The following is a 230,686-nucleotide window of genomic DNA, read 5'->3' as shown; positions in this document are numbered from 1 at the left end:
TGGGCTTTGGTCGTGTCGACACCACCCTGTACATTGACGAACATATAGCCTTGATTCGTTGAGCCAAACCACATACTAGGTTGTTGAGCCGATAGCGCACTCGTAGCTGGATAACTGGCAGGATTCGCCTGGTTAGTTGTGGCATTCAATCCTACCAGAAAGCTAACAGAGCTATACTCGCCCGCTGGCAGTTGCTGCACCCGGAACTGTTCGAATTCCTTCGTTTTCAAAATAATAGCGCTGTCCAGCGACACCGTCGAGCCGTCCGCTTTAATCGCCTTGACGCCTGAAACGTACAATTGAGCCAGGGTCAGGTAAATACGGTGGCCATTGCCGTCCTGATAAATTGTGCCGTAGTCGTCCACCTCACTGCTATCCAGATTAGTGTGCAGATGCAGGTATACGGTACCAACCGGCGTTGGCGTTACCGATTCATTTTTCTGACAGGCACTCAGCCAGACCACGACAATCAGGCTGGCAATAAAAAGAATACTATATCGATATGACATGGTTAGGTCTACTCGAATTGTGAGCATTCTGGATTGATAGAAACGAAATGATTATCGAACACGCATCATCACGGCGAATGATGAGCGTGTTTCCCCGGAAAACAAAGGCAGATTGGTCACCTAAATAAACTCAGGACAAATCACAAACAACTCGTTGCCGACAGGGAAAGCGTTGGTTTATGGTTGCGATTGAGCTCGCAAAGACCGCAAAACAGAATGTGAAGTAATTAAATTGTACCCACGGGCTTCAGCCCGTGTATGAGTTAGCTAGAAACACTGAAGCCCGTGGGTACAATCAACTAAGCCTGAGGAGGCTGAAAAACGGCGGCCAGGGGCACACGATAATCCGACAGTAGGTAAGTTGGTAATTGGTGCACAAACAATCGAATGGATTGCGGCACCATCAGAAAAGAACTAATCTCGGAGCAGAATAACGTAATGATCGGCATATGCTGCAAGCGGGCAGCGGTCTCTTTATCATGTCGATCCTGTTGGGCCTTCAGTTTTTTCGCCAGATAGCATTTGCCATCACAATGCAGCTGAGGCTTATCGCGGTTTTCACAGAGAACACGGGCGATATAATCCTTATTGACATGATAATAAGCAATGGTCCCCCACTGACTGACTGTTGGCAGTAGTGTTGCGATCAGGAGGATATAGACCAGTGCGATTTTCATCTGGAACAAAGGTACAGCACGATAATCAAGGCTGTTCTTTTTCGAGCAAAAACTTATGTAGTGCCGACCGGGAAGGTCGGTAGAGAAATAGATAGCTTCACGACCGACCGGGACGCTCGGCACTACATTGTTAAAAAGCCTCCTCAATCATCTCTTTGTTGATCCAGACGGCCGTTCGCAGCCCATTGGTTCCAGCCACCATCACCTGGCGCATCATGGTATGCGTATCCCCAGCCGCAAACACGCCTGGCACATTGGTTCGGCCCCACTCATCTACCTGAATAAAACCCATGTCGTCATACAGGCAACCTAATTGCTCACCGATAGTAGATGCCTGACGAACAGGGACTCGTGCAAATAAAGCAGTTAGTGGGTAATGCGTTTGATCTTCGAGTAACAGGCCACTTAACTGACCATTCTGGTGAGGAATTGACGAAATGGGCGTTTCAATAATCTTGATTTTATTACGTTGAAAGGCTGCCGTTTGCTCATCCGATAACGTAGAAGGACCATTTGTAAATAACGTAAAGTTGGCGCTCCAGTGCTGAATCAACCGCCCGAACTCAAAGCCAGCATCGCCATTTGCCAACACGCCCAATGGCTGACCATGCACCTCATAACCATGACAATACGGACAATGCAGCACCGAAATACCCCAGCATTCCGCGAAACCGGGAATGGGTAGAAGTTCATCGGTTAGTCCTGTGGCAAGCAACAGTCGACTGGCGGAATAGGAAGCCCCAGCCTCTGTCGTGACAACAAATTCGTTTGCTTGTTTTACTGCCGTCGTGACCGTAGCGGTTTCAATCATTACGGTTGGATAAGCCAGTGCCTGCTGTCGGGCAATAGCCGTTAACTCAGCGGGTGTTGCTCCATCTCGCGTTAGAAAACTGTGCGAATGGGGCGTCTGCCGATTGGCCGGTTTTCCGCTATCCAGCACCAATACCCGACGCAACGACCTACCCAATACTAGCGCAGCACTTAAACCGGCATAACTGCCACCAACAATAATTATTTCGTAGTCTGAATGAAATGAAGCCATGAATGTATACCTGAATGAAATTCTTAAAACACTGAATTATTGACTTTTTGGAACAATCATTTACTCCCATACCGGAAATGGGTCTTTAAAAACGCCACCAGTTTCCATGTGCGTCAATTCCAGTTCGGTGCACAGGCAATCCTGTAACTCTTTTGTGATTTGTTCCGGATTCAAGTCCTGCCCGATGATGACTAATTCGTTTTGCCGGTCGCCGAACCGTTTGTGCCAGCGCGACTCGATAGACGTCTGATTTTCCAGAAATGAGCCATAACGAGTGCGCTGATTGAATGGCATTGAGGCCCACCACACACCCGCCGATTCGGCGCGCAAACTTCCCCCAGCCTGACTGAAATTCAACGCATCGTTTGGCCGGGAAGCTAACCAGAACAAGCCCTTGCTGCGAAGAATACCCGCCGGAAAGTTCTCACTCAAATACTGCCAGAAACGTACTGGGTGAAACGGGCGACGGTCGCGAAACACAAACGATGAAATTCCGTATTCTTCCGTTTCAGGCGTATGCCCCTTGCCATTTTTGTGATTTTGCAATTCCTGAATCCAACCCGCCGACTGAGAGGCTTCCTCAAAATCAAATCGGCCTGTATTCAGAATTTCGGCAGGATCAACGTTGCTGAATTTGCTTTCAACCAACTTCGCCTTTGGGTTCAGTTTTTGGAGAATAGCCTTAAGCTCTCCAACCTGATACGTATCGAGCAAGTCGGTCTTGTTCAGGATGATGACGTTCGCAAACTCAATCTGATCGGTGAGCAGATTCACGATGGTGCGGGTGTCGCTGGCATCTTCGTTCAAGTCGCGATCATGTACCGTATCGACACTCCCAAAATCGCGGGAAAAGTTAAAGGCATCGACTACTGTCACGAGCGTATCCAAACGAGCAAATCGTGACAGATCAACGCTGTTTTCTCCGTCCAGATCATCAGACTGAAACGAGAATGTCTGTGCTACGGGCAACGGCTCCGAAATACCTGACGACTCAATGAGCAAATAATCGAACCGGTTTTCCCGCGCCAGTTTCTCGACCTCAATCATCAGGTCTTCGCGAAGGGTGCAGCAAATACAGCCGTTCGATAATTCCACTAATTTCTCCTCTGTGCGCGAGAGCGATCCCTCCTGCCGAACCAGTTCAGCGTCGACGTTTACCTCACTCATATCATTGACAATAACCGCGACTTTCAAGCCCTGCCGGTTATGAAGCACATGATTAAGTAGCGTGGTTTTGCCAGCACCCAGAAACCCGCTCAACACCGTAACGGGCAAGCGTTTTTCGACCAATAGATGACTTGTTGATGCTTTAGTTCGATTTGCCATGGGGCAAAAGTAAGGTCAAATTTTCTTTTTGCAACAATGTTGCAAAAAGAAAATTTGACCTTAAAAAATACCGTTTACTACGTTTAACCCTGGTCGACCTCGAGAATAAGCTTTTGAAGTGAAATCTGTTGATCAGGAGATAGTGATTCCAACGCTCCAGTCAGCGATTGTTTTACCTGTTGCCATTGATGCGATTTTAACAAAATCAACTCCGTCGAAAACTCAACGATTTCCTGATTTGTGTTTGCTGGATTATCCGTACGGGCAATTGATAAGTGGGGTATTAGCTGGTTGATTAATTGCTGCGACAATTCACTCCGAATGTACTGATCTAGTGTATAAGCCGGAATTCGGCCTTCGGTATCTGCTTTTTTAAGCGTAGTTGTCAGTTTGTAATTCATGATTTCCGGTAGCCGGAGTATGATTTTTTCCTGACAGGATTAACAGGATTTACAAGATTTTGACGGGTGAAAACCAATCCTGTAAATCTTGTAAATCCTGTCAGAAAAATTAAATCGTTCTGTTAAACAATGCGAATTGGTTTTTTATCTTCATCAAGCGCCACGAACGTAAATGATCCGTGAATGGCTTTTTGTCGCTCCATCGAATACATTTCCTCGACATAAATCTCGACGGCAATCCGAATGCTGGTGTTCCCAACGTGTTCGACCCGGCCTACCAGTTCGATAATGGTACCTGCCGGAATAGACTTGGTAAAATTGATTTTATCGGATGAAACGGTAACCATACGCTTCCGCGAGAACCGGGTAGCAGCAATAAACGCCACCTCGTCCATTAGTTGCAGGGCAGTGCCCCCAAAAAGCGTATCGTAATGATTGGTTGTACTGGGAAAAACAGCTTTGAAGATTCTGGTTTCGGCCGCTGCGATTCGGGCCTCTATTTCTGGCGTTTCGTTAATGCCCACGTAGTAAATCGGTTAGTATTTTCTGGTGAGTCAGGCGATTGTATTCCGTCCGAACGGCCAATAAACAGTCAGCACACAAACACCCCTGGTAGGCCGATCGAACATACTGTAGCTGATCATAAGTCAGTTGAACTGCCTGACATTGACACAAATTGATGCTCCCGACACGGCACTCGAATACACGGTGGCAACGGGGACAGGCAGTGTGCTCGTGCTTACCGGACAATTGATTTTCCATTGGATCCGACCTCCTGTTCAAAGGCAATAAAATTGACTACTTGTTTTTGCCGGTTTACAATTGGCCGAATGATGAGCTGGCACACATAAGGTGTCTGGTCTTTTCGGTAATTCATCAACCGCCCACGTACTGATTTCTGCCGGTCAATACCCTGTTTGATGTGCTGACGAATTCGCTGGGATGTGCCTTCACCCTGTAAAAAACCTGGTCGGCGCCCCAAGACTTCCTGGCTGGAATAACCCGTCATTTCTTCAAACGGCAGATTCACATATTGGATAATCTGATCGATATCCGTGATCACAATTGCCCATTTGTCACTTAATAATTCATGGCGAATTGACGCGGGCAATTTCCAGTCCTGCGCTTTTGCCAACGACATCCACCCTGATTCTTCAGTTGTTAGGGGTACCCTTTGCATGAATTCCCAGCCCGCTAATAATGGAGCATGCAGAAATTCCCGATGATGTTCAGCAAGGTATTTGTCGTAAGGTCCGCAGAAATCCATAGTGCAAAGTTAGGTCTTCTGCCAACCAATTGACAGAAGACCTTTTATTTATGATTATGCAGATTCAATAACTAATTCGCGGGCTGTTTGGGCGGCCTGAACCATATTTTTTAATGCTTCGGTCGTTTCTGCCCAACGACGCGTCTTTAATCCGCAGTCTGGATTTACCCATACATTACGAGCAGGCAACACATTTGTCGCTTTCTGGAGCAAATCGACCATCTCGTCTACCGTCGGTACACGTGGACTATGGATGTCATAAACGCCTGGTCCAATTTCGTAAGGGTAGTTAAAATTGACAAACGCATCCAGCAATTCCATTTGTGACCGCGACGTTTCGATCGTGATGACATCCGCATCCATATTAGCAATGGCCTCAATCATGTCATTGAACTCCGAATAACACATGTGTGTGTGAATCTGCGTGTCATTCTGCACGCCAGAAGCCGAAATTCGGAACGCGCGTACGGCCCAATCCAGATAAGTTTTCCAATTTTCTTTCCGCAATGGAAGCCCTTCCCGAATAGCAGGTTCATCGATCTGAATAACCCGAATCCCGGCCTCTTCCAGATCGACAACTTCGTCGTGAATGGCCAGCGCAATTTGCAGGCAAGTATCCCGGCGCGGCTGATCGTCGCGAACAAACGACCATTGCAGAATGGTAACCGGTCCGGTCAGCATTCCTTTAACGGGTTTGTTAGTCAATGATTGAGCATATTGCGACCAACGAACTGTCATGGGTTCGGGACGGTAAACATCACCGTAAATAATTGGGGGTTTCACACAACGGGAACCGTAACTCTGCACCCAGCCATTTTCACTGAAGGCAAACCCGTCGAGCAGTTCACCGAAATATTCGACCATGTCGTTGCGCTCAAACTCGCCATGCACCAGCACGTCCAGCCCAACTTCTTCCTGCCAGCGAATAGCTCGTTCGGTTTCTGCCCGAATGAAGTCTTCGTATTGTCCGAGCGTGATTTCTCCTTTCTTAAACTTCGCACGGTTGGCGCGCACGGTTTCCGTTTGCGGAAACGAACCAATCGTTGTAGTTGGGAATAACGGCAATTGCAGACGCTCGTGTTGCAGAGGTTGCCGTTCGGCAAATTCACCCTGACGTTGCGCATCTTTCTCGGTCAACTGACTTAGCCGTGCTTGCACGGCGGGGCGATTAATCAGAGTTGATTCTCGGCGGGCAACCAACGCAGCCCGATTAGCGGTTAAAACGGCCGTTGCCTGGGCATTTGTTGGTTCGCGGAATAACGTAACGAGTGTTGACACTTCGTCCAGTTTTTGCCGGGCAAATGCCATCCATTGCTTAATGTCGGGCGTTAATCCCTGCTCGTTGGTTTCCGAATTCAGATCGCAGGGAACGTGTACCAGAGAGCAAGAAGGCGCAATGAGAATCCGATTCTGACCAATTTTCTCAACGGCTCGTTGAATCGTTTTTTGTGACCTTTCCAGATCGTTTAGCCAGATGTTCCGCCCATCGACCACACCCAATGACAGACGAGTTTGCTTGTGGATAAAATCGGTTTGCAGAATATCATCCAGCTGATTTGGGCACCGAACCAAATCCAGGTGCAGCGCATCGACCGGCAGTTGAATCGCCAGATTCAAATTGGCCCCGTAGCACTCGAAATACGACGCCAGCAGCAATTTAAGTTTCGGAAATTGCACCCGCAGTTGATTGTAGGTTTTAGCAAAAGCCGCCCGTTGATCATTCGTCAGATCCAACGATAACATAGGTTCATCGAGTTGAATCCAGTCGGCTCCCTGCGCTTGCAGGCGGGTCAGAATCGCTTCGTAAACCGGCAATAGTCGATCCAGTAAGTCCAGTCGGTCGAAGCCCGTTTCTTTCTCTTTCCCAAGTAACAGATACGAAACTGGCCCCAGTAATACGGGCTTTGGCGCGGTACCCAGCGTTTGCTTCGCTTCCCCAAATTCGTCAAAAACCTTCTCAGAGAGCAATGTAAACGTCTGGTCGGCAGTAAACTCCGGAACGATGTAGTGGTAGTTCGTATCGAACCACTTGGTCATTTCCATCGCTTTCAGGTCCAATCCATCTTGCTGATACCCACGCGCCATAGCAAAGTAGAGCGTTAGCAGGTCAGTAGCTGGTTGAGCCTCGGTCGATTGAGCGAGTAACGGTCGAAACCGCTTCGGTATCGCACCAACGGTCAGGGACATGTCGAGTACCTGATCGTAGAACGAAAAGTCATTGCAGGGAACCAGCGTAATGCCAGCCTGCTGTTGGGTCAGCCAGTTATCCTGTCGAATGCGTCGACCGGCGTCCTGAAGCTGTTCACGAGTGATTTTGTTGGCCCAGAATTGCTCGGAGGCCCGTTTGAGTTCGCGGTGGCTACCGATTCGTGGATAGCCGAGATTGTGTGCGATCATGTTGTTAATAAATAAAATGGTTGATCGCGTTCGATGCCGAACTCCATACGCTTACCACGTTATCACCACTTTACCAACACGACATACCTAACCAGGCTTCGAGAAGAAGCAGGAAAAAAAATAGGATAGTCAATCTTGATGAAGCCCAATTTCGTGTGGGCGTAATCAGCAAAGCTAAGGCAAGTCTCCTGGCTTGTGACGGTATCTGCCGTCCTTCTCATCCTTCCCGCTTCGGCGAACCGATGGGTAAGACAATGGACATCGAGGGCAAACCCTTTTCTAAATGGTCACTGACAGTAGCAACGTCTGCTCGTGAATTTCACACGATTCCTTTTTCATTTCCTGAACCTCTCAGGAAAACCATTAGCTAATTTGACGGAAAACAAAGAACGTTAACACAAACTAACCTCATTGAACCGGCAAAAACAAGAGTTTATCCCTTTTTGACTACCTGTTGCATTACCCCGTCGGCTACCTTTGCAGGTATGAAAGTGGTTATGTGTCTTTTCTCGTTATGGATTCTGCTGCTAACGGGCTTGCCCTGTCCGGATGCAGAGTGCCATGCGCAATCAGATCATACAACCAGCACATCAACTTCTCATTCGGCAGACGACGACGAACACAAAGCCCCTTGCAGTCCGTTCTGCCATTGTACAACCTGCCTTGGTTTTTTTACTCCCCGACCGCTTAGCTATACGCTTCCCGCACTGCTAAACGCACTGGCTCCTACTAGCCAACTATTTATCTATCAATCTCCTAATCAGTCAGATGTAGCGATGTCCATCTGGCAGCCGCCTAAATTGTAATCGTTTTTCATGGATTTTCTTCCGACTGGTCATCCATCAGTCGATATGTTCCATTGTATCTCCATACAGGATGAAAAACGTTATTTTATTTTTATTCTTTTCCCACACCGTTTGGGGTGGGACGGCATTCCGGGGGACGACTTCCCAGAATCTTCCTTTCCTCCAGGATACTTTACGCGTTTCTGTTCGTCATGCGCTTACCAAACAATCCATTCCTGGTGCTACCATTCTCCTGGTTGGCACATCAATTGGTGCAGCGACCGATACCGCCGGTTTCACGCAGATGCACCTACCGCCAGTTGGCCCCTATCGACTACGTATTTCGGCAGTCGGTTTTGAGTCAGCTCATCATACACTGATAACGCCGGGTAACGATACACTTCAAATTTTGCTCGAACCATCGGAAGAGGCACTCGACGAAATTACCGTATCCTCTACACGAAGTGGACGAAGCGTTGCCGACGAACCGACACGCATCGAGGTAATCGACGCCGAAGAACTAGACGAAAAGGCGAATATGCAACCCGCCAACATCGCTGTTATTCTACGTGAAAGTCCGGGAATTCAGGTGCAGCAAACATCGGTTACTTCGGCGAATGCCACCTTTCGGATTCAGGGTTTAGATGGCCGTTATACGCAACTGTTGCAGGATGGACTTCCGTTGTACAGTGGCTTTTCGAGTGGCCTGAGTCTGATGCAGGTGCCACCCCTAAATTTGAAACAGGTTGAGTTGGTGAAAGGCTGCCAGTCAACCTTGTACGGCAGTGGCGCTATCGCCGGACTCGTCAATCTGGTTACGAAAGAACCAACCCGAGAGCGGGATTTGTCATTTCTGATTAATGGCACCTCGGCCCTCGGCCTTGACCTCAATGCGTATTATGCTCAGCGCAACGAAAAGGTGGGCTTAACGTTCTATGCCACGCGTAACCTGCAGCGCGTTTATGACGTCAATAATGATCAGTTTTCGGACCTTCCGCAAACAGCTCGTACGACGATTCAACCGAAATTTTTCTGGTATCCTAGTCCAACTACAACGGTTTCGGCGGGGGTAATTTGGGTTAATGAGCACCGGACAGGTGGTTATGTGCCGACGATTCGAAGCGAAACGTCAACGGGCTATACCGAAGCCAACGACTCCCGACGGCTAGCTACTCAGTTTCGGCTGGAAAAGCGGTTTAGTAACGACGCGGTATTAACGATCAAGAATAGTTATAGCCGATTCAGACGGGCAATTATCTTACCTGATTACAGCTTTGATGGGCTACAGCAATCGTCTTTTTCGGAAGTGAGCTATTTTAAACACCAGAAAAAAGCAGACTGGATTGCGGGCTTAAATCTCTGGACGGACACCTTTTGGAAGGAAGACCCAGCCAATAGCTCAAGCTCATTTGTTATTTATCGGCAGAACATCGTGGGTATGTTCCTTCAGAACACCCTAACGCTCTCCGAGCAATTTAGTCTGGAGACCGGCCTTCGTGCCGACGCGGTAACAACGAGAGTGAGCCTTGCAACAGGCTCGTCCCGTCCGAAGTTGTTTCTACTGCCTCGCTTTTCATTACTATACCGGGCCGCCGATCATTGGACGAGCCGGCTGGGTGGAGGACTGGGCTATAAAGCGCCAACCATTTTCACCGAAGATGCCGAACGCCTGTCCTTTCGAAATGTTAATCTAGGATCAATCAACGGCGACCAAACCGAATCATCAATGGGGTTGAACTGGGATATTAATTACCGTACTGAGTTGGGGGATAAAACCACACTATCCATTAATCAGTTGTTCTTTTATACCCAATTGAACCGCTTAACCGTACTGACTCCCGAGGGAGCCAGATACACTTTCCGAACGGCCAACGGGCATCTATCTACGCGGGGTTTTGAGACCAATGTCCGCCTGGTTTATCACGACATTCATGGCTTTCTGGGCTACTCGTTTATTGATACACAACGGCAGTACGATAACCTGACAGGCATGATTCCGCTGACGGCAAAGCACCGGCTTTACTTTACCACGCTTTACGAAACGGATCGACTTAAAACCGGGTTTGAAGCTTTTTATTCGGGAACGCAGCAACGAACAAATGGCACTACTACGCCCGCTTACTGGACACTTGGCTATATGATTGAGCGGAAATGGTCGTTTGGTCAACACACAAAGGGGAGCATTTTTATTAACTTCGAAAACTTTCTCGATGTGCGGCAGTCGCGCTTCGAGCCGTTGGTGAGCGGCACGGTTACACAACCTATTTTCGTTACAGACATCTATGCTCCAACCGATGGTCGAATCATTAATGGGGGCATTAAACTTAAGCTTTGATTGAATTGGTCAGGTAATTGTCAGATTTAGTCAAGAGTTGTCAGGATTAGTTTTAAATCCATTCGCAACTCCTGACCAAATCTGACGAACCCTGACCATACCTGACTTTATACATGGCGCACGAACACGATCACCACGACCACGCTGGCCACAATCATGGCCCTACCGTTTTAACCTCCATTAACCGGGCGTTAATCATTGGGGCTATTCTGAACGCGGGCTATGTCGTCGTGGAATTTGTCCTGGGATTTTACTATAACTCACTGGCGCTTATTGCCGATGCAGGCCATAACCTCAGCGATGTAGCGAGTTTGCTCCTGTCATTGCTGGCGTTTAGGCTGGCGCGCATTCGGCAAACGCCGAGTTTTACGTACGGCTATCGGAAGAGTACAGTGCTGGCTTCACTTACCAACGCTGTTATTCTACTGATTACTATTGGTGCTATTTTTTGGGAAAGTCTCCAGCGATTCCGTCACCCAGAACCGGTGGCCGGTGGTGCCGTAGCCTGGGTTGCAGCGGTTGGCATTGTTGTCAATACGGTTTCGGCACTGCTTTTTTTTCGAAATAAAGAGCACGATCTGAACGCCAAGGGGGCTTACCTGCATTTAGCTGTCGATGCGCTGGTCTCATTAGGTGTGGTTATAGCTGGTGTTCTGATCAATTTCACGGGCTGGACCTGGCTCGATCCGGTAATCGGTATTCTTGTTGCGGTTATCATTATGGGCTCAACGTGGCGGCTACTGACAGATAGTCTGCGACTATCAATGGATGGCATACCGGTGGGCATTGACCTTGCCGCTGTCCTAGCCGACCTGCGAGCCGTAGCGGGTGTAAAAGACGTACACCACGTACACATCTGGGCTATGAGCACGACCGAAAATGCACTTACTGCTCACCTCGTCTTGCAACCGGGCCTCTCTGATCCACAGATCGTTGCCCTCAAGCACGACGCCCGCCATCGACTCGAACACCAAAAAATTAGCCACGCAACGCTCGAAACCGAAATAGTCGCCGAAGACGATTGCGAAACAGAGGTTTGTTAGATAAGTTTTCGACAGGATAAAAGATGTCGACTTATGTTTACCTCTACAAGCTCTGGTACTGAATATTGGAATTATACCCCTCAAAACGTCAGGTTAAACGTACTCCCTGCGCCGGGATGGGAATCGGCAGTGAGTTGGCCGTTGTGGAGTTGCATAATCTGGCGCGACAGGCTCAATCCAATGCCGGAGCCGGTTTTCTTGGTAGTGTAGAACGGAATAAAAATCTGCTCCAGGGCTTCTGGCTCAATCCCTGGGCCATTGTCTGACACACGAATCACTACGTGTGGCCCCACCGATTCGGCACTAATGCCAATAATAGGGACAGTGCCTTTCTCAACACTTTCTACCGCGTTTTTCACCAGATTCAACAGTACCATTTCAATCTGAGAGGCATCGGCACGAATGGCCAGATTGGGCGATCCAACTGTAAACGCAATCTGGCACTCTGGGGAATTGGCCTGAGCTAACTGTACAACCGTTCGTAGAAGTTGCTCGACAGGCACGTCGGCAAAAATGGGTTGAGGGATGGTGGTGAAATTCCGGTAGGCATCAACGAATTGCATGATACCTCCTCCTCGTTGCTCAATGGTGGTCAGAGCGTCGCGCAGGTCATTGATCGACTCACCAACAACAGAGGGTATCGCGTTTAATTCGCTGGTATTGGGTAAGGCAAAGGGTAACAAATCGGTTTCAACGATGTCGCGCATGGTACCCGCCAACGACACAATTGGGGTGATGGAGTTCATGATCTCATGTCGCAACACCTTCGTCAGGTTCTGCCAGGCATCGAGTTCGCGCTGCTGCAGCTCCGAGCGAATGTTTTGCAAGGATACAACCGTAACCAGCCGCCCCCGCAATCGTACCGCCGTACAACGTACCGACAATTCCCCATCGGCACCCGTCTGATAGGAAACGGGCGTGGGCGATGCCTTCGCCGAGAGAAGCAACTCACTTAATTCGGGATGGGTTGCGTTCAGATCGTTGAGTGTTCGGAGTCGGTAAATACCTAACAGCCGCAGTGCAGCCTGATTAACCAGCTCTACTTGTCCGGCAACATCGAACGTCAGCAAGCCAACGCTGACGTGCTGAACAATCGTGTTTACATAGTGCAGGTTGGCTTCTTTTTCGGCCCTCGCCTGTCTGAACGCATCCAGCACTTCGTTGAACTGGTCGTTGAGTTCATAGAAAGAAGGCCCTAGATTGTTATCGGCCCGAAACGAAACGGCAAAATCGGAGTAGCGCACCGATTCCAGAAACCGAGTCAATTTGCGGTTCAGGCTGGTCACATAACGGTACAGATTTACCGTTATCAGGATATGAAGAACGACCAATGGAAACAGCATCAGGCCATTAACTTCCTGTAACCAGAAGTACGTTATGGCACTGGTCAGGATAATAATGCCGAGAATACGCCAGCCTATGCCGATAACAAACTGGTTCATGCTATCCCGCAATCCAGCTAAATGGGTACTCCAGTGTAGGCACCTTAGTCCGCTCGGCAACCCGACGCAGACGAGCGGGCAATGCCATCAGGTAATCGCGGGCACGTTGACCAGCATCGTTGAGGTCTGTAATCGTGTCGATCTTCCAGTCAATCAGCAGCGATTCGGCAATGTCGATGTAATCGTAGGTAGTATACACGCCCAGACGCTGTGCTGCGTCGGAAAAATGGCTGAATGTCTGCCCGATTTTCACACCGGTTTCGCGCAGGAAGTGAGCGGGCATTACAATTTTCTTCCGCATCATATCCTCAAAAGCCAGCATCATTTCGGAAGGGTCGACTTCAAAAATCTGCCGTACGAAATCTTTATAGGCTTTGGCATGACGCATCTCGTCGGAAGCGATTACGCCACAAATTTTCGACAACTGATTGCAGCCAGCCTGTTTTGCCAGCGTGGCCGTCCGGCGGTGCGATACGTTGGTAGCCAACTCCTGAAACGAGGTATAAACGAAATTGCGGTAGGGATCTTTACCCGTTCCAATGTCAAAACCGTCCGCAATCAGATACTGAGTCGATACTTCCATCGCCCGCATATTGACCCGGCCCGATAAATACAGGAATTTGTTGAGCAGGTCTCCATGACGATTTTCTTCGGCCGTCCAGCTACGAATCCAGCGTGTCCAGCCTCCGGGTTCGCCCTGTTGAATGCCTTCCATATCCATCAACCACGATTCGTAGGTTGGGAGAGCTTCCTCGGTGATGGTGTCGCCAACAAGTACTGCTACATAATCGTATGAGAGCTCGCGTGTGCTTTCGCGCAGTAATTTTATATCGTCCAGAAACGAATCTTTTGTCGAATCGGGCAGCAAATCAGTCGGTTGCCAATTCGTCTCGATAGGCTTAAGAAATTCATCAACAGAAGCGTCGATTTTTTCGCCGACGAATCGCATAACATCCAAACGTGTGCCAGATAAAATCATATAACAAGTAACAACGAAACGGTTCAATTTACCTTAGTGACTACAAAGTTCGGCAAAAGAGTCGATGTTTTAGGTTCGCTTTCGTTTTTCTTCCCGACTATAAGCGACTCATGATTAATTTTGGGGTAAACTAATTGCTGCGCTGACACTTGTCGCCTGTATGAAAAAACTTCTTGATTACATTCTAAGCTGTGTTTACCTGATTTATTTCGGGTTAGTCCTTTGCATTTTCCATGTGGCTCAGGCCGTTGCCTTTAATTTATTTGGCCGACCCGCTCACAAAAAAACCGTTGACTGGATGAACGCCTGTATTGCTTATGGATGGTACCTGACAGGCAGTACGATTCACTTTAACCAACAAACCAGCCTCCCCACCGACCGGCCCATTATTTTTATAGCGAACCACCAGAGTATGTTCGACATTTCGCCGATTATCTGGTTTATGCGTCGACACACGCCCACTTTCGTATCTAAAGTTGAACTGGCACATGGCATACCGGGTGTATCGTACAACCTCCGTAAAAGCGGTGCTGCCCTCATCGACCGTAAAGATCCTAAACAGGCGATTGTCGAAATTGCCCGGTTGGGGAAACTCATTCAACAGCATAATCTATCAGCCGTCATTTTCCCCGAAGGCACTCGAACCCGATCAGCAACCGGCGAGATGCGTCCTTTCGTAACAGGCGGTGTGGCTACCTTACTAAAACGGGCTCCCAATTCACTTGTCGTGCCCATTGCTATTCGGGGAACAGGCCATTTCAATCCAAAAGGCTTGTTTCCGCTCACTTCCTTTTCTCGAATGTCATGGACAGTCCTATCTGGAATAGAACCTGCCGGGCGAACACCCGATGAGGTTGTGCAACAATCTCGGGAAGCGATTGGTAGTGAGTTAAGAAAGGGATAATTCTAGCTTAAACGCATCAATTTATTTGTAAATACTAAGAACATATTCGTTTATTTACAAAAAGTTTTGCCGAATGACTCCCGATAAACGCTTAGACCAAATCGAACCTGTATTAGCCGTTGTAGCTCAGAAAACCGACCGTTTGATCGAATCAAATGGACAGATTCTTGTCATAGCAACTCGTGCTGATGCTAATGCCCAAATTGCGGCCCGAGGAGTCGCTGATTTGACGATGAAATGCGTCAGCGATTTGATCAAGTCGATCGCCGTTTTACCCAAGTTGATGAACGATTTGATCAAGTCGACAATCGATTTGTGCGGGTTAACGAACGATTTGATCAAGTTGATAATCGATTTGTGCGGATTGACGTACGGTTTGATCAAGTCGATAATCGATTTGTGCGGATTGACGAACGGTTTGAGCAAGTTGACCACCGGTTTGTTCGAATCGATGAGCGTTTTGATCAGCAACAAATTCAAATTGACCAGCGGTTTGAGCAAGTCGATCAACGCTTTGATCAACAACAACTGCAGATGGATCAACGATTCGATCAACAGCAAAATCAAATCGATGATCTGCGGACTGAAATGAGAGAAGGTTTTTTACAGGTGAATCAAAAGTTTGAGAAAGTTGAACAAACTCAGCAGCAAATATTGACTCTGTTGCTAGATCGCCTTAAGTAATCATCAGCCTATAGCTGAATGCTGCTCACAATCCAAACTTCTCCAACCTTCTGTACAATGCCTGCCTCGATAGGCCCAACTCTCTGGCTACATCGGTAATACTGCCCCGATGCTTTTGCATGGCCTGTTGAATTAGCTGTCGCTCCATATCTTCCAGTTGCAACGTTTCATTCACCGGCGACACAGCTGTAGATCCATTTTTGAAGATAAAATTCGTTGGTTCCAGCAAGGTTCCCTGAGTCGCTCCCGGTACATCAGGCTTAGCCAAAATAACGGCCCGCTCTACGGCATGTTGCAACTCCCGAACATTACCTGGCCAGCGATATTGCTTCATTTCGGCCAATAAAGCCGGACTTAGTCCCGAAATTGAGCGATTATATTGTTTCGCGTATTTTTTCAGGAAATGCTCGGCTAGCGGCCCAATGTCGGACGGACGCTCACGGAGTGCCGGAAGATGTAGTTCAATCGTGTTGATTCTGTAAAGCAAATCTTGCCGGAACGCCCGTTCGGCTACTCGCTCGTTTAAATCGGCATTAGTAGCGCAAATGAGCCGCACATCAATTGGCCGGGCTTTGTTCGATCCGACACGCGTTACTTGTCGTTGTTGTAGAACGGTTAACAGGCGAGCCTGTTGAGCAGGACTCAGATTCCCAATTTCATCCAGAAAAATGGTACCGCCATTCGCTTCCTCAAACCGACCAGCGCGGTCGTCTCGGGCATCGGTAAAAGCTCCTTTTACGTGGCCGAAGACTTCGCTCTCAAATAAACTTTCGGTAAGAGCACCTACATCAACGCTCACAAAGGGTTTATCGCGCCGATGCGACTGGTCGTGGATGGCACGCGCAACTAAGTCTTTACCCGTACCATTTTCGCCTAAAATCAGTACGTTGGCATCTGTTGGAGCGACTTGTTCAACCGTATCCAGAATGGGCCGCATGGCAGAGCCAATGATACTCGTTTGCTTAACCGCTTTCTTAGCTGGCGACGACGGGCTGTCTGTTTTCCCCGTATCGTCTACCTGTTGACTCCCTCCTGCTTTACTAATTGCCCCACGAATAGTTTCCAGGAATTTATCGTTCTGCCAGGGTTTCAGGACAAAGTCAACGGCACCCGCTTTAATGGCCCGAACTGCCATTTCAACATCACCATAGGCAGTAAACAATATAACCCGAGCCTTTGGATCAATGTCCAAAATACGATCGAGCCAGGCAAATCCCTCACGTCCGCTACTCACGTCGCGCTGAAAATTCATGTCGAGCACAATCGCATCGTAGCGATTATTATTGAGCAGGAAGGGCAGTTTTTCAGGATTCTTTTCGATATCTACCGAAGCAACGTGACGCTTAAGCAGTAACCGAGCTGCCAGCAGTACGTCGGGATCATCGTCGACGAGTAAGAGTTTAGCATCTTGCATAGACTAAAGATAACGAGTTAGACGATTTGTTGCACGCGACTCCCGTTTCAACAACGAATTACGGTTTTCTTACGTACTTTGACCCATAAAATTGTCATGAATGGTCATCCATAAGGAGGAGTGGTCAAAAGAAGTAACAACCAATTTCTGACTATATAGAACCAGGCTCTGACACCCTATTTTCATTTAATGACTGACCATTCTTCATCATTCACTGACCGTTGGTTTTATGCCCTCGTGGCTGTTGGCGCATTTCTGAATGCAACCGGCCTATTTCCGCCCGTTATGGAACTCGACGGTGCTCTGTATGCCTGTATTGCCAAACAAATGGCGCAAACCGGCGATTTTGTAAACCTCTACGCCGTCGGTACCGACTGGCTCGACAAACCTCATTTCCCATTCTGGGTCATTGCACTAAGTTACCGAATTTTCGGTATCAATACGTTTTCTTACAAGTTTCCGGCGCTGTTGTTTTTCCTGGGTAGCGTAGCGTATACCTACCAATTCACTAAGCTAACCTATTCAAAGTTAACAGCTCAGGTAGCTTCGCTGGTACTTCTTACGGCTTTTCATGGTGTTCTGTCCAATAGCGATGTGCGGGCCGAGCCTTATTTAATGCCGCTCATTATCGGACCGGTTTACCATTTCTATCGGGTATTCCTGGGAGATAGATATACCACATCGTCAAGGTATGGTATGTCTAAAAACTGGATGCATCTTCTAATTGGTTCACTCCTGACAGGCTGCGCCCTCATGACCAAAGGCGTTTTTGTGCTTATTCCAATTGGAGCAGGTTTGGTGCTACATTGGCTCTTGACTGGCCATTGGCGAGAGTTACTCAAACTACGTTGGTATATAGCCATTACGCTATCCTTTGCCTTTACAATTCCTGAAATTTATTGCTTATACCAACAGTTCGACCTACATCCAGAGAAAGTCATTTTTGGTAAAACGGGCGTGTCTGGCATCCGATTTTTCTTCTGGGATAGCCAGTTTGGGCGCTTCTTCAATACAGGGCCCATTAAAGGAGAGGGAGACAAGTTTTTCTTTGTTCACACGTTGTTATGGGCCTTTATTCCCTGGTCGTTACCGCTGTACATTAGTATTGGTAAGCGATTGACAGATGTGGCTAAACGCCGATTTGGGCCAACGTTCCAGCCTGAATATATATCGCTGGGTTCTGGATTGGCTACGTTCGTTTTGTTTTCGTTATCTGGATTTCAATTACCTCATTATCTGAATATTGTTTTTCCGTTCTACGCGGTGCTGACAGCGCAGTTCTTAGTGGAGCTGCAACCTGTTAACCTCCGTAAATGGACGATTGCCCAAACCGTTATCGGCGTCTTGCTCATTGTCGTTATGGTTGCCCTTTTGTGGCTCGTCCAACCTGCCGGACTAGGTACTGCATTGGGTTGGGTACTCACCCTTACGGTTCTCCTGTTCGTACTCTTTCGGCAGAATAACCTCCTGTCGCTAATGGGTCGAATGATAGCAGTAATGCTCGTGATAGCGGGCTCGCTGAATTTGTTTTTATACCCGACTTTCCTGCGGTATCAGGCAGGCATGGCAACGGCAGACTACGTCAATGAGCAACCGCCACTGGCAAATCGTCCGACAGTATTGTATGAACCCGGTACGGGTGTAGGCGGAGGCAGTTTCTGGTCGTATGAATTTTATGCGAAAGGGCCTACAGTGTATGCTCGCACAGATTCTGCATTACGTATTCAGGTGAAAACGGGGCCAAAATCTGTCTTTACGACAGCGGTATATGCCGATTCACTGGCTATGCGCGGCTTTGACGTTCGGCGACTAGCTATCTTTCCATATTATCACGTCAGCCAGTTGACGTATGATTTTCTTAACCCGGCAACCCGTTCTCAAACGCTTCTGCCTTATGTACTTGCGGAAGTTTACCTAAAGAGTGAATCAGAACGCCGAATCGGAGCGAAAGAGTGAACGAGTGTTTGTCTATAAGCGACCTGGCACACTCATATGAACCTACGCCAAAAGCGGACAAATTCCGTCCGAAAGCGGACAGCGCGCCAATCCTCTCGCAGAATAAACTCTTGATAATCAACGATAGAACTCAACTGGCATGACATTGGCACAGGTCATTATAACGAATGAGGCCCGAGCCAGTATTCGCTCTTTCTCTCTTTCATCTTACGCTTACTTCTTAACTAATGGATCGCGTCTTACCTAAACGATTTTGGACTACCCAACGCCTAGCTATCTTCGGTGGCGGAACACTAGTCCTGGGCTTATTAGCTTACACTCTCTTCTTTGCCGACCGTCGGTCGAAATTGAACGTTGAAAAAGATAAAATCACCGTATCGAGCGTAACTACTGGGCCTTTTGAAGATTTTATTGCCGTAACAGGCGTTGTTCAACCGCTCAGAACCATCCGACTTGATGCTATTGAAGGTGGTTACGTAACGCAAAAACTGGTTGAAGGTGGTAATATCGTAAAACAGGGTGATGTACTGCTGAAGCTCGAAAACCAGAGCCTCAAACTGAGCTTCCTTCAATCAGAAACAGAGGCTAATCGACTTGTCAACGACTTGCAAAATACTCGCCAACGAATACAAATTGAACGATTTACGCTCCGTAAAACGCTGGCGGACGTTGATGCTCAAATCTCTCAGGCAAAAGACACCTACGATCGGCAGGAAAAGCTATACAAAGATAAAGTAGTGTCAGAAGAAGATTACCTGAAGGCGAAACGGGCTTACGACCGATTGATCAGTCAGCGTACTATCGAAATCGAAACGCAGAAGTATCAGGAGGAAAACGCAACGTTTCAGATTAAACAACTTGAAGGCACCTTGCAACGTACACAGAAAAATGTCGCTCTTTGGCAACAGACACTGGATAATCTGGTGGTTAAAGCTCCGGTTTCAGGTCAGTTATCCAGCATTGATGTGGAAGTTGGTTCGAACATTAACCGGGGTCAAAACATCGGCCAGATTGATGAAATGAGTGGCTTCAAAATGCGTGTTGGCGTCGATGAGCACTACCTCAACCGGGTTTTTTCAGGCTTGAAAGGCTCCTTTGAATTCAATGGAAAAATGAACGAACTTGAAATTAACCGCGTCTATCCTGAAATAAAAAGCGGCCGTTTTGAAGTCGATATGGTCTTTCTAAAAGGTACACCCGAAGGAATCAAACGTGGCCAATCGTCACCGATTCAGCTGGAGTTAGGCAAAGCGGCAAAAGCTACCTTATTGCCAGTTGGCGGCTTCTTCTCCGACACGGGCGGCAACTGGGTGTATGTAGTTGATAAATCGGGTAAGCGGGCTGTGAAACGTCCAATCACACTTGGTCGCAAAAACCCTGAATTCTACGAAGTCTTAACCGGCTTGGAACCAGGCGAGCAAGTCATTACGAGTTCTTACGAAAATTTTGGCGATAACGAAGTACTTGAATTTTAACCTCATCTGAACCAGGATTACACTGATTAAAGGATCAATCTGATTTTGTTTCCTGCTTTCTCTGAAAGCAAAATCCTGCAAATCTTTAAATCTGCGTAATCCCGGTTCAGGCATCCATTCAAACAATGATCCAAACAATTGACCTTCAGAAACTCTTCGCAACCGAAGAAGTAGAAACCACCGCTCTCAATGGCATCAACATGGATGTAAAAGACGGTGAATTCGTAGCCATCATGGGGCCATCGGGCTGCGGCAAATCGACACTGCTCAACATCCTGGGCCTGCTCGATAACCCCAGCGATGGACAGTACAACTTCTACGGCACCGAAGTGGCCAAAATGACCGAGCGGCAACGGGCGCAACTTCGTAAAGGCTCAATCGGGTTCGTATTCCAGAGCTTCAACCTGATCGACGAGCTGACCGTTTATGAAAACGTCGAGCTGCCTCTACTGTATCTGAAAACTCCTCCCGACGAGCGTAAAAAACGCGTAGAGGAAGCGCTGGAGCGGATGAGCATCATGCACCGGCGCAATCACTTCCCACAGCAGCTATCAGGCGGTCAACAACAACGTACCGCCATTGCCCGCGCAGTTGTTGCCAAACCAAAGCTGATCCTGGCCGATGAGCCGACGGGTAACCTCGATTCGAAAAACGGCGAGGAAGTAATGAAACTCCTCGGCGAACTGAACGACGAGGGCACCACCATCATCATGGTAACCCACTCACCCTACGATGCTGGTTTTGCTCACCGCATTGTGAATCTGTTCGATGGTAAAGTAGTAACCGAGAACTTCCACGTCTAGAACTCGTTTTTTTTGATTTAAGTGATTGGCTTGATTTACGATCAAGCCAATCACTTTTCTGGCGTACTGGTAACACGGCATCAATCCTGAAAATCCTTAAATCAGTGTAATCCCGGTTCAGCATGTTCACTAACTATATCAAAATAGCCTGGCGAAACATTCGCTCGGGAGGAGGCTATTCCGTTTTAAACATCGGCGGTCTGGCCGTCGTGTTGGCAGTAAGCGCCCTGCTGTTTTGGTGGGTGAAAGACGAACTGAGCTTCGACCGATTTCATGCCGATTCAGACCGTATTTATCGGATCAACGCTCATTTTGGGAAAGGCGAAGATGAACATTTTTGGTCGGGTACACCCGCACCAATTGCTGTAGCTGCTGCTAGTAAAGTTCCGGGCGTTGAACAGGTTGTTCGTGTAGCACCGCTTTATGACTTTCGCACACTTCGGGTTACTAGCGGAGCAAGTGCCAAAACATTTACTGAACAATATGATGATCTGGCCTATGTAGACGAAAATTTCCTGGATCTGTTTACTGGATTTGTCGTACGTAGCGGAGACGCGGATAAACCGTTTACATCGCCAAACTCGGTAGTCATGACCGAGGAAATGGCAAAAAAATTCTTTGGTACATCGGAAGCCGTTGGCAAAACAATAACCATTCCGGATAGCAATCGGGTTTTCACGGTGAGTGCTGTGCTGGCCAATATGCCCGACAATTCCTCACTTCGTTCTAAGGTGTTCTTCCCCATGAGTCTGAAAAAACGGACTTTCGGCGGTAATGGCGACTGGAAGCGACTGGATGATGATTGGGGCAATTACTATTTTCAGACATTCCTTAAACTGAGCCCCGGCATCGAGTCCGCAGCTGTCGGCAAAAAGCTCACAGAGCTTCAGGCCATAGCACGAAATACAAAGCCGGGCGACTCCTCCTCTGATTATCAACTTCAGGCATTCACCCAATCCCACCTGTATCAGCCAGATGGGAAAGATACGGGCATGCAACAGGTTCGGATGCTGGGCTTAATAGCCTTATTGCTGCTCAGTATTGGCTGTATCAATTACATCAATCTGACCACAGCACGAGCAACCCGACGAGCCCGCGAAGTGGGCGTTCGGAAGGTAATTGGAGCTGAATCGACGCAGTTGTTAGTTCAATTACTAGTCGAATCGTTACTAACGATGAGCATTGCACTCATTGCTGCAGTTGTTCTGATTCAGCTACTGATGCCGTTTTACTTCGATATAACTGGCAAAACGCTCGGCTTCTCCCTGCTTAATCCGGAAGTATGGGCCTTATTACTTGGCACGTTGACACTTACGGTGGGATTGGCAGGGCTATATCCGGCCATTATGATGTCGTCCTTTAATCCACTTCGTTCATTGCGTGGACGTGGGGCTCAAACCGGTCAGGCAGGATTACGGAAGGCACTGGTTGTTACTCAGTTCGCTCTGGCAACCGGCCTCATTGTGGGTACCCTGGTCATTGGCGAACAGTTGCGCTATATCCGGGAACGTGATCCGGGTTTCAATAAAGAACACACCTTCGTCTTTTATGCGGGCGACAAAGCCCAGCAATACAAACGCGAACTCGAAAAAGAAAGTAGCATACGTTCCGTGGTTACGGCAACTGGTGGTCTGGTTGGCGGTGGTGGTAGCACTGGCGATACCGATTGGGATGGCAAATCACCAGAACGTTCCTTTATTGTTGATCAGCTCGGCATTAGCCATGATTTCATCCCAGCCTATGGCATCAAACTGAGTCTGGGCAAAAATTTCACGGGTACCAAAGCCGACTCCACGAGTTTTATTCTAAACGAAACAGCGGTGAAGCAGGCGGGTATTAAAAACCCCATTGGCAAACGCTTCAAGTTTCACCAGACAGAAGGTCGCATTATTGGCGTTGTAAAGGACTTTACTACAGCATCGATCCGCACTCAAATACAGCCCATGCTGCTGTTTAGCGTTCCCGGCGACAATGGCATTATGCACGTCAAAACAACGGGTCAGCAGGCATCACAGGCGATTGCAGCTGCCGAGCGTCTCTGGAAACGAGACAAACCTGATAATGCATTTGAATATACCTTTCTGGACGAAACTTACAATCGACTGTATCGCACTGAGCAACGTACTGGTCAGCTGTTTAGCTTCTTCGCAGGAGTCGCTATTCTGGTTTGCTGTCTGGGTTTATTTGGTCTGGCCGCTTTCACTGCCGAGCAACGCACTAAAGAAATTGGCGTTCGCAAAGTACTGGGCGCATCCATAACGGGTATTGTCGCCCTGCTATCAACCGACTTCCTGAAACTGGTGCTGGTCGGTATCGTAGTGGCCACTCCGGTAGCCTGGTACATCATGAGCCAGTGGCTACAGGACTTCGCCTACAAGATTGATATGGAATGGTGGATGTTCGTCCTGGCCGGTTTACTAGCCGTTGGTATCGCACTACTAACCGTCAGTTATCAGAGCATCAAAGCGGCCCTGATGAACCCAGTAACCAGTTTACGTTCTGATTAACACCCTCAACCTTATGCTACGCAACTACGCCAAAATCGCCATTCGGAGTTTGTTGAAAAACAAGTTCTATTCGTCTATCAATGTCTTTGGGTTGGCGCTGGGCATGGCGTGTGCGTTACTTGTGGGCTTGTGGGTGCATGATGAACTGAGTTATGACCGTTTTCTGCCCGGTGTAGAAAACGTGTATAACGTACGGGTCAATTACGCCTTCAATGGCGGGCCTGTCGAAACGGCGATGTACACACCCGGTCCGTTGCAGGAAGCCATTGCTCAAGATATTCCCGGCATAGCGGCAGTAACCAAAACAACGTCGGGCGAACCAACGCTGGTCAAAGCAATTAGTGGCTCCAAGGATGAGAAATCGACGAAAGAGATTGGTCAATATGCATCGGCTAATTTCTTTGATGTCTTTGAATTACCCGCGCTTTACGGCAATCCGAAAGTCGCGTTAGCTCAACTCAACCAGATTATCATCTCGCGCCGATTGGCCGAGAACTATTTTCCAAACGAAGTCGCCTTAGGCAAGACACTTCAACTTGACAATCAAAAAAATTATACCGTTGGAGCTGTATTGGAGAATTTACCCGGTAACTCGACGCTTCAATTCGATTGGTTGGTCAATTTTAAAAGTTACGAAGAGCCGTGGATGCGCGAATGGGGTACAAACTCCGTGCTCATCTATGCTCGTTTGAAGTCAGGCACGACAGTTGCCCATACCGAAGCACTTCTGAAAGGCATTTATCCCCGCTACGCCAAGTTCAATAACCATGAGGCTCCCATTCTGCATCCAATGGCGGACATGCACCTTTATTCGGAGTACAAAAACGGGAAGGTCGTTGGTGGTCAGATTGAGTACGTTCGGATATTCTCCATTGTTGCTCTCTTCATTCTGCTGATTGCCTGCATCAACTTCATGAACTTAGCTACCGCCCGTTCGTCGGTTCGGGCAAAGGAAGTGGGCATTCGGAAAGTGGTTGGCGCACTCCGTTCGTCGCTGGTTGGGCAGTTTTTGAGTGAGTCGATCCTTACGAGTTTATTGGCCGTCGTGCTGGCACTAAGTTTTGTCCATGCCATCCTGCCAACCTTTAACACCTTGTTCGATAAGCAGTTGGCGCTCGACTTAACGAACGCAACGCTTTGGTTGATCATTACAGGGCTAGTCCTGATTACTGGCTTCTTGTCAGGAAGCTATCCGGCTCTGTTTTTGTCCGCGCTTCAACCGATTAAAATCCTAAAAGGGCGCTTGCAGTTCGGTTCTGGCCCAGCATTTTTCCGACGGACATTGGTTGTGTTTCAGTTTTCGCTATCAATTTTCCTGATTGTGGGTATGTTGGTGGTCGGCAAACAGATGGGCTACCTACGTACCAAAAACCTCGGTCTTGATCGGGAAAATGTCGTGTATATCCCCTTGGAAGGAGATCTTGCCCGCTCAGAGAAAACAGAAACGTACCGGCAGGCGGCTCTACGCAATCCATCCGTTGCATCAGCCACGATAACGAATCGGTTGCCCATCAATGTGCACAGTACCTCGACTGATCTGAACTGGCCGGGCAAAGATCCGAAGCGCATAGTCAGCGTATCAGCCATGACTGTAGGTGGTGATTTTATTAAGACTATGAACATCAAGCTTCTTGATGGACGGGATTTCCGGGCGGGCAGCTTAGCCGACTCATCAAATTACCTGATCAATGAAGCTGCGGCAAACCTGATGGGCATAAAAGAGCCTGTTGGCAAGGACATTACATTTTGGCGAGGCAAAGGCCAGGTAGTTGGGTTGATGAAAGATTTTCACCTGAGCTCACTGCACCAGGCTATTACCCCATTAGTGGTGGTTTATAACCCAACAAACACGACTTATTTACTCGTAAAAACCCACGAAGGAAAAACTCAGCAGGCAATTACTGATCTTGAACAGCTTAGTAAACAGTTTAATCCGACCTACCCGTTCACCTATCATTTTATGGACGAAGCGTACGAGAAGCTGTACAAAACCGAACAGCAAATCAGCACGCTCGTCAACTATTTTGGCATGCTGGCCATTCTGATTTCATGTCTGGGCTTGTTTGCGTTGGCAGCCTTCACTGCCGAACAACGTACCAAAGAAATCGGCGTGCGTAAAGTACTGGGCGCATCGGTCGCCAGTATTGTCACTTTGTTATCAACCGATTTCCTACGGTTGGTGCTAATTGCCTTAGTATTAGCGTCTCCATTAGCGTGGTGGGCTGTCCATACATGGTTAAGTACGTTCGCCTACCAGACCGAATTAGCCTGGTGGATCTTCGGTCTGGCAGGAGTACTGTCGTTAGGCATTGCCTTCCTGACCGTTAGCTATCAGAGCATAAAAGCAGCCCTGATGAACCCAGTGACCAGTTTACGTTCTGAATAATTACCCTCAACCTTATGTTCCGAAACTATTTTAAAATCGCTGTTCGGAGTTTGCTGAAGAACAAACTCTATTCGGGTATCAATGTACTGGGCTTAGCGCTAGGTATGGCGTGTAGTTTGTTGATTGGTCTTTGGGTAAAAGACGAATTGAGCTACGACCGCTTTCTGCCTAATGCTGACCATATTATGTACGTACGGGTAAACTTCCCATACAATGGCGACACAACCACGAACTACGTTACGCCCGGCCCATTGCAGGAAGCCATTGCGAAAGATGTTCCCGAAGTAGCCGCCGTGACCAAAATTAACTATGGCCCTGAGCTGTTGATCAAACCCGTCGGCAATCAAACCACGGGCGAAAAGGCAGCTAAAGAGCGAGGTCATTATGCCACAGAGGACTTTTTTGGCGTGTTCGATCTGCCCGCTATTTATGGTAATCCGAAAGCGGCTCTGGCTCAAACGAACCAGATTGTTATTACAAAAAAAGTAGCGGAGAAATACTTTCCAGCTGGCTTGGCAATAGGCAAAACGCTCCAACTCGACAATGACAAACTCTACGTGGTTGGTGCCGTTATCGAAGATCTACCGGCTAACTCGACGCTTCAATTCGGTTGGCTTGTCAACTGGAAAGTGCAGGAGCAGGACTGGATGACGAAATGGGGTAACAATTCCTTCAATACCTATGTCCGGCTTAAGCCTAACACAACCCTGGCTCAGGCCGAGGCTGCTATGAAGGATATTTATCCGCGTTTTGCGGGAAAAAATTTCGAGACGGGCTTACCAACTCTTCAGCCGATTACAGACATGCATCTGTACTCCGACTACAAGAATGGCAAAAGCGTTGGCGGACGAATTGAATACGTTCGTATTTTCTCCATCGTCGCCCTGTTTATCCTGCTGATTGCGTGCATCAATTTCATGAATCTGGCCACGGCTCGGTCGGCAAATCGGGCGAAAGAAGTCGGAGTGCGCAAAGTGGTTGGTGCGCTCCGCTCCTCGCTGATTGGCCAGTTCTTGAGCGAATCCATGCTGACGAGTTTGTTAGCCGTTGTCCTGGCTCTCGGCTTGGTTTGGTACGTGTTGCCCACCTTCAACGAGGTTTTCGGAAAGCAACTAACGCTCAATCTCGCCGAGCCAACACTCTGGCTTATCATTTTGGTTTTAGTATTAATCACCGGCTTCTTATCAGGAAGTTATCCTGCCTTATTCCTATCCTCGCTCCAACCGATTAAAATCCTGAAAGGCCGACTACAGTTCGGTTCTGGCCCAGCCCTGTTTCGACGAACGTTGGTTGTGTTTCAGTTTTCGCTATCTATTTTCCTGATTGTGGGCATGTTAGCGGTAGGTAAACAGATGAGCTACTTACGTACTAAAAACCTGGGTCTCGACCGTGAGGATGTGCTGTACGTACCGTTGGAAGGAGAAATTGCGCAACCTAAAAAAGTGGACGTTTTTCGGCAGGAAGTGATGCGTAAGCCATCCATTGCGTCGGCCACCACCACCATGTCCCTGCCCATCAACATTCAAAGCACGTCTGGCGATTTGAAATGGCCGGGCAAAGACCCGAATCTGAGTACCCAGGTTTCGGTGATGGCGGTCGGCAGTGATTTTACCCGAACCATGAATATCAAACTGCTGTCAGGACGCGATTTTCGAACAGATAGTCCGGCGGATTCGGCCAGATATATCATCAATGAATCTGCTGCCAAATTGATGGGCATGAAAGATCCTGTCGGCAAAGAAGTAGAATTCTGGATGGGAAAAGGTCAGATTGTTGGGCTCATGAAAGATTTCCATCTGGCTTCACTCCATGAGAAAATCAACCCGCTAATTCTGATTTTCAACGCGGCTAATACAAGTTTTCTACTTGTAAAAACTCGTCCCGGACAAACTCAGCAAGCCATTGCCGATCTGGAACAGCTATCAAAGGATTTTAACCCGAACTATCCGTTTAGTTACCATTTTATGGATGAAGAGTACGAGAAAATGTACCGAAGTGAACAGCAGGTCAGTACGCTCGTCAACTACTTCGGTGTGCTCGCCATTCTGATTTCGTGTCTGGGCTTATTTGCACTTGCAGCCTTCACCGCCGAGCAACGTACCAAAGAAATCGGCGTGCGCAAAGTATTGGGAGCCAGTATTGGAAACATTATCGGTCTGCTTTCTACCGACTTTTTGAAGCTGGTTTTCGTCGCCCTTGTGCTGGCCTCACCTCTAGCCTGGTGGGCAGTCAGTGAGTGGTTAGGGACATTTGCTTACCAAACGAAATTGACCTGGTGGATTTTTGCAGCGGCTGGCGCCCTGGCGATCACAATTGCCTTTATAACAGTAAGCTATCAGAGCATTAAAGCCGCAATGGTGAATCCGGTAACGAGCTTAAAGAGTGAATGAATGATCTTAAACGGTGTGAAGTAACTTTTGCTTTTTCTCTGCTCGCTGATGGCTTAATGCCATCAGCGAGCAAGCCATTTGTAGTAGTTTGTATCCACGGGGTTTAGCCCATGGGTATGTTGATTCAAACACGGTTAAACCCCGTGGGTACAATCACAAAAAGGCGTTCAAGTCCAGTTGTAGAGTTTCGGAGTAGGATAATTCCGTTATGAGTCCGCCATCGTCGAAGCGATAACGATACCATTGCTGAGTTTTGTAATTGAACACAAAGCCTTCGAGAATACCGTATAAATTTTCGTCGATAAGTCGGATGACTTTAGCGATATCGTGTTTTAAACCATTGTTTTGGCAAACTTCAACGATAACTTTTGCCTGTTCAGATGGATGGTCGTAGAGGAGTAAATCAGGAACTGGACTACTATATCCTTCCGTAAGCATTGTTTCCGGAAGTGGTTCAAATGAAATCTGTCCTGATCGGTAAAGTGGATACAGTCCGGCAGTTAATCGGGCAATAACGCTTTGATGAATAACAGGTGCATTGACACCCATTTCATCTTCCATTACTAAATTCTTGAGAGGAATTGGGCCTATGTAACTCATTTGAATTATTTATATGATTTAGACCAAATTTAATAAAAATACGTATGCTTCTCAACTACATAAAAATCGCCATCCGCACGCTCTGGAAAAACCGTACGCACACCTTAATCAACATCGTTGGCTTATCGGTAGCGTTTGGCACCTGTGTGTTATTGTTTCTAACGGCCACCTTCGAACTGTCGTACGACAGCTTTCATGCTGGTGCCGGCCAAATCTTCCGGCTGAATTTTCTTTCGACCAACCGGGATGGAACGCCGAATCAAGGGGCTACTATGCCATACCCAATTTCACCCGCGCTCAAAGCTGAATTTCCTGAGATCGAAGGGGTAACGCGCTGGTTCGACCGGAGTGCAAGTGTCCGGCATAATGACCAGACGTACAACAAAGATGTCCGGATGGCCGATGCTGATTTTCTGCAGATGTTCACGTTCTCGCTTAGCAAGGGCAATGCGAAAACAGCCATGAACAGTCTGAGTGACATTGTCATCAGCGAGAACATGGCCAGGGATATTTTCGGACAGGAAGAGCCCATTGGCAAGCCACTTCAACTGCGAGTAAATGGTGCCTGGCAGGGATTTACGGTTACGGGCGTTATTAGCAATGCCCCTAAAAATTCCACATTAGAGTACGATGCACTCATACGTAGCGAAAACGCTGGTGATTATCAGGAATTTAAAAGTCGCTGGGATCATGGCAACCATGATGTGTATGTGAAAGTAAAAGCCGGAACGGATGCGAAGACGCTGCAACGACGCACGCAGGCGTTCATGGACAAATATTTCGCCCAGGAAATCAAGGATCAGAAAGAACAGGGCTATCCAAAGAACGAGTTGGGCTTTCAGAAAAGTCTGCTGCTGCAACCCATGCTTGATGTACACTTCGACACAGGAACGACCCACGGTGGTGGTATCAGCCGGGCTTATGTGTACACGCTGTTGCTCGTTGGGTTGTTTATTCTGGCCATTGCCTGTATCAATTTCATTAACCTGACCATTGCGCAATCACTCTCGCGGGCGCGGGAAGTGGGCGTTCGAAAGTCGCTGGGTGCGCAACGTGTGCAATTGTTTGGTCAAATCTGGGGCGAAACACTGATGCTGTGCTTCGGCGCTCTGCTGATCGGGCTAGGACTGGCTTACGTGGGCTTACCTACATTTAATCGTTTGTTCAGAAGCTCCTTAACGCTGTCTGACTTCCTGAAACCAAGCGTCCTGTTGATAACTGGTTTGGGATTTCTGCTCATTACGTTAGTGGCCGGAGGGTATCCGTCCTGGTTCGTGACGCGCTTCAACGCTGTAGAAGTACTGAAAGGTAAAGTAAAAGTGAGTCGGCCAGGATTGCTACGTAACTCACTCATTGTAACACAGTTTACTATTGCCTGCCTGCTCATTGTTTGTACCCTGATTGTTCGTCAGCAGATTAATTACCTGCAACAGAAACCCATGGGTCTGGATAAAGATCAGGTAATCAGCGTGCCCGTGGGCAACGAATTGAATGGAACGGTAGCGCTGAAAGCGATGCGCGACCGGCTAGCCAATCAGCCAAACATTGCGGCCATATCGGGTACAGGTGTTAACATCGGCGCGGGGCTGGATGGTAGTTCATCGCGGATGATGTTCGGTTTCCAGTACGGCAAACGTGATATTACCTGCGACTGGCTGCGTATCGACACAGATTACCTGAAAACGATGGGCATCAAGCTCATACAGGGTCGCGATTTTAGTCCAGCGTTCAGTACCGATTCAACTTCGTCGATACTGATTACGCAAAGCATGGCCAAAGCGTTGGGTGAAGCGAATCCTGTTGGCAAGTTCATCAAACCCGATAACAAAGAGTACCAAATCGTTGGCGTCGTGTCGGACTTCAACCTGTATTCGCTGCATCAGGAAGCCAAACCAATTACGCTCCAAATGCAGTCAAATGCACCCATCCAATACATTCTCGTTCGCGTGAATCCGCAAAATTTAACGGGGGCCATGGAAAGTATTAAAGCTGCCTGGAAGACGATTGCTCCAAAGCAGGAGTTCATTGGGTCGTTCCTGGACGAAAACACCGAACGCTGGTACAAAAAAGAGCAACGCCTGGCCACCATTTTCTCATCGGCAGCTGGCATTGCCATTCTGTTGTCGTGCATGGGTCTGTTCTCCATTGCGCTCGTCTCGATTCAGCAGCGGACTAAAGAAATCGGCGTTCGGAAAGTATTGGGAGCCAGCGTTCCCAGCATTGTCGCGATGCTGTCCAAAGACTTTCTTAAACTCGTACTAGCTGCTATCCTGATCGCTTCGCCAATAGCCTGGTGGGCGATGGACAAATGGCTGGCTGACTTCGCTTACAAAATCGACATTGAATGGTGGGTATTTGCCCTGGCAGGCACCCTAGCCATTGTTATTGCTCTGGTGACCGTGAGTTTCCAAAGTATCAAAGCCGCCTTAATGAACCCAGTGAAGAGTTTACGAAGTGAGTAGTGCCGCTCCGGCGGCCCGGCGACCGTCCCGGGCGGGAGGATTGGCAATAACTAAAGCAGTTGATAATTTATCACCCGACCGAGACGGTCGCCGGGCCGCCGGAGCGGCACTACAACCATGCTACGAAACTATCTCAAAATTGCGCTGCGTAATCTGGCGAAACACAAGGTGAACACGGGCATTAACATTGCCGGATTAGCCATTGGTATGGCGTGCTGTCTGCTCATTGTCATGTATGTTTCCGACGAGTTGAGTTACGACCAGCACTGGCCAAATGGGGAGCGCGTGTACCGTATGGCGCTGGAACGAATATATCCCGGCCGCAGCACTAAATACGCGATTATTCCACCTTCTTATGCCCAGTCAGTCAGGAAGGAAATTCCCGAAATAGAGCAGACAACGCGTGTTTTCTCGGCTGGTACCAATGCGCCGGTTCTGGTTAAACTGGATGGGCGAACCATTGAAGAGAAAGACTTTATGATCGTCGATTCAACCTTTTTCCAAGTATTTCAAACGCCCTTGCTACACGGAAAACCCGATCAGGTACTTAATCGCCCAAACGCGGTTGTCCTGACAGAAAGTACGGCGAAGCGCTTATTTGGAACAACAAATCCAGTTGGCAAGACGCTGGAGATTGTGCAGGGACCAAAGCTGGAAGTAACGGGCATCTGCGCTGATCCAGTTCATAATTCCCACTTCACATTTAACTTTCTGGCATCGACACGCGGTTTCCCGCAAGCCGAGCAAGTCAATCACATTGGTTTTTCGGCTCATACGTATTTGCTTCTACGTCCTAATACAAAGCCCGAAACTGTGGAAGCAAAACTGCCCGCTGTAGTCGAAAAATACGCAGCTGGCGAAGTAGAGCGCACATTCGGGGTTTCCTACCGCGATTATGTCAAGGCCGGAAATGGGTATTATTATTTTCTCCAACCCCTCCAGGCAATTCACCTCGACTCGCACCTCGAAGCCGAACATCAACCTAATGGTAGTCGGTCGCTGGTGTCGATTTTCTCCATCATCGCGGCTTTTGTCTTGCTGATTGCCTGCATCAACTTCATGAATCTGGCTACTGCCCGGTCGTCGGAGCGGGCACGCGAGGTAGGTATTCGCAAATCGCTTGGCTCCACGACGCAGCAGCTGGCAGCTCAATTCCTAACTGAATCGGTTTTATTAAGTCTGTTTAGTTTAGTAGTTGCGGCTTTGTTAGTAGCTAGTTTGCTCACTCCGTTCAATACAATCGCCAGCAAATCGCTTAGCTTAACCTCGCTGGTACGTTGGGAAACGTTGCCGTTACTATTGGGTGGAGCCATTGTTGTAGGGCTTTTGGCGGGCAGTTATCCGGCGGGTGTGTTGTCTGCTTTCGAACCGATTAAAGTGCTGAAAGGCAAGTTCACCTCAACCCGACAGGGACATCTGTTACGAAATGGGCTGGTTGTGTTTCAGTTCGCTATATCGGTGCTGTTGATTGTTAGTACAATCGTCGTGTTTAGTCAGTTGAACTTCATCCAGCAGAAAGAATTGGGCTTCACCAAGGAGTCGGTTGTGAAGCTAAAAGGTGCAGGTTTTCTGAATAACCATACGGAAGCCTTTAAGCAGGAAGTGGCGAAACTATCGGGCGTGACGAGCGTGGGAGGCACTAGCAGCGCACCAGGTGAAGAGAATTTTTTCGGGATTACGTTCCGAAAAAATGGGCAGAACGAAACCGTTACGGGGAAAGGCTGCGTGGTTGACGATCAATACCTGCAAACGATGCAGATGAATATGCTGGCCGGTCGTCCATTCAGTCGCCAGTTTGACGATTCACTGTCTGTAATTTTAAACGAGGAAGCCGTTCGGCAAGTGGGATTAGCCGATCCCATTGGTAAGCAAATTACTAGTCCAGACAACTTTACGCAACGTGATGGCCCACCCATTACGTATACTGTAGTAGGCGTTGTCCGTAACTTCCACTTCGGTTCATTGCATCAGCGTATCGGGCCGCTATTTGTCCTGAACGATCGGATATTTAGGCGAGTCAACAACCAGCTCGTTATTCGGGTACATGCCAACGAACCTGAAACGGTAGTTAGTCAGATCGAGCGCGTCTGGAAACGATACCTGCCTGATCAACCGTTTCATTACTCGTATCTGGCTACCGATTGGAGTGCCTTATACCAATCGGAACAGGTAGCCCAACGGATCTTCGGCCTGTTTGCCATGCTGGCCATTTTCATCGCCTGTATGGGTTTATTGGGCCTGGCCATGTACGTTATTCGGCTACGCACCAAGGAAATTGGGGTTCGTAAAGTGTTGGGGGCTTCGATTCCGGGTATTGTCGCCCTGCTATCGAAAGACTTTCTGAAACTAGTGTTGATCGCGATTGTCATTGCAGCTCCCATAGCCTGGTACATCATGAATCAATGGCTACAGGATTTTGCCTACAAGATCGACATGGAATGGTGGATGTTCGCCGTAGCCGGACTACTCGCGGTGGGCATTGCGCTAGTAACCGTCAGTTTTCAAAGTATCAAAGCCGCGTTGATGAACCCGGTGAAGAGTTTACGTTCTGAATAAAAGCCGGGAGCTGGGTGCACGGAGCAGGGACTAGCAAACCGTGCTCCATGCGCCCAGCTCCACGCCCTCCTACATCATGCTAACAAACTATGTTAAAATCGCCTGGCGGAATCTGGTACGCTATCGAACCTACAGCCTGCTGAATATTCTGGGCTTATCAATTGGGCTGACGTGTGGAATTCTGATCTACCTGACAACCCAGTTTCACCTCAGTTTCGATACGTACCACGCGAAAGCCGACCGTATTTATCGCGTTGTCACGCAAATAAAGCATGACGATGTGCGGTTCTCTCGTGGAACGCCTAAACCGTTGGGCGAGGTTTTACGACGCGATTATCCGTTTCTGGAGCAGGTAGCCCGACTGGAACGACTGCATGGTCGTATCGTTAGCGTCCCCAATGCCAAAGGTGGTTTTTTGAAAAAGTTTGACGAAACCAGAACCTTCTGTTTCGCTGAGCCACAACTGTTCAGTGTCTTTGATTACGAATGGCTAATCGGTGATCCACAGTCGACTTTGTCGGCCCCAAACTCGGTGGTACTGACAGAGAAATATGCCCACAAATACTTCGGCACGGCAAATCCAATTGGGAAAACCCTCCGCTTCGACAACCAAGTAAATCTGACGGTAACGGGTGTCCTGAAAGACCATCCAGCCAACACGAACCTCACCTATGAAGCCTATATTTCTTACAGCACCATTGCTAGCTTACCCAATGCGAAGGAGTCGCTGCAGGCCTGGACAGATGTGAACAGTGAAGCGATGTGTTATGTCGTTTTACCACCCGATATGACCTCTGACCGTTTGGCCAGCGCTTTCCCGACTATCCGAAAGAAATACTATCAGGCTGACGATCAGAGCGTATATAACTTTACGCTACAACCGCTCAGTGATGTTCATTTTAACACCCAGTATGGCGGGCGGATGAACAAAACGATTCTGTTCGCGATGACGCTGGTTGGACTGTTTCTGGTGATTTCGGCCTGTATCAACTTCATCAATATGGCCACGGCCCATGCCCTGAAACGCTCGAAAGAAGTGGGCGTCCGGAAGGTGATGGGCAGTTCTCGCTGGCAGTTGTTTAGTCAGTTCATGACCGAGACAGCCATTATTACGCTGGTAGCGGTGGTCGCAGCGCTAATCCTCGCCAATCTGGGACTTCCGGGTATGAATAAGGCGATGTCGGTATTCAACGCTACCATGTCGCTATCCGATTTGCTGGACCCAACACCATTGGCAATCATGATCCTGCTGGTGGTATTTGTTATACTACTGGCTGGTTTCTACCCAGCGCTGATGATGGCCGGTTTCAATCCGATTACGGCCTTGCGGGGTCGACTAACGACGCAAGCTGTTGGCGGCTTTTCGGTACGAAGGAGCTTAGTCGTCGTTCAGTTTTTCATGACCCAGTTGTTCACCATTGGTGTCGTTGTCGTGATGACCCAACTGCGCTACGTTCGGCAGGCCGACCTTGGGTTTACAAAAGACGGCATCATGCTGCTCGACTTACCGAATTCGGCATCGACTGGGAACGATCCACTCAAGCAGGAAACGTTACGACAACGCTTGTTACAGGTTTCGGGCGTTCAGGAAGTGGCCTTGGGTAATCAACCACCGGCTTCGGGCAATATCAATCAGTTTCCTTTTTCGTACGACACCCAAACGAAGCCCGAAGGCTTTGATGTGCAGTCGAAAATTGGCGACCACAACTACCTGCCTTTATTTGGAATGAGGCTTGTGGCAGGGCGCAATTTCCGGGCAACGGATAGCACTTCTCAGGAAGTGATCGTAAATGAAACGGTTGTTAAACGACTGGGCAAACTATCTCCTGCCGATGTGCTGGGCAAGCGATTCCGCATCTGGGATACCGATAAAACGATTGTGGGTGTCGTCAATGATTTTTACACCAATTCATTGAAGACCAGCGTAAAGCCTGTTGTAATCGTCAACGACCTCGCCCAAAGTCATATGATGGCGGTAAAAGTGGGCGCTACCGACTTACCTAAACTTGTAAAAACAGTTGAAGCGACTTACAACGATTTCTTCCCGGAACAGGTCTTTACCTACAAGTTTGTCGATGAGCTTCTGGACGAATTTTACCGGGGCGACCGCATCATGCTGGCTTTAACGCAGGTGTTCTCACTAATCGCTATTCTGATTGGCTGTTTAGGCATGTATGGTCTGGTGTCGTTCATGGTCGAAACCAAAAGCAAGGAAATTGGTGTGCGTAAGGTATTGGGCGCGAGTGCATTCCAGGTTCTTGGGCTGTTTGGTCGCGAATTTGGCCGATTGGTTTTGCTGGGGTTTCTGCTCGCTGCGCCCCTCGGCTGGTGGCTCATGAACGCCTGGCTCCAGGATTATGTCTACCGCATTCAACTTCAAGGCTGGATGTTCCTGGTAACCGTTACATTGGCCGCCCTGATTACGCTCATAACCGTCTCATTCCAGTCAGTAAAAGCCGCGTTAATGAACCCAGTGAAAAGCTTACGATCTGAATAATCACCACAACCTCATGCTCACAAACTACCTCAAAATCGCCTGGCGGGGCCTCCTCAAAAACCGCTTGTTTACGTTCCTGAATCTGGTCGGTCTGGCAACAGGATTAGCCGTGGCTCTGCTGCTGATGCTGTACGTAAAAGACGAACTTCAGTTCGATAAATACCACACCAACGCGGATCGTATTTATCGGGTCAAGGCAACGGTTTCTTTCGATGGTAAAACCATGAAATGGGCCAATTCGCCGAATGCCGTTGGGCCAGCGATGAAAGCGGATATTCCTAATATAGAACAACAGGTTCGCCTGCTCCGCCACGATTTCGGGCAGACGGCTTTTGTCAATTCAGGCGATAAAAAATTCGCGGAAAAGAATCTTTACTGGGCCGATGGTACTCTGTTCGACATTTTCGACATTGACCTGATCAAAGGAAATCCCAAAACAGCACTCGATGGCCCGCATAAGGTCGTACTCAGTCAGGCGACAGCCGACCGGTATTTTGGCGCCGAAAATCCAATCGGCAAAATCCTGAATGTAGACAACAAGGATACGCTGGAAGTGACGGGCGTGTACGCGAATTTTCCGGGAACCTCAACGCTGGATGCCGACATGATTGGCTCGTTCAGCAGCGTACGGTGGGCTCAACATCCAAGCTGGAGCAACGCCAGTTTTGAGACCTATCTCCTATTGTCACCACAGGCCAATCCGGCGCAGATTGAACAGCAAATGTCGGTCGTTCTGAATAAAAACGTCCCAAAATCCGACCAGTATTTCACCCTTAGTCTACAGCCACTCACCGACATTCACCTGCATTCGGCTGATATTACCAACGCCAACACCACACGCATCGGCGACTTTCAGCAGGTTAAAATTCTCCTGATTCTGGCCATTGTCATTCTGCTGATTGCCTCGATCAACTACATGAATCTGGCCACTGCCAAGGCGCAGATTCGTTTCCGCGAAGTGGGCGTTATCAAGACGGTCGGTGCATCGATGCGGCATTTGGTTACCCGCTTCTACCTCGAAACTGGCCTGATGATGTCGCTCGCGCTGGCTCTGTCCGTTGGATTGGTCGCCTTGAGTTTGCCAATATTTAATCAACTAACCGGCAAGCAGTTACCGTTTCAGGCATTGTTATCGCCCGAAGTAGTAGGCGGTCTGTTGCTCATTGGGTTGATTATTACACTTATCGCGGGCTCTTATCCAGCTTTTTACCTATCGTCGTTTTCGCCCAAATACCTGCTGAGTACTACGTTCCGAAATCAGTCGGGGGCAGGTTTATTCCGACGGTCGCTTGTGGTTATTCAGTTTACAGCCTCTGTGGTGCTGATGGTGAGTACGTTTATTTTTTATCAGCAATTGCAGTTTATTCAGTCGCAGAAACTAGGCTACGAACCCACGCAGGTGCTGGCTATTATGACGTCGGCGGCAAAGGATAAAACGCAAATTGACGCTCTGATGAACGACTACCGGAGCCTGAGTAACGTAGTAGATGTGTGTCGGGCGCAGACCTTCCCTGGTTATGGCGGCAGCGGGCGAACTCTCTCTAAATCCGACAATCCGAACGGCAACAATGCAAGCGACGGCATGGCCATCCGGACGAACCGGGTTGGGAATGAATTCATCAACGTACTGGGTTTGAAGCTTCTGGCAGGCCATACCTTACCAGCGATAAAAGATCCCAAAGACACAACTGTGCAGGTCGTACTGAACAAAACGGCGGTTGATTATTTAGGCTACACGCCTGAAAAAGCACTGGGTCAGAAAGCGCACAATCTGTTCGGTTGGGATCGGGCCGAGATCGTGGGCATTGTCGAAGATTTCCATTTTGAATCTCTTCATGTGCCTATCGGTGCCTATGCGTTCCATAACGGCGATACAGAAGGACGGCCTTATCTGCTTATCAAAACCAAGACGGCTCACTTACCCGCAACTATGCGCCAGTTGGAAAGCGTCTTTCAGAAAGACATGCCTGATTCGGCCTTCGAATTCACGTTTCTCGATGATTTCCTGAACACCTTATACCGCTCTGAACAACGTACTGCACAGGTCGTTCTGGTTTTCTCGGGGCTGGCCATCCTGATTGCCTGCCTGGGTCTGTTTGGGCTAGCCGCATTCACCGCTGAACAACGTACCAAAGAAATTGGCGTTCGGAAAGTGCTGGGCGCATCGGTATTCAGTATTGTAGGTTTGCTCTCCAAAGACTTTCTAAAACTCGTTGTCGTTGCGATCCTGATTGCCTCACCCCTGGCCTGGTACACCATGCACCAGTGGCTACAGGACTTTGCCTATAAGATTGACATCGAGTGGTGGATGTTCGTCGTGGCTGGCCTGCTGGCCGTAGGTGTCGCTTTATTGACCGTGAGTTTCCAAAGTATCAAAGCCGCCTTGATGAATCCGGTGAAGAGTTTACGATCTGAGTAGTGCCGCTCCGGCGACCCGGCGACCGTCCCGGTCGGGTGTGAAATGAATTTTACCCAGCCGACCGGGACGGTCGGTACTACAGTCATGCTACGAAACTATTTCAAAATTGCGCTGCGTACGCTACTGGCCAATCGACTGTATAGCCTGATCAATATCATTGGGCTGTCAGTCAGTATGGCCTGTTGTCTGCTGATTACGCTGTACGTCTGGAATGAATTTAGTTTCGACCGGTTTCACGAACGGGCTGATTCTATTTACCGAGTCATCACCCGATTGAAAACGGCAGAGTCAGATGATGGGCTGGCAGTGTCTGGTTATGACGTTGGTCCGCGTCTTCGGCAAACCTATCCCGAGATAACCGAAACCGTTCGGTTTAAATCCCTGCCCATTGCCACCATTCGAAGTGGGCCTAAGCTCATAAACGAGGGGGATATTTATCAGGTCGACAAAAGCATCTTTTCCGTATTTTCTTATCGGTTGATTTCTGGTAGTAAGGCTGCTTTAGACAAGCCGAATAGCATTGTACTCACACAGAAACTGGCTCAGAAATACTTCGGAAGCGCTGATCCGATGGGCAAAATTCTGAAGATCAACAACCAGACCTACCTCGTCACAGGTGTTCTACAGAACCTTCCGGCGAATACAGACCTGAAATTCAACGCGTTGCTAACCTGGACTGATGCAAAACCTACTGCCGAAGACGTCGTAGACACGTCCTGTTTCACTTATTTGCTCTTACAAGATCAGGCAAAGGCAGAAGCGTTTGGCAAGAAGCTTGCTCAATTCGACCAAACGCAGGTTATACCCCGCATCAAGGCGCTAGGCTACGACTTTAAAATTGAACACCAGATACAGGCATTGACCAGCCTGCATTTTATTGACGGGTTGTTCGATGATACGCCCAAAGGTAGCCGGACGTATCTAACCATTTTTGCTATCGTGGCTGCGTTTATTCTGCTCGTAGCCTGTATCAACTACGTCAATATGTACGTAGCGCAATCAACGAAACGGCAGAAAGAAGTGGGTGTACGGAAAGTAGTTGGTGCAGGCCGGAGTCAATTAATTGGTCAATTTCTGGGAGAAGCCTTGCTGATAATCAGCATTAGCGCTGGTGCTTCCCTATTCATCATGTCGGCGATTCGACCCCTATTCGAGCAATTGACGGCCATACCCCTGACGTTTCCCGGCTGGTCGTTTGTGATTGCTGTCGTGGGTATGGTCGTGCTCGTTGGGTTGTTAGCGGGATTGTATCCGGCCCTTTTTCTGTCGGGTAGCCAAGGTTCACTGGTGCAGAAAAATCAATACAGTCCCATAGGCAGGCAATACGTCCGGAAGACACTCGTCGTATTTCAATTCGCGGTGTCAATTGCCCTAATTGTCGGTACGTTGGTGGTGAGTCGGCAAACGAATTACCTCCAGAGCAAAGATCCGGGATTCACAAAAGAACAGGTGCTTGTCGTGAATGTACCGGGTGATGAATCTATTCGTCAGAAAATGCAGGTCTTGAAAACGGCGTTGGCAAAAGACAGTCGGGTTGAAGCTGTTTCATTGGGACTGAATCCGATTACCTATGACGGGAAGGCCAATATCCTGAAGGAAACGTCCGGTCAAAAAGCCGAACGGCTGGTCTTTTTCGCCCGCATAGATGACGTTTACCTAAATCTACTGAAAATCAAACTAGTGGCTGGACAGAATTTCGATTCAGCTATTCCGTCCGACAAAAATCGGGAGGTGATCGTCAATGAAAGTTTCGTCAAATGGATGGGCTGGAAGCAGACCAATGCCGTGGGACGTATCATTAAACCGTCGGGTGGCGACATGCCTGCGAAGCGCGTTATTGGCGTGGTTGCCGATTATCATTTTGCGTCCCTGCACAATCGCATCGAGCCGATCATGCTCTATTATCAAATCGATGCCCCGCTGAATGTATTAGTTCGAATCAAACCAGCCGATGTGGGTGTAGTGCAATCAGTTTGGGCAAGCCTTATTCCCAATTACCCGTTCGAGGCCAATTTTCTGGATATGTCGTTCAACCAGCAATACCAGCGGGAAGAGAAGGCGAAAACGCTACTGAGCTGGTTTTCGGCCCTAATCATTTTCATTGCCTGCTTAGGACTATTCGGACTAGCAACCTTCACAACTGAACAACGTACCAAAGAAATTGGTGTGCGTAAAGTATTGGGGGCCAGCATCACCAGCATCGTGACGCTACTCTCGAAAGAATTCCTAAAACCGGTATTGCTTTCTATCATTGTTGCCAGCCCCATTGCCTGGTACGCCATGCATCAGTGGTTACAGGGTTTCGCCTATAAAATCGACATCGAATGGTGGATGTTTGTTCTAGCAGGTTTGCTGGCGGTTGGCATTGCCCTATTGACCGTGAGTTTTCAAAGTATCAAAGCCGCGTTGATGAATCCCGTGAAGAGTTTACGAAGTGAATAGTATGCAGCACCGCTTTGGCGGCCCGGCGACCGCTCCGGCCGGATGTGTCAAGTGAACAATTTAACACCCGACCGGGACGGTCGGCATTACCAGTATGCTAAAAAACTACGTCATTCTCGCCTATCGCAACCTGATAACCAACCGTGTAACGTCGTTTATCAATATTGTTGGGTTGTCCATTGCTGTTGCGTGCAGCATCGCCGTTTTTTTAATTCTGAAAAACTTCTGGACGCTAGATAATTTCCACGCCAACGGCGACCGGATTTTCATGGTGGAATACACAATGGAAGTCAACAAGGAAACGCAGGTGTACGGCAATGCTCCGGCCCCCATCGCAGCTGCCTTAGCTGCCGATTTTCCTCAGGTGAAACGAGCGGTTCGTGTCCAACGGGAAGGTGTTCAGGTCGTTCGCAAAGAGAATCTGTTCGACGAAATCATCAGCTATGCGGACACCAACTTTTTTCAGCTCTTTACCTTTCCACTGAAATACGGAAACCCTACCGCGCTGACCGATCCGAATGCCATTATCCTGAGCAGCGAAATGGCGGAGAAGTACTTCCCGAATCAGATTCCAATCGGGCAACCTTTGTCCATCGTAACAGGCGAACGGGAACACAAACAGTTTATCGTTCAAGGGGTTGCCGAGAAGTTTCCGAACAATACCGGCTTTGCCTTCGACCTGCTGACTGGCTATCATCCCGTTCATGCGTCGCTTAAGAATCAGGATTGGACTTCCCACATCTACGGCGTTTTCATTGAGCTTCGGGAGAAAACCGATGTAAAATCGCTGGCTGGGCAGATGGGGCGATATGTCTCGCTCTATAATTCAAAGAATAGCGAGAATCCTATCAAATCGTTCATCTTCGATAACCTTCGCGACCCGGCCCCGAACGCCTACGATGTGAATCGCCGACCTGCCGAAGCCAATCACCCAATCACGACGATTCTGTTCTCGGCCATTGCCCTGATCATGATGGGTTTGTCGTGTTTCAACTACGTCAACATCTCCCTGGGAGCCGCAACTCAGCGACTAAAAGAAATTGGTGTGCGTAAGGTGATGGGTGGCACGCGTCAGCAATTGATCGCCCAGTTCATGATCGAAAATCTATTACTATGCTTTGTAGCGCTATTGCTGGCATTATTCATCACTGCCGTTTTTCTGGTTCCCCTGTTTAACGACTTGATGGTCATGAGCATATCGCTCTCCTTTGGTCAGAACATGCCTTTGTGGGGTTTTCTGGTTGGGCTGTTAGCGTTTACGGCCATCGCGTCGGGCGCTTATCCGGCGTTGTATGTCTCTGCTTTTAGGCCTATTGCCGTCCTGGCCGGGAAACTGAAATTTGGCACGAAGAACACTTTTAGTCGGGCGCTTTTGGTTGCGCAATTTGTGCTGGCCTTTATGTCGGTTATTCTGGGCGTTGTGCTCACGAGTGCAGGCGTACAATGGAAAAAACTCGACTGGGGCTATAATCCCGACCAAACGCTGGTTCTGCGCTTAACCGATAGTACCCAGTTTACTATCGTCAGGAATGAGTTAGCCAGAAACCCGTCGGTCAGGACGATTGCCGGTGCCGAAAACCACGTCGGGGAGTCTGTAGGCCGGGCAACCATCCACATTGGCGACGTTCAGGAAAACGTGCTTCAGTATAATGTTGGTCCCGATTATTTTGACGCAATGGGGCTGGAACTGGCATCGGGTCATTTTTTCAATAGTAACCGCACTACCGAAAATGCCGAGTCGGTCATTGTCAATGAATCATTTGTGCAGAAGCATCACTGGAAAGTGGCTGCCGTTGGGAAGTCGATTCGGGTGGATAAAAAGCTGGTTACAATTGCCGGCGTCGTTAAGGATTTCAAACTAATGGGTTCTGGTGCGGCACGTCCGGTCATTTTTTTCGCTGCCGAACAGCCCATGTTCAGCTACCTAGTAGCCCGATTCGATCCGGGTAGCGGTCCCAAAGTAGTAGCCAATCTGGAACGTATCTGGCAGGCTAAATTCCCCAATACGACGGCCTCTCATTTTTACCAGAAAGATGTCTTCGATGGGTTCGACACTACGTTCCAGAATCTTTCCAACGGATTTGGCTATCTGGCTGGACTGGCGTTGTTGATTGCCTGCCTGGGCCTGTATGGCTTAGCGGCTCAGCATTTTTCCCGACGTATGAAAGAAGTGGGCGTGCGAAAAATGCTGGGGGCGACTATTACTCAGATCGTTTTGCTGGTCAACCGCGAATTCCTGCTTTTACTGTCGATTGCCGGACTTCTCGCTAATGTGCTTTGCTTTCTGGGTATCAAGGTACTGCTTCAGAATACGCAGGAATTTACGGGTTCTTTCCAACCGGGTATTGGGTGGTTCCTGCTAGCCAATACGGTCGTTTTCATCACGGCAGCCATCGCCGTTGGTACGCAGAGTTGGAAAATGGCCAATGTCCAGCTTTCGAACGTCCTGAAAAACAACGATTAAAGCCAGTCCTATGCTCCTCAACTACCTCAAAATCGCCTATCGAAACCTGCTTCGGCAAAAAGGGTTTTCGCTGATTAACATCGTTGGCCTGACCGTTGGGCTGACGTGCTGTTTTCTCATTCTGCTGTTTGTCCGGCACGAACTCAGCTATGATACGTTCCAGCAGAAATACGACCGCATTTATCGCGTGACCTACCTGCCCAAATTCGCGGGTCTTGAACAGCCACTGGCTTTAACGCCACCACCAGCCGCACCCTTGTTGCCTGCTAATTTTTCAGAGATCGAAACGTCGGCCCGGCTTGTTCGATACAGCGCGACGATTGAAGTTGCCGACGCTCGTCCGGATCAGCACGTCAAATACGATGAGGAACGCTTCTTCTTCGGCGACTCAACTTTGTTGGACATTTTCACCTTTCACTTCCGGCAAGGAAATCCGCATACGGCACTGAAGGATAAATTCACCGTTGTGATCACCGATGACATAGCGACCAAATATTTCGGCAAGGAAAATCCGCTTGGAAAAACGCTGCTGTACGAAGGCAAGCATCCATTACGGGTAACGGGCGTGGTCGATAAATTTCCCGACAATTCGCACGTCCACATCGACTTACTCTCGAATTACGAGACGATGTATGCCACCGAAAGTGAGGCTGTTCGGCAGAATCTCGCACAAAACTGGGTTATTTCGCATGGCTATACGTATGTGTTGCTGCGCCCCGGAAAATCGGCCGAAACGGTTAACGCTCGGTTCCCACAGTTTCTACTGACCCACGCGACCAAGCAATACGCCAAAGACATTGTGTATGCGCTGGAACCTCTGCGCGACATTCATCTGCGCTCTAACGCCCAGAATACACCCGAACCGGCTGGCAGCATGACGTACCTCTACGTGTTCATCGGCATTGCGCTGATGACGTTGCTCATTGCCTGCATCAACTTCGTGAATCTGTCGACAGCTCGATCATTGAAGCGAGCCAAGGAAGTCGGCATTCGGAAAGTATTGGGCAGCGAGAAACAGCAACTCATTGCGCAGTTCATTGGTGAGTCAATGCTTCTTAGCGTCGTTGCTCTATTCTTCTCCCTCATCCTGATCAGCGTTCTCTTACCCGTACTGAACAACCTGACAGGGAAAAGTCTGACCCTGAGTTATCTGTTATCAGATGGTTGGCTACTCGTACTCTTTGTTGGAGTGGCTTTACTGACGGGCTTACTATCGGGTAGTTATCCAGCCTTTTTTGTATCGAACTTTCAGCCGATTGCGACGTTAAAAGGAAGTTTTGTTAGCGGAAAAGCCAAAGGTGGTGCTGTTCGGCAAGTGCTACTGGGCGTACAATTTGTGGCGTCGATTGCCTTGATTATCGGAACATTAGTCGCGTTTCAGCAGCTTGATTATATGCAGAATCGGCCACTGGGATTCGACAAAACGTTCATGATCACGGCGAATACGCGGAATGATAAAATCACCAATGTGTTCGCCAATCGAAACGACAGTACGTATTTGCGGCTGCGAACCTTCCGGGAAATTCTGCTCAGCAATCCGCATATTCAACAGGTAACACTGGCAAACCGGCAAATGGGCGATGGAGCTATTCGGCGGAATGTGGTGCCAGAAGGGCATAAGCCCGATGACAATCTGTTTATCGGTACGGTTGCCGTCGACCATAATTTTGCCCAGACCTATGGGTTGAAATTTGTAGCGGGTCGCGATTTTTCTGAAGCCTACCCAACGGATAAAACGGCTGCGTTTCTGATCAATGAAACTGGCGTAAAGCAATTCGGCTGGAAATCCCCGACTGAAGCGATTGGCAAATCGATCAATCTGGAAGGCAAAGACGGCAAGATTGTGGGTGTTCTGAAAGATTTCCACAACCAGTCTTTACTAGACCCCATCGAAGGCTTGCTCGTTTCGGTTGACCAGCCTCGTTTATCCTTGTTTTCGATCAAAATTCAGGCGCAGGACAAAGCCGAAACGCTGAAATTCATCCAGCAGGAATGGGATAAATATTTCCCCGAAAAAGGCTTTAGCTATCAGTTTCTGGATGAGCGGCTGGCGCAGTTATACGAACGAGAACAACGCTTAAGCAAGCTCATTGGCTACTTTGCCGGATTGGCCATTCTGCTTTCCTGCCTGGGTTTATACGGACTCGTATCGCTCGTAACACAACAGAAAACCAAAGAAATAGGCATTCGAAAAGTGCTGGGTGCATCAGTGTCAAGTATCGTTAGCCTATTGTCCAAAGACTTCGTTATTCTGGTGCTGGTTGCGCTTGTCATTGCTTCGCCACTAGCCTGGTGGGCCATGAATAAATGGCTGGCTGGATTCACCTACAAAATTGACATCGAATGGTGGATGTTCGCACTGGCAGGTGTTCTAACCGTTCTGGTTGCCTTATTAACTGTGAGCTTCCAGAGCATCAAAGCTGCCTTGATGAACCCAGTGAAGAGTTTACGGAGTGAGTAGCAGGGGACGCCAATTTGAGCTTAGCAAATCCTAATACGAATTATAGATACTCTGATCCCGAAGGGATTGCATGTTTATAGAAAACTAATCTGATTATCAATCGCATGCCGAAGGTATGCCACTGGATTCCATGTTGCATACCTTCGGCATGCTGGCCCAAGGATACCATTATTTCGGTCTATAAACATGAGATGCCTACGACATCAAAAGCATGCCAATTTACTAAGGCCTTTCCTTCTGCCATTGTATGGCTACCTTCCCGGCTTTAACCTCCAACGGTAACCACACGTATCGCGAATCTGGAAGGTTGGTTTTAGTCCATCTGTCGGCCATGAACAGGAACTTGCCCCGCCTGGCATCAAGCGGAACAACATATGTGCTCTGCGATTGATATGTCGTTTCAGCATTGGGGCCAACGCAGGGGTTCTCCTGTGTCGTCCACTTCCCCAACGGCGAATCGGCAACAGCAACCGACGCCGGATTAGGGCTCCAGCCTGTACAATCGGAGGTGATTAAGTAGTACTTTCCTTCCTGTTTAAACAAGGCTGGAGCTTCACGCCGTTTATTTTCCAGAATGCGGATATAACGATTGGTTGGTTTCAGGTAATCGTCTGATAACAGATCGATATGCATCGTATTGTTATTTTCGGATGCGTGAACCAGATACGCTTTTCCGTCATCGTCCTGAAAAACGGTCATATCCCGTGAATCATGGCCGTTGGGCTTCATACTGCCCAGATAGCGAAACGGGCCGGTCGGTTTATCACTTACTGCTACGCCTGCGTGCGCATAGCTATAATCCTTATGGTCAATGTGCATCCATAGCACAAACTGGCCTGTTTTCTGGTTGTAAATCACCTTTGGGCGCTCGATGACTTGGCTGGTATCCAGATCATTCTGGCGATTAGTTGTCGTTGCTGACAGCACGACTCCTTCGTATTTCCAGGCTTTCAGATCTTTCGATGAATAGCAGGAAATACCCCCAGCGGGTACACGGTAACACTCCCAGTTCTGGTTGGGAACGAGCCAGGTTTTTCCTTTTTTGATTTCGCCAAACCAGTAATACGTTCCCTTGTGAACCAGCATACCGCCACCATGCGCATTGATAAAATGGCCATCGGTGTCTTTCCACAAACCGGCCTGTTCAATAGAATTTTTAGTAGGTTGTTTCCTGGGCTGCGCTACGAGTAGCCCGCTAAAAAGGGTTAGAAAAAAGAGACTGTTGAGTGCGGTTTTCATAGATTGTAAAGATAGTGGTTTGTCTTTCGACGCACGTTCTAGATTGGCCTCGCCTGGTGAGAACGTGCGTACTGAACGCGTGTCCGTAGCTGTACGCTTCCTGTCCAATTTCGGACAGTCACGCACCAAAGTCCGGATCTAATTTACTAACAATAAGCCCGTTATCTTTTCGGTACAACATTTGGGGTAATTTAGTAGTAGCCTGCTCCCCATAAAAGCCATGCGCAATTTCGTCATTTTCATCGGCCTGCTATTTAGCTCCATTTTAAGCCATGCGCAATTGACTACGGCTCCGAGTGGTGGAAATAAAAAAGCATCGGTCTCGGAGCAAATTGGCCTCACAACGGTTACAGTTCATTATGATCGGCCGGGCGTGAAAGGTCGCGAAGGTAAAATATGGGGCACACCCATTGCACACTATGGCTTTCAGGACCAGGGTTACGGGCCAGGGCAACCCGCTCCCTGGCGAGCGGGTGCCAATGAAACAACTAACATTACTTTTTCGGATGATGTGCGGATCGAAGGTAAGCCGTTAGCTGCGGGTACGTATGGGCTGTTTATGAATCTTGGTGAACAGGAGACAACGGTTATTTTTTCAAAAATCGTTGTCTCGTGGGGCAGTTTTTACTACGACCCAGCTATGGATGTGTTGCGTGTGACCGTGAAAAATCAACCGCTCGACAAATCGGTAGAGTTGCTAACTTATTCATTTGTTAACCAAACCGATAGCTCGGCAGCAGTCGCTCTAACGTGGGAAAAACGGATGATTCCGTTCACAGTAAGCGTTGACGTAGTTGGTCAACAAATGGCTTCATTTCGACGGGAATTGCTCTCGAAACCGGGCTTTACATGGCAGTCGCTCGTGCAGGCCGCAACCTACTGTCTGGAAACCAATCACGATCTCAAACAGGGGCTGATTTGGGCGGATCAGGCCATCAATGCACGCTATGTCGGTCAGAAGAATTTCCAAACACTGAGTACAAAAGCGGCTATCCTGACTGCGCTCCATAAACCTGATGAAGCCACGGCGTTGATGACGGAAGCCATGCCAATGGGCAACATGAACGAATTACATCAATACGGTCGCAGTCTGCTCAATCAGAAACGCAATCAGGAGGCCTACGCCGTTTTTAAAACCAACTACGATAAAAACCCAAATCAGTTTACCACAAACATGGGGATGAGTCGGGCACTATTGGCCACTGGTAAACCCAAAGATGCTCTGCCTTATTTGCAGGCTGCGTTAGCTCAGGCACCCGACGCACAGAATAAAACCAATGTGGAGGCCATGATCAAGACTATTTCGGACGGGAAACTGTAGTACCGACCGCCAATGCGTCGGCCCGCCCAGTCGGCTTATAAAAATATTTAACACCCGACCGTCCCGGTCGGTATTACAACTATGCTAACGAACTATCTCAAAATTGCCTGGCGGACGCTCCGCAAACAACAGGGCTTTACGTTTATCAACATCTTCGGGCTGGCGGTTGGTCTAGCTTGTTGTATGCTCATCATGCTCTACGTGCTGGACGAGCTGAGCTTTGACCAATACAACGCAAAAGCCGACCGCATCTACCGCATTCAGACTCACCTCAAGTTCGGAGGCAACGACATGAATTTTGCCCTTTCACCCGACCCCATAGGCCCAACGCTAAAAAAAGACTATCCGCAGGTGGAGCAGTTTGTGCGGCTGCACCGAAGCGGAACGTGGTCGGTACGACGAACGGGTGAGCCAACGAGCCTTCGTGAAGACAATATCACCTTCGCCGATTCGACGCTATTCGATGTGTTCACGCTGCCACTTGTGTCGGGTGATCCAAAACGGGCGCTGGCCGAACCTAATACCGTGGTTATTAGCGAATCGGCAGCGAAACGGCACTTTGGCAATCAGAATCCGATGGGCCAGACGATGCTTTTCGACAACAACAAAACCTTTAAGGTGTCGGGGGTAATGCGCGATATGCCCCAGAACTCGCATTTCCGCAGCGATTTCTTCCTGACTATGCTCAACGATGACTATGAATGGGGGCAGTGGCTTAGCAATAACCATTATGCCTACATTTTACTTAAACCAGGTACCAACCCGGCTGTTTTTGCCAAAAACTTCGACACCATTATTGAAAAGTATATTGGCCCACAAGCGCTGCAAACGGTGGGTACAACTATGGAGCAGTTTCGGAAGGCTGGCAACGAGATCGGATACTGGCTCATTCCGCTTACCGACATTCACCTGTATTCCAAACAACAATACGAACTTGCCCCGAACGGCGATATTCAGTACGTCTATATTTTCTCGGCAGTAGCCCTGTTTATTCTGCTGATTGCCTGCATTAACTTCATGAACCTGGCAACGGCCCGCTCGGCTAAGCGGGCCAAAGAAGTGGGCGTTAGAAAGGTAATGGGTTCAGAACGTCAGCAACTGATTGGTCAGTTCATGACCGAATCAATTCTGACAACGGTGCTGGCTATGGTGCTGGCCCTGTTTATTGTGGCCGTTGCGTTGCCAGCTTTCAATGGCCTTGCAGCCAAAGAAATGAGCCTTCGTCAACTCGTATCTCCTTATTATTTGCCTTTGCTGGTCGCCCTCCCAATTGTTGTTGGCTTACTGGCAGGAAGCTATCCAGCCTTATTTCTGTCGTCCTTCCAGCCCATCACGGTGCTTAAAGGCAAGATAAATGTGAGTTTCAGAAGTGCCGGATTACGTAGTGGTCTGGTCGTTTTCCAGTTTATGATGTCGGTGATATTAATTGTGGGGACAATTATCGTATATCGTCAAATTACCTACATCCAGACCAAGAATGTGGGTTTCAATCGGAACCAGGTTCTGAGCGTCTTCGGCGTCTATTCGATCGGTAAGCAGGCCGAAACCTTTAAGCAGGAGGTACTCCGTATGCCGGGCGTTGTGAGTGGTAGTATTTCAGGTTATTTGCCAACACCCTCTAGCCGGAGCGATAATTCGTTCTTTGCCGAAGGTCAGTCAAATCTGAATCAGGGTATCAATATGCAGAACTGGGGCGTTGACTACGATTATCTGAAGACGATGGGTATGCAACTCGTGCAGGGCCGTGGTTTTTCACGCGATTTCGGTTCCGACTCGTCGGGAATAATTATAAATGAAGCCGCTGTGAAGGTATTAGGTTTCAAAGATCCGGTTGGTAAGCGCGTCTGGCGGTTTACTGACAATCAGGCTAAAAACCGAAAGACCTATACCATCCTCGGTGTGATCAAGAACTTCCATTTTGAGTCGCTCCGGCGCAACATCAGCGCGTTGTCTCTGGTGCTGGATTCCAATTCGGGAGCCGCTTCGTTCCGGCTTAGTAGCACAGATTTACCCGCAGTCGTAAAACAGATTGAAGCAAAATGGAAGCAGGTCGCTCCCGGACAGCCATTTAGTTACCAGTTTATGGACGACAGTTTCGATGAGATGTACCGGGCCGAGCAACGTATTGGTACCATCGCGTTAACTTTTGCCGCACTCGCCATTCTGATTGCCTGCCTCGGCCTATTTGGTTTGGCCGCTTTCATGGCCGAACAACGTACCAAAGAAATTGGTGTGCGGAAAGTATTGGGCGCTTCGGTTGGCAGCATCATTGGCTTATTGTCGAAAGATTTTCTGAAGCTGGTCTTCATTTCCATTATCATTGCCTCGCCTATCGCCTGGTACGCCATGAATCAGTGGCTCAGCGACTTCGCCTATAAAATTGACATCGAATGGTGGATGTTCGCCCTGGCGGGTATCCTGGCGGTTGGCATTGCCCTATTGACCGTCAGTTTCCAAAGCATCAAAGCCGCGCTGATGAATCCGGTGAAGAGTTTACGATCTGAATAAATGCGTGGAGCAGGGTGCGCGGAGCGGGGGCTAGCAAACCGTGCTCCACGCACCCTGCTCCACGCCAAATAATCATCCATTATGCTCACAAACTATCTTAAAATCGCTCTGCGGACGCTGAACAAGAACCGGGCGTATACGCTACTCAATATTGGCGGGTTAGCGACCGGTTTGGCCTGCTTTGCTTTTATTACCCTGTGGATCAGCAGCGAATGGAGTTACGACCGCTTCAATGAAAAAGCCGATCGGATTTATCGGGTAGCCTTAACGATTATCAACGAAACCGAAAGCTTCGATCAGGCAGTATCGTCGGTTCCCTTAGGGCCTAATCTGAAAAACGATTATCCTGAGATTGAAAACTATGTCCGCTTTGATCAGAACGACGCTATTGTCAAAAACGAAACGCAGCAATTTTACGAAGAAGGCATTTTACTGACCGACCCTTCCTTTTTTGACGTATTTAGTTACCGTCTCACACAGGGTAATCCGAAAACGGCCTTGCGCGATCCATATAGCCTCGTCCTGACCGAAAGTATGGCTAAGAAGTACTTCGGCAATGAAAATCCGATTGGCCACTCACTGACTATCTTACTCCATGATAGCACCGGTCGCGGGCTACCGTATAAAATCACGGGAGTGATGCCGGATGCCCCTAAGAATGCGCATATTACGTTCAACTTTTTAGCCTCGTTCGAGACCTTGATTGCCTCCGACCGGCGTCAATTTATGTCATCGGATGCCTGGGGAGAAAACAGTTATTATACGTATGTCCTGCTGAAGCCAGGTGTCGACTCAAAATCCTTAGCCAAAAAACTACCCCAATTCTATGAAAAGCACATTGCGCCGATCATGCGTAAATACAACGTTAGCGGCCGCACAGACTACACGCTGCAACCACTAACAGATATTTACCTTGGCTCGCATCGGCGGTATGAAATCGGCCCAACAAGCAGTCTGAATAACCTCTATATCTTCGGCACGGTGGGGTTATTTATTTTACTACTGGCGGGAATAAATTACATGAATCTGGCGACGGCCCGTTCGGTTCAGCGCGCTAAAGAAGTGGGCGTAAAGAAAGTGATCGGCGCCCTGAAAAGTCAGTTAGTGAGTCAATACCTGATCGAAGCGTTTGTCCTGGTTATCATTTCGTTCGTACTGTCGTTGGGCCTTTGCAAGCTTGTTGAACCTCTTTTTCAAGTTCTAACGGGCAAGGCTGTCTCTATTTCTACTTCTCCTGGTTTAGTGGGCTTTATGCTGGGCGTATCGTTACTGCTTGGGCTGTTGTCCGGGCTTTATCCAGCCTTTGTCATTTCATCCTACAAACCGACGACGGTGTTGAAAGGCTCTTTTTCAACCTCGGCTAAAGGCAACTGGCTGCGGCAGTCGCTGGTGATTTTACAGTTCACCATCACGGTGATTTTGCTAGTCGGCATCCTGGTGATACATGCCCAGATGTCATTCATACAGAACAAGGATTTAGGGTATTCAAAAGATGCGTTACTCACGCTGAATATCAATGGAGACCGCGACGTTGAAACCAAGATTGAAGCCTTTAAAAATGATGTGCTGGGCACTGGGCTGGTTAAAGGAATGACCACCTCAAGTAGTAATCTGGTGGGTGGTCTGGGCAATAACGGCATCAATACAATTGATAATCAGGGCAAGAAAATATCCACCAGTATGTACCGACTGGCGATTGATTACGACTACCTGAACGTAATGGGAATGAAGCTGATAGCCGGTCGGAATTTGTCCCGCGAATTTCCTGCCGATGCCCGAACCGACTCTACTCAGAATTATCTGCTTAACGAATCTGCCGTGAAGGCACTTGGCTGGAAAAGCCCTAATGACGCCATTGGCAAACCATTCGCGATGAGTAATAGGCAGGGAACTGTTGTCGGCATAGTCGGTGATTTTCATTTCAATTCGCTGCAACATAAAGTCGAACCACTGGCCATGCTTGTCCGTGGAGACAATTTTGCCCGCATCATCCTGAAACTCGATATGCAGCATCCGCAGGAGTCCATCGCCTGGGTCGAACGTCAATGGAAAACACACTTTCCAACGTCGTATCTGGACTATAGTTTCCTGGATAAAAAGCTCAATGGGCAGTACCAGGCCGAGTCTCGCTTCGCTACCATTTTCTTTTATTTCTCACTGCTAGCGGTGCTAATCGCTTGCCTAGGCTTGTACGGCTTAACCGCTTTCGCAACCCAACAGCGCACGAAAGAAATTGGCGTGCGGAAAGTCCTGGGCGCATCGGTCACTAGCATTTTGACCTTACTCTCCAAAGATTTCCTAAAACTGGTTCTGATCGCTACCGTCATTGCTTCCCCGCTGGCTTGGTACGCTATGAACCAGTGGCTCAAGGGCTTTGCCTACAAAATCGACATCCAATGGTGGATGTTCGCCCTGGCGGGTTTACTAGTGGTTGGCGTTGCTTTATTAACTGTAAGTTTCCAAAGTGTCAAAGCCGCGTTGATGAATCCTGTGAAGAGTTTGCGAAGTGAATGATGCGATGGCCCGGCCTTGCGCCATCAGAGCCATCCGATTCGGTGGTTAGTAAAGGTCTTCTGGGATATTCTAGTATGGAGTCAGAATCGTTGGCTATACTATCATTGTTTCGTAAATTCGTAAGTGAATACACAACAGCAGCCAGGGCTTAGTTTCGAGATCGATAAGCTAACAAACTCAATTGAGAACACGCTTACGGGCGAAGTTTTCGATACCGAAATTGTTAAGCTTATAGATGGAGACAAAAAGTACGTTCGAAAAGCAGATTGGGAATTCAATTGGCATAAAGAACTGAAAGACGAAACGAAGGCAGTTTATAAACTTACAACCGTCAATAATCCACTCATTATTCAAGGACTTTTAAGCATCGAAGATAAGCAAGATCACATTTTCATGCACCTGATTGAAAGTGCGCGATTCAACAAAGGGAAGAACAAGGCATATTATGGTGTTCCCGGAAATCTTGTTGCATATGCCTGCAAAGTTTCCGTTGACAAAGGATATGAAGGTTTTCTGGCTTTCGATGCTAAATCAGCTCTTATCAAGCATTATCAAGAATCACTTCACGCAACGCATTTTCGCGGATTACGTATGTTTATTGAAACCAGGGCTGCTCTGCGCCTGATTGCCCAATACTTTAAAAGCTAAACAGATGGGAATTATTAAAGAACCGAAGTATATAGATTTATCAACAAAGTCGGAACCCTGGACAGAACAGGAACTTGCCGACTTTAGACAAATCATGCAAGCCATTAAAACGAAAAACGCCAAACATAGAGAGAGGACGGTTCGGCTTAAAAATAAGATCCAAGCTTCCAAAGTGTCAAAGCCGCGTTGATGAATCCTGTGAAATCGCTTCGGTCTGAGTAAATTGCGGGGAGTGTGGAGCATGGTGCTCGGTGGGCCGTCGTTACGGAAAACCGTGCACCCTGCTACACTCAAATAAGCCCTCTCCCCATGATCCAAAACTATTTCAAAATTGCCTGGCGATCGATTCGTCAACAGCGGTCATATAGCCTGCTCAACATTACCGGATTAGCTCTGGGTCTGGCTACCTGCGGATTACTAATTCAGTACGTCCGGTTTGAGCAGAGTTACGATCAGGTAGCGGTTGATCCGACTACCGCTGATGACAAATCCATTTATCGGGTGGAAACTCTGTTTTATGGGGCAGGGCATAAATCGGAGCACTGGGCGACAAGCACCAACGGCTTTGCTCCGGCTATGAAAGCGAATTTCCCGGAGGTGGAAAGTTTTACGCGGATTGTCTGGCGAAATGCGGAGCGGGTTGTTCGCTACGAAAATCAGAAGTTTCGCGAGCCGCACGTCTGCCTGGTCGACTCCAACTTCTTTACGTTTTTCGCCTACCCGGTGGTGCTGGGTGATCGCAAGACATTTCTGAACGAACCGAACTCCGTAGTGCTGTCAGAATCGGCGGCTCACAAGTATTTTGGCACGCAGAATCCACTGGGAAAAACGCTCGAAATTAGTACCCGTTCGCAGAAGCTGACCTGTCAGGTTACCGGCGTTTTCGCAGATTTGCCCGTTAACTCGACTATGCAGTTTACCATGCTGATTTCGGGTAAAACCGCTCCTCCACGCACCTGGCATTTCTGGTATCAGCATTCCAGCTATACGTTCGTTCAGCTCAAACCTAACACCGATCCGATTCGGGTAGAGGCCAAATTTCCGGCACTGGCCGAAGGGTACAAAACCGAGTCGACGATGCGGGATGTTACATGGGGCATTCAGTTAGTACCGCTTAGTGACCTGCATCTAAACCCAGCTACACCAAACGAAGTTGAAGTCAAAGGAAACCGGACAGCCGTTGATTTCCTATCTATTATTGCCCTCGTTATTCTGCTGATAAGTTGGGTGAACTACAGCAACTTAACCACGGCTCGGGTGATGTATCGAGCCAAAGAAGCGGGCGTTCGGCGGATGATCGGCTCGTCGCGACGAATGCTGCTATTCCAGTTTGTAGTCGAATCACTACTCATACACACGATTGCGCTGGCGTTGGCCATACCAATGGTGATCATTGCCTCGCAGCTGCTCCCCGATTCGCTGCATTTACATTCGGCGCAGCATGTGTGGGCAGACCCGCTCGTGATTTTCGGGTTTCTGGCACTTTGGCTGGTGGGTATCGTGTTGACGGGTGTTTATCCGGCAACCGTATTGCTACGGGCATCGCCAGCATCGGTACTGAAAGGGCGCTTCCGATTTTCGGGCACGGAGCGGTCGTTTCGGCAATCGCTGGTTGTTGTTCAGTTTGTTATTTCGGTGATTTTATTGGTCAGTACGCTCGTCGTTTATCGGCAGACGGCCTACATGATGAGCCAGCGTCCAGGCGTACTAACTGATCAGACCGTTGTGCTCAAATCGCCCGTCAATACCAGCGATTATGCCGGTAAAATCGAGTTATTAAAGAAACGAATTGATGCGCTGGCAGGTGTATCCAACGTGACGGGTTCGGGCTCTGTGCCCGGCAAAGAAGTAGGTCAGTTTCTAGCCAATCGCCGATTCGAAGCTAGCCCCGCCGATAATAAACTCGTTGAAATGCTAAAGGTCGACTTTGACTTCATACCGACTTATGGGTTGCGATTACTAGCCGGACGCGGTTTCGACAAAACCCGCCCCGCCGACTCAACAGCGTTGGTGCTCAATGAATCGGCAGTAAAACTGTTCGGATTTACGTCCAGCGAACAGGCAATAGGTCAGAAAATAGCGTTAGAAACAACGCCCAATCAGGCCAGTGAAATTATTGGCGTGGTGAAGGATTATCATCAGCAATCACTACATCAGCCATTTACGCCAATTATGCTATTCATGGACCCGGCCTTTAGCTGGATTCCCACGAATTATTATTCGATCAAATTCCGTACAGATAACCCGCATCAATTATTGGGACAGATCGAGACCATTTGGGGATCATTGTTTCCAGAATCGTCGCTGGACTACTTCTTTCTGGATGCATTTTACGGGCAGCAATATCAGTCGGATAAACAATACGGCCTCCTGTTCAGCATCTTTTCGGCCCTCGCCATCTTTATTGCCTGCCTGGGTCTATTTGGATTAGTAACCTTCAGCGCCCAGCAACGTACCAAAGAAATTGGTGTGCGCAAAGTGCTGGGTGCATCGGTTGCCAGCATCGTAGCGCTCCTCTCCCGCGACTTCCTGAAACTGGTATTTATCGCCATCGTCTTGGCATCACCGCTGGCCTGGTGGGCCATGAACAAATGGCTCGCCGATTTCGCCTACAAAATCGACATTGAGTGGTGGATATTCGCTCTAGCGGGTTTATTAGCTGTGGGCATTGCACTTTTGACAGTCAGTTTCCAAAGCATCAAAGCAGCTTTAATGAATCCGGTGAAGTCGTTGAGAAGTGAGTGATGCGATGGCTCAAGGCTGGAGCCTTGCGCCATCGCGCACCAAGTCACAAATAATTAACAGTCAGCAGATAGCCTTTGCTGGGCGGCTGGGCGTACTACTGGGTAGTAATCTACTTTTGATTCTACCCAACTAGTTGCTTACATGAAATTTTCTGGCCCTTTTCTTTTCCTGTTGCTGGTTCTATTTTCCGCCTTTACGGATCGGGACAAGCCACAATCCAAACCCGGCGTTAAAGTCGTGATGGATGGCGTTGTCACCCGTTTGTATAAAACCTACCAGCCTCAACAACTCGATACAATTCAACAGGATTTCGTGCTTTCCTTTCTGACGAATCAGGAAAAAAAGATACTGGCAACGCAGTACTGGACGTTCCGAACCAACGTTCCGGTTGTCGTTTCGCTGATGCGGGATCAGGCGCAGAAAGTTCTTCCATTCTGGCTAAAAGACAGTGGATTTCGTAAGACTGAACTGATCGTCAAAAATGAAGAATACACCTATGAAGTTTGGCAAAGAACGTATGAAGCTGGTGTAGTGTCGTTAGGGATCAATGGATTCGATAAACACCGCCCAGTCTATTTCATCAGCGTGAAAGCTCAGCGTCCAGGCGATGCGCTACGTATCTCGCCTATTTTCCCGGCTCATCAAACATTTACTACGTTTCAAAAAGGCGCCTTTACGTACCACGATTGGAGCGATCTGACGCTTTCAGAAGTACCTGAATCCTTACGCGGCCAGACCTTGTTTCAAACGATTCGGGGTAGAGCGCGAGAGGCCCACTTAGTAGGCGCTTTCCGCCGAACCAAATTTCCGGCTACAACCCAGCCCGACCAGATCCTGCTTACCTGGAGTGGCAACCCTGCCACAACCCAGGATATCCAATGGCGAACAACCGCATCGGTACCGAATGGTAGTATCAAATACTGGCAGAAAGGCAGTCGCGATACGCTGGTTAAAGCGGCTACGCTCAATAAAATGGAAGATCGGCTCTTGCAAAATGATCGATACGCGCATCGGTTTACGACGCAGCTAACGGGACTAAAGCCTGGTAAAACCTATGACTATCAAATAGGTTCACCCAAAGGCGGCTGGTCTTCTGTGGCTTCTTTCCAGACGCAATCCACTACGAATGAGGGCTTTTCGTTTATCTGGTTTGGGGATACGCACAAATCACCTGTTTTTGGCGAGATGGCTCAACAGACACTTACCCGCCATCCCAATATTGCTTTTTACTCGATAGCAGGGGATTTAGTCAGTACGGGTTTGCACCGGGATGAGTGGGATGAATTATGGCAGTATTCGGGAACAACGTTCCAATCTAAACCGCTGTTGCCCATTCCCGGAAATCACGACAGTCAGGATGGTTTGGGCGCGTGGATGTATCAGCAGATGTTCAGTTTACCCCACAATGGCCCGAAACACCCCGAAGTGCCTGATGAGCAGACCTACGCTTTCCGCTATAAAAATGCGCTCTTCTTAATGATTGATGCGACGGCTCCCATCGAAGCACAAACGGCGTGGATTCAACAACAACTCGCTCAATCCAAAGACGATTGGAAGTTTATGTTTTTCCATTTTCCACCCTACACGTTTGAAGAAGATTACGCCGATATTCGGAAAGCCTGGGGCCCTGGGGCCCACTCATCGACCAATATCACGTAGATATGGTCATGAGCGGTCACGTGCATTATTACATGCGCTCCAAACCCATGCACGGCGGAAAAGACGTAGCAACGCCCACTCAGGGAACAATCTATACTATCTCCATCGGTATCCCCAGCGAGCACGAAATCTGGCCCGACGAACCCTACGCGGCCCTCCGTTACAAAAACGGCCCCTTTTACCAGTTGATGGATATTCAGGGCAAAAAGCTGACGTATACGGTTTATGACAAAGATGGAAAGGTAAAGGATGAACTGGTGATCTCGAAGTAGAAGCCTGTTTAAAGATTTCCTTTTATAGAAACGGCTAAGCTGCTTTTTGTCATTTCGACGCAGGAGAAATCTCGAGTTTTGTAATAGTCAAGCTTGAGATTTCTCCTGCGTCGAAATGACAAAAAGCCTCCCATTTACGCTCGGCTTAACTATTTTTAACAACCTGAAAAACAACCTTTCACGCAACTTACAACTCTACGTAAGAAACGTGAATTATGCTCACAAACTACCTCAAAATTGCTCGTCGCAATCTCTGGCACAACAAACTCTATACTGGTTTAAATGCCGGAGGGTTGGCCGTTGGTCTGACCGCTTGCCTGCTCATGTTTCTGTACGTGAAGCATGAATTTACCTACGACAGTTTTCACGCAAATACCGACCGTATCGTCCGGGTTACCACAAACCTGACAACGCCCGATGCCCCCATGTCGGTAGCTGCCTGTCCCATTTTACTGGCCAGCACCTTGAAACGGGATTACCCAGAGGTTGAAACAGCCGCCCGGTTTGAACCAGTGTCAGCAACGATTCGGTATGGGACTGAATTGCTCAATGAACCCAATGTGTACTATTCCGACCAAGAGACTTTCTCCGTGTTCACCTACCCGTTCGTCGCAGGGAATGCAGCACAGGCATTGACCGAGCCAAACACTGCGGTTGTTACGGAGAGCTTTGCCCGGAAACATGCTGGGCGAATTGACATCGTTGGCAAATCGTTCTTGTGCAATAAAAAACTGTATCGGATCACGGGTGTTATGGCCGATTTACCGTCGAATGCCGACATGAAAATCAACGCATTGTTAGCAAAGGATTTCACGACGTCCACCACCTGGCTAGGCGAAGATTTCCCTACGTACACGTTCGTTTTGTTTCGGCAAACGCCCGATTTAAACGCCTTCGAAAAGAAACTGGCCTTACTCAGCAAACGAGATATTCAACCGGAATTCAAGAAAATGGGTGCCGAGGGTTACGCGGTTGTTTTCCAGACAGAGTTGCTAAAAGACGTACACTTTAGTCAGGGAAAAATGGCCGATATGCCGAAGGGCAATAAACAATATGGGTACCTGTTTCTGTTCCTGGCCGTTTTTGTACTGGCAATTGCGTTGCTCAACTATATCAATCTGTTGACGGCCAGAGCCACTGGACGAGCTAAGGAAGTGGGCGTTCGAAAAGCCAGTGGCGCGTTACGTCAACAGTTAGTTGTCCAGTTTTTGTTTGAGTCGTTTCTGTTGAGTTTGCTATCAGTTGTTTTGGCGATAGCCTTGCTCGAAGTGAGTCTCCCGTTTTTCAACGACCTGCTTCAAATTCAGCTCGACATTTCCTGGCGCGAGGGACTTTTGATGGCCGCAATTGCCGGAACCTGCACTACCTTGCTTGGTGGCCTGTACCCGGCATTCGCCTTATCTGGCTATAACACGGCGACGGTATTGCGCAGACAATCAGTAAGCTTGGGGCGAGGAATCGGGCTTCGGCAAGCGATAACGGTATTCCAGTTTGTGCTGGCGGTAGGCATGATTGTGGGCGTACTCGTGGCACACAATCAGATGAATTACCTGCAACACCTTGATCTGGGGTTCACCAAAGAGCAGGTGTTGACGGTACACCTCCCCGACGATTCGCTGGCCAGAACTTCTGGGTATGCACTCGCCAATACGTTGCGCCAACGAACTGAAATCAAGGATGCATCGCTTGGCTCAGGCATTCAACCCGACGCCTTTCTGGCTACAGGAACAACCTTTTTTCAATCGGCAGGTAAAAAACGGGAAATTATGGGCAGTTACTTATCTATTGATGAGCGTTTCCTACCGTTGATGCACATGAAACTGGCAAGTGGCCGGAACGTTACTGCATCAGAAGCCGATAAAAACGGCGCATTTCTGGTCAACGAAGCCTTTGTGAAGCAGGCAGGTTGGCAACAGGCCATTGGGCAACCGATGGAAGGATTTATGCACAAGGGCAAGGTTGTTGGCGTGGTTAAGAACTTCAACTATCGTTCCCTGCACACCGCCGTTGAACCATTAATATTGATTTTCAATACGTTTCCACCGGCCAACCTGACACTAAAAATGAAGCCGAAGCATTTGCCATTGGTACAAGCCTCCTGGAAGCAACACTATCCAAACTCTCCTTTCGACTACACGTTTATGGACGCGTCCTTTGATGCCCAATATCGAAAAGATAAGCTCATGATGACTCTATTTAATGGGTTTGCGTTGCTGACCATTCTGGTTTCCTGCCTAGGCCTATTCGGTTTGGCGACTTACTCCGCTGAGCAACGTACTAAAGAAATCGGCGTCCGCAAAGTATTGGGTGCCAGCGTCATGAGCATCGTAACACTGCTATCGAAAGACGTATTGAAACTGGTCTTGATCGCCATCGTCATTGCCTCTCCCCTGGCCTGGTACGCCATGAACCAATGGCTCGCCGACTTCGCCTATAAAATTGACATAGCGTGGTGGATGTTTGCTTTAGCGGGTTTTGTGGCAGTAAGTATTGCATTGCTGACGGTTAGTTTCCAGAGTGTAAAAGCCGCCTTGATGAATCCGGTGAGGAGTTTGCGGAGTGAGTAGTCTTTGTTTTTTTGGATGTTAGCGGCAAGTAAAAAGATGCCTCAACCATAAACACAGACACCATTCAGTATGTCGAATAAACTCGAGTCCTATTATTATGAGGCAAAGGGCAACAAATGGTATCACTACTTTGCCGTTTTTTGTCGCCTGGCTTTGGCTGTTGCCTGGGTAATTTCAGGCTATGTGAAAATTTCAGGGGAACGCTTTGCCGCTGGCTTATCCCATAATCACCCATTGGGACAATATTTTGATGCGTTACTGAATACCGGTTACTACTATACATTTATTGGGATTGGGCAAGTAATCGTTGCCATCCTATTACTCATTCCGAGGACTGCGCTTATTGGTGCTATTAGCAGCTTCCCGATTATCCTTAATATTTGTGTGCTCACCTATTCCGTTCGGTTTGAAGGCACTCGTGCAGCAACATTTATGCTATTGGCCAATTTATTTTTATTGTGTTGGGACTATGATCGTCTAAAATCTATTCTACCATTCCAAGCTAACGTAATGAAAGAAAACCCCTTAAAAAGCAAATTTCCATTTCTGTTTTTTGGCGGTGTCGTGGCAACGCTTGCAGCGGTTATCGTTTTAAACAATATCATGTACGACATCAGACCAGGCAACTCCCCAGCGGAATGCTGGAATGGATGTCCTGGCAATAGCGATCCAAAAGCTTGTGAAGAATTTTGTGATTGTATTCATAACAAGGGCAAACCGCTTGGCAAATGTTTAGAAGCATATGATAAAGGCAGTAGAAAAAGATAAGAAAGATAGTTAGTTAGAAGACGACACTTGACAAATAGACTGTCGCTAATATCGTATTGGCAGCGCAATCATTATGGAACCATCTGCTATTATTTATTCATACAGAAATTCACTCCCCTCAGAGGCTCTTCATGACCTGAAACAATACTTCGCCTTCAAGCTAAAAAAACTTTCTGAGGACATAATAGCAGATGAGAATTTAGGTTTTAGAAATTCAGTCACTGAAGCATTACTAAATGACTTTTCATTGGCAGACATCAAACTAGTTCGTGAGTTGTTTCATGCCGAACTGGATTGCGAACGTACTATTTGGCGCCACGACAATTTATATCAGCTTTCTTTCTACTTGTACTCATTAGGACAAATGGAAGATGCTTTTCTATTGTATGAGGCAAAATACGGCTTGGGACACATGGACGCCAGCACAATGCAGGACCGTTATTCCATTACAGTGGGTCATGAGCCCAATGAAGTAATTAAATATGTTAAAAGTCGTTTTCAGGATGCTCCAGACTTAAAGAATGATTATCCCCAGTTGGTAGACGAACTACAAAGCATTATTGATGATCCGGACTATGAGAGCATAGCAGACTATTCAAAATTCATTCGTGGATACTTTTTAGGGCATAGCAATATAGCGGGTAGCGGAACGCTGCATTAATTTTTGTAAGAAGAATTTGATTCCACTCACACCTCAAAATGCCAACTCCCAAACCTATATCCCAAACAGTTTCCATAAACGCATCGGCATCCACGGTTTGGCGGCACTTAACGATGCCCGACTTGATGAAACAATGGATGCTGGACACCGACATGGTGATTGACATCATCACCGATTGGAAAGCGGGAAGTCCAATCAGGATGAAGGGAACCATGCACGGCATAGCCTTTGAAAATACAGGAACCATTTTAATCTACGACCCCGATAAGACATTCCAATACAGCCATTTAAGCTCGCTATCACACCTGCCCGATGCGCCCGAAAATCATTGCGTGCTGACCTTTACCCTGACTTCTATTGGGCATCTAACCCAATTAACCCTGACCATCACCAACTTCCCGACAGACGCTATTTTCAGGCACCTTGATTTTTACTGGCGCACGGCAATTGAATTGTTGAAAGAAGCCGTAGAGAAAGACACGATTGTGGCAAACGCTTAAGACCTTGAATCAAAAAATATTTATCAAGGAAATCGACAAAACTTCTTTTCATACGTTTATATACTTAGGACTCTCGCTTGGAGCCGTGCCACGGTTCTTCGTGACGCTTAATTAAACCGTGGCACGGCTCCAAGCGAGAGTCCTACTACTAAAAACACTCACGTATGAACCTGTTACGCTTAACCATACTGCTTCTGCTTGTCTGCGTCTCGTTGACTTCATTTACGTCCAGGGCCGACGATCCAGATGCGCTTTTGGGCAAATGGCTTAGTTCAAAAAAGAGAAATCAGGTTCAGATTTTTAAGCAGGGAAACAAATATTATGGTAAGCTGGTCTGGATGCTGGAACCCAACGAACCGGAAAGTGGGAAGCCAAAAGTCGATAAGGAAAACCCAGACGAAAAGCTACGGAATCGTCCACTTATGCAATTGGTATTGCTAACGAATCTGACCTATAAAGGCAACAATCTCTGGGGCGACGGGGAGATTTATAACCCCGAAGATGGCAAGACCTATAGTTGTGAGGTATCGCTCAAAGGCCCAAACGCGATTGATTTGCGCGGCTATGTAATGGGACTAAGTTTTCTGGGCAAATCCAAAACCTGGACACGTGTGCAGTAGTACCGACCGGCACTACAATTACTCAACAATCCAGCGCGACAGATGATTGTATCGGGCTTCTAATACAATCTTGAAAAAACCCTTCGGGAAAGTAGCTACATCGATGGTAGCTGTTTCGGCTTTTACGGGGACTTCAGCCAGTAGTCTGTAATCGTCCCGCTTACCTTCTTCAAAGTGATTAGTCGTAGAGACCCAGATCTTCACAGTCCCCTCCGGTTCTACTGCTTTCCAATTCAGAGCAATCTTACTGCCTTCTTTTTTAACGGCTGGCTCTACAATGGAGAGTTTTCCGGTTAAGGGAACCCCATCAAGCTCAAAAGCCTGTTCTTTCGGAATCGTCAGTTGGAGATGTCGGGCCATTGTTGGCATGATGTCGACAATGGCGGGCGTATTCGTTTTAAACTGACCATTAAGGTCTTTGGCATTCGTCACAATCCAGGTAGATCGCTCCCGATCTGATTGTCCGCCGTGGTTTTTACCCGTCTCAATCGTTCGACCGTGGTCGGTAGTGATAAAGAGCTGCCAGTCTTCGTTATACGTTTTCTGACGATATTGAATGGCTTTCCATAGACGGCCCATTTGCCCATCCATGATATTGACAGCTTTATAGAACTGCTCACTGTCGCCATACTTATGGCCCATATCATCGGTATATTCCAGATAGACCCACGATAAATCCGGGCTTTCATTTTGAATATATTGGGTGGCTTCGTCAACTACTTTCTCGTCAATCTGATGAATATACTCCGACTCTTTATCGTGGCGATAAACTAAGGTATCATGCTCAAGTCCATCAAAGGAGTAATCAATTCGGAGGTGACCCGTTTGCGGCAAATTTTCGCCAACCAGCTTCGTCCGATTGTCGAGCCAGGTCGAAAATACGGCACTTTTCCTGGCTGGATATTGACTCTCGAAGAAGCGAAAAATTGTCCAGTACTGGTAGTTTGGGGCTTTTATGCTGTTGTCCCAGACATTGTGCTTGTTCACCCAGGTACCCGTAAGCAAACTGTTATAACCAACTGCCGAAATGGTTGGTGTTTGTGAATAGGTGTTTTTTTGGCCGCCGACATACGCTCGTGCGTAGCCTCCTTCTTTGGCAATTGCTTTAAGGTTTGGCGTGGGTTGTTTTTCAATAACATCCGCCGGAATCCCATCAACAATAACGAACAGGGCTTTTTTCGGTTTCGCCTGTCCCCAAGTGTAGGTGAGAGTCAGACAAGAGCCAATTGACAAGAGCAGCGTAAATGTGTATTTCATATAGCTATTTTCCACAGACTGAGGATATGAAGACTAAAATCCTGTCTTATCCTGTTAATCCTGTCAAAAGTAGAGCTTGTTGTAAACACCTGCGAACAACAGCTCAAAATTTCACAACTTCATAATACGCCTTTTTGGGTTTCAGGTTGGTGTCGAACAGCAAAGGATAGTTTTTACGACCCGCTACCGGATGCGTATCAAGCCAGGAATGTTTATCCGAGACGTTCCAGAATGTTACACCCGTAATCACCTTTTTCTTTTCGCGAAAAATCCGGAAGACATTACGGTACTGCTCTTCCTGTTTCTGCGCCATCTCTGGTGTGAACACATCCGACTCATCGGGTCGTTTGTCACGTCGGCCACCCTGCTCTGCCGGATAGACCGATACGTCTAGCTCAGTTATCTGTACCTTAAGTCCCAGCGAAGAAAATTTATCAATCGCAGCTTCCAAAGCGAGTTCGCCCGGTTCATAAATCGACCAGTGACCTTGCAGGCCTACACCATGAATAGGCACTTTCGCGTCAATTAACTTCTTCAGTAGCTGATAGATTCGATCGCGTTTACTGGGGCGCTCAGTGTTGTAATCGTTGTAAACAAGTTGCGCGTTGGGATCAGCTTCGTGCGCGTACTCAAACGCTTTGGCAATGAACTCCTCTCCACATAGTTGAGACCAGGGAGAATCCCGAAGAAACTTCTGAGCATTATCGTCAATGGCTTCATTCACGACATCCCACTGATAAATTTTGCCTTTATAACGTGTAACAACTTCAGTAATGTGGTCTTTCAGCCGCTTTAGCAATACCTCTTTCGATACTGTTTTACCCTCAGTATCAGTGAACAACCATTTTGGCGTTTGCTGATGCCAGCACAGATTATGTCCACGCATTTTCAGGCCATGTTTTTGCGCAAAGTCAACAATGGCATCAGCGTCTTTCCAATAGTAGGTATTTTCTTCGGGGTGAATCGGCCCCATTTTCATTGCATTCTCTGCCGTCAGACTGTTGAACTGACGCAGAATCAAATCGGCTTCCGGGCCAACCAGATTACGCGGGCCAACTGCTACACCAATTGGGAAATAGGCCTTATAAGCGTCTTTGAGCGTTGGCTCGACTAATTGAGGTTTTAAGGCTGAACCAAGTAGCAGCGTAGCACCTAAAAGCGAGGAATAGATGAAGCGTTGATTCATAATCGTTGGTTTGTGGTAACAAGTATGGTGTGATGTCAGTTTCTCAAAACTGACATCACACCAAGCAAAGAATCGCCCTCTTTAAAATCCAATCGAATTTCCACCATCTACCGGCAACGAAGCGCCGGTGATGTATTTTGCAGCCTCAGATGCTAGAAAGACAGCGGCCCAACCGATGTCTTCGGGTTGGCCGAATTTTCCCATCGGCGTCCGACGCATGGCGCGGGCGAAACGGTCGGGATCGCCACCCATTGCGGTTTTGCTCATGGCAGTTTCGATGAAACCGGGCGCAATGGCATTGACCCGAACGCCGTTGCCAGAAAACTCCGACGCCAATACTTTCACCATACCTTCAACGCCCGATTTAGACGCGGCATACGCAGCTACCCGATCAATACCGTAGTAGGCAGCCATCGACGAAATCATAATAATGGAACCGCGTTGACGAGCCATCATCCGTTGCGCACAGGCACGGGTCAGGCTGAAAACGGAGTTCAAGTTGGTATGCACGATTCGATCAAAATCCTCATCGGTGACTTCCAAAGCAGGCTTTTTCATGTTGATTCCGGCATTGTTAACCAGAATATCGATTGGGCCATAGGTAGTTTCAATACGTTCGACCAGGCCGTTTAACAAAGCTCGCTCTGTCACATCATTGACCATATAATGCGCTCGCTCGCCCAGGGTTGCGATGGCTTCCTGAAGAGGTTGCTCCCGCCGACCAGTTATGACAACACTGCCCCCGGCCTGTACCATACAACGGGCAATATCAAAGCCGATACCGCTACCGCCACCTGTGATCAGCGCCAGTTTACCTTCGAGCGAAAAAACGGAATAATTAGGTGACAACTGACCGTCTACCTGGGTATTTTGTACTTGTTCCACTAGCGTAATTTATAAATTTCGGATAATCGTTTAACATCATCCAACGTCCGATCGGGTTTCTGAAAAGGAGCCGGAATGGGCTGTTTGGAATAGGTCTGGAGATAAAGAATCCAGGAATCGCGCCACCAGATGGCTTCGGTATGTTGAGTCGCCAGGCGGCCTGTAACGTCGGCAAAAATTTCAGGATCGATGGCAGGTTTAACCTGCGCCCACTGCTGCTGCATCCACTTGACCGAATCGGCACCGGTGTAGAAACGGGTGCAAAGTTCATTCCAGAGCGTTCGACCAGAACTTAGTTTCTTTGTCCACGGCACATGATGAAACCAAAGCAGATAAGGCAGCGGACAGGTTTCGGGGTTATTCCACTGTTTCTGTACTTCTGGCCGGTATTGCGCCAATGCATCGCTGCCTGTAGCCGTCCGGTCGAAGCCGAGCCCGATGGAGTCTGCCCGGTGGTAATAGATGGCTGTCCAATCTGGGCGGGCGCTTTTTTCCTGCCAGGGTTCGGGGGCAAAGTGTACACCCGACCAGGGGCGCGACAAGCCGATGGGCGTGTTATAATCGACGTAAATCTCCCTCGATTTCAGCATCAAGTCCGTAATGGTCTTTACCGCTTTTGGCTCGCTTGTGAGCGTCATCTTCACCCATTCATTCGCAATAGCTTCTGATGATAACGTATGATCCCACGCCAGTCGCCCGTAGGCATACCAGTTAGCTTGTGCCATCGGGTTGCCGGTCCAGTTTCGGTCAGAACCCGTATTAGCTACGCCCGCAATGGCAGTCATGGTGTATTTGTGCAGACTACCATCAATAACACTGGCCACTGTTGAGCCTTTACCATTTATGTAGGTATCCGATTCCAGGCATTCCTTAAAAATCGGCGCTTCATACACCCAATGGGTCGCAAAGCCCGTGTACTCCTGCGTAATCTGAAACTCCATCGACAGGGGTGTTTTGGGCATATTTCCAAACAAGGGCGAGAACGGCTCACGCGGCTGAAAATCAATTGGGCCGTTCTTTACCTGCACAATCACCTTCTTGTCGAATTTGCCATCCAGAGGAGTAAATTCTTCGTGAGCCGCCTTGAACCGGTCAGCTTTAGGGTCGGCTTTGTAGACAAAAGCACGCCACATCACGATGCCATCATACGGTGCGAGAGCTTCGGCCAGCATGTTGGCTCCATCGGCATGAGTACGTCCATAATCCTGCGGACCGGGTTCACCTTCTGAGTTTGCTTTAACCAGAAAACCACCGAAATCGGGGATAGCTTTGTAAATCTCTTTAGTTTTATCAGTCCACCATTTCCGTACGTCTGGGTCGAGGGGATCGGCAGTTTTCAGGCCACCAATCGTTTTGGGAGCCGGAAAGTAAACCGACAAATAAACTCGAATTCCATAATCACGAAAGACATTTGCCAGGGCAGCTACTTTCTGAATGTATTCATCAGTCAGAAATCGGGCGCTGGCATTTACATTATTGACCACGGTGCCGTTAATCCCGATAGACGCATTGGCGCGGGCGTAATCATGATAGCGCGGGTCAACCGTTGCGGGCAGCTCGTACCATTTCCAGAGGGTTCCACCAGCGTAACCGCGCTCAATCGTTCCGTTGGTATTATCCCAGTGATTGAGTAGTCGATAACGGATTTTGGGGATGCTGTTATAAGGAAGCTTCGTCAGTAATTGGCCTGTTTGTATATGCCTCAGTAAGGCAAATGTCCCATACAATACTCCTACGCCTTTATTGGCCAGGATAAAGATATTGCCACTTTTGGACATCATATAGCCTTCATCGCCATACTTAATATGGTTGCTAAAACCCTGATGTTCATTTAGGTAGACTCCGCCTGTTTTCTTGCCAAGATCGGTAATGATCGGTACCGACTTACCCAATAGTCCCTGCAATCCAACCTGTAATTCCTGGGCTGCATTCATCAAAATCGGGCTTTGATTACTTACTGCAATAAACTGGAACGACCGGGCATACTCCTCTCGTTTGGCTACGTCTTTTATGAGATCGTATTTTAGCCAAAGGCGGTAACCGTCATCAGCATGAGTTTTATTAACAAGAAGGAGCAAAACCACCAGCCAACCAATATTTCTATTTATACGTCGAGATCGAATCATATTGAAGTTTGTATTAGCCCGCGGTTTTAACCGTGGGTATCAAAGGCCAAATCGGCAAATATCTCGTAACCGTTTTAACGGTTTGCTTTCTGATAAACCGTTAAAACGGTTACGAACATCAGTTCGACGTCACACAAGACCCACAGTTTAAACTGTGGGCTAATAGCTAAAACACGAACTTCGACATGCTAGCCTAATGACCGTTCAATGCCTATTTCCAGGCCCCGTAACTCAGCCAACCCTCGCAATCGACCAATAGCCGAATAACCGGGGTAAGTCTTCTTGTGCAAATCATCGAGCATCTGATGGCCGTGATCAGGACGCATGGGAATCGAAATTTCACCAACGCCTGCTTTTTCACGTAGCTGCTGTTCCAGTACAATTTCTTTCACGACGGCGTACATATCGACATCGCCCGCCAGGTGGTCGGCTTCATGGAAATTACGGGGCCGGTCAGCGATTCCGGAGTCTTCGCGTTTCGTCGTACGCAGGTGAATGAAATGAATGCGTTCACCCAAACGACGAATCATGCCCGGCAAGTCATTATCAGGCCGAATTCCTAATGAGCCCGTGCAGAATGTAATGCCATTAGCTATTACATCGCAGGCAGACATCAACTGCGCTAAATCAGCTTCGGTACTAACTATCCGGGGAAGTCCTAACAATGGATACGGTGGATCATCGGGGTGAATGCACAGATTGATGCCTGTTTCCTGCGCAATGGGAGCCACTTGCTGGATAAAATAATATAGATTTTCCCGAAGCTCAGCGTCGCAAATGGCTGCGTATTCATTCAGTAATCCCTGAAATGTGTCGAGCGAAAACGCTTCTTCGGAACCTGGTAAACCCAACAGAACTATGTTTGAGAGTTCAGTTATCTGATCAGCGGTCATACGGCTGAACTTCTGTTTGGCCGATTCGATAATTTCGGATTCGTAGTCAATTTCAGCACCGGGGCGTTTGAGAATGCACAAATCGAAAACGGCGAAGTCCTCCCAAACGAATCGGAGCGCCCGTGATCCGTCGGGCATTTCGTAATTGAGGTTCGTGCGCGACCAATCGAGTACCGGCATGAAATTGTAGCAGACTGTTTTAATACCACAAGCTGCCAGATTCCGAATCGATTGTTTGTAATTCTCAATATAACCAGCGCGAGTAGGCCGACCTTTTTTGATGTCTTCATGGACAGGCAGACTTTCAACTACAGCCCAGTGCAAGGGTGAATACCGTTGATTGTCTGCTTCAATAAGCTGTTTACGCTCCTTAATGGCCTCAATTGTCCATAACTCGCCCACCGGAATCTGGTGAAGCGCTGTAACAACGCCCGTACAACCGGCCTGCCGAATATCCATCAACGAAACCGGATCGTTCGGCCCGAACCACCGCATGGTTTGTAACATTCCCATAATTTATACATTGAACTAGCTTTTGTCATGCTGACGAAGGAAGCATGACAAAAACGAATAGTACTATTTCTTTGGCTTAAATTGTTTATTCGCAAACTCCAGAAACACAGGCCAGTCGAGCGAATCGACGTGGCCACCTTCGTGGTTTCGGAAAGCCAGTTCGCCGTCGATTAGCGAAACATCGGGCGTGGGCATCTCTGTGGTTCCTACGCCTTTTTTACCCAGTAAGGTATAGACCGGACTAGCACCGACGCAGGCCAGAAATTCGCCTTTTGGATCAGCCCAACTATCTTTGGTACCGCCTGTAATGAACAGCGGACGGGGCGCAATGAGTGTCATCAATTCGTGCGCATCAACTGGCATTGCGGCCCAATTGCCACCGTATTTCAGAAAATTACCCGCCATCCAGTGATACTCGCCTGAACCAGCTACGTTGTCAATCGTTTCGCCCCAGCTTCGTTTTTCCAGAGAAGCACCTAACGAGCCAGAGCAGCTTGCGAAAACAATAGCCCAGCGTGGGTCAAGAGCTCCGGCCAGCAGAGCCGTCTTGCCCCAGCGCGAATGCCCTTGAACACCAATCTGTTTAGCATTGATCGTATTGTCTTTCTCAAAATAATCGAGGACGCGACTCAGCCCCCAGCTCCAGGCAGCCAACACTCCCCATTCTTCAGGCTGGCGGTCTTTCCCTCCGTTCATCAGGCCAATAATTCCTTCAGGCAAACCCGCTCCGTTGTCTGCCTGAATAGCTCCGGTATTCAATAACGCAACAGCCCAACCCGCATCAATCAGTTTCTCGATGTTTGCCACAGGCTGCGGAAACGATCCCCAAACGATCACCATCATTGGCAACTTGCCCGATGCATTCACTGGCCTGTAGTAAGTAACGGGAATGCTTGGCGTAGCAGCAGGGTATCGGGAATTATCAATACTACCAACTATCATTTTTCGGAGCGCTTTCCCATTCAATACTGTACTATCGACTCCCGAAGGTGCAAACGTCACCTTTGGTGTATTCGTGGGTATTTTTCCGTAAATCTCCGTCAGATAATCGTTCAGAATTTCGGGGCGACGCTGCTTCCACCACATAGCTGCCGTTGTTACAGGCTTGCCATTTTTCAATACCAGTGGATCAGTGAGTTTGTACTCGTTCGCTTTAGCCTCATCATAATTCGTCCAGTTACCCCAACCCGACCGAACGTGCGTGTTTCCGGCTTCGTCGTACCAATTATTTGTCCCTTCTTTGGCTTTGAGATGCGTAGGTCGTTTAGGGTCGTCGGCCGGTGGCGGTAGTGTTGGCAGCTTCAGATTGAGCTTGTCCATCATCTTCTGCCAATCTTCCTGACTGGCCGTCCGAACTTTATTCATGTAAGCCGTCCGCTCCTCCGGCGACATTTTCTGAAGATTGGGAGCTTGGGCGTTGGTGTTCGAAATAGAAAAACCAACAATCACACATACCCAAACTAGTAATCGGCAGGACTGATTAGATGACATGATAGTTCTCATTTATCTTAACTAATTGGTAGTTCCCTTAGGGGAGAAATGGTTGTAGAAAAGCCCGACAAATTTCATGTACTCATTCCTTGGCCTGTGTCCTCACAGGCCATTCGAACCGGAGGAAAGCTGGCTGACGCGCGAATGGCTATACTTTAGCTTTTACCCGGCTGAAAACGAAAATATAAAGCATCGTCCAGGCTACTAAATAGGCAAAGCCAGCGATGTAGAAAATGATATAGTACCCTTCCGACAGGCTTCCCAGTGCTTTGTAATGATCCAGAATCCGGCCGACGAGCAGCGGAAAAACGGCCCCGCCCAATGTCCCGGCCATCGTTCCTAAACCCACTACCCGACTCAATACCTGTTTTGGAAACTGGTCGGCAGCTACGGTAAAAATATTAGCTGACCAAGCCTGGTGAGCCGCTACCGCCAACGATAAAATGGCAATAACGGGCCACATACTACCCATTTGGCTGATGGCCATAACCGGTGTTATACAGATCGCAAACAGAGCCATTGCCCATTGACGCGCCCGTGTTGGGTGCCAGCCTTTCTGAATCAAAGTAGACGACAACCAGCCACCACCAACACTGCCGATGGTTGCCGCCAGATAAATGACGATCAGCGGAGCGCCTAACTTTTTCAGATCAAGGTGATAGATGTTCGATAAATAGGAAGGTAGCCAGAATAGAAAAAACCACCAGATAGGATCAGTGAGCAGTTTGCCACTCATGAATCCCCAAATGGCTTTATTGGCGAAAATCGGATAGCGTGTTGTTGTGCTATCAGCGATGAGATCGGTTGCAGCGGCATCACCGGCAACTGATGGTTCAACGGTAGGCTCGCCAGTAATGTGAGCCAGCTCTGCCGCACTAACCCGTTTGTGTCGAGCGGGAACTTCATAATAAAACCACCAGGCAACAATCCACAGAAAACCCAGCGCACCAGTCGCGATAAAGGTCATTTGCCACCCGGCCAGGAGTGCCAACGGGGGCACAATTGCCGGGGCTACTACTGCCCCAATATTTGCTCCCGAGTTGAAAATACCAACCGCCAGCGCCCGCTCTTTTTGCGGAAACCATTCCGCCACTGTCTTAATCGACGCCGGAAAATTCCCTGCTTCGCCAATACCCAGCAGTCCACGGGCAATCATGAATCCAGTTGTACCGCCTGCCAGGGCATGGCCCATTGCCGCCAAACTCCATACCAGAATAGCCCCGATGTAGCCAATTTTAGTACCAATCCGGTCGATGATATACCCTGCCAGGAGGGTACTGGCCCCGTAGAAAAAGGTAAAAACGGTTACGATGTCGCCGTAGTCGGTTTCGGTCCAGTTAAATTCTTTTTCCAGAATTGGCTTTAACAGGCTCATCACCTGCCGATCGAGGTAGTTGATGGTCGTTGCAAAAAAGAGGAGTCCAACAATTATCCAGCGATAATTGCTTGAGGTTGGCGCACCGCCCAATGGACTAAGGGGCCTGGCAGCTACAGAAGTAGGTTTTGTTGTCAATGGAAAAATCGATAGGTGAGTGTTGATAAAACACGACTATCCTGATTAGTTACTGCTCAGTTTTTTGTGACAGGATTAACAGGATAAAACAGGATTTTAAAAAGGCAGTATAAATCCAGTTTTATCCTGTTAGTCCTGTCACAAAAACTTATCTACACAAAAAACGGTACGTCCTTCGGAGCGTACTTCTTCATGCCTTCTTCATTAATTTCCACGCCAATACCCGGCTTGTTGGATAGCGGGATGAACCCTTTTTCCACCATAGGCCCATCGAAGGTGACGATTTCCTTGAACATGGGTTCTTCGTGGAAATAAATCTGCCATTCCAGGATCAGGAAGTTCGGTACTGAGGCACAGACATGACTCGATGCCATCGCACCCAGATACGAGGCTACCATGTGAGGAGCAAACGGTACATAATATAAGTTGGCCAGGTTGGCAATCCGTTGGGCCTCACCTAATCCACCTGCTTTTTGCAAATCGGGCATAATAATATCGACAGCACCTATTTCGAGGAGTTTGCGGAATCCGTGCGCCAGATAATGGTTCTCCCCCGCACAGATAGGCGTATTCGACGCTTCCCGAATTTGCCTGTACGCTTCCGGATTTTCGGCCGGAATGGGTTCTTCCAGAAACAGCAAGTTCAAGGGTTCCATCATTTTGGCCACTCGCCGACCCGTTGTTACATCGTACCGGCCATGCATATCGACGCAGATGTCAACCTTAGGTCCGACAGCTTTACGGACACCGGCAATCTGATTGTACATCCGTTCCAATTCGCCCTGGCTGGCTGTCCAGTTGTAAGCATCGTATTTGTTGGGGTCGTTGCGTTCGTCGATGTCGTATTTCACGGCATTGAAACCCATATCGACGGCTTTTTTGGCGCTTTTACCAAAGGCATCGGGACTGGTATCCGTTTCACGATAGGCTCCAGTGTCGCAGTAAACCCGAATTTTGTCCCGGAATTTCCCGCCCAGCAATTGATACACGGGCATACCGAGTGCTTTCCCGGTCAAGTCCCAAAGCGCCGTTTCGATAGCGGACAGCACAGAGATGTAAATCCCCGCTTGGGCACCCTCGAAAAAGCCGGACTTCCGAACATCTTCAAATAGTCGATTCACATTGAGCGGGCTCTTCCCTTTAATCCGCTCACCCATTAATTTCACCAGGTGGTACGTTCCAACCGATGCATCGACGGCTTCACCGCAGCCCCAGATTCCCTGATTCGTGTGAATCTTCACGAACAGGCTATGCCCATTGCGGATGTAGCCACATTTGATATCGGTAATTTTCAGGTCGGAGGGCGCGGAAGATTGTGGCGCATGATGAACCGCTGTTTCCAGCCCTTCCCCGAAACTGGCCAACGCACTGGCACTAAAAACACCAGCTAAGGCACTCTTAGTCAAAAAAGAACGACGAGATGTTGTCATAACTTAGGAAGGAAAGTTTTAGGACTTGTGTTAAGCGTAGTCTCAGACTACGCTCAACTTAGGCAACTGTGTTTAATAAAAATTACCAGGTACGCGTTTTGAGGTAATCCTGAATTTGCTCTTTCGGAACAGGCAGTTCGCTAACGTGGTCGTTGAGCCATTTCGAGAAATCCTTTTCTATATCATCCGACCAGCGCGAGTCAATCTGGCCTGGTGTATATTTCTGCTCTCGCAGTCGCAAGTGACCGAACATGTCACGCAAGCGAATGATCTCCGATGTTTTTACCACTTTTTCGGCCAGATGGGGCGGAATAAACGCAACACCACCATCACGACCCAATACCACATCGCCCGGCATTACCATCACTTTACCGATGCGCGTCGGGCGATTGATTCCCACCAATGTTGTATTCAGATCGCCCTCAGGATTGTGGTGCGAAGGGTGATAGCTTCTGAAATAAGACGTAAACCCGCCAATTTCTTTCAATCCGGCCACATCCCGAACTGCACCTTCATAGACAATACCATTACCCGTTTTAGCATAAATTGAATTGCCCAGATTATCGCCAATAGTCGGTCCGTCTTCGTGCATGCCAAACTGGTCGACCACATATACATCGCCCTTAACAAGCATATCGATTGGCCAGGCATTCTGCGATTTCACACGGCCATCTTTTGTATGTCCTTTTTCATCCGTAACCCGGTGTACATCCGGGCGACCGGGCATAAATGTAGCGGTGAGGGCACGGCCTACCAGTACGCTATCGGGGTTGATCGTCTGCCAGTCACCGGCAAACTGGTATCGGTATTTTTCGCCCTTCATAACGGCCCAGGCTTCTTCGTGCGTCACCAGTTTCATGCGTTTTAAAATAGCATCCGGTACTTTGGGACGTCCATCGGGGAAGCGTTCACCTTTCCAGTCGGGCGTCAGGAAGATAAGCTCTTCCTTTGAAATTTGCTGTGCAACCGATACCGAATTCAGGCCAGTCAGCAACAGCCCAACCGCCAGTACAATTACCTGTTTCATGGACAATGAAAAGAAATTTAAGAGTTTGGTAGTTGATTGATAAGTAGCCTAATTAGCAGTTCTACCCGGGCAAACACATGAAATTATATTAATGAAAAATCCTTTATGCAACTAGTCAATTTGTTGCATAAAACATTCTCCCTCTACCAGCCCACAGGAAGGTTATTTTATGCAACAAGCCATTTTTTTAGCTTATTTTTAATTTTTAAAAACTACATATCCTTTGTGTAGCCATCATCCCAAAATCTATCTCTCATAAGTAAAGGAGCCCATTCTGTTGGCTTATAGTACCCGCAACGGAAACTCCCCCAAACAAACTTTCTTAATGAGTAAAAATCCCGCTCTCCACTTTTTGTTTCCCTTCCTTTTTGTTCTATCCCTTGGGCTTACATATGCTCAGACACTACGTCCACCTGCTTACCCGCTCATTACGCATGACCCTTATTTCAGTGTCTGGAGTATGACGGATAAACTCACTGATTCGCCAACGCGCCACTGGACGGGCAAACCTCAATCATTGGAAGGCATTGTACGAGTCGATGGCAAAGCATATCAGTTTCTGGGAGCCGTACCAACTACTTACGAACCGATTCTTCCAACTGGTGAAGTGCAGGCCTATACTGCCCAATACACCACGACTAAACCAAATGCGGGTTGGGAAAAATCAGATTTCAACGCCAGCGGCTGGAAATCTGGGCCAGGACCGTTTGGCGATACGCCTGACGCCAAAACGAAATGGGTAAATAGTGACAATGCGGCTATGAAAGATGGGATCTATTACCGTCGGGAGTTTACGTATGATGGCAAAGCTGATCCATCGAAACTATTGTTGTCCATCAATCATGACGACGATGTAGTCGTTTATCTAAACGGCATCAAGATTTTAGATAAGCCCGATTATGTCAACGAATATATTTATCTGCCCTTCCCCGTGGCTGGTCAGAAAGCATTGCAGAAAGGCAAAAACGTACTAGCCGTGCATTGCGTGAGTCCACGAGGTGGCTCATTTATCGATGTGGGTATTGTCAACCCGGTTACGACATCATCAATTACAACCGCAACCCAAACGGGTGTAACGGTATCGGCTACGCAAACTAATTATATGTTCACGGCTGGCCCTGTCAGTCTGGCCGTCACGTTTATGTCACCCCTCCTACTTGAAGAACTGGAAGTAGCCGCAAGACCCATTACATATGTTACGTTCGAGGTTCGGTCGCAGGATCGCAAGTCGCATTCGGTGCAGGTTTATCTGAGTGAATCCGGCACCTTGGCAACGAATACGATTGGGCAGGAAGTGGTGATGAAAGCGGGGCAGGCTCCTGGCCTAATTTACCAAACTGTTGGTACTGAAGCGCAATCTCTACTGGCAAAGAAAGGCGACAATGTGCGTATTGACTGGGGTTACGCGTATCTGGCGACCCCGCAGGAAAAAGGTAACCAGACGGGCAATGGTATGGCGCCGGGTTTGAAACAGGCATTTTTGACAACTGGCCAACTCCCCACCGACAACAAAGCAGCCGTACCAGCGAACAAACCCAGGGCAGCCGTTGACGTAGCCGTTGCCAGCGTTCTCGACTTTGGCAACGTAACGAAAGCCGCCGAAAAGCACCTGATGTTAGCTTATGACGATCTGTATTCAGTACAGTATTTTAAGCAGAATCTGCGTCCCTGGTGGAATCGGGACGGAAAAGTAACGATGCCCTCTTTACTTCAAGCAGCGGAGAAAGACTACGATCGGCTCCGATCGGCCTGCACGAAATTCGATGATAAGCTCCGTTCCGATGCGAAAAAAGCGGGGGGTAAAGAATATGCTGATTTGTGCGTGCTGGCGTACCGACAGGCGATTGCCGCTCATAAAATTGTAGCCGGTCCAAAAGGCGAAACACTATTTCTGTCGAAGGAAAATTTCTCCAATGGTTCCATCGGTACAGTTGATGTGACCTACCCCTCGGCTCCTTTATTTTTACTTTACAACCCGACGCTGTTGAAAGGCATGCTGGAGCCTATTTTCCAATACTCAGAAAGTGGGCAGTGGAAAAAGCCCTTTGCCGCTCACGATGTAGGTACGTATCCGTTAGCCAACGGCCAAACTTATGGCGAAGATATGCCTGTTGAAGAGTGTGGTAATATGCTCTTGTTAGCAGGTGCCATTTCGGGTGCAGAAGGCAACGCCAACTATGCAAAACAACACTGGAAAACGCTGACAACCTGGGTTGATTATCTCAAAAAAGACGGCTTCGACCCCGCCAACCAGCTCTGCACCGACGATTTTGCCGGGCACATTGCCCGCAATGCGAACCTGTCGGTAAAGGCCATTTTAGGCATTGCGGCTTATGGCCAAATGGCGGCTCAACTGGGCGACAAAGCAACGTCAGAAAGCTATCTGAAAACGGCACGGGAAATGGCGACCAAGTGGCAGCAACTCGCCCTTGACAAAACGGCTTCCCAACTGCCTCACTACGACTTAACCTTCGAAAATCAGTCCGACACCTGGAGCCAGAAATATAATCTGGTTTGGGATAAATTACTGGATATGAATGTCTTTCCCAAGGAGATTCCCCAAACAGAAATCGCCTATTACCTGACCAAGCAAAAGCCGTACGGGCTTCCCTTAGATAGTCGCAAGACCTACACTAAGTCGGACTGGATTGTGTGGACAGCTACCCTCGCCAAATCAGATCGGGATTTTGAGGCATTCATCAAACCCGTCTGGAAATACGTCAACGAAACCCCTTCGCGCGTACCGCTTTGTGATTGGCACGAAACAACCAATGCGAAACAGGTTGGCTTTCAGGCACGTTCGGTAGTGGGCGGATACTTTATTAAGATGCTCGAAGGGAAATTGAGCAAGTAAAGTTTTGATCCCTGATTTTGTCATTCCGACGACAGGAGGAATCTCAACGTTGCGTATTAGTCAAGCTTGAGATTCCTCCTGTCGTCGGAATGACAAAATCAGGATAATCCTAAACAATCCTTATCTAGAAAAGTCACACTTATGCTTTCCACCCGATTTCTTTCCGCTGCCCTTAGCCTTACCCTGCTAGGCTCAGGAATATCGATTGCCCAAACGCCGGTTCCCAATCAACCGCGTGCCGCGCCTATTATGAGCCGTTGGGAAAAACAGGTTACACCCGAAAATGCCTGGCGCGAATACCCACGTCCGCAAATGGTGCGACAACAATGGCAGAATCTAAATGGTATGTGGGAGTACGCCATCACGCCCAAAACGGCGCCCCAACCTACCCGTTATGATGGTTAGATTCTGGTGCCGTTCTGTCTGGAATCGACAGTTTCGAAAGTCAACAAATCACTCACGGCTGATCAGCGATTGTGGTATCGTCGGGACGTTAGTTTACCCAAAGATTGGTCCGGGCAACGGGTTTTACTTCATTTCGGTGCGGTTGATTATGAATGCAATCTATGGGTAAACGGTGGGTTAGTTGGCTCGCACACGGGCGGTTCCGACGCGTTCAACTTCGATATTACTGATTATATAAAAGACGGACAAAACCAATTGGTATTGGGCGTAACCGACCCAACATCAAACGGCGAACAGCCGCGTGGTAAACAATTAATGAATCCGAATGGTATCTGGTACACACCGGTTTCGGGTATCTGGCAAACGGTGTGGATGGAACCCGTTCCGAAGCAAACCTACATTGAGGAAGTAAAACTGACGCCCGAGCTTGATTCCAGCCGCCTTCGGGTAGATGTATTGCTTGATCAACCTGCCAACAATTATACGACGGCCATTCGCCTGACAGCTATGGACGGCAATCAGACGATAGCCACAACGCTCGTTCGGGCGGGCAGAACAGCCTGGCTAACGATCAAAAATCCAAAACTGTGGTCACCAGACAGTCCGTTTCTGTATACTATTAAAGCTGAGCTCGTTACTGTAACTGATCCCTTTGGTGATACGCCCCGCAACAAACGTCCACGCCAGGATGCTCCTTTAACTACAGCTTTCGCGAATGCAACGGTTGTCGGGAATCCGCTCGATGTAGTAACGGGCTATTTCGCCATGCGAAAGATTGCGCTTGGTGCTGGGCCAGTCGCGAACCAGCCAGTTCTGCTACTGAATAACAAATTTGTGTTTCAGAACGGCCCACTCGATCAGGGTTGGTGGCCCGGTGGTTTGCTAACACCCCCGTCTGATGAGGGCATGACATTTGAGATTGATTTTCTCAAGAAATCGGGTTTCAATATGCTTCGCAAACACATCAAAGTCGAACCTGAGCGCTATTACTATCTCTGCGACAAATTGGGTATACTGGTTTGGCAGGATATGCCGTCAGGCTTTCTGGAGGGTCAGAATGAATATCCGGGCGACCAGTCGGAGCCAATTCGCCGGTCGAAAGGAAAGGAGCAATTTGAACTGGAATTGCGCCGGATGATGAATCGCCTGCACAACCACCCCAGTATTGTAACCTGGGTTGTTCATAACGAAGGGTGGGGTCAGTACGACAACAAACGGCTGGCAGACTGGGTGAAAGCGATTGATCCGAGTCGAACAGTTAACGCATCCAGCGGCTGGAACGACCTCGGCGCGGGTGATTTCTACGACATTCACACGTATCAGGAAGAACCAAACGCACCTGCACCTAAAACCGACCGGGTGGTTGTGATTGGTGAGTTTGGTGGCATCGGCTGGCCGGTTCAGGGTCACCTCTGGAATCCAGAGATGCGTAACTGGGGCTATCAGACCTATCAATCAGCCGATGTGGTGCTGAAAGCGTATCAGAAGAAATACGCCAAAATCATCGAGTATTATCAGAAACAGGCTTTATCGGCGGCCGTTTATACCCAAACCACAGACGTAGAAGGGGAAGTAAACGGGTTATTGACTTACGACCGAGAAGTCATCAAGATTCCTGTCGAGACGCTTCGTCAGATTCACGCGCCGTTGTTTAAGTAACGCAGTAATCATGTATAACCTCAGGGGTTTACTTATAGTCACTACGCTAATCTGGTCGCTCTCGACACGCACTATTGCCCAATCATCAAGCCCCAAAATGATGTTTGGGGATACGACGCATCGGAAATCAGGCTTCGCTAAAGACCCGCACGTGGTTCATTTTGGCAAAGCCTACCTGATGTATTATTCTGTGCCTGTCTACAAAGATTCGAGCGGAGCAGATCATTGGGGTATTGGTATTGCCCGTAGTACTGACCTTACTACCTGGCAGAAAGTCGGCGAGATCAGGCCAGTTACTGAGTATGAGAAGAAAGGCTTATGTGCTCCAGGCGCGCTTGTTCGGGATGGCAAGGTGCATTTGTTTTACCAGACATATGGCAATGGGCGCAACGATGCCATTTGTCATGCGGTCTCAACCGATGGTATTCATTTTGAGCGAAACCCAACCAATCCAATTTTTCATCCAGCCATCAGTGACTGGTCGTGTGGAAGGGCCATCGACGCCGATGTTATCAAGTTCAAAAACCAGTATTTTCTTTATTTCGCTACCCGCGATACAAGCTATAAAATCCAGCAACTGGGTGTGGCTGTAGCGTCAGCGAATACGAACTTCAACCGGGAAGACTGGAAACAGGTAGACACCAAAGGACCAATTCTAAAACCAGAGCTACCCTGGGAAGGCGAATGCATTGAAGGCGCATCGGTGATTGAGCGCAAGGGCACATTGTATATGTTCTACGCAGGTGCCTATAATAATTGGCCTCAGCAAATCGGCGTTGCCCGCAGTACCGACGGCATCCATTGGGAACGTGTTCAAACCCAGCCTTTCCTTAAAAACGGCGCACCAGGAACCTGGAATTCCAGCGAATCGGGTCATCCGCACATTTTCACCGACAAGAGCGGACAAACCTATCTGTTTTACCAAGGCAACAACGACAAAGGCAAAAGCTGGTTTCTCTCAAACATCCCCGTTGACTGGACCGCTGCTGGCCCTACATTGACAAAGTGATTTGACAGGATTTTCGCCTGGAGCCTCACCACAATTATTGCTATTCTACCGTTCTCGCTTGGCTACGCCGAGTGAGGACTATCCTTTCAAGGGCCTCTGGCCCGTTTTGGATATATTTTGCACCACACCGGCCAGAGGCCGTTAAAACGATAGCCCTCACTCGGCGTAGCCAAGCGAGAACGTCAACCCCTTTTCTGATCTAGAAAAGGGGTTTTCTATTTTTCAAAAATAAATAACTAATAGATTAGTTGTAAAACTAAATCATTAGTCATACATTTCGATCATAATCAACTAGTCTCCTGTTAACCATGCCGATACGCGAACTTACCAAAGCCGAAGAAGAGATTATGCGGGTTCTTTGGCAGCTAAAAAAAGGCTTCGTCAAAGATGTGCTGGCCGAATTACCCGAGCCGAAACCCGCCTACAATACTGTCTCGACTATTATCCGTATTCTGGAAAAAAAGGAGCTGGTTGGTTACACCGCCTATGGCAAAACGCATGAATACTATCCGCTCATTACCGAAGAAGAATACCGTCGTTTCCAGACCGAACAACTCATGGCGAACTACTTCGATAACTCGCTCAAAAAGCTGGTGTCGTTTTTCGTGAAAGACAAAAACATCAGCCTGACCGAAGCCGACGAAATTATCAAACTCCTAAACAAACAGAAAGATCAATGAACGCCCTTGACTATCTCCTGAAAGCTAACCTTTATGGCTTGCTGTTTGCGGGCTGTTATTGGCTACTGTTGCGTCGGCACACGTTTTTCAGCCTTAACCGGGCTTATTTGCTGGCATCGGTCATTCTATCCCTGATTCTGCCGCTAGCCATTCTGCCGACCAAAACCGTCGAAACACTTCCTGTCACCATGCCCGTGGGTGTGATTGCTCTACCTGTTTCAACAGTTGTTGCTGCACCTGTTGAAACAGGCCCAGATTGGGAGCAACTAGGCATATGGACTTATGCGTTGGTTACGCTGGTGTTGCTAGTTCGTTTGGGGATACGTGTTGGGCGGTTAGTGTGGCTGATTCGACAGTCGCCCCGGCAAGTGCATGAGGACTACGTACTCGTCCAGCCAAACGACCCAAAACTTCCTACGTTTTCATTTTTCCAATACGTTATTCTTAACCCAGCCGATACCCGAAATGAGCTGATTATTCAGCACGAACTGGTTCATGTCCGGCAGTGCCATAGTGCCGATGTATTGGGGATGGGATTACTACAGGCTTTTTTCTGGGCATGCCCAACGCTCTGGCTAATGGATCGACTGATACGTCAGGTACACGAGTTTTTAGCCGATAAGCCAGCTAGCCAACCAACCGAATATGCCCGATTCTTGGTGGCCTATTCCTTCGGTACACAGCTTGGCTTAAGCGGGCCGGATACCCTAACGAACAGTTTTTTCAATCCCTCGCTGTTGAAACAACGAATCATGATGCTACACCAAAAGGCGACAACCCGCTGGGCACTGGGCAAGTATGCGTTAGTAATACCGTTGGTGTTCAGTTTATTAGCCATGACCACCGCACGGGAAGAGATTGCCGCTGTTGTGAGTCAGGTAACCGATGAAACCATCACGGTTTCGGGTAAAGTGACAAGTGCTGTAGATGGAAAACCATTGCCGGGGGCACATGTAGTAGTAGTTGGTACCCGCCAAGGAGCACAAACTAACGCACAGGGGCACTTCCAACTTGAGAATGTTCCTAAAACGGCCATGCTGGGCGTAAGTTTCGTCGGCTTTACAAGCATGGTTATTCCAGTCGAAAATCGAACAACGATTGATGTAGCCTTAGCGCTGGCAGATCCAAACGAATTGCCCACCATGGGTGCAACGGCAGCGTATAAGGGAATAAAACCCAATCCTACAATGCCGATTCGAACACCTCCGTCGTCTGAAACGATCAATGGGGAAGTTTATACAGCTGTTGAAGAACCCGCCGTTTTTCCAACTGGCATACCTGGTTTGATGCAGTACGTAGCGCATACGCTTCGGTACCCCGCCAAAGCCAAAGCTGCTGGTGTTCAGGGCAATGTATTTGTGCAATTTGTGGTATTACCAACCGGAGCCGTCAGTTCGGCAGTCGTTAAGAAGGGTATTGGTAGCGGCTGTGATGAAGAAGCCTTGCGCATTGTCCGACAAATGCCAAAGTGGATTCCAGGAAAACAGAATGGAAAAGCGGTTGCTACCCAATATGTATTACCTATTCAATTTGCGCAGGAAAACAAAGAAGATAAACGAACAGGACAAGCATCTGACAACCAGTTGAATGATGTGCATGTCGTAGGATATCCTATGCCTCAATCCGCTACCCAGAGCAATCGAAATAATGAAGTTTTCACCGTTGTTGAAAAGCAGCCAGAGTTTCCTGGAGGGATGAGGGCCTTAGGCCAATATCTCAACCAAAACTTACGCTATCCTTCAGAAGCATTACAAAATAAGATATCTGGTCGGGTGTTTGTCCAGTTCGTTGTCTCTACTACAGGCAGTATCCGAGATCTGCGTATTCTAAAAGGTATTGGTAGCGGTTGCGATGAAGAAGCTGTACGTGTAGTAAGCCAGATGCCAAAGTGGGTTCCTGGTAAGCAAAATGGTAAAACGGTCGCTGTACAATACAACCTCCCTATCCAGTTCTCACTGGAAACAAGAGAAGACAAACGGACAGGACAAGTTGCGCCTACTCCTCAAACCAGCCCTGAGCAGAAATCAGGCTTTGTCCTTGACAAGAATAGAAATAGCCAACTCTCATTGGATAACGACTCTGTATATGGCAATAAACAGCGATACGCAATGCGTCTGCCCGATTCGCTGCGAGAATCAAAGACATTCATCACAATTCGCAGCGGTGCATTAAATGGAGGGGAGCCTCTCTATATCCTTGACGGCGTTGAAATCCCAACTATTTCTAAACTGAAGCCTGAAGATATTGAGAGTGTAACCGTGCTAAAAGATGCGGCCGCAAGATCCCAATACGGTGCAAAAGCATCCAATGGCGTCATTCTGATAACCTCGAAGAAGAAATGAGCACACTCCCCTATCTCCTGATCGCCAGCCTGTACTTGCTGTTATTCTACGGCTGTTATTGGCTGCTCTTACGTCGGAATACGTTTTTCGGCCTGAACCGGGCGTATTTACTGGCAACAGTTGGCCTGGCATTAGTACTCCCACTGGTCGAGTTACCGATTGGAACAGCGGACTCCTTACCAATGGGTACACTTACATTGCCCACATTTGTTGTCGGATCAGCTAGTCAATCGAATAGCTTAACCATAACGCAATGGATTTGGCTCTTGTATAGCATTGGCGTAGCGGTGATGCTCCTGCGGTTAGGGCTGAACCTGCTGTCGGTGTTTAAACTTATCAACCGAGGTAGTACGCAACACAAACCAGACTATACTCTCGTCCGTCTTCCCGACGATTCTACCCCTTCATTTTCATTCGGGCGATACCTGGTCCTGAATCAGACCGATTCACTCACCGAACCCGATGCGTTAATGCGCCATGAGGAAGCACATATTCGTCAGCGTCATACGGCGGACGTGTTGTTTATAGAAATTGCGCAGGCCGCTTTGTGGTTCAATCCAGTGCTATGGCTCTACAAACATGCCCTACAGGAAGTCCACGAATTTCTGGCCGACCGTACTGTCCTTAAAACTCCCCAACCCGATTACCCACGTCAGCTCGTAGCCTACGCACTCAACATGCCAATTACAGCCCTGACGACTCCTTTCGTCTCTAAATCAACCCTTAAACAACGGATTATTATGTTACAAAAACCCGCATCTCATCGCCGTGCATTACTCGGCTACGCCCTGATTCTGCCCGTAGCAGCCTGTCTGGTTATGTGTACGCAATCGGGCCAGGATCAATCGCAGAATGCAGTTGTACCGGCTAACGAACAGGCCGCAACTCGAAAAGCCGTAAAGGTAGAGGGTGAAATTTTTACCGTAGTTGAAAATCAACCAGAGTTCCCTGGTGGTATGAAAGAATTGGGCGCGTATTTGGCTAACCATCTGCAATATCCGGCTACTGCTCAGAAAGCAAAAGCAGAAGGGCGGGTATTTGTCAATTTCATTGTGACGAAAACCGGCGAGGTTACCGATGTGAAGCTATTGAAAGGTATTGGCTATGGAGCTGATGAAGAAGCCATCCGCGTTGTACAAAATATGCCTAACTGGCAACCAGCAACTCAGAATGGCAAACTGGTGAATGTCCGATACAACTTACCCATTAATTTTACATTGGAGGATAAAAGCGAACAGGCATCCATAAACAGGATGCCTCCACCGCCACCACCGTCAGTTCCTGTCAATGATGCATCGGCATTTAACGGTATAGAGCATTTTACACTTAACGGAAAGGCAACTACGAAAGAGGTAATAGCCGCGATTTCGGCCAATGACATCGCTACAATGGACGTCATTAAGGAGACGAAAACGATTGCCATTCGAACGAAATAGACGTATGTAGAAGCTTACTATCATTTACTCTTAAAAATTGTGGCTGTTTGTTTCCTGATATCAGGTGAACAAACAGCCACAATTTTTTAAGGCACACTAGAACGCTATTTCCGCGTCTAAACAGGCTATTTTAATTTGTCCTTTAGGATAGTCAAAATCAACTGCTGCGTCTGTTGAATATCGGCGACTGTTGTTTCTAAGCGAGTTTGCCCACTTTTCAAATCAGATACACCTGACTGTAAATCAGGCATATCTGATTTTAAACCAGTTATATCTGACTTTAAACCAGCAATATCCTTTTCTATCCGATCAAATCGGTTATTAACCGTTACGGTTAAGTCTGCCAGTCCTTGGCAATGGTTTCAATCTGCCGACCATGATCAACAGACAGGATTTCTAACTGTCCGACGCGTTCTTCTGGATACATGTTCAAATATGCAGTTTTATTTTATTCATGTACTAAAGAAAACAGCTTTTATTACGCATCATTCCTTCAGACTTTCTTGATTGCGATTCCATTTTGCTGACCTATTTTAAACTTTCGGAATCAACAATCTCATCATCAATTAGCGGCAGTTAAGCTAGTCTGACCCAACGTACTGCGGAAAAAGTCAGTGCTATTCGAACCGTCCATGCCTATGATTACATTCGTAAAGTCGCCCCCTAACATACCAGGTTGCGCCGAGTTGGGATCTTTCTCATTCACGAACAATCGAACCCCATCTACATGGCCAGCGGGCAGTGAAAAGGAAAAGAGTAAAATCTGTGCGCTTTTTTCAAAATCAATTAACATACCCATAGTTGTAACCCCATGAATGTCGACATCAGGCTCTGCCTGGGGAGCATACACGATCGAGTAATCGGCCCAGTTAGCTGTTTTACTAACAATGGTAAGCGGCTGGTCGGCTACCGCCTTTGGCAAAACAACAGATATTTGTGAAGGACCAAGTGCAAACCGACTGCCTTTGAAATTTGGACGTGCATAAACCTCATAACGATTCTGAGTACTGTTATACTTTAGGCTAACGCCAAGTTGCGGCTTGTTCTCTTCAAATCGGTTGGATTGGGCAATTGCCGCTGTTGCAGCCAAGACTGCTGCCCAGAAAAATAGGATTGTACGCATGATCAACTAACTAATTTAGTGCATTGGAGGCAGAGGTGGCACCTCTGCTGCTAGTATGAATCAGTGGTGCCACCACTGTGAAAAGATTAAAGTAGAGTTTAGATCATAGAGGGTGTCGTGTTAGATTCGGTAGGCTCTATCCATAACCTACGGGAATCAGGCAAGCGAAAAATGACTGTTTCATTATAAAAAAGGAATTTATTAAGGCTGAAAAGAAAGCTCTCCCCAGCATGACAAGCTATGCACTACTAGCCATCTCGAACTCTATTCTAGCTAGCAATAGCTTTCGATTTGTCACTTATAATAGCACATAATATATTTATAGAATCAACAATCATGCCGAACATCAGTGCCCAAATCGCCAATAAGGTCGTAAGGCCGATTGGTGATTTGGGCACTGAATAAATTGTTGTAAGAAAGAAAGGAAAGAATTTTCTCGCTGATAAAGAAATCAATTTAATTCTCTGCCAGATACTTATGAACAAAACTTACGGCCATGGCACCCTCACCTACGGCGGAAGCTACCCGATTCATGGCCCCAGCTCGTACGTCACCAGCCGCAAAAATGCCTGCACTGCACGTTTCGAGCAGATAAGGCTCCCGGTCATGTTTCCAGACCTGTTTGAAATCGGCGTATCGACCCAGATCCCGGCCGGTGGCAATGAATCCTTTGGCGTCTTTAATAATATCCATCTCGATCCAATCGGTAAAGGGTTTTGTACCGATAAAAATAAACAACCCGGCGGCTTGCACCTTCCGGCGTGCGTGCGAGTCCATATTTTCCAGAATTAGGCATTCTAACTGCTCGTTGCCCAATCCCTCAACAATCTCCGTACAACCTAATACCGTAATATTCGGCGTTCGTCCGATCTGGTCGATAAGGTATTGGGACATCGTTTCGGACAAATCAGGACGACGGACGCAAATGAATACTTCAGACGCAGTTCTGGATAAATACATAGCCCCCTGCCCCGCTGAATTTCCTCCGCCAACGACATACACTGGCTTTCCCCGGAAGGCATACGCTTCGGTTGTAGCAGCACCATAATAAACTCCTGCGCCAGTGAATTTATCAAGACTTTCATTCTCTAATTTATGATAGGCTACACCGGTACTTAACACAATAGCCCTTGCCACTACCTCACTACCATCGGCCATGCTAATGTGCTTGTATAATCCTTGTGGCTTAATGGAAATAACTTCTTGAGGGGCCAAAAACTCCACTCCGAAACGCTGGGCCTGTGTAATAGCCCGCCGGGTCAGATCGGCTCCACTCAGTCCATTGGGAAAGCCAAGGTAATTTTCTATCCGCGAACTCGTACCCGCCTGCCCGCCAGGTGCACGCTTGTCAATCAGAATAGTTTTTAGCCCTTCGGAGCCGCCATAAACCGCAGCCGCCAATCCGGCAGGCCCCGCTCCAATGATGGCCAGATCGTATAGACTTTGGGTTGCTTTAGGCTGCAACCCCAATTTTTCACCCAATTCGGCAATTGTAGGCCGTGTCATTATGGCTCCCTCTTCGAGAACTACAGCGGGCAGATCATTACGAGTTTTGCCGTGTAAATCGAGCAACTCCTGCGCCTGAGCGTCATTTTCAATATCGAGCCACTGGTATGGAAACAGATTGCCTGCCAGAAAATCCTTTAACTCATGCGACTGAGACGAGAACTGATAGCCGATTAGTTTTAGCCCTTCAAAAGCGGGCCGATAGTCAGATTGCCAGTCGTCGAGCAAATCGTCGAGAACCGGATATAGTTTTTCTTCGGGCGGGTCCCAGGGTTTAGCAATGTAGTAATCTAACTGAACTTCGTTGATAGCCCGAACAGCGGCATCGGTATCCGAATACGCTGTGAGTAAGGTACGTTTGGCATTTGGGAAGATCTTGCGGGCCTGCATCAGAAACTCTACACCCGTCATCTCGGGCATCCGCTGGTCAGACAGAAACAGGGCTACCTCCTCTCCTTTTTTCTTGAATTCGGGCAATGAATCAATTGCTTCCTGGACCGAACTTGTGGCTATAATGCGGTATTGCTTCCGATATTTCTTGCGCAAATCCTGTTGGATAGCCTGCAATACCTGTGGATCGTCGTCAATGGCAAAAATGATGGGCAGTTTCATGGGCTAAAGAGAGAATGAGCGAATGAGCGAATGAATGATTAGCTAGTCCGCTCTTTCACTCATTCACTCTTTCACTCATTGTGTTGGTAAACAAATACTAAATTCTGTTCGGCCTGGCTCCGACCGAACTTTTATGGAGCCGTTGTGATGCTTCACAACTCCCTGAACAATGTCGAGACCAAGACCAGTACCTTTTCCTATTCCTTTGGTAGTAAAAAAAGGCTCAAATATCTTATCCTGAATATCTTTAGGAATACCTGCTCCATTGTCAATTACTTTGGTCAATACAAATTCTGACCCGTCGGGTTGGCTACTGATTTCGAGTTTTCCACCGTCGGGGAGAGCATCGACAGCATTGTCGATCAGGTTAGTCCAGACCTGGTTCAACTCGCCTGGCCAGCCGCAGACTTCAGGCAAATCACTGGGCAATTTGAGTGTTACACTAATATGCTTACTTCTGACTTTATGATCAAGCAAGATAAGCGTATTGCGAATACCCTCGGCCAATTGAACGCGCTCTTTCCCCACTCCCCTATCCATATGGGTGTAGTTTTTGATCGAGTTGACCAGCGTTGAAATTCGTTTAGAAGCCTCGCTGATGTCCAGTACCAGCTTCTCTGTCACCAGATTATTGACCAACCAGGTAACAACACCGACTAGGTTCTTATCACCGATTTTTTCCAGAATCCAGTCCAGATCATCTACTGTAAAGCAATATTCGACCAAAGGCCCAGCCAAATCCACTGAGTCGTCTACGCCATGATCATCAAGCCAGTCGGTCAGGTCATCTTCGAGGCTACTTCGTTCGAGTAGCGTCATTGGCGAACTAGAGCCTTTAGCCAGGCATTGATCCAGTTTCCCGAAAAACACCGTATTGACCGAGTCCACCTGCTCATCGGTCAGGCTAAGGTGCATGATGGTTTTAAAGGCTTCGGGGGTGGCCCGCATATGCGTCTTAAGTGTATCGGCCGAGCGAACAACAGCCGCCACTGGATTATTCAGTTCATGAGCTAATCCCGCCGACAAACGCCCAAGTGACGCCATTTTCTCATTCTGCTGGGTCAATTTCGTAAAATCCCGGACGCGGGTCGTCATTTGATGAACCAATGCTTCGGTTAGCTCATAGCAAGCATGAATCAGGGCGGGCAACTGGTTGCGGTGAAGCCGGAGTAAACGGGTTGCCTTTTCGGTCACCATCCGATTCGGAATGCTTTTCATCCGCGAAAAGGGTAAGACTCCCAAAATGGCGTGGGCGTCGTAGGTCAGAATTTCATCGCCTGAGCTATTAGAGCCCGTATCAATTCGAATGCGTCCCTCCAGCAATAGTGACAGGTAATCGACGGGATCATTCGCTTTATAAATGATCGTATCGGCAGGAATGCCAACTTCTTCAGACTGATCAATAAGCCATTGAAGTTGTTCATCTGGTACACCCTCTAAAGCGGGAAACTGACGCAGATTTTCTAATAAATTCATGAGGAAGTTAAGGCTAATGGCCACATAGGTAACTAATTGTTTCGGCGATTGGTTACAGCATGAAGATACGAACTCGTTGACTGATGCGCATCACTCTTGTACTGATTTGTGTTCTGGCTGTCGCCTTCCGTAGTCCAGATAAACCTGCTTACCGATTATATACCCCAAATCTAAAGGGCACAACTTACGCCAAATTACTTCGTCAGGCAACAGAAGCCGATGTCGTATTGTTCGGCGAATTGCACAACGATCCCATTTGCCACTGGCTCGAATTCCAGTTGACTAAAGATTTACAGGCGGCTAAAAAAGGGAATCTGGTACTCGGAGCGGAAATGTTTGAAGCTGATAATCAAGTCGCTCTCAGCGATTATGTGCAGGGAAAAACAACCGCGAAAGAACTTGCTACGCAAGCCCGTTTATGGCCCAATTTCAATACAGATTATAAACCCATTGCCGATTTTGCTCGTGAGCAACACATTCCGTTCGTGGCAACGAATGTACCACGTCGGTATGCGCGACTGGTATCACGCCAGGGTTTGGCGGCCCTCGATACGGTTTCTACCGAAGCAAAACAACAAATGGCTCCGCTGCCACTCACCGTTGATTTAACGCTACCGGGCTATAAAGGCATGATGGACATGATGGGTGGAAGCTCCTCGCCAGGCAGCACCACTAGTTCATCCAGTGCCAATCCGCATGGTATGACTAGTGATATGACGGCCAACTTTGCCCGCGCCCAAGCCATCAAGGACGCCACAATGGCCTATTTCATTCTGCAAAATCTGAAACCGGGCCAGACATTACTGCATTTTAATGGTGATTATCACTCCAAAAATTTCGAGGGAATTGTGTGGTATCTGCGTCAACAACAACCATCACTTAAAATCCTGACGATTTCCTCAGTCGAGATACCCGACATTAACAAACCCGCCAGTGAAAATCGAAACCTGGCCGACTTCGTAATCGCCATTCCTGTCGATATGACAAAAACGTATTAACTAGATTTTCTGTCATCCCGACGTCAGGAGGGATCTCAACTTGCTTAATAGTCAAACTTAAGATCCCTTCTGACGTCGGGATGACAGAAAATGTAATTGTCGCGTTCGATAAGTTTTAAATCTTTTGTTTCAGATTTCAAGTTCAATAAACCTGAAACAGACTATCCATGATTAAAGACTTATTCAATCTTTCTGGCAAAAACGCACTTGTAACCGGGTCGAGCCAAGGTATTGGTCAGGCGATTGCACTGGCACTGGCCGAATTTGGTGCAAACGTAATCGTACATAACCGGCATGGTGACGAAGAAGCCCAAAACGTAGCCGATCAGATTCGACAAATAGGCGGTAAAAGCGCCGTTGTTGGCATTGACTTGAGCGAAGCGAACGCCATTGAAAAGCTATATCGCCAAGCGACTGAACCATTCGGCCCTATTGATATTCTGGTGACCAACGCGTCGGTGCAAATACCCGCGAAATGGCAAGAGACTACAATTGACGATTTCGACAAACAAGTAAACGCCAACTGGAAATCGACCCTGTTGATGATGCAACGATTTGCCCCCGATATGGTCGAGCGAGGTTGGGGTCGAATTTTGACCATTGGTAGTGTACAGGAGCAGAAACCACACCCGGCTATGCTAGTCTATGCAGGCACTAAAGCGGCTATCGCCAACATGGTTCGAAACCTCGCCCTGCAACTCGCCGATAAGGGCGTTACAGTCAATAACCTCTCGCCCGGTGTTATCGAAACACCCCGTACCGATGAACCAACCCCGCCCATCCCCGACCAAATCAGTCAGCGCATGAGCATTCCAATTGGCTCCGAAGGTCAGCCCGAAGATATCGCCGGTATGGCCGCTCTACTCTGTTCCGACGCAGGCCGCTACATTACAGGCCAGACGATTTTTGTGGATGGCGGAATGAGTTTGTAATGTATAAGAAGTTATGCCTTCTTCTTACCTTTTTCCGCTGCTTTAGCCAGGTTTTGATCAATTCTATATTTGGTAATTCTTGCGATCAGGTCAAGTGGAAGTGGCTTGTCGAGTGGAAATTGAACAGATCCTTTGGCTCCTTTATAACCCGATAATTCTTCTTTAAATGCATCCAATCCCCGCGGTGCGGGATAAAAGCCAATATGGTTTTTGTAGCCAGCAAAATGTACGACATTCCCTTTCAATTTTAAGGTAGGAATGCCATAACTGATTGCTTCTTCAGCATCCGGTGCCGCTTGTCGAAGTGTCAATCGAATTTGCTGCAAAAGCTCCTGAGTAGCTTCTGGAAAATCTGATATATAGGCGTCTACGTTAGTTGGGGTATTTGTTGTCATAGCAGTTTACTTTAGGTGATTTTTAGCGTATTTTATCTCGACTAAATCTATAAAATTCCGATAAAATTATCAAGGCTAAACGAAGTACTTTAGCTAGCCTCAGAAGAAGCAAACACGGGCGATGCGCCGACACAAGCGATTTAATTCGGTCTCCTACCTGATGACATGCCGAGTGGTTTTATCAATGCACCAGCACGTTTATCATTCGTCTCTGGCTATTAATCTGAACTTCGAGCCAATACAGTCCTGTTGGTAGCGACTGATCAAATACCAGCTCAGCTTCACCTGATTGGCGTTCCAGGCGCCCACTAATCGGCTGGCCCATAGTCGTTAGCAATTGTATGACAGCATCATCGGCATTCCACAAACGCAGGTGAATTCGGTCGGGATTGGCTGGGTTGGGGTAAACAGCTACAACCGGTTCATCAGATCGAATAATAGCTTCTATTGGTTTGAAACTTTGTGTAGTACCATCCTGGTCAATCTGTTTCAGACGATAATAGTTGACACCGGGTTGCGGATTCAGATCTGTGAGGCCATAGTATTGCCGAGAATCGGTCGTACCCTTGGCAGCCACTTCACCAACCGTTGCAAACTCCTTTAAATCGCGGCTGCGTTCGACCAGAAAATAGTCTGCATCCTGTTCTGATGTAGTTGCCCAGGCTAATTGAACACGGTCACCTTCGGGTTGGGCGGTAAAGGAAAGTAAGGTGACGGGAAGAGGAGCGCTGGTGACGGTGCCATTGATGGTTATTTCATCCAGACGGAGCGTTCCATTACTATCAGTTGGGCTACAGCCGTAAATCCGAAAAGTTATAGCTGAAGTTTGGTTAATAAAACTAGGCCCGTTAAGCGTAATGGAGGCTATCTGATAGCTATTTCCAACACTCTGCGAATAAATATCACTACTAAATCCATCGGCACTTGAGCGAACCGTCACGAACGCTGGTCCGGTCGGTGAATGGGAAAATGCAAATGATAATGAAGTAATCGTAAATCGGGCTGTCCCTTGAGGTTGTATAGTAAATTGAGCGTACTCAATATGATTACAATCTGTAGTTGCCCAGTGTTGTAAACTAACCCCCTGACCAACATTTCCTGTCTGGTATGTTCCGAATAATTTATTAATGCCAACATAACTGACACCCGAAACAGCCACCATGGAACTTGAAGAAGATCCATTATCATTGCCCTCAAAACTCCATAAAGCAGAGAATGGAGTTGTTTGCGCGTTAGCTATTCGTGCAGCTATTACCCAGATAAACAGGCAAATTGTGGCTATTTTATCCATAAAAGGCGAAATTTTAGTTACATAAAAATTTCGCCCGCAATGTATTCAGAAAATCAATAAGTCACTCAATAAATAAATTCACCTACTTCACTCTGTATAGTCACTCGTTTACCTTCATAAGCTTCAACGCGACCGATGATCTGCGCTTCGATACCAAAAGATTGCGCTACGTCGATAACCTGCTGAGCATACTGTTCGGATAGGTAAATTTCGAGCCGGTGGCCCATGTTGAATACCTTATACATCTCTTGCCAGCTCGTGCCACTTTCAGCCTGAATCAGGCGAAACAAAGGTGGAATTGGAAAGAGGTTATTTTTGATAATATGCAGGTTATCAACAAAATGCAGCACTTTCGTTTGCGCCCCACCCGAGCAATGAACCATCCCATGAATGTACGGCCGAAGTTCGTCTAGCAATACTTTTGCTACGGGTGCATAGGTCCGTGTGGGCGAAAGAATGAGTTGGCCAACGTTTACGCTCTGATCAGCCTCAACAGCAATCGTATCTGTCAACTGCTTTGAGCCACTATAAATCAATGATTTATCAACAGCTGGATCGAAACTCTCCGCATATTTATCAGCGAGATAATGCGCCAGTACATCATGGCGGGCCGATGTCAGTCCATTGCTACCCATACCCCCATTATAGGACCTTTCGTAAGTGGCTTGCCCAAAAGAGGCCAAGCCAACGACCACGTCGCCCGGCTGAATTCGGTCATTACTAATCACTTGATCACGACGCATCCGGGCAATAACCGTACTATCAACAATGATCGTCCGAACCAGATCGCCAACGTCGGCGGTTTCTCCCCCAGTGCTGTAAATCTCGATGCCGTGATCGCGCAGCATCTGTAAGACCTCTTCGGTACCGTTGATGATTTCGGCAATGACTTCGCCTGGAATCAGATTTTTGTTGCGCCCAATGGTGGACGACAGTAACATTGGGCCAGTAGCTCCAACGCAGATCAGGTCGTCGGTATTCATCACGACCGCATCCTGGGCAATACCCCGCCAAACGCTCAGATCGCCCGTTTCACGCCAATACAAGTATGCCAATGCCGATTTGGTACCTGCCCCGTCAGCATGCATAATGGTGCAGAAATCCGGGTCGCCGGCCAGCGTATCGGGTACGATTTTACAAAATGCTTTGGGAAATAAGCCCTTGTCAAGTTGGGCGATGGCGTTGTGAACGTCTTCTTTACTGGCGGAAACTCCGCGCTGGGCATAGCGATCCATTTAAAAATGATGAATGATGAATGATGAATGATGAATGATGAATGATGAATGATGACCGGGCTGGCGAACCAGTGATAAGCAAAGGTAAGAAAGAGTAATTAAACAGGTCTCCTAAGAAATATTCATCATTCATCATTCATCATTCATCATTCATAAACAATTCCTGCTTCAGCTTGAACAGCATCTAGCAACTCCATCAAATTCAAACTATCCTCCAGCGACCAGAGCGGGCTTTCGGTTTTGCCTTCGGTTAAACAGTTCATAACGTGCTGTGCTTCGTAATCATAGCCGAATGTTGTCCGCTCGAATTCGAATGTTTGTGCCGATTGATCAGTCTGTTTGAGTGTAATCCCTTTTGTTTCATGAAAGCGGCTATGAATCCGAATCTGGCCCGCATCACCCTGAATCACCCCGACGCAATCTGTATCGGCCATTATCGTACTATCCAGTAGCGCTAGTTGTCCGTCAGAATAGGTTAGCACCATACCGCACTGTTCATCAACGCCAGTCGATCCGAAATTAGCTGATGCTTTGACAGTTGCAGGTTTACCCAACATGAGATAAGCCAGAAATAGCGGATAAATACCAATATCTAATACGGAGCCCCCTCCGAGTTCTTTGTTAAATAATCGTTTTTCAGGCAAGAACGGAGCTTTAAACCCAAAATCAGCTTTTACCGAAACCACCTTGCCAATCGCGCCCGATTGAGCTAACTCTAATGCTTTGAGTATACCCGGCATAAACCGACTCCACAGGGCTTCCATCAGAAATATGCCCTTCGAACGAGCCGTTTCAACCATCTCCCGAACCTGTTCGCTGTTCATGGCAAATGGTTTTTCACCGAGAACGGCAACTCCACCCTTGAGCAGCATCAAGACGTTTTCATGGTGCTTGACATGAGGAGTTGCTACATACACCACGTCTAAGTCGGGCAGGGTCAATAAATCCTCATAAGAGCCAAATGCATGAGGAATGTTGTATTCCTGCGCAAACTCATTGGCGCGTTGCTGATCGGACGAAGCAACAGCATAAAGTTGCGCGTCAGGTAGGGTGAGTAAGTCCTTTGCAAATTTGTGGGCAATGCGGCCCGGTCCTAAAATTCCCCAGCGAGTCATGGGTAAAGGCAGGTTTAGATGAATAGGCTATTGGATAAGTTGACCACCTGGTCAGCCGCCAAATGTATCTTTTTTTTCTAAGTTGCAGTTTCACCAATGCCTCTTTCTGTGAAATACACTCAGCTATGCCTCCTCACGTTAAGTTTTATTTTCACATTTACAGTCGCCGAAGCTCAGATTGTCGAACAGCCCGACCCGCTACGACCCTCACTACCAGACTCTAGCAAGGCTGTCAAAAAAGATTCAAGTAAAACGGCAGCCGGCCAACAGAAAATCGATTCAATTAAGCAAGCACCACCTATACCGACTATATTCCGCTACCGCTTCACCGCCGACGGTACAATTACTGCGGGCAATGTTAGTCGCACGCTCCTGCAATTAACCAGTGCAGTCGACTATCAGTTGAGCAATTATTTCAAGTTATCGAGTAATCCGTCGTTTGTGTATGGCAAACAGAACGGCATACTGGCCGAACGCGAGTGGTTTGGGGATTTGCGGACAACCTATCGGTATGAAAAACGACTTTATTATCTGGCCTTTGGCTCGTATGAGCGAAGTAATCTGCGACAGATCAATCATCGATGGACGGCAGCCGCCGGGCTAGGCTACAAACTCCTCAACCATAAACGAGCTTACATTTCTCTTACCGATGTGGTCATGCAGGAATACACCGATTTTGTTGAACTGAATGACATTAATATCTGGCGAAATTCGGCCCGATTGTATGGAGAATACACCTTTGATAAAGACCGCTTCACCGTTACGCACACAGCATTTTATCAGCCTGCTTTAGGGCAATATAACGTCCGATGGAATGCCAGTTTGAGTGTTCAGATAAAACTAACGCAGGTAATTAGCCTGCGTTCGACTGTAGCCAATGCCTACGAAAGTCTGATTGTGCCGGGGCGCCAGAATAATGACTTCCGGTTTACACTGGGGTTAGTGTATGAGAAAAAATAGTTGACAAGTTAGTTCACTGCTTATCGGGGAAGGGGATAATCAATTTTTCGCCCCGAGTGGCAATGTCCTTGTCTTTTTTGTTGGCCCGCATGATAGCCTCCTTGCTGACGCCATATTTCTGAGCTACTACACGTAACAAATCGCCCGGCCCAACGGTATGAACAGCCATTGCTTTCACGTTTAGCTTGGTAATTCCTGCTTTCACGTCGCTTTCCGACACGCCGGGGTTGAGGGCTTTCAGTGTGGCAAGTTTCATATTGTACCGATTCGCGACCCCGTAGAACGTTTCGCCAGCCCCAACCGTGTATGTGCTCGAAACACCACCAGGCTTGACTTTAACTTTCTCAATGACAACTTCTGTCTTTGGCTTTTCTTCTTTGGGCTTCACTTCGGCAGGCTTTTCTACCGGTTTCTCTTTCGTTTTTTCAGGCGTTGGTTTTACTACGACTGGCTTCTCGGCTACTGGCTTTTCATCAGGAGAAGGCTTACCGTCGGTTGTTTCGCGGTTGTCTTCGGCAACTTCTTCTGCTTTTGCATTCGCTTCTGGGGCATCAGCGGGAGGTGTGGCCTGCGAAAGATCGACCGGTGCCGGCTGCGACGATGTATCTACCTCTTCGGGAGACATCAGCATTTCGGGGTCATTCTGTGCCAGTGGCTGTTGCGAAGCTGTATCAAGCGCCACATTAGTCAGTTCGTCTGAACCATTCGTATCGTCAGTGATGTATCCGTAGCCTACATAAAGCAGAGCGGCAATTAGCCCTACCAACACCACAAGCGTGATAGCAGGTAGGCTGGAGTTTCCGGCAGGGCGCGGATTAGAGGATTGTTTGTCGGCTTCCATGGGTTAACGAAAAATGACGAATGAACAATAGTAATGAGTACAGACCAGCAGGGAATTATCAATTATACCGAACGGGCGGTCCCGATTGTTCATTCGCCATTTAGATTGGTGTAGTTAATTGCCGGCTCATATGGGCCACTTTTTCCTTAAGATCTTCTTTAAACTGAACGAGATTCTGCGCCACAATATCATCAAATGTACCTACAATCTGAGCAGCCAGAATACCCGCGTTGCGAGCACCATCGAGCGCCATTGTCGCTACTGGCACGCCACCTGGCATCTGTAAAATAGATAGAACGGAATCCCATCCATCAATTGAATTGCTCGATTTAACCGGAACACCAATCACAGGTAGTATTGTTAATGAAGCCACCATACCCGGCAGGTGGGCGGCTCCGCCTGCGCCTGCGATAATAACCCGTAGCCCACGGTTGCGGGCTGTTTTTGCATAATCGACCATTTTCTCAGGCGTCCGGTGGGCAGAAACAATGTCCATCTCCCACGATACGCCCAATTCGGTCAGAATGTCGGCAGCTTCCTGCATAACCTTACGGTCGGAAAGACTACCCATGATGATACCTACCATTCAGAAGAATTGACTTGACTCTCTGCGAAATAACACAGATTCAGGGATATTTCAGGAGTATGGCCCCGAAATTTTATCGTAAATGTAAAATGACCCGGTCTGGATGGCTCGATTTAGTTTTCTCTTTTCGGGAAAACTTCACACAATCTTTACCCCATCGAATTTACGTCCCAGGATAGCTACATCGTCGGCACCCAAATAATCGTGCAGGAGTGTCGCGTAGATTTGCCGAAAATCGACGGAATACGCCAGGTCACCCTCTGTGAGTTGCGTCAGGTTTGGTGCTTCGTTCAAGACTCGTTTGGCTGGCAAGCCACCGCCTATCAAAAATACATTGTTCGCTGTGCCGTGGTCAGTGCCGTTACTGGCGTTTTGTTTCACTCGCCGACCAAACTCCGAAAACGTCATTAACAGGACATCATTTTGTCGTCCGGCAGCTTTCAGATCCTTCATAAATGCCCCAACAGCTTCGGCATATTGACCCAGAAGGCGCTCCTGCTGACCCGGCTGATTACTATGCGTATCGAAACCACTGATCGACACGTAGTAAACACTCGTACTGACCCCAGCCTGAATGAGTTGCGAAACTGTTTTTAGGCGATTGCCGAGTTCATTAGCAGGATAAGTGGCTAACGTATTATACACTGGAATGCCAGCCCGGTTTGTCTTGTCGTAAACATAGGCTGCCGACGAGACCGTTTCGGCCAGTGTTTTGTAGAGATAAGCGACTGATTCGGGTTGGGCAGTCGTATGCTCTTTGCTTAGTCCAGTCACCAATCCACTCCGGGTTTGATTATATAGTTTCTTAGGATCTAAGACCGCCAGACCGTTCAAGGTATCGCCTTTCATAGCCAAACTCAGCGTGTCATCTACTTCAATCGTCCGAAATGGCTGTTGTTCTTTACCAGCACAAGCCGCATCCAGATACCGCCCAACCCAGCCAGAATTCACATATTTATCCGAATCGCTGGCCGTTTGCCAGATGTCCATTGAGCGAAAGTGTGAGCGATCTGGGTTTGGATAGCCAACGTTATTAATGACGGTTACCAAGCCTTCGTCATAGAGTGCTTTTAGTGGCGTCATGGCCGGATGCAGGCCAATTTCATTGTTCAGCGTCAGTACTTTTTCGGGTTTGATCGCAATGGTTGGCCGTTCGCGATAGTAAATATCGTTTCGGTAGGGCACAACTGTATTCAGCCCATCATTTCCACCCGATAATTGTACCACCACCAAAATTTTGCCGTTCGATGCGGAGACCTGCCCCATCATCTGTGCTTCGTAAGCCTTTAGAAAGTGCGGAATCAGCATTGTGCCCGCCGTCGTGAAAGCCGATTGTTTCAGGAAATTTCTACGGTTCATAATGTTTGAACCGGGATTTAGTTGATTCAGGGATTTTCTGGATTTTGTTTTGAAAGATTGATTCGCTTCGAAGAAGCGTAAAGCAAAATCGATTTTAATCCACAAATCAGCTAAATCCCGGTTTTAAGTCAGTTGATACTCCGGCAAGCTCATGAGCGCTGCCGTTACAGCATGAATTTGTTCGGAACGAGATTGACCAGAACTGGTCTGCCTGTTGATTAATTCGCGTTGGTCGGAACGAAGCGGAAAAGGTAGCAATGTACTGGCAATAGCGTCGGTCAGATCAGCATCGGCTGTTTTAGAAAAGGCAGCCTCAAAATCGGCCCAGTCGACTTTTGTCTGGAAACGAGCTCCGCCTTTTCGGGCCAGCGACTGCACGTTTATATCCCCCTCATCTTTAGACTTCACGGCTACTTCGGCGGCTTTCAGTACGTAATTCGGCAACTGCATCCGAAAAAGCAGGCTCGACGAGTCGATCCAGTTTTTTCCGCCTGGCCAACCCGCTACATTTGGTGGGTAGAACAGCAGTTGGCCCAATGTACGCTGGACAAAAATCTGCGACTGCGGTTGCTCGAACTGAACACCCAGCGTATGGCGCAACCCAGCCAGCAATTCGACTGGCGACTTAATATGTGCTCCTACGTTTTTCGCATCATAAAACCAGTCCGATGTGAAGATGGTCTCCAGAAGATCGGTAATGTCGTAGTTGCTTTTGTAAAACTGCTCGGCTAGCTCGTCAATCTGTTTCTTGTCTTCGATTTCGTTTACGAAGAAGCGGTAAATTTTCGCCGTGATGAACCGGGCCGTCTGCTTATTCTCCAGCAACATGGTAATTACATCCTCTCCTTTAAAGGCGCCCGTTTTCCCGAAAATGGTTTTCCCTCCTTCGTCGTGCACCTGCTCCCGAAAAATGAACTGCCCGTCTAGGGTGAACTGCCAACCTGTAAAGGCGCGGGCTGCTTCTTTAATATCGTGCTCCGAATAGTTACCTCGACCAAGCGTAAACAATTCCATTACTTCACGAGCGAAATTCTCGTTGGGCGCGTTTTTGCGGTTCTGCTGATTATTCAGGAATTGCAGCATGGCTGGCTCTTTCGATACCGCCATCAGCAGATCGCTAAAGCGACCAAGCGCATTCTGGCGAATGGTGTTGGCGTATTGCTGCATAAACAGCGGATTCCGACCCTGTGTCCGGCAGGCAAAATGCCCATGCCAGAATAGCGCCATTTTTTCGCGGAGGGCAGCTTTACCAGTCGCCATCTGGTCGAGCCATTCCAGATTAAGGTCGCGCACCTTTTCGGCATTGTCCCGAATGCGCTCTTTCAGCATGTCTTTGTCCAGTTGACCATTGCGAAACATGCCTCTGAGTTGCTTTTTCGTTTCGTTCGTATCAGCGTCAACGACCCGCAATTCAGGCACAGACGTACTGTCTTTGAACAACTGTCGCACCACTTTCTTCAAGGGCTTGCGAGCAGCCTCATCAAGTTCAGCGGGCGTGGCTCCGAATCCGGCTCGCGCAAACAGATACCGCGTTTGTTGCTGTCTGGTTTGATTAATCATACGGCTTACGCATTGACTATAAGCCTATGACAAGTTAAAGGAACGAGCGTTTAACCAACAGGAGATTAAAATTTAGCGATAAACAATTAATAATCTTCCAGTTGCCTAAGTTGGGCAGGAATTACAGGTTTGCATTAGACTTCAAAACTGACCTATAGAAATGCGTCGGGTCGTTTATCCAAGAATAAGATAAACGGCCCGAACAAATGCACTGAACCTTAAATTGGTTGCTATTCCAACCAAAGTCCCTAAAGGAAAGGAATTATGCTGGATAGGTTATTTTATACGTACCATCTTTATTAAAAATCACCAAAATACTTCCTCCATTACCAGTTATATTTCTGTGATTGCCCTCGTTTCGCTTTCTGTTGATATGAGGCAAAACATCACTTGTCCATCGCGTTCTTATAGTAGGACGGGTGAAAACCCGATCGCCAATAATTTGTTCTAAGCACCGATTTTTAGCTACCTTATCGCCTGTTGTCTTTAGTGGTCGCCCGGTTGAATCAGCCTCATAAATTAAAACTATATCACCACTAACATCGGCAAATCGATTAGGCGGATTGTCCTTATAGCTGTCATCAATCAGGCCAGATAAATACCAGCAAAGTTGGCCCTGGCTATTATGAAATTCGTATAAATGGACAATCCCTTTATCATAAATGCTGTTGAATCCATTGCTTTGAACAGGGTGATGAATGAAATCAATCAGAACTTTTCGTTTTACCTTATTTGTGTCAATTTTCACTTGCTGGACTTCAGTGCATGGAGGAGGATTCCCTTCTTGGGCGAATACTACTTTAGACAATAAAAGAACCCTAAGCTGAAACAGGATAATGAACGTAACCTTGCAATAAACTATTAAGGGTTTCATTAGGTGCTAGTTGAGTTAGTGAATTATAACCAGTTGTCAGTATTTAACGTTACAGGATTATCCGTTGTAACAGCGGTACAAGTTTATACAGTGAATTATCCGCAAAAAGTCGTTAAAAGTTTATTAATAACCCGCGACATTAGCCAATAACGCAACATAAATCACTCTTTCTCCGTACTTAAGTACGTATCTTCTTATCGCGTTTATAGTCAGCCTCTTTATTTTTATGCGTCAACGTTTATGGTTTTACACGAGTTGGCTGCAAGCCGTTCTTTTTCTGTCAATTACGCATACGCTTTTATCTGCCCAACCCATACCCTACTCCGCGGCACAACGCCAGCAGATTGACCAACTTCGACAGACATTTCAGAAAACTTACACCAGTAATTATAACCAAGCGCTTTCGCTGGCTAAAAAATTAGGTCGTCCGATAGAAACGAAGCTCCCCAACGGGCAACGAATGAGTTTACAAGGGTTAGATGACCGGGGACACTTACTGTATTATATAACCACCAGCGCGACAAAAGCGGGGATCACAACTCGTACCAACGCACTCTATTCGGGTGGTAGTCTTGGACTGAATTTGTCCGGGAGCAGTGCTTCAGTGCAGGGCAAACTGGGTATATGGGATGGAGGTGCGGTGCTAGGTACACATGTTGAACTGACGGGTCGAGTTACGCAGATGGACAGCGCCAGCACAACGATTGACAATGAAGAGCATCCATCCCACGTAGCCGGTATTATGATCGCAACGGGTATCAATCCACTGGTACGTGGTATGGCCAATAAAGCTACGCTGAAAGCCTGGGATTTCTCAAATGACGTAACTGAAATGGCGGCCGCATCGTCTACGCTGCTTGTTTCAAACCATTCGTATGGCTACAATTCAGGCTTCTTTCCTAATCCGGATGCAACTTCGCAATACACCTGGATATGGTACGGTGATACTACTGTTAGTAAAACGTATGACTACAAATTTGGCGTCTATAACAGTCGAGTACAGGCCTGGGATCAGGTTTCGACTAGTGCGCCCAATTACCTCATTGTTAGTTCAGCCGGTAATGCTCGCGGATACAATGGCCCTGCGGCTGGTACGCCTTACCTTATGGGGAATTATACAACTAAAGCTAAGCCAGTAATTAGTACGCTTCCTCGCGACAATCAAACAGGCTATGATATACTTCCACCCCCGGCGTCGGCAAAAAATGCGCTGGTAGTCGGTGCTATCAGTAATCTGGCATTTGGCTATAACCAACCGAATGATGTTCAACTAGCCGATTTTAGTAGTTGGGGGCCTACCGATGACGGCCGTATAAAACCCGATATAGTTGGCGCAGGAGTTAGTATTCTTTCCTGCAACTCAACTAGTGACAGTGCCTACGTGAGCTTAAGTGGTACATCAATGTCGTCTCCAAACGTAGCGGGATCGGTGTTGTTGCTTCAGGAATATTACAACCAGCTCAATCCGGGCAAATACATGCGTTCGTCTACACTTCGTGGATTAGTCCTGCATACGGCCGATGAGGCCGGCACAACTCCCGGCCCTGACTACCAGTTTGGCTGGGGATTACTCAACATGGAACGAGCGGCCAAGGTTATCGGCAATACCGACCAGAGTAATTTACTAAGTGAACGAACACTTGCCCAGGGCAAACATGATACGATTCAGGTAATTGCATCCGGGCGTGGGCAAGTAGTTGCGACAATTTGCTGGACTGATCCGGCGGGTACACCAACGGCTACACTCAATGATCGGACGCCCAAACTCGTCAATGACCTTGACCTGCGTATCAATGATGGAGCAACCACAACACAACCCTGGCTATTAGACCCAAATAATCCGGCAAATGCGGCTACTCATGGCGATAACATCCGCGATAACATTGAACAAGTCATTATTGCCAATTCGATACCGGGCAAAACATACACGCTGATCATTGGCCATAAGGGCACGTTGAGCGGTAGTAAGCAAGATTATGCGTTGTTTGTTAGTGGTGTAGGGGGAAAAGTCTACTGCGAATCGAGAGCAACCTCAACTGCCGATACCAAAATCAGCCGGGTGCAGTTGGGCAGTATTGATCAGGTAGGCTCTACAAGTTGCACTGCCTATACAGATTTTTCGCAGGTAGCGACAAGTATTCAGGCTGGGCAACAGATTCCGCTGACGGTATCGCTCGGCACCTGCGGAGCAACAAAGAATGCAATCGTAAAAGTTTTTGCCGACTGGAATCAGAATGGCAGTTTCGATGATGCAGGTGAAACGCTGGCTACATCAGGCGTATTAGCAAACTCAGCGCAGTTTTCGACAACCCTAACCATTCCAGCCAGCGTACAAAATGGGCAGTTTATCAAGTTTCGCCTTGTAGCAACTGAAACCGACAATGCCGCGTTGGTAGCTGCCTGCGGTCTCTATGGCAATGGAGAAACCCAGGATTATCTGCTCAATGTAGTACAAACGGTTAATGATGTAGGCGCCGTAGCATTGGTTTCTCCTCTAACTAATTTCTGTGGGCAAACCAATACGGATGTGGTCGTAACGGTGCGGTTGCACAATTATGGCGCTGCTGATCAACTCAATGTACCTGTAAGCGTTAAAATTACTGACACCAACAACACAGAGTTAACCACATTAAGCGGTGTTGTTCCTAAACTGCTTGCTTTTCGGGAGGGTATCTTAACGCTTCAGTTGCCCGCAACCAGCACCTTAGTGGCTGGGCAGACGTACCGATTTACAATCACAACGGGTCTCAACACAGATCAGAATGCTGCAAACGACAGCGTTACCGAAACCCGCACAACAGCGCCAACTCCTGCAAACGGCTTATTTACAGCAACCCAATGCAGTGCTGATACAGTCGTTTCATTACGAAATATCGGCAGCGGCACTGCCTTTTGGTACGATGCACCGCTGGGTGGCAATTTATTGGCTGCGGGCAACCTGGCAACAGCCCCGAAACTGCCACCCAGTGGTCAATTTTATGCGACACTGAATGATTTTTCGGGTACGATTGGCCCAGTAAACAAGGCCGCGTTTGGGGGTGGCTCCTATTATGGAGCCTATGCGCCTGCCCCGCTCATTTCAACAACAGTTCCTATCCTAATTGAAAGCGCGCGACTCTATATTGCCGCTGCGGGCCAGTTGACGTTTACAGTACGTAAATTAGATGAAACAGCTATCTCGAGTGTCACACTGGATGTGTCGCCAACTCGTAATCAGAGTTTAACAACGGTTACCAGCAATGGCAATTTAGTAGACGACCCCGACGATCAGGGCGCTATTTATCCAATTAATCTGCGCATTCCCGAAGCAGGTGATTATAAAATTACCATCGACTATTCTGGCGGAGCTTCTACTTTTCGGAGTAACGTATCGGTAAGTGGATTACCTTATCAACTTAAGACTTCAACAGGCACGCCTATTGTTACCATTAAGGGGGCATTATTTAACAGCGGAACAACGATCGATACACTGACAACAGCCTGGTATTACTTCTATAATATTAAAGTTCGGTCGCTCGACTGCCCCAGCCTGCAACGAACCGTTGTTACTCCTATAACCGGTACATCGCCAACGGTAAGCGTTACGCCTGGCGGATCAGCAAGTATTTGCCAGGGTTCAAGTCTGACGTTAGAGGCAATCACTACAGGAACTGGCTTAGCTTATCAATGGTACCGAAACGATGCTCTGCTAACCGCTGCTACAAGTAGTACGCTACCAGTTACTACTGTGGGAAAGTACGCTGTACAAGTAGCCAATACTTGTTTTGCGCGCTCATCAGTCGTTACGGTATCTGTTAACACTCCGCAAAATCCAGTAATAATTACCAATGGATTTACCCTTACATCTAATGCTACATCAAACATTCAGTGGCTGATGGATGGTGTGCCAATTGCAGGCGCAACGGGAACAACGTACACCGTTGTGAAATCGGGCCGTTATTCGGTAAAAGGGAGCGTAAATGGTTGCGGAGCGGGTATTTCCAACGAGGTTGTGCTGACGATTCTGGCAACCGAACCTGTATTGAGCGACGATGATCTGTTGGTTTATCCGAATCCAGTCACCCGTCAACTGACGGTATCTGTGGCCGTTTCATCATCGTTATCAAAACCGCCCGCGTTGCGTTTGACTGATATACAGGGTCGTACGATACGAAACGCTACCCTCCAGCTCGACGGAAAAAATTATTCGACGGTAGTAGATGTGGGGAATCTTCCTGGCGGTACGTTTTTTGTGGTTGTTGAAGACGAACGGACGCAAAACGTTCGCGTGAAACGGATTCACAAGCAATAACCCAGACAGCATCTGAAACATCTCGACAGGCATAGCTCAATCACTCAAAATAAGGCACAGCGCAGGATATGGCAGTTTTCCCACCTATCGCTCTGCCTTATTTTGGTATTTATAAACGGAGCAAATAGCCCTGTGTGGGCACAGTCTGTCTCTCAAAAACAACCAGTAGCCTGGCAAACGGAATTAATTGAACGGTACACTCAGAATAGAAAGCGTACCCTTACTCTTGCCCTTCAGAATAACTGGCCCCTCTACAAAAACTATTCCAATCATCGCGTATTTCAACTTCAGGAAGTCGATGCTCTGGGCCAGCCAATTTATTATTCGTTACATAATGTCGAAGCGGCACAGGGAACCCGAACACTGGCTTTGCAGGGAGGAGGTTCACTGCCTATTGCGTTGTCGGGCAATTCACCCGCTATGGCTGGTCGGCTGGGATTGTGGGACGGAGGGCGGGTATTGGAATCCCACCAGGAATTCGGCGGAACAGCGGCAAATGGTGCCAAAATCACTCAGAAAGATAACGTTAGTAGCGTTAATGATCATACTACACATCTGGCCGGAACTCTCGTTGGCAAAGGAGTTAATCCATTGGCCAAAGGAATGGCGTACGGTGCCCAGTTATCGGTTTGGGATTATACCGACGATGTGACCGAACTACTCACGGCGGCTCCCAAGCTGCTCATTTCGAATCACGCCTATGGCCCCGTAGTGGGTTGGGTATACAATGCCTCACGACCAGGTACCGACCCAAACCTAAAATGGGAATGGTGGGGAAATACAGCCATTAGCGCTACAGAGGATTATCTATTTGGGTTTTACACCACCAAGGCCGAGGACCTGGATCGAATAGCGTATAACAACCCGTATTTTCTGATGGTCCGATCGGCGGACAATAAACGCAGTGAAACTGGCCCACCCACCGGAACACCCTATTTTCTAAAAAACACGACCACTCAAAGCACAATTGCCCGTAGTCGAAACGATGCGTATGATGTTATTCCGGCAGAAGCCACCGCAAAAAATGTATTGACGGTTGGGGCGGCTGAGCTAACGTATACGAGTCAGAATGTACCAACTTTAGTAGGCTCAACTTCCTTTAGTGGTTGGGGACCTACCGACGATGGTCGTATCAAACCTGATTTATTAGGAATTGGATCTGATGTTTTATCATCCATCGCGACGTCGACCAACGACTACGATACCTATAGCGGAACCTCAATGGCCTCCGCCAATGTGTCGGGCTCCTTATTTTTGTTACAGGAGCTATATGCCCGTCAACGGGCAACGGGTTTGCCTACCAGTGGGCAATTCATGCGGGCAGCTACCCTGAAAGGACTGGCCATTCACACCGCCGACCGGCCCAATCCGGCAGTAGGACCCAACTATCGCCAGGGGTGGGGGCTGTTAAACACAGAAGCGGCTGCCCGTCTGTTGCTCAATGAAGAACTGGCCCATCTGGTTCTCGAACAAAGTCTGACACCGGGTAGTACCTATACCCGCTCCATTGTTGCCCAAGGCAACGAACCGTTGATTATCACTTTATCCTGGACAGATCCCGAAGGAACAGCTACGAGCGTTGTGCCCAGCTCCGTAGACAGTCGAACACCAAAACTTATCAATGACCTTGATTTACGTTTGAGCGATGGGCAGCAGACAAGCCTACCGTTTGCACTTGATCCAACTAAGCCAGCACAAGCTGCCACCCGTAGCGACAACATACGGGATAATGTTGAACAGGTATATATCGCGAATCCAATAGCGGGAAAGACCTATACACTCACGGTTTCCCATAAGGGCAAGATGACCTATACGAGTCAGCCTTACTCATTGATTGTGAGTGGTCTCCATCGAATTAATTGCCAATTAACGGCAACTACGATTCCAGCCCTGGACACTGCAATCTGCCAGGGAGCAACGTTGCCTTTACAAGCTGGTAATCCATCGGCAACTCTTCGTTATCAATGGCTACTTAACGGAACGGTTTTGGCAGGAGGAGCTACCCCCAACTACCAGGCCACTCAGGCAGGTTCCTATATGCTGCGGATAACTGATGCGAATGGCTGTTCGGCAACTTCGCAACCTGTACAGATACAGCTACGAACAACGGCTGTAGCACTCACGCCAACGGGCAGCCAGTGGATTTGTAATTCGGATACACCTGTTCATCTAGAAGCAATCTCGCCAAGTGATGCAACATTGAAAGACGCTACATTTGATTGGCTGCGCGATAATTCTGTAGTTACCAATGCCCATGCCAGTACATTCGATGCCACCCAGCCGGGTCGATATCAGGTACGAATGACACAGAACGGTTGTCAGGCGCTCTCGCCCGAAACAGTTGTCCAGTTAACTTCCGTCAATGATCTCAATTTAGTACCCGAAGAAACAGAATTGAGTCTCCCGATAGGCGCTACTGTGACCTTAAAAGCACCCATTGATACATCTTATCGTTACCAGTGGTATCGGAATGATAATTCGTTAGCCAAGGCAACTGACTACCGCTTATCTGTTTCAACGCCAGGCAGCTATAAAGTGCAGGTAACCCAGCATAGCTGCGTAGGATGGTCAACGAATCGGCTCGTGCAAACAACTGTACTGACAGCGACGGTATCCGATACAGTCGGTTTTTTCACATTTTACCCGAACCCTACAGAAAATATCATTTCCATTCACTATGTAAACCCGTCGGCAAAACAGGTCCAAATAAAGATCTTCGATCTGAATGGCATTTTACGACAGACTCCGCTTTCCATAAAAGCCTCAAACGGGCAGTTTGAAGGCGATTTGCCAGTTCAGCACTTGCCAGCTGGTATCTATATTCTTCACCTTTCGGATGGGTCTGGCATTCAGACAAAGCGGTTTGTAAAAAAATGAGCCAGACCAGCTTTAATTCCCTCGCTACCCTGATTTAATACTCCCCCATCCCTTTTCATCTTATTTCTAAAGTTTTCCAGGTGTTCACTCTTGGCTAATCAATAATTAGTATTAAATTTGTAAAGTAACTTAACAAGTTTACTTTACTATCATGACATCGCCACCCCAAAATGATCAAGAGCTATCAACCGAGATACGAACGATTGTAGCCCGGCTTATTAAAAAGATACGCAGCCAGTCGCCAACTCATCAAAAGCTGTCGCTTACCGAACGATCTGTCATTAAACTGCTCGATAAACAGAAAGAAATGTTGCCCAACGAAATCGCCAAGATGGAAAAGGTAACGACGCAGTCGATGTCGCAAATTTTGAATCATCTGTCAGCACTCGGATACATTACCCGAAAGCCTTCCGAAACCGATAAACGTAAGGTCATGATCTCACTATCGGAGGTAGGTCAGGCCATTTTGCACGCTGTCAGACATGAAGCGGACGAATGGTTGACTAAAGCCATACAGGAAACCTGCTCCGCCGAAGACAAGGCGCTTCTACGACAGGCATTGGTTCCTTTAAGCAAACTAGTAGAGGTTGACTAAATCTAGTAACCAACTGATTTTAAAAGCATTACTCACAACTTAATCATTGAATCATGAAATGGTATCAGTATGTAGCTGCGTTTTTTGCCGGCGCTTTCCTGGCTAATGTAGTCCCTCATTTTATCAACGGTGTCTCCGGAGATCCGTTTCCAACTCCGTTTGCCAATCCGCCCGGCAAAGGTTTGTCTTCGCCAATGATCAATGTCTTGTGGGCCTGTTTCAATCTGTTTATCGGCTATGTATTGCTTCGGGTAAGTAAGGCATCTCCTCAAAACAAGCTGTTGATGTTCCTGCTGTTTTTAGGCTTTACGGCCTTATCACTGATGGCTAGTATTTCATTTATGGATAAGATGAAACCCTGATTTTCAGGCAATATTGATAGGTACCAACAATAACTCACGTTATGAACGTAAATACATTCACTGCATTTAAAAGCCGTAATTACAGGTTATTCTTTGCCGGGCAATCCATTTCATTGTTAGGCACCTGGATGCAGAAGACGGCGGTAAGCTGGGTAATTTATTCGCAAACTCACTCCAAATTTATGCTGGGGGTTAGCGTATTTGCTACCCTGTTTCCTTCTGCTTTACTGACACCTTTTGGCGGGGTCTTCTCTGATCGATATGATCGGTATCGCGTCCTGTTGCTCACACAGGTCTTATCCATGATGCAGGCCATCCTGCTTACCGCCGTGGTCTTCTTCAAGGACTATGCAGTTTGGGAGATCATCCTGCTGAGCGTCGTGCTGGGCCTGATTAATGCGTTCGATGTACCCGCCCGCCAGTCGCTGGTTTACGAGATGGTCGAGGATAAAAAAGACTTGCCTAATGCGCTGGCCTTAAATTCATCCATGGTCAACTTATCCAAGTTAATTGGTCCAGCGATAGCTGGTCTTGCCATTGAGAGATTAGGAGAAGTGGTCTGTTTCGGGCTGAATGCAGTCAGTTTCATTGCCGTTATTGGTTCGCTGTTGCTCATGAAACTGCCAACCTACGTACCTAAATTACATACCAAGAATATTCTTGGTGAATTGGTTGAAGGGTTCGTGTATGTAAAAGAAACGCCGTCTATTCGATTTATCATTGTTATGCTGGCGCTGGTCAGCCTGTTGGTTTTACCCTTCACCAGCCTGATGCCCGTTTATGCGAAAGATGTCTTTCATGGCACAGCGTCAACCTTTGGTCTGCTCGATAGCGCCATTGGACTTGGAGCATTTGCTGGCGCAATCTTCCTGGCTTCTCTAAAACCGGGTGCTAACCTAAATAAAATACTGACCATCAACACCTTTGTTTTTGGAACGGGCCTCATCTTGTTTTCCTACACGGCCTGGTATCCATTGGCATTGCTATTTATCGCGATTGGCGCGTTCGGGATGATGTCGCAGATTACAATTAATAACACGTTGCTACAGACCCAGGCGGCCCCAGCCATGCGGGGGCGAGTAATCAGTATGTTCGTTATGGTGTACGCTAGCGCGTTACCGATTGGTAGTCTGATTGTAGGAGCCATATCGGAACACGTTGGTGTGGAGGCCACCATATTAGGTCAGGGCATGCTGGCTCTGGGAATCGGTGTCCTTCACCTCCGGCATTTGCAAACAAACAAATCCAGACAAGCAGTTTCCGCTGCATCCGAAAACCTGACCGCTGAAGTGGCTCCGCCAGTTTGAGGAACAGACTCGAGCTCCGAGTATGAACGCATTTTTAACTCATAAACCCTATGTTCTGGTATCACTATGTTGCCTGTTTTTTTTAGTGGTGCATTTCTGACGAATGCCATTCCACAAGAGTAGTCAGTATAGCACTAGAAACTGATCGCATCGCTTATTTCAAACCCAATTACACATGGTCACCGCACTCGACCCAAACACCGCACTGGTTCTAATTGATTTTCAGAAAGCGGTCATGTTATACCCACTTCTAACTCCTGCCAGCGAAATTCTGGCTAACACAACCAAGTTAATAGCTGCCTTTCGGAAGGTCAGTTTGCCTATTGTTGTTGTTATGGTTAAACCCGTTGCTAATACAGGAGTGGCCATACGCCGTAATACCCAGCAACCGTCAAGCGTGGGCTTTACTGCCGACTTGCTGGAATTAGTACCTGAAATCGAAACGCAACCCGACGATATTTTTATCACCAAGCATACCTGGGGTGCCTTTTATGAAACTCCTTTAGACGAAGAACTTAAGAAACGGGGTATTACAGGAATTGTACTGGCGGGCGTGGCAACTAGCCGAGGTGTGGAAAGTACGGCAAGGGCCGCCAGCGAACGGGGCTATAACATTGCGTTTGCCCAGGATGCCATGACCGACATGGTGGCCAGTGCTCATGAAAACAGTCTTAATGTTATTTTTCCGCGCCTTGGCGAAGTGGGAGATACAGATGCGATCATTGCCATTTTAGGCCAATAAATAAATCAGGCCAGTTAATGCATTTGTGCACTAGCTGGCCTGATTTATTTCCTAGACTACTTTATTTTTTACTTCGCTTTTCCTGAAGCAGCTTCTTCTGCCAGTGCCATTTTTACAGCATCATACAGGTTGACAATGCCTCCCGTTTTTGATAGCGTGTTAAATGCAACCATATCGGTTGATTCTGGTCTGGTCACCTTTGTTGAATAAGGTGTTGCCGATTGCATAATAATTCGCTTAATATCGGCGTACGTCAGCTTAGGAAAGTACGACTTTAGCACAGCGGCAACTCCCGCTACCACAGGTGAGGCCATACTTGTACCACTGTTATTTTCATACTTGCTGCCGGGTACAGTCGAGTAAATATCTTTACCGGGAGCAAAGACATCTACATTCTGCTTGCCATAGTTCGAAAAACTGGCAACCAAATCGCTGGTATTAGGCAAAGCACTTGCCCCTACTGTAATCACATTCGGGATGGCAGAACCATCAATAAAGCGGGGAGCTGGGTAATTGGCTGCAGTGTCAATATCTTTTCCATCGTTTCCAGCCGCATGGACCATCAAAACACCTTTCGAAAGCGCATATCGTTCGGCATCTTCAACTACACTGCGCTGTGGAGAATAGTCCTTCCCGAAGCTCATATTGATAATTTGTGCCCCGTTATCAACTGCATACCGAATAGCATTGGCAACATCCTTATCACGCTCATCGCCATCAGGTACCGCCCGCACACCCATAATCTGAACTGCATCAGATACTCCTTTTACGCCAAGGTTGTTCGTACGATCGGCGCCAATTATGCCCGCAACGTGCGTACCATGATCAGGGCGAGAACCAGCAATATCGGCATTGCCGTAATCACGCTGGTTCATATCATTTGGATTGTCACCCACAACAGAACGGCCATCGAACTCCGGATTGTAATTATACTCCGCACGAGCTTTGAGTTGCTCATTCGCCTTTTCGAGCTCGCTCATGATTACATCCGTATCAGCAGCTCCCTGTTGGCCTAATATCTGTAATATTCCCAATACTGGGCGCTTTAGACTCGCATTTGTAAGGGTATCTGCAGCTTTACGCAAGGTCAGTGTATCCAGTTTCGTTACATTCAGCACTTTTTTCAAGTTAGCGACCGCAGTTGAAAACTGTGTATAGAATTGGCCAATGCCCTGATATTGTGCTTTGTACTGCGACTGATTTTTCTCTAATTCCGCCTTCGTTTTTACATACAGATCGTACTCTTTCTGCTGGTCCGGCTTTAGTGTCTTTCGGTCTTTCCCTTCGTATTTAGGTTTTAGCTGAACATAAAGCCGGGTTACCTCGGCCGTTTCATAATTGACGTTTCGACCATCTTTTCCGCCAATGAAATTCCAGCCGTGAACATCATCCACATAACCGTTTTTGTCATCGTCTTTCCCATTGCCAGCAATTTCCTTCGGATTAACCCATAGAACTCGACGTAAATCTTCGTGAGTTGTGTCAATACCTCCGTCAATTACGGCAACCACAACGGGAGTTGGTTTGCGATCTTTCAATAGTTCACGGTACGTTCGCTCGACGCTAATGCCGGCCGTGTTATCGGTTTTATCTTGCAGATACCACTGCGTTTCCTGCGCCGAAGCTGCCACCGAAAGCAACATAACTGACGCACTGATAAGGAGTTTCTTCATGAATTGTTAACAAAAAATCTGGACAAATTACGAAGAAACATCCTTATTAATCGCTTAAAAATTGTTAAACGGTCTACTTATTTGCTTCAGTCCTTACCGTGACTAGCATTTTTATAATGCTCCTGTAGTAAATCTTCGCCCCAATCATTGGTCAAATCACGTACTACTGTATGGATGTGATTGGCATTCGTTTGGGAATTGTCATACTCAATCAGAATCGTTGGGCCATGAATTCGATAGTACCATCCTTTTCCATCACCCAGTTCGGGCGTTAGATCGCCTGCCCAACTAAACCGTATCTCATCTAGTCCCGCTTTCTTCAATTTATCTAATTGCTGTTTGGCCAGGGTAATACGGTAATTAGTCAAATACGCTTGTATCAGATCCATAAATAATTTGCGTTGCTCGCTATTCATGTCGGCCATTTTCACTCCATCCATCCGTTCCAGAGATGCCTTACGTTTGTTGCTGGTAACCATTTCGGGATAAGCGACTGCCGCCAACACAGCCTGCTTTCGCTGATCGGTGTTCAGAGTTTTCAGCAACGCAAAGGCTTTTTCGGTTTCCTGTTTTAATATCGCTCTACCTTTTTGGGGCAAATCCTTGACACGCGGATCAGACATTCGCTTATCGGCCATGCCTGAGTCAAATTTCAGTACGCCCGGATTACTGCCAAAGAATGTAGGAGTCTGGGCCAGCACTTTACCGTCTACTGCCACAAATTGAAGTGACAAATGATGTCCTTCAATCCGCCAGCTCCAGGGAGCGTTTGTGGCCGGGTCGCCAAAAAATGTAAAGGAATAATTTTCCGGATCACGGTATACATCATTTGGAGGGCGATTGTCAATTACACGTAGCACATTTTCCATATCAATAATGGATGTTGCTTTCTCATAGCCCTGTAGGCTCAGTGCCGTTTTGAGCATGGCCATTGCCGCCTGACGCTGTTCTGGCGTCATCTGTTTTAAAGGGAGTCCTTTACGTTCTCTCGGAACAAAGTGCCAGTTGAAGCGTTCTTCACTATCAAATGGGAAGGTAGTTTTTTGCCGCTGTTCTGGCGTAAGCATGCCTAGAAACAGATTGGCCGCATCCGTCATTTCATCTTTGACACGCTGTTGAACAGGCAATGTTTTGGGCGACGGAGCAACTTGGCCCAAAACTTGTAGCTGACTGGCTATCAGGCAGCCTAAAAGGAAAAGTGAGTATCTCATAGGTGAAGGGCGTTTATACGATACTTCGTAAAGAGCAATCGCCATCGCATTTACCTATCCGACACGCAAGGAGATATGACCGTTTAGTCAAAGCAATTTGATTATATCTGGCTGTTTGCCAACAACCTCGGTATTTTAGTAGTTTATCCTATTATACCACTGTCACAAACTACAATCATGTCTACCCGGCCTCCGAACAACAGTTCTGGTCCACTCGACCATCTGTCAATGCGCTACTTACGGCAGGTACTCGATATGTCGCACCCCGCCGATGAGCCTTACGTACTGAACTCTATTGAAAGTCGAGTTATCCGCCGAACGAAAATTATAACTCTAACAATAACATCGCTGCTGGGTATAACGGGTGTATTATTACTGTATTGGCCACAGTATATCTGGCCTGAATTATTCAGCACAACGACCGTTCGACTTTTTGGAAATACCCATGAGTTATCCCTGATTACAGCCTTATATAGTATTTTACTGGTTTATCTGGAGATAAATTTAATGCTGGCGATTAACTTATGGGGCGTAAAGTCGATCATGGAGGTATGTCAGTTTCCCCGTGCCCACGATGCTCAGTATGAGCGACATTTGCAATCGTTAGCTAATGCCGCCCTCGAAAAATCGCAATATGGCATTCTTCGTTTTGGCGTTGATCCATTTATGACGATGCCCCGTTGGGGATTAACCATTTTTTTTCTATCAACTATTGCCAAGGCAGCACTCAGCACACTGATTCTAAAGATTACCTTAAAACAATTTATTGGCAGGTATGCATTACGTCCAGTAACAGACCTTGTAGGTCTGCCTATCTATGCATTATGGAATACCTGGGCATCATGGCAAACACTTCACGAAGCTCAAATTCGGGTGATGGCTCCCATTACAATCCGTGAGTTTGTTCATGAACTTCATGAAGAATGGGGAAAAAACGAGCAATTCCGTCCGTTGATTCTGGAAGCCCTACACTACGCGTCGATTCTAAAAAGGCAGTATAATTATGCCCACTTTATGCTGACAGAAACCCTGATTGACCGCTTTGAATTATCTAGAACTACACCATTAACGGGTCATTTTACTGAACAGGTACTCCAGGCTCCTCTTGCCGTACGTCGAAGTCTGGAGCGACTTATTGTATTCGGCGTTTTGGTCGATGGCAAATTGTCCTTGCTTGAGAAAAGACGTTTACACGAACTTCGCAAAAAAGGAGTTCTGACCTATTCGGCTAATGACATTGAACGGATTGGCATGGATTATAACCAGGGGAGAGGACTTTGGGTATAAAAGAGTAATAAGCCTATGCTTCCTTAATAGTATCGCTTTTTCGTACTCGTACTTCATTAATTCGCTTATCATCAGCAGACACTACCTGAAATACAAACCCATTATAAGTGGTTTCATCACCAGCTTTAGGAAGTCGACTAAATAGCTCAAGCAATAGGCCACCAAGAGATTCGCTGTCTCCCTGTGCATCTTCAAACGTTGTTGCATCAACATTCAATACCCGGCACACATCAGTCAGTGACATTTTACCCTCGAATACCACCGTTTGGTCATCTTCACGTCGATAGCCAAGTGGATCCTCGTCGTCAAATTCATCATTTATATCGCCGAAAATTTCCTCGATGATATCTTCCAGCGTTACCAGACCACGCGTCCCCCCGTACTCATCAACGACAATAGCAATGTGTACTCGCCTTTTCTGGAAATCCTGAAGTAAATCGTCTACTTTTTTATTTTCAGGGATAAAAAATGCAGGACGCAGTAATGATTGCCAGTGGAACGAATCATCTGCATGAATGTGTGGCAGTAGATCTTTGATGTATAGAATACCGTCAATCGTATCTAATGACTCCCCATAAACCGGCACCCTTGAGTAGCCAGATGCATTAATCTGAGCCAGTAATTCACTAAACGATAAATCTTCACTAACGGCCGAAATATCCAGTCTTGCCCGCATCACCTGACGGGCCGTCAGATTACTAAAATTGACAATACCTTTAAGTATTTCTTTTTCTTCGCTCGTCGCGTTCGTACCCGTTAGCTCAACGGCCTGACTTAGCTCCTCTACCGATAGTTTATAGCCACGGCGCTGAATTCGCTTATCTACCTGATTGCTTAAACTGACCAGCATCATGGCCAGGGGGCGAAATACAGTCAGCCCGAGTTGCGCCAGGGGAGCCGTCTGGCGAGCCACTGTTAAGTTATTCTGGCTCGCATACACCTTTGGCACAATCTCACCAAATAAGACGATTGCGACCGTTGTAGCCAGCGCCATCCCAGACAGTATCCAACCTGATCCTGACGAGACTTGAGTCACCTCCCAAGTTAGGTAAGTAACTATAACGACGATGGCAATATTGAGTAAATTATTGAAGATAACCAGCGATGCCAATAACCGTTTAGGACGCTCTAAAAGCGTGGCAATTCGCTGTTTATCGGCCTGACTACTTTCTCGACAGTGGGCACGATCATCCGGAGAAAGAGAAAAGAAAGCAGCTTCTGAAGCAGAGACCAAACCCGCCACTGTCAGCAGCAATAGAATCAAAGCCGTATAAGGGGCATATAAATCAAAATAGGTGCCCCAGCCATCAGCGGCTGGGAGCACCTGTCGAGGAAGAGGGTCACCAGGATCCATGTATATCAAATCTCGTTCAACAATAGAGCAAGTTATGTGGATTAAAACGGCAAGTCGTCGTCGCCACTGTTGCTCTCGAATGGCACCGGTTCAGGCTCTCTACGCGATGGCGCTGCCTGTTGGCGCGCAGGCTGAGCAGCTGGTGTCGGTTGCGGGCGAGGTTGTGCGGGCGGAGCCTGCTGTCTGGGTGCTTCGTAAGAAGGTTGTTCTTCTGCTCGGTCGCTATTCGGACTACCCAGCAATTGCATTGTATTAGCCCGAACACGTAACGATGTCCGCTCTTTACCTTCTTTATCCGTCCATAATTCTGTCCGAAGGCGACCTTCAACATAGACAGAATTTCCTTTCTTCAAATATTTTTCAGCCACTTTGGCCTGTTCATTCCACAATTCAATCCGAAACCACTCTGTCTGCTCTACTTTCTCACCATTTCGGTTTGTATATTTTTCGGTAGTCGCTACATTGAAGGTTGCCACAACAGCTCCACCATCCAGATAACGGACTTCAGGATCGGCCCCCAGATTACCGATTATTGTCATCTTATTAAGACTTGCCATACTCTTTATTTTGTTGGTTACGTATAAAATTCCGTAGCGTTTAAGAGGATTAAAGATACTAAAATCTACCCACTTATCCAAACAGATTTTCTAAATAGTTTGTAATCAATACAGGCTTAGGAAGGTGACTAATTTCCTCCATATCATACCATTGTAAGTCTGTCGGCAAGCTATCAATAGCAGCTTCAGGCAAATCGATCAGGTAGAATCTGGCACGAATACGTTGGTGCGATAACAACTGAACTGACTCCACCGGCAAGCCAGTAACTACCCCTCGTTGTACTAAGTCTTTGACCTCTTCAGGAAGCGGTAAATCTGGCAACATTGCTTTTGCATCTTCGGTTTCAAGCAAATAAAAATCATGCAAATTTTGCCAGACATCACGCGCCGTCCGTTCGCGAAGAGCTAATTTTCCATTTTTTCGAAAAATGAGGTATGTGAAAAATCGTTCTCGAACCGGAGCCTTTTTTGATTTAACGGGCAACCGATGCTGGCGCCCCGTTAAGTAAGCAACGCACCCCTGTTGTAGAGGACATAAAAGGCAATCGGGTGCAACAGGTGTACAATGAATCGCCCCGAACTCCATAATGGCCTGGTTATAAGTAGCCGGATCGTTGGCCGATTGGATCAGGCGTGTAGCTAAAGCGGCAAACGTTTTCTTCGCATTCGTTGTGGTGATATCTTCCTCTATACCAAATACCCGTGCCAATACCCGATAAACATTTCCATCCACAACAGAAACACGTTCGCCAAAGGCAAACGAAGCGATAGCAGCTGCCGTATAAGCACCTATCCCCTTCATTTTCAGTAGGTCATGATAGGTAGATGGGAACTTACCATCTAATTGAAGAGTTACATAACGAGCAGTTTGATGCAGGTTCCTGGCTCTGGAATAATAACCCAGACCTTGCCAGAGTCGCAACAACTCACGTTCATCAGCTCGGGCCAGATCAGCAATTGTTTCATAGGCATCTACGAAGCGCTCATAATAGGGTTTTCCCTGTGCTACGCGGGTTTGCTGAAGAATGACTTCCGATAGCCAGATACGATACGGATCGCGGGTGTGGCGCCATGGTAAGTCGCGTTTATGAACCGAATACCACTGCTCAAGAATAGGAGCAAATGTGGTTTCGATGTTGTTAAGGTCTGATAGCCAATTCAAAATAAAACAAAAAAATACATCGTTAGCAGGAAAAACGGAAGCATAGGGTTTTTAAATTTATAGGAAAGCCCTACCTTTGTGCTCCCATTTTGAGACCCGAATTTTCAACAATACAGTAAACGTTAAAGTTTAAGAAGTCGTGACGAAAGCAGACGTAATTGCCGAGATCGCCGATAAGACCGGTATTGATAAGGCAGAAGTAACAAACACCCTGGAAACCTTCTTTTCAGTAGTAAAGGACTCATTGGCTGAGGGAGAGAACATTTATGTGAGAGGGTTCGGTAGCTTCATCAATAAGAAACGAGCTAAGAAGGTAGCCCGGAATATCTCAAAAAACACCGCTATGGTGATCGATGAGCACTTTATTCCGAGTTTCAAGCCCGCCAAGGTTTTTGTTGAGCAGGTTAAAACCAGCGACAAAGCTAAAGTAGCCGCTGAGTAAGCAAAGTTTCCCAAACGGCTATGAACTGGTAAATCAGGCCGGCTCAGGCGTTTGCATTGTGACGATTTCCATTATGAATAAATTCGTGCTGCTTGTTGTCTTATTGGCTGCGGCCCTAACAGTGGGGTTATATACCTTACCGAAGGTGGTTGTACGCAATGAAAGTAAGCAACTCGCAGGGGGACGTACAGCGCAAACGTCTGGAGTCAGTCAGTCTGGTTCCGATTCACTCAACGTATCAAGCAATAGCCCTTCTATTCATGAGAAGCCGCTATCGCCTGAGCAACAGAAACGCTTAGTAACACTCCAAACTGAGTTTACGAAGGCAGGTACAACCCAAAAGGAAGCTGTCGGGGTAAAACTTATTGCCTTGTTGCATGAAGTAACCCGGTACGACAGTGCGGCTCATTATGCAGAGGAACTGGCGAAAGCTCAACCAACGGAACGGAATCTTTTACGAGCCGGGGATGAATATTTTGAAGCCTATACCTTTGCTGTCGATGAAAAGAAAACAGCGTTGTTAGGTCAGAAAACCCGTGATTTATACGGACAGGCGCTGGCTAAAAACCCAAATCTGCTATCGGCAAAGGCCAATATGGCCATGACTTATGTCAATACCGATACACCAATGCAGGGAATTATGCTCCTGCGCGAGGTCATTAAGCAGGACCCAACAAATGAACTGGCACTCTTCAACTTAGGTTTACTGGCTATGCGATCTAACCAGTATGAACGAGCAGTTGAGCGGTTTCGGCAAATCTTGGTTAATAACCCATCGAGCCGGAAAGCACAGTTTTATCTAGGGGTTAGTTTAGCTGAAGCCGGTCAAAAAGCCGAAGCGAAACAGGTGCTGGCACAGGTAAAGAAGCAGGAGAAAGACCCGCAGATTCTGGCCGCTGTTCGCGAATATGAAGAGCGGTTGAAGTGAGTTATATAGTTGAATTGTTATCAAGTTGATCGACGCGTCAACTAGCTATATAGCTGTTCAACTTAAAACTATACAACTTTTTCGGGCCTGACCGATTGGCAGGCCGACACATATTTTAACCATTAAATTAGTTTATTATGCCTTGCGGTAAGAAACGGAAACGGCACAAAATTGCCACTCACAAGCGGAAGAAACGGCTCAGAAAAAACCGGCACAAGAAGAAATAGTCGGCGGTAGGCAGTCAACAGCTTAACTGTTATGCTCATAACTGCCTTCTGCAATTGCCTACTGCCTACCTATTTGAAGCCTCGGCCGGTCTGAAAAGCCCGAACGTGGCTTCTTTCTTTTTATATAGCCATTCTTAACCGTATATTCATCTTGTGAGTAATGAATTAGTTATCAGTTCGACTCAGAAAGGTGATCGGATTGCGCTCTTGCAAAACAAGAGATTGCTGGAGTATCACGAAGAAGAGTTAGACAGCAGCTTCACCGTTGGCGATCTTTACTTAGGAACAGTCAAGAAATTATCATCGGGCCTTAACGCTGCTTTCGTAGATGTTGGCCACGAGAAAGACGGTTTTTTGCACTACCAGGACTTAGGACCGAATATTAATTCGCTCAACAAACTGGTTAAAGACGTAATCGCCAAGCGCGTCACTACAGGGCGGCTCAGCGGCATGAAGTTGGAGCCACCTATCGATAAAATCGGGAAAATCGATAAGGTCCTGACGAAAAACGCTCCCATTCTGGTTCAGGTGGTTAAGGAGCCCATCTCAACCAAAGGTCCACGCCTTTCCTGCGATATTTCTATTGCAGGCCGTTATTTAGTATTGGTGCCATTTTCAGATGGTGTAAACCTGTCCAAAAAAATTACAGACCGTGCCGAACGGTCGCGGTTGATGCGGCTAATGTCGTCATTGAAACCACAAAACTTCGGCGTTATTGTACGAACGGTTGCGCAGGATAAAGATGTAGAAGAGCTCGACCGCGACTTACAAAATTCTCTTGCAAAGTGGGATCAGGCGCTTAAATCATTGTCTGAGGCCAAACCGCGTGATCGTGTATTAGGCGAAATGAATAGGGCTTCGTCTATTCTGCGCGATATGCTTAATGAGTCCTTTGAGAGTATTACAGTAGATACTCGTGAATCTTACGACGAAATCAGGGATTATATTCACACTATTGCGCCTGAGAAAGAAAAAATTGTTAAACTCTACAGTGGTAAAGTAAAGGTATTTGAAGCCTTAGGTCTTGAAAAACAACTTAAATCGTTGTTTGGGCGCTCAGTAAGTTTACCCGGTGGAGGTTATTTGATTATTGAGCACACTGAGGCATTGCATGTTATTGATGTTAACAGCGGTAACAAATCGAATTCTGAAGAAGACCAGGAAGCGACTGCTATTAGTGTCAATCGCGAAGCAGCTAAAGAGATTGCTCGTCAACTTCGATTACGCGACATGGGTGGTATCATCGTCGTAGATTTCATAGACATGAAGAAAGCAGAGAATAAAAAACTCCTGCAAGACATCATGCGTGATGAAATGAAACCCGAGCGCTCGAAATTTACAATTTTGCCCTTAACGAAATTTGGCCTGATGCAGATTACACGTCAGCGTGTCCGGCCGGAAATGAACATTGTTACGCGTGAAGTTTGCCCAACTTGTGGAGGTACGGGCACGATTCAGGCTAGTGTTTTGGTAACGGATGTCATTGAGAATAACCTCGATTATATCTTGACAAAACAAAACGAACGTGGTATTTCAATCTCCATGAATCCATTTTTATATGCTTACTATACTAAGGGTATTTACTCAAAACAAATGCAGTGGTATATGAAATATAAAACTTGGGTTAAAATAATCAAGGATAGTTCGCTAGGTATGGTTAACTTTAAATTCTTTAACCGATCAGGGGAGGAAATTGAGGTTAGTAATAATGCTTAGTAACGTAGTAAAATTTTACTACGTTTTACTAGTATAATGCCGGTGCCCGATGAAACAGTTTCATCGGGCACCGGCATTATAAATATATCAAGGTCCTACTTAATGTAGTATTTCCATATCCATCAATTCACTAAACATTTCCTGTCCAACGATCTCTTCAACTGAATCTACCTCATGCAGGTTCAGTAGTAAATCACGAAGGTCTTCTGTAATCTCGTAAGTTTGGTACAGTCTACGGTCAAATAAGATTGGCGCCTGCTCAAGATCACACAAAGTATAGCGCTTTTCATTGAAAGCAAGCCGTTTTGCATGATAATTGAAAAAATTGTTCTTAACAATTTCTGGCTCCAGAAATAAGTGAATAAAATTCCAGCCTTCCCACTGACCAGGGTATTGTTTCAAATAAGGCCAAAATGCATCGTAAAGTTGCTGCATGGCCTCCTGACAATACATATCCCGGTCACTACGCACAATTGGTCGAATCGGTTTCAGACAATGCAGGACATTTGTCATGTCGGACTGTCGATAACTTACCACAGGTACGATAGGTACACCAGCGGCATGTGATAAGTAACCAACTCCTTTCCGTGTTAGGACACGACGTTGACCAAAACGCACGGATAGAAACTGGGACTCTTCCCCAACCTGAGGAGCCGTTTCTGGGCTCCCATCAACGAACACAATTAGTGATCGACCCGCTTTCAGCTCTCGCAATACAGTTAATCCGGCAGACGGACTACCTGCTTCAACCACGCGGAACACATTTGTTAGGCCATGTTTCTGGCGTAACCCCTCAATATGTTCCGCCATCTCTTCTCCCTGATTGCGGTTCATGTTGCTGCCAACCAGCAACACACAATCGACTCCTTTTCGAAAAAGTACACTTGTCAACAGTCGGTAGGAACCGAGATGATAGGTACAATAAATTTTAGGACTATACTCTTTATTCAGAACATCATGCGCTCCACGTAACTTTACTAAATCGCCGGCGGTCAAACACTTTTGATCGAATGTGGTAAATACCTGCTGCAACAATAGCTCTCTAAAGAGGGCCTCATGTTCCCGACGGGGTATTGAAGGCAACACATTCTCAACATTAGCGGAGAAAGTAGTATACTTCATTAAATAACCCCGTTCCTTAGGTAAGTCAACCTGTTCGAAGTGTTCTCGACAATTTGCCAACTCCTGTTTGTAAAGTTGCCGTGTGCTTAACATAGTTTCTGAAGCTTAAAGCGAGAAAACAGGTTTGGAATTAGCAAGGCCAGTAAAACCAACATCGAAACCACCACAACATACTTTATCCTCAGCAGCGAGCTTTAATATATTAGCCGATTCCAATTTGGTAGCTGGAGTGATTACATTTTTAATTGCTTGGGCGGACTTAATAATGAATTGCTTTTTCATGACAATTTGTAGTTAGTATGATTGATTTGTAGTTGCTTGTTTTTGATGATACAAAGCTACCGCCTGCCAAGAGGCTCATCAATCGCAAAAAAGTCACGATTATTGGTTGCAATTAGTTAAATATTACCACTATATTAGTCCGACTTTTGTGTAAGGAGACAGCATGAAGGAAATTCAAATCAATCGAGCTTTCCTCAAGAAACCGTTTAGCAGCGCGATTATACTACTGAGCATTGTAGTATTAGTTGAAGCTGTTGGATGGTCTGTTGCTGCGCCTGCAAAACTTGAGAAGGTCAAGAAAGCAGGTGGAGCTATCTTCTATCTTGGCGTACTTGTCCGTGATTTATTTATTCCCGAATTATGTACATTACTTATTATCATTGCTATTATTAACTTTTACCACAAATTCAGTCACATACATACGGTAAAAAACAACTGGCGTGCAATTAGTCGATATGAGTTACGTTGTTTACCAGTTTTAGCACTTGCATTCTGGGTGTTTAATCCATTTACTCAAACTGTTCGTTACTTTTTAGAGTATTTCCCTGAATACTCTTGGTCAAACTATTGGGACGGTTATATTCTTTATACATACACCTGGTCTACATATTTCAAATATTTAGTTCCTGTAATACTCATTGGCTACATCGCCATCAATACGTCACTTCTTCTCGACTACTTAAAACAGCGTCGGGAAGCGCAGGAAGCTGCCGAAGCAGAAGCCGCTGAAGCATCTCAAAAAGTCTTAGCCTTATCCGAAACGTTTTCACCACAGCCGCAGCCAACTACCCCTTCTCTTTACCTTAGTTATCTGAAAGGTAAAAATGCTCAGGGTGAATTAGACTTCCCGGTCAATGAAGTCTATTACTTCACTGTTGAGGATCGATTCTACTACGCCGAGTCTTTAAAAGAACGATATCTAGTCAGTAAAACATTGAACGAACTTGAGGCCGAGCTTGATCCGACGCAATTCTTCCGAATCAAGCGCGATTATATTGTCAATCGACAGGCTGTATTGCATTACTCCTATTGGGAAAATGGCAAGTATATTGTTCGATTAAACACCCCCGACCAACACAAGATTATTGTTCCTCGTGTTCGTATGCATGAGTTCCGGGAGTGGCTACAAGGACGTGATGCTGGCAAGCCTGAGCACGCCGATCTACTATAAGTCGCCCAGAGTAACCGATTAATCTTCATTTTTTTGCCCTTATCTGTTCTTCTTCTCAAAAGGTCAATTCAGTAACTATGCACTATATAGTTGGCTGCCGGGTTGAATATCGTCCGTCGATTTAATTTATCGAACGCTTTTTGTCTGAAATCACCCATTTTATGTGTGATTTCAACTATTTAGTATGTTTTTTTAGGTGATTTCGCCTGGGGATATGATGATTATATATCCTTATTATGTACTGAATCTACTAACTACCCAGCTATATAGCTCTTCTAGGCCCTATAAGATCTTATACCCTTCGAACACTCCATATTAGGGTATCTCAACCTAATCTGTTTTATACAACAAAGCCCCACGACAGTTTGGCGACGGTGCGGGGCTCGAAAACAATTAAATGGTTTGTTATTAAATGAACTGAAAGTGGAGCGGAATCTGGCCCAGTTCTTACGTAATAAACGAGACTATAGCGTTAACTGCCGGGCAATAGAGAGCTGTTCCCATTGTAAAAATGGGAAATACAGTATGAGTTCCTTAGGCCTCTACAGATAGTTCTTTACAGAAATACCATAACGAGGCAACTGGCGGCAACTATCCAGATTGAGTTTTCGGGCAATGTGTGCCTTATGGTTTACGGCTGTTCGATAGCTAATGCTTAATTCGTCAGCTATTTCATTAGACGTATGCCCGCTGGCAATCATTCGTAACACCTCCCGTTCTCGCTCAGTCAGACGATTCAGTTCTTCGCGGGTAGCTTCTGAGATTATGTCAACGCCAAAATTCTTTAGCAAATCCATAAATCCACTGCTGTAATAACAGCCTCCGCTACTGACAGTCTGGAAACAGCGGTACAATTCGTCTAGTCCATCAGTGGCATACAAAAATCCAAAGAAACCTTTTTGCATAGCCTTGGCCACCATTCGAAGGTCAGGCTTACGGGTATACAAAATGAATTTCGTTTGCTGATTTGCACGCTGCATCTGTTCGACGATGTCGAAGCTCCGTTCGCCCGAAATCTCTGATTCCAGGATAACACATTTCGGGCGTTTCACCATGATCTGCTGAAGTGTGTCTTCCATTTCGATAGCACGGCCGACTACATTGTAGCCTTGTTCTTTCAAAAGCTGGCTTAAAACTTCACAGGTAAAAAGCTCGGATTGGGCAACAAGAATGGAGAAATCGCGCCTTCGGATCGCGAAGTTTTTAGTGCCCTCCTGGACACTGGTTGATTGGTTCATGATCTATTACATATATGGGTGGATGAATGTACCAACAATACTTGAATTTTTATAACACTCTGTGAATGAAATGAACAATTTTCTAGATGAACCGGCTCAAAAAGATTTAATGGTATGGGTGATTTCAGCAGAAAGTCGCCCGCTCGCCCATTTGTTTCAGGGTGATTTCAGACTTTTTGGGTGATTTCACACCTAAAATGGGTGATTTCACTCAAAACGGTTTGCTTTCAGTCTGAACAAGGTAGAATTTTGATCAAGTCAATTGCAAAACACGTATATCAAAGTAGGGTGATGAATCAGGAACAATCAGCAGTATTTTCCAGCTACGAAGCGTCGGCTGAAGAGGTACAAAAAGTGATTATTGAATGGGCAAGAGCGACCGAAGCATTTCATGGTCGTTACGCTAAACTGAATCAAGTCATCAACGCATTACAGGCAGCATCTCGCCGTCAACCCACAGCTAGTAACCGGACGCGACTGCGGCACCTCATCGATTTGCGTGAGCACATGAGTGATGTTCTCATGACTTTGCTGCTCGATATGTCGGGCAAGAAGCCTAGCCCCTCAGCGCAATCTTCTAAACCAGGTCAGCTCCACTCTCATGCCAGCCTATTGGATGAGCTGAACCGTAAAATTGATGCCGAACTGATTAGTTTCACAACGGTAGCTCAAGCGTAGTGTTCACCCTCCCCTATTGATAAAGGTAAGCCCCACTCTATAAAATAGCTGGGGCTTTTTTACTTTAACCGGAGATAACAGTCCCTAACAAGTTCGAAATCTCCATGTCGATTCGCTTAAAGTGCATAAACTCTGTTAAAAGCTGATCGGCTTCCTCAGGGGTTTTATTTCTCGACTCTCGCAGCAATTGCTGTAGGACTGTCATTCGCTGTTCTGCCAGCATTTTTTTGATTCGCAGGATATTGCGATAGGCAGCATCCGCTAAAATTCCAATTTCCTCTTCTGATGGTACGAAAATCTCGTGTTTTCCCCAACCATCACTGATTTCATAGCGGGGTGTTGTTAGATGAATAGCCTGGCGCTGAAGTTCAATAGTACTAGCTCCCTCTGCCCTATCTGATTGTCGGTTCAGGAAATCGTTCGCAGTCAAGATTTCACCTCTGCTATAGGCTTCCCGAAACAAGGTGAGAATAAGATCGTAAGGTGCGGTTTGAAATTCGATATCATGCAGTTCACTAAGCACATACTGGCATAGCGTAATACCTGGCTCTAGTTCACGTGCACCGTAGTTCATTAACAAACGAACACATTCTTCCTCCTGATACGATATAGGCGTTCTGACAGACTTTATTCGCTCGATTGGTGCGGATAAAGTATCTGGTATAGTTAGTCCATCATCGCTGATTTCAGGCGATTCCAGGCTTAATCCGTCCAGCAATGAGTTGATCTCATCTAGTGAAGGCTCATTCGTACTTAAAGTATTACTTGAAGATGGCTGCTGCCTTCCTGCGCTAGTGGATCGCTGTTGCCGATCTGCATCTTTTTTGTTTTGCTCTTGTTGCTTCCGAAGCAATCGGTTAATTTCCGAAATAACCGATTGCTCGCTCACATGAAATACTTGTGCTACACGTTGCGAGAGTGTCTGTCGTTTCAGCGGGTCAGGTATTCGTGTAATACTGGTACATACATCTGAGATACCTTCGGCCCGCTTTAGTGGATTATCGCCCGCTTCAGTTAACCAACGACTGGCTTTGAAATCAATGAAATCCTGCGAATGTTCTTTAATGTAGGCTTTGAAGGTATCAGCCCCAACTTTATGAACGTAGCTATCTGGATCTTCGCCATCAGGCAGTAAAAGCAGCCTAAGGTTTAACCCTTCTTCAAGCACCATATCCAGGCCACGCAGAGCTGCTTTAATGCCAGCAGCATCACCATCGTAAAGAATCGTAACATTCGGTGTAAAACGCGCAATCAGTCGGATTTGCTCGGTTGTGAGCGACGTCCCCGACGAAGCAACAACATTTTTGACACCGGCCTGATGTAGCGATATAACATCAGTATAGCCTTCTGTCAGGTAGCAAACGTCTTCCTGTCGAATAGCCTGTTTCGCCTGATAAATTCCGTACAGAACCTGGCTTTTATGGTAAACCGTCGTTTCAGGCGAGTTAAGGTATTTGGGCTGGTTCTTGTCGGTTTTAAGAATCCTGGCCCCAAAGGCAATTACCCGACCCGATACATTATGAATCGGGAACATAACCCGGCCTCTGAAACGGTCAAATACTTTACTATCGCCCCCAGCGGTTCCTTCTTTAATCAGAATTAAGCCCGCTTTCTCGAGCAGATCACGGCTATATCCTCTACGTTGACCCTCTTGCAGAAGAGCGTCCCATTGGTCAAATGTATAGCCTAACTCAAAGGCTTCGATGGTTGGGTTGGTAAAGCCACGTTCGCGGAAGTAGCTGAGACCAATACTTTTTCCTTCATCTGTATTGAGTAACGTTTCCTGAAAGAATGTTTTGGCAAAATTGAGTACGATAAGGAGACTCTCTCGTTCGTTCTGGCGCAGGAATTCTTCCGGAGTTTGTTCCTGCTCTTCTATTTCGATACCATACTTTTTGGCCAGGTACCGTAACGATTCTCCATATCCAATATTCTCGATGTCCATCACAAACCGGACAGCATCGCCTGCTTTGCCACACCCAAAGCACTTATAAATCTGTCGGGTTGGGTTTACGTTAAACGATGGTGTCTTCTCATTATGAAATGGGCAGCAGGCAATGTAGTTGCTACCCCGCTTCTTGAGGGAAACAAAATCGTTTATCACCTCCAGAATGTCGACAGACTGACGAATTCGTTCAACAGTTTCTTCGGGAATGCGCATTGGACAGAATCAGGTTTATTCAATTATCAAATCTACAGCGAAGTTAACGCATTGCCTACAGTAGTCGCAACAGGTACAAGTTGAGTGTATTTTTCTGGCAACGTTTTTGCTAAACTCCGATATTGATGATCAAGGGCATAGCTAATAATGTGACTCTTTTTGACCGATAAGTAGCATGAATATACGTTTTCCTAGTGCCCGCTGTACGCTCTCAACGTCGAAATATATCTCCCAACGCAGCTATTTGGGATTATTGACTTACCTACTATTGATCGTTCCCCTACAAGCCTGCCGAATTCAATCCACCGACGATGTTCAGCCGACATTAACTACTGGTAAAGCAGCCGACCAGTATACGGGCAATGTAGCAACCACATGGGCTGCTTTGCAGTTAAAACTAACCAAGACAACCGCTGGGTTTACTCCTCCTGTAGCATCGCGGGCGTTTGGCTACGCTGGTATAACTATGTATGAAGCAGTTGTTCCTGGTATTTCTAATCGAAAATCGCTTGTTGGCCAGCTACAAGGGCTAATTTCACTTCCCCAGGCGGAGTCGGGTAAGGAATATAATTGGGCGCTTAGTGCCAATGCTTCCCAGGCTCAAATTCTACGGAGTTTATTTCCGACGACAAGTGAGGCTAATAAAGTTAGTCTCGATTCTCTCGAGGCAGTTTTGTTGACGGCTTTCAAAGGCACTGATGAAGCCGTCACTCAGCGATCGGTCGATTTCGGGAAGAAAATCGCGGATGCCGTGTTTGAGTGGTCAAAAACTGACGGGGGTGATGCAGGCTATACTCGTAATTTCCCAACAAATTATACAGTACCAACGGGGGCTGGTTTGTGGCAGCCTACTGAAAATGGCCAGAAGATTCCTATGCAGCCTTACTGGGGACGGAATCGGACGTTTGTTAAGGCTAATAGCGACCTACCGACACCTAAGCCACTGGCCTACTCAACCGACGTTAAATCAGCCATTTTTAATCAGTACCTCGATGTATACAACAAAGGAAAAAATTTAACCCAAACTGAAAAAGAGATTTCCCTTTGGTGGTCCGACAATCCAGGTGAGTCATTCACTCCTCCGGGTCATTCGTACAGTATCGCCTGTATTGCGGCAATCGCTACCAGGGCAGATCTGGCAAAAGCTGCTGAAACGTTTGCCAGAACGGGTATTTCTGTAGCTGATGCATTTATTCTCTGCTGGCGATGTAAGTTTACTTACAACAATCTTCGCCCTTATACCTATGTTCGGCTTACTATAAATCCAACCTGGATACCATTCTGGCCAGATCCTCCTTTTCCCGGTTTCTCATCAGACCACGCAACCCAATCATCTTCGGCAGCAACTGTACTAACGGCATTGTACGGTGAGAACTTTGCGTTTACCGATGATTCAAACGTTGGACGACCCGACGACCTGCTAAGACATATTTCTTTCAAAGTCCGCTCGTTTACGTCATTTGCGGCATCGGCTCAGGAATCTGCCGACTCACGTTTCTACAGCAATATTCACACCCGACAGGATAACGAAACAGGGCTGGCCGAAGGCAAGAAAATTGGAGCTAATGTCAACGCTCTGGCCTGGGAGAGATAAGTAAACAGTAAAGTGGGTGGAGTAAGTGAAGTTAGTTTTTGCGCATAAGCATAACGACTTCACCTACTCCACCCACTTCACTGTTTTATTAAATACGGCTAATATGCCCGAACCAATTTCCCTTCCATGAAGTTTACGAAAGCTTTATTGACAACGACATTACCGCCGGGAGTAGGATAGTTACCCGTGAAATACCAGTCGCCAGAATGGTTGGGACAGGCCCGATGTAAATTTTCAACCGTTTGGTAGACAACTGCTACCTCAGCTTTCAAATCAGTAGGGGTAACAATCTGGGATACTTTTTTGGATAGCTCGTCATGCGTAAAGGGATCAAAAAGCGCCTTCACATAATTCTGCTGACTAGCATTGCCTGATTCAATAGCAGCCACACACTGTGCATAAACTTCGTCGAGCAGGTCTTCCATACCTCGATCCTTGAGTAACTCAAGAGCAGCTCGGAAACCAATAAATTCCCTGAACTTCGACATATCGATACCGTAGCAATCGGGAAAACGAATCTGAGGGGCTGATGAAACAATAATGATCTTTTTCGGGCCTAATCGATCCAGCATACGCAGGATGCTTTTTTCAAGCGTAGTACCCCGCACAATCGAGTCATCGACGACAACCACATTGTCTTTACCTTTTTTAATAACCTCAAACGTAGTGTCGTACACATGCGACACCATATCGTCCCGCTGCGAGTCGTCGGCAATGAACGTTCGAAGTTTTACGTCTTTAGCGACCAGTTTTTCAATACGTGGTCTAAAGGAAAGCACCCGATCCAATTCTTCTTCGAATAGAATTCCCTCCATAATCGCTTTTTTGCGCTGCTTATAGAGGTATTCTTCTAGTCCCTCAACCATGCCAAAGAAAGCCGTTTCAGCCGTATTCGGGATGTAGGAGAAGACTGTATTTTCAAGGTCGTAATCGATTTCCTTGAGAATCTGCGGAATTAGCAGTTTTCCTAATTGTTTGCGCTCATTATAGATATCAGGATCGGTAGCACGCGAAAAATAAATTCGTTCGAAACTGCACGATTTCTTTTCTATCGGTGTCACGAATTCCTGTTCCGCGTACTCTCCGTATTTGTCAACGATGAGTGCATGTCCAGGTTTCACCTCCTGAATCGCACTATAGTCGACGTTGAACGCGGTCTTAATCGCTGGTTTCTCTGAGGCTACTACTACTACTTCATCATCGGCATAATAATAGGCTGGGCGAATACCTGCTGGATCACGGGCTACAAATGCAGCACCATAGCCTGTCATACCCACCATAGCATAGCCACCATCAAAATCCCGACAGGAGCGGTGTAAAACACGCTGAAGATCAAGATTGTCTTCGATAATATCCGACAAATCAGGATTTTCGTAGATACCCTTAAACCGTTCGAACACTCGCTGGTTTTCTTCATCCAGGAAGTGTCCGATTTTCTCCATCACCGTTACGGTGTCAACCTTATCCTTCGGATGCTGGCCCAGCGATACCAGTTTTCCGAACAGATCATCAACATTGGTCATGTTGAAGTTACCTGCTACGACCAGATTACGACTTCGCCAGTTACTTTGTCGAAGCATAGGATGGCAGTTTTCAATCTCATTGGCCCCGTGAGTGCCATATCGGAGATGCCCCATCCAGACCTCGCCCGTAAAAGCGATGTTTTCCTGAAGCCACTGAGCGTCCTTCGCCTTGTCTTTATTTCCTTTGAGGGCTTTGCGGAATTTCTTATTGACCTTTTCGAAGATGTCCGTTACGGGTCGTTGATCGACCGATCGATATCGGCTGATATAACGACGACCAGGCGGAACATCGATTTTTATATTAGCGATTCCGGCACCGTCCTGGCCTCGGTTGACCTGCTTTTCCATGAGCAGGTAGAGTTTGTTGGCCCCATAAAGGGCCGTGCCGTACTTGTCTATATAATATTGGTACGGTTTGCGGAGCCGAATTAAGGCTATACCGCACTCATGTTTGATGGCGTCGCTCATGAGAGAGTCTGTCGATGCACGTTGATTGTAGTCAGTAATGAAGTAACGGCTCTGCTTTGGCAATGGTTCGGCGGAGCCCTAAACAAAGATAGACAAAAGAGACTCTACTTCCCGGCTATATTTCTGTTCTTCGTTACCCAACGATACATCAATAAATAAATAATCACGGATGAAATCGTTCCAACCAGCGAACCCGCATAGGTGTCTTCGACAAAATGCTGGAACAAGTAGACCCGCGAATAACCTGCTAAAACACCTAAAAACACATAAAATACGCCCCGCTCCTTCCGTCCGTCCAGAAACGCCAGCAGACCGAACATAGCAAAAGCCGTTGTGGTATGGCCTGACGGAAAACTATTATAGCTGTGAATATCCAGCCCTTTTATAATGTGGTATTCAAACGTAGAATGCTCAAAAAATTTCAGCGGTCGGGGCGATCCATTGAAAATAACTTTCTTAAAAAACTCCGACGTTAGTGAAGAAAGCGCAAAACTGGCAAAGCCCATTAGGCCTATGCGCCACTTATAAATCAGTAAGATCAGGCAAACAACCACGAAAAACGCTCCGTCGCCCATGTAGGTAATGTAGGGAAAAAGCTGGTCGGCCAACAAGCTATTCCTGACATTGACCCATTGCATTAATTGTTCTTGTGTATAGGCTACTTGCAACAGACCAACCATGATCAACACAAGCAGGTAGGCCAGAAAAAAAAATCTGTTTTTACGCAAAAAGTCGAGAAGCATTGGCGAATAATTCGGCGAATTAGTTAGCAGTACTAGCCTTTTCAACAGTAACGCCTACACTTAGGATATTGAGCAGCGGGTCCTGACGCATATATTGTCTGATCTGAATCGTGTATTTTCCGGGTTTTGGAAAGCGGTAGTTATGTTTCATCAAAACCTTATGATCAAACAGGTCTCCCAGCCCATCTCCATTAGGCTTTCCCGTTTTAGGGTCCATCAGAATCAATTCATCCAGCCGTGATTCGAGTTCTTTACCGCTCGAATCACGCAGATACCGGGTCAGATACAGGTTGTAATAGCCATACGATAGGCTGTTTCGTAGATTGTAATAAATATTATAAGGTATCGATGCGTCGGCGATCTCAAATGTGAACGAGGGCGCATTTTTGATATACCACTTTCCGTCATCAATGTCGGTGTACTCTTTATATACTGCATTTGTATCACAGCCAACAAACAGCCACATAATGACCAATACTACTCCCAATCGTTTCATAAATCTCACGCAGAATAATGTACAAAGCTACGACGGTACATCTGGCTTTTCAAACGACAAAAAACTACTCGGATAGTTTGCAAACGATAAAAATAGTTTTAGGTTTGTCTTATGGAAAAGCTAACCGCAAAAGAAGAAGAAGTGATGCAGGTGCTCTGGAAAATGGAGCAAGGTTATGTAAAAGATATGGTACCGCAGTTTACAGATCCTCCACTGCATTATAACACGGTTTCGACCATTGTTCGTAATCTTGAAGAAAAGGGTTACGTCGGCCATAAAGCTTATGGCAACACGCACGAATACTACCCTATTATCACCAAGGAAGCCTACCAGAATCGGTTTGTTCTGAAGAAAGTAGTGGATGAGTATTTCGACAATTCCTACAAGAATCTGGTCAGCTACTTTGCTCAGAATGAGAAGATTTCGGCAGATGAGTTACGTGAGATATTGGCTATGATTGAGAAAAAATAGTCAGGGATAGTCAAGCATGGTCATACTTGCTGCTATAACTAAACCTGACCATGCTTGACCACTCCAGACTATTTCTGACCAACTATTTTCCGCACCCGAATAGAGATGGAAACATTACGTTATGTTGTTTTAGCCAATGCACTTCTGGCTGTTGTCAGCATTGCGTATTACGCATTGCTTCGACGCGAAACGTTTTTTGGGGCCAATCGACTGGCACTATGGGTAGGTTTGGCGGGGGCTTTGCTCCTACCCCTGCTGGAGCTTCCTGATTGGCGACCAGAGCGTGTACGAACTGTGATGTACCAGACGGCGCAGGTAATTGTCCCGAAGGTATTGCCCAACCTAACGCCTTCTCAACCCGAGGTTACAATCACATTTCCTAATCAAAAGACGTACAGGTTATTTCGCCACCCGTCACCAAAATTCGTATGGTCGTGGCCAGTTGGTCTCTTACTACTCTATATCAGCGGAGTTTTCTTCCTGTTTATACGATTTGGAATTCAGTTATTTTCCTTGCGACGACTTATTAGACAATCAGTCCATGAGCCATACGACGATTTTACGCTGGTTCGCAATGAAGCCACTACCTCACCTTTTTCCTTTTTCGACTGGGTTGTGCTGAATCCTCGCCACCACGCACCCGATGAATTAGATCAGATTCTTAGGCACGAACGTGTCCATGTACGTGAGCGACATAGTTACGATATGCTTGGCGCGGAGTTAGTATGTATTATATTCTGGTTTAACCCAGCAGCTTATCTGTTTCGGCAACTGCTCCATCAAACCCTTGAGTTCAGTGCGGATCGGGCTGTGCTAGCCGAAGGTGTCGATGCCAAAGCTTATCAATATAATCTGGTAAAAGTAAGTATGTCGTACGGGCAATCTGCCATTACGAACCACTTTAGCAAGTCGCAGCTCAAGACCCGGATTAGTATGCTGAACAAACCAGAATCCTCAGCAGTAACCTGGTTGAAATATCCTGTTCTCTTTATCGCTGCTTTGACAGTAGCGTCTGCATTTGCTCCTCCACAGCCTAGTAAGGCATTGAGCAACTATATTCCTAAACCTGGAACGGAGCCAATTTCGGCTATAGTTGAAGTAGCAGCAAAGCCTGACCAGTCCTCCAAGACATTAACCAAACAAGTTATCGGGAATGAATCTATTGTTTCAAAATCGGATGATGGTTCAATGAGTAAGTTCCGATCAACATCGGTTGGCTCACAAATAGATTCCGTTAACAATTTGTCAGTAGTCGATTCGGTGCGTATAAGCCCGTCGCGTGCAGCCGATGACGAAACCATTGTTTCTCAATCTATTGATGATAAAAAAATGGAGTACTTGATCTTGGAGGGTGAACGTAAATACGGCCATCTGGGCATTGGCTTCCGTAAATTCGATAAAGAAGAAGTTCAAAAGCAGTCCAGTTCCAATAGCAGTTTAAGCGTTAAACCAGATGGTTCGCTATCAGTAGATAATGCAGCGAATATGGTCAAAGTCTTCATCAATAACGAGCCCTCTACTCCCGAAGCAATTCGCATGTTGAAGATAGACCAGCTTTATACGGTTGCCGTCATACTAGGTTATAATCAAGCCGCACAAAAACGGTCGGATACTGTGTACCTGCTGTTTTACGTCAACGAAGACAATTAAGTCTATGTACACCTTTACCAACCAATTTAGTGGTCCAACACTGCACCAGCGCGTTCGTATGATGAATAGTCATCATTCAGATTCATCGGCCTGGTGGCGGTATGTACTTTGGGGGCTGCTGATGGGAGCAATGGGGATGGCTTGTCGGCATCAGGAGAAAAAAGAGCCTTATCTCTTAAACCAGGCCCTTGCTCCCAACGCTCTACCCGCGATCAATCCGACGCGAGCAATGGTCGTAGATTTAGAAGACAAAGGAACCTGGTATCGTCACCTTGCCTTATTCCGAAGTAAGACTGGTACACAGGTTGTTCAAAGTAAACCTGTTGTGCTGCAACTGAAAGGCGACGAATTCATACTTCCCGACGATTACAAATATGAATCAGCAGTATACATTGATGGGAAAGAAGTTCCGGCCGAAGCGCTGAAAAAACTTTCGCCGGAGTTTGTCAGTGAATTATTTGTGATGCACCAATGGGAAAATATGGCTAACAGTGATACTAAAGCTAAGCCGTACCAGATTATTATTCAGACCAGCCCCCAGCCGGTTCCATTTAACGGAATCCGTAAGCAGTTTTTCACATTACTTCAAGCGGCAGCCATTTCACGGTATCCGCTTGGGGAGAGTTTTTCGTTTAACATGAATCAACTGCTTGAAGCCACGTTTTTTCACAACAAAAACGCATTGGTTGAACGGACGAAGAATGAACATTTAAAAGTCTATGACGACTTTGCTAAAACTGTAGACATTTTTATCAACAACTTACCCGCCACGACTGCCGATGTAACGACCGTTCACGTTCGCGAAGTAGCCCGGCTTTATACCAAAGAACGACCTTACCGAGATTGGTTCCGCGCCGACAACCCCTTACCACGCTTTCAGTTATACATCCAGACCACCCCTAAACGTGCCAAGCGTGATAGCAGCTATTACGTTTTTAGTCCATTTTACTCAGGCGATTTTTAAGCTTATCCCTCCCAATAACAAATAACCCCGGCCAGCTAGGTCGGGGTTATTTGTTTAAGATACTTTACCGTTTTGGGCAGGGCGGGGCGAATTACCTTCTGGGCCACGCGGCTTCTTCTTTTTCTTTTTATTACCCGCTTTCGAGGTATACTTAGCGTCTAATTTTTGCAGATCACTATTGAGGGTTGCTGCTGTAATGGGCTCCTTTTCAGCTATAGGCATCAATACATCAAACGATTCGGGAATGATACCGTTTTTATTCAGTTCGACAATTTCCAGCACCCGGTCAATAGGTAGTGGATGCCATGTACTCTCGGCCCCATAACCAAACCACATCAACTTTCGGAAAATATCGGTTTTCTGGAGATAAGCCCGCCCTTTCTGCGTTTCCAACGGTTTTTCAATTGTCGGAATGTCCCGTAGCGCATCCATGTACGTATCCAGCTCGTAATTTAGGCAGCACTTCAACCGCCCGCACTGACCCGACAATTTAGCCGGGTTGAGGGATAGATTCTGATAGCGAGCTGCCGAAGTTGCGATATTCTTAAAATCCGTCAGCCAGGTCGAGCAACAGAGCTCGCGACCACAGGAACCAATACCGCCTAACCGACCAGCTTCCTGACGCAGACTAATCTGCCGCATTTCAATCCGGGCTTTGAATTCGCTCGCCAGCATTTTTATTAGTTCCCGAAAATCGACACGCTCTTCGGATGAATAATAAAATGTCGCTTTAGTATTATCAGACTGAAACTCAACGTCCGATAATTTCATGTTGAGCTTTAGTTCACGAACGATTTCGCGGGAACGATACAGGGAAGGCAAATCGCGTAAAACGGCCTGTTCGTGCCGCTCCATATCCTTCGGCGTAGCAAGACGGTGAATAACTTTCGTGTCGTCGTTAATCTTAACGGCCCGCTTTTTCACCTGTAGGCGCACTAATTCTCCCTGTAACGAAACGGCTCCGATATGAAAGCCTGATTGCATTTCGACAACGACGTAGTCGCCTGTGGTGAGATCAAGTTGATGAACGTTCCGGTAATAATCCTTTCGGCCACCCTTAAATTTAACCTCTACGACATCGTATCGAAGACCCGGCATGGCGATATCGCTGAGCCAGTCAAAAGAATTTAACTTATTGCAGCCTCCGGTGCTACACCCTCCGCTTCCGCATCCGGTTGTAGCCGTTTTCTGCGGTTCTCCGCCGGGGCCATCGGATGCTCCACGTTGGGTTCCACACCCGCCGGTTGCACAGGATTTACATGACATATATATTAATTTATGACCGCGCGGGCGGCCCCGTTACGACGTACGAATTACGAATTGTCTGACGCGCGAGAAAATCGTACATCGTACATCATAATCCGTAAATCAGTTAGTCTGAGTACCGAATCAGGTCAACCCCAATATCTTTACGGTACTGTTTTCCATCAAATTGCACCATTCGGGCCGCTTCCTGCGACTTCCGAACAGCATTTTCAAGCGAATTGGCCTGAGCCGTTATCGCTAGCACTCGCCCACCATTGGTCAACACGTGACCATCCTGGGCCAGCGTTCCGGCATGAAACGCCATTACATCTTCTAAACGCTCTAATTCCGAAATGATTTTACCGGTCACATAATCACCGGGGTAACCACCCGATACCAGCATGGTTGTTACCGCCGTCTGGGGAGACACCTGAACCGAAATTTTGTCCAGTTCACCGTCGGCAGTCGCTACCATCAATTCAACAAAATCATTCTGAAGCCTCGGGAGAACAACTTCCGTTTCAGGATCGCCCATACGGGCATTATATTCAATGACGAAAGGCTCGCCATTCACTTTCATCAGGCCTACAAAAATGAAGCCCTGGTAATGAATTCCCTCCTGTTTTAAACCCGCCAAAGTTGGTTTTACAACTTTATCTTCAACTTTTTGCAGGAACGACTGGCTGGCAAAAACCACCGGAGAAACGGCCCCCATTCCACCCGTGTTAGGTCCCGTATCTTCTTCGCCGATGCGCTTGTAATCTTTAGCTTCAGGAAGAATTTTGTAATTCTCCCCGTCGCACAAAACAAACACCGACAGTTCGATACCTCGCAAAAACTGCTCTACAACGACCTTGCTGCCTGCGGCACCAAACTTATACCCATCGAGCATGTCGCTTAATGCCGTTTTTGCATCGACTAGTGTTTCGGCAATAATAACGCCCTTACCCGCTGCTAGTCCGTCTGCTTTTAATACGATCGGAAACGAGTGTGTTTCCAGGTAAGTTAGCCCTTGCTGAAGTGTTTCTGTCGTAAACGTTTGTGAAGCCGCTGTCGGAATACCATAACGCGCCATAAACTGTTTCGAGAAATCCTTGCTGCCTTCTAATTGCGCTCCTTTTGCATCTGGCCCAACAATGCGTAGGCTGCCTAAATCGGGTTGTTGACGTAGGAAATCAACAATCCCCTTTACCAAAGGCTCTTCTGGGCCTACAATCAGCAGGTCGATATTTTTGTCTCGAATTGTATTGGCAATAGCCGAAAAATCAGTGTAGCTAACCGGTAAATTAGTAGCTACCTGTGCCGTACCGGCATTGCCTGGCGCTACAAACAATGTATCACACAACGGGCTTTGCGCTAATTTCCACGCAAAGGCGTGCTCTCTCCCACCCGATCCCAGTATTAGTATATTCATGTACCGATTTACGAACTACGATTTACAATTTACGATTTGACCACCTGCATTCTTCAGGAAATCGTAAACCGTAAGCCGTAAACCGTAAATCAATTAGTTTGCTACTTCCGACAGGAATTTAATCCGCATTAAACGCAAGTCTTGTTCTGTGAAATCGTCGCCCCCAAATTCACGCATAGCTACAGCGATATTATCACTATCAGCCTGCATGAAGTAGTCGAAAATTTCATCCTGTCGGTCTTCATCCATTACCTGATTGATATAATAATCAAGGTTAAGCCGCGTACCTGAGTAACAGATATGCTCAATCTCTTCCATCAAGTCTTCCATCGACAATGATTTCGATTCGGCGATTTCATCGAGATCAACTTTGCGGTCAATCTGCTGAATAATGAAAATCTTGACTTTCGATTTATTAACAGTCGATTTAACGACTACATCCTGAGCCGTTTCAATTTCATTTTCTTCAACGTATTTGGAAATCAGGTCAATAAAGGGCCGACCAAACTTCTGTACTTTCCCCATCCCTACTCCATTGATCTGCGCCATTTCTTCGCGCGTGGTGGGGTAAGTTGTTGCCATTTCCTCCATGGATGTCTCCTGGAAGATAACGTAGGGAGGCAGGTTTTTTTCTTTGGCGATTTTTTTCCGGAGTGCTTTTAGCAACCCAAGCAACTCTTCATCATAAGCGACTCCACCCGACGAAGGAGACGAATCTTTGTCTTCATCTTCTTTTGTCTCGACAACCTGTTCGTAATCGTGATCTTTGGCCAGTGTAATCGGATATGGATCTTCAATATAATTCATACCCCGCTGGGTCAATTTCAGGATGCCATAGTTATCAACGTCCTTTTCAAGGTAACCGTAAATAGTAATCTGCTTAATGAGCGAGCACCAATAGTTACAGTCTTCATTAAATTCAAGCCCCTTACCATACACGGCAAGCCGGTCGTGTTCGTAACTGGTGACATATTGATTGCTCGTGGCCGTTAGTACGTCAGCCAAATGGGCTACATCGAAACGTTGGTCTGTTTGAAGCACCGTTTGCAGCGCCAGCACAACTTCATGCTGTACTTTGAACTTCTCGGTCGATTTCAGACAGTTATCACAAAAACCACAGTCTTTATCCATAAACTCACCGAAATAACCCAGCAACTGCCGACGACGACAGACGCCCAGATTCGCATAGGAAACCATTTCGGCCAGCAGATGCTTAGCATTATCGCGCTCGGTAACCGGTTTGTCTTTATTAAACTTCTCCAGTTTGACAATATCGTCGTAGCTGTAGAACATGAGGCAGTTACCTTCGAGACCATCACGACCAGCCCGGCCGGTTTCCTGGTAATACCCTTCAAGTGATTTAGGGGCATCATAGTGAATCACGAATCGAACGTCGGGTTTGTCAATACCCATCCCAAATGCGATAGTCGCGCAAATCACGTCAACATCTTCGTTCAGGAACGCGTCCTGGTTGTTCATTCGCGTTTGCGGGTCCAGACCAGCATGATAAGGAAGCGCCTTTATATCATTAACGCTTAGCAATTCGGCAATTTCCTCAACGGTCTTCCTGCTTAAGCAATAGATAATTCCCGACTTGCCTTTATTCTGCTTAACGTACTTAATAAGCTGTTTTTTGGCATCAACCTTTGGCTTTATTTCGTAGTAAAGATTCTTCCGGTTGAAAGATGTTTTATAAAGGTTAGCATCCTCCATCTGGAGGTTTTTCTGAATATCCTGCTGTACTTTGGGAGTAGCAGTGGCGGTCAGCGCTATAACGGGTAAATTGCCAATGTTATCGACAATACCACGTATTTTCCGGTATTCAGGACGGAAGTCATGCCCCCATTCAGAAATACAGTGTGCTTCATCAATAGCGACGAAAGAAATATTGGCTTTCTTCAAAAAATCCAAATTCTCTTCTTTCGTTAATGATTCAGGCGCAATGTAAAGTAGCTTGAGCGTACCATTCAAAGTATCCTTTTTGACCTTGTTCATCTCCGCTTTAGAAAGCGTAGAATTCAAAAACTGCGCGTTGATTCCAAAGGCGTTTAACTGGTCAACCTGATTTTTCATCAGGGCAATTAAGGGCGAAATGACAACAGCTGTACCATTGCTCACAATAGCAGGCAGTTGGTAACACAATGACTTACCCGCACCAGTGGGCATAATGACAAATGTGTTTCGACCCGCCAGGATGCTGTAAATTATGATCTCCTGTTCGCCCCTGAATTGACTATATCCAAAAATTTCTTTCAGTCGTTCTTTAAGCGTCGCATGGACTGCCTCATCAACCTGCATCATTCTACAAATCGTACAAAAGTTACTTTACTCTATTTGCTTGCCGTATCTTTGCTATATAAAGTTAGCGAATATACACAGCAAAGTTTTCCTGTTTATCAAAACTGACATTGAAAGTAATAAAAAATCCCAAGACCATCGCCCGTTCGGTACTCCTGGCCGAAGCTGAAGCCATCCGTAACGCCATTGATTTGCTTGATGACCAATTTGATGCAGCCGTAGAAACGTTACTAACCACCACGGGTCGTCTGGTTGTAACAGGAGTAGGCAAAAGTGCTTTAATTGGCCAGAAAATCGTGGCTACTATGAATTCGACGGGAACTCCTGCCCTGTTTATGCATGCAGCCGACGCTATTCATGGCGATTTGGGTATGATTCAGGATAATGATGTGGTGCTCATTATTTCGAAGAGTGGCAATACGACTGAAATCAAGGTTCTATTACCTTTATTGAAGCGTACAGGCGTTCGACTTATTGCGCTCGTTAGTGCACGCGATTCATATTTAGCCCAACATGCCGACCATGTACTTCATGCATATGCCGAGCACGAAGCAGACCCTCTGAATCTGGCTCCTACAACCAGCACGACAGTGGCTCTCGCCTTAGGAGATGCACTAGCTGTTAGCTTGTTAGAATTGCGTGGTTTTACTCGGCAGGATTTTGCCCGCTACCATCCGGGTGGATCACTGGGAAAAAAACTGTATCTAAAAGTTGCCGATATTTTTCCACACAACCAATGCCCTCAAGTTCTTCCCAACACAACTATTAAAGACGTAATTTTCACCATTTCAGCGAACCGTTTAGGGGCAACAGCTGTGGTTGATGAATCAGGTTTACTAGTTGGGATTGTTACAGATGGCGATATTAGGCGGGTGGCTTACGAGCATGATTCATTTTGGCAACTCTGTGCTCAGGATGCTATGACTCCTCAACCAGTTTGTGTAGCACCCGACGAATACGCAGTAGCGGCTTTGCAACTAATGCAGGAGCGAGATATTACGCAGCTTATCGTAGCCGAAGCAGGGCGAGTACATGGCTTTGTGCATCTACATGATTTATTGAAAGAAGGTTTAGTCTAAGATTTTTTAGCCCCTCTTCTCTTAGTAGGACAATTTTTTCGACAGAGTTATGGGCATAAACAGGTTTTACAACTAAATATCCTGTTTAATCTCTGAATCTTATTAAAAAGCGTTTTTCTACGCCTAAAAAAGAGTCCTGTCAATAATTACACTGTCAAAAATTTTTAGAGAATTACTTCTCATCATGCCAATCGGCATTGCCAGATTCATTAACTTTCTGCGTTTTTAGTGATATTGTGTAAGTTTTTTCACCAAACATTAAACAGAATCCACACCCAATATTCCCCAGAATGGGGGAAATATTCCACACTCCACACACTATTGCTACAACAATATAAATCCTGGCAAGCAAAATTAATATCTTATAAACTATTGATTTAAAGCGTCTTATAACCACAAGTCAAACTGTAATATGATTTCCGACGAGACTGGTTGTTTTTTTGTTTTGTAGATGTGCAGATGTGATTCAACAGAAAAACTTAACAGCCATGACAGCTCTCGAATTTACTAATCATATTGGCAAAGTGTCCAAATCGTTACGCCCATTTGCACTCCGTCTTACAAAAGATGTTGAAGATGCGAACGACTTGTTACAGGATACATTACTGAAAGCATTTACCAATCGTGACAAGTATACAGATGGCACAAATCTGAAAGCTTGGTTGTATACGATCATGAAAAACACATTCATCACAAATTATCAGCGTATGGTTCGTAAGAACACGTTTATCGATACAACTGATAATCTGCACTACATTAATTCGATAGAAAGTAGCACCGACAACCTGGCCTATTCATCTTTTGCGCAGGATGATATTAACCGGGCGGTAAATGGACTTGATGACACCTATAAAACACCGTTTATGATGCATTTTCGGGGTTTTAAATATCATGAAATAGCGGCAAAACTGAATATACCCATTGGGACGGTCAAGAATCGGATTCACATTGCCCGGAAAGAACTAAAAGATCAATTAAAAGTTTACGCATATTTTAACGCATAGGCGATACTTTATAGATGGAACTCCGTCTAAGACATATTGATTGAGTAGTTTTTGGTTAAAAAAGAGGAAGGTTCAAAAAAGTTGGGTGGTATCCACCCAACTTTTTTTTATTTTGTCATTTGGCAATCAAGCAATTAGTGCAATCTCACTACGATCTATCCAACAGGCTTATCAAGCTGGTATATCTCCAGATTAGTATTATTTTCTTTCTCCATTGCCTGCTAATTAGACTCCTGATTACTATAGGTTCGACAATTTTCGGGTAGCTTCACGAAAACAAATTGCTTCATCAGGCAATTATCAGTTGATTCAATCAATTTTTTCTGACTAATGCCCCAACGCGTTCTTGTTATTGGAGCCGGATTTGCCGGGCTGGCCGCTGCTACCAGTCTTGCCGATAAAGGTTACGACGTTACTATCCTCGAAAAAAACTCCATGCCCGGCGGCCGGGCACGTATGTTTCAGGCCGAAGGCTTCACGTTCGATATGGGGCCAAGCTGGTATTGGATGCCCGACGTAGTTGAAACCTATTTTGCCCGCTTTGGAAAAAAGCCTTCTGATTATTATAATCTTGTTCGACTTGATCCTTCTTACAAGGTCATTTTTAGCCCCAACGAATCCATTGACTTACCGGCAGGTATCGATAAGTTAGAAATTCTCTTTGAGCAAATGGAGTTGGGTAGTGGCCTTAAACTACAGGAATTTCTAAAACAGGCTGCTTACAAATACGAGGTCGGGATGAACCGATTTGTCTGGAAACCGAGCCGGTCTGTCACGGAGTTTCTAAGCCTCAAACTGTTGTACGATGTCACGCGACTAGACGTTTTTCAGTCGTTTGCGACGCATGCCCGCAAGTTTTTTAAGCATCCTCGCTTGCTCGAAATTGTCGAGTTTCCAATACTTTTTCTCGGCGCCACTCCCGAAAACACGCCTGCAATGTATAGTCTGATGAACTATGCAGAAATGGCGTTAGGAACCTGGTATCCAATGGGTGGGATGCACGAACTAGTGAAAGCAATGGTCAGCCTGGCGGAGGAGAAAGGAGTAAAAATTTTACTGAACCAGACAGTACGGAAGATCGATGTACTGAATAAAAAAGTGAATCAGGTAATTACGGACAAAGGTATTTTTGAGACTGATGTAGTAGTGGCGGGAGCTGATTATAACCACGTCGAAACCAGTTTAGTAGATCCTGATAATCGAAATTACAGCGACGATTATTGGCAAAAACGGGTAATGGCTCCATCGTCATTGCTGTTTTATATTGGGGTAAACAAGCGAGTTCCGCGCTTGCAGCATCATAATCTTTTCTTTGATGAAGATTTCAAGCTCCATGCTCGGGAGATTTATGAAACGCCCCAATGGCCAACAAAACCGCTCTTTTATGCATCGGTACCCTCTAAAACAGATCCCAGCGTAGCACCCGAAGGGTACGAAAATCTGTTCCTGCTAATTCCTGTGGCTCCCGACCTCACGGATGATGAAGTTACCCGCGAACATTATTTTGACCTGATTATGAATCGGCTTGAAGCCTATGTTGGTGAAGACATTCGTAGCCACATTGTATTTAAACGCAGCTACGCACACCGTGATTTCAAAAGCGATTATAATGCTTTTCGGGGAAATGCCTATGGATTAGCCAATACCCTCCAACAAACGGCACTTTTAAAACCATCCTTAAAGAACAAAAGGGTGAACAACTTGTTCTACACCGGTCAACTAACTGTGCCCGGACCAGGTGTTCCGCCTTCTCTGATTTCAGGATTGGTCGTTGCCGATGAGGTTGCCAAAGAATTTGTTTAGTTTTAGGGAAAAAGCAAGAAGAAACAGGAATAAAGAAAGCCAAGTCAACTAAACTTTCTTTATACACCTATTTTTCTTCCGGCGGCCTTCCCGTTAACCCTTCCTTCTTAAATTTTATGATGGCGTTATTCGATAAAACCGCACTGGAATGCAGTAAATTAATTACCGAGCGTTACAGTACGTCGTTTACATTAGGTATCAAAACACTTGACCGTAAATTCCATTTTCCCATCTATGCCATCTATGGGTTTGTTCGCTATGCCGATGAAATTGTGGATACATTCCATGATTTCGACAAAAAAACACTGCTCGAACGATTTAAACACGATACATACCAGGCCATTGAAGAAGGCATTAGCCTGAATCCTGTTCTGCACTCATTTCAACTGGTAGTTAGCCAATATAATATTGAAAATGAGCTAATTGAGTCTTTCTTGAGAAGTATGGAGATGGACTTATACTGTCAGGAATACGATACCGACGGTTATAGCGAATATATATACGGATCAGCGGAAGTTGTGGGGCTGATGTGCTTGCGGGTGTTTTGTGAAGGTAATTTAGCAGAATTTAACCGACTAAACGAACCTGCCCGCAAGTTGGGTTCGGCCTTCCAGAAAGTGAATTTCCTGCGTGATATGAAAAGTGACTTTGTGGAACGAGGCCGTACCTATTTCCCTGGGGTCGATTTCAGCAATTTTGGGTGCGATGTCAAGCAGATTATTGAAGACGATATTCAGCGCGACTTCAATGAGGCCTATATTGGCATTATGAATCTGCCACGTGGAGCCAGAATGGGCGTTTATTTAGCTTACATGTATTATCAAACGCTATTCAACAAAATAAAGCAGCTCCCTGCTTCGCGCATTCAGAACGAGCGGGTTCGCGTACCGAACCCGCAAAAGTTTGCTCTATTAGCCCAAACATATCTGAAATACCGACTGAATGTGATTTGATAAAAATTACACCTTCACACCAGCTTTTTCAAAGGTTCCCAATATGCCACCTGTTACAGACAGGTAGGCCTGAACAGCTTTGGCTAATTTTGGTCTATGTTTCTGCATGTTCATATCCACCTCATTCATAAAATTCTTCCAGTTAGACGCATTCAGACTATCTAACGCTACCGATATAGTAGGTGTAAGTGAACGAGCTGTATGCCACCAGCCGCAAGGAATAAATAGTGTCTCACCAGGACCAACGACAAACGAAACAGGTGTTGCTTTGGCAAACAAGGGATATTTTTCCAGATCAGGATTCCAAATGTCATTTACCTGCGAAACCCAGACATTACCAGGTGTGGGGTACAGATAAGGCGTTTGGTCTGGCGGAATAACCGTAAATTCTTTGTCACCATACAATTGCGTGATAAAGGCATGAAGGCACATAAAATCGTAATGCACGTAAGGGAACATAGCGCCTGGGCTGCCAAAAAATATTTCCAGCGTATTTGCACCCGACAAAAGACGATTTGGTACAAGCTTGCTACCGATACGACTGGGTTGAGCATATTTGAGCGGGGGCGTAACATCGCGCAGGAGCTCCGGATACTCACTCTCAATTTGAAGCGTACAAGGATAAGGGGCGGGATTTGCTTCAGTACCCGTCAGCATCCAGTCGATGTACTCACCGAAATTGTAGGTTTTTCCAGCAATACTTACTTCGCGGTCGCTATAATGTTTCTTGAAAAATTGAGGAGTAAACTTTTTCTTCGCCGACCACGCTTCACAAGCATCACCAATAACGACAGGGTAATTCGCAAACAGGTGCTTCTCGGCGAATTCTTCATAGCTCATGTGGTATTTTTTCTCTACCACAATATTCTTCTCGTGAACTAATTCAACAGTTTGGGTAGTCATTTTAGGAGGAGGTCTTCTAAATAAAAAGATACAGTTAGACTTTAGACTATAAATTCACAAAATAGCCATCTACAAGTTGGTCTATTTATTGTTCGGTATATTTAGCAAGATTTGTTAATCCGCATTGGCGACTGCCAGCTGTTTTATTTCTGCCTATCTTTGCCTAAAATCACTAATTTTTACAATGGTAGCCGAAGCGACCCTTTCGCCAGATATTCTGTCTCAATACGAAGTTGTAGTTGGGCTGGAAGTACACTGTCAGTTGCTTACGCAAAGCAAAATTTTCGCGGCTGATGCCAATTCATATGGCGCAGAACCGAACACTAATATCAGCGTTATTACGCTTGGATATCCGGGTACTTTACCCAAACTAAATCGAAAAGCTGTTGAGCTTGCCATGCGTATGGGGCTGGCCTGTGGTAGCGAAATAACGCGCCATAACGTGTTTGCCCGTAAGAATTATTTTTACCCTGATCTACCTAAGGGCTATCAATTATCACAAGATAAAGGGCCCATTTGTGTGGGTGGTGGCGTTTTAGTCAAAGCAAAAGATCCTATTACAGGCCAACCGTACCAAACCACGATTCAACTTCATCATATTCACCTTGAAGAAGATGCAGGGAAATCTATTCATGATGGCGATGAGTGGGCTACCCAACTCGATTATAACAGGGCCGGAACGCCACTGATTGAGATGGTAACGGAACCCTGCATCCGTACCGCCGACGAAGCGGGTCAATACCTGACGGAAGTTCGGCGACTGGTTCGGTATTTAGACATCTGCGATGGTAATATGGAGGAGGGCTCGCTCCGATGTGATGTCAACGTTTCGATCCGACCTAAAGGCGCAACGAATCTCGGCACGAAGGTTGAAGTTAAAAACCTGAACTCCATTCGAAACGTCATGCGTGCTGTAGACAGCGAATTTCTGCGGCAGGTTGACCTGACTGAATCGGGTGGGCGCATTGTGCAGGAAACCCGCACGTTTGATGCCGCTACCGGACTCAGTTACGCGATGCGGGAGAAAGAAACCATGAACGATTACCGCTATTTTCCTGATCCAGACTTAACGCCAGTCGTTATTTCGGATGCGTGGCTGGCGGATGTTCAGGCTCGAATGCCGATTCTTCCAGCTGCGTTGTATCAGAAATTTACGACCATATATGGCCTGCCTGATTACGATGCGGCTTTGCTCACCGATGCCAAAGAATTAGCCGAGTATTACGAAGCGGTTTGCATGCACACGACCAATTATAAAGCTGTATCGAACTGGATCATGGGACCGGTGAAGGGCCAGCTTAATGAAAAAACGCTACGCGACCGTCAGTTTCCAGTTTCAGCAGAACGGTTAGCCACGTTAATTGCTCTTATTGACAATGGAACGGTGAGCCAGACGGCTGCTCAGCAAGTATTCACATTAATGACTGAGCAACCCAGTGCATCGCCCGCAGAACTGGCGCAGGCACACGGGCTTATTCAGAACCGCAATACCGATGCGCTGCAAACGTTGGTAGAAGAAGTACTGGCAGCCTGGCCCGATAAAGTAGAACAATATCGAAAAGGGAAGAAAAATCTACTGGGTATGTTTGTTGGCGAAGTCATGAAAAAGTCGAAAGGCTCAGCCGACCCAAAATTGGTGAATGAGTTGTTAGCGAAGACATTACAGAACATATGAAAAACGCAGTATTCAGCATCGCTGGTTTCATGGCGCTCAGCCTGGTAGCCAACGCCCAAATCACGAAGCCATTTACGGTTACGGGCAAAATCAACAAAGCAACACCAGGCAGTTATGTCTATCTGGAAACGAACTCGCAGCCAACCCGCAAAATTGATTCAACCAAAGTAGCAGCGGGTAATACATTCACACTCAACGGCAAAGCTGCTGATGGTGGTGAGGTATTCGTGCTGAACGTAGGTGGTGGCCAGAAAATGGCGCTACTTGTTGAAGGAGGTGAAACCCTGAACGTTGTGGCTGATGGCTACCGGATGGACGCTAAGACCGGCCAGATGGGCAAGGAAACTGTAACAGGTTCCAAAAATATGGAATACTATGGCAAGCTTATGGCCCTGCGAACCGATATGGAAGCCAAAGTTGCTAACTGGAACAAGCAGGTAGCTGCTGCCACGGAGAAAAAAGACAACAAGAAAATTGCCCAAATCGAGCAGGATTACCAAAATGCCGAACAGGACGTAGTCAATAAAGTAAAGGCGATGTTGCCAGAAATGGGAACATCTTTAGTATCGCTTTTCGCGTTGAACTTCATTAATATAGATACTGATTTTGCTACCTACGATGCGTTAGCGCAGCGTTTTGAGAAAGAGAACCCCAACAGCCCACATGCTAAATCGCTGATTGGTCGAGTAGCCCGAATCAAAGGAGTATCGGTTGGCGCGTCTGCTCCAGAAATTGCCCTGAATGACACTACGGGGACACCTGTTCCGCTCTCTTCGTTGCGTGGCAAATACGTCCTGATCGATTTCTGGGCTTCGTGGTGTGGTCCCTGCCGGGCCGAAAACCCGAACGTCGTAAGAATGTATAATAAGTTCAAAGACAAGGGATTTGCGATCTACAGCGTTTCGCTTGATCAGGCCAAAGCCAACTGGACCAAAGCCATTCGTAATGATAATCTCACCTGGACGCACGTTTCAGATTTGAAATTCTGGCAATCGGCAGCGGCTCAGCAATATGGTGTTCAGGCCATTCCTGCTACGTTCCTGCTTGATAAGGACGGCAAAATCATCGCAAAGAATCTACGTGGTGAAGCCCTGGAGCAAAAACTCGAAGAAATTCTGAAAGGCGGTCAATGAGTTAGTCGCAAGTCACTAGTTTTGTGGGTCAGGTTCGCGAACCTGACCCTTTTGTTTTATCTGGAATGAAAAGCAGTATCCTCACAGGCTAGGTTACGCTCTTTCGCTCTGTCACTCATTCGCTTTTTAAAATGAAAATCGCAATTGTAGGCTGCGGCAACATGGGAATGGCCTTTGCCAAATCATTTTTGCAGTATGACCTTGTAAAAAAAGACGACTTACTCTTAATCGAAAAAAGCACCGACCGTTCTGAAGCGTTGAAAGCCGAAAAGGCGGGCGTCGTTGTTGATACCATCGGTCCGCATGTTGGCGAAACCGATTTAATTATTCTGTCTGTAAAGCCGCAGGATTTTAACAGCGTTCACAAAGCTTTGCATGACATTATTCAGCCTAATCAGGTGATTTTGTCGATTATGGCCGGTATTCCAATATCGCAAATTCAGGAAAAATTAGGCCATCCATTAGTCGTTCGAGCTATGCCTAATACGCCAGCTATGCTTGGAATGGGCATCACCGGATTCACGGCCGCCAAAGAAGTAGATATAACGAATCTAAGACGAGTTGAAAATTTGATCAATGCGACGGGCCGGTCAATATTTCTGGAAGATGAAGCTATGCTCGATGCTGTAACCGCTCTCAGCGGCAGTGGCCCGGCTTATTTCTACTATGTCGTAAAGTCAATGATTGAAGCTGGCAAGCAAATGGGCTTCGACGATGCCGTTGCAGCCTTGTTAGTCAAGCAAACAATGCTCGGCGCGTATCACCTGATCAACAACGCAGATAAGTCATTAGACGATCTCATTAAAGCAGTAGCCTCCAAAGGTGGCACGACCGAAGCTGCCCTACGCGAATTTGAAAACGGAGGGCTGTCAGATACACTGGTGACAGGTATTAAAGCGGCTCAGATTCGGGCAACTGAATTGTCAAAGGGCTAGAGAAGAATCGTGTTCTATTCATTTTGAACAACGTATCGTTAAGCTTCTCTGTACCTTATTTAGGTTAGACGTCTGTTAAAACTTCCCGAAAGCTTAGCGCTTTCGGGAAGTTTTAACAGACGTCTATGCGCTAAGCCATCTCTAATTCTTTCGCTGGAATCGATTTCACAACAACTCCTGGTGGCAGCAACTTGTACAAGACCGGCGTAACAATACGTGACAGTAACGTACTGGAAATCAGCCCACCAATGATGACCCAGGCTAGTGGTGAGTAAAGGGGGTTTCCTTCGATAGCCAGCGGAATTAACCCACCAATAGCAGTCAGTGAGGTAAGTACAATCGGCACAAACCGGATTTCGCCCGCTTCCTGAATTGCGTCAATTAACGACATACCTTCTTCGCGCAGGTGGTTTGTAAAATCGACAAGCAGAATAGAGTTTTTGACTTCGATGCCGATAAGAGCAATCAGACCAATAACTGCTACGAACGAGAACGGATTGCCTGTAAAATAGAGCGCTAGAACCGCCCCAATAATTCCCAGTGGAATTACGGATAGTACGATCAGCGTGCTTTTGAACGTACCGAATTCGAGTACTAACACAGCTATAAATCCGAAAATCGTAATGAGAATAATGGTGCCTAATCCACCAAACGATTTCTCGCGACTTTCCAATTCGCCAGCAGCCTTATAGCTGAAGCCCGTTGGAAATTTCATCTTATCCAGCTTCGATAACACGCCATTGAACACGTTATCGACCAGAAAGCCCGTTTTTACAAATCCTGTAATGGTTACGTAGCGATCCTTATCATAATGGCGAATCTGATTCATACTACTTTCAAATTCCAGATCAGCAATCTGACGAAGCGGCACAGCAGAACCTGTTAACGTATTGACATAAAGGTCATTCAAGACATGTTGATCCGCTACTTTTCCTTTGGGAAGCGTCACATTGATGGTATAATCATCGCCATTGGGTTCTTTAAACGTTCCCACGTTAAGACCGGCGATGGCCAATCGAATGGTGCGGTTTACATCGGAAATGGAAATGCCAAGCAGGCCCGCTTTTTCTTTGTTGATACGAACACGCAGATCCGTTTTTTGACTGGATAGCGGATTGTTGACGTAAATTAGGCCGGGCGTTTGTTTGAAAGCGGTTTCAACTCGCGCTGCCATTACTTTCAGCGTGTCCAGGTTTTCGCCAAACACACGAATCGCTACAGGAGCCTCCTGATCAGGGCCTTGTTCAAAGTCTTTTACTTCAATTTTGGCGTTCGGATAGAACTTGAATCGCTCGCGCAACTTGTCTATCAACACTCGCTTTTCGGCGGGTTCTACGTCCACTAATTGCACGTAAAACTGGGCGTAGTTCGGCGATTCGTTGCGCTGAATGATGTTGTAATAAATTCGTGGTTGGCCGCGCCCTACGTTTGTCGTAACATATTTAACGTCAGGTTCTTTTTTCAGAACGCCTTCTACATAGCGGGCAACGCGGTCAGTTTCTGACAAACTGGTGCCATCGGGCGTATCGATATTGATCAGAAACTGAGGTTTTTCGGAAGCTGGGAACAGTGCGAAACCAACAACTTTGAACATATACAAAGCACCCGTAAACAGCGCACCCGCAACCAGCAACGTGACAACCGGATGGCGTAAACCCCAGTGCAACAGACGACTGTAAGAACCACTGATAACTTTTTTAAGCGCACGCATGAAGATATTACCTTCAGGATTGTGCGACTCTTTCAAAATCCGGCTCGATAGAAAGGGAACAATCGTCAGTGATACTAACAACGATGCCAGAATAGTTGTCACCACGGCCATCGGCAACGAACGAATGAAATCGCCGGATGCTTCGGGTAGGAACAAGAGGGGTAAAAATGCCAGAATCAGCGTAACTGTACAGCCAATAACGGCCAGCGTAATTTGTCCAGTCGCTTTGATCGCGGCTTCTCGTTTTGAATACCCATCGCGCAAATAGCGCTCGATGTTTTCAACAACCACAATGGAGTCATCAACCAGAATACCCAGTGCGACAATTAACCCAACGATGCTAAGCTGATTGATACTAAATCCAAGAAAATCGAGCCCAGCCAGCCCAATCGCCAGTGATAGCGGAATCGAGATCATTACGACAATTGCAGCCCGAAAACCCAATGGGAGCAATGTGAGCGAAACCAGCAAAATGGCCAACCCAAAATCCTGTAAAAAATGAGAGAGTCGCTTGTTTACGCTAACCGTCTGGTCGAAGTTCTTAACGAGCGTGATGTGCGGAGGCAGTGTTTTGGCAAACCGGTTGATCACTGGATTTAGTTGCTCACCAACTTTGGCAATGTTTTCACCCGTTTTTTGCCCAGCTGTAATAAGTACCGCCCGATGTCCATTCAGGCGGGTAATGTGCGTTTCGTCTTCGTAGTTGAAATCAACGTCGGCCACATCGCGCAGGTAAATGATTTTCTGGCCATTAGTCGAAACGATAGTATTCCGTATTTCATCAAGTGACTTATAATCGCCCGCTGTCTTAACATTGAATTTCCGGGTTCCGGCCTGGATATTGCCACCCGGAATATTCAGATTTTCGGCCTGAATAGCGCCTAGGACCCGATTCACAGCGATACCATTCTGAGCCATTTTTTCGATGTTCAGCGACACGCGAACCACCGAAGCCGGATACCCCCAATCTTCAGCATTTTTCAGGCTCTTTACTTTCTCAAATTCATCCTTCAATTTATCGGCATACTCGCCCAACTCTTTGGACGAAGCTACCTCCGACATCAATGCAACTTGTACAATACTTACATCCGTTGGCGAAAACTTCTTGATGTCGATCCGATAAATATCAGCGGGTAACTCGGCTTTCAGCGCGTTTACTTCGCGGATAATTTCCTGATATTTTTCCTCAGGATCAACACCGTAATCGTAGTCGAGTCGAAACACAGCCAGGCCATCATCCACGTTGGTAATCACGTGGTTCATGTTCTCCAACGCGTTGAATCGGGCTTCACCTGGATCAACGACCAGTTTCTCCATGTCGAGCGCATCTGTGCCGGGATAAATAACAGCGACGGCAAAACTGGGGGCCGTAAATTCGGGGTCTTCGCCCCGAGGCATATTGAGCAACGAGTTGATGCCCAGCGCGGCTACGCCCAGAAATAGCACCAGCATAAACTGCCAGTTTTTGACGGAAAATTCGGATAGGTTCATAGTTCTTTCTAAACGCAGAGGTCGCTGAGGGCTTCATGGAGATCACTGAGGGCTCCGTGTTTCTCTAGTATACTCTGTGTTCTCCGTGTTTAAATGGTTATTTCACTATCACGAGTGATTCTTCTGTCAAATAAGCCGATCCGCCGGTAACTACGTCTTTTATACCTACCAAGTTGTTGGTCAACAACACTTTATCACCATCCAGAAAACCAACCTGAATCGGGACCTTGCGAACGTGTTTTTTGTCATCAGCGAGTAAATAGACGAATCCTTCTTTACCATTTCCTTCTACAATCGCTTCCACAGGCACAAGCGTATAACTGCGACTTTGCGCCGGAACGAGCGTTACTTTGGCAAATAAGCCGGGCGCGAACTTCACCCCATTGGGATTGATCCGTACTTCCACTTCATACAGCTTGTTGGTCGGATCGGCGGCTTGAGCCAGTTCGCTGACGGTGCCGGTAAATGTTCGATCTGGGTAGGCATCGAGGGTGATGCTGGCTCGATTGCCTAATCGGAGCCGTGCCCAGTCTTTGTCGGATACGCCTACGCGCACAACCCAATCATTCGGGCGATTTGATGAGATCAAATAAGCGGATGTACCTGGTGCGATAAACTCACCAGCATTGACAAGTTTGCGGGTTACCGTCCCATCTACCGTCGCACGAACCTGAGCATAGCTTTGGTTGAATTGCGCAATAGTCAGATTCTGCTTCGCTACGTTGGTACCCGTAGTAGCGTTTTGAAGTTGTTCGAGCGTGGCGGCTGTGTCGGCGTATAGGCTTTTAACACGACCGAGGTCGCGCTCGGCTTTCTCATTGGCGAGTTGCGCCTGACTCACCTGCGCATTGATTTCGGTCAGATCGAGTGTGGCCAGGAGTTGCCCTTTACGAACAGACTGCCCTTCTTCCACGAACATACGGTTGATAATCCCGCCAATTTTGAACGATAGCCGTGCTTCCTGCGCGGAAGAAACCAGTCCCGATGCCACAACGGGCTCTGCCCGTACGACGGTGCTAACCGGTGATAGTTTGATGGGAACCACTGCTTCTTCGGGTGCGGTGGCTGTATTTTTTTCGTCTGTACTGGCTTTGCTACCGCACGACCAGAGCGCGACGGCTAACGAGAAAGAGATAAGAAGGTGGAATACTTTCATGATTTTGATAGAGAAAAAATCAACAGAAATATGTTCGTAGTTGTATCAATCAAACCCACAGCTAAACCGGGCCGCCAGTGCGGCAGTGGGCTCATATTCACTGTCCAACCGCTACTGCTCGATCCAGAGCAGCCCGTTTAACAAGAACATCAGTGCGGGCCAGCGAGTGTTGCAGTTGTGCTGTTAGTTGGTCATTCTGATACCGCAGGAATTCAATTAAGAGCGATTGGCCGTTGCGGTATTTGCTGTCAATGACCCGGAATGTTTGGTCGGCATTGACCACACCGCTTTGTGTAGCCGTTAAGCTCTCATTGGCCGCAGTCAGGTCATAATAGGCCTGCAACACCTGTAGTTGAATTTGCCGTTGAACCTCGGCCACGCGTGTCTGTAAGGCATTAGTCTGGATTTTAGCCTGCTGAATTTTCGAGCGTTTTTCATACCCCCGAAACAAATCCCACTGCAAACCAACCTGAGCGACCAGATACGCCTGGTTCTGGAATGTGTAGCCATACCCCTGAAAACCAGCATTACCACCAACGTATACATTTGGGATTTTGGCGTTGGCTTCATTTAGTTTGACCAATGTTTGAGCGGCTTGCAATGAGCCGCCTAATTGGCTCAATTCCTGCCGACTATGCAACGCCGTTTGTTGTAAATCATTGAGATTTTCTTTCGACTCCGGCAAGATTTTAGTGAGCGTTGAATCGACATCGATACCCGTTGTTAAATCCCGGTTGAGCAGGAAATTGAAGTAAGCGCGGGCCGTTTCCCGGTTTTTCTGAGCTACAGCCAGTTGCTGATCAACTTTACTGATTTCGTAGCGGGCCGATGTGACGGTTTCTTTGGTCGCGACGTTATTGCTGACAAATTTTTCGTTCAGGCGCGCCAGGCCAGTTAGCAACTGACGCGAATTCTCGAAAATTCGAATAGCATCAAGCGTTTGTAAATACTGGTAATAAGCCGTAGCAATGTTATACCGAAGTTCGTTCTCGACTACGCGTTTACGAGCCTCCTGAGCCGATACGAGTTGTTTCTGAATAAGGTAGTTATACTGAATATCAGTGTTGAAGATCGAATATTGAACCGTAAATTTTGTGTCGTGGAAATTATTGGGAGCCAGCAACTGATTCACGTTTTCGATGTTCGTCGGAAACTTGTCGGAGCCAATAATCTGGTTGAGTGTTTTGTAAGCCGGATTGAGCAGATCACCCACTGGAAACTCCAACCGCCGACCGCCAGCCGCCAGTGAATAGGTTGGATTGAAGGCAATACGCGGATAGAATAACGACTTCGCCTGATTGAGCGATTCCGTGACGCGGCTAATCTCGAGCGACTCCTGACGAAGTGCCAGGTTGTTCGTCAAGCCTTCCCGTACATAACCTTCCAGAATCACCGACTGATTTGGCGGAGTAGTCTGTGCTACCACGGAGAGCGGTATGAGCAGACTTAGGTAGCGGATATGTTTGTAATTGAGCTTCATAATCGCTTATCAATTAATGAACAGTGTTTAGTGTATGGTCAAAAAAATAGGCAAGGCTATTTAGAGGCCTCGCCGTAATGTCTCACAAAACAGATTAAATGCTTCATCCATAATTAACTCGCGGTCGCATTCGGGAAACATACCCAGTCGCTTCCGTAAAAACAAAGCGGTATAGCCATGAATCCCACTCCAGATCATCATGGCCGTTGATTGAACATCGTGCTTCTGGAAAATACCGGCATCCATGCACTCCTGTACAACTCGTGTCAACAAGCCAAATGCCTGATCGCCTTCAACCCAGTCTTCCTTATCGAGCGTATCCATCGGTGCGTTCATAATGAACATTAGGTCGAATAACTCTGGATTCTCAACCGCAAATCGAATATAAGACCGTCCCATTTCGACCAGTTTTTCAAAAGGATCAGCCAGCAATTGTAAGGGTAAAAACTCACCGACCATTTTGACAAACCCGCGTTGGTGTAAAGCGAACAGCAACTGGTTTTTGTCTTTAAAATAGAGATAAATCGTGGCTGGGCTATATTCAATTGCATCGGCAATGTTCCGGATGCTAACCTTCTCGAAGCCATTGGCCAGAAAAAGCTTTTGTGCTCCATCCAGAATAAGTTGCCGCATTTCTTCCCGCTCCCGTTCCTTTCGCTCTACGATTCCCATTGATTTATTAATTAACATCACAAACTTACTGAACACTGTTTATCAAACAAGCACTTGTTCATTTTTTATAAGAAATAATGATTAATCGGCTAATTAGTAGGCTAAATGACCGATACCTAAAGCAATTTTCAATTGATTGATAATTGATTCATATTTAGGGTATCGACTCCACAAAAGGTATGAAGCATAGATACTTGGTTATTTTATTATTCTTTAAGTTACTAAGTGGCGTATTTTCTTCTACCCTGGCGCAGGTACCAAAGACGCTCGATTCGGTGACAGTTTACCTGAAAACGCATACCGTTCAGGATACCAACTATGTCATAGCGCTAAACGTGATGGGCCGTGAACTACACTCAAAAGGTAATCCCGACTATAAACGGGCTGACTCTGTACTGTGGGTAGCCGAAAAACTGGCGATTAAACTTAACTATGGCCTGGGGCTTAGTAAAGCGTATACAAATCTGGCATCCATATATTACCTGACCGACAGACCACAACAGGCAGTCGAGTATTTTCAGAAAGCGTTGACAACGGCTGAAAACCACAAACTGAGTCCGCGCTTTATTTGTGGCGCTATATCGAACGTAGCTGCCGCGCTAAGCAAACTACAGCAGTACGAGAAGGTCGTGGCTATGCAATTGAGATCGCTACGACTTCAGGAACAGTATAATGTACAACCGCGAATTGCGACTACCTATGGTGGTCTGGGCAGTGCCTATCGGGAACTGGATAAACCTCGGGAAGCCCTGGTTTACTATCAACAGGCTTTAGCGTTGATGCTCGCAGAGAAAAACATAAGCGGTATGGCCATTATAGAAAACAACATGGGTGTTTGTTATGATGGCCTCAAACGATATGACAAGTCGCTGGCTTCCTACAAAATGGCGCTAAAGCATGCCGAAGAGGTAGACTTTGCCTTGCTACAGGCTGATATTCTGGTAAATATTGGCTTAGCCCTGAAATTGTCCAATCGATTTAAAGAGGCTATTCCCTATGTAGAACGTTCGCTGGCTATTGGCCGGAGGCAGGAGAACAAAGCTACCATGGCCACCGCTTATTTCAACCTGGGGCAGATTTATGAAGAGCTAAAAGACTACATGCCTGCCGAAGCGAATATGAAAAAAGCGCTTGAACTAGCCAACGAACGGGGCAACAAGGAGCAGATTGCCAACTACACACAAGGGCTGGCTGATCTGTACGGGGGAATGAAAAATTTTCAGCAGGCTTACGTCTTTCAGCTCGAACGAAACAAGCAGATTGACTCAGCCACTGTGGCTCGGACTAGTGCCGAAGTGCAACGGTTAGTTGCCCATTATGAAACCGAGAAAAAAGAAGCACAGATTAAACTACTTCGTCAGCAGGCTCAGCTGCATGATGAAGAGCTAAATCGCCAGCGTTTGCAAAGAAATGCCCTGCTCATTGGCGGAACAATGCTGCTCTTGTTAAGTGCAGTTGTAAGTGCCTGGTTGCTCAACCGTTCACGACTCCGTCGGCTGGATGAGGCTCAACGTTTACGTAAGCAAATTGCGCACGATTTGCATGATGAAGTGGGTAGTACGCTCAGCAGCATATCCCTCCTGAGCGGAATGGTCAATAGTCTTATTGCCCAAAAACGACCCGAGGCCGTTGAGCGGGCTATCCAAAAAATTAACACCGATGCCCGCCAGATTCTGGAGTCTATGGATGAGATTATCTGGACAATCAACCCCGGAAATGACTCTTTACAACGTATTGCGATGCGACTTCAGGAGTATGCCCAACCGCTGATGGAGTCGAAAGATATTAGTTTCTCGTTCCAGATTGATCCCACTTTAGTCGATATTCCTATCTCAATGGAGGTTCGCCGGAGTTTATATCTAATTGGGAAAGAGGCTATTAATAATTTGATCAAGTATTCACAGGCAACACGGGCTACGGTTCGCTTTACCCGACGAGATAATCAGCTTGAAGTGTTGATTCAGGACAATGGGCGGGGCTTCGATGTAGCACAACCTAGTAAACGTACTGGTCAGACCAGCATGAAACAACGAGCTGAAGCAATGGGTGGGTCATTGGATGTACAATCAACGCCCGGTCAGGGTACCCGATTAGTGTTGACAACAGCAGTTGTTGAATAAAATACGATCTTAATCTGTACCTGAAATCAATGAAGTCCCTTTACGGTTTACTGCTGACGACACTCTATCTAACCCTACTACGTAGCGACATCGTAATCGCACAAATACCCAAATCGCTCGATTCGTTGGAAGTCTATGTTCAAACCCACGCGCCAACTGATACAAATTACGTGAATGCCCTGCTCAGAATGGGAAATCTGACTACCAAGACAAGAGCCAACTACGACCGGGCCGATTCGTTGCTACGCGTGGCTGAAAAACTAGCGATTAAGTTAAATTTCGGCCGGGGTATCTATCAGGCAAACACCTTCTTAGGTGCCAATTATTACTTGTCGAGTAGACCACAACAGACCCTGGAGTATTTACAGAAGGCACTTGCGATTGCTGGAGCTAATAAGCTGCCCCCACGCCTACTGGCAAACGCGATGACGAACCTCGGAACGGCGTATCGTAACGTAAATCAGCCCGAAAAAGCACTCGAAATTTCCCTGCGTTCGCTTCGGATGCAGGAGCAGTATAATATTCTGCCTCGAAATGAAGATACATACATAGGCGTCGGCCTTGCCTTGAAAAATACCAGGCGATCGCGTGAAGCCATCAGCTATTTTCAACAGGCACTCGTCCTGAATCGGAATTTAAACGCACCTTACGGCATGGCCATTGTCGAACAGAATATCGGCAGATGTTATGACGATCTGAACCAGTACGATAAAGCATTAGCCTATTACCGGATAGCCCTTAAGCACGCCAAAGAGTCTGAATCAGAGCTGTTACAGGCAGATATTTTAGTCAACACAGGCCTAGTCTTGCGAGAACTCAAACGATTTGAGGAGGCTAAACACTCAATAGAGCAGGCTTTGGTTCTCAACAAGAAGCAGGAAAGTAAAGGGGCGATGGCTACCGATTATTTCAATCTGGGTCAGGTGTATGAAGATCTCAAAGACTATAAGCTGGCGGAGCTGAACATGAAAAAGGCACTGGCGCTGGCTAATGAATTGGAAGACGCCACTAAAATAGCCATCTATACGCAAGGCCTGGCCAATCTATACGGCGGCATGAAGGATTTTCAACAAGCCTACGTCTTTCAGCTCGAGCGAAACCAGCGCATGGATTCCACGACTACCGTTCGCACGTCGGCCGAAGTACAGCGTATGGTGGCCAAGTACGAAACCGAAAAGAAAGAAGCCCAAATCAAACTTCTTCAGCAACAGGCCAAGCTAAACCAGCAGGAGAGTGAGCGTGTCCGTTTCAGAACCAATGTATTGATTGCTGGTAGTGTGTTGTTGCTCCTGTTGGGGGCTAGTGTAAGCGCCTGGTTACTCAACCGATCCAAGTTCCAACGGCTCGAAGAAGCCCAAAGGTTGCGCAAGCAGATTGCCCATGACCTCCACGATGAAGTAGGTAGTACGTTGAGTAGTATCTCAATGCTGAGTGGTCATACCGATAGGTTACTGAGCCAGAACCGACCCGAAACGGCTCAGAAAATGGTGCAAAAGATCTACACCGATGCCCGCCAGATTCTCGAATCCATCGATGAGATTATCTGGACCATCAATCCCGGCAATGATTCCTTACAACGTATTGCGATGCGGCTTCAGGAATATGCCCAGCCATTGATGGAGTCGAAGGATATTCGATTTTTATTCGTGACAGACCCAACTTTAGAGGCAGCGCCAATTTCGATGGAAGTTCGGCGTAGCTTGTATTTGATTGGTAAAGAAGCAATTAATAATCTGATTAAATATTCGGAAGCTACGGAGGCTACCGTTCGGTTTGAACGAAAAGACAGTAAGCTTCAGGTCGTGATTGAAGACAATGGGCGCGGCTTTGACATGGCACAACCCAGTGAACGTACCGGGCAGACCAGTATGAAGCAGCGGGCCGAAGCGATGGGTGGATCGCTGGAGGTTCAGTCCTCACCTGGTATGGGAACCCGGCTACAGCTGTTAACCGAATTGACCTGAAATAGTACGCTACCTATAAGTGAATGTATTCGTTTGTGCTTCATAATCTACGCTATGTCACTTTCCTGTCTACGTTTTATCACGCTTGGTTTAGCACTCGTTTGCCTAAAGCTCACGGTGGCGAAGTCGCAATCTGTTCAGAAAGCAGATTCGTTGGCGCAGCAACTGAAAAAGATGAAAAGTCGCGATACCGCGTATGCATTGACGCTGGGCAATTATGCCTATGAGCTGGTCTATGGGAGCGATAACCCTCAACAGGCTGATTCGATTGCCCGTCAGGCGGAGCGTCTATCACGACAACTAAATTTTGGACCAGGTATCTATAAGGCTACTGTAGCACAGGCCGGAGCCCAGTTTCAACTGAATAAACCAGAAGAAGCCGTCCTGCGACTTCGGCAGTTGTTGGTCGACATCGATCGATATAAAATGCCAGTAGAGGATAAGTATAAGACCTTGTCTAATTTAGGGGTAACTTATCGCGCACTGGGCCGTACCAAAGAAGCGCTTGAGGTGGTAATGCAGGCTGTTCAGTTAGAAACCCGCTATGCCATTCGGCCCCGTAGCGAAAACGTCCGTCGAACGTTGGGATTTTTATTTCGTGCGTCAGGGCAAACCAATAAAGCAATTTCGTACCTGCTCGAAGGAATTGCCATCAGTCGTGAAAATAACGATCTGAACAGTCAGGCTACCCTGGAAGTCGACCTCGCTAAACTCTATAACGATCTGGGCCAATATCAGCAGGCGATTGATGCATATACCAAAGGGCTAGCCCATAGTCGACAAGGGGGCTATACGAGTACTCAGGCCGATGCGCTTAACGGACTGGCCTATACCTATAACCACGCGAATCAACCGCAAAAAGCCTTACCCTTTGCCCGGCAGGGACTGCAATTGGCTAAACGTCTCGACTTTAAGCGTATCATTGCCAATAGCCATTATGCGTTGGGGATAATTTATCAATCGCTGAAGCAATATTCCGACGCCGAAACGGAGTTTCAACAGGCATCGGCTATTGCCCAGGAAACGGATGATCTGGATAATAAGCAACTCTATGTGACTAGCCTGGCCGAGCTGGCTGCTCTGCGGCATGATTACCGAACTGCCTATACCTACCAGCTCCAGCAGCAGCAGTTGAAGGATTCCCTGATGAGCAATGAGCAGAAGGAACGTACGGATGAACTGGTTTCCCGCTACGAAAGCGAGAAGAAGGAAGCGCAGATTAAACTGTTTGGCCAACAGGCGCAACTACGCGATAAGGAGTTGGCGGTTAAACAATGGCAAACCAGCGCTTTGCTGATTGGTGGCTTATTGATCGTTCTTTTGGGGATAGCCATAAGTACCTGGCTCTTAAATCGCGCCCGAATCCGACGACTTCAGGAAGCGCAACAACTCCGCAAACAGATTGCGCACGACTTGCACGACGAAGTGGGCAGCACGCTCAGTAGCATCTCCATGCTGAGTGGACATACCGATACGCTGCTGAGCCAGAACCAACCTGAGACGGCTCAGAAAATGGTGCAGAAGATTTATAGCGATGCCCGCCAGATTCTCGAATCCATTGACGAAATCATCTGGACCATTAACCCCGGCAATGATTCATTACAACGTATTGCCCAACGGCTGCGAGACTATGCACAGCCTCTGATGGAATCCAAAGAGATTCATTTTTCGTTTCAGACCGATCCAAACGTGGAGGACGTCCCGGTTTCAATGGAGGTTCGTCGAAATTTATATCTAATTGGTAAAGAGGCTATTAATAATTTAGTAAAGCACTCACAGGCCACTCATGCCACAGTTCGTTTTCAACGTAGAGATAGCCAGCTTCAGGTGTTGATTGAAGATAATGGCCAGGGTTTCGAACAAGGCCAGGTCGGTCAGCGAACAGGCCAGGCCAGTATGCAGCAGCGGGCCGAAGCGATGGGCGGATCGCTGGAAGTGAAATCCACGCCCGGTCATGGTACCCGTTTGCAGCTGGTCGTTAGTCCGTAAAGGTCATACGTTTATCCGATTTCCCGACATAGATCGGTAAGCTACTTTTGTGAAACAAGCAACCGCGAAGCCCTGGTATGTGGAATAAATGAGGAGCTTGTAGAAAATTAATAAACTGTATGATTCGCATTTCGATTTTTGATGATAATGATTCGCTTCGGGAAACACTCGCCCTGATTTTCGATGCCACCGATGACCTGATTGTGACCGGGCAATACCCGAATGCACTTCAGGCAGTTGAGGCTGTGTTGACGAATCAACCCGATGTGATTCTGATGGATATCGACATGCCAGGACGTACGGGTATTGAAGCAGTGAAACTTATTCGGCAGCAGACGACCCGGCCTAAAATTCTGATGCTCACGGTCTTCGAAGATGTGGAACGCATCTTTGCCGCGATCTCGGCAGGAGCCGTAGGGTATTTACTCAAGAAAACCCCGGCCGACAAAATTATCGACGCCATTCACGAAGTGATGAATGGAGGAGCAGCCATGACGCCTTCCATAGCTCTGAAAGTGCTCGATGCCTTTAGGCAACCCAAAGCCACCGATTTCCTGCTCACTGATAAAGAAAAAGACGTGCTACAACGACTTGTAGAGGGCGATAGTTACAAACTCATTGCGCACCATTGCGGCATCAGCATGGGTACAGTTCGGACGCATATTGTCAATATCTACGAAAAATTGCATGTCAACTCCAAGTCCGAAGCCGTGGCGAAAGCCCTGAAAACGGGGTTGTTTAAGTAAACCATTAACTCATCTGACGAATGAAAACGCAATTGATGTTGCTCGCACTCGTGTGCCTGCTGCCCATCTCCTTATATGCTCAACATCCCCTTTCGGCCACACTGACCAATCCTAGTAGCCTGACAATCAAGTTTGATCCTAAGAAAAAACTGCCACCGCTTAGTCTGTCCTGCAAACTCACAAACGGAAAAGATCGACCCTATGCTTGCGAATTTTCGTTCGACAAGCTGGAGTTCTACGGTAACGATGGCTCGTTGCTGGGAACGGTGAAGCCTTTGCTGAATGGTGGTCAGCCAAACTTTACTCAGTTGCCTTTCCTGAAGGCTAAAAAGTCGGCTCCTGCCGGACAGACTGGTCAGATAACCTACACCGTAAAAGCGTATTTCACGCGTCGGAACAAACCGTCTTTTCCGGTTAACAAAGGGTATCAAATTCGTTCTTGTAAAGTGACCTCCTGCCTGCCGTCTGATGAGATTTCAACTGTTTTATCGGCTATAGCAATGCCTGTCGGTATAAACGACCAGGCCATTCTTACCTTCGATCTGTCGTGGATTTACGGCAAAAAAGATGGATTAATGCTTGGTCCACACGAGTTGTATATTGAGAATGATGTAACGACAACCAAGTTCGCGCTTTCTGCTCAGAATCCTCTTCGTGACAGGGCTGAAGCGTGGATCGATATTCGACCCGTCATTACCGGCGATCCTTCTCCAACTAATTAATAGCAGGCGCTATAGGAATCATTCAAAAAATCTCTGAAGCATAGGGTTTATTGTCCGTTGAGGATGACAGGAATTGACTATCGTCGGCAACGGACAGCAGACTGGTAAACAAACGAGAATCGCATGAACGATAAGCGTTGGACTTAGTCAATAATTGGATAAGCATCGTTTAGTAGTATTCTTATAGGTAATTTTTAAACTGTGCTATAGTTTGTGTGACCCCGATGGGGTCAGATGTTTATAGTAAATGAGATCTTTCTATAAATATCTGACCCCATCGGGGTCACACAAGACCACAAATAGTCTCAATTAATTCTGCGTATTTCTACGCGATACGTATTGTTGAGTGCTTTTGCGATTGTTTATTAAAGTACTGATTATTAATTAATTGGTTTTTATTTCCAGGCGTACGTAGTTTCCCTATCATATATTTATCCGATTGATGCGCGCACAGACTATAGGTAGTTTTGACATAGGTATTCGACACTATGTTCAACCCTGTATCAGGAAATGCGCTCATCTTTACTACTTGTCCTTTGCGGGTTTTGGCTGAGTTGTCCGGCATGGGGGCAAACGGATTCGCCAACTGGCCAGCCGATGGCTGTTAAAGTTTCGGGTGGACTCAATGCCTACGCAGGATTTTATACAGCTAATGGCATTGCTGCCCGTAATCAGGCTTCACCATTCGGATTGAGTGGTTCGGTCACTGTTGCTTTGCCGGGGGGGATTTCGTTGCCGTTCTCGGCGGTTCTTGGCAATCAGGGAAGTAGTTTTCGGCAGCCGTTCAACCAATTTGGGGTTTCGCCCACATACAAATGGGCAACTGTTCACGCGGGGTACCGTAACGTATCATTCTCACCGTTCACGCTGGCCGGGCATACGTTTCTGGGTGGTGGTGTTGAACTGAATCCAGGCAATCTCCGGCTTGGCGCTGTATATGGTCGTTTCAATAAAGCCATCTCGACTAACCTGGCCGAGCCCGACATTATTCCGGCTTATCAGCGCACAGGCTATGCGCTGAAAGTAGGTTACGGAAAATCAGGAAACTACATCGACCTGCTCATGTTGCGGGCGCACGACGATTCGAGTTCGATTGCTTCGGTACCCCAATCGGCTACACAGACCGTTACCCCCGCCGAAAATATGGTGGTCGGCGCTACGTCGCGCTTGCTGATTATCAAACACATTACGGTCGAACTGGATGCCGCCGTGAGTGCCTACACGCGTGATGTTCGGAGTACGGAAGTCTCAGCAGAAGGGCGCAATTCCATCACGCGATTTTTTGGTAAATTCTTTACTCCCCGCTTATCCACACAACTCACGCAGGCGACTCAGGCTGCCATCGGCTATCGGACGAAAAACGCAGGCGTCAAATTCCAGTACAAACGCATCGACCCCAACTTCCAGACGATGGGGGCCTATTATTTCCAGAGCGATATTGAGAGTTATGCCATTGCGCCCAATCTGTCGCTAATGAATGGAAAATTGCGATTATCAGGAAGTTATGGTATTCAGTACGATAATTTAGACAATAACAAAAACGCCCGAACCGGTCGGACAATTGGCTCACTGGTTGTGTCGTACAATCCCGCTACGGCCTTTGGGATTGATGTACAACTCTCAAACTACGGCATCAGTCAGCAGGCTGGCTTGCGGCCAGTCATCGACACGGTCAAGCTGGCTCAGAATAACTTTTCGGCGACCGTCAATACGCGCTACACGATCCAGAGCGAGGAAGTTGTGAGTCTGTTTACACTATCGGCAACCCGCCAGCAACTCAGCGACCTGAATCAGCGTACGGCCGCATTCACCAACAATACCAACACGAATCTGAACCTTGGCTATTTCTACCAGCGCGTCAAAAGTGGGCTGGGTGCAAACCTGCTGGTTTCCTATACCGAAGCTGCATTGGCGCAGGGGATGTCGACGAAATTTTATGGGCCAACGCTGGGCGCAACCAAGAATTTCCTGACCAATAAACTCAGCACATCGGTCAATGCCAGCTACCTGATCAATAAGCAATCGGATCTGAACGGGCAGCCTCTGAATGGCCAAGTCATTAACGCATCGGCCAATGCGAGCTATCAGATCGCTAAACGACAAAATGTAAATCTGCAACTGCTCTACCTGAATTCAGATACGGGTGTTGCCGATCAACGGTACAACGAGCTTCGTGGGACGTTCGGCTACGGTATTTCTTTCTAAATGATTCCTGGTATTCATGAAACGCGCACTCCTTTTTGCTGGCCTTATGCTCCTGTTTCGGGTGGTTCACGCCCAGACGCAGGTGCAGGTGACCATCAACCTTATGCCGCCTTACAGCGCTTACTTGCAGGACTATGCAGGAGCTGGACAGCAGATTCAGGTGATTGTCCGCAATACAACATTAACCTCGCTCGACGTGCGACTACAAGGGCGGGTAGAAGGTGATAATGGGGTAGTCATTCAGACACTACCAAACTTTCGGCCGACTCGCCCACTGAAACTGGCACCCGGCGAAACCCGTATTCTGTCGCGCCCTGACCTCGAAGGATCGTTCGATCTGAGCCAGATTAGCGTAGAAGGCATCAATAAAGACCTGCTCTATCGGGGTAAACCTCTACCCGAAGGGAATTATCAGGTGTGTATTCAGGCGTATGATAATCGTACCAGTTTGCCGCTTTCGTCGGGCTTTCCACTGGGTTGTTCACCACCTTTTGCTGTCAGAACCATCGAGCCGCCCATTCTGATTACACCTTTCTGCGATAGTGAAGTCATTCCAACGACACCCCAGGCAACGGTTTTTACCTGGACACCACCAGCCGGAATTTTACCAACCCAGGTTAGCTACACGCTCCGCATTATTGAGTTGCCGTTGCAAAACGTTGATCCTAACGTATTTATCGACGCGGTAGTGTTGCCCCCATCGGGCATCGAAATTAAAAACCTGACGGCCAGCACATTTCTATATGGCCCACAATACCTGCCCCTAAAACTCGGCAAACGCTACGCCTGGCGGGTGCAGGCCGTGGATCGGTCTGGCAAGTTGAATCTGCTGAACGATGGTAAAAGCCCCGTTTGTGCGTTCCGGTACGGTCCCGAGCAAACGGCCCCAGACCCGGTTGAAACCTATGTAACGATTACGAAGCCAGGGGTTGGGCGTATTAAACAATTGCCTGTGATAGAAGTGGGCAATAACAATCCGTTTAACATGACCTGGGAGCTTGACAGAACGCTGGAGGCTAGCCTACGTAAAGTCTATAATGCTCAACCCGGTAAAACCCTGCTCGATCGGGTTGCAAGCCTGAGTTATCGGGTACGGGTGCGCAAACTGGAAAATAGAACCGCTGGGGCTGTGGTATTGGAGCGTCAGGTGCGTACGCCTTACCTGCAACTGGAGAATACCGAGCTTCCAAGTGGGATGCCTACAGGGAATACGTACCAAGCTGAGGTTGAATTACTTGGTGTAACAGATATCCAACGTAAACAGGCGAATCTGGACAGTCGTCCACTGGCGGCCGAGCCTCATTCATTTTCGCTGGTAGCCAAAGACAAAGGGAATGCGGCAGACAGCCTGACCATCAAAGGAGTACTGGCCTTTCGGTACCCTGGCGAAACGGGGGCACCTCATTTATTGCCAAATACGCAGGTTGCATTGATGAAGGTATTTCCCAATACCTATCGCGGAACAGTAGCCTATGGGCAATCGGATGCGTCGGGGAATTATCGAATCCAGGTGCTTAAATCAACGCTGCACGGAACCGATACCACACAGATGTCTACTCGCTGCTTAGTCGATGTCGTCAATCCGTATATCCAGCCTATAGCCAACGTTGGCAGCTATTATCAGACCGATAATCTGAATACGTTTCAGATTTCCCGCTCCGAGGCTAGTACATATACGGTTCAGGGAATCAGTTGGTTAGCGTCGGGTTATCAGCTCAGCGTGACGGCAAAGCAATCGTTCAACAACTGGCCCGATGCCCCTGATGTGAAATTAGACGGAAAGTACCTGGTGTTGTATCGCAAGCCAAGTGCAGCGATGAAAGACTATCTCAAATACAGGCTTCCGGTAGAGGGTCAGAATGGAGAAAGTTCGGGCGCAAAAACTACTCAGCTGATTTCGGGAGGTACTGTTATGACGATGTCTACATCTACAGGCCCACAGGTGAGTGTGGCCAATGGGTCGCAGTCAATTGGCAATACGCTTGGTCAGTCAATGAAGAGTGCCCCCGCCGATGATGCCCGAAAAGAGGTGGAAGCTGCTGGTTATCAGTTTATCGGCATCGCTCCTCTTCAGAAAAACGGCACAGCCTACGGAGCTACCTTCGACCGGCTCACATACGCTCTTTTTCCTGCCGATGGGTACGGTATTTACTGCCCGAACTGTGGACAAAAGCCAGAGGACGCTGAGTCTTTTTATTTCAAGGCACCCCAGGGTAAATTGGATGCTACACCCGCTCGCATCGAAAACTACACCTTCAACCTCCAGACCGACGAAGCGCCAACAATGACGTTCAGCGGTAAACTAACCTACAAATTTGCCGATGGTGGAACGAATGGAGCGCAGGTGAAACCGCTCGGTAATACGCGGGTACGTTTACAGGTGGTTTACCGAAATACTCAGAATGGTACGTATTCGAGCCTTGTCCCGAATTATCCAGAGTTCACTAGCTTTCACGAGGGTTTCAGTCCGATACTGGATACCAAAGTCACCAGTGCCGATGGCTCATTTACGTTTTCGGTCAAGCTGACCAAGCCGCTTCCACTGGGAACAATGCCTGCTACAAAAGCTACTGGCTCGGGAGAATTTGTCAATCCATCGGCCGTATTTGTGCGGGCCATACGGGTAATGGTCGAGAATCCCTACTACGCGAGTCCGGCCGAAACCTTTGGTGATGAAGTTAGTGAGCAGATCAAGCCACAGGCGGCCTACAATTTTGGCCCTGTTGTCGCCGTCGTTCGAAGTTACAACCTGAATGTTCAGATTAAGTCCGATACAACTGGCCTGTCGAAAGTGCTGGCGCAAAAGGCGGGCGTCCGACAGGATTTATCGGGCATAAAAGTATCCGTTCTGCGTGTGCCGCAATCGAATGTGCCAAGTGGCCCCAATATGCTGCCACCATCCGATGAAGGCACGGGCGTACGAACAAATCAGACGTTTAACAACCAGACCTTTACGGTTATTGCCACTACGAAATCGGATGCCGATGGGATGGTGAAATTCCCGCGGATGGTGATGGCCAATGGGAAAAACGATGCCTATTTCATTTCGACCGAATCGAGCATTGATGGGTTAAATAACTACAAACTGGTTTCGCTGAAGCGTATTCTGGTGAGTGAGGCCTGGGGATCGGTATATACGGCAACCCCAACCGATGCGGAGAAAAAGAAATCGGATAAGGCCGGAAAAACGAAGTCGAACTATGCCTATGTAAACTGCACCACGAACTGGTATGTACGGATTCCGAGTCCGCCGGGCGGTATAACGTTTGAAATAAAAGGCCCAATGAGTCAGTCACAGGCTATTGCGTATGCTGATTCTTACCAAAGTTCAGGGGCCGATTACTATAGTAAGGATGAAGGGTGCCAGCCAGCAAATGGGTATTGGTTGGGCGATAAACTGCACGATACCGACGTCAATTCGAAAGTGCTGATAAACAATAGTTACGCGGCATCGTCGCTCGAATTCGCGGATCAGTACAAATACTTTGCCTCCGATCTGGTGCAGCGCTATCTGGCTCCCGGTATGCCTACCGTCAATGCACGAGTGGTCGATAAAACCAACCCAACCAAGGGACTAAAGGATGCCTTTGTTTTTCTGACTTACGATGAAGATGGCAATGGCAAGCAGTCACAGATCACCTCGACAGATGCCAATGGCTGGCTACTAAAGCCGTTCCAGCTAAAGCCAGGGAAAAATGCGTCGATGATGATTATAGCCCCAGGCTATTGCTATTACGATTCGGTCGCTAAAAAAATCGTACCGGATAGCAAAGTGTATATCGGCGACGTGATGCTGGGCCAGAATAGTTACTACGACCGGCTGCTAATGCAACCCAATACAACGATTCGTGGGCGGACGGTGGACGTTGATAACAGCACTGACAAAACAGCAACCATCGAAGCCTATGTTCAGGCCGACGACGGGTTTGTGTTCAAGACCGCCAAAGATGCCAAGGGCGATTGGCGTTTCGCGATCAATGCTCCCTTAACGGCCGATTCGCTCAAAGTTACTCCGGTCAATATCAGCTATTTCAGGACCGCGTTGAGCATTCATAACGCATTGCCAAAGCAAGTAGCGTCGGGCGAAACCTTTACAATCGAAGCTGGTGACATTAAACTCTTTGAACGGGATCACCGGATTGCTTTCTTTCTGAATGATGTCGTAACCAAAGGTCCGGTAGTTGGTGGAATCATTAAACTCTTTGGCAAAAGCGAACCTGATTTTGTATTCGGGCCAAGTGATTACGGCGGCCTTGTGAAAGCCAAATTCAAGAATGTTTCGGTCGAAAACCTGTTCATAGAAGTGTCGGCACCGGGCTATGTTACGCAGACCGTCTCAGTCACGAATGTGGAAACTAAAGTCGATGTGATTCGCTCCATTAAGCTTGAGCCAGCCCGAACCATAAAAGGGGTTGTTGTGGTAAAAACGACCGACGGGAAAGAAACTCCGATTGAAGGTGCTCAGGTATTTGTGCCAACAGGAAGCAATGCACCGGTAAAATACAGCACAACATCGGGTAAAGGGGGCGTCTTCTCGCTCGAAGTTTCCAAGTCATTCGATGGTACATCCATTCCGATAGAAGCCACCGCCAGGAAAGCTGGACCATCGGGGACGTCTTCAGGGTCAAGTCAGCCGGCCAGTTCAGGTTCCGGCAACTCAGGAGCAACATTAGGTACGGCGCCTAAGGTGGGTACGGTAAGCCCTCAGAGTACGCTGAACAATGTTACGGTTAGTGACCAGACGCCAATCGATAATCCTGCTGCATTGGGGCTGATCGCCTACGATTCGTATGTTGGAGTTAGCACACAACAAACCCTGCCTCAAGCAAAAAACGAAACACTCAAGCTCACGCTAACAGACTTCGACAAGTTTAAACTCAGTACCCTCTGGGGTTTCCCAATTACTGTCGAATCCGTTGACCCTAAAACGCTTAGCGTAACGGGTACCGTCGATCTGACCAATACAAAACTGGGGCCGTTTGCCCTGTTGGATAAGGATGTGAAAATCCGGTTCAAGAATGTAGTCTTCAAAGCGGACCCCAAAAATCCTACGGAAGGTATACCTGCGAGCGAAACGGTCGAACTCGAAACGGGTATACTCGACAACCTCGCTTACCATGCAAAAGCTGGCTTTCAGATACAGAACGTAAAATACAATATCCGGCTGATCTCGCCCGATGGGCAGTACGGGAAGCTGAAAGTTGTACGGACACCGGGAAGCTCGACGGGAAAGATCATGGCCCAGGCGCAGGTAATCGACAACTCATTCAATTTCCCAAGTAGCCTGCTGTCGTATGCGAAAGGGCAGTTCTTCCTGTACGATCCCGATGCCAGCGGTCAACCCGGCAACAAACCACTGGTAACTGCTTTCGACGCTGGCCAGACCGGAATCAAATGGAGCCAGTTTGGTATTGCCCAAAGCAACGGCCAGCCAATGAGTCTGAAATTACTTGGGTTCGATGCCGTAAGCCAATTGGAAGGCTCGCGACTAGTGGGCGACGAAATTCACCTCAGTCCAACCATGACCTGTACGGTCAAAGATGCGAACCCATCGAAACTGACGGTTAGTATTGGCGATCTGGTGCTGAAAAACAATACCGTCGATGCCAAAACGGGGAAGACACCGCTCACATTCTCCCTGGCTGGCAAATGGAGTGTAGAAGTGCGCAACTGGACGCTTGATTACAAGCAGGGCGGCTTTTACTCGACTGAAGGCGTCGTGAAAACGGGCGTAGTCGATATGCCTATTACGTTGTTCAATCTACGCAGCGATCTCTTTAAGCTGGAGGTCACACCAACAAAAACGTTCGATCTGGCTGGTATTGCCCAGTTGAATCTTGGTGGGAAGGCCTACTTCGGCTACGACGCGCAAACCGGCTCCGATATGAAAGGGCACTGGTCTGTAGTCGTCGTACCCCAGGGCGATGTAGCCGCTGCTACGTTGCCTGCCAAATCGGTGCCGGGCCTGACGCAGGATCTGAAATTTGCGACGCTTTCGCTGCTCGATAATGGCGAAAATGTGGTCTCGTTTGGCTCAGGTAGCCAGTCGGTTAAGTATTTCAATATCATCGACGTTCGGCCAACGACCATCGAAACCGGTGCCGATTACTTTGCCTTTGATGCGGGCATGTCGAACAAAATTCCCAATGCGCCCCAGGATATCTCGATGCGGTTTATCTATTCTCGACCCAACAAAGGAGCCGTGAAACTGAAGACGATTGTACCCGCCGGCTATAAGTTCGAAACAAAAGGATACCTGGGTTTCGAAGCGGGAAATGACGTAGCTGCCGATGGAAGCCAAAGTACGGCGATCTTCTTTGCCGATGGCGTTATGGCGATTCGGGGCAAGTCGGAGGAGCCTGATAAACTGCTGTTGAGCAATACATTGCTGGTACATACCAATGGCTACACACACATCACTCACGATCGTAACCTCGATCTGCACGATGAGACAGCCCTGATCAGCCTGCGCAACAACCCAGCCGACATTACTGATTCTAAAAACGATACAAAGTATTATCAGGCTTCGGCAAACGGGCAGTTTAAACCGATGGGCGTATTGCTCGATGGTTCACGCGGACTCTCGACGGTGTATTGCCACCAGGCGGTGTCGAACAACCAGTGGCAGTTGATGACGTTTTCTGGACTGCCAAAGGGAATGGGAACACTGGCCGAAAACGAACAGAATCGCCTGTCGTTTACAGCCTATGGTGAGATCAAAGCGGATAAGCAGCAGATTAAACTGGATGGCATCGATACGGGAATCGGTGGTCTGAGTCTGGTTTATGACCGACAACAAAACCGCTTTACAGGTACGTTGACGGTGAGTAATCTGCCCGTGCCACCAACGATGACCTTCTCCGGCGTGGCGCAGGTACGTATCGATCCCAAAGGGTTTTATGTGGTGGGTTCGGGCAATTTGCTGAATGTGCCCCTGATTATTCCGGTCGATATGAAAGGGGGCTTTATGATGGGCTTTTATGACAGCCAGGATTTAGGCGATGCGAATGCGCTTCTGTTCTCCAATAGCCACCGAAAAGCACTGCCTTGCACGTTCTCGCAAAGTTTCAAAGGGTTTTATATAACGGGCGAGATTCCAGTACCGGTTATTGGCAACTTCAGTAGCAAGCTGGATGTGCCAGGGGTTGGCGGTTATAGCGTTGGCCTGGATGCCTATGTCGATGGCTACTTCTTTGGTAATTACACGAGCGGGACCTGGAATTTTGGATCGGGTCTCGGCGTGAGTGCGCATGCGTATGCACACGGTAAGATTCTGATCGTCGAAGCCTCGGGCGACATCTATCAGAACGGTTTTGCAGATGCTGCCCTGACACTAAATCCGGCAGAGAAGAGTATTGCCATGACGATGAATATGCAACTGAGTGCTGGATTTTCCGTCAGTCTGGGCGTCGATCCACCCGGTTTGCCGAGCTATAATGTTGGCACCAGTGCTGATTTCTGCCTCAAGCTGGGCGCAACAGCCTCTTACAAATACGGAGAAAAACCCAAGGTATCGCCTAGTGTCAGTTGCTCATTTGACAAATGCCCCGGCAATGTCTGTACCACAAACGACCAATGAAAACGCAATCTATCCTCTTTCTTCTGCTGGCCTTTTCGCTGACGCTATCAGCCTCGGCACAGCAAACACGGGCAACTGCCGGTCGTTATGGTGTATTCATTCAGACCGACCGACTCCTGCATGGCCCGCGCTACATACTCGAACGGCTCGAAACGGGCAACGGTCAGGCAGGATGGAAATCGGTCTACATGACCGATGAAGCACCGCGTAGTGCCACCGATCTGATTGCCCGACTGACCCTGCTAACCCGCAAAAATCCATTGTACCAACTGCCGAACGATTCGCTAACCCGGCTCCTGTATGCCCGCTATCGGGATATGGCCACTGCCGATTCACTGAATTCGTACGGCTGGAATCCGCAGTATCTCGAAGCGTTTGGGATTGGCTTTTTAGATACTGCCGTCGTGCAGGGACGACGCTATGACTACCGCATTCGCCCGATGACCAATACGGGAGACGGTCCTAGCCGAAGTCCGGTTACGGTGAGTGTACCGGGAGCAAAACCGGCGGTAACCGCCAAATCGTTGCGGCATAGTGCCGATGGCAGTGCGGTAAAAATTACGTATCTGCTTCAAAAATCAACACCCGATCTGGCAGGTGTGCGAATCCTTCGGGCTACCTACGGGCAGACTGCCTTTACTGAGTGTGGCGCCGACTGGGGGTTTCGGAAGGGGAAGAAAGACTCGGTGCTTCTGGAGATTACAGATAGTCAGGTTCGCCGAAAAATGCTTTATCAATACGTTGTGTTAATCACCGATTTCCTGGGCAACGAAAGCCGCCCCTCAGACACTCTTACCCTGACCAACCTACGCCCGAACGAACAGATTCCCGCAATTCTGGACATTCGGACTACATCGGCAGAGGCTAACAATGCCATTCGACTCAGCTGGCGCCTGGCATCGACCAAAGATTTACGATCCATCGAAATCTGGCGCAGCGATAACTACGACAACAGTTTCCGACGGATTGCCTCGGCCTTACCTACCGATACGGTCTTTTACGACAACCGTGTAGAGCCCGTGAAAGGCTATTATTACCAGCTTCGACCCAACGGTACGTATGATGCCTTGCCCGCATCGGTAAAAGTGTCGGGCATGCTACAGGCTAACCGATCGGCTTTGGTGCCACCTTCCTTCCTGCGATTGGCGCAGGCAGACGATACCCTGACGTTTCGCTGGCAGCGGGCGGATGTCGATACGCGTGGTTACTATCTCTATTTTTCAAATAGCCCCAGCGGGCCGATGACCCAATACTCCAGTGTGATTATCTCAACGGATTCGGTCATTCAATACAAAGTTCCGGTCAGCAAACTAGCGCTTGGGGTAGGCTATCGGTGGTCAGTAACGGCAGTGAATACCAGCTACAACCAGAGTCCTATGAGTCAGGTCGTCTACTCCGATCCTCGGTTTCCGGCTCGTCTGGCGACGCCTATCAATCCGGCTATCGTGCAAAAGGAAGATCATGCACTCGTGATCTGGGAGAACATGCAAACCATTGACCCTTATGTAATTGGCTATTTGATCGAACGGCAGGAGGAAGAAGGAGCCTTTAAGGAACTCTATCGTCAACTCCCAACCGACCGCGCCCGGAATAGCTACGAAGATGGTAGTGTGCAACTCGGCCGTCATTACAATTACCGGATTCGGGCGTATGGTCTCAATGATAAATTCAGTGCGTTCAGCACCGAGGTGACGTATTTCGTGCCGTTGCCTCCCGTTCTACCTCTCCGTGGGCTGGTGGCTGTGGTAACGGGTAAAGGAGTTAAGGTGGGCTGGGATGCTCCGCTGGATAATTCGCTGGACAAAGTCCTGATTTATCGATACACCCCCAAAACAGATAGGCCCCGGCTGGTTGGCACAGTGCCGGGTCGTCAAACCGAATTCATTGACCGGGAAGCTACACCAGGTATTGCCTATCAATACACGCTGGTGGCTGTTCAACCCGACAAGCGCGAAAGCGATTCAACAAGCCCAGTCGGTGTCGAATGGCGCTAACTTCTATCTCTTAAGGCAATGAAAACATTCGTTTATACCGCATTCATTAGCTTGTTGATCCGGTTGACTATCAGCTCTGCCCTGGCTCAAACCAACGTTCCGGGTAATCTGACAGGATCGGCGGCTTCGTATAATCAGGTTAATTTGTCCTGGAAAGACAATTCATCCAACGAAACCAAGTTCGAGATCGAGCGGAAGGACTTTGCGACATTCGTTAAAGTTGGTGAAGCTGGCGCTAATGTCACGACTTATCAGGATAAAACGGTAGCAGAAAATAGCACGTATACTTACCGGGTTCGGGCGGTATTTGTTACGTCCTCCTCCGGTTATTCGAATGAATTTACCATAAGCACTCCCCTGTCTCCTCCTGGTGAGCCTACGAATTTAGTAGCTGTTGGTCAAGCCTTTAGTGGCATTAAACTAACCTGGAATAACGGCTCTGGATCAACACCCGTTGACTATACCGTCGAACGTGGAACCTCGTCGGGTGGCCCGTTTACTGTCGTGCAAACCGTAAGCTATAGCCGAGCGCCAACTTTTACGGATAATAGTATATTGGCTGCCACCCAGTACTGTTATCGGGTTCGCTCTCGTAACACCGGGGGCACGTCTGGCTACTCCAATGTCGCTTGTGCATCTATCCCGTTGGCACCCACGAACATAAAGAATTTTCAGGCAACGGCCCTTGGCACTAGTTCTATCAAACTAACCTGGACAGGTTTTGGGAAAGAAAATGGCATCGGCATCGAGAGACGAACTGGGCAATCCGGCAACTGGAGTCTAATCGCTTCGACACTGTCCGATGGCGGTGAGTACACGGATAATGGATTAAGTTCGGGCACAGAATACTGCTACCGAATCGCTGAGAATGGCCATGAATATTCCAGTGTTGTTTGTGCGACAACTCAACAGAGCGCCCCTAATGCACCTGCGCGATTGACAGCCACTGCTATATCGAGCAGCCAGATCAATTTACAATGGGCTGATGTTTCGAATAATGAAACGGGTTTTCAGGTGGAACGGGCGAGCAGTGCCACGGCGCCTTTTACTAAAATTGCTGATCTGGGAGCGAATGCCACCACCTATAGCGACCAGAGCTTACAGGCCAGTACGCAATATTGTTACCGCGTTCGGGCGGTGAATGGGGCTGGTGCCAGTGGATACTCAGACATCCAGTGCGCTACCACGCAGGCCCCACCTGTAGGAGCCCCGCAAAATTTAGTTGCTACAGCGGCTTCTACCACCCAAATCAATCTGACCTGGACGGGCCTATCTGGGGCAACGACTTACCAGCTCGAGCGTAGCCTAAATGGGAACGATGGCTGGACGAAAATAGCCGATCCGGCTGGCAATGCAACGAGTTACAATGATGCCGGCTTAACGCCCAATACGCGCTATTACTATCGTCTTCTGGCTGTCGTTGGTGGCAACTCGGGTCCATATAGTAATGTGGCCAACGCGATTACGCCTGATACGCCCCCGACCGCTCCCGCCCGGCTAACCGCAACCGTAATCTCCTATAACCAGATCAATCTGCAATGGGCAGACTTATCGGGCAATGAGGCCAGCTTTGAGCTTGAGCGCAGTACCGATGGGACTAACTTTACCAAAATTGCGGACGTCGGTGCCAATGCGACTTCTTATTCCGATCAGAGTCTCAGCCCCCAAACCCATTATTACTACCGGGTTCGGGCCAAAAATGCGGCTGGTCCGTCACCTTACTCGAACACGGCTGATGCTACAACACCAGTTGGTCCACCGGGCGCTCCACAGAACCTGGTCGCTACAGCTACTTCTACGACTCAAATTAACTTGACCTGGACCGCTGTAGCAACAGCTACTAATGTGCTGATCGAGCGGAGTGCTAATGGAACCGACGGCTGGACTCAGATTGCCAGTGTTGCTGGCGATGCGACTACTTATTCAGATCCGAATCTGACACAGAATACCCGCTATTATTACCGGATTCGGGGTACGAATGCCTCGGGTACCGGGCCGTATAGTAACATCGCCAATGCCATTACGCCCGATGTGCCGCCTGTAGCCCCTGCTCGCCTGACGGCTACAGCCATCTCGGCGACGCAGATTGATCTGGCCTGGGCCGACCTATCGGCCAATGAAGCCAGCTTTGACATTGAGCGGAGTTCAGATGGAACGAACTGGACGAAAATTGGTGATGCCCCTGCTAACGCGACCTCGTTCCAGAATACAGGCTTAACACCCAATACAAAGTATTATTACCGGATTCGGGCGGTCAATGCGGCTGGGCCATCGCCTTATTCGAACACCGCCGATGCCACCACGCCCGATGTGCCCCCAGTTGCTCCGGCTAATCTGGCTGCTACTCCGGCATCGGCTACGCAAATTAATCTGACCTGGGCTGATCAATCGGCAAATGAAACGGGCTTTGAGGTTGAGCGGGGAACCAGTCAAACGGGGACATTTACCAAAATTGCTGATTTACCTGCTAACACAACGACTTATCAGGATCAGGGGCTAATACCAGCGGCAAACTACTGCTACCGTTTGCGGGCCAAAAATACCATTGGTACGTCAGGCTACTCGAACGTAGTTTGTGTGGCTACTCCCGACATCCCTCCGGCGGCACCCGCTCGGCTGACAGCTACGGCTGTATCGACCAGTCAGATCAATCTAGCCTGGGCCGACCTATCAAACAATGAGAGCGGTTTTGAGATCGAGCGCGGAAATAGTACTACCGGCACGTTTACCAAAATTGCTGATGCTCCTGCCAATACCACGACTTACGAAGACAAGAACCTGACCGACAATACCCAATACTGTTATCGGGTTCGGGCCAAAAATGCGGCTGGTAATTCGGCCTATACCGATGCTACCTGCGCCACTACGCCTTTAGCACCACCAGCCACGCCCACTAATCTGGCGGCTCAGGTGTTTGATTATGACCAGATCAAACTAACATGGGCTGCCCTGGGAGCTACCGCCGTTACGGTGATCATTGAACGAGCAACCAACCCGAACGGTCCGTTTACCGAAATCAAGCAGATTCCGGCATCGCAAACGACTTATGTCGACATGGGTTTACAGGAGTTCACAACTTACTACTATCGCATTAAAGCAATCAATACGGCAGGTAGTTCGGGTTATTCCAACGTAGCGACGGCTCGGGTTGAAGAGGTGATTATTGCCGTGGAAGATGAACTGGAAACCCACACCACGCTTTTTGTGAGCCAACGTACCCTGCACGTGATTACCAACTGGTTTACAACAGCCCAGACGACGGTGCATCTGCAAACTACCAACGGAGGGATTGTATTAACCGACAATCGGAAGGTTCGTCCGGCTGATTGCTGGGACTATAATCTGGATGCGTTGCCTACAGGTCTGTACATCATTACTATTGTTGCCGACGGGCGAAAACTAGCCAAACGGATTCTGTTACCATGAAAAATGAAACGCTCGTTATACGACTAATACCAGTACTTCTGCTGTCCATTCTGGTGGGATGCCAGCCTAAAACGGTCGCGCCGATTACATCGCTGATCAATAAAGTCTGGAAAGCCAATACTGTGAAAGAGGCTGATCTGTTAGTATTTACGCTCGGCGCCACAAACAATATCAAGCCAGGTTACACTAACTTCCGGCTCGACCTGAGCCGAGCCGATACCGTTCAGCTAAAAGATGTTGATGGTCGGTTGACAGTTGGCACCTGGACTGTTTCGACAGATAACAAACGGCTGATTTTAGCGAATCTGAATCCCAAGCCTACCAATACAGGCGGTAGCGTTGAATATTACATTCTGGCTGAACCCGACGGATCATCATTGAAGCTCGAACGCACAGCCGAGAGCCGTAAAACGGGCAATACAATTGATCAATATGAACTGATACCGCAGTGATTTACTCAACCGGGAGCGTAATGGTAAATTCTGTAAATTCTCCCGGTTCTGTTTCTACCTTAAGTAAGCCTCCATGCCCTTTAACAACAATGTCGTAGCTGAGTGATAAACCAAGGCCCGTGCCCTGCCCGGTGGGTTTGGTAGTAAAAAAAGGCTGGAATACTTTTTGACGAACTTCGTCGGGAATGCCGGTGCCGTTATCCCTAATTCGAATAACAAGTTGATTATCATCCTGCGCAGTTTGAACAGAAACCGTCGGTACAAAGTCCAGCTCTGACTGACTTTTCTGCTGAACGGCATAAAAGGCGTTATTGAACAGATTTACCAATACTCGCCCAATATCTTCCGGTACAATGTTGACAGCAGGAAGAGTAGGCGCAAAACGGGTCGTCAGGTGTGCATTGAAGGATTTATCTTTGGCTCGGAGTCCCTGATAAGCTAATCGTAGATACTCATCGACTAGCGCGTTTAGATCGGTGGGTTGTTTCTGGCCCGAACGGGTTCGACTGTGTTGGAGCATACCCCGAACGATATTGGCGGCTCGTTTACCGTGATCGCTGATTTTCTGTACATTCTGGCCCAGATCGCTTAATAAATCTGTTTCCAGTTCCTTATCACGTTCCCCCTCGGGCTTTTCCCGTTCTTCATGTAGCTCTTCCACTAATTCGACCGACACTTCGGCGAAGTTATTGACGAAGTTGAGCGGATTCTGAATCTCGTGAGCAATCCCCGCTGTAAGTTCACCCAAGGAGGCTAATTTTTCTCGCTGCACTAACTGTTCCTGCGTTGCTCTCAGGTCTTCCAGCGATTGATGAAGTTCGGCGGTACGGGCCTGCACCTGTTCTTCCAGTAGTTCATTTTGGCGGGCTAGTAGGTGTTGTTTTTCTTGTTCCTGAGCCAGTGTCCGGGCCGAGAGTTGTTCTACTTCCCGAAGATTATTGCCCAAGGCTTTGTACGTTCGGGTATAATCGCGCACTAAGGAGAGGGACAACCCAACGGGAATGCTGAAAATAGCCCCTGCAACAAGTAGTACAAAAACGACTAATATGTACTCTATCATGTCCTTTATAAGCGATTCTGCAAGGCCAAGAATAAGGCCACATACAATAATGAGCAGGAAACAATAGAGGGATGCTTTGAGTGAATTCCAGGGTAAACGGGCATCTACGTCCTTCGTTTTACGGCCTAGCCAGCTAACCCGGATGTAGTCGATTATGACCAGTGCTAACGGAACCCAGCCAAATTCGTTCAGGAGGCTACCAATGCCAGTACGGTAAAGCTGGTCAATAAAGACTATGGTGAGTATACCATAATAAATCCATCTTCGGCGGAGGTGTAGGTACTGATAAACGCCCGTAAGAAGCAGTACAAAACCTGCATGAAGGCTCACATCGCCAATCAGGTCTGTTAATGAAACATAGGTGAGCGTACCGACAAAGTCATTCAATTCAGCCATAGAGGCCGCCAGCATAAAAAACAGCATGGCCCAGGCCAGCGTTCGGTTAATAGGCTGGCTCCGGTTAGCCCGATAAAATAGATAATGAAGTAATGCCAAAATACCACATACGCCTATCATACACCCACTTAGTACCGCTGGCCATTGAGTTTCGTCAACTAATGAAACGCCTATCTCATCGGCTTCCTGAGGGTGAATGCTAAGGGGGGAAATATCCGTCGAAGCCTGAACGATTGGGTCGCGCCGGAACCGATAACGGACGGCTAGTATATGCTGGTTCGTATCGGTAAATCGAATCGGGACGAACCGAATGAGCCGTTGAGAACCGCCTGAATCAAATCGGGGAGGTGTAAGCACGGCGAACAGGCGGCCATCAAGATAAATTTCAGACGCCCCAAATTGTTTGACAACTAACCGAAGGTCTTTTTTGAGAATAGTTGCTCCGGGATGTAACGTTTGACGAAACCAACCCTGGTTTTTTCGCCATATCGTGTCATTGAGTTCAATAGTTGTTTCGATAGGCTGCTTTTTCCACGACCTATCGTTGAAGGCAGAATCGGCCCAACGCTTATTATCACCAGGCATAAAACGCCAGCTGGATCGCCCTAATTCCAGGTTGCTTTCGCTCACGATTCGTAAACCCTGACCAACAGCAGTATTGGTGATAAGCCCGGCGAAAATTACCCATAACAGTAGTCGATTCATTGGGCTAAAATACGCATGCATTTGACTATTCCGTTTTAGGAAACTGTATACCAATACTTTGTGATTGATGCCTGATAAAAGCATAAGACCAAATTCAGGGTAAACTAATCTTTGTCTTGTGTTTGTTGTCTAATTGAAAATGAATAATCCAGTGAAAACAGATAAACTAGTACGCTTTACACTAACGGCGCTGCTAATCTTGACAGCTCTGACAGCGATAAATGCGCAACCCAAAGGCTATACATTAGGAGATGTCGTGGCCGATTTTCGCCTGAAAAGTGTGGATGGTCGTACTATTTCGTTGGCTGACTATCGCAGTCAAAAAGGGCTGATTGTAGTTTTCACCAGCAATCATTGTCCATTTGCCAAAGCTTATGAAAATCGGCTCATCGCACTGGATCGCAAATTTTCGGCGCAGGGTTTTCCTGTGTTGGCCATCATGCCCAATGATCCAACCGCTTACGAAGAAGACTCGTTCGGGAATATGAAAGCTCGTGCCAGCGACAAGAATTTCCCCTATGCATATACCATTGACGAAACGCAGGCAACCGCGCGTGCCTTTGGAGCTACCCGCACCCCTGAGGTGTATGTACTCAAGCAGACAAATAGTCAATTCATTCTGGAGTATATGGGTACAATTGACGACAGCCCTCAGGATGAAACCAGTGTACAACGACGATACATCGATGAGGCTGTTAGCAGCTTGTTAGCTGGTCGACCTGTGCAATCGCCAATCACGAAACCTATTGGCTGTGCGATTAAGTGGAAGTAGTGGTTGGTGGAGTGGTAAAGTGAGTGCAGTAGGTGTAGTAAGTGTAATGAGTACAGTTCGTCGTCTACTCCATTACTTACTTCACCCACTACACTTACTTCACTCACTCCACCAACTCCCACTTTACCAACTCCCACTTTACCAACTCTGGCACGGCCTTTGCCAACGGCGTTGGTAGAAATCAAACTACACACAAATCGTTATGAAAAAGCCACAATTAGTACTGACCCGATTTAAACATGTTGCCGGAACAATGATGTTGGTTGCTTCACTGGCATTATTGCAGGCATGCGGTTCAGATGGAAAGAAAGAGTCGCGCACCGAAGATGCGCTGGAAAAAACGGGCGATGCTATTGCCGCTGATACTAAGGATGCTACGGAAAAAGCCAAAGAAGATCTGAAAGAAGCGGGAGAGAAAGCTGACGCTAAATCGGATGAAATAGCTGCGGATTTTAGACGCGAACGCGACGAAATTGTCGCTAAAATGAAGGTACAGAAGGAGAAACTGGACGAAAAAATTGATGAATTAAAGATAAAAGCTGACAAACAAAGCGATAAGGCCAAAGCCGAAACCGAACGCCAGAAAGCGAAACTGGAAGTTGAACGAGAACATTTGTCCCGAGACATGGATAAAGCTAAAAATTCAACCGCCGATGCCTGGAAAGACGTAAAATCAGGCTTTAAAAGCGCAGGGCGTGATATAGGAAACGCCTTTGATAAAGCAGGCGGTAAATTGAAGAAGGATAACTAAGTTATTCTTTGTTTTTGAAAACGGTGTCAGCTCCTGAGAGAGTCGGCACCGTTTTTGTTTAAAAAATGTGGAGCCAACTCCTCAGTTTTGGGGATAGATATACAGTTACTACTTGTATTCCAACGGGGAAAATTGTTATTTTGCGGGCTAATATTGACTGTTAAAAGCGAGATGTCTGTCATTAATAAGATCAGAGAACGTTCAGGGCTGGCTGTAGGTGTTATCGCCGTTAGTTTGATCCTGTTCATTGTGGGTGGAGATTTGCTCGGCGGCCGTAGTTTGCTGTTCGGTGGCGATCAACAAAAAGTCGGGGAAATTGCCGGACAATCCATTGATTATCAAGAGTTCAATGCGAAAATAGACGAACTCCGGGCCCAATACGAACAACAAACGGGCCGCGCTCCTGGCGATCAGGAAATGGGCCAGGTTCGGGAACAAGCCTGGAATCAGATGATTTTCGAAATTGCCTACCAGAAAGAATTCGACAAGCTTGGTCTTCAGGTTTCGCCTGAAGAACTCGTTGATATGGTGCAGGGTAATAATATCAGCCCCGCCGTTCGTCAGGCATTTACGAATCCTCAAACGGGTGTTTTCGACAAGAGCTCAATTATCAGCTACCTGAAAGGCTTGAAAAATCTGCCAGTACAACAGCAGGCTGCCTGGGCTAGCTTCGAGAAAAATTTAAGCTCGAATCGTCTGCGTGATAAATACGAAGGACTGATACGGATGTCGGTATTCGCAACAACTGCCGAAGCGCAGAAGGAATATCAGGCCCAGAACTCGAAAGCGAATGTGAAATTCCTGTTCGTCCCCTACTATACCATCAACGATACAACCGTTAAGGTAACGGACTCACAGTTGCAGGATTACCTCAGCAAGCACAAGGATGAGTATCCTGGTACTGACAGCCGTTCGATTCAGTACGTAACCTTCTCGGTTGCACCCTCTAAAGAAGACAGTGCAACCTTGTACAATGACATTAAATCATTGGCACGTGGATTAGGTGCAGCCTCTAACGACTCGACTTTTGCACAACAAAACAGCGACGTGCGTGTTCCGCTCTACCTGACAGCGGGCGAAATGCCAGAACAACTTCGGGCGGCTATCCCAACCTTTACGCCGGGTGGTATTTATGGTCCCTTCCGCGAAAACAATACGTATTTCATCTACAAATACGGCGGCACAAAGAAAGACACCAGCTTTACGGCTCGCGCCAGTCACATTCTGATTCAGACGAAAGGCCTGGCCGATTCGGCGAAAGCAGAAGCCCGTCGTAAGGCAGAAGGTATTCTGAAGCAAATTCAGGGTGGTGCTAGTTTTGAAGCGCTGGCACAGGCTAACAGCCAGGATGGTTCTGCTCAGGCGGGTGGTGACCTCGGGTATTTCAAAAACAATGGTCAGATGGTGAAGCCATTTGAATCAGCTGTGTTTGGTGCTACTTCGGCAGGCTTGATTCCTCATCTGGTTGAAACCGAGTTTGGCTATCACATCCTTAAGGTAACGCAGCCTAAAACCAATATCCTCTATCGTATAGCGGCCATTGGCAAAACGATTGCTCCAAGCCAGACAACTCGTGATGAAGCTTTGCGCAAAGCCGATGAGTTCGCGTCGACTGTGCACAGTAAAGAGGAGTTTGATGCTAAAGTGAAAGAAGATAAATCACTGGTAGTTGCTACTGCTGATCGTATTCCAGAAGGGGCTGCTCAGATTAATGCGCTATCGGGTTCTGAAGTGCGGCAAGTTGTTCGGTGGGCGTTCAACGACAAAACCGACCTTAATTCTGTTTCAGAACCGTTTGAAATAGGCGATCAGTATGTAATTGCTGTGTTGACTAATAAAACGGAAAAAGACAAAGTAGAAGTTAGCGATTACCGCAATGAATTGACTACTAAAGTTCGTAACGAACTGAAAGGTGAGCAGATCATTGGCAAATTAGGTAATGCCAGTGGCACGCTTGAGAGCATCGCGGAGAAATATGGTTCAGGTGCTCTGGTTGAACTGGCCGACGATATTAATCTGGCTACCGGCTTCCTGCGTAGCGCAGGTGTTGATCCAGTAGCACTTGGCAAAGCCTTTGGTTTGAAACCCGGCAAACGGTCGAAACCATTCGCCGGTGAAAGTGGCGTGTTGATTATGGAAACAGCTTCATTAACACCCGCTCCTGCCATTGCTGACTATACAATGTACAAAACCCAGCTTCAGCAAAACAACACCTCGCGTGTAGGTTTCTACATCAATGAGGCTATTAAAGATGCTTCCAAAGTAGAAGATCGCCGGGCGAAGTTTTATTAGAAATTAAGAATTGATTTATAGTAAAAAGGCTCCCGCTTTTCAGCGGGAGCCTTTTTAGTTTATATAGCGCGGACATCTTGTCCAGATAGCCTTAATCTGATTTTTATATCTGCTATGCGGACAGAATGTCCGCGCTACTAAATCACCAGGTTCGCTTGCTCATCACTTTATCAAGTTCAGGCCGGGTCATAGTACCTAACTCTGGATGCTGTCCAAGCCATTTCAGAAAATCGGTTTTAATTTCGTCGGTCCATTGACTATCGATTTGGCCAGTGGTGTATTTCCCGGATTTAACGGTTTCAAAGCCAAACTGATCCTTACGAGTCACAAATTCGGCAGTGCTAACAACCTGTTCGGCCATGTGGGCGGGGACAAAAAGAACGCCTTCTCGTTGAGCGATCACCAGATCGCCGGGTAGTACCATTACATTGCCAATGCGAATTGGGGTATTTAGTCCCATCAGCACCATTTCTTCGAGGAAGGACGGGTGAAAATCCCGGACAAAGGCATTGAATCCTTTGATATTCTCTAACTCCTGCAAATCTCTGGCAGCACCGTTGAATACAACTCCATTGCCTGTTTTACTGAAAATGGCATTGCCTAAGGTTGCTCCAACTAAGGTTCCGCCACCAATCTTACCAAATCCGTCGGCTACATACACATCGCCTTTGGTCAGGGTTTCTATCGGCCAGGTATTCGTATTGCCCTTTCGTCCCTGTTTGGTAATGCCACGTTCCTTGATTGTCTTCTCTACATCCGGTCGGCTAGGCATAAACATAGCCGTCACGGCACGACCAGTTACGTGTACGTCATTATGAATCAGTTTCCAGTTGCCTTCAAACTGATTGGTGTAACCTTCGTTTTTTAAAACGGTCCAGGCATCATCAAGCCCAATATGCTTAGCCCGTTCCACTAAATTATCTGAAATTTTGGGGCGACCATCCAGAAAACGCTCACCTTTCCACTCGGATGTTAAAAAGACCAACTCGTCTTTGGGGATTGTTTGCGCAAGCGAAATGCCTGTAACGAAAAGAGCTAATGTTAATGTGAAGACAGCGTACTTACTATTCATTAGGTTGAAATTTGGTTAATAAGTGGTTTAAACGCAGGGTGAGCAAAGATAAACGCAGAGGATGCAGAGGTTTTCTCTGTGCTCTCTGCGTTTATCTCTGCATCCTCTGCGTTTAAAAATAATAGCTTAATGGCCTTCTTTTGCCAAGTAGGCATCTACATCTTTTTGAGTGATCGCTAATTTCTTAGGATACTTACCAACCCAGGTTCTGAATTCACCTTTGATTTTCTCTGACCAATCGCCGTGGATTTCGCCCGATGGATATTTGCCTTGTTGTAAGAGCACTCGCTCAAATTCGTCACGCAGTGCAGTCATTTCAGAAGCTGACACTAATCCCTCAACAAGGTGAGCTGGAATAAATACCGTCCCATATTCGTTGGCAAATACCGCGTCGCCGGGTAATACGGTCACCTCGCCAATACGAATGGGCGCATTAATAGACGTTGGCGTCATGTCTTTGATGTAAGAAGGATCATGGCCTTTTACCCAGGCATTGAAGCCCTTTGTATCCTTTAACTCCTGCATATCCCGGACAGATCCGTAAAAGACGACGCCTTTCCCGGTTTTCCCGTAAATAGCATTCCCCAGACTCGACCCAATCAGCGTACCGTCTTTAATCTTTCCGTAACCATCAGCTACATAAATATCGCCTTTAGTCAGGATGTCAATTGGCCAGATGTTGATACCTCCTTTTTGAGAACGGCCTTCAGCTTTACCCTGTGCTCTGACCAGACTATCAAGATCGGGACGGGTGGGCATGAACTGGGCTGTTACGGCGCGTCCGGTCATTGTTTCGCCGGGCTTGAGAATGACCCAGTCTTTTTCGACCTGATTCCGGTAGCCTTTTTTGCCTAAATAGCCCCAAATCTGCTCCAGCGTGCAATTCTGTAAACGTTCCAGAACGATATCTGGAATCTTCGGACGACCATCAGGAAAGCGTTCTCCTTTCCAGTTTGAGGTTAAGGCCGTTATGTATTCGGGCGATGAACCGATCCGTTGCGCCTGGGCGAAAAAGCTCACCGAAAGGGTGATGATTGTCAATAGGACGAATGTTCGTTTTGTCATTGCTTTAGGTAGAGTTGACTAGTCAATCAAACTAATTCCGTTGCGTAAGTAGAATCAGTTTCGATACTGAGAAAAGATGAGTTTAAGAGGAATTCTAAATCAAAAAGACTACAGCATAAGTAAAATACTGGCATTAGCCTACTTATATACATCCTGAACTAGCATACTGGATCGCATTATACGGTAGTTCACATTTGTCAGGAAATAGCATTCGAGTTATTTCTAAAATTCTGTACAGAATAGCCTTAAACCCCTCAAGTTTTGCCATGAAAGACATTTTCTCCCGGTTGTCTTCTCCCGACAACTCCTCCGACCGCCGTGATTTTTTCCGTAAAGCAGGATTAGGCGGCCTTTCACTCGGTCTTATGTTCGATAAATCGCCAGAGCAGGAATTGGAGTTTATTACCCAGAAAGTGAGCCGTTTTGCCAAGCCATCAGAGCTGAAAATTACGGATATGCGGGTAGCCATTCTGCAAGGTGTGCCCTTTAGCAGCCCGATTATTCGAATTGATACCAATCAGGGCCTTGTTGGCTGGGGTGAAGTGCGCGACGGAGCCAGTGCCAACTACGCACTCATGTTAAAAAGCCGGATTCTGGGAAAGAATCCTTGTAACGTAGAGCAAATATTCAAACAGATTAAGCAGTTTGGCGGCCAAAGCCGAGCAGCTGGGGGCGTCTGTGGTGTTGAAATGGCGCTTTGGGATCTGGCGGGAAAAGCCTACAATGTACCTGCCTATCAGCTACTTGGTGGCAAATACCGTGACTTCGTTCGGCTGTATGCCGACACGCCGGAAGCTGATACCTACGAAGGTTTTGCCGAGAATATGAAAAAGCGCCGGGATCAAGGCTATACATTCCTGAAAATGGATTTCGGGATTGGTATGCTGGCCGATCAGCCAGGTATGCTGGTGAATGCCAATAACTGGAGTGTAAAACGACAATGGAATGATTCAGAACCTGGCAAACTAGGCAACTACGCTAACACAAAACACCCATTTACACGAATTCAGGTCACGAAAAAAGGGTTAGATCGACTGGTCGAACACGTTGGTAAAGTGCGCGAGATTGTCGGCTACGATACGCCTTTAGCCGCTGACCACTTCGGGCACTTCGACGTAAATACGGCCATTCAAATTGGTAAGGCGATGGAGCCTTTCCGACTCGCATGGCTCGAAGACCTTGTCCCCTGGTTCTATACCGATCAATGGAAGCAGATTTCAGATGCTATTGACACACCAACACTGACCGGTGAAGATATCTATCTGAAAGAAGGCTTTATCAAACTTATTGATGCCAAAGCCATTGATATGATTCACCCCGATCTGGCAACGTCAGGTGGCTTATTAGAGACCAAGAAAATTGGCGATTATGCCGAAGAAAAGGGTATTCCAATGGCTATGCACTTTGCTGGATCGCCCATTTCGATGATGGCGAACGTGCATTGCGCAGCTGCTACGGAGAATTTTGTGGCCCTGGAACATCACGGTGTCGACGTGACCGGTTGGGAAGATCTGATTACCGGGATGAAGCCTATCGTTGAAAAAGGGTTTGTTCGGGTTCCAGAAAAGCCAGGCCTCGGTGTCGAATTGAATGAGGAAGTCGCCAAGAAATTCCTCAAGAAAGGAGGAACCTGGTTTGCGCCCACCGACGTGTGGAATACGAAGGATTCTGCTGACCGGGAGTGGAGTTAGGTGATAGTAAAGAAGCGCGGGTCTCCACCCGCGCTTCTTTACTATCATTTCAACAAATCCTCCAATGCCTTATTCAAATCAGTATACTTATAGGAAAACGTTGTCTCTTCGGCAATGCGTTTATTTAGCACATAATTGCCACCAGTGACAACAATAGCCATTTCACCGTACAAAAGCTTAATAGCGAAAGCTGGAATCGTTGGTAAAATCGTAGGGCGATGCAGCACCTGAGCAATTGCCCGCGTTAACGTTTCGTTCGTAACAGGATTGGGGGCAACGGCGTTGTAAGATCCCTGCCACGACTTATCGGTCAGCGCCTGAATGTACATTCGACAGAGATCGTCGAGGTGAATCCACGACATATATTGCTGACCGGAGCCAATGGGTGCGCCGACACCCAATCGAATAGGTTGAACTAATTTAGGTAACGCACCACCGTCCATTGTCAACACGATACCTGTCCGCATTTTCACCGTGCGAATGCCTAGGGCGGCAATCTGCTCTTCTGAACGTTCCCACGCCCGCACCACCTGCGCCATAAAGTCGGTGCCTCCTACACTGGTTTCTGTCAGCGGTCGGTCGCCGGTATCAGCACCATAATACCCAATGGCCGATGCGCCGATAAACGACTTTACATGATGATCCGTTTCCTCTAATGTCTGAGCCAGCAATTCGGTCGATTGCGTGCGACTGTTCAAAATTTCATCTTTGCGTTCGTCAGTCCAACGTGCATCAGCAATGCCTTCTCCGGCGAGGTGAATAATATAATCGGCAGTAGTAATAGCCTGTGGATCAATATGCCCTTTTGCTATATCCCATTGATAAACACGTACATCGGGGATAGTCTTTGGCGACCTGCTTAGAAGCGATACCTGATAACCTTCCTGTTGGAGCAACTGAGTTAGGCGACGACCGATAGAGCCGGTGCCACCTGTAATCAAAACCGTTTGATTCATACGTTTTAAGCTGGTGGGTATAGGTTTATAACGAACTAAACAGACAGGTTGTTTGCGACAATAGCTTGAGGCATTCCCGAATTCTGAACTTATTTAGTCCATTTGATCAATAGTATTAAATGTGTTCCCCTCGGGCGACTATTTTTACGTATATAGGCTATATGTGACTAAACGGAACTCATTATGATTATCCGGAAACTTATTGGCTCATTAATATTGCTGCTGCTGGCATATGGTGTCGGTCAGGCGCGTACCTATACCGAAGCCGAAGGGCGGGCAGAATGGGCTCGACTCCAGCGTCAATCTCTTACCGAATCCACATTCCGGCAAACCTGCGACCTAATTCAGGACATGGGTCAGACAAATCTGCCGTTGGCGTACGAGTGGCTGGCTCAATACGTGCCGAAAGTGCAAAAAACAGGCAATCGAACCTGGATTCACATTATACTCATTAATTGGGGCAAGAGCTATGAGTCACTTAGCCATTATGCCGAAGCTGAGCCACTGTTTCGACAGGCTCGCCAGAATGCCCGCTCAATACCTAAACTTTATGGCCAGGCTATTGCGTATACTGTTCAACTATATTTGGATTGGAGTAAGCCTGATTCTCTGGCCCATTACCTGGCTCTTGGCGAACAAGTGGCTAAAGCTATAAATGATCGCGAGACGCTGTCGTTTATGTATACATTTCGGGCGTTGTCGAAAGCTCGACAGGGTAAATCCGAAGCTATGCGCCCTGATTTTGATGAAGCCATCCGGTTAGCTTCGAATCTGCCAGACAAGAATGCTTTGTTTATGGCTCGTTTCAACCGAACTCAACATTATCTGACTAACCCCAATGATCAGATTATGGCGTTCGATAGTCTACTTTCCCTCGCTAATGACAGTACGCTAATTCGGAAACCCCGCTTCTACGAGCGAACCACTGTTTATTTCCGCAATCCGCGCCCAACGATCTTATACATTCTGGTACAGCTTAACCTATTATTGACCGATTATGACAATGCGGGAAAGTTTGCAGATCTGGTCTATGACGATATAGTACGGCCTAATCCTAAAGGTCCTTTCGTACCCTATATCAACGCCGAAATGGCGTTTGTAAAGAGTTACCAGGGTCAGTTTGACAAAGCCCAGGCCTTTCTGGATACGAGTCGACAGCAGTTTGGTGTGCCCGAGTTCCAGATTCCCTACACAAGCTATTTTCTGGCAGCAGGTATGCTGGCCGATCATGAGAAAAATTTTGCAAAAGCGGCCGATTACTACAAGAAATCGCTCACTAAGGGAAATACTGCAAGTGCGTTTTCGATACTGCCTCCTGAGTTATTTTATGCTCATGCTTTGCTCAAAATGGGACAGTACACTGAGGTACAGCGATTATTAGCTGTATTTGATCAAAATATAACTGCTAGTCGATACACCTCTATAGGGTTGTATTATTATCAGGCCTTAGCTGATCTGCACAAAGCGCAGGGAGATTATAATAAATATGGGCAAGCCTTAGATGCTTACTATACTATCCGGGATTCACTCACCAGTCTGAACCAATATCGGGCCGTGCAACAGATTCTGGCTCGCGTGCGCATCCGCGATAAAGAAGAGCAAATCAACCGCCTGAATGCCGAAAATGCATCTCGTGAACGGCAGCTCCAACGCGAACGACTGTTCTATGGAGTCATCATTGCCCTGGCGTTGCTGGCTATTGGGTTGTTGGCGCTGTATGTCCGGAACAGGCAGGTTCGCGCCCGCCAGCGCGAGGCTTTGCAACAGAGTCAACTTGAGCAACTTGAAAAACAACGACAAATCGACCTGATGCACGGCGTTATGCAGGCAGAAGAAAATGAACGCCTGACCATTGCCGATCAACTTCATAATGAAGTAAATCCATTACTGGCAGTGGTATTGCTCAATGTATCATCGGCGCTGGAAACGGTAGAAACTGATACGCCTACCGGCCCCAAGCTTCGGAAAGCACAGGACGTACTGGCTTCTGTGACCAGCACTGTACGTGGGATTAGCCATCGTCTGACTCCGCAGCTCATTGAACAACAAGGGTTCAAGCGGGCTGTTGAGGAATTAGCGGAGAGTATTAACCTGTCAGAAAAAGTTAAAATTCAGACGATTGTTGTTGGATTCGAGGATTCACTACCATTACCGTTTCTGAGCGATCTCTACCGAATTGTGCAGGAATTAGTGCATAATGTTATCCGGCATGCACAAGCTACCGAAGCTACCATTGAGGTTATTGAACACGATCAGCACATAACGATTCTAGTAGAAGACAACGGTGTAGGTATGCCAGCTGATACGGTGGGCGACGGACAGGGATTGCAGACAATCCGAACTAAAGTAGCGCTTCGTCACGGGCAGATGGACGTACAGCGCAAAGCCGAGGGTGGAACACTGGTCGTTATTGACAACCTCGAAGTACCTAAACGAATCGCCGAAGAACATTCGCCCGCAGCATCGAAAATTAGTTAGAGATAACTATTTCAGGCGAACGTTGTGGATAAGAATTTTAAGGCATTAACTGTCGACTTTCCTTATGCGCCTTCTCCTTGCCGATGACCATCCTCTTTTGCTCGACGGACTGCGAAGTGTACTGTCCGACCTGCCCGACACCGATCTGCTTCCGTCTGTTACAAACGGTCATCAACTGCTAGACTATCTGCATCTGCATCCGGTCGATATGGTTTTGTTAGACCTGAATATGCCGAAAACCGACGGTCTGACGGCTCTTAAGCAGATTCGCCGGGATTTCCCCACTGTGAAAGTCATTGTCTTCACGAGCTATAATCAGCCCCAGCGAATTCGGGAGGTGCAGGCGCTGGGTGCGATGGGTTACCTGCTCAAGTCTACCGATGCGCCAACCCTCAAAACCGCGGTGCAGCAGGTGCGATCAGGGAAGCCCTGGTTTCCGACGTTACAGCCCACCATAGAATCGTCCAATCATCCTTCTGCCGATACAACTAGTTCGCCGAGCGATGCCTTCATGCGCAAATACCAGCTTACAAAGCGTGAGGTAGAAATTATTCAACAGATTAGCAACGGAGTAACAACCAAACAGATTGCCGATGCACTCGCTGTCAGTGAGTTCACGATCAATGCACATCGGCGTAACATTGCTCGTAAACTCGGAATCGACACGCCTGTTGGCCTGGTCAATTTTGCTCGTGAGCAAGGATTGGTATAAAATAGGGAGAAATTATCCCAAAAATCGTTAGCACTAACTATTTCACCACGGGGCATGGAAGGCGAGTTTTGTTGAGCAAATCAACGTCTACACTCGCCTTATGAAATTCACTTCCAGCTATTGTTTATCACAATTACCCTGCAAACTCAATCAGGATAGATTGGTGTAGGTGCATGCCATGTCCGGCCAATTTTGCGAATAACCCATAATTAACTGTTCACTTTATAATCAAGCAACCGTATGAAAAATCAATCGTTTTTTCTGTTGACTTTGCTATTGATCGGCCTTTACCTTCCATCTACACAGGCACAGGTACTCACCAATCGAACGGTCGTTAAACTTAACTTGTCGGGTGTGGTCATTAATAGTTATACCCTGCAAGTTGAGCGCGTCTTGAATCGACATAGCTCTATTACACTGTCGGGTAGTTATACGCCTAATAATACACCTGTACCCTTTAAGGATGCGCTTCTGAATCAGTATGGCGATAATCAGGATGCTAAGCGGGCTATTGAAACAACTCTGTTTAATAAGAAGATCGGTACACTCGAATACCGTTTCTATCTGGCGGGTCATGCACCTACAGGCTGGTATCTGGCTCCGTTTGTTCGCTATGCCAGTATGGATATCAGCAATGATTATACGTATACACCCAGCGATGGCATTCTGCACCATGCTCACCTGAATGCTAGTTTCAGTGGCGGTGGAGCTGGCGTTCTGCTTGGTTATCAGTGGCTGTTTGGCAAACACATTGGCCTCGACCTATGGTTGTTGGGCCCTTTCTATGGCACACAGGTAAAATCTACGTTCACGGGCGAAGATCCCCTCTGGCCCAGCCTGAAACCTGCCGACATTATTAAGCTGAAAAACGACATTGACAATACAAAGTTGCCGCTCTATACAGTACAGTCATCCCTGAACCTGCCAACGATTACAGCAACGTTAAATGGCCCCTATTACGGAGTTCGTGCCTTCGGGTTGGCGTTTGCCTATAGCTTCTAAAGATGAAATACTGAAATGATAGACTCACACGAGCCACTCTTTTGGCAGACCTAATATTCGGGCGTAGTGCGCTGAAGCAGTATTGTTGACCCAGCCAAGTAGTTTATTAATCTCGTCGGCAAACTCGATGTGGTAATCCGGATCGAGTTTGCTGGCTTTTTTTACTACCTGATCAGTACGTTTCGCAATGTATTCAGCGGCTTTGTCGGTGCGTGAATTGTACTTCTGAAGCAGGTGGGCGTTGTTGTCGTAAAATGTATTGAGCATGTAAAGCATTAGTTCTACCTCACCGTACTTGTCTTTTGTCACTTTCAAATGGCGGCTGATGTAACCGCTTACTGTACGCATATCCATCATTAGCCAACCTGCTGTATCGGCGTGAAGTTTTGCCGTTCGGTCAATAAACTCCCGAATCAGGCTACGCCGTTCGTCTATCATTTTGCCCTCTTCTACCAGCTCGAATTGAAGTCGTTCGGTCAGTACAGCATCTTTGGCAACTAAACGAAGTAGCAATTTATCTTTTTCCATCCCCGACATTCGGACAATGGCTTTTTTCAAATCAGGGTCGAGAGCAGGCATTTTTAATGATGAATTATAAATGATGAATGATGAATGCGGTTTCGAGTGGCTAAGTTAATTCATCATTCATCATTCATCATTAACCTACACGCCCACCGTGTCGCCTTCGTCGGCGCGAATTTTGTCTTCAATATAAGCAATGATTTGGGTGGCGATGTCGATTCCTGTTGCCGTTTCGATCCCTTCCAGCCCTGGCGATGAGTTGACTTCCAATACTAACGGACCGCGATCTGAGGGAAGCATATCGACTCCGGCTACTTTCAGGCCGAGGGCGCGGGCAGCATCTATCGCCGTTTTTTCTTCATTGGGGGTAAGTTCTACTGCAACAGCATTACCACCCCGATGGATATTCGAGCGAAAATCGCCCTCAACGCCTTGCCGTCGCATGGCACCCACTACGCGACCGCCAATAACAATCGCCCGGATGTCGGCCCCCTTAGATTCGGCGATGAACTCCTGAACCAATACGTTCTTTTTCAGGCCATAAAACGCTTCGATCGTCGACTTGGCAGCTTTGGTCGTTTCGGCCAGTACAACACCAATACCCTGCGTTCCTTCCAATAGTTTAATCACCACAGGCGGACCACCAACGAGATTGATGAGCTGAGTAATGTCGCCATTTTTAGGATGATTGGCAAAAACTGTTTTGGGTAGACCAACACCTGCTTTTGAGAGGACCTGCAAACTCCGTAGCTTGTTTCGCGAGCGCATAATAGCCTGCGATTTAGCCGTCGTGAAAACACCCATCATCTCAAACTGCCGGACAACGGCACACCCATAGTCGGTTACGGAGGCTCCAATGCGAGGCACAACCGCATCGAGCGAGCCCAGCTCCTGGCCTTCATAAAGTATCGAAGGCTTTCCGCCCTCAATCATGACCTGGCTGTTCAAATGATTGACCACAAGACCCTCATGGCCGCGCTGATGGGCGGCTTCCAGAAGTCGTTGGGTAGAATATAAATCAGGCTTAGCCGATAAAATGGCAATACGCATAAAAGTGGTTCGCCGATAGTCGGCAGTCGATAGGCGTGGTCAGTAAAAGCGAATAATTCGTTTTACTAACTACTATTGACTGTTAACCAGCGACTTTTTTTTCTGATACGATAAATTTTTCTGTGAAACGTCTACGATAAAGCGGTTACGGAGTAGCTTACGACCTAGCAGAACTGGGTTTTTGAGGTTTTCACGGTCGGCAAGTGTAAACTCCGCCCGAATGGTGCGTCCGAATAAGATGATGCGGGTTTTAATAACATACCGTTTTTCGGCTACGCCAAACGAGTTGCGAATCATGCGCTGGCTGAACTGGTCGCTATAAAACGGTCGTGCATCCTCACCGGTTTTGTCAATCAGCAAAAAACTTAAAATTCTCTTAAGTCCCGACTTTATTACCCGAACGTCTTTACAATGTAGCGCCGACGTGTAGGCTCCTGTGTCAACTTTGGCCTGAACATCAAAAAGGCTTAGGTCTGGAAAGTCGACGAGATCCGTCATGCCGATAATCTGTTTAGGCTTGGGCGTTCGGGCTTTCATTAGTCTTTAAATTGTTTCAGGTTCAATATTTAATGCTCCCTATTAGAATGTTCGGCTCCAGTCCAGCATTCTTGCACGTAACAACATGGAACATTAAATCTGAAACCTATCACGCGCGGATCAATCGACTGAATGTTAGTGACATATCCAACATAATCATTTTGGCGCGAGCGTTTCGTTCGAGGTGGTAAGTGGCTTCGTTCAGGTCGTGTACGATGTACTCGATGTGATTAATTGTCAATATTTTAGAGAAATTTTTTACGAATGCCATCTCATTATCCGGCAAACGTAGCAATTCAGCCGCTCCCTGTTGCCATAGAAACAGATCACGGTACAGGCGAATGCTATAATCCAATAGCCCTTTTTGTTTTTCCTTACTGAAACCATCGAACTGGTCGGCCTGCTTTACCAGTGAAATTAAATCCTGTCGGTAGCAAGTGCGCATCCATTCGGCAAACCAGGTATGTTGGTCTGTCGATGCCGTATCATTCTGGCTCAGTTGTAAGGCATTGGCTAGATTCCCATCGGCCAAGTAAGCCAGCCGCCGTGCAGTGGTCTCATCGAGGTTCAGCTGTTGGCGAAGATAGGTGGCCACTTCTTCATCCGTAAAAGTTCGCACGGCGACCCGTTGAGTTCGGGACAAGATAGTGATGAGTAGCTTATCGGGTTGGTTTGTAACAAGCAGAAACAGCGTCTGGGCGGGCGGCTCCTCCAATACTTTCAGCAGTGCATTGGCCGAGGTTACGTTCATCAGTTCGGGGAGCCAGATGAGCATGATTTTATACGCGCCCTCATAAGCTTTCAACGACAGTTTTTGCAGAATATTCCGGGCTTCTTCTGCGGAAATATTACCCTGCTTATTATCGGCTCCCATGGTTTCGAGCCAGTCGGGTAATGTGCGATAGGGCTGTTCAATCAGAAACTTCCGCCAGTCGACCAGGTACGCTTCTGAGTTTTTACCTTTTGCCAGATTCGCTACCGGAAAAACCATGTGTAGATCAGGATGGACGAGCTTCTGAATTTTTATGCAGGACGCACATCGTCCGCAGGCATCTTCAGGGTGCTTATCCTCACAGTTGACGTATTGGGCCAACGCCAATGCCAGCGCGAGGTTGGCACTACCTTCGGAGCCATCGAACAGCAACGCATGGGCGAGATGATTCGTCTGAACCGCCCGAAGCAGTAACTGCTTGGTTTCTTCCTGGCCAATTATTTCGGAAAATTGCATAAGTTCGTTCCCCCTTCGCTCCTGCTAGAGGAGCGAAGGGAAAGCTATAAATCGAATCGAGACGAATTGTCAAATGATCGTGTTCTCTCCAGAGAGAAGATTTCTCTCAAGATATCTTCTTCCTGCTTGTCGAACGTTTTATTACGCCGTTTGAAGGCTTCTGCGGCTACATGAAGTGCTTTATCAAGTCGATAAGTTGCAAAGCCGTCTATAGCCCCACCCCACGAAAAAGAGGATACGTGCTTTGGTTGAAATCCACTGCCAAACACGTTGGCACTAACGCCTACAACGGTGCCGGTGTTAAACATGGTACTAATGCCAGCTTTGGTAAAGTCGCCCATCATCAGTCCGCAGAAAATACGACCTGTATCTTCGAGCTGGCCAGTTGCGTAGGAATGGAGTTTAACGTTGCTATAGTCGTTTTTGAGATTCGAATTGTTCACGTTTGCGCCCAAATTGCACCATTCCCCAACGACCGAATTGCCCAGAAAACCGTCGTGTCCTTTGTTGCTATAGCCAAAGAAAATGGAGTTACCCACTTCGCCCCCAACTTTGCAGAAGGGACCAATAGTAGTATTGCTACGCATTTTTCCGCCCCAGTTTACAGTTGACTCTTCGCCAAGCGAAAATGGACCAATCACGATAGACCCTTCGCTGATCGTTGCGTCACGACCAATGTAAATAGGACCTCCTTCAGCATTTAGAATTGAGGCCCTGATGGTGGCACCTGATTCCACAAAAATGTTTTCAGGAGCGTAGCAGCGGGTGAATGGGTCGGTAATGGGCGTCGAAGTTCGTCCGGCGGTTAATCGGGCAAAGTCGGCACGAATCTGATCTCCATTGTGCACGAAAATGTCCCACAGATTATAAATGATGGTCAGCGGCTCCTCGAATGTCTGAAAATCATACTCATTGTTAACCGTGGGTGGAGTTACCAACTGGCAATTCGTTCGCACGGCCAGCACTACCCCACCCGTCGTAATAAGACCAGCACCGGGTGCTAGTGTTAAAATGGCCTCGTGCAGCGCAGTTGTTGGGCAAACAACTCCGTTGACGTACCAGTTGTCGGAGGAAGTGTTTTGAGGGAATTTGGCTTGTAGATATGGTTCCGTCAAAAACGATACTTCCTGACCAAGCACGTCGGCCCATTTTTCGGCCAGTGTCTGAATGCCAACACGGATACCTGCCACCGGTCGCGTGAAGGTGAAAGGCAGCAGCGCTGTTCGGATAACTGGGTCGTCAAATAAAATCAGGTTTGGCATTGAGTAGTCCAATGGATCAGATGGCAAATATCTAACCTTAATCGTTAAAAAGAGAATACATGAAACAGTACTTTTACCAAAACTATGACTGCTCTGACGACCGAGACCATCATTCAGCGCATTGCCGATTTGCAGGATGAGACGGGCCTGCTTCCATCGGTTCGCCGGAATGATACAATTGGGTACCGGCGGGAGGATATCAATATTTTCTTTACGGCTATTACCGTCTTTACGTTGCAATCCCTGCGTGCTCGTGTCCAGCCTGAAACCCAGTTGCTGATTGACATAATAGCCAAACGAGCCGTTATTGCTTACCCAAATTTCCGGAATAAAGACGGCCTAAATACGTACAATTTTTGGCCTACCCGCCCATCCCGACACTTTCCAAATGGTTACCTGTTTCGTCGTTTTGAGCATTTCCGTATCCCCGACGACATTGACGATACGGCTATGGTTTACCTGACGACGAACCAATCTCAAACAGATAAACTCTGGCTAAAAGGCAAGCTGAGCCAGCATGCCAATGGTAGCCAGCGACACCAAATTCGGAATACCTACACTGATTATCGGCATTTACGGGCTTACTCAACCTGGTTTGGTAAAAATATGGGCGTGGATTTCGATGCCTGTGCGCTGAGCAACATTCTCTATTGTATTTATCAGTACAGACTACCGCTAAATCAGCACGATACCGATTCGCTGACTTATCTGCGGTCAATTGTAGAGTCAGGGCGATATGTATCGGAGCCGTTTCGGTGTGCGCCCCACTACGCCCGAACATCGCTGATTATTTATCATCTAACCCGGCTGATGGCTGCTTTCGATATTCCAGACCTGGAACCTATTCGCCCTCGTCTGATTACTGATGCGTATCATGAATTAACCAAAAGTACTAACTGCGTTGAGCAATTTATGCTCGTAACTGCTTTGCGCCGTTTAGGCGAACTAGTACCTCAACCCTCGCTGGATGGGATTGAGCAGGATGTCAAAACATTTCATTTCTTCATTGCAGGCTTGCTCACGGCTTATGAACAGCCTTTTCTACGCCATCTTGCTGATCGATCTATTGTGCAAATGCGTTGGCAATGTGAGGCACATAACTGGGCGTTAGTAGCGGAAGGGCTCGTCTGTATGATGTATGGTATATGATGTATTGTTGCGAGCTATATAAAATTATCAGGTGAATAAACTATAATTAATAGTTTATTCACCTGATAATTTTATTCGGCACTTACTACTGCGTCTGCATTGCCTTCACATCCTGGCTAATATAAATTGAGACATCCTTTACGTTAAAGTGAGATTTATAAAACATAAATCTATGCTTGTAGGGTGTCGATAAATTCCCGGATTCGTAGTTTTCAATGTCTGTCCATGGAATAAATAATGGCTTATGGCCAATGGAAAACAGTTTTATTGTTTTTAAGTAAAGGCCTTCTCTGGTAGATGCATATTGAACAACGCCGTTATAACTACTGGATTTCCGAAAAAGGCAGCTACAGCTTTTTGTTTGGCTAGGTGTGTAAGTTGTCGCGTATGTTTTGGCTAATTTTTGCCAACCGGAAGCATAGCTAATAATATAAATAATTCCGCTCCAGAGAGATACAAAAAATGTCAAACCTCCTAAGACAATAAGGATAACAACGTAAGGTTTCATTAGGAATTTATTTAGAAACAAAACTCAGTCAGTAGCTTTTAGCATTCATCGAAAAATCTGAATTAATTTCCATGCAATATTCAGGCGTTTCAACGTACGTGCCGTTATATTACCTTTTTCATCTAGAATAATTTTGCCGTCTCTTTCTAAATATTCGTCACCTGTATCTTCATGAATGCCTACTTCATAGTTTCTAAAAACGATTCCAAAAATTAGCCCTATCAGGAAGAAAAACATGGGCAAAGCATATAGTATCCACTGCTGCGTTTTATAGCGACTAAAGCTCACTGTGTAGTACACCTGTTCCTTGACAGGATTGTACAGCACAGCAATGTGTTGGCCAATAGTTAGTGCAGAAAATTCTTCGTTTGAAATGTATTCTGATGTGCTGATAACTCGTGTTTTTCCCTCAGGGTATTGAAAGAAAACGGTAATCTGATTGTCTATAGTTGAACCTGTCCCACTCGTTAGTTTATTTTTCTCCAGGACAGTAGCCGTCAATAAGTGGCCGTTTTGGACCATTGATTTTTCATCCTGAATATCACAATAAAGCCAGTAAGCTGCCATCGCAGCCACCGCACTAAACAGGAAGAACATCCTTAACCCTAAGCTGCGGTATTTACGCAAAATAAAATACCACACCAGAAAGATAAAGGCACCCAGACCTACTAGTTGTAGTTGAAAGGGAATGGCCAGAAGTATCGTAAAAGCCAGCATAGTCCAGTATTGACGTACTCAAAACTAACTATGCTGTTGAAGCCGAATTGCGGGTATCGATAGCTGGCTGATGTGGCTTTATAGATGGTGCTAGTTGCTCTATTTTTGGCCGCACACGCTGATTTGTAATTTATATGCCAGTATATGTAAACGGCGTAATAGCTCGCAACTCCCCTTTCACTGCTTCTGACACATTCAGTCCATCAATAAATTCGCGGATGGTATCAGCAGTTATTTTCTGATTGGTACGAGTTAGCGCTTTTAGGGCTTCGTATGGCTGTGGATAACCTTCACGGCGAAGAATCGTTTGAATTCCTTCGGCAACAACAGCCCAATTGTCTTCTAAATCGGCGTTGAGGGCAGCCTGATTCAACTCAAGCTTATTCAATCCTTTCAGTAGCGATTTTAGGGCAATGACCGAATGAGCAAACGGGACGCCAATACTCCGCAACACGGTCGAATCGGTCAGGTCACGTTGAAGCCGGGAAATGGGTAATTTTGCCGATAAGTGCTCAAAAATGGCGTTGGCAATGCCTAAGTTGCCTTCTGAATTCTCAAAATCAATTGGATTTACTTTATGCGGCATCGCCGACGATCCAACTTCACCTTCTTTTAATCGTTGCTTGAAGTAATTCATGGACACGTAGGTCCAGATATCCCGGTCGAGATCAATCAGGATTGTATTCAGGCGCTTGAATGCATCGAGTGTGGCCGCTAGCATATCATAATGCTCGATCTGGGTCGTAAACTGGCTACGAACCATGCCAAGCCCTTCAACAAACTTATCACCAAATTTCTTCCAGTCTTCATTGGGATAAGCAACAACATGGGCATTGAAATTTCCCGTTGCGCCCCCAAATTTAGCCGCTGTTGGAAGTTCGGCTAGTAACTGAAGCTGCTTTTCGATACGTTCAACAAACACCAATAATTCTTTTCCAAGGCGAGTTGGCGAAGCGGGTTGTCCGTGCGTACGTGCCAACATTGGTACATCTTTCCACTGATTGGCCAACTCCTGCAACCGCATGAATATTTCCCGATAGATCGGTACGATTTCAGTATCAAGTGCATCGCTCAATAACAGTGGAATAGCCGTATTATTAATGTCCTGAGAAGTCAGACCAAAGTGAACAAATTCCAGAAATGGTTCAACTGACGATCCTTTCAGCTTTTCTTTAATAAAGTATTCAACGGCCTTTACATCATGATTCGTCGTCTTCTCAATTTCCTTAATCCGTAGTGCATCCGCTTCCGAAAACGTTTCATAGAGCGTTCGTAATACCGAAAACTGAGCGGGGTCAACGTCGGCCAACTGTGGTATAGGCCATTCACAAAGCGCGATAAAGTACTCGATTTCAATGCGAACCCGATAATGGATCAAACCTAATTCAGAGAAATAGGGAGCCAAAGCTTCAACCTGAGACCTATAGCGGCCATCAACAGGAGAAATAGCCGTTAATGCAGATAATGCCATGTTGTGATTTACGAATTACGAATTACGAGTTACGAATCAGCTAGTACGTTACATCGTACATCGTAATTCGTAACTCGTAAATCAAAATGGATTTAGATACAGGCCAACGCCTATCCATGATGTTTGCTGTTGCTCATACTGGCTATACGGACGAAAACCCGAATAGCCTTCCAGCAGGAATGTCAAATTATTTTGTGTCCGACCTAATTCAATACCAATGCCTCCATGAATTCCAGGCCGGAAATCGGTTTGCTGCCAGAATTTAATATCTGCACCGCCCACCAATCGGGCTGCTTTGGTGGATGGCTTTTTATAGAATGCGCCAAGCTGTGCACTAAGTAGCTTCCGCTCTTCTGTCTTTCGCAACACAATTCCAGCACCACCATATAGCCGCCAATTGTTTACGGTACGGCTATAGGTAAAGTCTAACTGTTCATAGTTAACCGAATTGGGCGAAGGTGCCGTTAGCTTATTCCGATAGATGTAATCATCACCTAAATGAGACGATATATGATATACTCGAATACGATAGTTGTGTTCGCCCCGCCGGATGTTGTAAATGATACTGATTTTGTAATCTGTATTGACAATCTGCCGACGAGCTTTGTTCATCACATCATCATGATAAGCCTCAAACTGCGTAAATGACGCTAAATCCAGTACCCACTCTTCGGCCCGGCCCGGTTCGGTAGTCCGACGGTAGAAAGGCTTGGCAAACCCAAAGGCAAAAGGTACAATACTACCCTTATATTTCTGGCCTTCAGTCCAATAACCGGGCAAAATACTCCCATAGGTTTGTGCTTCAAGAGGGTCCAGAATAATTGGATCGAACAAATGACCTTTGGGCAGAAATTCCCGGCCCGCCCGAGCAACAGTTGGTTCAGCACTATTACCAGACAACAGGGCTGTGGAATCTGTACCTTCAACAATTGGTTTCTTTTCTCGTTTTGGACGTTGCGGCTTTTCAGTTTTTACAGTCGGTTCAGTTGGTGTTGGCACGACAACTGGCTTTTCTGTAATTGGCGAGGGCTGAACTTGGCTTGCTTTAGCTGCTTTTTGTTGCGCTTCTTTTGCTTCTCTCGCAGCTTGCTTCTCGGCTTTTTGTTGCGCTTCCTTTGCTTCTCTAGCTGCTTGTTTATCAGCTTTTTGCTGTGCCTTTTTAGCTTCTTTCGCTGCTTTTTCTTCGTTAGAGCGCTTTTCTTTTTCAGTAGGATCTACAATTGCGGGTGTTGTTGCTACTGGCTGGCTTACTGGTGATTGAGGCTGAGCCTCCGGTACTGTTGCCGCTGGAGCTACCACAGTTGGTTTTGCCTGAGGGACTTCCTTTGGAGGTAACTCTTTGCCTGCTTTTTTAGCTTGCCGTTGACGCTCTTTCTCTGCCTGTTTCGCTTCGTATTCGCGCTGTTTTTGAAGCCATTCTGCCCTAATTTGCCGTTCTCGCTGAACTTCTCGGTCTATTCTATCTTTCTGCTTTTGCTCAGCGGGTGTCAATACACGAGCAGGTGGTGTAGTTGGCGTTTGCTGAGCCGAAGCCCATGTCACCATAAAAAAACTTAGCAAAAGAACCGAAAACGTTTTTTTCATAGAGAAAAGAGGGATTAAACCCAGGCAGGTTTCTGCGACTTCCTGAAGAACGATTACTGTTTAAGAGCTGCGTAATGTTTATAGAAATAAGGAATGGTTTCGATGCCTTTATAGAAGTTAAAAAGGCCATAGCTTTCATTTGGCGAATGCAAGGCATCACTGTCCAGGCCGAAACCCATGAGAATTGACTTAATACCAAGTTCCTGTTCAAACAAAGCTGTAATTGGGATACTGCCTCCGCCCCGAGTTGGAATAGGTTTTTTACCCCAGGCTTCTTCAAACGCTTTGCTGGCAGCTTCAAATTCAACAGAATCAATAGGAGTCACATAAGGCATACCACCGTGGTGGGGCACAACCGTAACAGTCACACCTGCAGGAGCGATCGACTTAAAATGCGCCGTAAACATTTCCGTAATTTCATCCGGTGTTTGATCGGGTACTAAGCGCATGCTGATTTTGGCAGATGCCTTGGAGGGTAGTACCGTTTTAGCTCCTTCGCCAGTATAACCACCCCAAATGCCATTGACGTCTAATGTTGGTCGGATCGAGGTACGCTCATTGGTTGAGTAGCCAGTTTCACCCATTACATCATTAATGCCCAGATCTTGCTTGTATTCATCCAGGTCAAACGGTGCTTTTGCTAATTCAGCCCGTTCAACATCACTTAAATCAACAACTTTATCATAAAAGCCCGGTATGGTAATACGTCCATTCTCATCGTGAAGCGACGCTATCATCTCACATAAGACGTTAATTGGATTGGCTACTCCCCCACCATACACCCCCGAATGCAGATCACGATTCGCACCCGTTACCTGCACTTCTACGTAAGATAAACCACGAAGGCCCATTTCGAGCGAAGGTGTTTCATTTGAAATAATGCTCGTATCCGAAATTAGAATCACATCGGCCTTAAGCATATCGCGATTTTCCTTTACAAATGTGCCAAGATGATCGGAGCCAACTTCTTCTTCTCCTTCAATCATTACCTTCACATTGCAGGGTAGACCATCCGTAGCGACCATGGCTTCGATGGCTTTGATATGCATGTAAAATTGTCCCTTGTCATCACAGGCGCCCCGTGCATAAATCCGTTCGTTGCGAATAGTTGGTTCAAAAGGAGGTGAATTCCAGAGTTCATAGGGATCGGCCGGTTGAACATCGTAGTGACCATATACCAGAACAGTTGGCCGGGTAGAGTCCACAATTTTTTCGGCATAAACAACCGGATGGCCCGGTGTTTCGTATAAAGTGGCCTTATCTAAACCAGCAGCCGTTAATTTATCTCTGACAAATTCGGCAGCTCGGCGCACATCGCCTTTGAACGTTGAATCGGCCGAAACCGATGGAATTCGGAGTAAGTCAAGCAACTCATCTAAAAATCGTTGCTTATTGGCTTCAAGGTAGTTAGTCATGCTAAGATGTATGACGTATGATATAAGATGTATGATGTATCCGAACTTTATACATCATACATCTTATATCATACATCTCAAAAGTTCGCCCCGAAGTTACGCCTTTTCGCGCAACGACGGGGCGTTGATTTATACTGGAATAAGGTTAATTAGCTTAATGCTTTTTCCGAAACCGAATTAGAATCGTACGACTTTCTTCGCCACGTAATAATCGGCCAATATTTTTCTGGTGTGTGAAAACAACGAGCAGAAAAACAACGAAGCCAAATACAATGAGTATCGGATTCTCTTTTTGACCGAAGATCTGCAATAGCAACAGAACCGGAAAAGCCAATGCAGCCATAATAGAGCCCAACGATACATATTGCGAAGCAATAACTACCAGTAGAAAAATACCGATACAAACGGCTGCCATTTCTGGATGCGTTGCCAGCATCATTCCCAGCAATGTTGCCACCCCTTTACCTCCTTTAAAATTGGCGAAAACTGGGTATAAGTGTCCAATTACGGCAACCAGCCCGAAAACGATTTTAAACGTCAGAATTTCGTTGACTGTAATAACATCGGCATACCAGAGCAGGGTAGATAAAATAGCTGCAGTATAGCCTTTCAACACGTCCAGCAACATGACTATAGTTCCAGCCCGTTTGCCCAAAACCCGGAAGGTGTTGGTAGCGCCAGCATTGCCACTACCATATTCACGAATATCAAGACCAAAAAATGCCTGACCGTACCAAACGGCAGAGGGAATGGACCCCAACAAATAAGCTACTACCGTAGTAACGATAATAATTAGGACGTTCATCAATAAAAGTTAAGAACTGGTTGCTGGATAAAGAGCCTAACCTACGTAGTGATTAGCCCTGTAAAGGGAATGTAACCCCAAAATTAAGGGATTGTTACTAAACGGCCAATCTTTTTAATCCACAAAACGGTTTAATACACCAATTTTAAGCATAAAGAGCCCTTATTTACCACCAACAACTACTTCATTCAAGCTTCCATCGGCCAGATAGCGGGTGGCCATTACTATAATATCAGTGGGCGTAACCGCCCGGAGTTTTTGAATATATGTCGTCAGAAAATCGGCCGACATTCCATCCAACAAAATCACTTTATAACGATCTGCAATCTCAAATGGCGTATTAAGCGAACCAACAAATTCGCCAGCCATATAGTTTTTCACCGTTTCCAGCTCATCTTCAGAGACTAACTCGGTTTGAAGAACATGAATTTCCTTCCGAATTTCATCTAGTGTTTCCTGTGTGTTTTCTTTATTAACATCTGTACCAATCAGGAAATAACCGTCACGGCGAAATGAGGGCATATTCGATGAAATGCCGTAGGTAAACCCTTTCTCTTCACGAATATTCTTCATCAATCGCGAACCGAAATAGCCTCCTAGTACTTCATTTGTAACCAGCATCCTGAAAAAATCGGGATGAGATCGGGTAAACAATCGCCGGCCTAATCGAATGGAAGATTGCACACTATCGGGCTTTTCGGCTAGCAATGGCAACTCATTATCTACTGGCAGATTACCCGCAAAGCCAGGTAGATTATCGGTTCGAATAGGCAGTTGCCCCAAAGAACGATTAATTAGCAGAATTTCATTTTCGGTAGCCTGTCCGGCCAGAATAATCTGAAACTGCCGATTTCGAATGACTCGTTCATAAAACCCGACAACACCTTCGCGCGTAAGTTGCTCAACGGCTTCAGGGCGTTGGCTGCGCCCATAGGGATGATCAGCTCCGAAGAGTTTTTCGCGAAATAAAACGCCCGCGAGGTAGGCATTTTTCTCGTAATTAACCCGTAAATTCTGGAGTGTAATATTTCTCAGGTCGTCTAATTCTTTCTGAGGGAAGGTTGGCTCGTTGAGAATATCACGCAAAAGCGGCAACACATCAGGCAGAAATTTCGTCAAACAATGAACAACGATACTGGCGCGATCGGGACCACTATTTAATTCCAGAAATGCTCCGTAACGATCCACGTATTCACTAATCTGGGCAGATGAGCGGGAAGTTGTTCCTTCCGACAACATCTTCATGGCAAAGAAGGCGCTACTGGGCACTTGCTCATACCAGGTACCCGCATCAAACATACATTCCAGGCGAAGTACGGGCTGCTGGTCAACGGCGATCAAATGGAGCGGAATGCCATTATCTAAACGATGGGATTGAACTAAAGGTAAGTGTATTTCGTGAATCGCCTGAAATGCAGGCGATTGGGTTCTATCGAGCGTCATATTAAGAGTGAAAGAACGAAAGAGCGAACGAGTGCAAGAGCGAACCAAACCGGATGGTTTTTCACTCTTGCACTCGTTCGCTCTTTCGTTCTTTGATTTTAGTTAGAATCGTCTGTTACGGCTTCGTCGTCGCCTACCCGATTTCCTTTATTAAAGTTCAACAATAATGAAATCCGGAAAGTATCTGCTAATGGGCTGCCTTGCTTTATTGGAACCAGATAAGAGAAGTCAATGCCAAATCGCTGCTGGAGCCGAAGTCCGATACCGGTTGTAACGTACTTACGCCCTCCCTTCTCGTTCGATTCATTAAAATAACCAATACGGGCGGCAAACTGGTCGTTATACCAATATTCTACACCGGTCGATATCGTGATTTCTTTTAATTCTTCGCTAAACCCGCCGGGTGCATCGGCAAACGAACCAAATACCGAATCGAAATAATTTTTATTGGCATTCAGGTTGACACCATTCACAACGTTTGGAGTTGGCACCATTAGTTTATTAGCGTCCAATACAAAATTAAATTTATTGTATTGGTCTGCGTATAAGGTAAGGCTGGTTCCCAAGCGGAGGTTAGTCGGGATAAAGTAGCTTTGGGTTCCACCGTAGTTGATCCGGCCACCAAGATTCGAAATCATTCCCCCAAATGCCCAGCCAACACCTTTGCCTGTCGCATTATCTCGTGCTTCATTATGGTAATAGGCACTAATGTCGGCAGCTGCAGTTGTCCCCGGCTTAAGACCTACGTTAGCTCCGCCTGCTGCAAGGTTAGAGTTCAGGTACTTAAGGTCGACGGCAAGTGAAAAATTTTGCGAAAGCCGCTGCGCAAACGAAGCCGTAATTGCATACTCCCTGGAATTAAATGTACCAGCTGCTACGCCTTGTGCTGTTGTGAAATCAACCGTTCCCAGGTCGAAATACATCAACGAACCAGAGACGACAGAGTTTTTACCTACTTTTCCATAGCCACTCAGGTACGTATAATACATGTCACCAATTAGGTTTCGCAACCAAGGTGTGTATGAAATTGAGCCGCCAGAGCTCTGCTTGGCAAAGACTAATTTCGACGGATTCCAGAAAACAGCGTTGGCATCGACATCACCAAGCGCTACCCCTGCTTCTCCCAATGCACCCGAACGAGCATCGGGCGTAAAGTTTAGAAAGGGAACCGATGATGTTGGGACATTTAGCGGTGTGCCGTTAAGAGTAGTTTGAGCAGATACGACGAAAGGAAAACAAAAACAAACGCCGAGAAGAACACGGAAAAAATTGCGCTTCATACAAAGAGAGTTGGTCAACGACAGCAACTGGTTATGGTGAGAATGGCAGTACTGTGTGGTCAAAATTACAATGAATCGTTGGATTAGAAAAAATGAGATGATTTTAAGTCTTTTTAAATCATTTTGTTAGTACAATTCGGCTAGTGCCAATGGTTGTTGAGCCATCACTTGCCGAACGAATTTCCAGTCGGATAATATATAGGCCATTTGATACCGGCTGTCCAGAGTCTGTCAGACCGTTCCATACGCCAACATTTACTATAGCATCGCAGTTGGTACACTGACCGGTTTGCTGGTTGAGCAATCGACTATTGAGATCATATATACCCAACGTCCAGTCAAGTGGTTCGCCCGAACGATTGAGTTCAGCCGTTAGCGTTGTTTGAGCAACTACCGGATTTGGATTCGCCTGCAACACCCGCAAAGCTAAGCCTGGCCGCTCAGAAACTACTATGGTCAACGCGCCCTCGCTGGAATTATTGTTAATGTCCCACGCTTTGACCCAAATCGTATAGGTGCCTGGTGCTACATTTCGAAAGGTATATTGTGCTTCTCCCTGGCGCCCGTCAGAGCTATTGGCAACATAACTTTCATTTAATACAACTGCTGATTGATTATCCAATTGGGCTGTCAACTCATGCCCTAGACCTGATCGGGCAATATTTATCCCTCGATTATCTGAAAGACTGATAATCAAGGAAATATCTGGCCCAACGCAATGAACAATATCGCCTGTAGTAGTCCCTCCCAATATAGCTAGTTTCACCACGGGTGGTTGTGTATCAATACTGTCAGCAAAAACGCTGCCACCTATCAGTAAGCTATCATAACTCCCGTTTGCCTCTAATAAACTATCCGATTTTACTGCATATAAGTACAGTTTACCAAGCCCGACCGTATAATCAATATCTTTCGGTATTGTAAAGCGGACAACAAACCGGCCTTGCTGTACAGGTACCTGACCCGTAAAGATCGGGTTACTAAACGCCTGATAAGTCATTTTAGGACTCCCAGCTTCAGACCCAAGTGTCGTATGAGTTATTGCTTTATCGTATAGTGATAACCGAAGAGTACCCGTAAAATCGGCTAATCGTTGGGTTTGCTGACGAATTTCGCCCGTTAATTCAACTGTTTGTAAAGCTTTAAGCGTATCCTGACGGGCAGTTGTCACAGTCTTGCCGTTTACCTGCGTAAGTACTGCCTGTGCCTGCGGATACGCTAGTTGCATGGATGGATCACCCAGAAGCGCGAAGTTCCTATTAACGGGACCACTTAAACTATTATTTTTTGTACCCCGCATCACATCACCTAAACGAGGCATTTGGCCATTAGTTGGCGTAAAAACAGTATTGTAGAATGCTTCATTTAAAAGCAGATTCGTGTTTGCATAAACGGGTCGGGTCGTCGTTAAGAGGCCAATGCCTCCGCCTGTTCGACTTAACAGGGTCAACTCCGCGCCTGAATTAACATTAGGATCGTCATATCGTCCGAACTGGCAGGTAGCTGTCACAAATAAAGGGAGTCGGCCATTTTTCCAGGAAAGAATATCCTGAAGGGTTACCACTTGTTCATCAGCAAGACCTATTACGCCCCCATGTCCACTGTAATTGATAATGAGTCGCCCATCAGTAACTGCCTGGTTGATAAGCTGATTGACAACCGGTGCTTTCTGACCATCCGACGTATTTTCCTGCGGGTAATCGTCCAGAAATACCCGTTCTGGCCGATAGGCAGGCCCAATTTTTTCAATATTTCTGGCCAGCAGGTCAGCGTCCTGCTGGTGAATGTTATAGTCACCATCGTCAGCAATAAGCATAACCCGTGTTTGCCAATCGCCTATTAACGATGCGTCTGAACTATATCGAATGAGCTTATCGACCATTGTTCGAGCTTCATCCAACGATTTTACGGGTAATCGCCCTACACCGATGTCTAACAGATAATCGCCTGTTCCCGTCTCTGGCCATTCGCCTTCGTTGGTGTCCATAAATCCGAAATAATCGTCGGATGAGTAGCTCAAAACCGGATGTAATGATTCCCGACTTTCGTACACGGGAACCATGTTGGCCAATTGGGTCAAACTAAGTTGGCTCGAAATGTTCCGATAGTCATAAGTAGCATCGCCGAAAAGCAGCAGATATCGAAGTTTAGCGGGTTGCTTCTGGTAAAAGTAGCGAGCCATATCCCGAATGGCCGTTGGATCGGCTTGTCCTGATCCAAATTCATTATAAACCTGTTGGGTTGTCACAACCAGAACAGATAACTGGTCGTGTTCACGCCTAAATTTAGCCAATCGCTCCGCCTGGTCCAACCAGGCAGCCGGACTTACTATTATCAAATCTGGTGTATTCTGACTATGCAAGTCCTGATTGGCGACTGTTACCAATGCTACTGGTGATAAAAGTTGCGCATCTGTGAATAAAAAATAGTCACTAGTTCGAGTAGTTATCCAGCCAGCCTCCTGCGCAGATGAAAGGGTATAAGTCTGTGATATAGGCGCGAGCGGATTCGTTACATCCCACACGCGCAAACTAGTAGTAGCCTGCTTTATAGTATACTGACCAGCGGATAATCGACGTACCCATGTTGGCTTATCATACTGACGAAGTTCACGCCGAAACTGTGCTGACAAGTAATTCAGATAGCCTTGCGCTGAATACAAACCGTTTTTCCGAAATGTAATGGCAAGCCGGATTGGACTGTCGGCAGTTGTTAGTTTAGTTAGAAAGGTGTCTGCCCGAGCTATACCCTGGTAGTCATATTCATAACCAGAAATGGATGTCATGGGCATTGTTCCCACCAACTGATCATTGAGTTGAACTCTAAATTGGGTAGATATGGTAGCCCCAGCCACAACTGACGCTGCTAGCCTAACCGGTGTATTAGCTACAACTCCTGGTACATCAAACGAAACAACTTTGGTTGTATCGGTAGTCAGATATTCGCCGAGCCATTCCCGTCCAGATCGTACAGCCGGAAGCTTCAACAAATCCAGTTCATGGAATTGATAATCATCAAAAGTGGTAACAGAAGGTGTGGCCCCTAATGAACCAGCCGGGCGATCAGCGATGCGCAAGCCATTGGAGCTCCCGATTGTCAGAAAATAAAAGGTTGTGTCAGTGTAGGGATTAATTTGGTGCGTGAAGCGCTTAGTCGTTGAATCATAACGCACCACATGAGGGCTTTGCCCGAAAAACAGCAGCGCATCACCTGCATCGAACCGCCCATCGGCTTCACCCGATACCTGGATTGCATTTTCGACTAAGTCTGCTGGTCGAGCCGTTGCATTGGGCTGCGGTAATGTCGCTCCACCATTGCCATAGAGCTTCAGTCGTCTCGGGTCGATGGTAGCAAAAGCGGGATTAAATTGAACCAATTGGGCTTGGGTGAGTCGATAAACACCAGACTCTGTAACACCAATCTTCACCCATATGCCCTCACGCAATACAGACTGGGCTTTCGAAGAAGAAATGATAACTAATAAATGATGAATGATGAGTAACACGAACGGCCATTTTCCGCCAGTTTGCTTTCCCCATCTTTGTAAGCTGTGTTTTATCTTGCATTTATCATTCATCATTGCTCATTATTGAAACCCAGGCATGAGCCAGAATTGCGTACGATTTCCCCGAAGCTACTTCCTTACAAACGACGCGAGTCCTTCGCAACGTACCTCGTACATAGGTCTTTTGAGCTAATTGAAAAGCCTCCCCCTCCGATACATCTCGAAGTAACACTCGATCCTCATCAATAACCTCTTTTGGATTGTCATCAAATTGCCGCAATGCTGTCATTAGCGACGGATTTGCATATGTTGTGGCACCAGGCTTGGCCATATAGTGCTGAAGTGGACGTAGTATGGTTGTTGGGAAAACAGCCTCAATCAATAACGGTTGCATAAGTTGCTGAAAGGCTGTTTGCCAGGCTTTACCATGTGGTTTCACTCGTCTTACTCTACGCTGCATCACACCTTGTTGATGCACAGCGGCATGAGCTACTTCATGCACATAGGTAATTAGAAATGCGTAAAGATTTAAATTCGTATTGACCGTAATCTGGGTCTGATTATGTGGCAGCACTCGAAAGTCCCCCAGACGTGTTCGGCGGGGCTTTACAATTCGGAAGCGAAATTTATAGTGCTGCAACAGTTGATGGCAGTACTCGATAGCCATCGGAGGAACATGTGTAGTGAATACGTCTGTCAACGTCTTAAAAACAAAAAAGCCTTATAAAAATAAGGCTTTTTAAATTCTTGCGCGAAGAAAATTATTTCTTCGTCGTGTCAGCAGCAGCTGAATCTGCTACCATCGTCGATGCAGAATCCGTAGCCATCGTAGTGGTGTCAGTTGACATAGTTGCAGTTGAATCCGTGGTGGTTTCTTCTGTCTTAGGTTTGCTTTGGCAAGCAGCGAATGTCAGCATGCTACCAACGAACAGTAAAGCGATAACTTTTTTCATTACCTTCTCAGTGATATTTTAGGTTCTCAGCCACAAATATACTTTTTTCTTAGTGAATGCAATAATACCCTTCAATAAATTTATGTCAGTGTACTTCTCACATCAAAAAGTCCTATTTGAAATTGAATTAATCAGAGTTTATTCTCTATAGATTTCCTTCCTGTTCCTTCGATGAGCGCGAAAGAAGTTTATCATAAAAGCCTGTACTCCGGAAAGTCAATAGTTTATGACCAAAATAGTTCGCTAAGAAACTCATTCCCATTCCAGCAACATGTGAACCTTTTTCTCGCCAGAGTTCATGCACGTTTGGAAACAAGGGGGTGGCAATCCACTCTAACGTGTACTTGGCAACATAAACCTGTACGACAAGCGCAACTACAGCAATCCCCAGGAACTTAATAGCCTCACGTCCTGTGTTGCCTGTATCTTTAGCGGAAAAGGCATATCGCTTCGTTGGAATAAACGTCAGCACGGTTGCAGTCAGATAACCGCAGAAGACACTTGTATCAAAATCAAAGAATTTCCGGTAAAAAATCTGGCTGACAAAGTTAATGGATGCACCCAGTACAGCCGTTAAAAAGAACGAGAAGAAGTCTTTGTATTCTTTTGATTTTGGCTGCTGTATACTACTCACGTTCACTATGTTACCGGGCGAAATTCGTTAATTTTATCGTTTATCGGGTTGATAAATTTCTCAAAAATACAAAGTGGATAGCAAAGGTCTATGCTATCAGCCATTATTAGTTAGGATACGGTCTTGGCAAGAGTGGTTTACTAATTAGAAAAGGCCCTGTAGTAAACCTGGTGCGATACCTAGCCCTATCGTTAGGATAATAGCCCCCAATAACACATATTGAAAGAAGGGCGCAACGCGAATTGGCTCTGTTGCTCCATCCCGGAAGTACATAGCAATGATGACCCGGAAGTAATAGTAAATACCAACTGCTGACATCAGCACAGCTACAACCAGCAACCAGATTTGGCCACGTTCGACGGCGGTCGAAAACATGTAGAATTTCCCCCAAAAACCCGCTGTCAGTGGAATACCTGCAAGAGAAAGCATCGAAACAGTCATCGCAAAGCCTAAAAGCGGATTTTGTCTGGCCAGCCCGTTGAAGGCATCAAAGTTCTCGGTTAATATGCCCTCACTCGTTATTGTTTGTGTACTACGTTGCTGAGATACTAGTATCAGTACACCAAAAGCCGCGATCGTAGCAACGGAATAAGCCAGCGAATAAAATACAATAGCTTGTTTCGTTTGTGTGCCTAAGGAGGATAAACCAATAAGCAGATAACCTGCGTGCGAAATGCTGGAGTAAGCCATCATCCGCTTAAAGCTTGTCTGATAAACAGCAGTAATATTTCCGGCGACAAGCGTGAGTGCTGTAATAATGGCCAAAATGGTCCACCAGAATGTATAAACGCCACCAAATGAAACAGACAATAATCGGAACAAAGCTGCGAAACCAGCCGTCTTCACTACAGTCGACATAAACGCAGTGAAAATAGTTGGAGCACCATCGTATACATCAGGGGTCCAGAAATGGAAGGGAGCTGCTGACACTTTGAATAGCAGCCCGATCAATAACATTAGAAGGCCAACGTAAATCAGTAAAGAAAGTCCTGTTTGTGGATGATCTGTATAAGCAGCAAGGCCAGCAATGGTAAATGAACCCGTCGCACCATAGAGTAAGGCCATCCCAAATAACATGATACCTGTGGCGAACGCCCCCATCAAAAAATACTTCAGCGCGGCTTCGTTTGAGCGTAGATTCTTTTTGTCGCTGCCGGTGAGTACATACATGGCTACTGACAAAATTTCAACCCCCACAAATAGCATAATCAGGTTTTCGAAGCTAACCATCATAACGGCCCCCACTAGCGAAAACAGAATAAGCGCGTAGTATTCGGCTGGTTGAGCCGACTCGTCATTAATAAAGCTACTCGACAAAGCCACTACCATAAATGCAGATCCCAGCATAATGGCGGTAAAAACCATTGACAGGTTATTTGTCCGCAGCATATCATTGAAATACAGATACGTTTTGTTCCAATCGAGGAAGTTAACTCCCAAGGTGATGATCAGAAACAATAGCGCAGCTGGTAATAGCACAGCCTTCGACTTCAGGAAGCCAAGGAACAGGAGAGCGATGCCAAAAACCGATAACAGAACAATGGGGAGCATAACTTCAGTGATTAGTCAATAGTCAAGAGTCGTTAGTTAAGAGTGGCCAGTCATTTACTACCGACTAACCACTATCGACTGACAGCTTTACTTCATAGATACAGCCGTTGTGCCGATATACTTCATCATATTGGCAACAGCAGGTTCGGTTACTTTCAAAAATGAATGCGGGTAAATGCCTATCCAGAAAACAAGTACGACCAGCGGAATAAATACCCAGCTTTCGGAACTGGTTAGATCAGCAAATGACTCAGTACGGGATGAAGTCGGACCAAACATGCTTTTCTGGAACATGCGAAGCATATAAACGGCACCTAAAATAATGGTAAATCCAGCGGCTAAACCCAGATAATTATTGTAGGTAAAGACACCATGCAATAACAGGAATTCGCCAATGAAGCCATTAGTAAGCGGCAGCGCCACACTGCCCAGCAGCATAATCAGGAAGAAGACCGTCAGTTTAGGCGTTGTTTGGGTGATACCGCCTAGTTGGTCGAGTTGATTGGTTTTGGTACGGGAGAAAATCACATCGGCAACGAAGAACATTCCCACTACGTTAATACCGTGTGCCAGCATCTGTACCAATGCGCCCTGCATACCAGTTTCGGTTTGAGAGAACACACCAGCCGCCATCAGGCCAACGTGCGAAAACGATGAATAAGCAATAAGCCGTTTCATATCGCGCTGACGGATAGCAATGATCGACCCGTAAATAATGCCAATAACCGACAGAATAACGGCTGTTTTTCCCCAGGTTTCAACACCCAGCGGAACAATAGGAAGAATAAAACGAATCAACCCATAAACGCCCATTTTGAGCATAATTCCAGCCAGGAGCATCGTGGCTGGCGTTGGCGATTCAACGTAGGTATCAGGTTGCCAGGTGTGGAACGGAAACACGGGCATTTTAATAGCGAAGGCGATGAAAAACGCCCAGAAAACCCAGGTTTCCGCTTCGGGAGTCAGGTTAAGCTTATAAAAGTCGACAATAGCTGCCGAGTGCGCCGATGTGGCTGTTGCAGGCGTCTGGTAATATAAATACACCAGTGCAAGCAGCATAAAGAGGCTACCAAAGATCGTATAAACAAAGAACTTGAAGGTAACCGGAATTCGATTAGCTCCACCCCACATAGCAGCCAGGAAGTAAATTGGAATCAGGGCTGCTTCGAAGAAGAAATAAAAGAGAAAACCATCACGAGCAGTGAACACGCCCACTAAGGCTGCCTGCATATACAGCATCAATGCGTAGAACAGCGAAGGACGAGGGTAATCTCTGTTGAATGTGGAAAGTATGATAAATGGAACCAGCAACCCGGTCAACAATACCAGTAACACACTGATTCCGTCGATGCCTGCGCTAAATCGAATGCCCAACGAGCTAATCCAGGCGTAGTCGAAACCGAATTGTGAGCTGGCATCGGGTTTAAATCCAACAAAGGCGTATCCTGCAAGTGCCAGTTCGATCAGTGCAGCTACCAAAGCCACCTGCTTTGTTTTTTCTCCCTGAATTATCAGGAGCAGGGTAGCTGCTACGACAGGAAACAAAATCAGAAATAATGTAAGCATATACCGAGGACGATTACGATGGGTGATGTATCGCGAATCTGTTGGATTTAATTACAATCGAATGAAAAATCGCAGGGCAAAAATGACAACGATACTCACAACCATCGCCAGAACGTAGAAGCCAATCGAGCCACTCTGTAACAACCGCAACTGCGCTGCGCTTTTCTGTACTAACCAGGCCACACCATTCACAATACCGTCGATAAGACCTTCTCCAAAACTATACAATGCATCTCCCAATCCGCGAATTGGGCGGATGATAATCGCTTCGTACAGCTCATCAACGTAGTATTTGTTATAAACGACTTGCTCTGGCAAGGATCGCTCAGATGTTTCAGGGGCAGGAACAGCACCCCGGCTGATGTACATGACATAAGCAATGACCAGAGCGATTAAAGCAACGCCCGCCGATACGGCCATCAGGATATATTCTGTGCTATGCTCAATGGTCGATTCGGCAAAGGCTTCTGGGTTAACCTGACGTGAGCCTTCAAATAAGGGAGCCATAAAATGACTCAGCCAACCATCACCAGGCAGATTGAGCGCTCCACCAACGGCAGATAAGATTGCCAGCACCACTAACGGTGCGGTCATTGTAACAGGCGACTCATGCAGATGATGCTTTTGTTCTTCAGTTCCCCGGAACTCGCCAAAGAATGTCAGGAACAACAGACGGAACATGTAGAACGATGTCAGGCCAGAACCCAGAACACCTAATGCCCAGAGCAGTTTGTTGTGTTCAAACACGTGCGCCAGAATTTCGTCTTTCGAGAAGAAGCCGGCAAATGGGGGCAAGCCTGAAATGGCAATCGTACCAATTAAAAAAGTGATAAACGTAACGGGTAGTGCTTTTCGTAGGCCACCCATTTTACGAATATCCTGCTCATCAGACATGGCGTGGATAACGCTACCGGCCCCGAGAAACAACAACGCTTTGAAGAACGCGTGAGTAATAACGTGAAACATACCCGCGGTGTAGGCTGTCGCGCTCAGACCGAGGAACATATAGCCCAACTGCGAAACCGTCGAGTAGGCCAGTACTTTTTTGATGTCGTTTTGCAGAAGCCCGATGGAAGCGGCCAACAGCGCTGTGGCAATGGCAATTCCACCAACAATTTCGAGCGTTAGTGGCGATAAGGTATACAACACATTCGAACGAACGACCATGTAAATACCAGCGGTCACCATTGTAGCTGCGTGAATCAGGGCCGAAACTGGTGTTGGGCCGGCCATAGCGTCAGGGAGCCAGGTATACAGAGGAATCTGTGCTGATTTACCCATAGCGCCGACAAATAGCAGAAGGGTAATAGCCAGAACCGTTTTATCACCCACCTCCAGACTCGTAGCTTGTTTGAAGACGTCAAGATATTCAACCGTACCGAACGTATTAATAAGCATGAATATGCCCAACAGAAAGCCCAGGTCACCAATACGGTTCATGACGAACGCTTTGCGGGCGGCATTGTTGTAGTTCGTATTCTTATTCCAGAAGCCAATGAGCAGGTATGAACATAACCCTACGCCTTCCCAGCCAATGAACATAATGACGTAGTTGGACCCCATCACCAGCAGAAGCATGAAGAAAATAAACAAGTTCAGGAAGGCCATGAACTTACCAAATCCTTCATCATGACTCATGTAGCCAATGCTGTACAGGTGAATCAGTGAACCAACGCCCGTTACAACCAGCAACATCAGCAACGACAGCTGGTCAATCTGAAACGAGAAATTGATGTGCAGATCACCAACGCTAATCCAGTCGAACAGTGTAGCGACTATTGGTTGAGCATCTCCCGAAAAGGAACTGAATAAAGAAATTGATAATACAAAGGAGGCCAGAACTGCTACGGTGGCTATTGCCCCAGCCAGGCCCGTTGGTACCCGACGAAAACCGAGGCCGTTAATCAAAAAGCCAATCAGTGGAAACAGCGGAATTAGGGCGCAGAGTAATTCTATTTTCATTGGTCGTTTGTCAATAGTCAACAGTCGTAGAGTTCGTCAGCCTATTTTAACTGACAACCAGCGACTTATTTTACCATTTCAATTTATTAAGCAATCCTACGTCGATGGAGCGGGTATTGCGGTAAATCATAACAATAATGGCCAGCCCGACTGATACTTCAGCGGCAGCAACGGCCATAATGAAAAAGACGAATACCTGCCCCGACGAATCTGATCGATACGACGAAAAAGCGATAAGAAGCAGGTTGACCGCATTGAGCATTAACTCAATGGACATGAAAATGATGATGGCGTTACGCCGGGTCAATACACCAATGATTCCAATAACAAACAGCGCGGTGCTGAGAATCAGGTAATAGGTGAGCGGTATTTGCTGAATGACTTCCGGAATGAGGACGTCCTGCGTGGGTTGCATGGCTTGCCGGTTAATAGAAAGTGTCGCAAATGTAAAGATTATTCGGGCTTGCTCAAATTTGGCGAGGCAAGGTAAGTGTAAGAATCACACTTTTACTTCCTTCCATTGCCATTACTGAACATCCGAAGCCTGATTTCGGTCAATCGACGTTTGGTATCGAGTGGAAATTCACCTTTCAATATCCAGTCGTAGAATGAAGGTTCTTTCTTGAGTACCTCCAGAACAGGAAAACCCTTATGCTTGCCGAAATTAAAAACTTCTTCGCCTTTATCGTTGAGAATGATTCGTCCCGCGAGGTCAACATTGGTGTTAGCGGTCAGGCTATGGAGCATATCGACATCGTTCTCGAAAATAACATCCTGCCCACTATCTGCTTTGGCAACCATACCCATGTATCGCTGTACCTGCGCATTGAGTACTTCGAGCGTGGCAATCGTATCCACTTCGGCACCATGAGCACCGATTAATTCTTTATTGCAATAAAATTTGTAAGCCGCTGAAAGATTGCGAGGTTCCATGAGATGAAAAATGCGCTGGGCATCCACCAGACGCCGATTTTTCATATCGAAATCTACATTGGCGCGTAGAAACTCCTCCACCAAAAGCGGTACATCGAATCGGTTGCAGTTGAAACCCGCCAGGTCGCAACCATCCATAAACTGGCCCAGCATTCGGGCAACCGATTTAAATGGCGGAGCGTCTTTTACATCGTCGTCGTAAATGCCATGAATCAGGCTCGACTCCAGTGGTATGGGCATACCCGGATGAACACGCTGAGTTTTACTGACAACTTCACCACCAGGAAGGGCTTTAATTACGCAGATGTCAATGATGCGATCTTTGGCAATATTGACGCCCGTTGTTTCGAGATCGAAAAACGCGAGCGGCTTTTTAAGTATAAGTTGATGCGTCATAACCAAACCGGATTTCGCACGGTCAGGTTACAAAGGTAAACACGTTTCGGAGGAATCAGGCTTTTTTCAACTCCTTAACCCATTTTAACCCGTTTCTAATCGTTTCTATCGATGGCATCCGGCCTTCGTGCATCAATTCCCGAATGGCTATGATGTCTTGATCTCGTTTAAGCCCGGCCGCAGCTTTGATCTGGCCATCCTGAATGTAGAGCGCCAGGAACGCATCGTCTTTTTCGGGATCACCGTCGTAAATTATGTCGTCAATCTTAGTTGCATGACCCACATAATTGATTCGCCTACCCTGCTGATTGCTCCAGAAAAACGGTATAACCTCGTAAGGCTCATTTTTACCTGCCATTGTCAAACCAACCACATGTCCTTGCTGACCAGCTACTTTCCAGTGCTCAATCCGTTGAAAGCCATCAGTAACAGGGTAATGTGCAATGTCACCAGCCGCGTATAGGCCATTAGTAACCTTCAGGTAGTTGTCCGTTTTAACGCCACCATCTTTCTCTAGTAAAACGCCTTTCAAAAAATCAGTACGCGGTTTAACACCCAGGCCCAACAGTACAAAATCAGCCGGAATCCGTTCACCATTATCAAGAATAACTGCGTTAACTGTACCTTCCCCTTCTATATAATCTACTTTTCGGCCGAGATGAAACCGAATGCCTTCTTTTTCGTGCCAACCCTGTATAACATGACCGATTTTTTCGCCGAGAATTTTCCCGAAAGGGACCTTTTCCAAACCAACCACGTCGATTTCACTGCCCAGTTTGCGGAGACTCATAGCCCCTTCCAAGCCAATAAATGAGCTACCAATAATGACCACACGCTTGCCCTCTTTGCCTAACTCACGTAAGGTCTGGCTATCGTGCAAGCTGCGAAGAGAGTAAATCCCTTTGAGATCAGCATCTAAACCTGGCAATACATTTGGCTTTCCTCCTGAACAGAGCAGTGCCTTATCGTAAGTAATTGTTTCACCAGAAGCCAGTTCGATACGTTTCTCAGTTGGATCAAGCGACGTTACAAGCTGGCCCGTACGAATTTCGATGCCATAGTCTTTATAAAATTCATCGGAACGTAACGGCATCCATTCGTCAGGTGCTTTGCCTTGCAGGTAATCTTTCGAGCAGTTTGGGCGATCATAAGGCGCTTCGCTGCTTTCGGTCAGCATTATGATTTTACCTGTAAAACCGCCTTCACGCATACCCTCGGCGGCAAAGGCTCCCGCTCCTCCGCTGCCAACGATAACATAAGTTTCGGTATTCGTTTCGTCTGGCGCAGACATTGGGTTTTCCAGACTCTCCTGATCCGTAGTCAGCCGTACAAACACCTGATCATTCTCAATCCGCACCTCATGTGTAGGCAAGCCATTTAAAGCCGGTGCTTCTAACCGGTGGCCATTTCTAATATCGAAACAGGCATTATGCCACGGACAAACAAGCCGATGCCCATTAAGCAAGCCTTTTACCAAAGGGCCCTGATAGTGAGAACATTTAGGAAACAGAGCATAATATTGTCCATCAGCGCGCGCCAGTAATACGTCGGTATCGCCTACGCGAACTTCCTTCAATTCACCATCGACAAGATCATCCACATGGCAAACGGGGGCTTCGGTATAGTCAGCTATCATGAGTGGTTGAGTTTTGTGCTATACAACCACTAAGGCGACAAAATTGATTTTAAATCAACAAAAAGCCAGTGCAAGAAGCACTAGCCCAACAAAATCCTACAAATCCTTAAATCTGCCAAATCCCGGTTTATTTCGACGTGGCCATTACCATTTTAATATTCAGTTTGGCACCTGTTTGAAGCACATCAACTAAATCCTGCACGGTTAAGGTTTTATCGAAACGGACAACAACAGTTGGTTCTGCAATACCGGCCATGATAGTTTTCAGTTCGGTTTCCAGATTGGCGGGATCAACCGGTTTTTTGTCGATAAAGTATTGTTTCTTTTCGTCAACGGATAACGTTACCTGCTTCTTACTCAATTGTTGCGATGCCGCAGCTTTGGGTAAAAGCAGTTTAATTACGTTTGGATTGGCAACCGTCGAGATGATCAGGAAGAACAACAGCAGGAAAAACATGATGTCGTTCAGCGAGGACGTCGCGACTTCGGCAGCAAATTTATTTTTTCGACGGAGTTTCATACTGTAGTACCGACCGTCTCGGTCGGTTGTTGAAATTAGCGCATCCGGGCGGGTTCAGTCGTTGGTTTCTGGAGAACTTCGATAAACTCAAAGGCATTCACTTCGAGCGAGAGGGTAAACCGCTCGATCATCATGTTTAGCAAGTGATAGCCCGTATAGGCAATAACGCCCACAATCAGACCTGCCCCCGACGTAATCATTTTTTCGTATAGCCCTCCGGCGATGATCCCAACGCTAATGTTGTCGGACAATGAAATATCATAGAAAATACGAATAATACCGGATATAGTACCAATAAAACCCATCATCGGCGCAATACCAGCGATAATTCCTAAGTAACCCATATTACGCTCCAGGCGCGACAATTCAATTTGGCCAACCGTTTCAACTGTACTTTCGATCTCCCGAATGGGCGACCCAATCCGACCAATTGCCTTTTCGAATACACGGCCCATAGACGTTCGCTGGTTCTTGGCGAACGACTCTGCCGATTTGATGTTGCCCTGTGCAATCATATCACGGATGTTATCGATGAAATTAGCATCCGTTTTGGTTTGGGAGCGAATAACGAAATAACGCTCAAAAATCAGGTAAAGAGTAGCAAAGAACAAAAATGCAATCGGTACCATTACCCAGCCGCCTTTGGCTACCAGATCAAATAGTTGCAACGATTGGGGTTGAGCAGCCGCCGTGGCCGACAGCGATGCGGCTGTAGTATCAACAGCCGGAACCTGAAGCAAGAGCATACGAACGAGTCGGGTAAGTGAGTGAGGTTAGACCTGCGGTCGTTACTGGAACAAACGCATGGCTTTCCCCAGATATTGTTTCAAAGATAAGGAAGCCTTCGGTATGATAGACGTAACGCGGGTGGAAACCCGCGATTTGTTTGATAATGAATCGAATAATCGCGGGCAAACTGATCCAAAGCACCAGTAATCTAACTACCCGACAACGTAAATCGTTTTATCAATATACCTAAAAAGGCTTCACCAGAATTTTCCCCCATCGGCCATGACGTTCAGCATGATCGACGGCTTCGGTAATTTGGTCGAGTGAATAGGAAGCTTCAACCGGTAGTTGAATAGCTCCTGACGCCAGCAAACTAATCACATTCTGGGCAACTTCCTGCCGGGTATGGCTGTCCACTCGACGCATCCAGTCAGTCAGCCAGAATCCTCTGACTGTCAACTCTCTGAATATAAGTAATCCCGCGTTAATCGTAGGGTCCTGCAAACTCAGTACACCATAAATAAGCATGGTACCACCCTTGCCCAGGCATTTCAGAGCTTCGGAAGCCGTGTGCCCGCCAACAGAGTCCAATACACAAGCCACACCAGCACCTTCTGTGATCTGTTTGACACGAGCCGACAGATTTTCTGTTTCTACGTTGACCACTTCGGTTAAACCCAGTGCTTTCAACTCCTCGTTAAGATCGTTGCGCCGGACCGTACCAATCGTCTTGATACCTCGCATTTTACACAACTGAATGACCATTTTCCCAAATGCAGAACCGGCAGCCGTTAGCATCAGCCAACCACCTTCGGGTACCTTTGCATCCTGCACCATAGCGAAGGCAGTGAATGGGTTAACAAACAATTGAGCAGCTATCTCGTCCGACATTGCGTCGGGTACCGGAATTAGGCTACGGTGGTGCGCAATCGCGTACTCCGACCAGGTGCCAATGCTCGTAAAACTAACCCGCATACCAGTTCGCATCTGAACGCCTTCGCCCAGTGCATCTATAATGCCCACGCCTTCGAAACCTGCACCCGATGGCAACTGAGGCCGGATTCCGTACAGATTCTGTACGAACATAATATCGGATGGGTTAATGGGCGACGCAATAACTTTTACTCGGACTTCATTGGGGCCGGGCTCAGGCATTGGTACGTCTATGGGTTTGAGAATATCGGTGGGTTTCCCTGTTTTTTCAAAAATGATACTTTTCATGACGTATATAGAGCGAATGAATAAATGACAAAAATGAGAATTCTTTGCTGGAGTTTGGAATGGGGCCAAAAATATGACTTAATTCGCACAAACTATTCCTAAACCTTGAATCAGGTCGTTAGTCAACAGGTATACATCGATAGTCAGTAAGTGGTTTTTGGTAACTGATTTTGATGAATAACTGTCGATTAACGACTATTTATTTCTCATGCAAACCTCTCCTTTCCTTGGTGAATTAATCGGTACAATGGTGCTCATTCTGCTGGGCGATGGTGTAGTAGCCAATGTGGTTCTAAAGCAGACCAAAGGTGAATCGTCGGGTTGGATTGTTATTACAGCAGGATGGGCCTTTGCGGTAACGATGGGCGTGTTTGTTTCGAAAGCCTTCGGAAGTACTGATGCTCACTTGAATCCTGCTGTTACAGTAGCTTTCGCCGTAGCCACCAACGATTATAGTCATATGGTGCCCTATATCACAGCACAACTGATTGGGGCATTTCTGGGTGCTACATTGGTCTGGTTGCAGTATCTCCCCCATTGGGCCGCTACTCCCGATCCAGAAGCTAAGCTGGCTTGTTTTGCTACAGGCCCAGCCATTCGTAATACGAGTTCCAATTTCCTGAGTGAAGCACTTGCTACGTTAGTGCTTATCCTTGGCTTAGCAGGCATCTCTTCTAAAAACCTGGGCGAATTAGCGATTGGCGTTGGCCCTTATTTAGTAGGCATTTTAGTCTGGAGTATCGGGCTCTCATTGGGTGGCACAACGGGTTACGCCATGAGTCCCGCCCGCGATTTCAGTCCACGTCTGGCACATGCGTTACTCCCAATCCCCGGAAAAGGCTCGTCTGACTGGAGTTACGCCTGGATACCCGTTGTAGGCCCATTGGTTGGAGCGGTTATTGGCGGAGTGTTGATTCGGTGGTTCGCGCTGTAAAATAGTTTGTTTTTGTCATGCTGACGAAGGAAGCATCTTAAAGCGTCTTTCGTTAATTGTTAGGACACTTTAAGATGCTTCCTTCGTCAGCATGACAAAAAAGCTTACGCCCCGAATAGATTCGTATCCAGAAACGCATTACGGAATTTCCCCTGCGGGTCATATTCCTTCATTAACTGTTTAAACTCCGGCAATTTTTCGTAGCGCGACTGCAATTGTTTGGGAGCCAATGTAAACAGCTTTCCCCAATGCGGACGGGCGTTGAATGGGGCCAACTCTTTCTCAATCATCGGCAATACTTTCTTTACCGAAGCCCAATCCTGTTTCCAGGTAAAGTGAATAGCTAAGCTTGGCTGCTTGTAACAAGGACTCATCCAGAAATTATCGCCGTCAATGGTGCGCAGTTCAGTAATCATCAAATGCGGACTGATGTGAGCGTTCAGTTTTTCAACTGCCAGAATAGCCTCGACTGCGTTCTTACGCGGAACGAAATATTCCGATTGTAACTCCTTGCCACTGCTAGGTGTAAAGCCCATACGGAAGTGCGGTAAGCGTTCGTACCAGGGAC

The 230,686-nt window shown here is 47.1% G+C and carries 169 protein-coding genes and 1 riboswitch (2 of these 170 only partly in view); of the genes, 83 read left to right on the top strand and 86 right to left on the bottom strand.

Annotated features, from left to right (window positions below):
- The 9 genes from GO755_RS12300 to metE form a co-directional block, all read right to left on the bottom strand.
- Positions 1-536, bottom strand: partial view of an MbnP family protein gene (locus tag GO755_RS12300; RefSeq protein ID WP_157585113.1) — the 5' portion only. Its footprint begins 259 nt before the window's first position; the window shows 536 of its 795 coding nt (coding positions 1-536); its start codon is at positions 534-536; its stop codon lies off the left edge, out of view.
- A gap of 272 nt (positions 537-808) precedes the next feature.
- Positions 809-1,186: a hypothetical protein gene (locus GO755_RS12295; RefSeq protein WP_157585111.1), complete on the bottom strand. Its 378-nt coding sequence runs from the start codon at positions 1,184-1,186 to the stop codon at positions 809-811.
- A 130-nt stretch (positions 1,187-1,316) separates the two neighbouring features.
- Entirely contained in the window at positions 1,317-2,228 is a 912-nt protein-coding gene (locus GO755_RS12290) for an NAD(P)/FAD-dependent oxidoreductase (RefSeq protein WP_157585109.1), read from the bottom strand.
- 60 nt (positions 2,229-2,288) lie between these two features.
- Positions 2,289-3,554, bottom strand: a complete 1,266-nt coding sequence (locus GO755_RS12285; protein WP_157585107.1) for a GTP-binding protein — start codon at positions 3,552-3,554, stop codon at positions 2,289-2,291.
- Between the two features lie 83 nt (positions 3,555-3,637).
- On the bottom strand, positions 3,638-3,955 hold the full coding sequence (locus tag GO755_RS12280; RefSeq protein ID WP_157585105.1) for a hypothetical protein: 318 nt from the start codon (positions 3,953-3,955) through the stop codon (positions 3,638-3,640).
- A 122-nt stretch (positions 3,956-4,077) separates the two neighbouring features.
- Complete coding sequence (locus tag GO755_RS12275; RefSeq protein WP_317165853.1) at positions 4,078-4,479, bottom strand: acyl-CoA thioesterase; 402 nt, start codon at positions 4,477-4,479, stop codon at positions 4,078-4,080.
- Positions 4,469-4,717 (bottom strand): cysteine-rich CWC family protein, encoded by a 249-nt coding sequence (locus GO755_RS12270; protein ID WP_157585103.1) that lies wholly within the window; start codon positions 4,715-4,717, stop codon positions 4,469-4,471. Before GO755_RS12270 ends, GO755_RS12275 begins: the two co-directional genes overlap by 11 nt.
- Entirely contained in the window at positions 4,695-5,222 is a 528-nt protein-coding gene (locus GO755_RS12265) for a PAS domain-containing protein (protein ID WP_157585101.1), read from the bottom strand. Before GO755_RS12265 ends, GO755_RS12270 begins: the two co-directional genes overlap by 23 nt.
- A 54-nt stretch (positions 5,223-5,276) precedes the next feature.
- Positions 5,277-7,619 (bottom strand): 5-methyltetrahydropteroyltriglutamate--homocysteine S-methyltransferase, encoded by a 2,343-nt coding sequence (metE, locus tag GO755_RS12260; protein WP_157585099.1) that lies wholly within the window; start codon positions 7,617-7,619, stop codon positions 5,277-5,279.
- Positions 7,620-7,780: 161 nt separating this feature from the next.
- A riboswitch (cobalamin riboswitch) is annotated at positions 7,781-7,999 on the bottom strand.
- 63 nt (positions 8,000-8,062) lie between these two features.
- Between metE and GO755_RS12255 the strand changes: the two genes are divergently transcribed.
- From GO755_RS12255 to GO755_RS12245, 3 genes are all read left to right on the top strand, one after another.
- The gene (locus tag GO755_RS12255; RefSeq protein ID WP_157585097.1) at positions 8,063-8,425 is read left to right on the top strand and encodes a DUF6660 family protein; all 363 of its coding nucleotides are present in this window, start codon (positions 8,063-8,065) and stop codon (positions 8,423-8,425) included.
- Positions 8,426-8,495: 70 nt separating this feature from the next.
- Positions 8,496-10,739 (top strand): TonB-dependent receptor, encoded by a 2,244-nt coding sequence (locus tag GO755_RS12250; protein WP_157585095.1) that lies wholly within the window; start codon positions 8,496-8,498, stop codon positions 10,737-10,739.
- 113 nt (positions 10,740-10,852) lie between these two features.
- A complete protein-coding gene (locus GO755_RS12245; protein ID WP_157585093.1) occupies positions 10,853-11,782 on the top strand; it encodes a cation diffusion facilitator family transporter in 930 nt (309 codons plus the stop codon).
- Positions 11,783-11,862: 80 nt separating this feature from the next.
- Here the strand turns inward: GO755_RS12245 and GO755_RS12240 are convergent, their stop codons facing one another.
- Positions 11,863-13,224, bottom strand: a complete 1,362-nt coding sequence (locus tag GO755_RS12240; protein ID WP_157585091.1) for a sensor histidine kinase — start codon at positions 13,222-13,224, stop codon at positions 11,863-11,865.
- A 1-nt stretch (position 13,225) separates the two neighbouring features.
- Positions 13,226-14,203 (bottom strand): acyl-ACP desaturase, encoded by a 978-nt coding sequence (locus GO755_RS12235; RefSeq protein WP_198174820.1) that lies wholly within the window; start codon positions 14,201-14,203, stop codon positions 13,226-13,228.
- Positions 14,204-14,363: 160 nt separating this feature from the next.
- On the opposite strand from GO755_RS12235, the gene GO755_RS12230 reads away from it, so the two are divergent.
- Both GO755_RS12230 and GO755_RS12225 read left to right on the top strand, forming a co-directional pair.
- A complete protein-coding gene (locus GO755_RS12230; protein ID WP_157585089.1) occupies positions 14,364-15,107 on the top strand; it encodes a lysophospholipid acyltransferase family protein in 744 nt (247 codons plus the stop codon).
- Between the two features lie 237 nt (positions 15,108-15,344).
- On the top strand, positions 15,345-15,791 hold the full coding sequence (locus tag GO755_RS12225; protein ID WP_157585087.1) for a hypothetical protein: 447 nt from the start codon (positions 15,345-15,347) through the stop codon (positions 15,789-15,791).
- 25 nt (positions 15,792-15,816) lie between these two features.
- Here the strand turns inward: GO755_RS12225 and GO755_RS12220 are convergent, their stop codons facing one another.
- Entirely contained in the window at positions 15,817-17,205 is a 1,389-nt protein-coding gene (locus GO755_RS12220) for a sigma-54-dependent transcriptional regulator (RefSeq protein ID WP_157585085.1), read from the bottom strand.
- 189 nt (positions 17,206-17,394) lie between these two features.
- Between GO755_RS12220 and GO755_RS12215 the strand changes: the two genes are divergently transcribed.
- The 6 genes from GO755_RS12215 (at position 17,395) to GO755_RS12190 (ending at position 28,722) form a co-directional block, all read left to right on the top strand.
- A complete protein-coding gene (locus GO755_RS12215; RefSeq protein WP_157585083.1) occupies positions 17,395-19,161 on the top strand; it encodes an ArnT family glycosyltransferase in 1,767 nt (588 codons plus the stop codon).
- Positions 19,162-19,388: 227 nt separating this feature from the next.
- A complete protein-coding gene (locus tag GO755_RS12210; RefSeq protein WP_157585081.1) occupies positions 19,389-20,636 on the top strand; it encodes an efflux RND transporter periplasmic adaptor subunit in 1,248 nt (415 codons plus the stop codon).
- 125 nt (positions 20,637-20,761) lie between these two features.
- On the top strand, positions 20,762-21,439 hold the full coding sequence (locus GO755_RS12205) for an ABC transporter ATP-binding protein (protein WP_111343606.1): 678 nt from the start codon (positions 20,762-20,764) through the stop codon (positions 21,437-21,439).
- Between the two features lie 122 nt (positions 21,440-21,561).
- Positions 21,562-23,946 (top strand): ABC transporter permease, encoded by a 2,385-nt coding sequence (locus GO755_RS12200; protein WP_157585080.1) that lies wholly within the window; start codon positions 21,562-21,564, stop codon positions 23,944-23,946.
- Between the two features lie 13 nt (positions 23,947-23,959).
- Positions 23,960-26,332, top strand: a complete 2,373-nt coding sequence (locus GO755_RS12195) for an ABC transporter permease (protein WP_157585078.1) — start codon at positions 23,960-23,962, stop codon at positions 26,330-26,332.
- Positions 26,333-26,346: 14 nt separating this feature from the next.
- A complete protein-coding gene (locus tag GO755_RS12190; RefSeq protein WP_157585076.1) occupies positions 26,347-28,722 on the top strand; it encodes an ABC transporter permease in 2,376 nt (791 codons plus the stop codon).
- A gap of 153 nt (positions 28,723-28,875) precedes the next feature.
- Here the strand turns inward: GO755_RS12190 and GO755_RS12185 are convergent, their stop codons facing one another.
- A complete protein-coding gene (locus tag GO755_RS12185) occupies positions 28,876-29,322 on the bottom strand; it encodes a hypothetical protein (RefSeq protein ID WP_157585074.1) in 447 nt (148 codons plus the stop codon).
- Between the two features lie 44 nt (positions 29,323-29,366).
- Between GO755_RS12185 and GO755_RS12180 the strand changes: the two genes are divergently transcribed.
- From GO755_RS12180 to GO755_RS12150, 7 genes are all read left to right on the top strand, one after another.
- Positions 29,367-31,784, top strand: coding sequence for an ABC transporter permease (locus tag GO755_RS12180; RefSeq protein ID WP_157585071.1), 2,418 nt, complete (start codon positions 29,367-29,369; stop codon positions 31,782-31,784).
- A 117-nt stretch (positions 31,785-31,901) separates the two neighbouring features.
- A complete protein-coding gene (locus tag GO755_RS12175; RefSeq protein WP_157585069.1) occupies positions 31,902-34,340 on the top strand; it encodes an ABC transporter permease in 2,439 nt (812 codons plus the stop codon).
- A gap of 76 nt (positions 34,341-34,416) precedes the next feature.
- On the top strand, positions 34,417-36,837 hold the full coding sequence (locus tag GO755_RS12170) for an ABC transporter permease (RefSeq protein ID WP_157585067.1): 2,421 nt from the start codon (positions 34,417-34,419) through the stop codon (positions 36,835-36,837).
- 13 nt (positions 36,838-36,850) lie between these two features.
- Positions 36,851-39,256 carry an ABC transporter permease gene (locus GO755_RS12165; protein WP_157585065.1) on the top strand — a complete coding sequence of 802 codons (2,406 nt, stop codon included), beginning with the start codon at positions 36,851-36,853 and terminating at the stop codon, positions 39,254-39,256.
- Positions 39,257-39,340: 84 nt separating this feature from the next.
- Positions 39,341-41,698 carry an ABC transporter permease gene (locus GO755_RS12160; protein ID WP_157585063.1) on the top strand — a complete coding sequence of 786 codons (2,358 nt, stop codon included), beginning with the start codon at positions 39,341-39,343 and terminating at the stop codon, positions 41,696-41,698.
- Positions 41,699-41,792: 94 nt separating this feature from the next.
- The gene (locus GO755_RS12155) at positions 41,793-44,162 is read left to right on the top strand and encodes an ABC transporter permease (RefSeq protein WP_157585061.1); all 2,370 of its coding nucleotides are present in this window, start codon (positions 41,793-41,795) and stop codon (positions 44,160-44,162) included.
- A 10-nt stretch (positions 44,163-44,172) separates the two neighbouring features.
- The gene (locus GO755_RS12150) at positions 44,173-46,623 is read left to right on the top strand and encodes an ABC transporter permease (protein ID WP_157585059.1); all 2,451 of its coding nucleotides are present in this window, start codon (positions 44,173-44,175) and stop codon (positions 46,621-46,623) included.
- A gap of 222 nt (positions 46,624-46,845) precedes the next feature.
- Here the strand turns inward: GO755_RS12150 and GO755_RS12145 are convergent, their stop codons facing one another.
- Positions 46,846-47,862, bottom strand: a complete 1,017-nt coding sequence (locus GO755_RS12145; RefSeq protein ID WP_157585057.1) for a glycoside hydrolase family 43 protein — start codon at positions 47,860-47,862, stop codon at positions 46,846-46,848.
- A 220-nt stretch (positions 47,863-48,082) separates the two neighbouring features.
- On the opposite strand from GO755_RS12145, the gene GO755_RS12140 reads away from it, so the two are divergent.
- The 12 genes from GO755_RS12140 to GO755_RS12090 all read left to right on the top strand — a co-directional run bounded on the left by GO755_RS12140 (position 48,083) and on the right by GO755_RS12090 (position 64,645).
- A complete protein-coding gene (locus GO755_RS12140) occupies positions 48,083-49,183 on the top strand; it encodes a DUF2911 domain-containing protein (protein ID WP_157585056.1) in 1,101 nt (366 codons plus the stop codon).
- Positions 49,184-49,264: 81 nt separating this feature from the next.
- Positions 49,265-51,691, top strand: coding sequence for an ABC transporter permease (locus tag GO755_RS12135; protein ID WP_157585054.1), 2,427 nt, complete (start codon positions 49,265-49,267; stop codon positions 51,689-51,691).
- Between the two features lie 81 nt (positions 51,692-51,772).
- Complete coding sequence (locus GO755_RS12130; RefSeq protein WP_157585052.1) at positions 51,773-54,205, top strand: ABC transporter permease; 2,433 nt, start codon at positions 51,773-51,775, stop codon at positions 54,203-54,205.
- Between the two features lie 123 nt (positions 54,206-54,328).
- On the top strand, positions 54,329-54,853 hold the full coding sequence (locus GO755_RS12125) for a hypothetical protein (RefSeq protein ID WP_198174819.1): 525 nt from the start codon (positions 54,329-54,331) through the stop codon (positions 54,851-54,853).
- A 309-nt stretch (positions 54,854-55,162) separates the two neighbouring features.
- Positions 55,163-57,598: an ABC transporter permease gene (locus GO755_RS12120; protein WP_157585051.1), complete on the top strand. Its 2,436-nt coding sequence runs from the start codon at positions 55,163-55,165 to the stop codon at positions 57,596-57,598.
- A 141-nt stretch (positions 57,599-57,739) separates the two neighbouring features.
- Complete coding sequence (locus GO755_RS12115) at positions 57,740-59,257, top strand: purple acid phosphatase family protein (protein ID WP_227686937.1); 1,518 nt, start codon at positions 57,740-57,742, stop codon at positions 59,255-59,257.
- A gap of 8 nt (positions 59,258-59,265) precedes the next feature.
- Entirely contained in the window at positions 59,266-59,529 is a 264-nt protein-coding gene (locus GO755_RS41430) for a hypothetical protein (RefSeq protein WP_227686936.1), read from the top strand.
- A 215-nt stretch (positions 59,530-59,744) separates the two neighbouring features.
- A complete protein-coding gene (locus GO755_RS12110; RefSeq protein WP_157585049.1) occupies positions 59,745-62,096 on the top strand; it encodes an ABC transporter permease in 2,352 nt (783 codons plus the stop codon).
- 69 nt (positions 62,097-62,165) lie between these two features.
- Positions 62,166-62,864: a DoxX family protein gene (locus GO755_RS12105; RefSeq protein ID WP_157585047.1), complete on the top strand. Its 699-nt coding sequence runs from the start codon at positions 62,166-62,168 to the stop codon at positions 62,862-62,864.
- 73 nt (positions 62,865-62,937) lie between these two features.
- Positions 62,938-63,525 (top strand): hypothetical protein, encoded by a 588-nt coding sequence (locus tag GO755_RS12100; RefSeq protein ID WP_157585045.1) that lies wholly within the window; start codon positions 62,938-62,940, stop codon positions 63,523-63,525.
- 38 nt (positions 63,526-63,563) lie between these two features.
- Positions 63,564-64,025, top strand: a complete 462-nt coding sequence (locus GO755_RS12095; RefSeq protein WP_157585043.1) for an SRPBCC family protein — start codon at positions 63,564-63,566, stop codon at positions 64,023-64,025.
- Positions 64,026-64,189: 164 nt separating this feature from the next.
- A complete protein-coding gene (locus GO755_RS12090; RefSeq protein ID WP_157585041.1) occupies positions 64,190-64,645 on the top strand; it encodes a DUF2147 domain-containing protein in 456 nt (151 codons plus the stop codon).
- Positions 64,646-64,663: 18 nt separating this feature from the next.
- Here the strand turns inward: GO755_RS12090 and GO755_RS12085 are convergent, their stop codons facing one another.
- The 9 genes from GO755_RS12085 to GO755_RS12045 all read right to left on the bottom strand — a co-directional run bounded on the left by GO755_RS12085 (position 64,664) and on the right by GO755_RS12045 (position 76,966).
- Complete coding sequence (locus GO755_RS12085; RefSeq protein ID WP_157585812.1) at positions 64,664-65,902, bottom strand: alkaline phosphatase family protein; 1,239 nt, start codon at positions 65,900-65,902, stop codon at positions 64,664-64,666.
- A gap of 103 nt (positions 65,903-66,005) precedes the next feature.
- Positions 66,006-67,088 carry an endo-1,4-beta-xylanase gene (locus GO755_RS12080; protein WP_157585039.1) on the bottom strand — a complete coding sequence of 361 codons (1,083 nt, stop codon included), beginning with the start codon at positions 67,086-67,088 and terminating at the stop codon, positions 66,006-66,008.
- Positions 67,089-67,169: 81 nt separating this feature from the next.
- The gene (locus GO755_RS12075; RefSeq protein ID WP_317165851.1) at positions 67,170-67,973 is read right to left on the bottom strand and encodes an SDR family NAD(P)-dependent oxidoreductase; all 804 of its coding nucleotides are present in this window, start codon (positions 67,971-67,973) and stop codon (positions 67,170-67,172) included.
- Positions 67,973-70,099, bottom strand: coding sequence for an alpha-glucuronidase family glycosyl hydrolase (locus GO755_RS12070; RefSeq protein WP_157585037.1), 2,127 nt, complete (start codon positions 70,097-70,099; stop codon positions 67,973-67,975). The genes GO755_RS12075 and GO755_RS12070 overlap by 1 nt, the downstream gene beginning before the upstream one ends.
- 188 nt (positions 70,100-70,287) lie before the next feature.
- Positions 70,288-71,505, bottom strand: coding sequence for a mannonate dehydratase (uxuA, locus tag GO755_RS12065; protein ID WP_157585035.1), 1,218 nt, complete (start codon positions 71,503-71,505; stop codon positions 70,288-70,290).
- Positions 71,506-71,568: 63 nt separating this feature from the next.
- Positions 71,569-72,996 (bottom strand): alpha/beta hydrolase family protein, encoded by a 1,428-nt coding sequence (locus tag GO755_RS12060; protein ID WP_227686935.1) that lies wholly within the window; start codon positions 72,994-72,996, stop codon positions 71,569-71,571.
- A 148-nt stretch (positions 72,997-73,144) separates the two neighbouring features.
- Positions 73,145-74,464, bottom strand: coding sequence for an MFS transporter (locus GO755_RS12055; RefSeq protein WP_198174833.1), 1,320 nt, complete (start codon positions 74,462-74,464; stop codon positions 73,145-73,147).
- Between the two features lie 197 nt (positions 74,465-74,661).
- Positions 74,662-75,939, bottom strand: coding sequence for a mandelate racemase/muconate lactonizing enzyme family protein (locus GO755_RS12050; RefSeq protein ID WP_157585029.1), 1,278 nt, complete (start codon positions 75,937-75,939; stop codon positions 74,662-74,664).
- Positions 75,940-76,021: 82 nt separating this feature from the next.
- The gene (locus GO755_RS12045) at positions 76,022-76,966 is read right to left on the bottom strand and encodes an RraA family protein (protein WP_157585027.1); all 945 of its coding nucleotides are present in this window, start codon (positions 76,964-76,966) and stop codon (positions 76,022-76,024) included.
- Between the two features lie 325 nt (positions 76,967-77,291).
- Here GO755_RS12045 and GO755_RS12040 point away from each other — a divergent pair, with 325 nt between their 5' ends.
- The 7 genes from GO755_RS12040 (at position 77,292) to GO755_RS12015 (ending at position 87,351) form a co-directional block, all read left to right on the top strand.
- Positions 77,292-79,820 (top strand): glutaminase family protein, encoded by a 2,529-nt coding sequence (locus tag GO755_RS12040; RefSeq protein ID WP_157585025.1) that lies wholly within the window; start codon positions 77,292-77,294, stop codon positions 79,818-79,820.
- A 141-nt stretch (positions 79,821-79,961) separates the two neighbouring features.
- Positions 79,962-80,225 carry a hypothetical protein gene (locus GO755_RS41425; RefSeq protein ID WP_227686934.1) on the top strand — a complete coding sequence of 88 codons (264 nt, stop codon included), beginning with the start codon at positions 79,962-79,964 and terminating at the stop codon, positions 80,223-80,225.
- A 6-nt stretch (positions 80,226-80,231) separates the two neighbouring features.
- Positions 80,232-81,884 carry a glycoside hydrolase family 2 protein gene (locus tag GO755_RS12035; RefSeq protein WP_317165850.1) on the top strand — a complete coding sequence of 551 codons (1,653 nt, stop codon included), beginning with the start codon at positions 80,232-80,234 and terminating at the stop codon, positions 81,882-81,884.
- A 10-nt stretch (positions 81,885-81,894) separates the two neighbouring features.
- The gene (locus GO755_RS12030) at positions 81,895-82,893 is read left to right on the top strand and encodes a family 43 glycosylhydrolase (protein WP_157585023.1); all 999 of its coding nucleotides are present in this window, start codon (positions 81,895-81,897) and stop codon (positions 82,891-82,893) included.
- Positions 82,894-83,201: 308 nt separating this feature from the next.
- A complete protein-coding gene (locus tag GO755_RS12025; protein WP_157585021.1) occupies positions 83,202-83,573 on the top strand; it encodes a BlaI/MecI/CopY family transcriptional regulator in 372 nt (123 codons plus the stop codon).
- Positions 83,570-85,915 carry a TonB family protein gene (locus GO755_RS12020; RefSeq protein ID WP_198174818.1) on the top strand — a complete coding sequence of 782 codons (2,346 nt, stop codon included), beginning with the start codon at positions 83,570-83,572 and terminating at the stop codon, positions 85,913-85,915. Before GO755_RS12025 ends, GO755_RS12020 begins: the two co-directional genes overlap by 4 nt.
- Positions 85,912-87,351, top strand: coding sequence for a M56 family metallopeptidase (locus GO755_RS12015; RefSeq protein ID WP_157585019.1), 1,440 nt, complete (start codon positions 85,912-85,914; stop codon positions 87,349-87,351). Before GO755_RS12020 ends, GO755_RS12015 begins: the two co-directional genes overlap by 4 nt.
- A gap of 562 nt (positions 87,352-87,913) precedes the next feature.
- Here the strand turns inward: GO755_RS12015 and GO755_RS12010 are convergent.
- The 3 genes from GO755_RS12010 to GO755_RS12000 all read right to left on the bottom strand — a co-directional run bounded on the left by GO755_RS12010 (position 87,914) and on the right by GO755_RS12000 (position 92,068).
- Positions 87,914-88,474: a hypothetical protein gene (locus tag GO755_RS12010; RefSeq protein ID WP_157585017.1), complete on the bottom strand. Its 561-nt coding sequence runs from the start codon at positions 88,472-88,474 to the stop codon at positions 87,914-87,916.
- Positions 88,475-88,930: 456 nt separating this feature from the next.
- The gene (locus tag GO755_RS12005) at positions 88,931-90,592 is read right to left on the bottom strand and encodes an FAD-dependent oxidoreductase (protein WP_157585015.1); all 1,662 of its coding nucleotides are present in this window, start codon (positions 90,590-90,592) and stop codon (positions 88,931-88,933) included.
- A gap of 75 nt (positions 90,593-90,667) precedes the next feature.
- A complete protein-coding gene (locus tag GO755_RS12000) occupies positions 90,668-92,068 on the bottom strand; it encodes an ATP-binding protein (RefSeq protein WP_157585014.1) in 1,401 nt (466 codons plus the stop codon).
- Positions 92,069-92,151: 83 nt separating this feature from the next.
- Between GO755_RS12000 and GO755_RS11995 the strand changes: the two genes are divergently transcribed.
- Positions 92,152-93,066 carry a ChaN family lipoprotein gene (locus tag GO755_RS11995; protein ID WP_157585012.1) on the top strand — a complete coding sequence of 305 codons (915 nt, stop codon included), beginning with the start codon at positions 92,152-92,154 and terminating at the stop codon, positions 93,064-93,066.
- A gap of 167 nt (positions 93,067-93,233) precedes the next feature.
- Positions 93,234-93,998: an SDR family NAD(P)-dependent oxidoreductase gene (locus GO755_RS11990; protein ID WP_157585010.1), complete on the top strand. Its 765-nt coding sequence runs from the start codon at positions 93,234-93,236 to the stop codon at positions 93,996-93,998.
- 11 nt (positions 93,999-94,009) lie between these two features.
- Here the strand turns inward: GO755_RS11990 and GO755_RS11985 are convergent, their stop codons facing one another.
- The 4 genes from GO755_RS11985 to GO755_RS11970 all read right to left on the bottom strand — a co-directional run bounded on the left by GO755_RS11985 (position 94,010) and on the right by GO755_RS11970 (position 98,034).
- Positions 94,010-94,393 (bottom strand): iron chaperone, encoded by a 384-nt coding sequence (locus tag GO755_RS11985; protein ID WP_157585008.1) that lies wholly within the window; start codon positions 94,391-94,393, stop codon positions 94,010-94,012.
- 181 nt (positions 94,394-94,574) lie between these two features.
- Positions 94,575-95,684, bottom strand: a complete 1,110-nt coding sequence (locus GO755_RS11980; protein ID WP_157585006.1) for a T9SS type A sorting domain-containing protein — start codon at positions 95,682-95,684, stop codon at positions 94,575-94,577.
- A gap of 65 nt (positions 95,685-95,749) precedes the next feature.
- A complete protein-coding gene (locus GO755_RS11975) occupies positions 95,750-96,919 on the bottom strand; it encodes an AIR synthase related protein (RefSeq protein WP_157585004.1) in 1,170 nt (389 codons plus the stop codon).
- Between the two features lie 146 nt (positions 96,920-97,065).
- Positions 97,066-98,034 carry a Gfo/Idh/MocA family protein gene (locus GO755_RS11970; RefSeq protein ID WP_157585002.1) on the bottom strand — a complete coding sequence of 323 codons (969 nt, stop codon included), beginning with the start codon at positions 98,032-98,034 and terminating at the stop codon, positions 97,066-97,068.
- 108 nt (positions 98,035-98,142) lie between these two features.
- Between GO755_RS11970 and GO755_RS11965 the strand changes: the two genes are divergently transcribed.
- A complete protein-coding gene (locus GO755_RS11965) occupies positions 98,143-98,994 on the top strand; it encodes a DUF481 domain-containing protein (RefSeq protein WP_317165849.1) in 852 nt (283 codons plus the stop codon).
- A gap of 13 nt (positions 98,995-99,007) precedes the next feature.
- Here the strand turns inward: GO755_RS11965 and GO755_RS11960 are convergent, their stop codons facing one another.
- The 5 genes from GO755_RS11960 to GO755_RS11940 form a co-directional block, all read right to left on the bottom strand.
- Positions 99,008-99,835: a LysM peptidoglycan-binding domain-containing protein gene (locus GO755_RS11960; protein ID WP_157584998.1), complete on the bottom strand. Its 828-nt coding sequence runs from the start codon at positions 99,833-99,835 to the stop codon at positions 99,008-99,010.
- Positions 99,836-99,935: 100 nt separating this feature from the next.
- Positions 99,936-100,421: a 5-(carboxyamino)imidazole ribonucleotide mutase gene (gene purE, locus GO755_RS11955; RefSeq protein WP_157584996.1), complete on the bottom strand. Its 486-nt coding sequence runs from the start codon at positions 100,419-100,421 to the stop codon at positions 99,936-99,938.
- A 138-nt stretch (positions 100,422-100,559) separates the two neighbouring features.
- Positions 100,560-101,780, bottom strand: coding sequence for a DUF1501 domain-containing protein (locus tag GO755_RS11950; protein ID WP_157584994.1), 1,221 nt, complete (start codon positions 101,778-101,780; stop codon positions 100,560-100,562).
- Positions 101,781-101,903: 123 nt separating this feature from the next.
- Positions 101,904-103,340 carry a DUF1800 domain-containing protein gene (locus tag GO755_RS11945; protein WP_157584992.1) on the bottom strand — a complete coding sequence of 479 codons (1,437 nt, stop codon included), beginning with the start codon at positions 103,338-103,340 and terminating at the stop codon, positions 101,904-101,906.
- Positions 103,341-103,602: 262 nt separating this feature from the next.
- Positions 103,603-104,214, bottom strand: coding sequence for a hypothetical protein (locus GO755_RS11940; protein WP_157584990.1), 612 nt, complete (start codon positions 104,212-104,214; stop codon positions 103,603-103,605).
- Between the two features lie 226 nt (positions 104,215-104,440).
- Here GO755_RS11940 and GO755_RS11935 point away from each other — a divergent pair, with 226 nt between their 5' ends.
- From GO755_RS11935 to GO755_RS11910, 6 genes are all read left to right on the top strand, one after another.
- A complete protein-coding gene (locus GO755_RS11935; RefSeq protein ID WP_157584988.1) occupies positions 104,441-108,505 on the top strand; it encodes a S8 family serine peptidase in 4,065 nt (1,354 codons plus the stop codon).
- A gap of 132 nt (positions 108,506-108,637) precedes the next feature.
- Positions 108,638-111,382, top strand: a complete 2,745-nt coding sequence (locus GO755_RS11930; RefSeq protein ID WP_317165848.1) for a S8 family serine peptidase — start codon at positions 108,638-108,640, stop codon at positions 111,380-111,382.
- 151 nt (positions 111,383-111,533) lie between these two features.
- Positions 111,534-111,977, top strand: coding sequence for a MarR family winged helix-turn-helix transcriptional regulator (locus tag GO755_RS11925; RefSeq protein ID WP_157584985.1), 444 nt, complete (start codon positions 111,534-111,536; stop codon positions 111,975-111,977).
- Between the two features lie 53 nt (positions 111,978-112,030).
- Positions 112,031-112,339, top strand: coding sequence for a hypothetical protein (locus GO755_RS11920; RefSeq protein WP_157584984.1), 309 nt, complete (start codon positions 112,031-112,033; stop codon positions 112,337-112,339).
- 41 nt (positions 112,340-112,380) lie between these two features.
- On the top strand, positions 112,381-113,646 hold the full coding sequence (locus GO755_RS11915) for an MFS transporter (protein ID WP_157584983.1): 1,266 nt from the start codon (positions 112,381-112,383) through the stop codon (positions 113,644-113,646).
- Positions 113,647-113,821: 175 nt separating this feature from the next.
- The gene (locus GO755_RS11910) at positions 113,822-114,388 is read left to right on the top strand and encodes an isochorismatase family protein (protein ID WP_157584982.1); all 567 of its coding nucleotides are present in this window, start codon (positions 113,822-113,824) and stop codon (positions 114,386-114,388) included.
- Positions 114,389-114,456: 68 nt separating this feature from the next.
- Here the strand turns inward: GO755_RS11910 and GO755_RS11905 are convergent, their stop codons facing one another.
- Entirely contained in the window at positions 114,457-116,061 is a 1,605-nt protein-coding gene (locus GO755_RS11905) for a S8 family peptidase (protein WP_198174817.1), read from the bottom strand.
- A gap of 86 nt (positions 116,062-116,147) precedes the next feature.
- Positions 116,148-117,272 (bottom strand): DUF3500 domain-containing protein, encoded by a 1,125-nt coding sequence (locus GO755_RS11900; RefSeq protein ID WP_157584981.1) that lies wholly within the window; start codon positions 117,270-117,272, stop codon positions 116,148-116,150.
- Between the two features lie 177 nt (positions 117,273-117,449).
- Here GO755_RS11900 and GO755_RS11895 point away from each other — a divergent pair, with 177 nt between their 5' ends.
- Positions 117,450-118,559, top strand: coding sequence for an LBF_2804 family protein (locus GO755_RS11895; protein ID WP_198174816.1), 1,110 nt, complete (start codon positions 117,450-117,452; stop codon positions 118,557-118,559).
- A 13-nt stretch (positions 118,560-118,572) separates the two neighbouring features.
- Here the strand turns inward: GO755_RS11895 and gldE are convergent, their stop codons facing one another.
- The 3 genes from gldE to mutY all read right to left on the bottom strand — a co-directional run bounded on the left by gldE (position 118,573) and on the right by mutY (position 121,632).
- Positions 118,573-119,913, bottom strand: coding sequence for a gliding motility-associated protein GldE (gldE, locus tag GO755_RS11890; protein ID WP_157584980.1), 1,341 nt, complete (start codon positions 119,911-119,913; stop codon positions 118,573-118,575).
- 41 nt (positions 119,914-119,954) lie between these two features.
- On the bottom strand, positions 119,955-120,470 hold the full coding sequence (locus GO755_RS11885) for a single-stranded DNA-binding protein (protein WP_157584979.1): 516 nt from the start codon (positions 120,468-120,470) through the stop codon (positions 119,955-119,957).
- Between the two features lie 73 nt (positions 120,471-120,543).
- Entirely contained in the window at positions 120,544-121,632 is a 1,089-nt protein-coding gene (mutY, locus tag GO755_RS11880; RefSeq protein WP_157584978.1) for an A/G-specific adenine glycosylase, read from the bottom strand.
- 139 nt (positions 121,633-121,771) lie between these two features.
- Between mutY and GO755_RS11875 the strand changes: the two genes are divergently transcribed.
- The 3 genes from GO755_RS11875 (at position 121,772) to GO755_RS11865 (ending at position 124,945) form a co-directional block, all read left to right on the top strand.
- On the top strand, positions 121,772-122,074 hold the full coding sequence (locus GO755_RS11875; protein ID WP_080237187.1) for an HU family DNA-binding protein: 303 nt from the start codon (positions 121,772-121,774) through the stop codon (positions 122,072-122,074).
- Between the two features lie 73 nt (positions 122,075-122,147).
- Positions 122,148-123,002, top strand: a complete 855-nt coding sequence (locus GO755_RS11870; RefSeq protein WP_157584977.1) for a tetratricopeptide repeat protein — start codon at positions 122,148-122,150, stop codon at positions 123,000-123,002.
- A gap of 380 nt (positions 123,003-123,382) precedes the next feature.
- On the top strand, positions 123,383-124,945 hold the full coding sequence (locus GO755_RS11865; RefSeq protein WP_317165847.1) for an Rne/Rng family ribonuclease: 1,563 nt from the start codon (positions 123,383-123,385) through the stop codon (positions 124,943-124,945).
- A 99-nt stretch (positions 124,946-125,044) separates the two neighbouring features.
- Here GO755_RS11865 and GO755_RS11860 read toward each other — a convergent pair whose 3' ends face one another.
- On the bottom strand, positions 125,045-126,160 hold the full coding sequence (locus GO755_RS11860; RefSeq protein WP_157584976.1) for a lysophospholipid acyltransferase family protein: 1,116 nt from the start codon (positions 126,158-126,160) through the stop codon (positions 125,045-125,047).
- A 12-nt stretch (positions 126,161-126,172) separates the two neighbouring features.
- Positions 126,173-126,349: a hypothetical protein gene (locus GO755_RS11855; protein WP_157584975.1), complete on the bottom strand. Its 177-nt coding sequence runs from the start codon at positions 126,347-126,349 to the stop codon at positions 126,173-126,175.
- Positions 126,350-126,512: 163 nt separating this feature from the next.
- Here GO755_RS11855 and GO755_RS11850 point away from each other — a divergent pair, with 163 nt between their 5' ends.
- Positions 126,513-127,520: a LytTR family DNA-binding domain-containing protein gene (locus GO755_RS11850; RefSeq protein WP_157584974.1), complete on the top strand. Its 1,008-nt coding sequence runs from the start codon at positions 126,513-126,515 to the stop codon at positions 127,518-127,520.
- A 542-nt stretch (positions 127,521-128,062) separates the two neighbouring features.
- On the opposite strand, the gene GO755_RS11845 is transcribed toward GO755_RS11850, so the two are convergent.
- On the bottom strand, positions 128,063-128,758 hold the full coding sequence (locus tag GO755_RS11845; protein ID WP_157584973.1) for a LuxR C-terminal-related transcriptional regulator: 696 nt from the start codon (positions 128,756-128,758) through the stop codon (positions 128,063-128,065).
- A 291-nt stretch (positions 128,759-129,049) separates the two neighbouring features.
- On the opposite strand from GO755_RS11845, the gene GO755_RS11840 reads away from it, so the two are divergent.
- Positions 129,050-129,436 (top strand): hypothetical protein, encoded by a 387-nt coding sequence (locus GO755_RS11840; RefSeq protein WP_157584972.1) that lies wholly within the window; start codon positions 129,050-129,052, stop codon positions 129,434-129,436.
- Positions 129,437-129,500: 64 nt separating this feature from the next.
- Here the strand turns inward: GO755_RS11840 and dnaG are convergent, their stop codons facing one another.
- On the bottom strand, positions 129,501-131,597 hold the full coding sequence (gene dnaG, locus GO755_RS11835) for a DNA primase (protein ID WP_157584971.1): 2,097 nt from the start codon (positions 131,595-131,597) through the stop codon (positions 129,501-129,503).
- A gap of 175 nt (positions 131,598-131,772) precedes the next feature.
- Here dnaG and GO755_RS11830 point away from each other — a divergent pair, with 175 nt between their 5' ends.
- Complete coding sequence (locus GO755_RS11830) at positions 131,773-133,191, top strand: vanadium-dependent haloperoxidase (RefSeq protein WP_157584970.1); 1,419 nt, start codon at positions 131,773-131,775, stop codon at positions 133,189-133,191.
- 98 nt (positions 133,192-133,289) lie between these two features.
- On the opposite strand, the gene GO755_RS11825 is transcribed toward GO755_RS11830, so the two are convergent.
- The 3 genes from GO755_RS11825 to GO755_RS11815 all read right to left on the bottom strand — a co-directional run bounded on the left by GO755_RS11825 (position 133,290) and on the right by GO755_RS11815 (position 136,421).
- Positions 133,290-135,182 carry an amidophosphoribosyltransferase gene (locus GO755_RS11825; RefSeq protein WP_157584969.1) on the bottom strand — a complete coding sequence of 631 codons (1,893 nt, stop codon included), beginning with the start codon at positions 135,180-135,182 and terminating at the stop codon, positions 133,290-133,292.
- Positions 135,183-135,286: 104 nt separating this feature from the next.
- Complete coding sequence (locus tag GO755_RS11820; RefSeq protein ID WP_157584968.1) at positions 135,287-135,925, bottom strand: phosphatase PAP2 family protein; 639 nt, start codon at positions 135,923-135,925, stop codon at positions 135,287-135,289.
- A 19-nt stretch (positions 135,926-135,944) separates the two neighbouring features.
- Complete coding sequence (locus GO755_RS11815) at positions 135,945-136,421, bottom strand: gliding motility lipoprotein GldH (protein WP_157584967.1); 477 nt, start codon at positions 136,419-136,421, stop codon at positions 135,945-135,947.
- Between the two features lie 111 nt (positions 136,422-136,532).
- Between GO755_RS11815 and GO755_RS11810 the strand changes: the two genes are divergently transcribed.
- The 3 genes from GO755_RS11810 (at position 136,533) to GO755_RS11800 (ending at position 139,506) form a co-directional block, all read left to right on the top strand.
- Positions 136,533-136,892, top strand: coding sequence for a BlaI/MecI/CopY family transcriptional regulator (locus GO755_RS11810; RefSeq protein WP_157584966.1), 360 nt, complete (start codon positions 136,533-136,535; stop codon positions 136,890-136,892).
- A gap of 105 nt (positions 136,893-136,997) precedes the next feature.
- On the top strand, positions 136,998-138,542 hold the full coding sequence (locus GO755_RS11805; RefSeq protein WP_157584965.1) for a M56 family metallopeptidase: 1,545 nt from the start codon (positions 136,998-137,000) through the stop codon (positions 138,540-138,542).
- 4 nt (positions 138,543-138,546) lie between these two features.
- Positions 138,547-139,506 carry a hypothetical protein gene (locus GO755_RS11800; protein ID WP_157584964.1) on the top strand — a complete coding sequence of 320 codons (960 nt, stop codon included), beginning with the start codon at positions 138,547-138,549 and terminating at the stop codon, positions 139,504-139,506.
- 54 nt (positions 139,507-139,560) lie between these two features.
- Here GO755_RS11800 and GO755_RS11795 read toward each other — a convergent pair whose 3' ends face one another.
- The 3 genes from GO755_RS11795 to recQ all read right to left on the bottom strand — a co-directional run bounded on the left by GO755_RS11795 (position 139,561) and on the right by recQ (position 144,466).
- Positions 139,561-140,772 carry a PSP1 domain-containing protein gene (locus GO755_RS11795; RefSeq protein ID WP_227686933.1) on the bottom strand — a complete coding sequence of 404 codons (1,212 nt, stop codon included), beginning with the start codon at positions 140,770-140,772 and terminating at the stop codon, positions 139,561-139,563.
- 106 nt (positions 140,773-140,878) lie between these two features.
- Positions 140,879-142,165, bottom strand: coding sequence for a phosphoribosylamine--glycine ligase (gene purD / locus GO755_RS11790; protein WP_157584963.1), 1,287 nt, complete (start codon positions 142,163-142,165; stop codon positions 140,879-140,881).
- A 93-nt stretch (positions 142,166-142,258) separates the two neighbouring features.
- Positions 142,259-144,466: a DNA helicase RecQ gene (gene recQ, locus GO755_RS11785; protein WP_157584962.1), complete on the bottom strand. Its 2,208-nt coding sequence runs from the start codon at positions 144,464-144,466 to the stop codon at positions 142,259-142,261.
- Between the two features lie 107 nt (positions 144,467-144,573).
- Here recQ and GO755_RS11780 point away from each other — a divergent pair, with 107 nt between their 5' ends.
- The 4 genes from GO755_RS11780 to GO755_RS11765 all read left to right on the top strand — a co-directional run bounded on the left by GO755_RS11780 (position 144,574) and on the right by GO755_RS11765 (position 149,302).
- Positions 144,574-145,542, top strand: a complete 969-nt coding sequence (locus GO755_RS11780; RefSeq protein ID WP_157584961.1) for a KpsF/GutQ family sugar-phosphate isomerase — start codon at positions 144,574-144,576, stop codon at positions 145,540-145,542.
- Between the two features lie 488 nt (positions 145,543-146,030).
- A complete protein-coding gene (locus tag GO755_RS11775; RefSeq protein WP_111347040.1) occupies positions 146,031-146,546 on the top strand; it encodes an RNA polymerase sigma factor in 516 nt (171 codons plus the stop codon).
- Positions 146,547-146,876: 330 nt separating this feature from the next.
- Positions 146,877-148,349 carry a phytoene desaturase family protein gene (locus GO755_RS11770; protein WP_157584960.1) on the top strand — a complete coding sequence of 491 codons (1,473 nt, stop codon included), beginning with the start codon at positions 146,877-146,879 and terminating at the stop codon, positions 148,347-148,349.
- A 116-nt stretch (positions 148,350-148,465) separates the two neighbouring features.
- Entirely contained in the window at positions 148,466-149,302 is an 837-nt protein-coding gene (locus GO755_RS11765; protein ID WP_157584959.1) for a phytoene/squalene synthase family protein, read from the top strand.
- A 6-nt stretch (positions 149,303-149,308) separates the two neighbouring features.
- Here GO755_RS11765 and GO755_RS11760 read toward each other — a convergent pair whose 3' ends face one another.
- Positions 149,309-150,205 (bottom strand): cupin-like domain-containing protein, encoded by an 897-nt coding sequence (locus GO755_RS11760; protein ID WP_157584958.1) that lies wholly within the window; start codon positions 150,203-150,205, stop codon positions 149,309-149,311.
- A gap of 184 nt (positions 150,206-150,389) precedes the next feature.
- Between GO755_RS11760 and gatB the strand changes: the two genes are divergently transcribed.
- From gatB to proC, 3 genes are all read left to right on the top strand, one after another.
- The gene (gene gatB, locus GO755_RS11755; protein ID WP_157584957.1) at positions 150,390-151,880 is read left to right on the top strand and encodes an Asp-tRNA(Asn)/Glu-tRNA(Gln) amidotransferase subunit GatB; all 1,491 of its coding nucleotides are present in this window, start codon (positions 150,390-150,392) and stop codon (positions 151,878-151,880) included.
- Positions 151,877-153,013, top strand: coding sequence for a TlpA disulfide reductase family protein (locus GO755_RS11750; RefSeq protein ID WP_157584956.1), 1,137 nt, complete (start codon positions 151,877-151,879; stop codon positions 153,011-153,013). Before gatB ends, GO755_RS11750 begins: the two co-directional genes overlap by 4 nt.
- Positions 153,014-153,144: 131 nt before the next feature.
- Positions 153,145-153,948 (top strand): pyrroline-5-carboxylate reductase, encoded by an 804-nt coding sequence (gene proC, locus GO755_RS11745; RefSeq protein WP_157584955.1) that lies wholly within the window; start codon positions 153,145-153,147, stop codon positions 153,946-153,948.
- Positions 153,949-154,078: 130 nt separating this feature from the next.
- Here the strand turns inward: proC and GO755_RS11740 are convergent, their stop codons facing one another.
- The 4 genes from GO755_RS11740 to GO755_RS11725 all read right to left on the bottom strand — a co-directional run bounded on the left by GO755_RS11740 (position 154,079) and on the right by GO755_RS11725 (position 160,458).
- Positions 154,079-157,150 (bottom strand): efflux RND transporter permease subunit, encoded by a 3,072-nt coding sequence (locus GO755_RS11740; protein ID WP_157584954.1) that lies wholly within the window; start codon positions 157,148-157,150, stop codon positions 154,079-154,081.
- A 97-nt stretch (positions 157,151-157,247) separates the two neighbouring features.
- Positions 157,248-158,306, bottom strand: coding sequence for an efflux RND transporter periplasmic adaptor subunit (locus GO755_RS11735; protein ID WP_157584953.1), 1,059 nt, complete (start codon positions 158,304-158,306; stop codon positions 157,248-157,250).
- A 97-nt stretch (positions 158,307-158,403) separates the two neighbouring features.
- Positions 158,404-159,786 (bottom strand): TolC family protein, encoded by a 1,383-nt coding sequence (locus GO755_RS11730; RefSeq protein WP_157584952.1) that lies wholly within the window; start codon positions 159,784-159,786, stop codon positions 158,404-158,406.
- A 60-nt stretch (positions 159,787-159,846) separates the two neighbouring features.
- Entirely contained in the window at positions 159,847-160,458 is a 612-nt protein-coding gene (locus GO755_RS11725; protein WP_157584951.1) for a TetR/AcrR family transcriptional regulator, read from the bottom strand.
- A gap of 179 nt (positions 160,459-160,637) precedes the next feature.
- Here GO755_RS11725 and GO755_RS11720 point away from each other — a divergent pair, with 179 nt between their 5' ends.
- From GO755_RS11720 to GO755_RS11675, 10 genes are all read left to right on the top strand, one after another.
- Entirely contained in the window at positions 160,638-162,578 is a 1,941-nt protein-coding gene (locus GO755_RS11720; protein ID WP_157584950.1) for a tetratricopeptide repeat-containing sensor histidine kinase, read from the top strand.
- Between the two features lie 29 nt (positions 162,579-162,607).
- Complete coding sequence (locus GO755_RS11715; protein ID WP_157584949.1) at positions 162,608-164,542, top strand: ATP-binding protein; 1,935 nt, start codon at positions 162,608-162,610, stop codon at positions 164,540-164,542.
- 54 nt (positions 164,543-164,596) lie between these two features.
- The gene (locus GO755_RS11710) at positions 164,597-166,531 is read left to right on the top strand and encodes a tetratricopeptide repeat-containing sensor histidine kinase (RefSeq protein WP_157584948.1); all 1,935 of its coding nucleotides are present in this window, start codon (positions 164,597-164,599) and stop codon (positions 166,529-166,531) included.
- 119 nt (positions 166,532-166,650) lie between these two features.
- The gene (locus GO755_RS11705; protein ID WP_157584947.1) at positions 166,651-167,277 is read left to right on the top strand and encodes a response regulator transcription factor; all 627 of its coding nucleotides are present in this window, start codon (positions 166,651-166,653) and stop codon (positions 167,275-167,277) included.
- A gap of 20 nt (positions 167,278-167,297) precedes the next feature.
- Positions 167,298-167,999 carry a hypothetical protein gene (locus GO755_RS11700; RefSeq protein ID WP_157584946.1) on the top strand — a complete coding sequence of 234 codons (702 nt, stop codon included), beginning with the start codon at positions 167,298-167,300 and terminating at the stop codon, positions 167,997-167,999.
- Positions 168,000-168,509: 510 nt separating this feature from the next.
- Positions 168,510-170,204, top strand: coding sequence for a hypothetical protein (locus tag GO755_RS11695; protein ID WP_157584945.1), 1,695 nt, complete (start codon positions 168,510-168,512; stop codon positions 170,202-170,204).
- A 16-nt stretch (positions 170,205-170,220) separates the two neighbouring features.
- The gene (locus GO755_RS11690; RefSeq protein ID WP_157584944.1) at positions 170,221-177,783 is read left to right on the top strand and encodes a hypothetical protein; all 7,563 of its coding nucleotides are present in this window, start codon (positions 170,221-170,223) and stop codon (positions 177,781-177,783) included.
- Positions 177,780-179,777 (top strand): fibronectin type III domain-containing protein, encoded by a 1,998-nt coding sequence (locus tag GO755_RS11685; protein WP_157584943.1) that lies wholly within the window; start codon positions 177,780-177,782, stop codon positions 179,775-179,777. Before GO755_RS11690 ends, GO755_RS11685 begins: the two co-directional genes overlap by 4 nt.
- 18 nt (positions 179,778-179,795) lie before the next feature.
- A complete protein-coding gene (locus tag GO755_RS11680) occupies positions 179,796-183,203 on the top strand; it encodes a fibronectin type III domain-containing protein (protein ID WP_157584942.1) in 3,408 nt (1,135 codons plus the stop codon).
- Complete coding sequence (locus GO755_RS11675) at positions 183,200-183,655, top strand: hypothetical protein (protein ID WP_157584941.1); 456 nt, start codon at positions 183,200-183,202, stop codon at positions 183,653-183,655. The genes GO755_RS11680 and GO755_RS11675 overlap by 4 nt, the downstream gene beginning before the upstream one ends.
- Position 183,656: 1 nt before the next feature.
- Here the strand turns inward: GO755_RS11675 and GO755_RS11670 are convergent, their stop codons facing one another.
- Complete coding sequence (locus GO755_RS11670) at positions 183,657-185,816, bottom strand: ATP-binding protein (protein ID WP_157584940.1); 2,160 nt, start codon at positions 185,814-185,816, stop codon at positions 183,657-183,659.
- A 139-nt stretch (positions 185,817-185,955) separates the two neighbouring features.
- On the opposite strand from GO755_RS11670, the gene GO755_RS11665 reads away from it, so the two are divergent.
- The 3 genes from GO755_RS11665 (at position 185,956) to GO755_RS11655 (ending at position 189,631) form a co-directional block, all read left to right on the top strand.
- Complete coding sequence (locus GO755_RS11665) at positions 185,956-186,588, top strand: thioredoxin family protein (RefSeq protein ID WP_157584939.1); 633 nt, start codon at positions 185,956-185,958, stop codon at positions 186,586-186,588.
- A gap of 202 nt (positions 186,589-186,790) precedes the next feature.
- Positions 186,791-187,339 (top strand): sll1863 family stress response protein, encoded by a 549-nt coding sequence (locus GO755_RS11660; RefSeq protein WP_157584938.1) that lies wholly within the window; start codon positions 186,791-186,793, stop codon positions 187,337-187,339.
- A gap of 171 nt (positions 187,340-187,510) precedes the next feature.
- Positions 187,511-189,631, top strand: a complete 2,121-nt coding sequence (locus GO755_RS11655) for a peptidylprolyl isomerase (protein WP_157584937.1) — start codon at positions 187,511-187,513, stop codon at positions 189,629-189,631.
- Between the two features lie 142 nt (positions 189,632-189,773).
- Here the strand turns inward: GO755_RS11655 and GO755_RS11650 are convergent, their stop codons facing one another.
- Positions 189,774-190,703 carry an RraA family protein gene (locus tag GO755_RS11650; RefSeq protein ID WP_157584936.1) on the bottom strand — a complete coding sequence of 310 codons (930 nt, stop codon included), beginning with the start codon at positions 190,701-190,703 and terminating at the stop codon, positions 189,774-189,776.
- Between the two features lie 126 nt (positions 190,704-190,829).
- Positions 190,830-191,768, bottom strand: a complete 939-nt coding sequence (locus GO755_RS11645) for an RraA family protein (protein WP_157584935.1) — start codon at positions 191,766-191,768, stop codon at positions 190,830-190,832.
- 266 nt (positions 191,769-192,034) lie between these two features.
- Here GO755_RS11645 and GO755_RS11640 point away from each other — a divergent pair, with 266 nt between their 5' ends.
- Entirely contained in the window at positions 192,035-193,459 is a 1,425-nt protein-coding gene (locus tag GO755_RS11640; protein ID WP_157584934.1) for a mandelate racemase/muconate lactonizing enzyme family protein, read from the top strand.
- 44 nt (positions 193,460-193,503) lie between these two features.
- Here GO755_RS11640 and GO755_RS11635 read toward each other — a convergent pair whose 3' ends face one another.
- On the bottom strand, positions 193,504-194,415 hold the full coding sequence (locus tag GO755_RS11635; RefSeq protein ID WP_157584933.1) for a TIGR01777 family oxidoreductase: 912 nt from the start codon (positions 194,413-194,415) through the stop codon (positions 193,504-193,506).
- Positions 194,416-194,598: 183 nt separating this feature from the next.
- On the opposite strand from GO755_RS11635, the gene GO755_RS11630 reads away from it, so the two are divergent.
- The 3 genes from GO755_RS11630 to GO755_RS11620 all read left to right on the top strand — a co-directional run bounded on the left by GO755_RS11630 (position 194,599) and on the right by GO755_RS11620 (position 198,607).
- Positions 194,599-196,893 (top strand): sensor histidine kinase, encoded by a 2,295-nt coding sequence (locus GO755_RS11630; protein WP_157584932.1) that lies wholly within the window; start codon positions 194,599-194,601, stop codon positions 196,891-196,893.
- Between the two features lie 64 nt (positions 196,894-196,957).
- Positions 196,958-197,605: a response regulator transcription factor gene (locus GO755_RS11625; RefSeq protein WP_157584931.1), complete on the top strand. Its 648-nt coding sequence runs from the start codon at positions 196,958-196,960 to the stop codon at positions 197,603-197,605.
- A 240-nt stretch (positions 197,606-197,845) separates the two neighbouring features.
- The gene (locus GO755_RS11620; protein ID WP_157584930.1) at positions 197,846-198,607 is read left to right on the top strand and encodes a DUF3575 domain-containing protein; all 762 of its coding nucleotides are present in this window, start codon (positions 197,846-197,848) and stop codon (positions 198,605-198,607) included.
- A 24-nt stretch (positions 198,608-198,631) separates the two neighbouring features.
- On the opposite strand, the gene GO755_RS11615 is transcribed toward GO755_RS11620, so the two are convergent.
- From GO755_RS11615 to GO755_RS11595, 5 genes are all read right to left on the bottom strand, one after another.
- Complete coding sequence (locus GO755_RS11615; RefSeq protein WP_157584929.1) at positions 198,632-199,186, bottom strand: hypothetical protein; 555 nt, start codon at positions 199,184-199,186, stop codon at positions 198,632-198,634.
- Between the two features lie 84 nt (positions 199,187-199,270).
- On the bottom strand, positions 199,271-200,179 hold the full coding sequence (rimK, locus tag GO755_RS11610; RefSeq protein ID WP_157584928.1) for a 30S ribosomal protein S6--L-glutamate ligase: 909 nt from the start codon (positions 200,177-200,179) through the stop codon (positions 199,271-199,273).
- A 72-nt stretch (positions 200,180-200,251) separates the two neighbouring features.
- Entirely contained in the window at positions 200,252-200,716 is a 465-nt protein-coding gene (locus GO755_RS11605) for an ATP-dependent zinc protease family protein (protein ID WP_227686932.1), read from the bottom strand.
- A 109-nt stretch (positions 200,717-200,825) separates the two neighbouring features.
- Positions 200,826-201,944, bottom strand: a complete 1,119-nt coding sequence (gene holB / locus GO755_RS11600) for a DNA polymerase III subunit delta' (RefSeq protein ID WP_157584927.1) — start codon at positions 201,942-201,944, stop codon at positions 200,826-200,828.
- 44 nt (positions 201,945-201,988) lie between these two features.
- Entirely contained in the window at positions 201,989-203,206 is a 1,218-nt protein-coding gene (locus tag GO755_RS11595; protein WP_157584926.1) for a GlmU family protein, read from the bottom strand.
- An 84-nt stretch (positions 203,207-203,290) separates the two neighbouring features.
- On the opposite strand from GO755_RS11595, the gene GO755_RS11590 reads away from it, so the two are divergent.
- Positions 203,291-204,355 (top strand): hypothetical protein, encoded by a 1,065-nt coding sequence (locus GO755_RS11590; RefSeq protein WP_157584925.1) that lies wholly within the window; start codon positions 203,291-203,293, stop codon positions 204,353-204,355.
- Positions 204,356-204,440: 85 nt separating this feature from the next.
- On the opposite strand, the gene GO755_RS11585 is transcribed toward GO755_RS11590, so the two are convergent.
- The 20 genes from GO755_RS11585 to GO755_RS11490 form a co-directional block, all read right to left on the bottom strand.
- Positions 204,441-204,863, bottom strand: coding sequence for a hypothetical protein (locus GO755_RS11585; protein ID WP_157584924.1), 423 nt, complete (start codon positions 204,861-204,863; stop codon positions 204,441-204,443).
- A 45-nt stretch (positions 204,864-204,908) separates the two neighbouring features.
- A complete protein-coding gene (locus GO755_RS11580) occupies positions 204,909-205,580 on the bottom strand; it encodes a DUF3592 domain-containing protein (RefSeq protein WP_157584923.1) in 672 nt (223 codons plus the stop codon).
- A gap of 130 nt (positions 205,581-205,710) precedes the next feature.
- The gene (gene purB, locus GO755_RS11575) at positions 205,711-207,051 is read right to left on the bottom strand and encodes an adenylosuccinate lyase (RefSeq protein ID WP_157584922.1); all 1,341 of its coding nucleotides are present in this window, start codon (positions 207,049-207,051) and stop codon (positions 205,711-205,713) included.
- A gap of 81 nt (positions 207,052-207,132) precedes the next feature.
- Positions 207,133-208,635 carry a DUF1207 domain-containing protein gene (locus GO755_RS11570; protein ID WP_157584921.1) on the bottom strand — a complete coding sequence of 501 codons (1,503 nt, stop codon included), beginning with the start codon at positions 208,633-208,635 and terminating at the stop codon, positions 207,133-207,135.
- Positions 208,636-208,688: 53 nt separating this feature from the next.
- Positions 208,689-210,050 (bottom strand): dipeptidase, encoded by a 1,362-nt coding sequence (locus GO755_RS11565; protein ID WP_157584920.1) that lies wholly within the window; start codon positions 210,048-210,050, stop codon positions 208,689-208,691.
- 154 nt (positions 210,051-210,204) lie between these two features.
- On the bottom strand, positions 210,205-210,855 hold the full coding sequence (gene plsY / locus GO755_RS11560) for a glycerol-3-phosphate 1-O-acyltransferase PlsY (protein WP_157584919.1): 651 nt from the start codon (positions 210,853-210,855) through the stop codon (positions 210,205-210,207).
- A gap of 162 nt (positions 210,856-211,017) precedes the next feature.
- Positions 211,018-212,298, bottom strand: a complete 1,281-nt coding sequence (locus GO755_RS11555) for a M16 family metallopeptidase (RefSeq protein WP_157584918.1) — start codon at positions 212,296-212,298, stop codon at positions 211,018-211,020.
- A 98-nt stretch (positions 212,299-212,396) separates the two neighbouring features.
- A complete protein-coding gene (gene porV, locus GO755_RS11550; protein ID WP_157584917.1) occupies positions 212,397-213,578 on the bottom strand; it encodes a type IX secretion system outer membrane channel protein PorV in 1,182 nt (393 codons plus the stop codon).
- A 118-nt stretch (positions 213,579-213,696) separates the two neighbouring features.
- Positions 213,697-217,158 carry a type IX secretion system sortase PorU gene (gene porU, locus GO755_RS11545; protein WP_317165844.1) on the bottom strand — a complete coding sequence of 1,154 codons (3,462 nt, stop codon included), beginning with the start codon at positions 217,156-217,158 and terminating at the stop codon, positions 213,697-213,699.
- Positions 217,148-217,750, bottom strand: a complete 603-nt coding sequence (locus tag GO755_RS11540; protein ID WP_157584916.1) for a SprT-like domain-containing protein — start codon at positions 217,748-217,750, stop codon at positions 217,148-217,150. The genes porU and GO755_RS11540 overlap by 11 nt, the downstream gene beginning before the upstream one ends.
- Positions 217,751-217,844: 94 nt before the next feature.
- Entirely contained in the window at positions 217,845-218,036 is a 192-nt protein-coding gene (locus GO755_RS11535) for a hypothetical protein (protein WP_157584915.1), read from the bottom strand.
- A 145-nt stretch (positions 218,037-218,181) separates the two neighbouring features.
- Positions 218,182-218,676, bottom strand: coding sequence for a GtrA family protein (locus tag GO755_RS11530; protein WP_317165843.1), 495 nt, complete (start codon positions 218,674-218,676; stop codon positions 218,182-218,184).
- A gap of 138 nt (positions 218,677-218,814) precedes the next feature.
- The gene (locus GO755_RS11525) at positions 218,815-220,221 is read right to left on the bottom strand and encodes an NADH-quinone oxidoreductase subunit N (RefSeq protein WP_157584914.1); all 1,407 of its coding nucleotides are present in this window, start codon (positions 220,219-220,221) and stop codon (positions 218,815-218,817) included.
- A gap of 87 nt (positions 220,222-220,308) precedes the next feature.
- Positions 220,309-221,787 (bottom strand): complex I subunit 4 family protein, encoded by a 1,479-nt coding sequence (locus tag GO755_RS11520; protein WP_157584913.1) that lies wholly within the window; start codon positions 221,785-221,787, stop codon positions 220,309-220,311.
- Between the two features lie 51 nt (positions 221,788-221,838).
- A complete protein-coding gene (nuoL, locus tag GO755_RS11515; RefSeq protein ID WP_157584912.1) occupies positions 221,839-223,749 on the bottom strand; it encodes an NADH-quinone oxidoreductase subunit L in 1,911 nt (636 codons plus the stop codon).
- A 70-nt stretch (positions 223,750-223,819) separates the two neighbouring features.
- Positions 223,820-224,164: an NADH-quinone oxidoreductase subunit NuoK gene (gene nuoK / locus GO755_RS11510; RefSeq protein ID WP_046577146.1), complete on the bottom strand. Its 345-nt coding sequence runs from the start codon at positions 224,162-224,164 to the stop codon at positions 223,820-223,822.
- A gap of 92 nt (positions 224,165-224,256) precedes the next feature.
- Positions 224,257-225,078 (bottom strand): 3'-5' exonuclease, encoded by an 822-nt coding sequence (locus GO755_RS11505; RefSeq protein WP_157584911.1) that lies wholly within the window; start codon positions 225,076-225,078, stop codon positions 224,257-224,259.
- Between the two features lie 55 nt (positions 225,079-225,133).
- Positions 225,134-226,714, bottom strand: a complete 1,581-nt coding sequence (locus GO755_RS11500; protein ID WP_157584910.1) for an FAD-dependent oxidoreductase — start codon at positions 226,712-226,714, stop codon at positions 225,134-225,136.
- 127 nt (positions 226,715-226,841) lie between these two features.
- A complete protein-coding gene (locus tag GO755_RS11495; RefSeq protein WP_157584909.1) occupies positions 226,842-227,234 on the bottom strand; it encodes an ExbD/TolR family protein in 393 nt (130 codons plus the stop codon).
- Between the two features lie 35 nt (positions 227,235-227,269).
- Positions 227,270-227,980: a MotA/TolQ/ExbB proton channel family protein gene (locus GO755_RS11490; RefSeq protein WP_157584908.1), complete on the bottom strand. Its 711-nt coding sequence runs from the start codon at positions 227,978-227,980 to the stop codon at positions 227,270-227,272.
- Positions 227,981-228,038: 58 nt separating this feature from the next.
- On the opposite strand from GO755_RS11490, the gene GO755_RS41820 reads away from it, so the two are divergent.
- Positions 228,039-228,170 carry a hypothetical protein gene (locus GO755_RS41820; protein ID WP_262886996.1) on the top strand — a complete coding sequence of 44 codons (132 nt, stop codon included), beginning with the start codon at positions 228,039-228,041 and terminating at the stop codon, positions 228,168-228,170.
- Positions 228,171-228,209: 39 nt separating this feature from the next.
- Here the strand turns inward: GO755_RS41820 and GO755_RS11485 are convergent, their stop codons facing one another.
- Positions 228,210-229,184 carry a zinc-dependent alcohol dehydrogenase family protein gene (locus GO755_RS11485; RefSeq protein WP_157584907.1) on the bottom strand — a complete coding sequence of 325 codons (975 nt, stop codon included), beginning with the start codon at positions 229,182-229,184 and terminating at the stop codon, positions 228,210-228,212.
- Positions 229,185-229,392: 208 nt separating this feature from the next.
- On the opposite strand from GO755_RS11485, the gene GO755_RS11480 reads away from it, so the two are divergent.
- Positions 229,393-230,118: an MIP/aquaporin family protein gene (locus tag GO755_RS11480; protein ID WP_157584906.1), complete on the top strand. Its 726-nt coding sequence runs from the start codon at positions 229,393-229,395 to the stop codon at positions 230,116-230,118.
- A gap of 104 nt (positions 230,119-230,222) precedes the next feature.
- On the opposite strand, the gene GO755_RS11475 is transcribed toward GO755_RS11480, so the two are convergent.
- Positions 230,223-230,686 carry the final stretch of a D-arabinono-1,4-lactone oxidase gene (locus GO755_RS11475; protein WP_157584905.1) on the bottom strand. 883 nt of this gene lie beyond the right edge of the window, so only the last 464 of its 1,347 coding nucleotides appear in the window; its start codon lies beyond the right edge, outside the window — the gene reads right to left on this strand; its stop codon occupies positions 230,223-230,225.

It is taken from the genome of Spirosoma arboris (assembly GCF_009754945.1).
Lineage (GTDB): Bacteria > Bacteroidota > Bacteroidia > Cytophagales > Spirosomataceae > Spirosoma > Spirosoma arboris.
Note: the sequence above shows the minus strand (reverse complement) of the source record. Positions and strands in the feature narration are given on the sequence as shown.

What these genes read in the sequence shown, in the direction of transcription:
- GO755_RS12020 (WP_198174818.1), top strand. Translation starts at nt 83,570, where the DNA reads ATGAACGCCCTTGACTATCTCCTGAAAGCTAACCTTTATGGCTTGCTG.
- GO755_RS11700 (WP_157584946.1), top strand. Translation starts at nt 167,298, where the DNA reads ATGAAAACGCAATTGATGTTGCTCGCACTCGTGTGCCTGCTGCCCATC.
- GO755_RS11820 (WP_157584968.1), bottom strand. Translation starts at nt 135,925, where the DNA reads ATGCTTCTCGACTTTTTGCGTAAAAACAGATTTTTTTTTCTGGCCTAC.
- GO755_RS11710 (WP_157584948.1), top strand. Translation starts at nt 164,597, where the DNA reads ATGTCACTTTCCTGTCTACGTTTTATCACGCTTGGTTTAGCACTCGTT.
- GO755_RS11580 (WP_157584923.1), bottom strand. Translation starts at nt 205,580, where the DNA reads ATGCTGGCTTTTACGATACTTCTGGCCATTCCCTTTCAACTACAACTA.
- GO755_RS11685 (WP_157584943.1), top strand. Translation starts at nt 177,780, where the DNA reads ATGAAAACGCAATCTATCCTCTTTCTTCTGCTGGCCTTTTCGCTGACG.
- GO755_RS11860 (WP_157584976.1), bottom strand. Translation starts at nt 126,160, where the DNA reads ATGTTAAGCACACGGCAACTTTACAAACAGGAGTTGGCAAATTGTCGA.
- GO755_RS11505 (WP_157584911.1), bottom strand. Translation starts at nt 225,078, where the DNA reads ATGACGCATCAACTTATACTTAAAAAGCCGCTCGCGTTTTTCGATCTC.
- GO755_RS11565 (WP_157584920.1), bottom strand. Translation starts at nt 210,050, where the DNA reads ATGACTAACTACCTTGAAGCCAATAAGCAACGATTTTTAGATGAGTTG.
- GO755_RS12295 (WP_157585111.1), bottom strand. Translation starts at nt 1,186, where the DNA reads ATGAAAATCGCACTGGTCTATATCCTCCTGATCGCAACACTACTGCCA.
- holB (WP_157584927.1), bottom strand. Translation starts at nt 201,944, where the DNA reads ATGCAATTTTCCGAAATAATTGGCCAGGAAGAAACCAAGCAGTTACTG.
- GO755_RS11925 (WP_157584985.1), top strand. Translation starts at nt 111,534, where the DNA reads ATGACATCGCCACCCCAAAATGATCAAGAGCTATCAACCGAGATACGA.
- GO755_RS11915 (WP_157584983.1), top strand. Translation starts at nt 112,381, where the DNA reads ATGAACGTAAATACATTCACTGCATTTAAAAGCCGTAATTACAGGTTA.
- GO755_RS11995 (WP_157585012.1), top strand. Translation starts at nt 92,152, where the DNA reads ATGCGCATCACTCTTGTACTGATTTGTGTTCTGGCTGTCGCCTTCCGT.
- GO755_RS11520 (WP_157584913.1), bottom strand. Translation starts at nt 221,787, where the DNA reads ATGCTTACATTATTTCTGATTTTGTTTCCTGTCGTAGCAGCTACCCTG.
- GO755_RS12060 (WP_227686935.1), bottom strand. Translation starts at nt 72,996, where the DNA reads ATGTCATCTAATCAGTCCTGCCGATTACTAGTTTGGGTATGTGTGATT.
- GO755_RS11740 (WP_157584954.1), bottom strand. Translation starts at nt 157,150, where the DNA reads ATGAACCTATCCGAATTTTCCGTCAAAAACTGGCAGTTTATGCTGGTG.
- GO755_RS11985 (WP_157585008.1), bottom strand. Translation starts at nt 94,393, where the DNA reads ATGACAACAAATACCCCAACTAACGTAGACGCCTATATATCAGATTTT.
- GO755_RS11725 (WP_157584951.1), bottom strand. Translation starts at nt 160,458, where the DNA reads ATGGGAATCGTAGAGCGAAAGGAACGGGAGCGGGAAGAAATGCGGCAA.
- GO755_RS12040 (WP_157585025.1), top strand. Translation starts at nt 77,292, where the DNA reads ATGAGTAAAAATCCCGCTCTCCACTTTTTGTTTCCCTTCCTTTTTGTT.
- gatB (WP_157584957.1), top strand. Translation starts at nt 150,390, where the DNA reads ATGGTAGCCGAAGCGACCCTTTCGCCAGATATTCTGTCTCAATACGAA.
- dnaG (WP_157584971.1), bottom strand. Translation starts at nt 131,597, where the DNA reads ATGCGCATTCCCGAAGAAACTGTTGAACGAATTCGTCAGTCTGTCGAC.
- GO755_RS12110 (WP_157585049.1), top strand. Translation starts at nt 59,745, where the DNA reads ATGCTCACAAACTACCTCAAAATTGCTCGTCGCAATCTCTGGCACAAC.
- porV (WP_157584917.1), bottom strand. Translation starts at nt 213,578, where the DNA reads ATGAAGCGCAATTTTTTCCGTGTTCTTCTCGGCGTTTGTTTTTGTTTT.
- GO755_RS12085 (WP_157585812.1), bottom strand. Translation starts at nt 65,902, where the DNA reads ATGAAATACACATTTACGCTGCTCTTGTCAATTGGCTCTTGTCTGACT.
- GO755_RS11980 (WP_157585006.1), bottom strand. Translation starts at nt 95,684, where the DNA reads ATGGATAAAATAGCCACAATTTGCCTGTTTATCTGGGTAATAGCTGCA.
- GO755_RS12290 (WP_157585109.1), bottom strand. Translation starts at nt 2,228, where the DNA reads ATGGCTTCATTTCATTCAGACTACGAAATAATTATTGTTGGTGGCAGT.
- GO755_RS41820 (WP_262886996.1), top strand. Translation starts at nt 228,039, where the DNA reads ATGGCTTTCCCCAGATATTGTTTCAAAGATAAGGAAGCCTTCGGTATG.
- GO755_RS11840 (WP_157584972.1), top strand. Translation starts at nt 129,050, where the DNA reads ATGAATCAGGAACAATCAGCAGTATTTTCCAGCTACGAAGCGTCGGCT.
- GO755_RS11795 (WP_227686933.1), bottom strand. Translation starts at nt 140,772, where the DNA reads ATGTCATGTAAATCCTGTGCAACCGGCGGGTGTGGAACCCAACGTGGA.
- GO755_RS11960 (WP_157584998.1), bottom strand. Translation starts at nt 99,835, where the DNA reads ATGGAAGCCGACAAACAATCCTCTAATCCGCGCCCTGCCGGAAACTCC.
- GO755_RS12030 (WP_157585023.1), top strand. Translation starts at nt 81,895, where the DNA reads ATGTATAACCTCAGGGGTTTACTTATAGTCACTACGCTAATCTGGTCG.
- plsY (WP_157584919.1), bottom strand. Translation starts at nt 210,855, where the DNA reads ATGAACGTCCTAATTATTATCGTTACTACGGTAGTAGCTTATTTGTTG.
- GO755_RS11490 (WP_157584908.1), bottom strand. Translation starts at nt 227,980, where the DNA reads ATGCTCTTGCTTCAGGTTCCGGCTGTTGATACTACAGCCGCATCGCTG.
- GO755_RS11990 (WP_157585010.1), top strand. Translation starts at nt 93,234, where the DNA reads ATGATTAAAGACTTATTCAATCTTTCTGGCAAAAACGCACTTGTAACC.
- GO755_RS11730 (WP_157584952.1), bottom strand. Translation starts at nt 159,786, where the DNA reads ATGAAGCTCAATTACAAACATATCCGCTACCTAAGTCTGCTCATACCG.
- GO755_RS11855 (WP_157584975.1), bottom strand. Translation starts at nt 126,349, where the DNA reads ATGAAAAAGCAATTCATTATTAAGTCCGCCCAAGCAATTAAAAATGTA.
- GO755_RS12270 (WP_157585103.1), bottom strand. Translation starts at nt 4,717, where the DNA reads ATGGAAAATCAATTGTCCGGTAAGCACGAGCACACTGCCTGTCCCCGT.
- GO755_RS11935 (WP_157584988.1), top strand. Translation starts at nt 104,441, where the DNA reads ATGCGTCAACGTTTATGGTTTTACACGAGTTGGCTGCAAGCCGTTCTT.
- GO755_RS11775 (WP_111347040.1), top strand. Translation starts at nt 146,031, where the DNA reads ATGACAGCTCTCGAATTTACTAATCATATTGGCAAAGTGTCCAAATCG.
- uxuA (WP_157585035.1), bottom strand. Translation starts at nt 71,505, where the DNA reads ATGGGAATGTTACAAACCATGCGGTGGTTCGGGCCGAACGATCCGGTT.
- GO755_RS12080 (WP_157585039.1), bottom strand. Translation starts at nt 67,088, where the DNA reads ATGAATCAACGCTTCATCTATTCCTCGCTTTTAGGTGCTACGCTGCTA.
- GO755_RS11705 (WP_157584947.1), top strand. Translation starts at nt 166,651, where the DNA reads ATGATTCGCATTTCGATTTTTGATGATAATGATTCGCTTCGGGAAACA.
- GO755_RS12120 (WP_157585051.1), top strand. Translation starts at nt 55,163, where the DNA reads ATGATCCAAAACTATTTCAAAATTGCCTGGCGATCGATTCGTCAACAG.
- GO755_RS11905 (WP_198174817.1), bottom strand. Translation starts at nt 116,061, where the DNA reads ATGAAGAAACTCCTTATCAGTGCGTCAGTTATGTTGCTTTCGGTGGCA.
- GO755_RS11570 (WP_157584921.1), bottom strand. Translation starts at nt 208,635, where the DNA reads ATGAAAAAAACGTTTTCGGTTCTTTTGCTAAGTTTTTTTATGGTGACA.
- GO755_RS11970 (WP_157585002.1), bottom strand. Translation starts at nt 98,034, where the DNA reads ATGACTCGCTGGGGAATTTTAGGACCGGGCCGCATTGCCCACAAATTT.
- GO755_RS11770 (WP_157584960.1), top strand. Translation starts at nt 146,877, where the DNA reads ATGCCCCAACGCGTTCTTGTTATTGGAGCCGGATTTGCCGGGCTGGCC.
- GO755_RS11975 (WP_157585004.1), bottom strand. Translation starts at nt 96,919, where the DNA reads ATGGATCGCTATGCCCAGCGCGGAGTTTCCGCCAGTAAAGAAGACGTT.
- rimK (WP_157584928.1), bottom strand. Translation starts at nt 200,179, where the DNA reads ATGCGTATTGCCATTTTATCGGCTAAGCCTGATTTATATTCTACCCAA.
- GO755_RS12230 (WP_157585089.1), top strand. Translation starts at nt 14,364, where the DNA reads ATGAAAAAACTTCTTGATTACATTCTAAGCTGTGTTTACCTGATTTAT.
- GO755_RS41425 (WP_227686934.1), top strand. Translation starts at nt 79,962, where the DNA reads ATGCTTTCCACCCGATTTCTTTCCGCTGCCCTTAGCCTTACCCTGCTA.
- GO755_RS12245 (WP_157585093.1), top strand. Translation starts at nt 10,853, where the DNA reads ATGGCGCACGAACACGATCACCACGACCACGCTGGCCACAATCATGGC.
- GO755_RS11525 (WP_157584914.1), bottom strand. Translation starts at nt 220,221, where the DNA reads ATGCTCCCCATTGTTCTGTTATCGGTTTTTGGCATCGCTCTCCTGTTC.
- GO755_RS11535 (WP_157584915.1), bottom strand. Translation starts at nt 218,036, where the DNA reads ATGAAAAAAGTTATCGCTTTACTGTTCGTTGGTAGCATGCTGACATTC.
- GO755_RS11830 (WP_157584970.1), top strand. Translation starts at nt 131,773, where the DNA reads ATGAATATACGTTTTCCTAGTGCCCGCTGTACGCTCTCAACGTCGAAA.
- GO755_RS12285 (WP_157585107.1), bottom strand. Translation starts at nt 3,554, where the DNA reads ATGGCAAATCGAACTAAAGCATCAACAAGTCATCTATTGGTCGAAAAA.
- metE (WP_157585099.1), bottom strand. Translation starts at nt 7,619, where the DNA reads ATGATCGCACACAATCTCGGCTATCCACGAATCGGTAGCCACCGCGAA.
- GO755_RS12000 (WP_157585014.1), bottom strand. Translation starts at nt 92,068, where the DNA reads ATGAATTTATTAGAAAATCTGCGTCAGTTTCCCGCTTTAGAGGGTGTA.
- GO755_RS11665 (WP_157584939.1), top strand. Translation starts at nt 185,956, where the DNA reads ATGAATAATCCAGTGAAAACAGATAAACTAGTACGCTTTACACTAACG.
- GO755_RS11885 (WP_157584979.1), bottom strand. Translation starts at nt 120,470, where the DNA reads ATGGCAAGTCTTAATAAGATGACAATAATCGGTAATCTGGGGGCCGAT.
- GO755_RS11765 (WP_157584959.1), top strand. Translation starts at nt 148,466, where the DNA reads ATGATGGCGTTATTCGATAAAACCGCACTGGAATGCAGTAAATTAATT.
- GO755_RS12130 (WP_157585052.1), top strand. Translation starts at nt 51,773, where the DNA reads ATGCTCACAAACTATCTTAAAATCGCTCTGCGGACGCTGAACAAGAAC.
- purB (WP_157584922.1), bottom strand. Translation starts at nt 207,051, where the DNA reads ATGGCATTATCTGCATTAACGGCTATTTCTCCTGTTGATGGCCGCTAT.
- GO755_RS11480 (WP_157584906.1), top strand. Translation starts at nt 229,393, where the DNA reads ATGCAAACCTCTCCTTTCCTTGGTGAATTAATCGGTACAATGGTGCTC.
- GO755_RS12090 (WP_157585041.1), top strand. Translation starts at nt 64,190, where the DNA reads ATGAACCTGTTACGCTTAACCATACTGCTTCTGCTTGTCTGCGTCTCG.
- GO755_RS12265 (WP_157585101.1), bottom strand. Translation starts at nt 5,222, where the DNA reads ATGGATTTCTGCGGACCTTACGACAAATACCTTGCTGAACATCATCGG.
- GO755_RS11630 (WP_157584932.1), top strand. Translation starts at nt 194,599, where the DNA reads ATGATTATCCGGAAACTTATTGGCTCATTAATATTGCTGCTGCTGGCA.
- GO755_RS11715 (WP_157584949.1), top strand. Translation starts at nt 162,608, where the DNA reads ATGAAGTCCCTTTACGGTTTACTGCTGACGACACTCTATCTAACCCTA.
- GO755_RS11870 (WP_157584977.1), top strand. Translation starts at nt 122,148, where the DNA reads ATGAATAAATTCGTGCTGCTTGTTGTCTTATTGGCTGCGGCCCTAACA.
- nuoK (WP_046577146.1), bottom strand. Translation starts at nt 224,164, where the DNA reads ATGCAACCCACGCAGGACGTCCTCATTCCGGAAGTCATTCAGCAAATA.
- GO755_RS11940 (WP_157584990.1), bottom strand. Translation starts at nt 104,214, where the DNA reads ATGAAACCCTTAATAGTTTATTGCAAGGTTACGTTCATTATCCTGTTT.
- GO755_RS12015 (WP_157585019.1), top strand. Translation starts at nt 85,912, where the DNA reads ATGAGCACACTCCCCTATCTCCTGATCGCCAGCCTGTACTTGCTGTTA.
- GO755_RS11635 (WP_157584933.1), bottom strand. Translation starts at nt 194,415, where the DNA reads ATGAATCAAACGGTTTTGATTACAGGTGGCACCGGCTCTATCGGTCGT.
- GO755_RS12010 (WP_157585017.1), bottom strand. Translation starts at nt 88,474, where the DNA reads ATGCGTACAATCCTATTTTTCTGGGCAGCAGTCTTGGCTGCAACAGCG.
- GO755_RS11800 (WP_157584964.1), top strand. Translation starts at nt 138,547, where the DNA reads ATGTACACCTTTACCAACCAATTTAGTGGTCCAACACTGCACCAGCGC.
- GO755_RS11680 (WP_157584942.1), top strand. Translation starts at nt 179,796, where the DNA reads ATGAAAACATTCGTTTATACCGCATTCATTAGCTTGTTGATCCGGTTG.
- gldE (WP_157584980.1), bottom strand. Translation starts at nt 119,913, where the DNA reads ATGGATCCTGGTGACCCTCTTCCTCGACAGGTGCTCCCAGCCGCTGAT.
- GO755_RS11555 (WP_157584918.1), bottom strand. Translation starts at nt 212,298, where the DNA reads ATGACGCTCGATAGAACCCAATCGCCTGCATTTCAGGCGATTCACGAA.
- GO755_RS12205 (WP_111343606.1), top strand. Translation starts at nt 20,762, where the DNA reads ATGATCCAAACAATTGACCTTCAGAAACTCTTCGCAACCGAAGAAGTA.
- GO755_RS11920 (WP_157584984.1), top strand. Translation starts at nt 112,031, where the DNA reads ATGAAATGGTATCAGTATGTAGCTGCGTTTTTTGCCGGCGCTTTCCTG.
- purD (WP_157584963.1), bottom strand. Translation starts at nt 142,165, where the DNA reads ATGAATATACTAATACTGGGATCGGGTGGGAGAGAGCACGCCTTTGCG.
- GO755_RS11625 (WP_157584931.1), top strand. Translation starts at nt 196,958, where the DNA reads ATGCGCCTTCTCCTTGCCGATGACCATCCTCTTTTGCTCGACGGACTG.
- GO755_RS11660 (WP_157584938.1), top strand. Translation starts at nt 186,791, where the DNA reads ATGAAAAAGCCACAATTAGTACTGACCCGATTTAAACATGTTGCCGGA.
- GO755_RS12195 (WP_157585078.1), top strand. Translation starts at nt 23,960, where the DNA reads ATGCTACGCAACTACGCCAAAATCGCCATTCGGAGTTTGTTGAAAAAC.
- GO755_RS12100 (WP_157585045.1), top strand. Translation starts at nt 62,938, where the DNA reads ATGGAACCATCTGCTATTATTTATTCATACAGAAATTCACTCCCCTCA.
- GO755_RS11590 (WP_157584925.1), top strand. Translation starts at nt 203,291, where the DNA reads ATGACTGCTCTGACGACCGAGACCATCATTCAGCGCATTGCCGATTTG.
- GO755_RS12250 (WP_157585095.1), top strand. Translation starts at nt 8,496, where the DNA reads ATGAAAAACGTTATTTTATTTTTATTCTTTTCCCACACCGTTTGGGGT.
- GO755_RS41430 (WP_227686936.1), top strand. Translation starts at nt 59,266, where the DNA reads ATGAGCGGTCACGTGCATTATTACATGCGCTCCAAACCCATGCACGGC.
- GO755_RS12280 (WP_157585105.1), bottom strand. Translation starts at nt 3,955, where the DNA reads ATGAATTACAAACTGACAACTACGCTTAAAAAAGCAGATACCGAAGGC.
- proC (WP_157584955.1), top strand. Translation starts at nt 153,145, where the DNA reads ATGAAAATCGCAATTGTAGGCTGCGGCAACATGGGAATGGCCTTTGCC.
- GO755_RS12170 (WP_157585067.1), top strand. Translation starts at nt 34,417, where the DNA reads ATGCTAACAAACTATGTTAAAATCGCCTGGCGGAATCTGGTACGCTAT.
- GO755_RS12105 (WP_157585047.1), top strand. Translation starts at nt 62,166, where the DNA reads ATGTCGAATAAACTCGAGTCCTATTATTATGAGGCAAAGGGCAACAAA.
- GO755_RS11670 (WP_157584940.1), bottom strand. Translation starts at nt 185,816, where the DNA reads ATGAATCGACTACTGTTATGGGTAATTTTCGCCGGGCTTATCACCAAT.
- GO755_RS11640 (WP_157584934.1), top strand. Translation starts at nt 192,035, where the DNA reads ATGAAAGACATTTTCTCCCGGTTGTCTTCTCCCGACAACTCCTCCGAC.
- GO755_RS12115 (WP_227686937.1), top strand. Translation starts at nt 57,740, where the DNA reads ATGAAATTTTCTGGCCCTTTTCTTTTCCTGTTGCTGGTTCTATTTTCC.
- GO755_RS12140 (WP_157585056.1), top strand. Translation starts at nt 48,083, where the DNA reads ATGCGCAATTTCGTCATTTTCATCGGCCTGCTATTTAGCTCCATTTTA.
- GO755_RS11495 (WP_157584909.1), bottom strand. Translation starts at nt 227,234, where the DNA reads ATGAAACTCCGTCGAAAAAATAAATTTGCTGCCGAAGTCGCGACGTCC.
- GO755_RS12095 (WP_157585043.1), top strand. Translation starts at nt 63,564, where the DNA reads ATGCCAACTCCCAAACCTATATCCCAAACAGTTTCCATAAACGCATCG.
- GO755_RS11620 (WP_157584930.1), top strand. Translation starts at nt 197,846, where the DNA reads ATGAAAAATCAATCGTTTTTTCTGTTGACTTTGCTATTGATCGGCCTT.
- GO755_RS11645 (WP_157584935.1), bottom strand. Translation starts at nt 191,768, where the DNA reads ATGACAAAACGAACATTCGTCCTATTGACAATCATCACCCTTTCGGTG.
- GO755_RS12025 (WP_157585021.1), top strand. Translation starts at nt 83,202, where the DNA reads ATGCCGATACGCGAACTTACCAAAGCCGAAGAAGAGATTATGCGGGTT.
- GO755_RS11690 (WP_157584944.1), top strand. Translation starts at nt 170,221, where the DNA reads ATGAAACGCGCACTCCTTTTTGCTGGCCTTATGCTCCTGTTTCGGGTG.
- GO755_RS11675 (WP_157584941.1), top strand. Translation starts at nt 183,200, where the DNA reads ATGAAAAATGAAACGCTCGTTATACGACTAATACCAGTACTTCTGCTG.
- GO755_RS12180 (WP_157585071.1), top strand. Translation starts at nt 29,367, where the DNA reads ATGCTTCTCAACTACATAAAAATCGCCATCCGCACGCTCTGGAAAAAC.
- GO755_RS12190 (WP_157585076.1), top strand. Translation starts at nt 26,347, where the DNA reads ATGTTCCGAAACTATTTTAAAATCGCTGTTCGGAGTTTGCTGAAGAAC.
- GO755_RS11945 (WP_157584992.1), bottom strand. Translation starts at nt 103,340, where the DNA reads ATGATTAATCAAACCAGACAGCAACAAACGCGGTATCTGTTTGCGCGA.
- GO755_RS12135 (WP_157585054.1), top strand. Translation starts at nt 49,265, where the DNA reads ATGCTAACGAACTATCTCAAAATTGCCTGGCGGACGCTCCGCAAACAA.
- GO755_RS11655 (WP_157584937.1), top strand. Translation starts at nt 187,511, where the DNA reads ATGTCTGTCATTAATAAGATCAGAGAACGTTCAGGGCTGGCTGTAGGT.
- GO755_RS12235 (WP_198174820.1), bottom strand. Translation starts at nt 14,203, where the DNA reads ATGATTTTATCTGGCACACGTTTGGATGTTATGCGATTCGTCGGCGAA.
- GO755_RS12185 (WP_157585074.1), bottom strand. Translation starts at nt 29,322, where the DNA reads ATGAGTTACATAGGCCCAATTCCTCTCAAGAATTTAGTAATGGAAGAT.
- GO755_RS12165 (WP_157585065.1), top strand. Translation starts at nt 36,851, where the DNA reads ATGCTCACAAACTACCTCAAAATCGCCTGGCGGGGCCTCCTCAAAAAC.
- GO755_RS12215 (WP_157585083.1), top strand. Translation starts at nt 17,395, where the DNA reads ATGACTGACCATTCTTCATCATTCACTGACCGTTGGTTTTATGCCCTC.
- GO755_RS11760 (WP_157584958.1), bottom strand. Translation starts at nt 150,205, where the DNA reads ATGACTACCCAAACTGTTGAATTAGTTCACGAGAAGAATATTGTGGTA.
- GO755_RS11650 (WP_157584936.1), bottom strand. Translation starts at nt 190,703, where the DNA reads ATGAATAGTAAGTACGCTGTCTTCACATTAACATTAGCTCTTTTCGTT.
- GO755_RS11735 (WP_157584953.1), bottom strand. Translation starts at nt 158,306, where the DNA reads ATGAAAGTATTCCACCTTCTTATCTCTTTCTCGTTAGCCGTCGCGCTC.
- GO755_RS11485 (WP_157584907.1), bottom strand. Translation starts at nt 229,184, where the DNA reads ATGAAAAGTATCATTTTTGAAAAAACAGGGAAACCCACCGATATTCTC.
- GO755_RS12160 (WP_157585063.1), top strand. Translation starts at nt 39,341, where the DNA reads ATGCTACGAAACTATTTCAAAATTGCGCTGCGTACGCTACTGGCCAAT.
- GO755_RS11585 (WP_157584924.1), bottom strand. Translation starts at nt 204,863, where the DNA reads ATGAAACCTTACGTTGTTATCCTTATTGTCTTAGGAGGTTTGACATTT.
- GO755_RS12155 (WP_157585061.1), top strand. Translation starts at nt 41,793, where the DNA reads ATGCTAAAAAACTACGTCATTCTCGCCTATCGCAACCTGATAACCAAC.
- GO755_RS11900 (WP_157584981.1), bottom strand. Translation starts at nt 117,272, where the DNA reads ATGAGATACTCACTTTTCCTTTTAGGCTGCCTGATAGCCAGTCAGCTA.
- GO755_RS12210 (WP_157585081.1), top strand. Translation starts at nt 19,389, where the DNA reads ATGGATCGCGTCTTACCTAAACGATTTTGGACTACCCAACGCCTAGCT.
- GO755_RS12240 (WP_157585091.1), bottom strand. Translation starts at nt 13,224, where the DNA reads ATGAACCAGTTTGTTATCGGCATAGGCTGGCGTATTCTCGGCATTATT.
- recQ (WP_157584962.1), bottom strand. Translation starts at nt 144,466, where the DNA reads ATGATGCAGGTTGATGAGGCAGTCCATGCGACGCTTAAAGAACGACTG.
- GO755_RS11540 (WP_157584916.1), bottom strand. Translation starts at nt 217,750, where the DNA reads ATGGCTATCGAGTACTGCCATCAACTGTTGCAGCACTATAAATTTCGC.
- GO755_RS12145 (WP_157585057.1), bottom strand. Translation starts at nt 47,862, where the DNA reads ATGAAAACCGCACTCAACAGTCTCTTTTTTCTAACCCTTTTTAGCGGG.
- porU (WP_317165844.1), bottom strand. Translation starts at nt 217,158, where the DNA reads ATGATGAATGATAAATGCAAGATAAAACACAGCTTACAAAGATGGGGA.
- GO755_RS12225 (WP_157585087.1), top strand. Translation starts at nt 15,345, where the DNA reads ATGCGTCAGCGATTTGATCAAGTCGATCGCCGTTTTACCCAAGTTGAT.
- GO755_RS11750 (WP_157584956.1), top strand. Translation starts at nt 151,877, where the DNA reads ATGAAAAACGCAGTATTCAGCATCGCTGGTTTCATGGCGCTCAGCCTG.
- GO755_RS12220 (WP_157585085.1), bottom strand. Translation starts at nt 17,205, where the DNA reads ATGCAAGATGCTAAACTCTTACTCGTCGACGATGATCCCGACGTACTG.
- GO755_RS11910 (WP_157584982.1), top strand. Translation starts at nt 113,822, where the DNA reads ATGGTCACCGCACTCGACCCAAACACCGCACTGGTTCTAATTGATTTT.
- GO755_RS11500 (WP_157584910.1), bottom strand. Translation starts at nt 226,714, where the DNA reads ATGATAGCTGACTATACCGAAGCCCCCGTTTGCCATGTGGATGATCTT.
- GO755_RS12045 (WP_157585027.1), bottom strand. Translation starts at nt 76,966, where the DNA reads ATGAAACAGGTAATTGTACTGGCGGTTGGGCTGTTGCTGACTGGCCTG.
- GO755_RS12200 (WP_157585080.1), top strand. Translation starts at nt 21,562, where the DNA reads ATGTTCACTAACTATATCAAAATAGCCTGGCGAAACATTCGCTCGGGA.
- GO755_RS11895 (WP_198174816.1), top strand. Translation starts at nt 117,450, where the DNA reads ATGTCTACCCGGCCTCCGAACAACAGTTCTGGTCCACTCGACCATCTG.
- GO755_RS11720 (WP_157584950.1), top strand. Translation starts at nt 160,638, where the DNA reads ATGAAGCATAGATACTTGGTTATTTTATTATTCTTTAAGTTACTAAGT.
- GO755_RS11845 (WP_157584973.1), bottom strand. Translation starts at nt 128,758, where the DNA reads ATGAACCAATCAACCAGTGTCCAGGAGGGCACTAAAAACTTCGCGATC.
- GO755_RS11605 (WP_227686932.1), bottom strand. Translation starts at nt 200,716, where the DNA reads ATGAAAGCCCGAACGCCCAAGCCTAAACAGATTATCGGCATGACGGAT.
- GO755_RS11805 (WP_157584965.1), top strand. Translation starts at nt 136,998, where the DNA reads ATGGAAACATTACGTTATGTTGTTTTAGCCAATGCACTTCTGGCTGTT.
- GO755_RS12005 (WP_157585015.1), bottom strand. Translation starts at nt 90,592, where the DNA reads ATGAAACTGCCCATCATTTTTGCCATTGACGACGATCCACAGGTATTG.
- nuoL (WP_157584912.1), bottom strand. Translation starts at nt 223,749, where the DNA reads ATGAAAATAGAATTACTCTGCGCCCTAATTCCGCTGTTTCCACTGATT.
- purE (WP_157584996.1), bottom strand. Translation starts at nt 100,421, where the DNA reads ATGGTAGGTATCATCATGGGTAGTCTTTCCGACCGTAAGGTTATGCAG.
- GO755_RS11825 (WP_157584969.1), bottom strand. Translation starts at nt 135,182, where the DNA reads ATGAGCGACGCCATCAAACATGAGTGCGGTATAGCCTTAATTCGGCTC.
- GO755_RS11815 (WP_157584967.1), bottom strand. Translation starts at nt 136,421, where the DNA reads ATGAAACGATTGGGAGTAGTATTGGTCATTATGTGGCTGTTTGTTGGC.
- GO755_RS11695 (WP_157584945.1), top strand. Translation starts at nt 168,510, where the DNA reads ATGCGCTCATCTTTACTACTTGTCCTTTGCGGGTTTTGGCTGAGTTGT.
- GO755_RS12070 (WP_157585037.1), bottom strand. Translation starts at nt 70,099, where the DNA reads ATGATTCGATCTCGACGTATAAATAGAAATATTGGTTGGCTGGTGGTT.
- GO755_RS11615 (WP_157584929.1), bottom strand. Translation starts at nt 199,186, where the DNA reads ATGCCTGCTCTCGACCCTGATTTGAAAAAAGCCATTGTCCGAATGTCG.
- GO755_RS11850 (WP_157584974.1), top strand. Translation starts at nt 126,513, where the DNA reads ATGAAGGAAATTCAAATCAATCGAGCTTTCCTCAAGAAACCGTTTAGC.
- GO755_RS11810 (WP_157584966.1), top strand. Translation starts at nt 136,533, where the DNA reads ATGGAAAAGCTAACCGCAAAAGAAGAAGAAGTGATGCAGGTGCTCTGG.
- GO755_RS12050 (WP_157585029.1), bottom strand. Translation starts at nt 75,939, where the DNA reads ATGACAACATCTCGTCGTTCTTTTTTGACTAAGAGTGCCTTAGCTGGT.
- GO755_RS11595 (WP_157584926.1), bottom strand. Translation starts at nt 203,206, where the DNA reads ATGCCAAACCTGATTTTATTTGACGACCCAGTTATCCGAACAGCGCTG.
- GO755_RS11950 (WP_157584994.1), bottom strand. Translation starts at nt 101,780, where the DNA reads ATGAACCGTAGAAATTTCCTGAAACAATCGGCTTTCACGACGGCGGGC.
- GO755_RS12175 (WP_157585069.1), top strand. Translation starts at nt 31,902, where the DNA reads ATGCTACGAAACTATCTCAAAATTGCGCTGCGTAATCTGGCGAAACAC.
- GO755_RS12150 (WP_157585059.1), top strand. Translation starts at nt 44,173, where the DNA reads ATGCTCCTCAACTACCTCAAAATCGCCTATCGAAACCTGCTTCGGCAA.